Origin of the sequence: Nocardioides cavernae, from assembly GCF_013410035.1 — a bacterium.
In the GTDB taxonomy this organism is placed as follows: Bacteria; Actinomycetota; Actinomycetes; order Propionibacteriales; family Nocardioidaceae; genus Nocardioides; species Nocardioides cavernae_A.
In genome coordinates, this window is the sequence record NZ_JACCBW010000001.1 from 564,844 (window position 1) to 789,727 (window position 224,884).

Sequence of the window (224,884 nt, forward strand, 5' to 3'; positions counted from 1 at the left end):
TCGGTGCGCCGCACGCGCAGGCCGCGGGACTCCAGGAAGTCGGCGTCCCAGCCGGGGCCCGACCCGACCTCCAGCACGGTGGCGCCGGCGTGCAGGTGCGTGACGAGGCGGCCCAGCGCCTCGGCGAGGACGCCGGTCGGCGCGCCGCGGGTGTCCTCGGCGTAGTCGGCGGCGATGTCCTCGTAGGCCGCGACCGTCTCCTCGTTGGGGGTCCGGCCGCGTGGCGGGCTCATCGCACCAGGGCGAGCAGGGGCCGCAGGTCGTCGTGGACCTCGACGGCCCCGGCGTCCTCGAGCTGGTCGACGGCGTGCGTGGTCGCCACGCCCACCACCCGGCGTACGCCCGCGCCCCGCGCGGCACGCACCCCGGCCGGGGAGTCCTCGACGGCCACCGCCGACGCGGGGTCGGCGCCGAGGCGCTCGCACGCCAGGGCGTACCCGGCCGGGTGCGGCTTGCCGTCGACGACGTCGCGCGCCGTGATGACGAGGTCGACGCTGTCGAGCGGCAGGTCGAGGGCCGCGAGGGCGCGCTCGACCCAGCCGGGGCCCGCGGAGGTCACGATCGCCAGGGGCACGCCCGTCGCGCGGGCACCGACGAGCAGGTCCCGCGCCCCGGGCACGGGCGTCGGCGGCTCGTCGGGTACGAAGCCGACCACCTGTCGGGCGAGGTCGTCCGGGTCCTCGCCGGACCAGGGGCCGGGCGTGGTGGCGAAGACGTCCTGCGCGCGCCTGCCGGTGAAGACGGAGAGGTCGGGCAGCTCCCACCCACGGTGCGCGAACCACGCGACGTACGACGCGCGGTGCAGTGGCTCGGAGTCGACGAGGGTGCCGTCGAGGTCGAGCAGCAGGGCGCTGACGTCGCTCATGTGGTGAAGAGCAGGTCGCCGGCTGCGACCGTCGCGCCGAGGGCGTCGCTGGTCACGGAGCCCTTCTCGCCGTCCATGAGCACGACCGGGACGACGGGCGAGACGTCCTGCCCGCCGGCGGACGCGGGCAGGGTGGACGGGTCCCAGGTGATCATCGGGTCGCCGGCGTCGACCTCGCTCCCCTGCTCGGCCAGGACCTCGAAGCCCTCGCCCTCGAGCCGGACGGTGTTGATGCCGAGGTGGACGAGGACGCCGACGCCGTCGCCGAGGACGACGAAGGCGTGCGGCAGCACCTTGAGGACCGTGCCTGCGATCGGGGAGACGACGGTCGTGCGACCCGGGGCGGGCTCGATCGCGACGCCCGGGCCGACCATCTCCTCGGCGAAGACGGCGTCGGGCACGTCGGTCATCGCGACGACGGTGCCCGGGCAGGGCGCGAGGACCTTCACATCAGGTCCTCGATGTCGTCCGCGAGGTTGTCGGCCTCGGGTCCGACGACCACCTGGACGACGGTCCCGCTCGCCATCACCCCGTGGGCGCCCGCGGCCTTGAGGGCGGCCTGGTCGACGAGCGCACCGTCCTTGACCTCGGTCCGGAGGCGGGTGATGCATGCCTCGATCTCGACGACGTTCTCGGCGCCGCCGAGCCCGGCCAGGATCTGCTCTGCCTTGCTGCTCATGGGTGTGTCCTCTCTCAGCTGGTGAACTCGGTCTGGGTGACCTTGTTGAGCCCGCGGGGGTTGTCGGGATCGAGGCCGAGGCGTCGGGCCATCTGCTCGATCATCATCTGCGACGGCACGATGGACGCAAGGGGCTCGACGGTCTCGGGGAGGTCCGGGCCGGCGAGGTGGAGGTCGCAGCGACCGGCGAAGTCGGCGGTGCCGCCGATGCCGAGGACGCGGGCGCCGCGCTCCTGCAGGTCGCGGACCAGGTCGGCCATCGGCTCGGCGAGCGGGCCGCCGGCGGACGCGACCAGGACGGCGAGCAGCCCCTCGCTCACGACCGAGATCGGGCCGTGGCGGAGGTCGGCGTAGGAGTAGCCGCGCACCGGGCGCAGGCAGGTCTCCTCCATCTTGAGCGCGGTCTCGAGCGCCGTGCCGAGGAGCAGCCCCCGACCGGAGACGACCACGCGGTCGGCCGCAGCGAGGGCCTCGGCGGCCGGCGCGACATCCGCCTCCAGGAGCCCGGCGACGGCGTCGGGCACCCGGGCGAGGTCGTCGGCGAGCGACGGGCCGTCGGCCCATGCGTCGGCGAGGACGGCGAGGGCGACGAGCTGGGTGAGGTAGGTCTTCGTGGCAGGCACGGCGACCTCGGGACCGGCCTGCGTCACGAGCGCGACGTCTGCGGCGTCCGCGAGGGGCGAGCCGGCCACGTTGGTCACCGCGACGGTGGTCGCGCCGCAGGACCGGGCCCACTCCTGGGTCTCGACGATCTCGGCGGTCGCGCCGGACTGCGAGACCGACACGACGACCGAGTCGCCGAGATCGAGGGAGGCGCGGTAGTGCGTCGCCACGCTCGGGGCCGCGAGCGCGCCCGGGATGCCGGCGTGCACCTCGAGCAGGTAACGGCCGTAGATCGCGGCGTTGTCGCTCGACCCGCGCGCCACGAGCAGGACGCGACGCCGGCCCTCGGACAGCGCGCGCAGGCGTGGCTGCTCGGCCATGAGGTGCTCGATCGTCCGGCGCGCCGCGTCGGGCTGCTCGGCGATCTCGGCCGCCATCCGGGTGGCCGTCCGGTCGGACGTGGCGGGGGTGGTGCTGCTCATGTCGGTCCCTTGACAACGTCGGGGCGCGGGAGCCATGCTCCCAACTGGTACGTACCAGACCGTACCAATGGTTCGCCCGGACGTCGAGAGGGAGGAGTCCGATGCCCCGCAGGATCGACGACGGCCCGCGGCCGAAGCACGCGCAGCTCAGCGACGTGCTGGCCGCGCTGGCGACCGGCGAGCTCGGGCCCGACACGGCGATCCCCTCCGAACGGGACCTGATGGCGACCTACGACGTCTCCCGGGCCACGGTCCGCAAGGCGATCGACAGCCTCGTCGCCGGCGGCCTGCTCACCAGGATCCAGGGCAAGGGGACCTTCGTGGCCCGCCCGCGGGTGGAGAGCCGGCTGCACCTCGCGTCCTTCTCCGAGGACATGCGGCGCCGCGGCCTGGTGCCGTCGACGCGGCTGATGCTCGTCGACGAGGAGCGGCCCCCTGCGGAGGTCGTACGCACCCTGCGCCTCGGCGCGCGCGGCACCGCGTGGCGCATCGACCGCGTACGCCTCGCGGACGGGCAGCCCATGGCGATCGAGCAGGGGTGGTACCCGCGCTCGCTGCTCCCCGACCTCGACACCGAGGACCTCGCCGGGTCGCTCTACACGCTCTTCGCCGAGCGCTACGGGCTGGTGATCGACGGCGCCGAGCAGACGCTGTGGGGCGAGGCGGCCGAGGGCGCGACCGCCCGCCGCCTCGAGGCCCCGGTCCACACGCCCCTCCTCGTCTTCCGGCGCGTGTCCAGCGCGGCCGGGCGACCGGTCGAGCACGTCGTCTCGCGCTACCGCGGCGACCGCTACCAGGTCCACATGAGCCTCGGCGCCACCCCCGACGCCACAGGGAAGAAGAGCTCCAACAGCACCACCGGAAGGAAACGGTCCCCATGACCACAACGGACGCCGCCTCGGGCGGCACCACGAAGCGCAGGTTCAACCTCGCACCGCTCCAGAAGTTCGGGCGCAGCCTGATGCTCCCGATCGCCGCGCTGCCCGTGGCCGCACTCCTGCTGCGACTCGGCGCGCCGGACCTCACGGGTGCCGACGGGCTGGGCTGGGAGAGCATCGCCGCGGTGATCGGCGCCGCCGGCAACGCCCTGTTCGCCAACCTGCCGATCCTGTTCGCCGTCGGCATCGCGATCGGCATGGCCAAGAAGGCCGACGGCTCGACCGCGCTCGCCGCCGTCGTCGGCTACCTCGTCTTCGCATCGGTCGGGGAGGCGATGTCGCCGTACGTGCTCGACGACGGCGAGCTGGTCAACTACGGCGTGCTGGGCGGCATCGTGATGGGCCTGACCAGCGCCTTCCTCTGGCAGCGCTACCACGGGATCTCGCTGCCGCCCTACCTCGCGTTCTTCGGCGGGCGTCGCTTCGTCCCGATCATCACCGCCTTTGCCGCGATCGTGATCTCGGTGCTGATGAGCTTCGTCTACCCCGCCTTCGACGCCGGGATCACCGCGGTCGGCGAGTCCGTCACCGACAACGCCGTCCTCGGCGGGTTCATCTACGGCACCCTCAACCGGCTCCTGATCCCGCTCGGGCTGCACCACATCCTCAACAACCCGCCGTGGTTCATCTTCGGCGAGTACACCCCGCCCGGTGGCGAGCCGGTGCACGGCGACATCGCCCGGTTCCTGGCGGGTGACCCGACCGCTGGCGCGTTCATGACCGGCTTCTTCCCGATCATGATGTTCGCCCTGCCGGCGGCCGCCCTGGCCATCTGGCACGAGGCCAAGCCGGCCCACCGCAACGCCGTCGGCGGCATCATGCTCTCGGCCGCGCTGACCGCCTTCCTCACCGGTGTGACGGAGCCGCTGGAGTTCGCGTTCATGTTCGTGGCCTGGCCGCTCTTCGTCATCCACGCGCTCCTCACCGGCACCTCGATGGCGCTGGTCAACGCGATCGGCATCAAGGACGGCTTCGGCTTCTCCGCAGGGTTGTTCGACTACGTCCTCAACTTCAACATCGCGACGCAGCCCCTGCTGCTCATCCCGATCGGGCTGGGCTACGCGGCGGTCTACTACTTCCTCTTCCGGTTCGTCATCCGGAAGTGGAACCTCAAGACGCCGGGTCGCGAGGACGAGGGCGAGGAGTCGCTCGCGCAGGCCGACACGAGCGCGTGAGCATGATCCTCACCGCAGCACAGGTGGTCACCCCGGCGCGGATCCTCGCGCCGGGGTGGCTCCACCTCGACGGCGACCGCATCGTCGAGGTGGGCGAGGGCACGCCGCCGCGCGCTCCCGACCTGGACCTCGGCGACATGACCGTCTCCCCCGGCTTCGTCGACCTGCACGTGCACGGCGGCGGCGGCGCGGCGTTCGACACCGGTACGGCCGAGTCCGGCGCGGCCGTCGTCGCCGCGCACCTCTCCCACGGCACCACGTCCATCGCCGCCAGCCTGGTCACCGACACCCCCGAGCGGATGGCCGCCGCCGTCCGCGAGCTCGCCCTCCTCGTCGACGACGGCGTGCTGGCCGGTGTGCACCTCGAGGGGCCGTGGCTCAGCCCACATCGCTCGGGTGCCCACCAGCCCGGCGCGCTGACCGAGCCGGACCCCGGAGCCGTCGAGGCCCTGCTCGGGGCCGGCGACCCGTCGACCGGCTCGGGACGGCGCGGTGCGGTCCGGATGGTCACCCTCGCCCCCGAGCTCCCCGGCGGCACCGACGCCGTCCGCCTGCTCACCGACGTCGGCGTCGTGGCCGCGGTCGGCCACACCGACGCGACGTACGACCAGGCGCGCGTCGCGATCGACGCGGGCGCCCGCGTCGGCACCCACCTCTTCAACGCGATGCGCCCCCTGCACCACCGCGAGCCCGGCGCCGTCGGCGCGCTGCTCGAGTCGCCGGCCCACGTGGAGCTCATCGCCGACGGCGTGCACCTGCACCCCGCCGTCCTCCGCACGGTCTTCGCCGCCAAGCCCGGTCGCTGCATCCTCGTCACCGACGCGATGGCCGCGGCGGGCGCCCCCGACGGCGACTACCTCCTCGGTCCCATGGAGGTGGAGGTCCGCGGCGGGGTCGCCCGGCTCGCCTCCGAGGACGGTGACGGGCCGATCGCCGGCTCGACGCTGACGATGGACGCGGCCGTGCGGTACGCCGTACGCACCGCCGGCCTGCCCCTCGTCGACGTCCTCCACGCCGCCAGCACCGCTCCCGCGGCCGCGTGGGGCCTCGCCGACGTCGGCGCGCTCGCTCCCGGGCGCCGCGCGGACCTCGTCGTCCTCGACGACGGCCTCGAGGTCGTGCGGGTGATGCGCGGCGGCACCTGGGTCGGCCCGTAGGGAAGACTGCGCGCCATGGGCGAGACGTTCACCACGCGGATCCAGGCGCGCTACCGCGACATCAACCTCGCCGGTCACGTCGACAACGTGGAGGCGGTGCGGGTGCTGGACGAGGCGCGCTACGAGTTCCTGCGCTTCGCGCCGTTGCCGGGACTGCCGCCGGGTGAGAGCGGCCTGCTGCACGCCGTCGACGACGGGGTCTCCGAGCTCGTCGCCTCGCAGGCCATCGAGTACCACGCCGAGATGCGGTTCGTGCCCTACCAGCCGTTCCTCGCGACCTTGTGGGTGACGCGCATCGGCAGCACGTCCTTCGACGTGGGCGCGGAGGTCCGCGTCGACCCGGACGGCGCCCCCGCCGTCGCCTGGACCTGCGTCAACGTGCTGTGGGACCACGGCGCGCAGGCGGCCTGGCAGCTCAGCGACGCCGTGCGGTCCGACCTCGAGCGCTACCTCGGCGACCCGGTGGCCTTCCGCCGCTGAACGGCGGTCCTACCCTGAGGCGCATGGACGCACACGCCTGGGACGAGAGGTACGCCGCCAGCGACCTCGTGTGGTCGCGCGAGCCCAACCAGCTGGTCGCCGCGGAGCTCGCCGACCTGGCGCCGGGCACCGCGGTGGACCTGGCGGCCGGCGAGGGCCGCAACGCGATCTGGCTGGCCGGCCTCGGGTGGACGGCGACGGCCGTCGACTTCTCGCAGGTGGCGCTCGACAAGGGCGCCCGGCTCGCGGAGGACGCGGGCCTCGACGTCACCTGGGTGTGCGCCGACGCGACGACGTGGCAGCCACCCGCGCCGGTCGACCTCGTCGTCGTCGCCTACCTCCAGCTCCCGGCCGACGACCGGAGGCGGGCCGTCCGCGGTGCCGTCGGGATGCTGGCGCCGGGCGGGACGATGCTGCTCGTCGCCCACGACTCGACCAACCTCGTCGACGGCACGGGCGGCCCGCAGGACCCGGCGGTGCTGATGACCGCGGCCGACGTCGTCGATGACCTCACCGGCCTCGACGTGACGGTGCTGAGAGCCGAACGCGTCGCCCGAGCGGTGGGCTCGGACGACGCGCACGGCGGTCGGCAGCTGCGTACTGCCTGGGACTGCGTGGTCCGGGTGGTCAGGCGCCAGGGATAGCGCCCGACCACCCGGTGGGGTCAGCGGGTCAGCCGCACTCTCACCCGCTGGGTGCTGCCGTCCTCGAAGCGGACGACGAGCACGGCCTTGACGGTCGCCTTCTTGCCCAGCAGCGCACGAGCGCGCTTGGTGAGCGAGACCTTGACCTTGCCCTTGTCACCGGCGTCGAGGTCGAACGCCGCCGCGCCGAGCTTCTTGCCTCCGCGGGTGCGCAGCACCACCCGGCCCTCGCAGTCGTCGGCGCACGTCAGGGTGACGGTGGCCTTACGACGGTTGGGCGTCGCGTCGACCTTGCCCCCGCCCGTGACCTGGACCGCGGGCGTGTCGGCCGGCGGGTTCGTCGGCGGCGTGGTCGGGGTCGTCGGGGTCGTCGGGGTCGTCGGCGGGTTCGTGGGCGCCGGGGTCACGACCTTCATGCTGGCCCTGCCCTCGCCCGGGTCGTGGGCCACGTCGCCGGCGTACGTCGCCACCAGCTCCACGGTCCGCGCCGCCGGGAACGGCCCGACCTCGACGGTCGCCTTCCCGTCCTCCAGCTCCACCGCCGGCAGGTCGGTCCCATCGACAGACAGCACCACCTCGCCGGTCGGCGTCTCCTGGGCGTCCGACGACACCGCCACCTGGACCTGCGCCTTCTTGCCGGTCTCCACCTCCGCAGGAGCGGTGACGGTCACCTCCGACGGCACGTCCTCCGGGTCGGCGAGCTCCTTGACCTGCACGTCGCGGTAGTAGACGTTCTCGCCACCGCCGTGGTTCTGCAGACCGATGTAGGACGGCCAGTCGAGACGGCCCTCAGCCGTGCTGGTGAAGTCGTTGACCAGGACGTCGTTGAGATAGATCCGGATCCGCTTGCCCTCCACCTTGATCTCGTAGTGGTTCCACTGACCCACGCCCTTGAGGGCGGCGTCGCGGGCTGCGAGGTCGGCCGACTGGAAGTTGTAGATCGCTCCCGTGGTGCTGTCGGGGTCGTCGGTGGCGTCGATCTGGATCTCGTAGCCGTGGTCGACCGCGACCCAGGGGTCGTTGCCCGGGTCGGGGAACCCGACGAACACGCCGCCGTTGTCGTCCTTGACCAGCTTCCAGTCCAGCTGCAGCGAGTAGTCGCCCTCGAGCGGCTCGGAGTGCCAGAGCAGGCCCAGGCCGCCGTTGGTCTTCAGCGTGCAGTCAGCCTCGCGGGTGAACAGGCCGGGGCCGGCCATGTTCCAGTCCGCCATGCTGGCCGTGGTGCCGTCGAACAGCGAGCGGTAGCCGGGGTCGGCCGGGGTGGCCTCACAGGTGTCCGGCTCCACGACGACGTCGTCGCTGACCCGGAACCAGTCGAACGCGCCGACCTGGCTGCCGGTGCCGTTGTAGGCGGCGACACCGATCTGCGGGGCGGTCAGCCCCGTGGCGGGGTAGCCCGCGCCCATCGACTGCCAGGTCGTGCCCTGGTCGACCGACCAGCGACCCTGGACGGCGGTGCCGGTCGAGACCATCTGCAGCTGCAGCTCGTCCGGTGCGGCGCCGTCGGGCAGGTCGGCGTTGGTGTAGACCATGTCGCCGTTGATGCGGCGACCCAGCTCGAGCACCCAGTCGCCGTCGGGCTTCTCCATCGCGACGAGCTTGGCGTAGTTGTCCGCGTTGGTCCACGCGACCAGACCGCCCTGCAGGTAGTCGTCGGTGCCCGTCATCGTGAGCTGCGTGGTGGCTGCCCACGGGCCCTCTGCCGGTGCCGGCTGGAGGACGACGTTCTTGGCGTCGACCGCACCACCCGACAGGTCGCCGGACTGGGCATTGATCTTCAGCTGGCCGCCGGAGACCGCCAGGCCGCCGGGGGTCTGGTTGCGGATCGTGGTCCAGCGGCAGGCGTCGAGCGCGTCGCCGTCGAACTCGTCGTCGGGCGTGACGGTCGCGTCCGGGTCGCACACCGCGCCGGCGAGGCCGACGTCGAGGTAGTCGAGGTTGATCCGACCGTCCGTCGGGCCGCCTGCGGCGGGCACCGTGTAGGACACGGTGTTGCTGCCCTCGGCGAGCTCGATGGTCTCCGTCGAGGTCCCCCAGGTCTTCCAGTCGCCGGTGTTGGCGAACGTGATGGCCTCGGCCGGACCGCCGTTGACCGAGACGTCCATGGTCTTCACGAGGCCGGGCGCCGGGTGCGGACCGTTGGCGTAGCCCATGGTCAGGGCGTGCTCGCCGGCCTCGTCGGCGTCGACCGTGAAGGTCACCTTCGCGCCGGAGTTCTCGAGCCCACCGACGTATCCGGTGCCGCTGTAGCCGGCGTGCTCGGTCTGGACGTTGGCGCCATTTGCTCGGTCCGCCAGCTCGGCCTCGTAGCGCGTGGTCGTCGGCTCGACGACCTGCACGTAGTCGAGGTTGACGTGGCCGTAGTCGGCGGCACGCTTCTCGATCAGCACGCTGCTCGGTCCGGCCGGCAGGTCGACCGACACCGTGTGGGTGCCCCAGGTCTTCCAGCTCCCGGTCGACGGCAGGCCGACCTCGGTGCGCTCACCGTTGATGACCATGCTGAGCGTCTTGGTCACCGGGTTGGGGTCGGGGTTGGGGCCGTTGGCGTAGCCGAACGTCAGGTCGTACGTGCCGGCCTCGTCGACCACGACCTGCACCTCGGTGCCGGCGCCGGTGTCGCCCATGCCGGCCACGAAGCCGTTGCCGCTGTAGCCGGCGTGCTCGGTGTCGATGCGCGCGGAGCCGAAGAGCTCACCGTCCTCGAGCTCGTAGAGCCCGAACGGTGCGGGCTCGGGCTCCGGCTCGACGTAGCCCGGGTAGCTGTTGAGGGTGTACCAGGCCTCGGTGCTCCACAGCGTCTCGCCCGACGCCGACGCGAAGGGGCGCGGCGAGCGGAGGTAGACCACGCGGTCGGGCTTCATCCCGGCGACCTGGATGTTGACCGTCCTGCCGTCGGCGCTCGCGGTGGCGCTGGTGACCTCGAGGGTCTCCTCGTCGAGCTTCGGCCCGCCGTACTGCGCCGTCGGGCGGTAGCGCCACTGCTTCATGGTGTAGGCGTCGGAGAGCCCGGCCAGCGTCTCCGCGGAGAGCGGCTGGGTGTACTCGATCTCGAAGCCGCCCTCGACGACGTCCATCGACAGCATGTCGAACGGGGTGTCGCCGCTGAGGTCGAGCTTCTGCAGGCCGAAGCGCTTCTTGCCGGTCTGGCCCCAGTTGCCGCCGGCACCGAGGCCGCCGATGATGAGCTGGCCGTCGTCGGCCTTGAGCACCCGGCTCACCCCGGCCTCGAGGCCCTGCGTCATCCGGAAGAGCGCGCCCTGGTAGCGGCCGTCGACCTTCTCGAGGTCGGCCCGCTGCAGGCCGCCGTAGGTGACGTCGCCGATGAACATCTGGCCGTCGTAGGGGCCCTCCTCGACCACGACGGGCGTGCTCGGGGAGTTGGCGATCTCGTTCTGCGGCATCCAGAGCACCGGCTTGGTCACCGGCTCCTCGTCGAAGCGGCCCTTGCTGCCGTCGGGCTCGGTGGTGAAGTGGTTGTAGAACTCGCCGGGCCGGATCTCGATGAGCTTGTTGGCCGGGAGCCAGCCGCCCTGGTTGTCGGTCACGAAGATCTCGCCCTCGGGACCCCAGCCCATGCCGTGCGGGGTGCGCAGGCCGCCGGCGACGAAGTCGATCTCGCCGGTCGCCTTGTCGATCGTGATGTGGGTGCCGCGGTCGTAGGAGCCCTGCGGCACCGTCGTGGCGCCACCCCGGTTGATCGAGACCGACAGGTTGACGTGGAACTTGTTCGTCGCCTCGTCGAAGAGCATGCCGAAGCCGAACTCGTGGAAGTTGGTGTCGAAGGGGTACGCGGCGATGGTCTCCTTCGACTGGAAGACGCCCTGTGCGTCCTCGCCGGTCAGGCGGACCAGGCCGGTCTTCTCCGAGACGTAGATGTCGCCGTCGACGACCTTGATGCCCTGCGGCTCCTTGAGCCCGCTGGCGATCAGCGTGCGGGTGACCTCGGCCGGTGACGTGGCGTCCTTGACCCCGCCGAGCCGGTGCAGCTCACCGAGCTCGGTGTCGCCCGCGTCGTTGTTGTTGCCACCCCAGGTGAGGACGAGCAGGTCGTCGCCGTCCCACTCCAAGCCGCTGACCTGCGGCTCGAAGCCACCGGGCCGCAGGTCGGTGAGCTCGTAGGCGGGGTTGACCCCGTCGAGCTGCAGGCCGTCGCCCGCCGAGTCGTTCTGGCCCTCGCAGTACTTGAAGCCGGGGTCGACCACGCGGGTCACGTTGGCCTCCGTGCTCAGTACGGAGGTCGGGACCACGGAGAACGCACTGTCCCCGGACTTGCGCCACGACAGCGTCAGGCGCTCGCCGCCCCCGGCCTCGAAGTAGTTGACCCGCAGCGGGTGGACGCCCGCCGTCAGGGTGATCGACCCGTCCTTGGCGACGTCGCCGTGCAGTCCGTCGTGGTCGATGACCTGCTGGTCGTCGATCAGCAGCTCGGACCCGTCGTCGCTGACGAGGCGGAACTCGTAGGTGCCGGCCGTCTCGATCGACAGGTTGGCGATGGCCTCGACGACGAAGTTGTCCTCGAGCCCGCCGAAGTCGTCAGGGGCGTCCCAGTCGATGACCTGCTTGAGCTGGTCGACATTGGGGGTCTGACCCGACTTGAGCGTGCACAGCTGCTCGATCGGCTGGCCGAGCTGGTAGGCGCGCATGGTGACGCCCGGCTCGTCGCCGGGCGGCACGGCCGACGAGGAGGAGGCGGGCACGACCGCGGCCAGGCTGGCGGCGACGGCGACCACCAGCGGGGCGGCGCCCCACCTGGGGCGCGGACGGGGGCGGACAGAGCGAGACAACGACACCGGGCAAGGCCTCTCGGAGCGGTCCGGTGGTGCGGGCACCGGCGGGGGATGTGATCGGGCTCACCCTAGGTCCAATCCGGCGCGTTGTGAACAACTTTTGCGCGCTCTTCGTCAGAAGGGGTGATGCTGGTTACAGTCACGCTCGTGCTCGACGACCTCGGACGACTGCTCCACCGCGGACGACGCTGGGTGCTCGGCGCGTGGGCCGTGCTCGTCGTGCTGGGCGCCACGCTCGGCGGCTCGGTGTACGACGTCGCCGACGCGCCCGACCCGCTGCGGGCCGACGCGGAGTCCGCCGTGCTGCAGGAGCGGCTCGACGAGGCCGACCCCGAGGGCGAGCTCGTCGTCGCCGTGATGACCGGTGCGGACATCTACAGCACGGCCATGATCGACCAGGCGTCGAAGGTGATGCACGAGGTGCGCGAGCTGCCCGACGTCGTCGAGGTCAGCGACCCGTGGACGACCGGTGCGCAGCAGCTCGTCTCCCCCGACCGGACCGGCACGACTGTCGTCGTCGAGGTGGACCCCACCGTCGACGACGCGCGCGCCAGGAAGGCGGTCGAGCGGGTCGAGGAGGCCCTGCGGAGCGTCGCGATGCCCGAGGTGCTGATCGGCGGTCCGCTGCTGGCCGAGGAGGCCTTCGCCGACCAGGCGATCCTCGACGCCGCCCGCGGCGAGGGCGTGGCGGTCCTGGTGCTCGTGGTGGTCCTCGCGCTCGCCCTCGGCGGGTTCGTGGTCGGTGTCCTCCCCGTGGCCACCGCCCTCGGCTCGGTCTGCGTCGCGCTGCTCGCCCTTGCCGGGATCGCACGGGTGACCTCGGTCAGCGAGTACGCCGTCAACGTCGTGACGCTGCTCGGCCTCGGCCTCGCGGTCGACTACGCCCTGCTCGTCCTGGGCCGGTTCCGCGAGGAGCGCGCGGCCGCGCGCGGGCGTACGGGCACCGCCGACCTGCTCGGCCGCACCCTGGCCACCTCGGGACGCACCGTCCTGGTCTCCGGACTGACCGTCGGGACCGCGCTCGCGGGTCTCCTCGTGCTCGGCGACCCCGTCCTCACGCCGATGGCCGTCGGCGGCCTGGTCGCCGTCCTCGCGGCCACGCTCGCCGGCCTCACCCTGGCCCCGGCGCTGGTCGCGGTCGCCCACGCCCGGATCCCGGAGCCGGCACCGGGGCGTCTCCTCGGTGGCACGCCGAGCGCGCACACCCTGCTCCCCCGCCTCGCCCGGGTCGCCCAGCGGCGGCCGTGGCCGGTGCTGGTGGGCTGCACGGCCCTGCTGCTCCTGCTCGCCGCCCCGCTGCTGTCCCTCGACCTCCGCAACTCCGACGTGCGCACGCTGCCCGGCGACAGCGAGCCCCGGCTCGCCCAGGAGGCCATCGAGCGCGAGTTCCCGGAGCAGGTCGCGACGCAGATCACCGTGCTGGTGCCCGCGGCGTACGACTCGCAGGAGACCGCGGACGCGCTGAGCCTGCTGCCGGGCGTCCCCGGGGTGGCCGACTACATGCTGCTCGACCCCGTGCCGGGCGACCTCAGCCAGATCCTCGTGGAGCCGGAGCCCGACGACGCCGGTGACTACGACGGACCGCAGACCCAGGACCTCGTCCGCCGGCTGCGCGCGGACCTCGGGCCCGACGTCCTCGTCGGCGGGCCCACCGCCGAGCTCGTCGACACCCGCAGCGCGCTCGCCGACCGCACCCTGCCGGCGATCCTCGTCGTGGCGCTGCTCACCACCCTGCTCCTCGGACGCCTGACCCGCTCGGTCGTCGTGCCCCTCAAGGCCGTCGCCATGAACCTGCTCTCCCTCGCCGCCACCCTCGGCGTCGTGGTCGCGGTCTTCCAGTGGGGCTGGGGGTCGTCGGCGCTGCGCTTCGAGCCGTGGGGCGCCCTCGACGTCACGACGCCCCTGCTCCTGTTCATGTTCGCGTTCGGCCTGTCGATGGACTACCACGTCTTCCTGGTCGCGCGGATCCGCGAGGCGTGGGACGACGCGCTCGCCGCCTCGACGCGCTCGCGGCGCAAGCGGGGGCGTACGCCCGACCTGCACGCGCTCAGCGACCAGGCCGTGCTCACCGGCATCACCGCGTCGGGTCCGGTCGTCACGCTCGCCGCCGTGGCGATCGGGATCGTGTTCCTCGGCTTCGCCGCGGGCGAGCTGATCGCGATCAAGGAGATCGGCGTCGGCATGACCGTGGCGGTCCTCCTGGACGTCACGATCGTGCGCGGCCTGCTGCTACCGGCCGCGATGACCCTGCTGGGTCAATGGAACTGGTGGCTGCCCGGCCGCGGGGGTCAGGACCGGGTCTCGGAGCCCGAGTCCTCGTCGGTGCTGACCGGCTCGTCGCCGTAGAGGCCGGCGTCCTTCGCGGCCTGCGCCTTGCGGAGCTGCTTGACCAGGCTGAAGGCGAGCACGACGACGGCCAGGATCATGAAGATCCACAGGGCGAAGCCCAGTGGTCCCGCCTTGACCTCGGTGTCCTGGGGGGTGGGGTCCTCGGCGAGGAGGACGATCAGCAGGTCGAACATGGCTCGATCATCCCACCTCCCGCTCAGGGCGCGGGCGTCGGGATGCCCGCGAAGAGGTCGTCCTCGGGCCGCTCGGACTCCACGGTGGACTCCACGAGCTCGTAGTCCTCGGTGGGCCACGTCCTCTGCTGGATCTCGCGCGGGATCGCGAACCACATGCCGTCGGGGTCGATCTGGGTCGCGTGCGCCAGCAGCGCCTGGTCGCGGACGCCGAAGTAGTCCCCGCACGGGACCCTGGTGGTGATCCGGTCGTCCCAGTCGGGCTCGCGCTCCCACTTCTCGAGGCGCTCGGTGTAGGGCGACTCGAGGCCGTGGGCGAGCATCGCCTCGTGCAGGGCGTTGGTCTTCGCCCAGCTCCAGCCGTGGTGGTAGTAGAGCTTCATCGGCTGCCACGGCTCCCCCGCGTCGGGGTACATCGTCGGGTCGCCGGCAGCGGCGTACGCGGCGACGGTGACCTCGTGGCAGCGGATGTGGTCGGGGTGCGGGTAGCCCCCGCGCTCGTCGTACGTCGTCACGACGTGCGGGCGGAACTCGCGGATCAACCGGACCAGGCGCTCGGCCGACTCCTCGAGCGGCACCAGGGCGAAGCAGCCCTCCGGGAGCGGCGGCTTGGGGTCGCCCTCGGGCCAGCCGGAGTCGACGAAGCCGAGCCAGTCCTGACGGATGCCGAGGATGTCGCGGGCGCGGTGCATCTCCTCACGGCGGATCTCGGTGATGTTCTCCCAGACCTCGGGGCGGTCCATCTTGGGGTTGAGCACCGACCCGCGCTCGCCGCCGGTGCAGGTGACGACGTGGACGTCCACGCCCTCGGCGACGTACTTCGCCGTCGACGCCGCGCCCTTGCTCGACTCGTCGTCGGGGTGGGCGTGGACGTGCATGAGCCGGTAGCCGGCACGGGGCTTGTCTCCGGGCGTGTCCCCGGAGGTCTCTCCGGGCCGGTCGACGGGGGGCTGGGGCATGGTCCGCAGTCTAGGAGCCCCCTCTTAGAGTGCTGTGCGTGACCACCGACCCCTCGTCAGGCTCCGCGCAGAGCCTCGCCGACCGCTACGGCGCGCCCGCCCCCTGGCGGCGGCCGATGACGATCGCCCTGGTCGCCGTCCTCGCCGTGGTCGGGCTCACCTGGCTGGCGTGGACTGCGTGGTTCCACGGCACGCCCGAGGCGCGCTCGGAGGTGGTCTCCTTCGAGGTCACCGGCGACCACGAGGTCACCGCACGGGTCGACGTACGCCTCAGCGACGACGGCGTCGACGCCCGCTGCCGGGTCCGGGCGCTGGCCGAGGACAAGAACACGGTCGGCGAGGTGGTCTTCACCCCCGTCGACGGCGCCAACGACGTCGTCATCCGCACCGAGCGCCGCGCGACGTCCGTCGAGAAGCTGGGCTGCACCGCGCCCGGCCAGCCCCGCCCGCGCTGAGGGCGTACCCACCCCGCGGTGGGTCATCGACCTGCACTTTCCGCACCGGCTTGCTAGCCTGTCGGTCTGCCCGTCCGGCAGCGCTGGCCCACGTCTGCTGCCGCGCTGAGACCGATCGGACGGAAGACAAGCACCACCGACCAGATGCGGTTGCGCTGAGGCACACCCCCAGCACATCGCGCATCCCGCACGTGAAGCAGGAGTAGTGACATGACCGACCAGGGCACCCTCTGGCTGACCCAGGAGGCCTACGACAAACTGCGGGCCGAGCTCGACGACCTCAAGGGCCCCAAGCGCCAGGAGATCATCGAGAAGATCGCGGCCGCGCGCGACGAGGGCGACCTCAAGGAGAACAGCGGCTACCACGCGGCCAAGGACGACCAGGGCAAGCAGGAGGCCCGGATCCGCCAGCTCGAGGACATGCTCCGGCGTGCCGAGGTCGGCGAGACGCCGCCCGACGACGGCGTCGTGGAGCCCGGCATGGTCGTGACCGTCGACTTCGGTGACGGCGACGAGGAGAAGTTCCTCCTCGGTGCCCGCGAGAACCTCAGCGACGGCGACACCCTCGACGTCTACTCCCCGGAGTCCGCGATGGGCGCCGCGATCAACGGCAAGTCCAAGGGCGACACGGTCACCTACACCGCGCCCAACGGCAAGGAGCTGAGCGTCACGGTCGTCGACGCGGAGCCGTATAAGGCCTGAGCGTCCTCACCCGCCGACGGGCGGTGCGTCACCCACGTTCCGAGCACTCGGATCGTGGCTGGGGCACCGCCCGTCGGCGTGTCCGGGCGTGTCGCGGGCTGAGCGGTGCGTGAGCCACGTTCCGAGCAGCCAGAACGTGGCTCACTCACCGCTGCTCGGTCATCGGACGGACCCCGGCCGCAGCCGGAGGCTCAGCCCCGGTCGCTCACCCGGTAGCCGCGCTCGCGCAGGCGCGCCATCAGGTGCTCGGCGTGCGCCTCGCCGCGGGTCTCCAGCTGGATGCGGACCTCGACCTCGTTGAGGGTGAGCGACGGCGAGATCCGCTCGTGCGCGACCTCGAGGACGTTGGCCCCCTCCTCGCCGACCTCGGTGAGGAGGGAGGCGAGCCCGCCCGGGGTGTCGGGGATGTTGACGCGGAGGTAGAGGTAGCGACCGGCGGCGGCCAGGCCGTGGCGGATCACCTTGCTGAGCAGCAGGGGGTCGATGTTGCCGCCGGACAGGACCGCGACGGCCGGCGTGTCGAAGCCGGTCGGGTGGTCGAGCATCGCGGCGACTGCGGCGGCGCCGGCCGGCTCGACGACCTGCTTGGCACGCTCGACGAGCGCCAGCAGCGCGCGAGAGAGCGACTCCTCGGAGACCGTGACGATCTCGTCCACGTGGTCGCGGACGGCGGCGAAGGTGATGTCACCCGGCCGGCCCACCGCGATGCCGTCGGCCATCGTGCTCATCGACTCCAGGGGCACCGGGGCACCGGCGGCGAGCGACCCCGGGTAGGCCGCGGCGCCCTCGGCCTGCACGCCCACGACGCGTACGTCGGGACGCAGCGCCTTGACCGCGATCGCCACCCCGGCCAGCAGTCCCCCGCCGCCCGTCGGCACCAGCACGGTGCGTACGTCCGGGGCCTGCTCGAGGACCTCGAGGCCGAGCGTCCCCTGGCCGGCGACGATGTCGACGTGGTCGAAGGGATGGATCAGCACCGCGCCGGTCCGCTCGGCGAACGCCCGCGCCTCGACGAGGGAGTCCTCGAGGTAGCGACCGTGGAACACCACGTCCGCGCCGTAGCCGCGGGTCGCCTTCTCCTTGGGGATCGGTGCCCCCTCCGGCATGAAGACCGTCGACCTGATGCCGAGGGTCGAGGCGGCCAGCGCGACGCCCTGGGCGTGGTTGCCGGCGGAGGCCGCGACCACACCGTGCGCGCGCTCGTCCTCGGAGAGCCGTGAGATCCGGACGTAGGCGCCGCGGGCCTTGAAGGACCCGGTGCGCTGGAGGTTCTCGCACTTGAGCAGGACCGGCCCGCCCACGAGGGCGGACAGCCAGCGCGACTCCTCCATGGGCGTGGTCACGACCACGTCGCCCAGCGCCTCGCGGGCGGCCACGACGTCGGCCAGCGTCACCGCGTCGCTCACGAGCGCTCCTTCGCCTCGTCGTCGGGCGCGTCCGGCCCGGCGAGCGGGCTGTCGTCCTCGGGGATCTCGTCGGCCTCGTTGGGTGGAGGCGCGATGTCCTCCTCGAGGGCCTCGTCGTGCTCCTCCTCGCCGATCTCGGTGTAGGACGCGAGGTGCTGGGCGACCGCGTTGGCGGCGGCGGCCAGGGGCACCGCCACGAGCGCGCCGGCGACGCCGGCGACGAGCACGCCGCAGCCGATGGCCACGATCACGCCGAGGGGGTGCAGCGAGACGAAGCGCCCCATCAGGAACGGCTGCAGGATGTGGCCCTCGATCTGCTGCACGAGGATCACGCCCGCGAACATCAGCAGCGCGGTCACGGGGCCCTGGTCGACGAGGGCGACGAGGATCGCCACGGAGCCCGCGACGGTGGCGCCGATCATCGGCACGAACGCACCGAGGAAGACAAGCACGCCGATCGCGACGATGAAGGGCACGTCGAGGAACCACGCCACGACCATGATGCCGATGGCGTCGGCCAGCGCGACCAGGACCGTCGCGCGGACGAACTGGGTGAGCGAGCGCCAGGCCACGCGGCCGGAGGCGTCGACGCGCTCACGCGCGGCGCGGGGTGCGATCCGGACCAGCCACGACCAGATCCGCTCGCCGTCGGAGAGGAAGAAGTAGGTCGAGAACAGGACGATGAAGAAGCCCGCGACGACATGGCCGACCGCGGTGCCGACCTCGGTGACCCGGGTGACGACTCCCCCGGTCTGGGTGCTGTCGGTGACGGCACCCTGGATCTCCGTGATGTAGCCGTCGAGCTGCGAGTCGGAGATGTCCAGCGGCCCGGTGCGCACCCACTCCCGGATCTGCTGGAGGCCCTCGACCACGGAGTCCGCGAGATCGCTCGCGCCCTGGGCGACCTGCTGGCCGACGAAGGTGAGCAGCAGGGCGACGGTGCCGATGCCGAGGACCATGACGATGCCCGTCGACGGGCCGCGCGGCAGCCCGGTGCGGCGCAGGGCGTTGACCATCGGGGTGCACAGCGCGGCGATCAGCAGCGCGATGGCGAGCGGGAAGGTGATCACCGAGAAGTAGCCGAGCAGCCACAGGATCCCGTAGCCGGTCACGGCGATCACGATGAGCCGCCACCCCCACGCGGCGGCGAGGTCGAGGCCCCACGGCACCTGGGCCCGGCTGAAGTTGGACGGCCCGGTCGTGAAGGCCGGTTGCTCGGCGCGGCGCTCCGCGCGCAGCTGGGCCCACTGGGCCACGAACCGCTCGGTCAGGCGGTCGTCCTCGCTGCGGGCCAGGGCCTGGAAGAGGCGCCGCCGGCCCGTCTCGTCGTCGGACTCGTCGGGCGGGGTCGCGCGCTGCTCGCTCACGTCGGTCACGCTACTCACCGTCTCCGGTCGGCGAGGTGCCGCACCAGCCGGTGCGCCGTGACGGGGTGCTCCTCGGCCAGCAGGCCCGCCGCCGCCAGGACGTAGTCGCGGTCCACGACCACGGCCGGGTCGCGTGGGAGCTGCCACCCACCCTCGAACGCGTCGCCGGTGGACGGAGCCAGCACCCGGCGTACGGCGTCGGGGCCGTTGTGGCGCAGCACGCCGCCGGACCCGACGAGCAGGTCCACCTCCCGCAGGTCCTTGCCGCTGCGCTCGACGACCCGGCCCTCCGGGCTGACCACGACCTTGCTGCGCCCGGCGTGCCGCTCGAGCGCGATCCGCACCGCCGCGGCCGCGATCTCCAGGTCGGCCTCGCGCTCCGCGGCCGGGTCCGGCGCGTCGTCGGGCAGGAGGTCGGGCCGAGCACGGCGGCGCGCGGCGGCGTCGGCCAGGTCGGCACGACCGGCGGCCTCGACGGTCGAGACCGCCGACCAGCGCATGCCGAGGTCGCCCTCGACGGTCCGGGTGACGGGCGTCGTGGCGACGACCTCGCGGGCCAGGCCGCTGTCCTCGGGATCGAGCTCGACGACGCTGTGCACGTCGGTGGTGGCGCCGCCGACGTCGACGACGACGACGTCGCCCGCGCCCGGGTGCTCGTCGTCCGCCCCGCGGGCCAGCAGCTCGACCCCGGTGAGCACGACGTCGGGCGTGGCCCCCCGCACCATGTCGGTGAAGCTGCGCCCGCGCGAGTCCGTACGGCTGCTGAGGTGCTTGCCGCCGATGACGTGGCTGAGGAAGATCTCGCGGATGGCGCGCCGGGCGCTGTCGGGAGCCAGGACGCCGATGCGCGGCACGACGTTGTCGGCGAGCACGTGCGGGGTACCCGACGCCGCCAGCAACCCGGCGACGACGGGTTGCGACTCGACGTTGCCGGCGACCACGACCGGGCCCGGCCACGGGACCGCGGCGAGGAAGGCCGCGTCCCCCTCGAGCACCTCGGCGTTGCCGCCGTCGGTGCCGCCGACGAGGAGGACCACGTCGGGCTCCGCGGCGCGGAGGGCGGCGAGTCGATCCGCGTCGAGCCCCCCGGACAGCACGAGCACGACCTTGCCCCCGCTGGAGAGCGCGACGCGCCGTCCGGCCTCCGCGGTGACCAGCTCCTCGTTGCCGACGACCGCGATCCGCAGGCCGCCGCCGGCGCTGGAGCAGGCCAGCACGTCGGCATCGCCGGCGCGGGGGTCCTGCTCCACGAGTGCGGCCACGCACGCGTCGTACCCGTCGAGGACGTCGCCATGCCCCGCCGCGTCCGGGAGGGTGGTCGGGTGGCTGGCGGTGGCGAGGAGGTCCCCGGTCGCGAGGTCGACGAGCGCGGCCTTGGTGAACGTCGAGCCGAAGTCGACGCACACCGCCCGCGGGGCGCTCACACCACCACCGAGATGCCGGCCGCGATGATCACGACCAGCACCGCCGCGGCCATCAGGTGCACCGTGGTGCCGGCGGGCAGGTCGCGGCCCTCGCGGATCGCCCGCTCGGCCTGGCGGTAGCGCAGCCATCCCCCGCCCGCCGCGATCAGCGCGGAGGCGACGAGGAGCAGGCCGAGGAGCTTCTGCGGCCAGGACGGCTCGAGCAGGTGGAACACGGCCAGCGCCGCGGCGACCAGGCCGACGGCGGTGCGCTCGTAGGCCAGGAAGGTGCGCTCGTTGGCGAGCGAGAAGCGGATGTCGGTGTGCTGCGGCGCGACCACGGGTCGGAACGCCTCAGCCCAGGGCCCGGTCGAGGTCGGCGACGAGGTCGTCGACGCTCTCGATGCCGACGCTGAGCCGGATCAGATCGGCCGGGACCTCGAGGTCGGTGCCGGCGACGCTGGCGTGCGTCATCCGGCCCGGGTGCTCGATGAGGGACTCGATGCCGCCCAGCGACTCGGCGAGGGTGAAGACCTCCGCGCGGTCGCAGACCTCGAGGGCCTGCTGCTCCCCGCCGGCGACGCGGAAGGAGATCATGCCGCCGAAGCGCTTCATCTGGCGGGCGGCGACCTCGTGCCCGGGGTGCGCGGCGAGACCGGGGTAGATGACCTCGGTGACGCGCGGGTCGCCGTCGAGGAACTCGACCACGCGCTCGGCGTTGTCGCAGTGGCGGTCCATCCGGACGCCGAGCGTCTTGAGGCCGCGGTGGGTGAGGAAGGCGTCGAACGGCCCGGCCACCGCGCCCATGGCGTTCTGGTGGAAGCCGATGCTGTCCGCGAGCCCGAGGTCACGCACCACGACCGCTCCCCCGACGACGTCGCTGTGCCCGCCGACGTACTTCGTCGTCGAGTGCACCACGACGTCCGCACCGAGGGTGAGGGGCTGCTGGAGGTAGGGCGAGGCGAAGGTGTTGTCGACGACGAGCAGCGCGCCGGCGTCGTGCGCGACGGTGGCGAGCGCCTCGATGTCACCGATCGTCAGCATCGGGTTGGTGGGCGTCTCGACCCACACGAGCCTGGTGCGCCCGGGCTGGACGGCTGCGGCGACCGCGTCGACGTCGGCGACCGGCGCCGGGCTGTGGTCGGTGCCCCACACCTTCGCGACCTTGTCGAAGAGGCGGAACGTCCCGCCGTAGGCGTCGTCGGGGATGACGACGTGGTCGCCCGGACGGGTCAGCGCCCGGATGATCGCGTCCTCGGCGGCGAGTCCGGAGGCGAACGCGAAGCCCCGCTCGCCGTCCTCGACCGCGGCCAGCGCGCCCTCCAGGGCCGTACGCGTGGGGTTGCCGGAGCGGCTGTACTCGTAGCCGCCGCGGAGCCCGCCGACACCGTCCTGCTTGTAGGTGCTGCTGGCGTAGATGGGCGGGTTGACCGCCCCCGTCATCGCGTCGGGCTCGTAGCCGGCGTGGATCGCACGCGTCTCGAACCCGGCCTTGTTGGCGCGTTCCTGGGTCACCCCGCGAGCGTAGACCCCGTGCCGCTCGGCCCGGACAGCGGAACGGCCGCCGCGTATGGGGCGCGGCGGCCGTCCGTGGAGGCCGAGCCTGCTCAGCTCGGCGCGAAGATCGCGGTCAGTGCGCTGTCACCGACGGCGACCGTGCCGGCGAACTCGTCGCACACGAGGTTCACGGTGACGAGGTTGCCCTTGGTCGCGGCGAAGGCACGGGTCCCCGAGATGACCTCGCTCTCCGAGGAGGCGGCGTCGGGCATGTTGGAGTACTGCAGGAACGCGAAGTCCAAGGTGGTCCCCGTCGTCAGCGAGCACCGCGCGATCGCAGATCCGGCCGCCTGCGCCTGGATGTAGGCGCTGGACGACACGACGACCGTGCCGTTGGCCGGCGCGACGAGACTCACGGACCGCACCACCGCGGCTGTCTCGAGGGGGAGGTCCTGGTCGCCGCTCGCGAAGGCAGCCACGGAGTTGGCGAACGGCGCGAGCTTCGCGTCGACCTCGGCCTTCGAGTAGGTCTCCGCCTTGGTGTAGGCGGAACCGGCGGTCGCGTACGAGCCCTTCGGCTGGTAGGCCGCGTCGCTCTGTTCCTTGGTGTAGAAGGTCTTGACGGCCAGCGGCTTGAGGCTCTTCTTCCAGACCTTCTTCCAGCGGGTGGCCGCGGCCTGGCTCACCTCGGCACCGGCGGGGGTGACAGCCATCAGGCCGCCCCCCACGAGGACCCCGAGAAGTACGGCCACGACGAGCTTTCGGGCCGATCGACGTGCAGACATGGTGCTCTTCCTTTCCCCTGACGGCCCCGAGGTGGGCTCGCGTGGGTGACCCTGCTACTCCTCGACCACGCGCACATCGGTGGGAGTACGGCGTCTAGACCGCGTAGTCCTACGTAGGCGCCCTTGCGCGGCGCGCGACAATGGAGGCATGTTCGGTTTCGGCAAGCCCTCCACCATCCCCACCCCCGACCAGGCCCTCCCCGGGCGCGACCGCGCGATGTGGAGCCTCGGCGAGCACGTCGTCCTCAAGACCCCCGTCGTCACCGACGAGGTCCCCGCCGGCCACGAGGTCGCGATCCTGGGCCTGGGCTGCTTCTGGGGCGCGGAGGAGATCTACTGGCAGGTCCCCGGCGTGTGGTCGACGTCAGTCGGGTACGCCGGAGGCAGCACGCCGAACCCCACCTACGAGGAGGTCTGCAGCGGGCAGACCGGCCACACCGAGGCCGTGCGCGTGGTCTTCGACCCGTCCGTGGTGTCCTACGCCGACCTGGTCAAGAAGTTCTTCGAGATCCACGACCCGACCCAGGGGATGCGCCAGGGCAACGACGTGGGCACCCAGTACCGCTCCGCGATCTACTGGACCACGCCCGAGCAGGAGCAGACGGCGCGCGAGCTGACCAAGGTCTACGGCGACGAGCTCGCCCGCCGCGGCCTCGGCGAGATCACCACCGAGGTCCGCCCGGCCTCGGAGACGCCGTACTTCTACGCCGAGGACGCGCACCAGCAGTACCTCGCCAAGAACCCGTTCGGCTACAGGTGCCACGCCAACACCGGAGTCGCGTTCCCCGAGAGCTGACCCCGTGCGGGTGACCGGGGTGTCCGTCTACCCCGTCAAGAGCACGGCGGCCCGGCCGGTGGACAGTGCGCGGGTGCTGCTCGGCGGCCTGGAGGGCGACCGCACCTGGATGGTGGTCGACGGCGAGGGCACCATGGTCACCGCGCGCAGGACCCATGCGCTGTTCCGGATCACCGCGGACACGGCCGCCACCGATCCCTCGCTGAAGCGCGGGCTCAGGCTCCGCGCGGCAACGATGCCGGACCTGCTGCTCGACGAGCCGAGCGGCGACCGGGTCGGCACCCGGGTGTTCGGCCAGCTGGTCGACGGCGTCCTCGCCGGCACGGAGGCCGACGCGTGGGTCCGCACGGTGCTGGGTCGCGACGACGTCCGGCTGGTCCGGTGCGAGGAGCCCATGCGGCGTTCTCTGGACCCTGCGTTCTCGGCGCCGGGCGACCACACCGCGTTCGCCGACGGCTACCCGGTCACGATCGCCTCGCTCGCCTCGCTGCGCCGGCTGAACGACTGGATCGCCGAGGGCGCGGCCGAGCGCGGTGAGGACCCGCCGGAGCCCCTCTCGATGGACCGCTTCCGGCCCAACCTCGTCGTGGACGGCGACGAACCCTTCGCCGAGGACGGCTGGAGCACGGTGCTCATCGGTGAGGTCCGGCTCCGCGCTGCGAAGCTGAACGCCAGGTGCGTGATGACGACGCTCGATCCCGGCACGCTCGAGACGGGCAAGGAGCCGCTGCGGACCCTGGCCAGGCACCGGCTGGTCGACCGGAAGGTCCTGTTCGCCGTCAACCTGATCCCGGACACGACCGGTCGAGTCGGCATCGGCGATCTTGTCGAGGTCCGCTGAGCCTGCGCGCGACCCCGGTGGCGCCTGTCGATCCCGGCCCCGCTCGTCCGTCACAGTGGTGACGGGCTGCACCGGGCGGCCCGCAGCGGAGGAGTGACATGACCAGGTACGCCATCTACTTCATGCAGCAGTGGGTCGGGGACCACCCCGAGGAGTGGTACGCCACACGTGTCGAGCCGTCGAGGGCCGTGGTCCGCGAGATGGAGGAGGCGGGCGTGCTGGTCTTCGCCGGCGGCCTCGTCGAGGACATGGCGGAGGCGTTCAGCGCCGACGGCACGAGCGGCGAGATGGTGGTGACCGACGGGCCCTACACCGAGGTGACGGAGTACCTCGGCGGCATCACCATCATCGAGGTCGAGACGATCCAGGAGGCCCGCGAGTGGGCCGCGAAGGTCGCCGAGGGCTGCGGGTGGCCGCAAGAGGTGCGCGTCATCAAGTAGCCCGGGCTCAGGAGGCGGCGACCCAGTCGGTGAAGCTGCGCGGGGCGCCGAGCCAGTCGGCCCTGGTGTCCTTGCCGTTGGGCTTGGTGCCCGCGACGCGCACGGCGACCCGGACCTCGTCCGGGTCGCCGAGGGCCTTGCGGGAGATCCGCATCCGCACCTGCTCGCGGTCGTAGTCGACGGTCATCCGGTAGGACCCCTCGACGGGCTCGCCCACGTCCGAGCGGGCGAAGCCGTCGGTGCTGACCAGGGTGTAGTCGGTCCCGACGAAGAAGCCGCCGAGCAGGACGAACTCGGGTCCGTCGTCGGTCGGGTCGGTGTCGAGGTAGACCGCCCCGGACGAGCCGGAACGGAACGACTCGACCAGGTCGGTGTGCGTGGTGGTCACCACGACGTTGCGGGCCCTGTGCTCGACCTGCACCGACCGCAGGTCCACCCCGTGGCGGAGGTCCTTCGGGTCGGAGACGCCGATGCTGTCGGCGTTCGCGGGCGCGAGCTGGGCCAGGACGAGAGCCGCGATCGACAGGGTCGCGGCGCTCAGGATGGTCGTACGCATGGGTGCAGTCCGTTTCTCGTGGTCGGCCCCGGAAGTGGGGTGCACCAGGGAGACGCGTCCGCGTGGTGGGAGGTTGCATCCGACCCCGGACTGCCTCATCTGACATGATCCGGGCGCCGACTGTTCCGTAGCGATCGAGGGAGTCCCGTGCTCGGACGAGCGCTCCACCCGCCGACCCTGGCGTCCTGGCTCGTGCACGCCTACACGGCGTCCGGGCTGGTCCTGGCCTTCCTCATGGTCGTCGCCGTGATGGAGGGCGACACCGTCCGTGGCCTGTGGCTGTTCCTCCTCGCGATGCTGGTCGACGGGACGGACGGGATGCTCGCGCGCTGGGTCCAGGTCAAGCGGCACGTCCCGTGGTTCGACGGGGCGCTGCTCGACAACATCGTGGACTACATCACCTACGCGTTCCTGCCCATGGTGCTGCTGTGGAGCGCGGGCTACCTCGGCGAGGGCACCTCGGCGACCGTGCTCGCGGTGGTCCCGCTCATCGCCTCGGCCTACCAGTTCTGCCGGGTCGACGCGAAGACCGAGGACCACCTGTTCCTCGGCTTCCCGAGCTACTGGAACATCACGGCCTTCTACGTCGTGGTGCTCGACCTGCAGCCCGTGGCGGTCACCGGCGTGCTCCTGGTGTGCGCCGTGCTGGTCTTCGTCCCGATCGGCTACGTCTACCCCTCGCGCACCACCACGCTCCGGACGACCACGCTCGTCCTGACGTGCCTGTGGCTGCTCAGCTACGCCGTGCTGCTGACGCAGCTTCCCGACCCCGGGACGGTGTGGCTGGTCCTCTCGGTGCTCTACGTCGCCTACTACGTCGTGCTGAGCCTCTACCTCACGGCCCGACGCGCCCGGACCGCCCCCGCCCTCGCCTGACCGCTCAGGCGTCGCGGCCGACGTGGAGGCGTACGTCCACGACGTCACCCACGTCGAGACCCTCCGCGCGGCGTACCGCCACCTTGAGCGGCAGGAACCACGTGTCCTCACGCGGGAACATCGACGTCGTGAACTCGCTGCCCCCGATCCAGGCGCGCACCGGGACGACCCCCCAGTAGACGACGTCGGCCTTCACCTCGTCGACGAGGTCGGCCGCGTCGAGCGGGAGCCGGGCGAAGACGAAGGGCGCAGGACCGCGCCACTCGACCAGCTCGGCGGCGAACTCGATCTCCATGACCCCATGGAACCAGAGACGGGCGGGAGTCCCTGGAACTCCCGCCCGTCGTGCACCACCGCACCCCTGTTGCGCGGTGGCCCTCCCCTGGAGGGTCTGGATCAGCCCTGAGGTGACCGTGAAGAGGTGGAGGTCACCCCAGGGCTGCGACTGCGCCCACCACGTCGACCAGGCCGTGGCCCTTGTCGTACGAGGTGGTCCCGAGCGGACCGGACACGTACGCCGCTCCGTCGGTGAACTTGTGGGCCGAGACCTTCAGCGCCCGCTCGATGTCGGCGGGGGTCGCGGTGGGGTCGGCCTGGAAGAGCTGCGCGACGATGCCCGCGACGTGCGGGGCGGCCATCGACGTGCCGCTGATGGTGTTGAACGTGCCGAGGTCGAGCACCCCGGGTCCGTTGCGGAAGTCGAGCCCGGTGGCGCAGATCGCCAGGTAGAGCCGGCACGACGACGTGATGCTCTCGCCGGGCGCCGAGACGTCGGGCCAGGTCGCGGCGTCGGTGGACAGGCCGCGCGAGCTGAACTCCGAGACCACGCCGTCGCGGGTGCCGGTGTCCTGGTCGTAGTAGGACGCCACCGACACGATGCCGCCGGTCGGGTCCTGGCCGGGCGGGTTCGTCAGGCTGGTGGAGCCGTCGCCACCGTCGTTGCCGGCGGCCCAGACCGTCACGACACCCTCGGCCGCGAGGGCACGCTGCAGCTTCACCGTGGCCGACTCGGGGTCGAGCTCACCGCCGCCCGAGGGGCCGTAGGAGTTGTTGGTGACCTTGATCGGCGGGCAGGTCGAGGCGGGCACACCGGCGCCGCAGGGCGCCTCGTGGTTCTCGAGGACCCAGTTGAGGGCCGAGTCGGCGCCGAGGATCACGAGGGCGGCACCGGTCGAGATCGACACCAGCTTGGCGGCAGGCGCCGCGCCCTGGAGCCGTCCGCCCTCGGTCAGCGTGGTCGGTCGGCCGGCCACGATGCCGCTCACGTGGGTGCCGTGGCCGCCGACGGAGAGCGTGTCGGTGTCCACGACCCGGGGCAGGCGCTGCACCGTGCAGAGCTCGCCGACCGGAGCGCAGACGGCCTTGAGGTTGGCGACCACGGCGCTGGAGCCGTCGGCCTCCCGGAAGTAGGGGTGGGTCGGGTCGACGCCCGAGTCGATGACCGCGACGCTGACGCCCTTGCCGGTCAGCGGCGTGCCGTCGGCGCCGACGAGGTTCGCGGCCGCCTCGGCCCCGCGGGTCGCGGTGTTGGAGGTCTCGGCCAGGTCGTCGGCGAGGAAGTCGATCGGCTGCGCACCGCCCTCGACGTAGGTCACGCCGGGCGCGGAGCGTACGGCCTGGACCTGGCTCCTCGACGCCTGGGCGATCACCACGCCGATGCCCGTGAACTCGCCGGTCTTCCTCATGCCGGTGGCCGCCACCGCCTGGCGGGCCGCGGCGATCGAGGAGCCGTGGACCATCACCGACGTCGTGCCGGTCAGGCTCGCGAGCTGGCCGGCGAGGAAGTCCGACAGGTTGGCCGGCTGTGCCGACGGCTGCGCCGACCCGGCGGAGGCGGGGTCGCCCGCGGCGGCGAACGTGGCCGAGGCAGCGAGGACGCTCGCCGCGCAGGCGAGCAGGGGCTTGAGCTTCACTGGTCCTCCCGAGGGGGTCGGTCGTCGCACCCCTCAACGAACGTCCGGTGCAGAGGTCACGCCCCGGTTGTCACGCCGTGTTCGTAGAGGTGTGGCAACCGGATTGCGTGGGCGGGGACAATGGAGGCATGACCGAGCTCCCGCGCAAGGCTGCTGCGCGCACCGCACGCCTCGCGGCCCTCCCGCTGGGGTACGCCGGACGCCAGGCCCTCGGCCTGGGCAAGCGTCTCGGCGGCAAGCCCGCGGAGGCGGTGCTGACCGATGTCCAGCAGCGCACGGCCGAGCAGCTGTTCCGCACGCTCGGCGAGCTCAAGGGCGGGGCGATGAAGTTCGGGCAGGCGCTCAGCGTGCTCGAGGCGGCGTTGCCCGAGGACGTGGCCGCGCCCTACCGCGAGCACCTCACCGCGCTGCAGGACGCCGCTCCCCCGATGCCGACCTCGACCGTGCGCCAGCAGCTCACCGCCCACCTCGGCCCGGACTGGAAGCAGCGGCTGGTCTGGCTCGACGGCGCCCCCACCGCGGCCGCGTCCATCGGCCAGGTGCACCGCGGGCGCTGGCTAGACGAGGCCACCGGCGAGGAGCGCGAGGTCGCGGTCAAGGTCCAGTACCCCGGTGCCGGCGACGCCCTGCTCGGCGACCTGCGCCAGATCGCGCGGCTCGCGCGCAGCGTGGCGCCCGTCTTCCCCGGCCTCGACATCAAGCCCCTCGTGGCCGAGCTCCAGGCCCGTGCGGCGGACGAGCTCGACTACGCCCTCGAGGCCGAGGCGCAGGCGGCGTACGCCGAGGCGTTCGCCGGCGACCCCGACATCTTCGTGCCCGAGGTCGTCGCCGTCGGCGAGCAGGTCCTCGTGTCCGAGTGGATGGACTCGCCGCACTCGCTCGCCCACCTGATCCGCGAGGGCACCACCGAGGAGCGCGACCACTACGGCGAGCTCTTCGTCCGCTTCCTCTTCGAGGGACCGCGCCGCACCGGGATGCTGCACGCCGACCCGCACCCGGGGAACTTCCGCGTCCTGCCCGCGCCCGACGGCGGGCTCGGCCGGCTCGGCGTGCTCGACTTCGGCGCCGTGGCCCGGCTGGAGGGCGGCACGATGCCGCCCGCGACCGGTCGCCTGATGCGGATCGCGCTCGACAACGACGACGAGTCGCTGGTCGCCGGGCTGCGCGCGGAGGGGTTCATCAAGGAGCGCATCCAGGTCGACCCGCAGCAGGTCATGGACTACCTCGCCCCGTTCGTCGAGCCCGCCGCGCAGGAGCGCTTCACATTCACCCGGGAGTGGATGCGCGAGCAGTTCGAGCGGGTCAACGACCCCCGGTCGGAGGCGTTCACGCTCGCGATGAAGCTCAACCTGCCGACGTCGTACCTGCTCATCCACCGTACCTGGATCGGCGCCATCGGCCTGCTGAGCCAGCTCAACGCGACGGCGCCCTTCCGCGAGATCCTCGAGGAGTCGCTGCCCGGCTTCGCCGAGGCCTGAGCGCAGCCGCCCCCTCCGGGTTCGCGTCCCGCTGTTCCGCGGCCCCGCGGGGGTAGTCCAGTGAGTTCTGGCTGTCCCGTGGCCCGGTCGACAGCCACTTCTCACTGGACTACCCCGGCGGGGGGTGCATGGGTGGACCCTGCCCGGCCCAGGTGCCCGGATGGCACGATGACACCCATGGATGCCGCCGCCGCCCTCGCCCGCTGGCACGCCGTCGTCGAGAGCCGCGACCCCGCCGGGCTGCCCGCGCTCATCGCCGAGGACGCCGTCTTCCGCAGCCCCGCGGTGCACGCCCCGCAGGTGGGCCGCGACACCGTCGTCGGCTACCTGACGGCTGCGTTCACGGTGCTCGGACCGCACCTGACCTACGAGCGGGAGTGGCTCGGGGACGACTCCGCGGTGCTGCAGTTCCGCACCGAGGTCGCCGGCCTCGAGGTCTCGGGCATCGACATGATCACGTGGGACTCAGCCGGGCGGATCCTCGACTTCACCGTGATGGTGCGGCCCAGGAAGGCGCTCGACGCCGTCATCGAGCACATGGGCGCCGAGCTCATGCGGATGTTGGAGGCCGCGGGCGGCCGCTGACGCTCCACCATGGGATGTCGCCCGACCGGCACATCCCCCGGTCAGTTGACGCGGGGAAGTGCGAGCTCGTCGACATCCCATGGTGGAGCAGCAGCCGGGAGACCCCTCACACCCAGAAACCGCGCCCGCCGTACCAGTCCCCGAAGTGCTCCCGGTAGGACGAGGCCGGGCCCCGCGAGCCGAGGTACGACCCGACCACCGCGGCACCGAGGTCGTCGAGCTCCGGGCTGACCATCCGTCCGTCCACCCGGCGCGCCATCGAGTCGATGAAGCGTGCGAGCCCCGGGTCCTCCCCCAGCCGGAAGAAGGTCACCTGCGCGCCGAGCCTCGCCGCCGCGTCGAGCTCGCGCACCGAGTGGGCGATCGTCAGCGGGTGCGGCGGGTAGGAGAACCACACCTCGCCGTCGGCCTCCAGGTGCGAGGTCGGCTCACCGTCGGTGACGACGAGCAGCACCGGCTGGGCGTTGGGGTGCTTGCGGAAGAACCGGTTGGCGAGCAGCAGCCCGTGGTGCAGGTTGGTGCCCTTGTCCCACCGGGCGTCGAGCGCGGTGAGCTCCTCGATCTCCATCACCTGCGCGTGGCGGCCGAACGCGATGAGCTGGAGCGCGTCGCCGCGGAACCGCGAGCGGATGAGCTGGTGCAGCGCCAGGGCGGTGCGCTTCATCGGCACCCAGCGACCGTCCATCGCCATCGAGAACGAGGTGTCGACGAGCAGCGCGACCGCCGCCTGGGTGCGGGCCTCGGTCTCGGTGACCTCGATGTCCTCCATGGTCAGCCGGGCCGGACGACCCGCGTCGCGCAGGACGGCGTTCTGGATCGTGCGGGGCACGTCCCAGGGCTCGGTGTCGCCGAACTCCCAGCGCCGGCTGGAGCCGGTCGCCTCGCCGGCGAGCCCGGTCGTACGCGTCTCGCGGGCGCCGGCGCGACCGCTCATCCGGTTTGCCACATCGCGCAGCAGCGCCTTGCCGAGCTGGCGCATGGCCTTGGGCGAGAGCCGCAGCTCGCCGTCGGACCCGCGCTTGAGGTAGCCGCTGTCGCGCAGCGCCCGCTCGAGCTCCTGGAGGGTCTTGGCCGCCACCGCCGCGTCCGGGCCGAGCTGCTGGGCGAGCGCGTCGAGGTCGACGTCGTCCATCCGGGCGCCGTGGTGGGACTGGGCGAGCTGGTCGGCCAGCGCGTCGAGCTGCGCGAGGTCCTGCAGGGCGCCGGTGCCGTCGCCGAGCCCCATGCCCTGCTCCCCCTCGAAGCCCTCCGAGCCCGACCAGTCCTCGCCGGGTCGCAGCGCCTGGAGGTTGGCGTCCATCCGGGCCAGCTGCTCCATCAGCTGAGGGGAACCGAAGGCCTGCTGCGAGAGCTCCATCAGCTCCTGGCGCTGCTCGGGCGTCATCGAGTTCAGCATCCGCTGCGCGGCCGCGGCCCGCTGGGCGAGCGAGTCGAGCAGCTCGTCCATGTCCTGCGGGGCCCGCCCGTCCTCGTCGGCGAAGTAGTCGCCGTGCTTGTCCATGAAGTCACCGAACTCCTCGTCGGTGACCCCGCCGGCGGCGTGCTTCTCGAGCAGGTCGTTGAGGTCAGACAGCATCTCGGAGACGGCCTGCCGGTCCTCGTCGGTCGCACCCTCGAGCGCCTGCTTCATCCCGGCGAAGCGCTGGTCGAGCAGCTCCCGGCCGAGGAGGTCCTTGATCTGCTCGTACGCCTCGCGACCCTCGCTGGACTGCCAGTCGTAGTCGGAGAGCTCGGAGACCGCCGCCGGGGTGGAGGTCGGCAGGTTGTCGAGCATGAGCTCGCGGAACGCCCGGTCGCCGTCGTCCATCGTGATGTCGCGGGCGAGCTGGCCACGCTCGGCGAGGACGGCCTTGTCGAGCAGCTCGCGGACCTCCTGCATCGTGCCGTCGAGGTTGTTGCGCTGCAGGATCTCCCGCCGCTTCTCCGCGACCCGACGGGCGAGCTCGTCGAGGCCGGCCTGGTCGGTGCCGCCGCGGCGCAGGAACTCCCGCATCGCCCGCTCCGGGGAGTAGCCGGCCATCACGTCCTGGCCGATCGCGTCGAGCGCCTCGGACAGGTCGACCGGCGCGGCGAGCGGGTCACCACCGTCGTACCTGCGGAACCTGCTCATCGCACCCTCCCGAGGCTCTTGCGCAGCCAGACGTCGTCGGGCCACTCGCGGTCGGTGACGCGCTCAACCTCGTCGAAGCCCTTCCCGCGGTAGAAGTCGAAGGCCTGGTCGTTGCCGTCGACGACCTCGAGCCACAGGTGCTCACCCTCGACCATCGACTCGACCTGCGCGAGCAGGCGGCTGCCGATGCCGAGTCCCTGGCTGTCGGGGTGGACGTAGAGCTTCCACATCACCTCGCGGTCCCCCGTCACGTGCGGGAACTCCCGGTGCGAGTCCGACAGGCGCCCGAAGCTCGACATCGCGACGACGTCGCCGTCGACCTCGGCGACGAGGTGGGTGTTGACCGCCAGCGATCGCTCGAAGACCGCCGGCACCCACCACTCGTCGAGCATCCGCTGGGCGTACGCCGCGTCGATCGGGCCGTAGGTCGCCGGTACGACCGCCTCGCCCAGCGCGCGGAAGGCGGGGATGTCCGCCACGGTGGCGCGCCGGAGCGTGATCACCGGGTCAGCCATACACGGTCTCCCCGGCGTCGGTGTCCTTGCCGATCTTGCGAGCGAGGTAGAGGCCCTCGAGGGCGAGCTCGAGGGCGGCGGCGCGCTCGCCGTCGTTGGTGGCGCCGAGTCGGTCGCAGACGGCGTCGTAGAGGTCGGACTCACCGAGCACGGGCAGCCCGGAGAGGAAGTCGCGGGCGCCGACGCGAGCACCGGTGCTCACCATCGCACCCTCCTCGATGGCCTCGACGAGCAGGCGCAGGTCGATGCCGGCCAGGTGGGCGCGCACCGTCTCCGCGATCGCGGTCCGCAGCAGGTGGGTGAGGATCTCGGTCTCGCGGCCCTCCTCCCCGGTCTCGAACTCGATCTTGCCGCCGAGCACGTCGACGGCGGTCTCGAGGTCGACGACACGGGCCACGGCCTCGTCCTCGCCCTGCGTGGTCGCGCGGTGCAGCGCGGCCGCGGCGATGGTCTCGGCGCCTGCGATCGCGAAGCGCGCGCTGACACCCGAGCGCTGGTCGACCGACTGCGACTCGCGCAGGTTGCGGGTGAAGCGGGCGAGGACCTCGAGGAGGTACGCCGGCACCTCGGCGACGAGGTCGGCCTCCTGCTCGATGACGGCGATCTCCTCCTCCACCTCGCGCGGGTAGTGGGTGCGGATCTCGGCGCCGAAGCGGTCCTTGAGCGGGGTGATGATGCGCCCGCGGTTGGTGTAGTCCTCGGGGTTCGCGCTGGCCACCACCAGCACGTCCAGCGGCAGCCGCAGGATGTAGCCGCGGATCTGGATGTCGCGCTCCTCCATCACGTTGAGCATCGCGACCTGGATCCGCTCGGCGAGGTCGGGGAGCTCGTTGATGGCCACGATGCCCCGGTGGCTGCGCGGGATCAGGCCGAAGTGGATGGTCTCGGGGTCGCCGAGGTGCCGGCCCTCGGCCACCTTCATCGGGTCGACGTCGCCGATCAGGTCGGCGACCGACGTGTCCGGGGTCGCCAGCTTCTCGGCGTACCGCTCGTCGCGGTGCTTCCACGAGATGCGCAGGTCGTCGCCATGCTGGGCCGCGGCCTGCTGGGAGGTGACGGTGATCGGCTCGTAGGGGTGCTCGCCGAGCTCGGAGCCGGAGATGACGGGCGTCCACTCGTCGAGGAGGCCGACGAGCGAGCGCAGCAGGCGGGTCTTGCCCTGGCCGCGCTCGCCGAGCAGCACGATGTCGTGGCCCGCGATCAGGGCGCGCTCGACCTGCGGGACGACGGTCTCGGAGAAGCCGTGGAGACCGGGCCACGGGTCCTCGCCGGCCGCCAGCCGGGCGAGGAGGTTGTCACGGAGCTCCTGGCGGAGCGTCTTGAGCTGGTGGCCGCTCTCGCGGAGCTGGCCGAGGGTGCTGGCATCTGGGTGCTGGCTCACGTCTTCCACGCTAGACCCGCCGGTCAACGTGGAGTGCGCTCGAAGGTGTGGGACGACGGCCGGTCCCCCGCCGTTCGGGACCTTCGGCCCTGCCCGACGGCGTCGCGCCGCGGGAGTCTGGGAGCCGGACCGAGGAGGCTCCCGTGCAGCACACCACCCACGACCTGTCCCCCGCCGACTGCGCCCGGCTGCTCACCGCCGGGGTCGCCGGCCGGATCGCGATCGGCACCCCGACCGGCCCGCACATCGTGCCGGTCAACTACGCCGTGCGCACCACACCGGGCCGGGAGTCGGTCCTGGTCCGCACCACGGCGTACAGCCTGCTGGGGACCTACGGCCGCGGCGCGGTGCTGTGCTTCGAGGTGGACCAGCTCGACCACGAGCTCGAGCGCGGCTGGAGCGTGGTGGTGCGCGGACGCGCCGAGCTGGTGGACGACCTCGACGAGCTGGCCGAGATCGCCCGCTCCTGGCAGCCCCGGCCGTGGGCGGCGGGCCAGCGCAACCTCGTGGTGCGCATCCCGTGGACCGAGGTCACGGGTCGCCGGCTCGGCGGCGGGTGGGACCCGTGGGAGCACCTCCCTGCGCGCCGGCCCGCCTGAGGGCAGACTGTCCGCGTGACGCACACGGACGCCGGCCTCGGTGACGGCGCGCGCTCGCTGCTCGAGGCGGTCGCGGCGATCTCGAGCGACCTCGACCTGACGAGCGTGCTGACGCGCATCGTGGAGGCCGCGACCGCGCTCACCGGCGCGAGGTACGGCGCGCTCGGCGTGCTGGGCCAGGACGGGGAGCTGGTCGAGTTCGTCACGACCGGCCTCGACGACCGCACGCGCGCGCTCATCGGCGACCTCCCGCGGGGCCGCGGGATCCTCGGGGTCATCATCGAGGACCCCTCGGGCCTGCGGCTGGCCGACCTGTCGGCCCACCCGTCGTCGGTCGGCTTCCCTCCCCACCACCCGCCGATGACGTCCTTCCTCGGCATGCCGGTGCGCATCCGCGGGACCGTGTTCGGCAACCTCTACCTCACCGAGAAGGCCGGCGGCGGTCCGTTCACGGACGCCGACGAGCATCTCGTGGAGGAGCTCGCCCGCACCGCCGGCTACGTCATCAGCAACGCCCGCTCGTTCGCGCTGAGCGAGCGTCGGCGGCAGTGGCTCGAGGCCTCGGCCGAGCTCGCCGAGCTCCTCCAGCCGCCCGTCGACCTCGACGCCGCGCTCCCCCAGATCGTGACGAGCGCCCGCCAGGTGTCCCGGGCGCGGGCCGTGGCGCTGTGGTCCTCCCTCGGCCCCGAGCACGACACGGTGAGCGTCGCGCCGGACGCCGACGCTGCCGTGGTCGCCGACGCCCTCCGCGCGGTGCGCGGGGAGCCCGTGCCCACGGGGACCGTCGTGACCACCCCGCTCCCGGGCGTACCGGTCGTCGTCGTCCCGCTGCGCTCGCACCTGGCGCCCGTGACCGCGCTCGTGGCCGTCGTGACGCCCGACTCGGGCCTGCTCGACGTGCAGGACCGCGACCTCCTCGCGGGCTTCGCCGACCAGGTGGCCCTGTCGCTCGACCGCACGCAGGCGCTGGCCGACCGGCAGGAGCTCGCGCTCATCTCGGACCGGGAGCGGATCGCGCGCGACCTCCACGACATCGTGATCCAGCGGCTGTTCGCGACCGGCCTCCAGCTCCAGGGCATCGCGTCGATGACGGGCGTCGGTGCCGTCGGCGAGCGGCTCGACCGCGCGGTGGCCGACCTGGACGACACCATCAAGGCCATCCGCGGCACGATCTTCGAGCTCCAGGACCACCGCGAGGACTCGCTGCGCGCGGCGGTGCGCAGCCTCGTCAAGGAGTACGTCCCGGTGCTGGGCTTCACGCCGGCCGTCCGGACGTCCGGGCCGGTGGACACGGCCGTGCCCCCTGCGCTCGGGTCCCAGCTGCTCGCCGTGCTCCGCGAGGCCGTCTCCAACGTGGCACGTCACGCGCTGGCCGACGCTGCCGAGGTCGACGTCGTCGTCACCGCCGACCTGCTGGAGCTGCGGGTCGCCGACGACGGCGTCGGGCTGCCGGACGAGGTCTCCGGGAGCGGGCTGCGCAACGCCCGGCGTCGCGCGGTGGACCTCGGCGGCACCCTCGACGTCGCACCGGTGGGCGAGCGCGGCACGGTCCTGGTGTGGCGCGTGCCCCTGCGCTGACCGTCTCGACCCGGGCGCGCGGGAGGACCCGGCGCCGTGGGGCGGCGCCGGGTCCTTGGGTCCGGGACTGCGTCACCGCAGGACGGGGTGCTCCTGCACCAGCGTCGTGCGGTTCCACCACCGGCCCAGCCCCCAGGTCGTCCCGGCCGCGCCGAGGGCGAGGACGACCATCACGACCACGCCGACGAGGTGGTCGTCGACGACCGGGTTGTTCTCCAGGGGCAGCGAGGCGGCGTACATGAAGGCGTACATGAGGGCACCAGCCGCCGTGCCGATGCGCATCCCGACCCCGACCAGGAGCGTGACGCCGATGCCGAGGAGGCCGGCCATGAACAGCCAGTCGACCCAGGCCTGTCCGGCGAGCGAGGCGAAGAAGCCGTGGAAGGGGTTGTCCGCGGGGACGCCGAAGGTGAGGAACCCCTCGGTCGGGCTGCCGCCGTTGACCCACGCGGCGGGACCGAAGCGGTCGAGCGAGCCGTCCTGGCCGTAGCCGGTGTGGAAGCCCAGCGCGAAGGTCTTGTCCAGGAACGCCCACAGGAAGGTGAGCCCGAAGGCGATCCGCAGGGTGGCGAGGGCGCGGGCGAGGCCGACGTGGCCGACCTCCTCGGTCTCGGAGGTGGTGACGCCCTCGGTGCTGATCTGGTGCTGTCGGTGGATGACGTTCATCGTCATCGCCTCCTCGGTGTGGATGACCGGATCCCTTCCGGTGCCTCCAGCCTGTCGCCGCGCGGCGCGCTCGGTGAGAGGAGGACGTCACCTCCCGCCGGGACCAAGGTCCCGGTCAGCGTTGCGGCCGGCCGCCGAGGAGCTTGGAGGCCAGCACGGCCGCCTGGGTACGCCGCTCGAGGCCGAGCTTGGCGAGGATGGACGAGACGTAGTTCTTCACGGTCTTCTCGGCGAGGAACATCTGCTCGGCGATCTGCCGGTTGGTGAGCCCCTCGGCGATGTGGCCGAGCAGGATGCGCTCCTGGTCGGTCAGCGACGCGAGCTCGTCGGGCGCGGCCGGTCCGTTGCGGATCCGGTCGAGGACGGTGGCCGTCATCGCCGGGTCGATGAGCGACTTGCCGGCCGCGACGTGGCGCACCGCGCTGACCAGGTCGGAGCTGCGGATCTCCTTGAGGACGTAGCCCGAGGCACCGGCCATGATCGCGGCGAACAGCGCTTCGTCGTCGTCGTACGACGTCAGGATCAGGGCGTTGATCGTGGCGTCGACGGCCCGCACCGCGCGGCAGACCTCGATGCCGGAGCCGTCCGGCAGGCGGGCGTCGAGGACAGCGACGTCGGGGCGCAGCGCCGGGATCCGGGCGACGGCCTCCGTCGCCGTCGCGGACTCGCCGACCACCACGATGTCCTCCTGCTGCTCCAGCAGGAACCTCAGTCCCTCACGCACCACGTCGTGGTCGTCGAGGAGGTAGACGCGGATCGGCTCGCCCATGGGCCCATTCCACCACCAGCCCGCCGTCAGGACAGGTCGAGGTGCATCACGTGGAGTCCGACGCGTCCGTGCGTCGCGCTGTCGAAGGCGTGTGGCACGGTGCCGACGATCTCGAAGCCCAGGTCCTGCCACAGGCGGACCGCCGCGGTGTTGGTCTCGACGACGGCGTTGAACTGGATGCCGGCGAAGCCCTGCTCGCGGTGCCAGGCGACCATCTCCTCACCGAGCATCCGGCCGACGCCCCGCCCGCGCGCGGCGGCGTCGACCATGAAGGACGCAGTCCCGACGTGCGACCCGCGGCCGGGACGGTTCGGTCCCATCTTCGCCGACCCGAGCACCCGGCCGTCCCCGTCCACGAGGACCACGACGCGGCTGCCGTCGAACCACAACCCGCGCGCCTCCTCCGAGGTCGCGCCGAGCGGGTAGGCATAGGTCTCCCCGGCCTCCACGATCTCGTGCCAGAACGGCCAGATCGCCGGCCAGTCGTCCTCGGTCGCGAGCCTGACCCTCATCGTCACAGGTCCGTCGCGCCGTCGATCGACTGGCGGATGAGGTCGGCGTGGCCGGCGTGGCGGGCGTACTCCTCGACCATGTGGACCAGCACCCACCGGATGGTCGCGGTCTCGCCCTTCGCGGGATCCCGCTCGCGTGCCACCCGGCGGCCGATGTCGGGGTCCGCTGCGAGGGCAGCGTCGAGGTGGGCCTCGGACCGGGCGATCGCGTCGGCGAGCAGCGCGTCGAGCTCCGCGTGCGAGGCGCCCGCAGCACTGTGCCAGTCCCAGTCGGGGTCGTCGTCCCACGGCGCGGTGTCCCACGGCGGGGCGGGCTCGTTGGCCAGCAGGTTGTAGGAGACCCAGTAGTCCTCGACGAAGGCCAGGTGCTTGAGCATCCCGCCGAGGGTGAGGTCGCTGGGCGCCAGCGCCTGGTCGAGCTGGGGGTCGGTCAGTCCGCTGGCCTGGAGGCGGATCGTGCCGCGGTAGTGGTCGAGGTAGGACCGGAGCATGCCGACCTCGTCGTTGCTGTACGCCGGCTCGGGCCGTTCGATCACCATGGCCGCGAACCTAGTGCGTGGACGCGCGGACATTCATCTGGATATGGCGGGGCCGCCCCGCTCAGCAGAGCGGGACGGTCCGGCCAATGTCCGCGCGTCTCCACGGAGGGGGCTGCGTCAGAGGGCCGGGCCCTCGCCGCGCAGCTTGTCGACCTCGGCCATCGCGTCGCGCAGCTGGCCCAGCCACTCCTCGGCGTGCTCGCCGACGAGCCGGACCGACCACGCCAGCGCGTCGGAGCGTGACCGGGCGACGCCGGGGTCGACGAGGGTGTCGAGCACCTGTCGCTCGGGCTGGCGCAGCCGGGTCATCGGTCTCGATGCGCTCGGCCTTGGTCTCGGCGCGGAAGCGGCCGATCCGGCCCTGGGCGTCGGCGCCGTCGGCGGCCTCGTCGGCGGGCGGGAGGTCGGCGACCTGCCAGCCGCCGCGGCGTGGACCGCGCCCTAGGCTGGCCGCGTGACGAACCCACGCCCGTGCCCCTGCGGCACCGGCTCGGCGTACGCCGCGTGCTGCGGTCCGCTCCTGGCCAACGCCGCGCAGGCCGAGACCCCCGAGCGCCTCATGCGCTCGCGCTACACCGCCTTCGTCACCGGCGACGGCGACCACCTCTTCCGCACCTGGCACCCGCGCACCCGCCCCGACGACGTGCGGCCCGACCCGGCCACCCGCTGGACCGGTCTGGAGGTCCTCGCCGCCGAGGGCGACACCGTGGAGTTCGTCGCCTCATGGGAGGGCGGCCGGATGCACGAGCTCAGCCGCTTCGAGCAGCGCGCCGGCCGGTGGTTCTACGTCGACGGCGACGTCAGGTAGGCGGTCCCCCAGCAGATCACCCGGACCGGTCGACCCACCGCTCCCCCACAGGGACGGGCACGGCGGCACCGGCGGTCGCCGCGGCGACGACCTCGACCAGCCGGTCGACCTCGTCGGGCGACGCGGCCAGCAGCAGCCGGACGCGGGCGTCGTACGCCACGTCGAGCACGACGACCCCGCGTGCGCGCAGCTCCCCCTCGACCCGCCCGGCGTCGGAGTGGTCGAGGTCGAGCGCCAGCTCGGTCAGCAGCGAGCGGCGCAGCGTCCCTGCCCCGGCGAGGGCGGCGCGGACCGCGTCACCGTACGCACGCACCAGCCCGCCCGCGCCCAGGAGGGTCCCGCCGAACCAACGGGTGACCACGGCGGCGACGTCGCTGACCTCCGCGCCCCGCAGGACGTCGAGCATCGGTGCTCCCGCCGTGCCGGCGGGCTCACCGTCGTCGGAGGAGCGCTGGACCGCGCCGGTCGGGCCGAGGACGAAGGCCGAGCAGTGATGGCGCGCGTCCCAGTGCTCACGGCGCAGCGACGTGACGAGCGCCCGCGCCTCGGCCTCGTCGTCGACCCGGCGCAGGGTGCAGAGAAACCGCGAGCCGCGGTCCTCGACCTCACCGGTGGCGTCGCGCGCGAGGGTGAGGTAGCCGGTCACGTCCGTGCCGGGTCGTCCCGGTCGTCCGCCTCGACCGCCTCGACCTGGTCCTGGTCCTGGTCCTGGTCCTCCCGGCGCTCGGCCGGGCTGGGCTCCCAGATGACCCGCACCTTCTCGAAGCCCTTGTGGCGCTGCATGGCGGCGTAGAGCGCGTACGCCCGCCGGTCCGCCTCGGTGAGCTCGACGTTGTCGGTGAAGGGCGTCAGGAGCGCCCGGGGCCACAGGTGACGGGCGGCGACGACGTTGATCTCCATCGCGAGCACGGCCATCACCGCGCCGATCCACAGGAAGCCGATGAGACCGAGGACGAGACCGAACGTCTTGGTCATCGAGCTGGTGTCGACGAGCACGTTGTCGACGTAGGCCGCACCACCGATCTGGAGGACCTGCCACATGATCGCCAGCGCGTAGCCGCCCGGCGCAGCGCGCCAGAACGAGTGCTGGCCGGTCGCGGCGAAGCGGAACAGCAGCGTCAGGAAGGTGCCGACGACGAGGATGGTGAGCAGCGGCAGGAACGTCTTGAGCCCCTCGGCGACGAAGGTGCCGAAGAGGTCCGTCGTGCTGGCGATCGTCGACACCACCGTGACGGCGAGCAGCGAGAAGCCCGCCGTGACGAGGAGGACCAACGTCTTGACCCGGGCGTAGAACGGGTTCGGGCGGCTGTTGCGCGGCACCGACCACGCGACGTGCTGGGTGTTCTGCAGCGCCTGGCCCAGGCCCATCGCGCCGTAGAGCGCGGCGAGCGCACCGAAGACCACACCGGCGACCGATCCCTGCAGTCCCTCGGGTCGGCCGAGCTCGTCGCCGATGATCGGGAACTGCGAGAGGGCGGAGTTGAGGATCGCCTCCTGCCAGCTGGGCTCGCCCCGCAGGACCAGGCCCAGGATCGAGGTGCCGAGCAGCATCAGCGGGAAGATCGCGACGAACGCGTAGTAGGTCAGCGCCGAGGCGAGGTAGGGGCCCTGGTCGTCGAAGTACTTGTAGATGACCGCGAGCGGGAACCCGAGGACGGGGTGGCGGCGCTGGAACGAGTCGACTGCTCCCACGGCTCCCACGCTCGGAGGGTACCGGTCACCACCACCCGAGCAGGCCACCGCCGAGCCGTACGACGAAGCCGGACACCACGACGAGGAAGAACGCACGCACGAACCGGGCTCCCCGCGCCATCGCGAGGCGCGCGCCGAGGTAGCCGCCGGTGACGTTGGCCGCGGCCATCACCAGCGCGAGGTCCCAGATCACCGCGCCCTGGGGGACGAACACCGCGAGAGCGGCCAGGTTGGTCGCCCAGTTGGCGAGCTTGGCCTTGGCCGAGGCCTCGAGGAAGTTGTAGCCGAGTACCCCGACGAGCGCGAAGACGAGGAACGACCCGGTGCCGGGGCCGATCGCCCCGTCGTAGAACCCGATCGTCAGGCCGGTGGTCACGACGGCCGCGAGGTGCTGCCCGCCCTGGAACCGCAGCCGGGTCAGCTCGCCGACGCTGGGCTTGAACCACACGTAGCCGCCGACGAGCACCAGCACGACGAGGATGATCGGGTCGAAGGCGCTGCGTGGCAGCAGGGACGCGACGAGCGCCCCGCCGGCCGAGCCGAGGCCGGCGGCGAGCATCAGCGGCAGGAAGGTGCGAGGGTCGGGGCGGATCCGCCGGACGTACGTCGCGGCACTGATCGAGGTGCCGCAGAAGGACGACAGCTTGTTGGTCGCCGCGATCTGCACGACGGACGCGCCGGGCAGGCCGATGAGCAGCGCGGGCAGCTGGACGAGCCCGCCTCCCCCGACAACGGCGTCGACGAAGCCCGCGACCAGCGCGGCGAGGACCAGGAAGCAGACGACCTCGAGGGACAGGTCACCCATGCGTCAGCCGGAGGTCGTGTCTCGGGTGAACTCCTGCACCACGACGGCGTCGTAGTCCTCGGGCATGGTGGCGCTGAGGCCGGGACAGATGAGCGACTGCGACTGGTCCTGCACCATGGTCGCTGCGGAGCAGTTGAGGCGCGCGACCGGTTCGCCGTCGGCGGAGAAGACCATCTCGAAGATCGCGGCGCGTTCGTCGTCGATCGTGTTGGTGATCGTGCCCTTGACCTCGGGGGTGGTCACCTCGTCGACGCCGGCGGAGCGCTCGACGCCGTTGAGCTCCCAGCCGTCCTCGACGGTGAACCCGTTCCAGGAGAAGGCCTTGCCGACCTCGACCTCGACCGGCTCGGTGCTGGTGGTCACGTCGTCGCCACCGCCGCACGCGGCCAGCGCGCCGAGGCACACGAGCCCCGCGAGGCCGGACGCGAGCCGCTTCCCGAGCCGGTTCACGAGGCGGCCACGAAGGTCAGCAGGTCCTGGCGGGTCAGCACGCCGATCGGCTTGCCGTCCTCGTGGACGAGCACGGCGTCGGCTCCCTCGAGGAGCGACACCGCGTCGGCGGCCGCCTCCGTGGCGCCGATCGTCGGCAGCGCGGCGGACATGTGGTCCTCGACCGGGTCGTTGAGCTTGGCGTGCCCGGCGTAGAGCGCGTCGAGCAGCGTCGACACCGACACCGACCCGGCGACCTCGGCGGCCACGATCGGCGGCTCGGCGCGGACGACCGGCATCTGGCTGACGCCGTACTCCTGGAAGATGTGGACGGCCTCGGCGATGGTCTCGCCCGGGTGGGTGTGCACCAGGTCGGGGAGCTGGCCGGACTTGCCGCGCAGCACCTCGCCGACGGTGCGGGCGTCGGGCTGCGCGCCGGTCGTGAAGCCGTACTGCGCGAGCCACTCGTCGTTGAAGATCTTGGTGAGGTAGCCGCGGCCGGAGTCCGGCAGCAGGACCACCACGACCGCGTCCGTACGCCCCTCGGCGGTCAGCTCCTGCGCGACCTGCCGGGCCGCCCAGGCCGCCATCCCGCAGGAGCCGCCTACGAGCAGCGCCTCCTCGCGGGCGAGCCGGCGGGTGAACGCGAAGGAGTCGGCGTCGGAGACCTCGATGACGCGGTCGGCGACGCCCCGGTCGTAGGTGTCGGGCCAGAAGTCCTCACCGACGCCCTCGACGAGGTAGGGGCGACCGGTGCCGCCGGAGTAGACCGAGCCGGCCGGGTCGGCGCCGATGACCTGGATGTCGGGGTTCTGCTCCTTGAGGTAGCGACCGACACCGCTGATCGTGCCGCCGGTGCCCATGCCGCAGACGAAGTGGGTGATCCTGCCCTCGGTCTGCGCCCAGATCTCCGGGCCGGTGGTCTCGTAGTGCGAGCGCGGGTTGTGCGGGTTGGCGTACTGGTTGGGCTTCCAGGCACCCGGCTGCGAGGCGAGCCGGTCGGAGACGTTGTAGTAGGAGTCGGGGTGCTCGGGGGCGACGGCGGTCGGGCACACCACGACCTCGGCGCCGTAGGCCTTGAGCACGTTGCGCTTGTCCTCGCTGACCTTGTCGGGGCACACGAAGATGCAGCGGTAGCCCTTCTGTTGCGCCACCATCGCCAGGCCGACGCCGGTGTTGCCCGAGGTGGGCTCGACGATCGTGCCGCCGGGCTGGAGCTCGCCGGAGGCCTCGGCCGCCTCGATCATCCGCGTCGCGATGCGGTCCTTCACCGACCCGCCGGGGTTGAGGTACTCGACCTTCGCGAGCACCAGCGGGCCGTCGCCGGCGCCGTCCTGGAGGTCCAGGGTCCGGCCGAGCCGGACGAGCGGGGTGTTGCCGATGAGGTCGAGGACCGAGTTCGCGTACTGCACCCGGCCAATCTACGACCTACCGCTCCGGAGCCCCCAATGGACGACTGAGTACCCTCGGGGCCGTGGGGGCTACTGGGGCAGCACGCAAGCTGGCATCGGCCGCCGCCCTCGGCGGGGGCGGTCTCTCCGTGCTCGGCGCGGGGCTCTACGGCGTGCTCGTCGCCGAGGCCAAGTTCGCCCGCAAGGTGATCGGCAACGCCGATCACACGCCCCCCGACGCGACCGGGTGGTACGGCCGGGGCCGGCCCGCGCCGGCGATCCGGATCGCCCTGCTGGGTGACTCCAGCGCCGCCGGCTACGGCGTCCAGCGCGTCGAGGGCACCACCGGCGCGCATCTGGCGACGGGCGTCGCCGCCCAGGCCGACCGCCGGGTGCACCTGCGCTCCTTCGCCGTCGTCGGCGCCCAGTCGAGCGCGCTCGCCCACCAGGTCGACGCCGCGCTGCCGACCCACCCGGACCTCGCGGTCGTGCTCATCGGCGCCAACGACGTGACGCACAGCGTGCTGCCGTCCGCGTCCGTGAGGCACCTCGCCGAGGGCGTACGCCGCCTGCGCGAGGCGGGCATCGCGGTCGTCGTCGGCACCTGCCCCGACCTCGGCACCATCCGGCCGATCCCGCCGCCGCTCAAGCAGGTCGCGCGCGAGTGGTCGCGCCGGCTCGCCGCCGCCCAGACCATCACCGTCGTCGAGAACGGCGGCCGCTCGGTGTCGCTGGGCGACATCCTCGGCCCGGAGTTCGAGGCCGCGCCGGCCGTGCTGTTCGGTCCGGACCGCTTCCACCCCTCCGCCGACGGCTACAAGCAGCTGGCCTCGGTCCTCGTCCCGTCCTGCCTCGCCGCGCTCGACCTGCTGCCCGCCGACGAGGCGCTGCCCGAGCCCCTGCGCCGCGAGGGCATCCTGCCGGTGGCTGCTGCGGCCGTGCGCGCCGCGCGTACGCCCGGCACCGAGGTCGACGGCACCGAGGTCGGCGGCAACCAGCGCGGCCTCCGCGGCCGCTGGGTCGAGCTCCGCCACCGCCGCCGGCGCCCCTCGACCGAGACCGAGTCGCCGGACGAGCACGAGGACGGCCCTGCGGACGGAGGCCCTGCGGAGGACGGCTCTGCGGAGGACACCGCCCCCGGCGGTGAGTGAGACACGTCCTGCGGCCCGAGAACGTGTCTCACGCACCGCTCGCCCCGACATGACGCCGGCCCGCCCGAGCAGAGCTCGAACGGGCCGGCGGAGTTCGACCGCTGGTGCGTGGGTCAGTCGCCACGCAGGATCGCGAGGATCCGGAGCAGGTTGGTGTAGATCCAGACCAGGCTGACGGTGAGGCCGAACGCGGCGCGCCACGACTCGCGCTCCGGGAGACCGGCGGCGACGCCGTTCTCGACGAAGTCGAAGTCGAGGATCAGCATGAAGACACCAAGGACCAGGCCGGCGAGGGCGAAGACGAAGCCGAGCCCGCCGTTGCCGTAGAGGCCGGTGTTGATGCCGAAGAAGCTCAGCACGAGGGACAGCAGGCCGAGGCCCACCATCGCGAACATGCCGGCCACGACGCCGCGACGGAACTTGTCGCCGACCTTGATCTCGAGGAACTTGTAGGCGGCGAGCGTGCCGATGAAGGCGGCGAAGGTGCCGAGCACGGCCTGGGTCACGACACCCGGGTAGAGGGTGTCGAAGAACTTGCTGACCGCGCCGAGCGCGACGCCCTCGAGGGCGGCGAAGGCCATCACGAGCGCCGGGCTGATCACGCGCTTGAACGAGTTGACCAGCGACAGCAGGAACGCACCGCCGGCGCCGACCACCATGAGCATCTGGGCCCGGCCGAGCGCCTCGTTGTCGATGACGTTGGCGTCGACGACGTCGCCGATCCACCACCAGGTGACGAAGGCGGTCGCGAAGACGAGGGCGATCGAGATGGCGGTCTTCTGGACCACGGAGTCGATCGTCATCCGGCCCTGGTCGACCTGGCCGGGCGTGCCGGTGCCCCAGGTGGACGGGTCGGTCGTGTCGCCGTAGCCCGGGTAGGCCGCGCCGCCACCGGCGTACGTCTGGTTTCCGTAGGCGTTCGACGAGGCGCGGTTGAACTCCTCGGAACGGGCGAAAACGGGGTTGTTGCTTCTCATGGTCTCTCCTTGGAGGCCACCCCCGGAGCTTCCGGGGGGTGCGACGCCGTCGCGGTGACGGCGCCTGTCTCGTCGACCCCACTCTAGCCGGGGCGACACCTGTTCAAACGCGCGCGCGGGGGGCGCTGTTCCCGTCACAGCAACTTCTCAGGATGGGATCGTCCCAAGGACCGCATACCAAAGAACGAGTGGTGCCCCGGCTGGGGTTCGAACCCAGACTGTGCGGTTTTTAAGACCGCTTCCTCTACCGGTTGGGATACCGGGGCGCGGGATTCAGTGTGTCAGCGCGCGCGCCCGCTCGAAGACCGCGTCGGTCATCTCGGCGGTCAGCCGGCGGGTGTAGGTGTTGTGCGGCGAGGGGTGGTAGCAGCCGACCACCGTGACACCGCCCAGGACGAGCTCGACGCCGTGACCGAACTTCGGCTTGCGCGCCGGGGCCGGCGCACCCGCGGCGACGAGCGAGCGGATGGCGCCGTCCCACCCGAACGCGCCGAGCGCCACGATCACCCGCACGGTGGGCAGCAGCACCAGCTCGGCGGCGATCCACGGCGCGCACGCGTCACGCTCCGCGGGGGTGGGCTTGTTCTCCGGGGGCGCGCAGCGCACGGTCGCGACCATCCGGGCGTCGACCAGCCGCTGCCCGTCCCCGGCGTGCTCGCTGGTCGGCTGCGTCGCCCACCCGGTGCGGTGGAGGCTCGCGAAGAGCCAGTCGGCGCTGGGGTCGCCGGTGAAGATGCGTCCGGTCCGGTTGCCGCCGTTGGCGGCCGGCGCCAGCCCGACGACCAGCAGGGACGGCTCGGGGTCGCCCCAGCCGGGGATCGGCCGTCCCCAGTAGGGCTGGTCGGCGAACGACGCGCGCTTCGCGACGGCCACGTCCTCGCGCCACGCCACCAGCCGCGGGCAGGCCGAGCAGACGCTGACCCGCGCCATGAGCTCGTCGAGCGACGCGTCCTGCGCGAGACGGCGTACGTCGTCGGCGCCGCGCGCGACGGGCGTGCCCGCGGCGGCCGGGTCGTCCGGCCAGCCGGTGCCGGGCGCGACCGGGCTCGTGAACGCTCCGCCCACGAGCGGGTGCGGCAGCAGGGTCACCGTGGGCTCGTCGCGGGGTTCACGGGCACCTCATCGTCCGATCGCGGCGGCCATGCCGTGCAGGATGTCCGCCTCGGACACGAGGTGCTCGCTCACGGTCACGCGGGCGAGGATCCGGCTCCAGATCAAGGCGCCGGCGCCGATGACGTCGGCGCGGCCCGGGTGCATGTAGGGCAGCGCGCGACGTTCGGCGACCGTCATCGCGACCAGCCCGTCGACGAACGAGGTGGTCGCGTCGTTGGGCAGGACGGCCCGGTCGAAGGCGTCGCGGTCGTAGGCGCTCAGGGCGAGCACCCCGCAGGCCAGCGTCTTGATCGTGCCGGACGTGCCGATCACGGTGCGGGCGGTGCCGAGCGGGATGCCGCTGTCGTCGAGGTGCCGGTCGATGTCGGCGACGCACGCCGCGACCTCCGCGGAGGTGGGCGGGTCGCTGTGGAGGTGGCGCTCGTGGAGACGGACCGAGCCGATGTCCATCGAGACGCCCTGCCGCTCCCCTGCCTCCCCGAGCACGAGCTCGGTCGAGCCGCCACCGATGTCGACGACCAGCACCGGCTCGGCGGGCGGCGGGTCCTGGGCGGCGATCGCGCCGGCGTACACGAGAGCGGCCTCCTCGTCGCCCGACAGCACCTCGGGCACCACGCCGAGCCGACGGCGTACGCCCTCGGCGAAGCCCGCGGCGTTGCTCGCGTCGCGCGTCGCAGACGTGGCGCAGAAGCGCACCCGCGACGGCGGGACGGCGTGCCGGCGGATCACCTCGGCGAGCTCGTCGACCGCCGCGAACGTACGCTGCAGCGCCTCGTCGGAGAGCACGCCGGAGACGTCGACGCCCTGCCCGAGGCGGACGACGCGCGAGTCGCGCACGACGACCTCGAGCCGCCCGTCGTCTAACGGGCGCCCGACGAGGATCTTGATCGAGTTGGTCCCGCAGTCGATCGCCGCGACCAGCGGGGTCATCCTGCGGGGTCGACCGTCTCGTCGTAGACCGTCTCTTCGTCGACCGTCACGCAGGGGCCGGACTCCCACCACGCACCGAGCCGGTCGAGGACCTCGTCGCCGAGCGGGTTGACCCCGCGGCCCATCGCCAGGGACTGGCCGGCCAGGACGTGCAGGCACTTCACGCGGTCCGGCATCCCACCGGCGGAGATGCCCTCGATCTCGGGCACGTCGAGGCCGGCGCGCTCGCCGATCTCGGCGCGCGCCTCGAGGTAGCGCTCGTGCGCCGCGCGGTAGGCCGCGGCGAGCTCGTCGTCGGTGCCGAGCCGGTCCTGCATCTCCTTCATCACGTGCGTGCCCTCGAGCGTGCCGATGCGCGACGCCGCGCGGGGGCAGGTGAGGTAGAACGTCGTGGGGAAGGGTGTGCCGTTGGGCAGCCGTGGCTCCGTCGTCACCACGTCGGGGTTGCCGCACGGGCACCGGTGGCCGACCGACTCGATGCCGCGCGGCGGACGCTTGAGCTGGGCGTGGATGACGGCCTCGTCGGCCGGGTCGATCTTCTGCTGGTTCACTGCTTCGTTCCGTCGACCAGGTCGACAGGCTCTTCCTCGGGTGGGGGTGGGTTGCCGGCGAGCTCCATCGACTCCCAGGCCGACGTCCACCATGCCGTGGGCACGGTCTTGATCACGTCGTCGGGGTCGTTGAGCTCGGCCTGCGCCTCGAGCGGCTTGCCGTCGACGCCGATCACCTCGAAGCCGGACTCGCCGGGCATCAGGTAGCCGAAGCGGGCGCGCGCCTGCGCCTTGACGTAGGCCGGGTCGTCCCAGCGCTTCTTCTCGCGCTCGAGGTCGTCGATGCTCGCCTCGCGCTCGGCGATCTGCGCCTTGAGGTCGCCGATGTGGGAGCGCTGCTGGAGGTAGGCCCGCAGCGAGGAGGCGTACGACACGGTCAGGACCGCGAGCACCAGGACCAGCACGGCGGCGCGGCCGGTGAAGCGCGGACGGCGTCCGCCGCTCCTCGCCGCGGCGGGCCGGACCGGGGCACCGGGCGCGACGGACGGGCTGGTCTCCGACGGGCGCGAGGACGGCGTACGCGTCCCGGCTGCCCGCGGCCGTGAGCCGCGGGCGCCGGGGTGCGAGCTGGGCTGCCTCGGACCGCGCGATCCACCGGGACCACCCCGGGGAGCTCGGCGCTGAGAAGGCATGCGCCCTAGTGTGCCTGCCTCAGCCGCGGAAACGCGGGAAGGCACCCCGCCCGGCGTAGCGAGCCGCGTCACCCAGCTCGTCCTCGATGCGGAGGAGCTGGTTGTACTTGGCGACGCGGTCGGATCGGGCCGGCGCACCGGTCTTGATCTGGCCGCAGTTGGTGGCGACGGCGAGGTCGGCGATCGTGGTGTCCTCGGTCTCGCCGGAGCGGTGGCTCATCATGTTGCGGAAGCCGCTGCGGTGGGCGAGCTCGACGGCGTCGAGGGTCTCCGAGAGCGAGCCGATCTGGTTGACCTTGACCAGCATCGCGTTGGCCTGGCCACCGTCGATGCCGCGCTGGAGGCGCTCGACGTTGGTGACGAACAGGTCGTCGCCGACGATCTGCGTCTTGTCGCCGAGGGCGTCGGTGATGGCCTTCCAGCCGTCCCAGTCCTCCTCGTCGAGGGGGTCCTCGATGGAGACGATCGGGTAGGACGCGACGAGGTCGGAGTAGTAGGCGACCATGTCGTCGGTCTTCTGCTTCTTGCCCTCGAAGGTGTACTTGCCCTTGTCGTGGAACTCGCTGGCCGCGACGTCCATCGCCAGCGCGATGTCCTTGCCCAGCTTGAACCCGGCCGCCTTGACGGCCTCGGCGATCAGGTCGAGCGCGGCGCGGTTGCTCTCGAGGTCGGGCGCGAAGCCGCCCTCGTCGCCGAGCCCGGTCGACAGGCCGCGCTTCTTCAGCACCGACTTGAGCGCGTGGTAGACCTCGGCGCCCTGCTGGAGCGCCTCGCGGAAGGTCGCGGCGCCGATCGGCGCGATCATGAACTCCTGCACGTCGACGTTGGAGTCGGCGTGGGAGCCACCGTTGAGGATGTTCATCATCGGGACGGGCAGCAGGTGGGCGTTGGGGCCACCGACGTAGCGGAACAGCGGGAGGCCGGACGACTCGGCCGCGGCCTTGGCGGTGGCCAGCGAGACGCCGAGGATCGCGTTGGCACCGAGCTTGGCCTTGTTGGCCGTGCCGTCGAGGTCGAGCATCGCCTGGTCGACGAGGCGCTGGTCGTCGGCGTCCAGGCCGATCACCGCGCCGGAGATGGTGTCGACGACGCCGGCGACGGCCTTCTGCACGCCCTTGCCGACGTAGCGCTTGCCGCCGTCGCGCAGCTCGACGGCCTCGAACGCGCCGGTGGACGCGCCGCTCGGGACCGCCGCGCGACCGAACGCGCCGTCCTCGAGGAGTACCTCCACCTCGACGGTGGGATTGCCGCGCGAATCGAGGATTTCGCGGGCGCCGACTGCAGCGATGATCGACATGACTGGGGCTCCTGGTGAAGTACGTCGTGGGTCGGCAGCCAGCCTAGCCACGTCGCAGCCGGTCGTCGCCGGGTGTCCGCGGGCGTCGCTACCGTCCGGGACGTGCGATCACGCGAACCGGGACCGGCCGACCACCTGCAGGCGTACGTCGAACGCGCACGGGCCGACACCCCCGGGTCCGACCCCGACCCTCAGGTCACGCGCCTGCGGCTCGCGATGGCGGGCGAGTCCCCCGAGCGGTTCCGCGACCGGCTCCTCCTCGAGCGCGCCGCCTGGATGGCGCGCGAGACCGACCTGTCGCTGCGTGACATCGCCGCGGGGTGCGGCTTCCGCGGCTACGACGTCTTCGTCCGCGCCTTCCGCCGCGAGCTCGGCGCCTCGCCCTCGCAGTGGCGTGCCGAGCCCACGGCCTGGGAGATCGACGCCCCCGGCGACGTGCACTTCCACCCGCCCGACGGCATCCGGCTTCCGGCCCGGACCTCCCACGACGAGAGACCGTCGTTCGGTGCTGCGTACGTCGAGGCGTTCGCGCCGGATCCGCGGGTGGTCGCACTGGACGACGGTGGCGTCGGGTAGTCCCGAGTCGATCGCCACGGGGTGCGGCTTCCGCGGCTACGACGTCGTCGTCCGCGCCTTCCGCCGCGAGCTCGGCGCCTCGGCCTCAAAGTGGCGTGCCGAGCCCACGACCTGGGAGATCGACGCCCCCGGCGTCGTGCACGTCCACCCGCCCGACGGCATCCGGCTTCCGGCGCGGACCTCCCACGACGAGAGACCGTCGTTCGGTTCTGCGTATGTCGAGGCGTTCGCGCCGGATCCGCGGGTGGTCGCGCTGGAGGACGGTGGCGTCGGGTAGTCCCGAGTTGATCGCCACGGGACGGCGACACCTGGGCCGGACCGGCGCGGCACGTGCTTGTGGCCCCGCCGGTGTCAGTCTGGCGGGGTGTGGGGCGGGGTCATCGTCGGCGGGGTCGCGGGACGTCGGGAGGTGGTCCGGTGTCGATCGCTCGGGTGCCGGTGCGGTCGCGGCGGAAGCGGTGGCCGTGGGGTGAGGTCCACTCGTACGTGCCGGGTGCGGTGGTCTCGTAGTGCCACGCGGAGTGGGTCTTCAGGCGATGGTGGGTGCGGCACAGGGGCGCGAGGTTCGACGTGGAGGTTGGTCCGCCGGCGTCGTATGGAGTGACGTGGTCGAGGTCGCAGCGGCGAGCGGATCTCGTGCACCACGAGAACACGCAGGTGCGGTCGCGGAGGATGACGGCCTCGCGAATGCGGGTGGTGGGTTGATAGGCCGGGGTGGTGAGCTCGGCGTTCAGGTCGATCACCGGGTGGATGGTGACCTTGGTCCGGGAGTCGGTGCACCAGTCCTCGACGTGGTCGAGCAGGACCAGGCGCTGGCCTTCCTCGAGGCGACCGGTGGCGTCCAGCACGGAGTCGCTCGCGTTGAAGTGGGCGTGGAGGACTACCTCGCGGGCATGCAGGAGGTCGGGTCTCGATACGCCCGCTCGTTCCTCACGGGCTACTCGACCGCCTTCGTGTACCGCCTCGCGGGCTACTCGACCACCTTCATCAGTGGCGCGGGCTGCTCGACCACCTTCAGGGATGGCGAGGTCGAGGGCGGTCTGGGTGCGGGCGAGGTCTCCGAGTGCAGCGGAGCGGCGTGCGTCGAGAGACGCGTCCGACCCGAGGGCCTTCAACGTGGCGGCGCCATGGGACAAGGCGCGGTCGAGGTCGAGGGCGTCTGCGATGTCGAGCTCGGCCTCGAACCGCATGGTGCCGGCGTAGTGCACGTCCTCGCCGTGGAGGGTGGCGTGGCGGGGGTCGACGTGCTGCCACCCGTCCTCCGGGATCGTCGGTCGGGTCGGCGTCGGCGAGGTCGTACCGCTTGATCGCCTCGGCGACGAGCCGGTCCAGCTGTGCCGGCCCGATCCGTCCGGCCACGGCAGCGACCTGGGTGTCGACGAAGGCTGCGGCCTCGACGGTGAGGGCGGGTGAGGAGTGGATGGTGGTCTCGGCGACTGACCGCGCTCGCCACGCCGGCACCGACCCGGACTGGACTCCGGCATGGAGTCGCGGGAGGCGGTGGCGCAGCTCGAGGGCGTGCCCGACGAGACGCTTCGCCGCGGTCGTCGAGATCCCGAGCACCGCACCGAGCTCAGCGATGCAGAACTCGGCCACGAGCGGCGTACCCGGACCGGCGATGGGTTCCTCGTGCTCGCACCCCGGAACGGAGAACGACGCGGCGGAGTGGATCGACTCCGGCGGGTGGAGGTCAGCCCACCGCGCGGCGAGGTCGAGCTGCCGGGCAGCGGCAGCGTTCTCGGTCTCGCGCGCGGTGCGGATCGAGGCGAGCAGGCCGGCAGCGGAGAGGTCGTCGTCGACCTCCGCTGCGTCCCGTTCGAGCGTCTCGATCATGTGTTCGATTATATGCGTACGGTCCGACAGTCGCCCGGGGCTGAGCATCAAGATGATCCGCTGTTTCAACGCGACCGCGGGGCGCCCTGCTCGACCAGCGGCAACCCGCGGCCGACGTCACACCTGCAGACCGGGCTCCCCCGCGGCGTTCTCGGGCCTGTCCGTCTTCTCGGCCGCCTTGGCCGCGTCGTACAGCGCCATGACCTCCTCGACGGTGGTCGCGACGGCGTCGCCGAAGACGTGGGGGTTGCGCCGCTCCATCTTCGCGATCACCCCGCGAGCCACGTCGTCGAGCGTGAACTCCCCCGCCTCCTCCGCGATCACCGCGTGGATCACCACCTGGAGGAGCAGGTCGCCCAGCTCGTCGCAGAGCGCCGCCGAGTCACCCGACTCGATCGCCTCGACGACCTCCTCGGCCTCCTCGCGCACGTAGGGGATCAGCGAGGTGTGCGTCTGCTGGCGCTTCCAGGCGCACTCGCGCTGCAGCACCCGCATCTGGTCGGCGAACGCCTCCAGCGCGGACTCGGTCATGGGGCGCGCCCTCAGCCGCAGCGGTGGTTGACCGGCAGGGTCGCGGCGAACGCCGGGTCGGGCTCGGTCTCGAGGCCGGACCTGGCCGTGTCCCCCACGGCGACGGAGGTGTTGGTGTCGACCGGCGACAGCACGCCGTCCACCGCCTCGAGCCCGTAGCGCGGGTCGATCTCGATGCCGTTGGCGTCGGGCCACTGGTTGAAGACGTCGATGCCGGCCTGGGTGACCTGCTCGGCCGTCGGGTCGGCCACGCCCTGGTCCTCCAGCCTGATCCGGCCGACCTGGTCGAGGATGTCCTGGGCGTACGCGGTGGTGGACGCGAGCTCGACGTAGTCGTCGCGCACCTCCTCCGGCTTGGTGCCGGCGGTGCCCTGGCGCTGCGCGACGTCGTTGTAGTAGGTCGAGCCGGGCTCGACGCCGTACTGGTCGGCGATCTGCGAGGCCTGCGAGCGGAGGGTGAGGAGCTGGACGACGTACTGCCGCACGAAGCCCATCGGCACCTCGGACTCGAGGTCGCCGACGGCGGCGCAGTAGTGCTCGGTGACCGAGTCCACGTGGCGCACGGTGAGCTCCTCGTCGCCGACCTTGACGGCCACGCCGGGTGCGGCGCTCCCGCAGCCGGTCAGCAGCAGTCCTGCGAGGGCCGTCGTGGCGGCCGTCATCAGGCGGGTCTTGCTCACGCTCACTCCTTGGTCGGGTCGGTCGGGCCGGTCGCGGCTGGCGCCGGGGCGGGGACGTCGATGATGTCGTCGATCACACCGCGGGCCCATTCAAGCAGGGCCACGCCCGCCACCGGGCGTACGGGGAACCCCGCGCTCTGCGGCCGCGGGACGAGGATCGTGCTGACCGGCGCCTTGACGATGCTCTTCGGGTGCAGCCGCTGGAGGCGCACCACCCGCGACTCCGGCAGGTCGACCGGCGCGAACCGGACGTACTTGCCGGCGACCGTCACCTCGCCGACACCGACCTGGCGGCAGCGGGCCCGGAAGCGCGCGACGACCAGCAGGGACTCGACGACCTCGGGCGGGTTGCCGTAGCGGTCGAGGAGCTCGGAGCGGACCTCGTCGACGTCGGCGTCGGAACGCACCTCGGCGAGGCGCTTGTAGATCTCGAGGCGCAGCCGCTCGCTCGGGATGTAGTCGTGCGGCAGGTGCGCGTCGACGGGGAGCTCGATCCGGACCTCGGCGAGCTCGTCCTCGGTGTCGCCCTTGAAGTCGGCCACCGCCTCGCCGACGAGGCGGACGTAGAGGTCGAACCCGACGTCCGCGATGTGCCCGGACTGCTCACCACCGAGCAGGTTGCCGGCACCGCGGATCTCGAGGTCCTTCATGGCGATCGCCATGCCGCCACCCAGGTCGGAGTGCTGGGCGAGGGTCGCGAGGCGCTCGTGCGCGGTCTCCGTCAGCGGCTTCTCGGCCGGGTAGAGGAAGTAGGCGTACGCCCGCTCGCGGGACCGTCCGACCCGGCCCCGCAGCTGGTGCAGCTGCGAGAGGCCGAGGGTGTCGGAGCGCTCGATGATCATCGTGTTGGCGTTGGACACGTCGAGGCCCGACTCCACCAGCGTCGTGCAGACCAGGACGTCGAAGCGCTTCTCCCAGAAGTCGAGCATCACCTGCTCGAGCTGGCGCTCGTTCATCTGGCCGTGCGCGGTCGCGACCCTGGCCTCCGGCACGAGCTCCTTGATCCGGGCGGCGGCCTTCTCGATCGACTGCACCCGGTTGTGGATGTAGAACACCTGGCCCTCGCGCAGCAGCTCGCGGCGCACGGCCGCGACGACCTGGCGGTCCTCGTAGGCACCGACGTAGGTGAGGACCGGGTGCCGCTCCTCCGGCGGCGTCGTGATCGTGGACATCTCCCGGATGCCGGTGACCGCCATCTCGAGCGTGCGCGGGATCGGCGTGGCGCTCATCGAGAGCACGTCCACCGAGGTGCGCATCCGCTTCATCTGCTCCTTGTGCTCGACGCCGAAGCGCTGCTCCTCGTCGACGATGATGAGACCGAGGTCCTTCACCTTGATCTCGGGGTTGAGCAGGCGGTGGGTGCCCACCACGATGTCGATCGAGCCGTCGGCGAGCCCGGCGACGACCTCCTTGGCCTCCTTGTCGGTCTGGAAGCGCGAGAGCCCCTTGATCACGACCGGGAAGCCGGTCATGCGCTCGGAGAACGTCGACAGGTGCTGGGTGACGAGGAGGGTCGTCGGCACGAGCACGGCGACCTGCTTGCCGTCCTGCACGGCCTTGAAGGCCGCGCGCACCGCGATCTCGGTCTTGCCGTAGCCGACGTCGCCGCACACGAGCCGGTCCATCGGCACGACGCGACGCATGTCGGCCTTGACCTCGTCGACGGTGGTGAGCTGGTCGATCGTCTCGGTGAACGGGAAGGCGTCCTCGAGCTCGCGCTGCCACGGCGTGTCGGGACCGTAGGCGTAGCCCTGGGTGGCCTGGCGGGCGGCGTAGAGCTTGATGAGCTCGGCCGCGATCTCGCGCACCGCCCGGCGGGCCTTGTTCTTGCGCTTGGTCCAGTCACCGCCGCCGAGCCGGTCGAGGCTGGGGTTCTCCCCGCCGACGTAGCGGGTGACCTGGTCGAGGGTGTCGGCCGGGACGTAGAGCATGTCGTTGGGCCCGCCGCGCTTGCTGGGGCCGTACTCCAGGACGAGGTACTCCCGCACCGCGCCGCCGATCTCGCGCTGCTTCATCTCCACGAAGCGCCCCACGCCGTGCTGCTCGTGCACGACGTAGTCGCCGGCCTTCAGCTCGAGCGGGTCGATCTGCTTCTTGCGGCGCGCAGGCATCTTGCGCATGTCGCGGGTCGAGGCCTTCTGGCCGGAGAGGTCGTCGCCGGTGAGGACCGCGACGCCCGCCTCCTCGTCGACCAGGCCGTGGACGAGGTGGCCGCAGGTCACGGTGACGACGTCGGACCCCGCACCCTCGCCCTCCTCGACGAGTCGGGCGGCGATGTCGTTCTCGCCGAGGAGCTCGACGAACCGCTGGGCCGGGCCGTGGCCCGCGTGGACCACCGCCACGTCGACGCCGTCGGTGACCCACCCGCGGATGTCGTCGACCGCCCGCTGGAGGTCGCCGCGGTAGGCGTCGGCGCCCTGGGTGGGCAGGGTCCGGCTCGGCACGCCCGCCGTCTGCGCCTCGGCCGGCACGTCGGAGGTGTCGATCCCGAAGGGCGACACCGTCCACCAGGCGTGCCCCAGCCCGAGGGCACGGAGCCGGACGTCGGCGATCTCGCGGTAGGACGCGGCACCGAGGTCGATCGGGGCCGTGCCGCCGCCCGCGGCCGCGGCCCACGAGGCGCTGAGGAACTCCTCGCTGGTGGCGACCAGGTCGTGCGCGCGGGTGCGGGCGCGCTCGGGGTCGAGGACCAGCACGGTCGTCTCGGCGGGCATGAGGTCGACGAGGAGCTCCATCGTGTCCACGAGCACCGGGGCGAGGGACTCCATGCCCTCCACGGCGATGCCGGCGGCCATCTTGTCGGTGAGCTCGAGCAGCTGCGGGTGCGCCTGGCCGAGCTCCGCGGCGCGACGGCGTACGTCCTCGGTGAGGAGCAGCTCGCGGCACGGCGGCGCCCAGAGCCGCTGCACCGTCTCGAGCGTGCGCTGGTCGGCGACGGAGAAGGCCCGGATCTCCTCCACGTCGTCGCCCCAGAACTCCACCCGCAACGGGTGCTCCTCGGTCGGCGGGAAGACGTCGACGATGCCGCCGCGCACCGCGAACTCCCCGCGCCGCTCGACCATGTCGACGCGGGTGTACGCCGTGTCCGCCAGGCCGCGGACCACGTCGTCGAGCGGCCTGGAGTCCCCCGGGGCGAGCTCGACCGGCTCGATGTCGGCCAGTCCGGGGACCTGCGGCTGGAGCAGGCTGCGGATGGGGGCCACGACGACCTGGAGGGGGCCGTTGGCGGCGTCGGTGCCGGGGTGGCGCAGCCGGCGGAGCACCGCGAGCCGGCGCCCGACCGTGTCGCTGCGCGGGCTGAGCCGCTCGTGCGGGAGCGTCTCCCAGCTCGGGTAGTAGGCGACCGTGTCGGGGTCGACGAGGTCGGCCAGCTCCTCGACGAGGTCCTCGGCCTCGCGGGACGTCGCGGTGACCGCCAGGACCGTGCGGCCGCGCTCGACGAGACCGTGCACCACGAAGGGACGGACCGCGGCCGGACCGGTCAGGTCGAGCGAGGACTGCACGGCGGCGTCGGCCAGCGCACCACCGAGGGTGGGGGCGGAGACGAGGCGCCGGGCGGTCGCGAGGAGCGGGGTGAGGAGGGGTGTGGAGGACACCGGGATCCCTTCGGGGAGCACGCAGAACGACCCCAAACGCGTGGCGGTTGGGGGGTTTTGAGAGTCTACGGGTGCTGCCCGACAGTGGCGCACGTGGGATTCCGGCGGACCCGCCCCAGCACGACAGGGTTTGCCCGGGCGTCACGCGGGTAGCAGGCACCTCAACGCCCGGCGGACACCTGCCGGTCGACCAGAACTTCTCCTGAGAGGAACACGGGGACATGCGCACCACGCGTCTCATCGCCGGCACCGTCACGGCCGGCCTGCTCGGCCTCACGCCGATCGCCATCGCCGCGCCCAGCCAGGCCGCCGACAACTGGACCACCACCATCGTGGCCACCCCCAGCACCACCGAGCTCGAGTACGGCAGCGACCTGTCGATCTCGGTCGACCTGTCGAGCTCCGACGGCTTCGCGCCGGGCAGCACCGACGGCACCGTGACCCTGTTCGCGCAGGAGGCCGGGAGCAGCGCCTGGGCGCCGGTCGCGACCGCCGAGAACACCTACGCGTCCTTCTACGACGTCAAGCCGCGGATGAACACCGCCTACAAGGTCGTCTACAGCGGCTTCACCGACCCCGACCAGGGCACCTACGGCGACAACTACGCCGCCAGCGAGTCCGCCCCGTTCACCGTCGGCGTCGCCCGCAAGCTCACCGCCCCCAAGAGCGGCTTCGTCATCAAGGGCAAGCTCACGCCCGACGGCGGCAAGAAGAAGATCGTCATCTCGGTCTCGAAGAAGCAGGGCAAGGGCTACAAGAAGTTCAAGACGATCAAGACCAACAAGAAGGGCAAGTACAAGGTCACCCTGCCCAAGCGCAAGGGCACCTGGTACTGGAACTTCGTCGTCAAGGGCGACTCGAAGTACCTCGGCACCGGCTTCGGCTGGCGCACCTGGGTCTCCTGACCCGCTGCACCACCCGCACCACTGATCCACCCGCGACCTCAGGTCGCGCAGCGCACCCGGCCCGGCACGGACACCTCCGTGCCGGGCCGGTGTCGTCCCGGCCGCGTGATCGTCCGAAGGACGGATGCCGGACGGCCCCGTCCGACATAGGTTCGCGTGGCATGAACCACTTCTCGGGAACAGACCAGTCCACCCTGCCCACCCTCGACCGTCGCCGCCTCCTCGCCGGCGCCGCCGGAGCAGCCGGGGGCGTCGCCCTCGTCGCGGCCGGCCAGCCCGCCTGGGCCGCCGACACCACCCGCCCGGGGGCCGTGCGCCCGCCGGTCCTGCGCCAGCGCGACACCCAGGTCGTCCGCAAGATCCGGCCCGCGCGTGCGCTGCGCGACCTCCGCGTGCTGTCCGAGCAGATCGGCCCCCGCATCGGCGGCACGGCCTCGGAGAAGGCCGCCGCGGAGTTCGCGCTGACCTCGTTCCGCAGCGCGGGCTGCACGGACGTACGCCTCGAGCCGTTCGCCGTGGCCGACAAGTTCCTCGCCGACATCGGCGACCCGGACGGCCAGCTGCCCGACGACATCTGCTGGCAGGCGGGCGCCTCGCCGGACGCCGGGCTCGACGGCGCGCCGGTGACCGGTCGCGTCGTCGACGTCCGGGCCGCGACCGCGCCGGCGTGGCCCGCCGACCCGGCCGCGATCACCGGCGCGGTGGTGCTGGCCGACGACGCGCAGGACGCCGTCCCCGCCACCCGGGTGAGCCTGCGTGCGGCGTTCGTGCTGGAGGCCCAGCGACGCGGTGCGGCGGCGGTCGTGCTGCTGCCCGCCGACCTCGAGTACCCCCGCCGCGCGTCGGCGGCCTCGCTCCGACTGGTGCCGACGACCGGCACCACTCCCCCGCCGTGGACGCCCGTCGCGACGATCCCGGTGCTCGGCGTCGCCCAGGTCCAGAAGCGGCTGCTCCGCGAGGACGTCGCGGTCCGCGCGCTCCGCCTCACCATCGGCACGACCTCGCACCGCAACCTCACGAGCAACAACGTCCTCGCGGACATCCCGGGCCGTCAGGGGCCGGGCGGCTCGGTCGTCTACATCTCCGGTCACTACGACTCCGTCATCGGTGCACCGGGCGCCAACGACGACGGGTCGGGCACCGTGCTCACGCTCGAGCTCGCGCGCGTGCTGCGCACCATGCCGCGTCCCGACGCCACCATCCGGCTGGCGCTGTGGGGCTCGGAGGAGCAGGGGCTGATCGGCTCGCGCCACCACGTCGCCCAGCTGCCCCAGGCCCAGCGCGACCGGATCCGCGGCGTCTTCCAGAACGACATGGTCGGCACGAGCTGGAGCCCCGCCACCCGCTACTGGCTGCTGTCCTTCTCGGGCACCGGCAACGCGACCACCGACCGCATCCAGGCGGCAGCCTCACGCCTCGGCTACGCCCCGCAGATCTCCCCGGTGACCGAGCGTGGCGCCAGCGACCACCAGTCCTTCCAGGAGGTCGGCATCGCGTCGGCCAACTTCTCCTGGCGCGGCGAGGCGACCCCGGCGCTGCTCGAGCCGCCCTACCACTCCCCCGAGGACACCATCGCCCGCAACATCAGCATGGACCGCCTCACCGTGAGCATGGAGATGATCGGCTGCGCGGCCTACGACCTCGCGAGCTGAAGCCCCTCAGTCGCCCGCGGGCGGGGGCGGACCGGCGTCCACCTCCGCCTGCGAGCGCAGGATGCAGAACTGGTTGCCCTCGGGGTCGGCGAACACCACCCAGCCGGTGCCGGGGCCGTACGTCCCCCGCTGGTCGTCGACCTCGGTGGCGCCCAGGCCGCGGACCCGCTCGACCTCGTCGTCCCGGCTGCCCTCGCGCGGGCGCAGGTCGAAGTGGATGCGTTTGGCGGGCAGGTCGGCGTCGGGCACCTCGAGGAACAGGATCGTGTGCCCGGTCGCGGGGTCGTGGATCTCGCACTCCTCGTGACCGGGCTCGTTGGGGTCGCCGTCCCGGTCGACGTAGCCGAGCAGCGCCTTCCACCACTCGGAGAGCGCGTAGGCGTCGTGGCAGTCCACGGTCGTGTGCGAGACGAAGGAGGTCATGGGACCCACGCTGGCAAGGCGCGCGCCCGTCCGCAAGCGATTAGGGTGGGGCCACCCCACGAGGGGTGACCCGACGAGGGAGCCGTACCGGGAGCGCGACAAGACGGCCATCGAGGAGATGGCCATGGCCTGGTTCGTGCTCGTCCTGTCCGGAGTCCTGGAGGCGGTGTGGGCGACCGCCCTCGGCCGCTCGGAGGGACTCACCCGCCCGGTGCCGACCGCGACCTTCGCGGTCGCGCTGCTGATGAGCATGGCCGGTCTCGGCTACGCGATGCGCACCCTGCCGGTCGGGACGTCGTACGCCGTCTGGGTCGGCATCGGTGCGGTGCTCACGATCGTCGTCGCGGTCGTCACCGGCGACGAGCCGTTCTCCCTCGTCAAGGGACTGCTGCTCGCCGGGCTCGTCGGCTGCATCGTGGGCCTCAAGCTGGTCCACTGACCAGACCGACGAGACCCGACGAGGGCGCGCTCAGGCGGTGCCGTGGCGCCGGACGAAGTCGATGATCTCGTCGGCGAGCTCGGGACGGCACACGATGAGGTCGGGCAGCGAGGTGTCCTCCTCGTTGTAGACCAGCGGCGACCCGTCGACCCGGCTGCAGTGGAGGCCGGCGGCGCGGGCGACGGCGACCGGGGCGGCGTTGTCCCACTGGTACTGGCCGCCGGCGTGGACGTAGGCGTCGGCGAGGTCGCGGACCACGCTCATCACCTTCACGCCCGCGCTGCCCATCGGCACGAGCTCGGCGTCGAGCTCGGCCGCGAGGGCCTCGACGAAGGCCGGCGGGCGGCTGCGCGACACCGCGATCCGCGGGCGTTCGGAGGTGCGCGGGGGCACGACGCTGGGACGGCCGGTGCTGAAGGTCTCCCCCAGCGCGGGCTGCGCGACCGCACCGGCGACGAGGTCACCGTCCTCCCACAGCGCGACGTGCACGGCCCAGTCGTCGCGGGGCGGCTCGGAGAACTCCCGGGTCCCGTCGAGGGGGTCGATGATCCACACCCGGCGCGCGGTGACGCGGGACGTGTCGTCGGTCGCCTCCTCGGACAGGACGGCGTCGTCGGGCCGGTGCGCGGTGAGCACCCGGTCGAGCTCGGCCTGCGCGGCAGCGTCACCCGCGTCCTTGAGGGCCTTGCCCTCGAGGCCGTCGGCCGCGGCGCCCGCACGGACGTCGAGCAGCACGGAGCCCGCTCGTTCGGCCGCCCAGACGGCGAAGGCGTGGTCGTCGAGCGTGGTGGGATCGATCATGACGCCAGCCTATCGACGGGCGACGGCCACCGATCCCTCGCTCTCCCGCCGCGGGCTGGGGACGAGGTCGGCGCCGTCCGCCACGTCGTACGCCTGGTGGAACATCGCGACCGCCTTGAGCTGCGTCGAGGCGCCGAGCTTCGCGCGCAGGGCCTTCACGTGGCTGCGGACCGTGCCGTGCGCGACGCCCATCTCCTTGCCGACCTCGGCCACGCGGTGGCCGGAGGCGAGCAGCTCCAGGACGCGACGCTGCTGCGGCGAGAGGCTCTCGAGCTGCGCGCGCAGCTGACGGCGCCGGTCGAGGTCGAGCGCCCACGACGTCTGGAGGGCGGCCCTGCGCTCGGGGTCCATGGAGGTACCGCCGGCCGCGAGCCGGCGCACGACGGCGGCCAGCTCGGCGACGGAGGTCGTGACGGTGACGAGGTCGACGGCCTCGTTGGCGAGCAGTCCGCCCCAGCGGACGGCCGACTCGGCGGAGGTCACCACGACCACCCGTACGCCGCCGCGCTGGACCAGCCGATCCACCTGGAGCACGAGCGACGGGTTGTCAAGGCCGTCAACGATGACCACCAGGATCTCCGGTCTTTCTTCCCCGGCGACTGTCAAGCGACCACGGGCGACCGCGGACTCCCAGGTCCGGGTCTCCGCCGCCATCCCGGCAGAGCGCAGCGCCGCCGCCACCGCCTGGGCGACCAGGAGGTGCGGGGACAGCACGCACACAGGACCCGCCACGCTGATCAGTCCTCCCTCCACAGCCGGTCCGGGCCAGCCTCTCGCCCAGCCCCACGCGGGATGTCGACCGTTTGGCCAACGTGCACCACATTGGGGAGGCCGTACGCGGGAAGCGGGCCCCGCGAGGGCCGTACGTCCGTCCCGCCCGGTTCTCCCGGCGCGCCACCGCGGCAGGGGCGCCCGGGCTCCCACCGGACGCCCGGGCCACGCGTCACGACCGGCGCCGACCTACCCCCTTGAGGTGAAATTGGGGCTCACTCGGGACGGGCTCGGAAGTCGCTGAAGAGGACCTTGACGAAGCCTTGGGCAGTCCTCCCAAGTCCGGACCAGACCGCCTTTGCCCCAGATGCGGTACGGCCCACAGACTCACCTCACTCCCCGAGCAGTGGGTCTGCTCAGGGGAACGCATCACATGGGGAAGCACCAAGGGGGAAGGGAATCATGCTCGCGCTTTGCAGTGGGGAACTGCGCAGCCGGGCGGGGACAGGGATCATGGCGCTCGCGTCGTTCCTGGCCCTGGTCTGGATCGGCGCAGGAAGTAGTCAGGGCTGGTGGACACCACCGGCCGCATCGGCGGTGCCGTCTCTGGGGGACGGGCTCGTCAGTGGGATCTTCGTCGCCGGCGCCGGGTGCGCCGCGATGGTCGGCTGGCGCAGGCACGCCCGCTCGGCAGCCGGCTGGGTCGTCGCGACGGGGGTGCTCGTCGCCGGGCAGTCGCTCCTCGTGACGCTCATCGCGCTGCAGAGCACGCCGCCGCGCAGCTCCGCCGTGCAGTGGCTGGTGCTCGCGGTCGTGGCGGCGGGGGCCGCCGCGGTCGTCGGGCCGCTCGCCACGACCCGCCGCGCCGGCAGCGTCGTCGACGACACGCTGGTCATCGGGGTCGGGATGGGCCTGGTGGCCGCCGGCCACCTGCTCCTGCAGTTCCCGCGCACGCAGCCGCCGACGCCGCTCATCACCGTGGTGTGCGGCGCGCTCGTCGCCACCCACGCCGTGGTCACGGTCCTCGTGCTCCGGCAGCGCTCGGTCGACCGGCGGCTGGCCGTGCTGCTCGCCGCGACGACCGTCGTGGTCGGGCTCGGCCAGCTCGTCCCGCCGCTGGGACTGTCCGGCACCGCCGCCGACAGCCTGCTCTGGCTGGCGCGCACCGGTCTCGGTGCCGCATGGCTCGCGGCCGGCTGGTGCGTCCTGCGCCGGGCGATGGAGGACGAGCGCCGTCGGATCGACTCCGTCGAGCGGGTGCTGGTCGACGCGACCCGCGACCAGCGCGAGCGGCTCCACGAGCTGCGCAGCGCGGTCGCCGGCCTGGTCAGCGGATCCCAGCTGCTCGACCGCGAGGACCTGTCCGCCGAGATGCGCATCCGGCTCTGGACGTCGCTGCGCCGTGAGCTCGACCGCATGGAGCGGATGCTCTCCGGCGAGGTGGCCGCCGCCACCGACCTGCGGCTCGACGAGGCGCTCGAGGTCATCCTCGACGTCCAACGGCTCAAGGGCCGCCAGGTCGAGCTCCGCAGCAGCGGTGACGTCGTCCGGGCCCGCTTCGACGCGCTGGCCGAGGTCGTCAACGTCCTGATGGACAACGCCGTCAAGCACGGCGGCACGGACAGCAGCGTGGTCGAGGTCGTGCGCCGCGACGAGGAGACGGTCGACATCACGATCACCGACTTCGGACGCGGCATCCCGAAGGAGAAGCGCGCGCAGATCTTCGAGTGGGGCGGCCGCGCCAGCGCGGCTCCCGGCGAGGGGATCGGCCTCCACGTGGCCAAGCGCCTCATGACCGAGGACGGCGGCTCGCTGGCCCTGGCCGAGCGGGAGGGCACCGGCTCGTCGTTCGTCATCTCGCTGCCCGCCGCCCGCCGTTCGCCGGAGAACGACCTGACGATGGAGGGCAGTCATGGCTGGCGCCGCTCGGGCTGACCACCGGGTCCTCATCATCGACGACCACGTCCTGTTCGCGGAGTCCATGGAGCTCGCGCTGTCGCTCGAGGGCTACGACGTCCGGCGGCTGGAGCCGCCGGAGGAGGGCGGGTCGATGGCGACGCTGCGGTCGCTGGCCCTGCGCGCCAACCCGCGCACCGTCCTGCTCGACCTGGACCTGGGTCGCTTCGGCGACGGGGTCAACCTCATCGCCCCGCTCGCCCGGGCCAACGCCAACGTGGTCGTCCTGACCGGCTCCGAGGACGTGGGCCGCTGGGGCGCCTGCATGCGGCTCGGCGCCCGCAAGGTGCTGCCCAAGACGGGCGCGCTGCAGCAGGCGCTGGCCACCGTGCGACGACTCCACCAGGGTCTCCCGGTCGTCACCCGCGAGGAGCTCGAGACGCTCCTCGAGGCGTGGGCGCGCGACCGCCAGGCCAACGACGACGTACGCCGCCGGCTCGACCTGCTGACCCCGCGGGAGCGGCAGGTCCTGGGCGCCCTCATCGAGGGCCGCACGGTGCGGGCGATCGCCACGGACAGCGTGGTCTCCGAGGCCACGGTGCGCACGCAGGTGAAGTCCATCCTCGGCAAGCTGGAGGTCTCCTCCCAGCTCGCGGCCGTGGGGATGGCCAACCAGGTCGGCTGGAAGCAGGGGGCGTGATGGGTGGCATCGCAGGCGTACGCGTGTTCTCGGGTGACGGCGTCGCGGAGGCCACGCTCGTCGAGATGGCCGAACGCCTGCGCCACCGCGGCCCCGACGCGTCGGGCACCTGGGTCGGGCCCGACGTCGGCCTGGCCCACGCCCGGCTCGCGATCATCGACGACGAGCACGCGCGCCAGCCGATGCTCTCCGCCGACGGCCGCTGGGCGCTCGTGCTCGACGGCGAGATCCTCAACCACGAGAGCCTGCGCACCCACCTCGACCACCCGTTCCGCACCCGCGGCGACGCCGAGGTCGTGCTCGCCGGGCTCGCGCTCGAGGGCATCAGCTTCGTCGAGCGGCTGCGCGGGCAGTTCGCGTTCGTCGCGCACGACCTGCGCACGGGCGCCACGCACCTCGTCCGGGACCGGCTCGGCATCCTGCCGCTGCACTACCGCCACGTCCCGGGAGGGCTGGCGTTCGCCTCCGAGGTCAAGGCGCTGCTCGTCGTCGGGCCGGCTGCGGCGCTCGACCACCGCAGCCTCGACGCGTTCCTCGCCACCCGCACCGTCCCGGCCCCCGACACGCTCTTCGAGGGCGTCAAGAAGGTACGCCCCGCGCACCGCGTCGCCATCAGCGCGGGCGGGCACGTCGAGGAGGTGCCCTACTGGGTGCCGCCCGAGTGCGACCCCGACGGCACCTGGAGCGCCGGCGACGCCGTCGAGGCGGTCGGCGACGGCGTGCGCGAGGCCGTACGCACCGCGCTCGCTGCCGACGTGCCGCTCGGCGTGCACCTGTCCGGCGGACTCGACAGCAGCCTGGTCGCCGCCCAGGCCCAGCAGCTGCGCGGGGACGACCACCTGCACTCCTTCGCGGTCGCCTCGGACGGCGAGACCGACCCGGCCCGCCGGGTGGCCGACCTCCTCGGCACCCGCCACCACGAGGTGGCGGTCCGGGCCGACGAGCTCGACGCGCTCTGGACCCGACTGACCTGGCACCGCGACGCACCCATCGCCGAGACCGAGGACGTCGAGGCGTTCGCGCTCGCCCGGGCGGCGCGCGAGCACGTCGGCGTGGTGCTGTCGGGCGACGGCGGAGACGAGCTGTTCGGCGGCCACGGCCGCTACCGCTACGCCCGGCTCGCCGAGCGCGCCCACGTCCTGCCGGCCCTCGTCCGCACCGGGCTCGCCGGACCGGTCGAGCGGCGCTTGGGCGCCACGTTCACCTCGGCCGAGCGGCAGCGCCTGCTCGGCGTCGCGCCGCCGCCGGACCGGCGTACGTCCGCGGCGTCGGGCGCCGACGCGGTCGACCGCATGCTGCGCCACGACCTGCGCCACGACCTGCCCGACCACCTACTCGAGCGCGCCGACCGGATGTCGAAGGCGGCCTCGCTCGAGGTGCGCCCGGCGCTGCTGGACCACCGCCTCGTCGAGCTGGCGTTCCGGCTGCCGACGTCGCTGAAGGTGCGCGCCGGGTCGACGCAGTGGGTGCTGCGCGAGGCTGCGCGACCGCTGCTGCCCGACGAGGTGATCGACGCCCGCCCGACCCGCCGCCACCACGCGTTGCTGGACGCGGGCGTGCGCGACCTGCTCCACGACCGCCTGACCGGCACCGGCTCGTGGGTGGCGACGACGCTGGACCCCGACGTCGTGAGCGGACTGCTCCTGCACTCAGGCGGCTCCGGGGAGGTCGACGCCCGGCTCTGGACGCTGCTCGGCCTCGAGGTCTGGCACGACTGCTTCCTCGGCACCGCACCGGCCCTGCCCCGGCCGCGGCAGTCGGCGCCGTCGTACGTCCACGGCTCCTGAGGTTCGCCCGCCCCGGCGGCGGGTGACGCACGTCGGCGTACGCCCGTGTCCGGGCGCGCGGCTGCGGCGGCCGAGGAGGGGGGCCTCGACCGCCGCCACTGGTTCGCGTCGGTAATCCGGATGACGAGGCGTGGGGTTTCTCGTCACGCCAGCGGCCACCAGGGGCGGCCAGTGCGGGGCTGGCCCTAGAGGGCGAACCAGTGTTGTGGGTGCACCTCTTCGAGATTAGGTCCAGCCCCGACCGCTGCCCATCCCTCTGACTGGGTATCTCCCGGACGTGCACGCCTATCGCTCATTTGCGGCATGCCGTGCCGGCCCCGCGTTCCTAGGCTCGCACCAAGGGTCAGCAGCGGACCGCCTTGGGCGGTGGTCCGGAGGGGGTTGATGGGGATGACGCAGGTCGTAGCCGACGTGATGACGCCGGAGGTGTCGACGCTGGGGAGGACGACGATCCCCCGGCCCCGAGCAGCCGCCCCGAGCGCCTTCGTGGCTCCTCCACTCGCCCCGAGCTCCGTCACCGTCCCGCCGGCGGTCGTGCCGCCGGTGGCCGACTCCCGGCCGACCGGCTCGCGCCGCGGTCCCGTGTGGCCCGCCGTCCTCCTCGACCTCGGTCTCGCGCTCGCCGTCGGCGCCACCGCCTGGGCCACCGGCCAGCTGCCCGCCGTCGCCGCGCTCGCGCTGGCCGTCGGGTGGCCGCTGATGCTCGCCGGGGCCGGCCGCTACCGCCACCAGGCGCTGGGCCAGGCGCGCTCGGCTCGCGTCAGCGTCCTCGCCTGGTCAGGCATCCGCGCCGCCGTCCTCGCGCTCGCCCTCGCCCCGTGGCTCGGGCACGCCGACGTGACCGGCCTGGTCGCCGGCGTCGCCGCACTCACCGTCGCGAGCGGCGTCCCGTTCCTGGCCGGCCGCCGGCCGCGCCGCCCGCGCGTCGTGCTCGCCGGCCGCTCCCGCGACGTGCGCGACCTGGTCGCCGCGCTGGAGGCCTCCGGCACCCACGAGGTCGTCGCCGCCTGCCTGACGCGCACCGCCAAGGAGCCCCTCGGTGGGCTGCCGACCTACGTCGGCTTCGCCTCCGCGTCCGAGATCGCCCACCGGCACGGTGCCGACGCCGTGGTCGTGCTCCCCGGCGCGCGGCTCAGCCCGCCGGAGGTGCGTCGCCTGCACTGGTCGCTGGCCGGCGTGGGTGCCGAGCTCTACCTCGGCACCGGTCTCCTCGACGTGGAGCCCACGCGCACCCGGGTGCTGTCCGACTCCGGGCTCGACGTGATGCACGTGCGCCAACCGGTCCTCCACGGACCACGTCGTGTGGTCAAGGACGTCGTCGAGCGGGCGTTCGCGCTGGTCGCGCTCGTCCTCGCCCTGCCGCTGCTGGCGGTGCTGGCGGTGGCGATCCGCCGCGAGACCCCCGGCCCGGCGCTCTTCCGCCAGGAGCGGATCGGCCGCGACGGGGTGCCGTTCACGATGCTCAAGCTGCGTTCGATGGGGATCGACGCAGAGGCCGTGCGGGACGGCCTGGCGGCGGAGAACGAGAAGGACGAGGTGCTCTTCAAGATCGCCCAGGACCCGCGGATCACGCCGCTCGGTCGTCGGCTGCGCAAGTTCTCGCTCGACGAGCTGCCGCAGCTGTGGAACGTCGTGCGCGGCGACATGTCGCTCGTCGGCCCGCGCCCGGCGCTGCCGAGCGAGGTCGCCCGCTACGACATCGACCCGCAGCGGCGGCTCGTCGTCAAGCCGGGTGTCACCGGTCTCTGGCAGGTGTCCGGCCGCTCGGACCTGTCGTGGGCGGAGTCGGTCCGCCTCGACATCAAGTACGTCGACAACTGGTCGCTCCGGCTCGACCTGTCGATCCTGGTGCGCACCGTACGGGCCGTCCTCGGCCACCACGGGGCGTACTGACAGACGCCGGGAACACAGCAGGACCGCACTCAGGTGCGGTACGGCCGCAGGGGGCGGCCACACAGATGAAGACAACCAACCGAAGGAACAGGGCCGCGCACGTCATGACGTGCGCGGTTGCGGGCGTGGTGCTGGCCGCTTGCGGCGGGCAGGCCCCGCCGGCGGCGGACCCGACGCACGGGCAGCCCTCGGCCGCCGGCTCCGCTGACGTGGGCGCCACGAGTTCGGCCGAGCGCGACGGCACGTCGTCGATCGCCCCCGAGCCCGCGTCCGGCGCCGACGCGTCGTCCAACTCGTCGGCCACCCCGTCAGGGGACGAGCAGGGCGAAGGGTCCACCGGCGAGGAGGTCGACAACGGCAGCGAGCCGGGCCTCGAGATGCCGGAGGCCCCTGAGGAGGAGGTCGAGAGCCTGACGGAGCTCCTCACCCCCGTGCGCAGCGGACCACTCGTCTCCACGCCGCTCCCAGCTGCGGCGTCCGCTCGTGGACGGGTGGTGGCCGGCTACCCCGCCTTCCTCCGCCCCGTGCGCTCCAGCCAGGTCGAGACCACCAGCGTCTCACCCTCTGCCGGACGCCTGCAGGTCGCGCTGGCGGGCACGAGCGCCCTCGCGCCGGAACAGGTGCTCGTCGCCTTCCGCACGCGGTTGTCGGGTCGCGGCCTGCAGGAGCAGGATGCTCCGGTCACCGTGGCCGGCGCCCGCGCAGCCGCGTTCCGACGCGGGGACAGCACCGTCACGATCACCGTCCAGGCCCGGTCGGGACGGACGAGCTATTCCGTCCACGCGACGCTGCGTGCCGGGAGAGACTGAGCCATGTACATCAGCGTCCGGGACAGGCCCGGTGCCGACGAACGCGCCGCCGACGGCACGCGAGCCGCCCGTCCCCCGGTGGGCCGCGCGGTCGTCCTCCTCGGCATCGTGTCGCTCCTGACCGACGTCTCTTCGGAGTCCGTCTCTGCGATCCTGCCGCTCTACCTCACGATGGTCGTCGGGCTGTCGCCCGTCGCGTACGGCCTCATCGACGGCCTCTACCAAGGCGTCAGCGCGCTGGTGCGCCTCGGTGGCGGCTGGGTCTCCGACGCCACGGACCGGCCCAAGTGGGTCGCCTTCCTCGGCTACGGCCTGTCCGCCGTCGCACGCGTCTTCCTCCTCTTCGCCTCCGGCGCCGCAGGCATCGCAGCCGTGGTCACCGCGGACCGCATCGGCAAGGGCATCCGCACTGCGCCACGGGACGCGATGATCAGCACCGCGACACCCACCGAGCACCTCGGTCGCGCGTTCGGCGTCCACCGGATGCTCGACACCATCGGCGCAGCACTCGGCCCGTTGATCGCCTTCGGCCTGCTGTGGGCGATCCCCGACGGCTACTCGGTCGTCCTCGTCGTGTCCCTCGCGTTCGCCCTCGCCGGCGTCGCGCTGCTGGGGCTGCTCGGCCCGGACGTACGACCCCGGAGGGACCGCGGCGCCCGCGCTGCTGGACAGACAGGACCCACGCCTCCGCCGTTCCGTTGGCGCGACCTCGGCGACCGCCGCCTGCGTCCGCTCCTGGTGGTGGCGGGCGTGCTCGGCCTGCTGACCGTGGGTGACGGTTTCATCTACCTCGCGCTGCTGGACCATGGCGGCGTCAACGTGACGTGGTTCCCGCTGTTCTACGTCGGCACCAACGTCGCCTACCTGTTCCTGGCCGTCCCGATCGGACGACTCGCCGACCGGGTGGGACGGTCCCGCACCCTGGTCCTGGGGCACCTCGCGCTCGTCGGCGCCTACCTGTGCTCGGTCCTGCCCACGTCCACTGCGGCCGCCACCGTCGGGACGCTCGCGCTGCTCGGCGTCTTCTACGCGGCCACCGACGGCGTGATCGCGGCCATCGCCGGCCGTCTCGTGCCCGTCCAGGCCCGCACGAGTGGCATCGCAGCGGCCCAGACGGTGGTGGCGGTGGCCCGGATGCTCGCCTCGGCCGGCTTCGGACTGCTCTGGTTCCTCCTCGGTCCCGCCGCCGCGATGGCGACCGTCGCCACGCTCCTCACCGTCGCGATCGCCGGCGCCGCGACCCGGATCGGCCGTCTCGACCGGTCCGAGGTCACAGCGTGACCGGGCGCGCCCGGGTCGTGGCCTTCGTCGCCGTCGTCGTCGTGCTGGTGGCCGCCGCCGGGTTCTACGTCCTGCGCGAGGGTCGCGAGGTACGCGCTCAGCGTGCCGCCGAGCCCGACACCGCGCAGGCACCGGTCGACGCGGTCGCCGACGGTCCACGCATCGTCTTCCGCCACACCGGGATCGACGCAGAGTACGGGCACGTCGCGATGGTCGGTCTCGATGATCCGTCCGGACCGCGCGCCTTCACGGACGTCGTCTGCGACCGGGTCGCCGCCCGTGCCTCGGGTGCCTCGTGCTTGGCGACCGAGCGCGGGGTTGCCACGGCCTACACCTCCCAGCAGCTGGACGCCGACTGGCAGGTGGTGGACGACACTGACCTGCCCGGCATCCCGAGTCGCACCCGCCTCTCCCCGGACGGTTCGCTCGTGGCGACCACGGTGTTCGTGACCGGGCACTCCTACATGTCGACCGGCTTCTCCACCGCCACCGAGGTGCACGCTTTCGACGGTGGCGAGCGTTGGGGCAACCTGGAGGAGTTCCAGCTCGTCGTCGCCGGGGAGGAAGTGGATCCTGTGGACCGCAACGTCTGGGGGGTGACCTTCGCCGACGACGACCGGACGTTCTACGCGACGGTCGCCACCGGCGGCCGTACACATCTCGTGGAGGGCGACCTCCAGGCGCGCACGCTCACTGCGGTCGCCGAGGACGCGGAGTGCCCGGCACTCTCACCCGACGGTTCGCGCGTCGCCTTCAAGGTCGACGTCGACCCGGGCCGCAAGGTGGTGTGGCAGATCGCCGTCCTCGACCTCGCCACCGGCGATCGCGCGGTGCTCGAGGACGGTCCGCGCGGGCTCGACGACCAGGTCGAGTGGCTCGACGACGACACCCTGCTCTACGGCATGCCGCGTCGCGACGAGCCCGGAGTGACCGACGTGTGGTCGGTCGACGCGGCAGCCGACGCCACGCCGGAGCTGCTCATCGAGCAGGCGTGGTCGCCGACGGTCGTCCCGTGAGTGCTACTCCGTGGGCCGCGAGATCGGCGCGCCGTCGACGAAGCGGTTCCTGTCCCAGACATTGTCGTTGACTGCCCCACGGCCGTGGAGGCTGTTGCTCGGTCCGTAGACGCCGCACTTGCGCGTGCTCCCGCGCGCGAACACGTTGTCGGTGACGACGATGCGGGCCGTGTCCGGGTAGGGCTTGCCTGGGTAGTAGCCCGGGTTGAGGCAGTACGCCGCCTGCCGGTGGATCGACTGTCCTGAGTCAGCGAATGCCGAAGCGAGGAAGTTGCGCGTGATCGTGATGTCCTGGACCGGCGCGTAGTCGCCGTAGAAGCCGATGACCGCCGAGCAGCCCGCGTCGTCGACCGGGTCGGAGACCGCCGCCCAGTCGCCACAGCTGCCGTAGTTGTGGTCGATCGTGAAGTGGTCGGTGCCGTTCCCGCCGAAGGCGTTGTAGTGGTAAGCGCCTCCGAGCTCCATGCCGTGCACCCAGCTGTCGCGGGCGACGCAGTTGGACTCGCACTTGATCACGCCCTGCCCACCGTGGGAGTTCACGCGGGTGGCGTAGAAGTTCGAGCGGCCGATGTTCTCCCAGAAGGGCAGGTCCGTCGGCGCCACCTCCGTGTCCTCGATGACTGTGGGGCCATAGCTCGACTTCTCGGCGAAGATGACACCCCTGACCAAGGAGTTGCGGATCGTCACGCACGGGGTCGAGGGCGAGGTCGTGCCGTTGCCGGCCTCGATGAGCAGCGTGCCGTTGACCTGCTTGGAATCGATGACGACACCACACGTTCGGATCGTCATCGGGCCGTTGTACGGCGTGAGGGTGACGGGGGTGCGGGAGTCACCGGGCAACCCGTGTGGGTAGCCCGTGTTGTGCGGGCCCGGCCAGCAGCCGCCCCACGGGTCGGCACCGCCGGGTGTGTTGGCCTCACCGACGCACGGTCCGGCCTGCGTCGTGGGGGGCGTCGTGGTCGTCGTCCGCGCCGGGACGAAGCGGACGTCCACCCAGTAGTTGTCCTTCGTGCCGGACGCGCGGTTGGGGAAGCCGGCGCCGCGCTTGGACCGATAGACACCGTTCTTGCCCGCCGAGGCCGTGAGCGCGTCGGTCGCACGGGTCTTCGAGAGGCCACTACGTGTGACGGCATGAGTGCCCGAGGCGGCGAATGCGGACACGACGTAGGTCTTGCCGGGGCGGACGGTCACCGGCTCGGCGAACCGGACCGACACCCAGCCCTTGCGGCTGGACCGGGAGAACGTCGCGGTGCGGAGCTGGCGACCTCGAGCCGTCCACAGCGACCCGGTCCGCGGCGTCGTCGACCGAGCTGCGCGGGGCTTCCACACCCGCATGCCCGTGACCGTGCCACGGACCTTCGGGCTGAAGCGCATGCCCACCTCGCGCGACCCACCCGTGCGGACTCGGACCTTGCCGGACGGCGCACCGTTGGCGAAGAGCCCCGAGCCGGCCGCGGCGCGAGGCGCTGGGTCTGCGATGCGCTCGGGACCCGCCTGCGAGGGAGCCACGACGCCGGCGATGGCAGCGCTTGCAGCAAGCAGGCCGACGCCCGCGAGGGACAGGCGACCGCGCCACGTGTGTGTCGCGGCGGCGCGGTCGAGCGAAGCGGCGGGTGGGGAGGTACGCAGGAACTGGGGCACGGGGGGATCACCTCGGGAGGGCTGGAGACCAGGGCTGCGGGCCGGGGGCGTTCGACAGCGATGGCGCGCAGTGCTCCCGGCATCGTGCGCCCGCGCCTCGACGAGGGCCAACTCCGCCATCCTCGCCACGCGTGATGGCCTCGGAATTTACCCAAACAGGGAGAGTCGGGTGCTGAGCGTCGCCACTCAGGCGACGCGCGTCGCGGCCGCCAGCCACTCCGGTCCACGCTCGGCGCGCATGAGCCGCGGCGAGACCAGCGCCCGGAGGGCGACCGTCGTCCCGGCCCGGCCCAGGGCGACGCGGCTGCCCTCGCGCGCCACGGTGAGCGCCCAGTAGGCCGCGGCGGCCGGGCGGCCCCGGTGGCGGGCGACCAGTCGCACGCGGTTGCACAGCAACAGGGCGCGCAGCCCGGGTGCAGTCCCTGACGGACCTTCGAGGTGGACAGCGCACGCCTCCGGGACGTAGCGCGTGCGCCACCCGACGTCGCGCACGCGCAGACCGTAGTCGGTCTCCTCGGAGTAGAGGAACCACGAGTCGTCCCACTCCCCCACGTCGGCCCAGCAGGCGGCGTCGATGAGCTGGGTCGACCCTTCGGCCCAGTCGGTGTCCGTCGGCGTGTCGTAGAAGCCGGGATCGGTGACGACTTCGCCGAGGTGCGCCCGGCGGCCGGCCCGGGTCGCCCCCAGGACCGCCTCGCCGAGAGCGCGCAGCAGGGTGGGCTCACGGCGCAGCGACCAGATCGGCTGTCCCTCCGCGTCAAGGAGCCTGGGCACCGCAACCCCCACCCGGGGGTCGTCGAGCGCTGCGGCCAGCGTCGCGACACACCCTTGTTGCAGACGTACGTCCGGATTGAGGACCAGCACGGCGTCGTGGGGGGCGGCGACCCGCACGCCGGCGTTGATACCGGCGGAGTAGCCGCGGTTGGCGCCGATCTCGACGATCGTCGCGCCCGGGACCAACGCGCGGACGCGCTCGACGGTCCCGTCGGTGGAGGCGTTGTCGGCGACGACGAGCTCCCACTGGAGGCCCGACATGCCGGCGTCCAACGAGGCGACCAGGTCGTCGACGAGGGTCTCGCTGTTGTAGGTCACCACGACCACGGCGACGCGTCGCATCCCTTCCCGCTCCTCCACACCGGCAGGCTCTCACCGGCCGCCGCGCCCGCTTGCGGCGGAGCCCGTACATCCCCCGGATTGGGTGCGCGCGTGCAGGCGACGGGCTGCGATGCTCGGGGGGTGTCCGGCATCGACCACGTCCTCCTGACGCGCTTCAACCTGCCCACGGGAGGGCTCGAGGGGCTCGTCCGAGCTCGCGAGGGCTGGTTGCGCGAGCGCATCGACCTCTTCGAACGCTACTGCGCCCCGTCCGTGGCTGGCCAGCAGGACGCAGACGTCACGTGGATCGTCTACCTCGACCCCGCGAGCCCCCAGTGGCTGCTGGACCGCATCGCGCCGTACGCCGAGCAAGGGCTGCTGCACCCGGTGCTCCGCGAGGTCGTGGGCGTCCCCGAGCTGCGCGAGGACATCGCTGCGCTCGTGCCGCGCAGCAGCGACATCCTGCTGACCACCAACCTCGACAACGACGACGGCCTCGCCGTCGACTTCTGCGCCCGGATCGCAGCCGCGGCGAAGGGCGCCGCGCCGGGGCGGGCGGCCCTCTATGCCACCCGCGGACTCGTGCTGGCGGACGACGGCCTGTTCGTCCTGCGCGACCGCCACAACGCGTTCTGCTCCGTGCGGGAGTCGTGGCACGACCCTGTGACGAGCTGGTCGGAGTACCACAACGAGCTGCCGCGCGTGATGCCGACGATCGAGCTCGACGGCCCACCCTCCTGGCTCCAGGTGGTGCACACGGGCAACGTCAGCAACCGCGTGCGGGGTCGGCTCGTTGCTCCCAGCGCTCACCGCTCGAGGTTCGCCGTGCCGCTCGAGGCGCGCGAGCCGACGGCGCGCGAGCTCCTGGTCGACCGCACGGTGACGTCGTCCGCACGACGGCTGCGCGACGGCGGGCGGGCAACTGCTCGACGCGCCGGGCTCCGTCTTCTCGGAAAGGACGGGTACGCAGCCGCCAAGGCGGGCCTGCGTGAGGCACGCAGCACCCTGCACGACGGCCCGACCTCACTGGTCAACCTCTGCTTCCACGGCATCGGAGAACCCGGTCGCGAGCTCGAGCCCGGAGAGGAGACCTACTGGATCGACCGGACGACGTTCGCCGAGATCCTCGACCTCGTGCGCGACCGGCCCGACGTGCGGCTGAGCTTCGACGACGCCAACGCGTCCGACGCGACCATCGCGCTCCCCGAGCTCCTCGCTCGTGGCCTGACGGCATCGTTCTTCGTCGTCGCCGGGCGCCTCGACCAGCCGGGCAGCCTGACGAGCGACCAGGTGCGACAGCTCCACGCAGCCGGCATGACAATCGGCAACCATGGCATGACCCACTGCCCGTGGCGCGGACTCGGCCGACTCGACCAGGATCGCGAGTACGTCGCGGCACGCGAGGCGATCGCCGCCGTGATCGGAGCCCCTGTGCACGACGCCGCACTGCCGCTCGGACGCTACGACCGCCGCGTCGTGGATCGCCTGCGCACCCTCGACTACCGATCCGTGCACACCAGCGACCGGCGCCGCGCCCGAGAGGGCCGGTGGCTCCAGCCGCGCTACAGCATCCACAGCGGGGACACAGCCGCGTGGGTGGAGCAGGAGCTGCTGCGTCCGCCGTCGGTCGCCGCCCACGCCCGCGGCGCCCTCGTCGGGACCGCGAAGCGCTGGCGCTGACGAGCCATTCCCACATTTGGGGGATCTCAGGGACGGGTGGGCACCGAGCTCGCGCCCGGCTGGTGGACTGGGACGGCCCGGTCGAGGGGACCTGGCCTGGGGTGACTGAGGGGAACAGCGTGGGTCTCACGATCGCGTGCGTCTACAACGACGTCGAGGTGCGCCGGCACTGCCTCGACCGCTCGATCGTTGCGGCGGCCGCTGGGGTGGATGTGCAGTACATCCCCGTCGACAACACCACGGGCCAGTTCGCCTCCGCGGGCGCCGCCCTCAACCACGCCGCCCAGCAGGCCGAGCACGACGTGGTGGTCTTCGCCCACCAGGACGTCTACCTCCACGACCTGACCCGGCTGGAGGCAGCCGCATCCGCGCTCGACGACCCGTCGTGGGGCGTGCTCGGCTCCTGCGGCATGACGGAGTCGGGGGCTCTCGTCGGACGTCTGCGCGACCGGGTGATCCTCATCGGCTCACCTGCTCCCGACCCGGTCGAGGTCCAGACGCTCGACGAGGTCCTGTTCATGGCGCGTCGCGAGACACTGCTCGCCCACCCGCTCAGCGAGGACCCGCTCCTCGCCTGGCACGCGTACGCCGTCGAGTACGCACTGCGCATGCGCGCCGCAGGCATGCGCGCCGGTGCGGTGGACACCGCGATCACCCACAACAGCCTGACGGTCAACCTGGCGCGCCTCGACGACGCCCACCATCACGTGGGAGACCTCTTTCCCGCCGAGCTGCCTGTCCGCACCACGTGTGGCACGGTGACCGGACGACGGGACTGGCGCGATCTCCCCGTGATTCGCTCGCAGCGCTGGCGCCGCACGTGGCTCAAGCAGTCCGCGGCGGCCGCGCGCGTCCACCGGGCGGTGGACCTGCGGGTGGTCATCGCCGACATCGCCCACGAGGTCGACGTCGTCGGCTACTCCGAGGCCGATCCGCTCCATCTCGTCAACGTCGACCGGGCAGGCTCTTTCGCACGGGCCGTCCTTGGCACGACCGTGCTGGAGCGCCGTGGCCGGCCCGTCGTCATGACGGCGACGGACGTCGCGGGACTCGCGCCCACGATCGCGCCGCTGGGCCCCCGCGACCACGTGCTGGTCACCGGCCTCACCCTGGACGACCTGGTCTCCGCATGGCCGCTCCTCGACGACGGCCGGCCGTGGCTTGCCGGTGTGCAGTGGGACGAGGTCTGGCTGCTGGCCGGGCCGTCGGCGGAGGAGCTCCCCCGCGAGTGGGGTCGCCCCCAGGCGATGCCGCTGCGTGTCGGGTCAGGCGTGCGCTGAGGCGCGACGCGCCCGACGGCGGTCCAACCAGGCCACCAGGATGAACGTGAGGGCGGCACCGCTCATGCCGGACGCGCCCGCGGCGCGCATCCGGCTTCCCCCCACCTGATAGATGGTGGGGTCCTTGGTCGCGGGGATCGAGGTCACCCGCATGCCGGGCACGATCCTGAGCTCGTCCTGCCGCTCCTCGAGTGACGCGGCGATGGCGTCGACGGTTGCGTCAGCACGCCGCTCGACCTCGTCCGGGTCGGCGGCAGCCACCTGCACGTCGAGGTGGCTCGACGACAGGTCGCGGCGCCACTGGGTGCCCAGGTTGGGCACCCGCACCTGGACGCCGTCATCGATGCCCTGACCGACCATGTTGGTGTCGGTCGACGCCGTGTCCATGCCCGGCTTGCCGCCGTTGAGGTCGCTGACCACCACACCGACGACGGGGTAGAGAGTGAAGCGAGGATCCTCGAGGTAGTTGGGGAACTCGGGATCCTTCGGTCCGATGAGGAGGACGTTGAACTGCGTCCAGTACACGGTCGGCTGGTGCGTCGCGACGTAGACGCCGCCGAGACTCAGGACGGCACCGACAAGGACGACGTACCACCAGCGCAGCGACGCGCCGATGAGGTCCCCCGACGTCATGGTGGTGCCTCAGGCCGTCTTGGAGGCCACGAAGTCCGCGAGACTCCCGACGGTCTCGAAGACCTCTCCGGTGAAGTCCTCGTCGTCGATCTCGATGTCGAACTGGTCCTCGAGAGCGGCCGCGAGCTCGACGACGCCCAGCGAGTCGAGCTCGGGGAGCTCCCCGAAGAGGCCGGTGTCGCGCGTCATCCCGCCCGCACGGTCCTCGATGCCGAGAGCTCGGGTGAGCACCTCGACGACACCGGCGAGGGTCGTGTCGGTGGAGTCGGCGGTCACGGTCATGGCGGGTCCCCTTGGATCGGATGGCTGGGTCGAGCGGGTTGGGTCGGTCGTCTCGGCGCTCACAGAAGCACCTCGGCGGGTGCGTCGTGGCCGAGGAAGGCAGTGGGGCTGGCGGTGAGGCCGTAGGCGCCCGCCTGGAACAGGACGACGAGGTCGCCCACGTCGGGGCGGGGCAGCTCGACGTCGTCGCCGAGGAGATCGAGCGGGGTGCAGAGGCATCCGACCACCGTCACCGGGGCCGTACCTGTGTCGCCGAGGCGGTTGCCCAGTGCCATCGGGTAGTTGCGACGGATGACCTGGCCGAAGTTCCCCGACGCGGCCAGCTGGTGGTGCATCCCGCCGTCCACGACGGCGTACGCCTGGCCGCGGGACTCCTTGACGTCGACCACCCTGGTCACGTAGACCCCGGCCTCGCCGACCAAGTAGCGGCCCAGCTCCAACGACACGGTGGCGTCGGGCAGCGCGGGTGTGAGCCGCTCGTCGAGGAGATCGGCCAGCCGCTCGCCGACGTGGGTCAGGTCCAGCCGCTCGTCCTTCTCGAAGTAGGGGATGCCGAAGCCGCCCCCGAGGTTGACGTAGCGGGCCTCCTGCGGGAGGTGCGTGGCCAGGTCGAGCACGAGGTCGACGGTGCGCGCCTGGGCCTCGACGAGGATGTCGGCACGGAGGTTCTGCGAGCCGGCGAAGACGTGGAAGCCAAGGACGTCGACATCCGAGGAGGAGACCTCACCGAGGAGGGACGGCACCAGCTCAGCATCCACACCGAACTGCTGAGGTCCGCCGCCCATGCGCATGCCCGAGCCCTTCACCGCGAAGGGTGGGTTCACCCGCACGGCGGCACGCGGCAGGAGCGCCAGCTCCTTGCCCGTGCGCACCAGCCGCTGGAGCTCGGTGCGTGACTCGACCTCGACGATCACGCCCGCGGCGACGGCCCGACGCAGCTCCTCGTCGGTCTTGCCGGGGCCGGCGAAGCTGACGTGCGCCGGGTCGTGACCGGTGTCGAGCGCCACCGCCAGCTCTCCGGACGAGGCGACGTCGAGGGTGTCGACCAGACCCGAGAGGTGCTGCGCCACGGCAGGCATCGGGTTGGCCTTCACGGCGTAGCCGAGCGCCACACCGTCGGGCAGGGCCGCGCGAACCTCGTCGACACGTGCGGTGATCGCCGCGCGGTCGTAGGCGAAGAAGGGTGTCGAGCCGACGCGTGCAGCCAACCGGCCGAGCGGGATGCCGGCGACGACCAGCTCGCTCCCCTCGCGCCCGAACATCCCCAGGTGGTCCTCGGTCCTCATGCCTGCTCCCCTGCTCCTGCTGTCAGCTGCTCACGCAGCAGCACCCGGTCGAACTTCCCGTTGGGCCCGCGCGGCAGCTCTGTGCGCACCACCACCTCGGCGGGCACGAGGTAGAGCGGCAACGTGCGTCGCAGGATCGCCAGCAGCTCGTCGACGTCCACGTCGTCGCCATAGGGGCTGACGACGAGCACGACCCGGTGCCCCAGGGCCGGGTCCGGCAGGCCGAGCGCGACCGCGTCGGTGACCAGGCCGGTGTCGTAGACGACCTCCTCGATCTCCGTCGGGCTCGCCCGGTAGCCGCTGGTCTTGATCATGTCGTCCGTGCGACCGACGAAATAGAGGAAGCCCTCATCGTCGGCGACCACCCGGTCACCCGACCAGACAGCCAGCTCGGGGGCGCGCCACTCCGACGACGGCCCCGGCACCGGCTTGAAGCGCTCGGCGGTCTTCTCCGCGTTGCCCCAGTAGCCCAGCGCGACGAGCGGACCACGGTGCACCAGCTCGCCCTCCTCACCCGGGTCGCAGGGTGTGCCGTCCGGGCGCACCACCAGGATCTCCGCGTTGGGGATGGCCTTGCCGATGGAGTCCGGACGGGCATCCACCTGCGCGGGCTCGAGATAGGTGGAGCGGAACGCCTCCGTGAGGCCGTACATGAGGTAGGGCTCGGCGTCGGGGAAGATCTCCCGGAGCCGATCGAGGGTCGCACGCGGCATCCGCCCTCCGGTGTTGGCGAGATATCGCATCGAAGCGGTCGCCTCCGGCGGCCACTCCACCGCGGCGATCTGCAGCCACAGTGGCGGGACGCACGTCAGCCCGGTGACGCCGTGCTTGGCGCACAGCCTGGGCACGTCGCGCGGCAGCAGGTAGTTGAGCAGCACGACGTGGGCGCCCACGGCGAACGCGGTCGTGAGCTGACTCAGGCCGGCGTCGAAGCTCAGCGGCAGCGCGGAGAGGATCACGTCGTCCTCGGTGTTGGCGAGGTAGGTGCTGACGCTCTCGGCGCCGACGACCATGTTGCGGTGGCTGAGCACGACGCCCTTCGGTCGCCCGGTGCTCCCCGAGGTGTAGAGGATCGCTGCCACGTCGAGGTCGACCGTCGAGCCCCGCGGTGGGAGGGGCTCGACGGAGGTCAGGAGCGACGAGAGGGGGTGCACCGACGGTTGGTCGGCGGCCCCCGCTGCGTCGGGGACGCCGTCGACCAGTACGACATGGGCGAGCGACGCGCACGCCTTGGCGTCCTCACGCACGGCCTCCCAGCGCTGTCGGCTGGTGACCAGCACCCGCACCTGGCAGTCGCTCAGGATGTAGGACACCTGAGGGCCCTTGAGGACCGGGTTCACCGGGACGAAGACACCGTCGGCGACCGAGGTTCCGAAGACCGCCGCGACCGTCTCGGGACGCTTGTCGAGGAACACCGCGACCCGCTCGCCGCGCTCCAGTCCGAGACCGGCCAGCACCGCACCGAAGGCGGCGACCCGCTCCCAGAGCTCGTGGTAGGTCAGCGAGGTGCTGCCGTGCGTGAGCGCCATACGGCCGCCGCGCGCGACCGCCTGCTGCTCGACCAGGTGGTGCAGCCGGGTCCGGGTGCCGGTCCCCACGGGCGTCGTCACCACGGGACGCACGTCAGCTCGCTGTAGAGGTAGTCGATGTCCGTCGCCGGCGTGTGCAGGCTGCGGAACATGCGGCGCCGCGGAGCGCGCTGCGGGCGCGAGATCCTGGGCGGTCGACCCGCGACACGATGCTCGGCGAGCGTCACCAGCGTGCGGTGCCGGACGAGGAGGTGACGGTAGGGCGCGTGGCCCGCGCGGGCGAGGACGGCCGGGTCCGACACGTGGAGCAGGGTCGCGAAGACGGGCATCCGCTTGCGCCGGTCCCGCCGTGCGACGACGTAGCACGACTCGTCGCCGACCTGGACCACGAAGTGCCAGGCGGCGCGGGCGCGGCGGTGGTCGCGGTAGATGGCGAGCTCGTCGGCGGACAACGCCCCTTCGATGTCCGTCGGGTGTGTCAGGACCCGTACGCCGCGGCGCGACGGCAGAGGGACGTTGGGCACCAGGGCTGTGCTGGTGTCGAGGAACTCGAAGCCGAGGCGGCTGTTGAGCTCGACCACGTTGCCGCTCGGCGAGAGGTCGACGAAGTCGTAGCCCTTCTGGCGCAGCATCGCCCGCGCCAGGCGTACGCCGTGGGCGCGGTGCTCCTCCAGCACGCACCACGCGGCGAGGTTGCACACCTTGCGCGCCACGCCATCGACCACCCGCTCGGAGTAGAAGGCGAGGTACACGCCCACCACGTCCTCGCCGTGCCGCAGCAGGAAGCCGTGATTGGGCGCGTCGGTGCGCCACGTCGGCATCGCCGAACGCGCCCACTGCTCGCCGCTGAGGCGGCTGTTGAGGTGGCGGTGCAAGAAGTCACCGACGATCTGGACGTCCTCGTCCCTGATCGGGGCGACGTCCACCCCCCTGGGTCCGTCAACCATGGCTCCACAGTAGGAAGCGATGCCGGCCCCGCGGGGGGCCTGCGGACCACATACCCCAATTGTGGGAAGGGGTGTCGAGGCCGGGCTCGCGAGCCGGCTCGCGTGCAACGATCCGATCAGCTGAACGCGCGAGTGCAAGGGGGCAGCGTGGAGCTGAAGGTCTTCTGGCGCACGTTGCGCCGACGCTGGTACCTCACGATGGTGGTGCTGGCCCTGACGGTCGGAGCGACCGCGTACGTCGTGCGCGACGTGGGCCCGACCTACGAGGCGGAGGGCTCCGCCCTCGTCTTCCCGCCCGCGAGCTCGATCAAGGTCGAGGGGAAGGCCGCCACCGCGGGCAACCCCTACCTCGAGCTCGCCGGCGTCAACCAGGCGCGTGACGTCGTGATCCGCACGCTCAAGTCACGCACCGTTCAGGAGGAGTGGGGCGAGGACTTCCCGGGCATGGAGTACGAGGCGACGCCCGACTTCACCAACAGCGCGCCGATCATCCTCTTCACCGTCGAGGGCGGTTCGTCCGCGATGACCGCGGCGGGGCTCGACGATCTCATGTCGCGCGTGCCTGCGATCCTGCTCGATTTGCAGGACGGGCTCGGGCTGGCGAGTGAGGGCATGGTCACCGCGCGCAAGCTGACCCAGGACGCGCAGCCGGCGATCGTGCGCAAGGGGCAGATCCGCGCGGGCATGCTCGCTCTGGCTGCGACGGCTGGACTGGGTCTCCTTCTCCTCGCGCTGATCGACTCCCTGCTCGTCTCGCGGGCGCGCAGCCGCGCCGAGAACGCGGCGCGTCGCGAGGCCGAGGCGGCCGCCCGCGCGCTGGAGGGGCCGGAGCCAGAACCCGATCTCGAGCCGGAGGACCAGCCGGAGGACCAGCCGGAGGACCAGCCGGAGGACCAGCCGGTGTACGCGTACCGGATCCCGGTCGACTCCGACATGGCGGTCAGCCCGGCGCGTTCCAAGTGGCTTCGCCAGGTCGGCCCCGACCCGTTCCGCAACGGTCACCGCTTCCGTACCGCCCCCTCGGGCAAGCCGAGGTCGAGGACTGCCGGCAGGAACCGATGACGGTCATGGACGGCTCCCCCGCTCGGGGGGCCGACGCCACGACCCTGCTGACGCTCTACGTGGTGCTCCTGTGGGGGATCCCGTCCTCGATGGTCGTTCCCGCGCTGGGCAGCGCCGGCAGCCCGTCGAACCTCCTGGGGGTGGCGGCGTTCTTCTGGTGGGTGTGGTTCCACGTGCGCCGCACCGAGCCGCTGGGCGCGGGCGTGCAGCCAGTGCGCGCCGCGATGCTCGGGTGGCTGCTCGTGATGCTGGTGGTCTATGCCCACGCGATGGCCGGCCCCATCCCGGGCGATGAGATCAGCGTCGCCGACAACGGCGTCCTCCGGCTGCTGGGGATGGCAGGGATCCTGCTCGTGGCCAACGACGGGATCACCTCGTGGGACCGGTTGCACACGTTGCTGCGACGGCTGGCGCTCGCCGCCGGGGCGGTCGCCGTGCTCGGCTTCGTGCAGTACGTCACGAAGGACATCTGGATCGACCGGCTGTCGATCCCGGGGCTCTCCCCCGGGGTGGTGACCGAGCTGGGCGCCCGGTCCGGCTTCGTCCGCCCGAGCGGCACGTCGGCCAGCGCGATCGAGTACGGCGTGGTGCTGTCCATGGCCTTGCCGCTCGTGATCGCCCTCGCCGGGAGCGGCACCCACCGCCGGTGGGTCTACCGCCTGCTGCTCGTGCCGATGATCCTGTCGATCTACCTCTCGGTCTCGCGCTCGGCCTACCTCTGCGCCGCTGTGGCGCTGGTCGTCCTGGCGATCAGCTGGACCAACCGGCAACGGCTACAGGCGCTGGGTTTCGCGGCCATGGTGTCCGCGGTGCTCTACGTCACCGTGCCCGGCCTCCTCGGTGCGATCCTCGGCCTGTTCTCCAACGCGGACGAGGACCCCAGCGTCGCCTCCCGCACAGGCAGCTACGACATCGCCGGCGCGTTCATCGCCGACAGCCCGTGGGTCGGTCGCGGCTTCGGCACGTTCCTGCCGCGCTACTGGATCCTGGACAACGGATACCTCGGCCTGCTCATCGAGGGCGGGATCCTGGGACTGGTCGGCCTCCTCCTCGTCCTCGGGTCCGGGCTCGTGGCCGCCCATCGCGCTGGCCGCGACGTGCCCGAGGAGGACCACGAGCTTTCGCGCGCCCTCATGGCCTCGATCCTCGCCGGGGCCACGTGCCTGGCCTTCTTCGACACGTTCGCCTTCCCGCAGAGCTCCGGATGCGTCTTCCTGGTGCTCGGCGCGGCCGGCGCGATGCGCCGACTGGCCGTGCGACGCAGCGAGGACGTTGCGGCCGAGCGGTTGTTGCCAGAGTCCGGCGACCGAGTCGCGTCCCCGCCCCCGGCCGATCAGTCGGGCGATCCGGCTCCGGACGGCTCGCCTACCGACACGAGGGTCACGACCGACATCGCCGGGAGCTGAGGGCTCCCGCGCCGCTGCGGTCAGACCCGCGCGATGACCTCGGCGAGGTCGGCCTCGAACTGCTCGACCGAGAACTGGGCGCGCGCGCGTTCCGCGGCGAGGCCGCCGAGGCGCGCGCGCCTGTCCGGGTCGCCTGCGAGTGCGTCGATCTCACGGGCGAAGGCGTCGATGTCCCCCGCGGGCACCAGGACGCCGGTGTCGCCGAGCTGGCGCCGGACGCCGCCCACGTCGAAGGCGACGACGGGCTTCCCCAAGAGCATCGCTTCCATCACGACGAGCGGGAACGGGTCATCGCGCGAGGGCAGCGTCATGATGTCGAACCCGGCCATCGCCGTCGACGGATTCGCACTGTGCCCGGCGAACTCGACGCCCTCCGGCAACCCGTCCGGAGGCACACCACCACCGACCCAGACGAATCGCAGCTCCTCGGTGTCATGCTCCGCGAGCAGCCGCCGGGCCGCGCCCACCCAGAGATCGACGCCCTTGCGGTACTCGACCGCCCCGACGCACCCGACGACCACGGGACGCGGCATGTCGGACGGTGTGGAACGAGTGGCAGCCGCCAGTACGCGCCGGGCGTCCGGGATCGACAAGAGGAGCTCGATGTCGCCGCGGGGCGCACCGAGTGCGACCAGGGCGTCGACGACACTGGGTGAGCAGGCGACGAGACGGACGCGTCCGCGCGGCAGACCGTGGAACCCGACCCTGTCGAGGAAGCCCCGGAGGACCCGCCCAGACTCGTGCACGTGCAGGACCGCCGGGCGACGCAGGGCCGCGGCTGCGCGGACGTACGCGGCGGACGAGGTCGAGTTGACGTAGACGATGTCGGGGCGGTGGACGGCGACGACCGCGAGCGCGGTCGCCAGCTCCACCAGCTTTGCGAGGGAAGATCGCACCGGCCCCGGCTCGGACCACAGTCGCCGCAGCACACGCCACATCGGCGGCACGCGCGTCGGCGCGACGGCCGCGAAGTCCTCCACCAGCGGTCCCGGACGCTGCGAGACGATGCGGACGTCGTGGCCCTGCTCGACCAGCGCGTGTCCCACCATCACGGCGATCCGGGGTGCTCCGGTGCGGGACGCCTCGTGGCTGACCAGCAGCACGCGGCTCACCCGCCCACCCCCGCAACCGGGCGTACGGCGGTCAACCGGCGGGCGAGCCGACCCGCGATGTCCCGACCGGCGACGTAACCGACGTCGACGAGGTGCTCCCACCACGCGTCACCCTGGTCGAGCGTCTCGGCATAGATCTGCTCGAGGCGGTCGGCAGTGGCGTCGAGGCCGTAGCGGGCCACCACGACGTCGCGACCCGATCGGCCCCGCTCGTCGCGAGTCGTCGGATCCAGCAGTGGACGCAGCTGGGCCCACAGGTGCTCGACCGGGTCTGCCGGCGCCACGGTGCCGTAGTAGCCACCGTCGAGGAACCGGTCCACCGTCGACGGCTCGAACGCCAGGCTGAAGCCGTTGTCTCCCAGCACGACGAGCGGCCGCCCGTGGGCCAGGACGCGCAGCGCGGAACCACCCATCGCAAGAGCGACATCTGCGGCGGCGTACGCCGGCCTCGGGTCGGCGAGCGCTCCGGTGAGCACCACGGCTTCACGACCCAGCCTGCGATTGACCTCGTCGGCGCGCGCTCGCACTCGCGGCATCCCGCTGCCGTCGCCGACCAGCACGAGTCGCGCCCGGGGCGCCGCGCCGGCCAGGAGGGCGTCCATCGCCAGCATGACACCGGGCATCTTGGCCACGCCGTGGTTGCGCAGCTGCTCGGGCGTCAGCTCGTCCAGCCGACCCACCACCACGAGCAGCAGCTCGTCCTCTGCGATGTGGTGCTCGGCGCGGAACGCAGCTGCAGCGTCCGGGTCGGGGCGGTCGTGCAGGACGTCGACGGGCGGCTCCAGGAGGTACGAGCGGGGGCCGTGCACCGCGGCCGCCTCGCGCTGGAGGTCTCCGGTCCCGACGACGAGCGGCGTGCGACCGGTGGTGGTGAACTCGTTGTCCATCAGCCAGTTCAGCACCACCGGCCTGGTCGGACCGAGCCCGCAGGCGAGCACGGCGCTTCGTCCCAGCCACGCGGCGAAGACGTGAAGCACGTCGAGCCGGTGCTCCCGTGCCAGGCGCCGGAGGTGCCAGGCACGTCTGGACAGCCCCGCCCCGGCGGGGATGCGTACGACCTCGAAGCCCGCTGCGACGGCGCGCGGCTCGACCGAGACCAGCGGCTGCTCGTCCACCGCGGCCAGCACCACGTGGTGCCCACGGCCGCGCAGAGTCCGGGCGAGGTCGATGGCGTTGAGCGGGCACCCGCCGAGGGCCAGGCCCTCGAGCACGATCCCGACCCGCAGCGGTCGACCGGCGCTCACCGGAGGACCCCCTGGCGCACACGCCGACCGGGCAGGCGGCGCAGCAGGGCGGCGGCCTCGGGCAGGTCCTGCTCGATCATCGATCGGGCCAGGACGAGGTAGACGACAACGGCGGAGGCGCCGCCGGTGAGCAACCCGAGACGCGGGTCGTCGATCCAGCGGTCTCCGATCCAGGCGGCCGCGCCCGCGGCCAGCGCGGCCAGGGCCGGGCGCGCCAGCACCCGTGCCATCGCGGAGGGGAGCGGCCCGAGCCGGGAGCGCATCGCCCAGTAGTAGCCCGGCACGGACACGAGCAGCACCACCACGACGTGCGCCCACGCGGCACCGACGAGGCCCCCCACCTCGACGCCCCAGACCATCGCGGGGACGAGCGCCGCGATCCAAGCGACCTGCACGACCAGCAGCGGTCCGGTCGCGCCGATCGCGACGAGCACGTTGACGTGGAGGAGGGTGAAAGCGAAGCACGCTCCGTACACCGCCAGCACCGTGAGGACCGGCGCCGCGCCGGACCACGTGTCGCCGAAGAGGGTGCGGACCAGGCTCGGCGCGAGGACGGCCGTGCAGCAGGCGACGGGGAAGGATACGAGCGCCACCAGGCGGGTGGCGGAGACGAGGGATTCGACCATCTTGGCCGTGTCGTCGGCGACCCGTCCGAAAGCGGGCAGCACGACACCGTTGAGGACCGACCCGAGAACAGCGGTCGTCCAGTTGGCCACGTTGAAGGCGATCATGTAGACGCCGACCTGCTCCGCGGTGAGGAGCCGCCCGATCACCAGGTAGTCGGCATTGAGCAGTGTCCAGTTGATGAGGTTGGCCAGCGCCAGCGGCAGCCCGAAGCGGAGCAGCGGCCCGACGAGCTCGCGACGCCACTCGGGCCGGTAGCGGCGCTCGACGAAGTAGACGAACGCGAGGCCGGTGACGATCTGACCGACCACGCGGGACCAGGCGAAGGCCGTCGCGCCCTGGCCGGCGAGAGCAAGAGCGACGAGCACCGCGTTGGCCGGCACGAATCCCGCGATCGTGCCGACGAGGATGCGGTCCTGCCGGAAGTCGCGCACCAGTTGGGCGCCGGGCACGGCGAAGGCTCCGGTGAGGGCCAGGCACAGCGACATCACCCGGATCGGGTCCTCTGCGGCCGGCATTCCGAGCGCCACAGCCAGCGGTCCTGCGAACAGGGCCATGGCGGCGGCGAGGCCCAAGCTGACGAGGATCGAGATCGACGTCACGGTGCCGGCGATCTCCTCCGGTTCCATGGCCGAGCGCGCGACTGCGGACGCCATGCCGAGCTCGGCCAGGCTGGTGACCACGACGAAGACCGCGAGCGCCACCGCGAAGACGCCGAACTCCTCAGGCGAGAGGATCCGGGCAACCACCGCGGTCACCAGGATGCCGCCGACGCGCATGACGATGTTGCTGGCCGCGGCCCACATCACGCCGCGTCCGATGTCACGGCGCAGGTCTTCCTGGCCGGCGGCCGGCACGTCGGTGCCGGCTGCGGCTGTCTCTCCCACTGTCACGCCTACCCCCTGGTCAGGCCGGTTCCGGTCGCTCCGGACGTCACTGGGACGCCCGGAACACCACGTCCACGAAGTAGTTGGTCGCGTTCCACGACTCGTTCGGGAAGCCGCCCGACGCCCCGTAGCGGAAGCGGCCGTTGGTGTTCGCAGGTGCGGTCAGCGGTCCGACGGTGCGTGGTGCCGCGAAGTACTGCGGCGTCGCGGAATAGCGACCGTTGGGCGCGAGGTACGACACGACGTACGTCTGGCCTGCGGTCACCGTCACTGGCGTGGTGAACGACGCCGACTGCCAGCCGGTGGCTGTCTCGTTGGCGAAGGTCAGCTGGCCGAGCCGATTGCCTGAGGCGTCCCACACGGAGCCGGTGTGCGTGCCGGTGTTGCCGGTGCCCTTGTAGAAGCGGATCCCCGTCACCGTACCGTCCTGGGACGGTACGAACGCCATGCCGAGCTCGACCGCATCAGGGTCGTTGATCGACGCCGACGCCGGCACCTCCCCCTCGAGCAGCGACGCCGTGTTGGGCGCCGCGGTGCGGAAGGTCCACGTCTGCGTCGGGAGGGGCGCTCCTTCGGTGGAGGTGGCCCCCGAGAGGGTGGCGGTGTAGACGGTGTCCGTCGCCAACGCCGCGGCCGGCGTGAAGGTCACCGTCGAGCCACCCCCCGAGAGGGCCGCCTGGCCGGAGACCGCGTCACCGCCCCTGGAGAGGGTCATGGTCCACCCGGTGGCCAGCGGCGCCGTGAGGGTGATCGACGGCTTCACCGCCACCGGGACATCCGTCGCCCCGTCGACAGGAGTGCGGGAGTCGACCGCGATGCTCGCCGCCTCCCGCTCGAAGACCACGTCCACGAAGTAGTTGGCCGCGCCCCACGAGAACGACGGGAACCCGCCGCCTGCGGCGTAGAGATAGCGCCCGTTGTTGGCCGCCGGCGCGGTCAAGTCGCCCGCGGTCCACGGTCCGTTGAAGAAGTCCTGCGTGTAGGCGTAGTGGCCGGCAGGGGCGAAGTAGGACACGACGTAGGACGTGCCCGCCTGCACCTCGATCGGCGTCGACAGCTGGGCCGTCTGCCAACCTGTCGCCGTCTCGGCGACGAACGTGGCTTGCGCCAACCGCGTGCCGTCGGCCGACCAGAGCGACCCCGTGTGGGTGCCGGTGTTGCCGGTGCCCTTGTAGAAGCGGATCGCAGTGACCGTCCCGTTGCGGCTCGGGGTCCAGGCCACCCCGAGCTCGACCGGCGCTCCGTCGGACGCGGCCTCGACGGCCGGCACCTCGTCACCGAACAGGCTCTGCTGGGTCAGCGAGTCCGCGCTGCGGGTGTGGAACGTCCAGGTCTGCGGCGCCAGGGCGGCACCATCGGTGGACACGACGCCGGTGAGCGACACGTCCACGGCGGCGTCCGCCGGTAGCTGACTGGCCGGGGTCCAGAGGAGCTGGGTCCCGGTCGCGTCGAGCGCCGCCGAGCCGGGCAGCGTGCTGCCGTTGCTCGTGACCGTCATGGTCCACCCAGACGGCGCGATCCCGGCGGTGAAGCCCACCTTGACCTTGGTGCCCCGCGCCACCTGCACCGCGCCCGGCGCCGGGTCCTGGCCGGTGACCGCGATGGCCGGCGCCACCTTCTCGAACACCACGTCGACGAGGTAGCTGGTCGACGAGGAGGCCGAAGGGAAGCCCGTGCCGTAGGTGTAGGCCCCCGCCGCGGACGTCACCAACAGTGGCGAACGCGACAGGTTGGCGGCCGCGAAGGCGTTGGGCGTTGCGGAGTACCGCCCGACGGTGGTGCGGTAGGACGCGGTGTAGGTCGTGCCCTTGCGCACCTGGACGGGTGTCGCGAAGGTCAGGGTCTGCCAGCCGGAGGTCGACTCGTCGCTGAACGTGCCGGTCGCGAGCACAGTCCCATCGGCCGCCCACAGGGTGCCGGTGTGCGAGCCGGTGTTGTTGGCGCCCTTGTAGAACCGAACGCCGGTGACCTGACCGTTGACGTCTGGCGTGAAGCGGACGCCGAGGGTCACCGGGTCGCGGTCGCTGTCCTCGAGCAGGGTCGGGGTCAGCGAGTCGTCGAACAGCGTGCACGGGCAGACCCCCGGCGGGTTGGGAGGCTTGACCGTCGTGAACGACCAGGTGTCGCCCGTCGTCACGGGATTTCCGGACGTGTCGGTGCCGGTGGCCTTGGCGGTGAACTTCACGAAGCCGGCCAAGGGCGCATCTGGCGTGAACGTGACCGTCCGGGTCGCCGCGTCGTACGCCGTCGTACCGGCGACCGTGGCGCCGTTGGCGTCCTTCAGCGTCAGTCCCGCCGTACCCGCGGCGAGCGGCTTGGAGAACTTCGCGCTGATCTTGGTGGAGGACGGCACGCTCGACGAGCCCGGCACAGGCGACTGGTTGAGCGCGATGAGCGCTGAGCTGTCGGTCGTCGTGAAGGTGACGTCGACGTAGTAGTTGGCGTTCTGGTGGCTCTGGTCGGGGAACTGGCCAGGGTTGGCGAAGACGCCGCCGGCGGGGGCGCCGTAACCGCCGTCGACCATCAGTGCTGCGGTCTCACGGGGTCGCGCGGCGAAGCCCCAGCTCTCGAGAGCGTAGTTCCCGTTGGGCGCGGTGTACGAGGCGACGTAGGACTTTCCGGCCGCGACCGCCACGGGGGTCTGGAACGTCACGGTCTGCCATCCGGTCGCGGACTCGGTGCCGAACGTCGCCTGTGCGAGGCGCTCACCCGAGCTCGACCACAGCGACCCGACGTGCGTCCCGGTGTTGCCGGTGCCCTTGAAGAAGCGCACGCCGGTCACGAAGCCGTCCGTCAACGGCACGAACCGCACGCCGAGCTCGACGGCGTGGGGGTCGTTCGCCGCGGCGATCTTCGGGGTCTCGCCCCCGAAGATGCTGCACGGGCACTGGGCGTCGAACGCGCGCGTCGCCGCCGTGCCGATGTTGGCTGAGTCGTCCATCGCCCGGACCCGGACCTGCGAGCTGCCGAGGCCCTTCTGCCGGAAGGTGTAGGTCCACGACGTCGTACCGGTCGCGGCGCTCCAGGAGTTCCCACCGTCGGTCGAGACCTCGACGCCGGCGACGCGACCGCCGACGTCCGAGGCCGTGCCGGTGATCGTGACGTTCTGGCCGTTGGGCGTGGTGGCGCCCGCAGCCGGGGTGCTGATGCTCACGGTCGGCGCCGTGACGTCGGTCGACTTGCTGGCCGACGCGAGCCCGGACATCAGTGTGGTGGGCTGTGCGCCCATGTCGGCGAAGAGGTTGACCTGGGCCTGTTGCATCCGTACGTCAGCAGGCTCCTGGGCGTACGCCGAGTCGTGCACGGCATCGAGGCCCCAGGACCACTGCACGGTCCCGGCGCTGAAGACGAGCGCGCCGCTGGGCGCCTTGTACATCGTCATGTTGTGGCGCGTCGTCCCCGGCACGACGGTGTTGCCGAAGTCGGTCAGGTACTCCGGGACGGAGCCAGTGGTGGTCGACAGCCGCACGAGGCCGGCCGGCCGGAACCCGTTGTCGACGTCCTCGTTCGACTCGTAGCCGACGGTGTGGGGCGCAAGGGTGGCCATGCCACTGGAGAGGTTGGCGATCGACGTGTTGCGCCAGAGGCGGTACTTGCCCTCCGCCGCGCTGACCGTCATCGCCAGGTCGCTGAAGTTCACCTGGTACTGAGTGCCGATGAGGGCGTTCTCCGGCACGCCGGCGCCCCGGCTCTGTGGAGCGAAGCGAGGGTCGCGCCAGGTGCCCGTCCACTCTGGGTCGGGATCGACCTTGTCGTTGCTCCACGTCTCCTTATAGGACGTGAGCGTGCGGTAGGACGTGCTGGACCCGTCGATCGAGGGTTGGTAGCGGGTCTTCCAGTAGCCGTCGTTGCCCGACAGGAACTGGAGGTTGACCCCGGCGTCCCGGGCGGCCTCGATGTTGGCGCGCTGGGCCTTGCTCCAGTACTCGTCGTGGCCGACGGAGAGGAACACCTTGTGGTTCTTGAGCAGCGCTCCGCGGCGATCCGTGTCCACCCCGGAGAAGTACGACACGTCGTAGCCGTTGCGCTCCATGAAGCGGACCATGGCGTACTCGGCGGACATGAAGAAGTCGCGTCCGTGCTCGCGCCCACGGGTGAGAACCGGTCGGTTGTAGCTCACCTTGTAGGCGCGCCCGTGCGAGCCACCGCCGTAGAAGTAGGCGCCGCCGTAGGTGTTGTAGGCCTGCCACGTCGGGTCGGCGGTCTGGAAGAGGATCGCTGACGTGCTCGAGTCGTCACGCACGATGAACGTGATGTGGCTGCCGTCGCCCGTGGAACGCTTGATGTGGGCGATGTAGACGCCCGACACCGCGGTCGACGGCACGTTCCAGGACGCCGAGACGCCCCAGTTCCCGCAGTCGTAGAGGTCCGTCTGCACGTCGGTGATACAGGCCGGCTGGCGCTGTGGCAACCGGGCGCTGGGGGTGACCGAGGTGATCTTGCGGGCACCGAGGCCGCGGTAGTAGCCCATCCGGTAGATGTCGATCGTGTAGGAGGACGCCTCGGTGTCGATCTTGAAGTCGATGCGCTGGCCGACGTTCACCGAGATGTCGGTGGCGAAGCCCTGGATCTCGGGGTCGCCGGCGCCATCGATCTCCCAGATGTCGGGATCGGTTCCGAGCTTGTCGTTCTCGCACGCGATCTTGTTGCCACCGGCCCCGCAGGGGTCGGCGGCGTTGGCCGGGCTCGGACCGCCGAGCAGCGTCGGACCGACCATCGCGTTCAGTGCGGCGAGGAGCAACAGGGCCGCGCCCCGCACGCCCCAGCTGCGCGTCGTCCCCAACATCGACCTGCCCATGTGATCACACACCTCTCCCGGACGGCATGCGCCGCCGACACGATCCTCGGCCCGCCCGGTCGGATTGCTGCACGACGGCGGCCGATATCCCCACATTTCGGTGGCTCAGACACCCGCCGGCTGCGCAGCGCGCTGGCGCGGGATCCGCACCACCCCGCTGATGTGCAGGGGCGGCGGGTCGGTCACCTTGGTCACGACCCGGCTCGCGGCGGCCTCCAGGTCGCGGGCCTTGAGGCTGTCGGCGTCGCGCGAGATGCACAGGTCGCGCAGCGACAGCTCGAGGGCGATCGTCAGCTGGTGGTCGTCCACGTGCTCCCCGTGCATCGCCCGGCGCGGGACGAGGACCGGCAGCTTGCCGTTCTCGAGCGCCATGAGGGCGATGCCGGTGCCGGCGTGGGCGACGACGACGTCCGCTGCGCGTATCGCCGCGGCCATCTCCTCGGCCGGCACCCGCTCGCGAGCGTCGATCCCGAGCCCGGTCGTGTCGGTGCCGCCGGTCTGCCACAGCACCTCGGTGCCCTCCGGCACCAGGGGCACCAGCCGCTCGAGCAGCCGGCGGAAGCCGTAGCCCTCCTGGGTGCCGAGGCTCACCACCATCCGCCGGATCGGCTGCTGCCGGACGGGTGCGGTGTCGTACAGCTCCCACGGGGAGGCGAGGTACTGCCAGTGCCCCTTGGTGAGCGCGCTGGACTGGCTGAACGTCGTGATGCCGGGCACCATCGCCAGCGCGCGGCCCGACAGCGACGGCGCGTCGTAGCGGGTCGCGCTCTCGATGTAGACGGTCTCGATGCCACGCAGGCGGGCCTGCGGGAGCACGGCGAGCGCCAGCGCGGCGCCGGTGCTCACCGCGAGCGTGATGTCGTGCTCACGGAAGATCCGGCGCGCGGCGACGGCGTTGCGCGCGACCGCGCCCATGTCGCGTGGCGGGCACGGCGCCATCCAGTGGACCCGCTCCCCCGCGAGCATCGACTCCGACTGGGGCGTGCGCACGGTCGCCCACACCACGTCCTCGACGCCGAGGCGGGGGCGCAGGGTGTGCAGCTGCATGAGGTGGCCGCCGTCGTTGGCGACGAGGAGCGCGGTCATCGCGCGCCGCCCGTGACGGCGCCGGCCAGGACCTCGACGACGCGGTCCTGCATCGCCTCGGTCAGGTGCGGGTGCATCGGGAGGGACAGGATCTCGCCCGCCGCCGCCTCCGCCACCGGCGCGGTGCCCGGTCCGAGGCCGAGTCCGGCGTACGCCCCGGTGAGGTGCACCGGGTAGGGGTAGTGGATCCCGGCGCCGACGCCGGCGGCGTTGAGCTCGGCGAGCACGCGGTCGCGCTCGGCCACCCGGACGACGTAGAGGTGCCAGACGTGCTCCCCCTCCGCGCCGAGCAGCGGCCTGCGCACGCCGGGCACGTCGGCCAGCAGGCTGTCGTAGCGGGCGGCGGCCCGCACCCGCAGCTCGTTCCACTTCTCGAGCCGGTCGAGCTTGGCGCGAAGGTAGACCGCCTGGATGGTGTCGAGGCGGGAGTTCATCCCGATGACGTCGTGGACGTAGCGCACCGAGGAGCCGTGGGCGCGCAGCTTGCGGACCTCGGCGGCGAGGTCGGCGTCGTCGGTGGTGACGGCGCCCGCGTCGCCTGCCGCGCCCAGGTTCTTGCCGGGGTAGAAGCTCGTCGCGCCGATCGTGGCGAGCGAGCCCGAGCCGCGGCCGCCGGTCCGTGCGCCCTGCGACTGGGCGGCGTCCTCGACGAGCGCGACGCCGGCGGAGTCGCAGACCTCGGCGAGCCGCGCCATGGGGGCGAGCTGGCCGAACAGGTGGACGGCGGCGACGGCCTGGGTCCGCTCGGTCAGCGCGGCCTCGACGAGGTCGGGCCGGATGAGCAGGCGGTCGTCGTCGACGTCGACCGGGACGGGCACCGCGCCGATGCGCGAGGCCGCCTCCGCGGTGGCGATGAACGTGTTGGCCGGCACGATGACCTCGCCGCCCGCGCGCACGCCGGCGGCGCGGAGCGCGAGCTCGAGGGCGTCGGTGCCGTTGCCGACGCCGACGCAGTGCTCGACCCCGACGAACTCGGCGTACGCCCGCTCGAAGTCGGCGACCGCGGGGCCGTCGACGAAGGCGGTGGCGGAGAAGACGGACGCGAGGCCGTCCTGGACCTCCGCGGCGATCTCGGCGTGCTGCGAGGCGAGGTCGACGAACGGGACGGGTGCTGCGGCGGTCATGTGTGGACTCCGATCCTGATGGGTCGAGCAGGAACGCCCACCCAGGTCTCCCCGGGGGGCAGGTCTTCGAGGAGCACGGAGCCCATCCCGAGGGTGGCTCCGGCGCCGATGCGTACGCCTTCGCGCACGGAGGCGTTCATGCCGATGTAGGCCGCCTCGCCGACCTCGACGTCGCCGCCGAGGGTGACCCCGGCGCACAGGGTCGCGAAGTCGTGGACGGTGCAGCCGTGGGTGAGCGTGACCTGCGGCATCAGCACCACGTGGCGCCCGACCTCGACGTCGGCGGTGAGGACCACGCCGTCGAGGACGATCGCGCCCGCGTCGACGTGGCAGCTGCCGGGCAGCACCACGCGCGGGTGGACGATCGAGGTGTAGCGGTCGGGGTCGAAGCCGACGAGCTCGAGCCTGGTCGCGACCCGTCGGCGGTGGCGCCCCTTGCCGAGCGCGAGCACGACGTCGTGGTCGACGGACTCGGTGAGCAGGTCGACCGCGCCCAGCACCGGGGTGAGGCCGTGGAGCGTCCCCCACCGGGCGGGGTCGTCGTCGACGATCGACAGCGGACCCTCGTGCCGGAGGAGCACCGCGACGGCGGACGCCTCGCGGGCGAGCCCGCTCGCGCCGACGAGCACGAGCCCCGTCATGCCCGCGCCCTCACGGTCGCCACGCCGACTCGAGCGCGTCGACGACGCGCTCGTGCTCGGCACCGGTCATCTGGTGGAAGAGGGGCAGGATCAGCGTCTGGTCGTTGAGCCGCTCGGTGACCGGGAGGGCGACGTGGTCGCGGTGCGAGTGCGCCGGCTGGCGGTGCGACGCCATGATCCCGCGGCGAGCCGAGATGCCCGCACCGGCGAGGTGCATCATCATCTCCTCGCGGTCGAGCGGGTGCTCGGGCAGGACCTCGACCCAGCAGGACTGGAAGTTGGTGGTGCCCCACGCGGGATCGGCGACCATCCGCAGCCCGGACAGCTGCGCGATGGCGAAGGCGTACGCCGTGGCGAGCTCGCGGCGGCGGGCGACCATCTCGGGCAGCCGCCCGAGCTGGACGATCCCGACGGCGGCCTGCAGGTCGGTCATCCGGAAGTTGAAGCCGACCTCGTCGAACGTCTCGGGGCTGGCCAGGACGCTCGCGTGGCGGTCGGCGGCCGACACGCTCATGGAGTGCTCGCGCAGGCGCCGGGCACGCGCTGCCCAGTCGGCCCGCGACGTGGTGACCATGCCGCCCTCACCGGTGGTGAGGAGCTTGCGCGGGTGGAACGACCAGGCAGCGATCTCCGCCCCCGCGCCGACGGGGCGGCCGTGGGCGGTGGAGCCGGCCGCGCAGGCGGCGTCCTCGATCACGGTGATCCCGAGCGGGTCGCAGAAGGCCCGGATGGCCTGCATGTCCAGCGGCACCCCGCCCTGGTCCACGGCGATCACCGCGCGCGTCCGCGGGGTGACCACCGTGGCGATCGTGGCGGGGGTCAGGTTGCCCGTGGCCTCGTCGACGTCGGCGAAGACGGGCGTGGCACCGACGTAGGTCGGCGCGTTGGCGGTGGCGATGAAGGAGAGCGACGGCACGACGACCTCGTCGCCGGCACCCACGCCGGCGACCACGAGGGCGAGGTGGAGGGCGGTGGTGCAGTTGCTGACGGCGATCGCGTGCTCGGCCTGCTGGGCCTGCGCGAACGCCGCCTCGAAGGCGGCGACGCGCGGGCCCTGGGCGACCCAGCCGGAGCGCAGCACCTCGGAGACGGCCGCGACCTCCTCCTCGCCCAGCCACGGCTGCATCACGTTGATGCGGGTGAGCTCCTGCTCGAGGCTCATCGTCCCGCTCCCGCGAGCGTGCGGCCGGCGGCGATCTCGTCGCGCTGCGGACGCCACCACTCGACGAGCTGGCGCAGGCCCTCCTCGATCCCCGTGCGGGCGACGAAGCCGAGGTCACGCTCCGCGGCGCTGGTGTCGGCCAGCCGCCGGACCACGCCGTTGACGCCGCGCTCGGGACCGTGCTCGACCGAGAGGTCCGAGCCCATCACCCGCAGCAGCGCCTCGGCGAGCTCGAGCAGGCTGGTCTCCTCGCCGCGGGCCACGTTGTAGACGCCCTGGACGACACCGGATTGGGCCGCCAGCACGTTGGCGCGGGCGATGTCGGTGGTGAAGACGAAGTCCATGGTCTGGCGGCCGTCACCGAAGATCAGTGGCGGCAGGCCGTCCTCGATGCGCTCCATCCAGCGCACCAGCACCTCGGTGTAGAGGCCGTGCACGTCCATGCGCGGGCCGTAGACGTTGAAGTAGCGCAGCGCGACGTAGTCGAGCCCGTTCATCGCGCGGAAGCTCGCGAGCATCCCCTCGTTGAAGGTCTTGGCCGCACCGTAGAACGTGTCGTTGGCATAGGGGTGCTGCGACTCGGGTGTCGGGAACTGCTCGGCGAGCCCGTAGACCGACGCCGACGAGGCGGCGACGACCTTGTCGACCTTGGCCTGGGTGGCGGCCTCGATGACGTTGAAGCTGCCGTCGACGAGGACCTCCAGGGCGAGCCGGGGCTCCTCCGCGCACTGGGTGATGCGGATCGCGGCCTGGTGGAAGACGACATCGCAGCCGCGGGTCAGGTCGTGCACGAGGTCGCGGTCGCGGATGTCGCCGCGCACCAGGTGGAGGTCGGCGTCGTGGCGCGCGAGCGCGGACTCCAGGTTGGCCTCGCGACCCCGCACGAGGTTGTCGAGGACGCGGACCTCGGAGACGCCGGCGTCGAAGAGCTGGTCGACCAGGGTCGAGCCGATGGTGCCGGCGCCGCCGGTCACGAGGGCGGTGGCTCCCTGCAGCGTGGTCATCGGACCCCCTCCAGGACCGTCGGGGCAGCGGCCTGTCGCGGCAGCGGCGGTGGTCCCGCCGAGACCGTGGTGCCGGCGGCGTCGTACGCCGTCCCGGCCTGGGCCGCGAGGCGGTGCGAGGCCTGCTCGAGCACCTCGAGCACCCGCAGGCCGGCGCGGCCGTCGGTGAGCGCCGGCCGTCCCTCGCGGATCGCGGCGGCGAACTCGGTCACCATCGCGCCGAGGGCCTCGCGCTCGGGCAGGGCCGGCGACCAGGTGTCGCCGAGCCGGTAGGACACCCGCGACGACGTCGAGTCGTCCGCACCCACCGACGTGCGGGCCAGGTCGACGCCGCGGTCGTAGACGCTGAGCCGCTGCTGCGGGTTGAGGTCGTCCCAGACCAGCGTGCGGCGCGAGCCGCCGATGACCATCTGACGGATCTTGGTGGGGCTGAGCCAGTTGACGTGCACGTGCGCGAGGCCGTCGTCGGGCAGCGGCAGGGTCAGGTGACCGACACAGGCGCGGCCGGCGCCGATGGGGTCGGCGCCGGTCGCGCCGATGCCGGTCGTGGGAAGTCCCCCCGGGAGGATGTGGTCGAGGATCGCGAGGTCGTGGGGCGCGAGGTCCCACAGGACGTCGATGTCGGGCTGCACCAGACCGAGGTTGATCCGCACGGAGTCGATGAAGTGCACCTGCCCGAGCTCACCGCTGAGGACGAGCTCGCGCATCTTCTGCACGACCGGCGTGTAGCAGAACGTGTGGTCGGTCATCAGGGTCAGGCCCTGGGCGTCGGCGAGGTCCACCATGGTGCGCCCGCGCGAGACGCTGTCGGCCAGCGGCTTCTCCACGAGCACGTGCTTGCCGGCGCTGAGGGCCTGCAGGGCCAGGCCGTGGTGCGTACGCGCCGGGGTGGCGATCGCGACCGCGTCGATGCTCGGGTCGTCGAGCACGCGCTCGAGGTCGTCGGTGACCTCGACGTGGGGGCCGGCGACGCGGCGGGCCTTCTCGAGGTCCAGGTCGCAGACCACGCGCAGGTCCCAGTCGGGGGACCCTCCGAAGTTGCGGACCAGGTTGGGGCCCCAGTAGCCGGCGCCGATCACCGCGATGCCCAGCGGTCGGGTGCTGCTCGTGCTCATCGTGCTTCCTCCAGTCGTCCGTCGATCTCGACGTAGATCTCTCCCGAGACCGGGCAGATCCACCGGTCGCGGTTGTCCGATACGAGCGGCACGCCGCTCCTGCCGACCCAGCCGATCCGGCGGGCGGGCGACCCGACCACCAGCGCGTGGTCGGGCACGTCGCGCGTCACCACCGAACCGGCGCCGACGCTGGCCCAGCGGCCGACGCGGACCGGGGCGACGCACACGGCGCGGGCCCCGATCGCCGCGCCCTCCTCGACCGTGACGCCGACGGCCTCCCAGTCCTCGGCGCCCTTGCGGCGACCGTCCGGGGTCACGGCCCGCGGGTAGGTGTCGTTGGTGAGCACCACCGCCGGACCGATGAAGACGCCGTCGCCGAGCACGGCCGGCTCGTAGACGAGCGCCTGGTTCTGGACCTTGCAGCGCTCACCCAGGCGGGCGCCGGGGCCGACGTAGACGCCGCGGCCGAGGATCGTCTCGGCACCGACCTGGGCTCCGGCGCGGACCACCGTCTGGTCCCACACCTGGGCCCCGGGACCGACCCGGGCGCCGTCCTCGACGGTCGCGCTCGGCGCGACGAGGACCTGCTCGCGCGCCGGGGGGCGCGCGCTGGACACAGCTGTCATGAGCGGGAGCTTTCGTCTCGTTGCCACGTGGTGAAGTCCCCGGACCTCAGCGCCCGCCGGGCACCGAGCCGGGCGGCGACGTGGACGGCCACGAACACCGGGAGGCGGAGGGCGAGGCCGGGCCGGGAGACGGCCAGGCCCAGCAGGGTGCGCACGCTGGTGCGCGAGGACTCGCGGCGTACGCCGAGCTGGCCGGCCTGCGCGTTGCCGGTCGCGATCCGGACCCGGCGGCGGACGAGGTCGCGCACGGTGCGCGGCGGGTGCACGACAGCGACGGCACCGGGGACGACGCGGCGCTCCTCGCCGGAGAACGAGTCGGACATGCCGAGGTCGTCGCTCATCATCCGCGGCAGCGCGGTGACCCGCGACTGGGCCTCCTCGGACAGGACGACGACGCCGCGACCGAAGAGACCGGCCTCGACCTGCGGGAGCGACTCCCACACGTCGTAGTACCAGCGGACCCAGCGCGAGCAGCCCGTGCGGGGGACGTCACGACGGGGCGCGGTGGCGAGCACCCGCTCGCGGGTGATCGGCTCGAGGAGCTCGAGCGCGTGGGCTCCGGAGAGCTCGATGTCGGCGTCGAGGTGGATGCGCGGGAAGACGTCGGTCGCCGCGTTGCCGACGCGGACGGCCTCGACCTTCGACGGCTGCTCGATCTCGATGACGCGGGCGAGCGGGTCGGCCTGGCGGGCGACCTCCGCGGTGCGGTCGGTGCAGCCGTTGCAGACGACGACCACGTCCAGGTCGTCGCTGCGCGTGCCCTCCCGCAGCGCCCTGAGGTTGCGGCCGATCGTCGCTGCCTCGTTGTGCGCCGGGATGATGACGCTGGCAACAGCCATCTCGATCTCCCCCGTGTCGCTCGCGCCGGGCCCCACGCCCGGCACGCTCCGATCTTGGTGACCGGAGGGCCGCCGGCGGGCGGTGCACGGGTGCTTTGACCCATATTGGTGAGCGGCGCGCGGGCAGCAGGCGGGCGACGGCCCGACCCGGGCCGTCAGGCGGGTTGCGCGACGCCGTAGGTGATGGCGTACGAGCGCAGGTTGCGCAGCGACAGGACCAGCAGGTCCATCTCCACGACGGACCACCCGTCGTCCACGGCGGTGCCGTCGATCGTGGTGCTCAGCACCCGGTAGAGGTCCCACGGGCGCTTGCGCAGCTCCTGGTGGAGGGCGCCCTCCAGGACCCGCCCCAGGAAGGCGTGCTGGGCGGCCGGGCCGGACCCGTAGTCGTACGCCGCGTCGACGCCGTCGTGCTCGGCGAGGCGGGAGAAGGTCGTCCAGTCGATCGCGACCAGGTGGTCGACGCGCCTGCCCGTCCACGACTCGACGGCGGCGACGGTGTCGCTCGGCCGGCCCGACGTGGCCCGGGCATCCACGCCGCTGCGTGCGGGCAGGGTGTCCACGCGGGCCGACAACCCGTCGGCCGCGACCTCGACGAGCATGACCGACTCGACGGACTGCTCACCCTCGAGCCAGGGGACGTCGGGGCCCGCGACGCCCGGCCGCGTGCCGACCATGAGGAACGTACGCCCGGGAGAGCCCGCTGGGCGCTCGGAGAGCCCGGCGAAGGCACCGTCGATGCGCTCGAGCCGGCCGACCATGACGACGTTGACCAGCGCTCCGACGAGCGCCAGCACGACGCCCACGAGGAGCACGAGGACGAGCGCGCGACGGCCCCGTCCCGCCGGGCGCGGTGGCATCCCCGTCGCCGACGTGTCGGGAACAGGGTGGACGTACATCTCCAACGCCATGGTCACTCCCCCAGAGCTCCCCTCGACCGTAGGTCGGCCGGCGGGGGCGCTCATGCCCGATACGGGGGAGGATCGCGCTCAGGAGTTGAAGCGCTGCTGGGTCTTCTCGAGGCCGTCGGTGATCAGGGACTCGACGGCGTCGGCGGCGTCGGAGACCTGGAACGGCAGCTCCTTGCGCTCGACGGTCGAGTAGTTCGACAGCACGAAGTCGGCCACGTCCTGGCGCCCGGGCGGACGGCCGATGCCGGCGCGCACGCGGTAGAAGTCGCCGGTGCCCAGCGAGGAGCGCATCGACTTGAGGCCGTTGTGCCCGTTGTCGCCGCCGCCGAGCTTGATCCGCAGGGTGCCGAACGCGATGTCGAGCTCGTCGTGGATCGCGATGACGTGGTCGGGGGTGACCTTGTAGAAGGTCGCGAGCGCCTTGACCGGGCCGCCGGACTCGTTCATGTAGCCGCGGCCGCGGGCCAGCACGACGCGGGGGCCGCCGATCGACAGCCGGCCCTCGACGACGTCGGCGCGAGCGGACTTGTGGCTGCGGAACGGCGAGCCCATCCGCGAGGCGAGCTCGTCGGTGACCATGTAGCCGATGTTGTGGCGGTGCCCGGCGTAGGAGGGTCCGGGGTTGCCGAGCCCGACGACCAGCCAGACGTCACCGCTCATGTCGTCATCCTTCCATCCGCCTCGTCGGCGCCACGGCCACATGTCCTCGGGTCCCTCCGCCGTTCCTGCTGCTTCACCATGGTGCGCAGACGAATGGGCACTTCCCTCGGTCAACTGACCGCGGGAAGTGCCCATTCGGCGACATCCCATGGTGGAGCACCACCACGGGACGCCGGTGGATCACTCGGAGTCGGTGCTCTCCGCGGCGTCCTCGGCGATGGCCTCGGTCTGCGCCTCGGCGATCTCCTCGTCGGACGGGTCGTGCTCGATGCCGGCCTCGGCCTCGGCCTCCTCCAGCTCGGCCTCGAGGGCCTCGGCGGAGATCTGCTCGGTCACGTTGACGATGAGCAGCTCCTCGTCGGCGAGGAGGGTGACGCCGGAGGGCAGGTCGAGGTCCTTGGCGAGGACCTGGGTGCCGGCGGCGGCGCCCTCGACGGAGACCTCGAAGGACTCGGGGATGTGGGTGGCCTCGGCCTCGACGGACACGACGGCGTTCTCGGTGACGACCAGCGTCTCCGGCGCGGCGTCGCCGACGACCTGGATCGGGACGTCGACGGTGACCTTCTCGCCGCGCTTGACGGCGACGAAGTCGAGGTGCTCGATGAGGCGGCGGATCGGGTCGACCTGGATGTCCTTGGTCAGCGCGAGCTGCTCGGAGCCGTCGACGTCGAGCGCGAGGAGCGCGTTGGCGCCACCGTGCTTGAGGGCCATCATCGTCTGGTGGCCCGGCAGGATCACGTGGACCGGCTCGTTGCCGTGGCCGTAGATGACGGCGGGGATCTTGTTCTCGCGGCGGATGCGGCGGGCAGCACCCTTGCCGAACTCGGTGCGCGCCTCGGCGACGATCTTCTCGGGAGCAGACATGGTGTTCTCCATACTTCGGGGGCTGGCTGTGGAGCCTGGACTGGTCGGCGGCCCCGTCGGTGCTGGGGCCTGGCTGGCGGTTGCCCGGCCCGGGGACGACGAACGCCGCGCTCCGGATCGTGAGCGCGGCGCAGCGGACTGACCGGCCCAGTCGATCACGGAGACCCGCAGGTGCTCCCTCGCCGAGGCAACCCGAGAACTCTAGACCCGCGCGTCGCGCCGGGTCGAATCCCCGGTGCTCCGCCGGGTCCGGCCCCCTAGGGTGGCCCGGTGCCCCTGATGCTGCCCGAGGCGCGTGAGCGCGCCGCCCTGCTGACCGACGTCCACACCGAGGTCCACCTCGACCTCACCTCCCCCGAGGACTTCGGTGTCGAGGCGACGATCTCGTTCGCGTGCACCCAGCCGGGGGCCTCGTCGTTCCTCGAGCTCAACGGCGGGACCGACGTCACCCTCGACGGGCAGCCGGCGCCGTACGCCGACGGGCGCATCGCGCTGACCGACCTCGGCGCGACCAACACCGTCCGCGTGACGGCCCGGATGCCGTACGTCCACGACGGCGACGGCATGACCGAGGTGGTCGACCCCGCCGACGGCGAGCGCTACGTCTGCGCGCACACCTCGATGGACATCACCCAGAAGGTCATCCCCTGCTTCGACCAGCCCGACATCAAGTCGACGTTCACGGTTTCGGTGACCGCACCGTCGCACTGGACGGTCATCGCCAACGGCCGCCTCGCCTCGCGCGAGGGCGACACCTGGTCGTTCGAGCGGACGCCACCCTTCTCGTCGTACCTCTTCACCCTGGTCGGGGGCCCCTGGGTGTCGGTGACGTGGGACGAGCGCTACGCCCCCGCTCCCGGCGGGACGCTGCCGTTCGGCTGGCACGCGCGGGCCTCGCAGGAGCCCGAGCTGCGCCGCGACGCCGACGAGCTCAGGCGCATCACGAGCGCGTGCTTCCAGCACTACACGACGGTCTTCGAGCCGGAGTACCCCTACGCCGACTTCCAGCAGGTCTTCGCACCCGGCCTCAACTGGGGCGCGATGGAGTTCCCCGGCTGCGTGGTCTACCGCGACGAGGCGCTCAAGAAGGGCACCCCGACCGAGCTCGAGCGCGAGTGGGTCGCCTCGACGATCGCCCACGAGATGGCGCACATGTGGTTCGGAGACCTGGTGACCATGACGTGGTGGGAGGACTCGTGGCTCAACGAGTCGTTCGCCGACTTCATGGGCTACGACGTCGCCGGCACCGCCGCCGGGTACACCGACGCGTGGACGTCGGCGGCGATCACCCGCAAGCCCGCCGGCTACCGCGCCGACCGCCGGCGCTCGACGCACCCCATCGCGGAGGACACCGAGAAGATCGTCGACGTGGACACCGCGTTCGCGAACTTCGACATGATCACCTACGCCAAGGGCAACGCCTCGCTGGCCCAGCTCGGCCACTGGCTGGGCGAGGAGGACTTCCTCGCCGGGGTCAACACGCACCTCACCGCGCACGCCTTCGGCAACGCCGACCTCGCCGCCTTCCTCGACTCGCTCGACGCCGCCACGGACAAGGACGTACGCGGGTGGGCGCAGGCGTGGCTCCGCTCGACCGGCTTCGACACGCTGCGCGTCACCCGCGACACCTCGGTCGACGGGCCCGGTGTCCCGGTCCTGACGCGCGAGGGCTCGCGGCCGCACCGCCTGACCGTGTCGGCGTACGACTCCTCGATGCGGCTGGTCGACTCCCGCGACGTGCACCTCGGCGACGAGCCGGTCCGGCTCGAGGAGTTCGCGGGCCGGGTCGTGGTGCCCAACTCCGGCGACGAGACCTTCGCCGTGATCCGTCCCGACGACGAGTCCTGGGCCGCGATCACCGCCGGCCTGTCCGCGGTCGAGTCACAGCTGACCCGGGCGATGCTGTGGTGGACCGCCGTCGACCTCACCGAGTCGCAGGTCATCGCGGTGGCCGACCTCGTCGCCCTCGCCGACCAGCACCTGCGTCCCGAGACGCACCCCGTCGTCTTCGAGGGCGTGATGCGCGCGCTCCAGCTGGTGACGCGTCGCTACGCGGCCCCCGACGAGGTCGCCGGCCACCTCGCCGTGATCGCCGACATCGCCCGCGGCGCGGTGGAGGGCGGGGACCCGCTCCTCGCGCCGGGTGCCTCGCGCGTGCTGGCCCGCCTGAGCGCCGACGCCGACTTCCTCGTCGACTGGCTGGCCCAGGACGACGTCGACCAGTCGGTGCGGTGGGCCGCGGTGCACCGCCTCGCCGAGCTCGGGGACAGCGCCCACATCGACGTCGAGGCCGCGCGCGACCAGTCCGTCTCGGGTCACCACGCGGCCCTGAGGGCGCGGGCGGCCGTGCCCACCGCGGAGGCGAAGGCCGAGACGTGGGCGAGGCTGATGGGCGGCGAGCTCGGCAACCACGAGTTCGACGCGGTCGGCGAGGGCTTCTGGGGCTGGGAGCAGGCCGACCTGCTCCGGCCGTACCTCTCCCGCTACGTCATCGACGGCCTGGCGCTCGCGCGCCGCTCCGGCCAGGGCATGGGCGACGTCATCGGCGACGCGTTCCCGCAGCTGCCGCTGACCGCGGAGGCGCGCCTCGAGCTGCGCACCGCGGTCGCCGCCGCCCTCGAGGGGGACGTGCCGACGGTCCTCGCGCGCTCGTGGAACGACTCGCTCGACGACCTCGACCGGACGCTGTAGCCGCTGGTGCGGCGGATCGTGCTGGGCGCACACCCCGTCACCGCTTCGCAGGCTCAGCGGTGGGGCCAGTCGAGCTCCCTGCCTAGGCGTGACCGTCGAACATGGAGGTGACCGAGCCGTCCTCGAACACCTCGCGGATCGCCCGCGCGATGAGCGGCGCGATCGAGAGCGTGGTCAGCTTGTCGAACTGCTTGTCCGCGGGCACCGGGAGGGTGTTGGTGACCACGACCTCCATCGCGGAGGAGTTCTTCAGCCGGTCGACCGCGGGGTCGGACAGGATCGGGTGGGTCGCGGCGATGATCACGCCGGCGGCACCGTCGGCCATGCACGCCTCGGCGGCCTTCACGATCGTGCCGCCGGTGTCGATCATGTCGTCGGTCAGGATGCAGATCTTGCCCGCGACCTCACCGACGACGCGGTTGGCGACGACCTCGTTGGCCACGTCGATGCGCCGGGTCTTGTGGATGAACGCCAGAGGAGCGCCGCCGAGTCGGGCCGACCAGCGCTCGGCCACCTTGATCCGGCCCGCGTCCGGGGAGACGACCGCGAGCTCCTGGTCGCCGTACTTCTGCTTGACGTAGTCGGTGAGGATCGGCAGCGCCATCAGGTGGTCGACGGGGCCGTCGAAGAAGCCCTGGATCTGGTCGGCGTGCAGGTCGACGGTGATCAGGCGGTCGGCGCCGGCGGTCTTGAACAGGTCGGCGACCAGGCGCGCGGAGATGGGCTCGCGGCCGCGGTGCTTCTTGTCCTGGCGCGCATAGCCGTAGAACGGCATGACCACGGTGATCCGCTTGGCCGAGGCCCGCTTGAGGGCGTCGACCATGATCAGGTGCTCCATGATCCACTCGTTGATCGGAGCGGTGTGGCTCTGGAGCACGAAGGCGTCGCACCCGCGCACCGACTCCTCGTAGCGGACGTAGAGCTCGCCGTTGGCGAAGGCCCGCGCGTCCTGCGGGACCAGCCCGCACTCGAGGAGGTCCGCGACCTCGCCCGCCAGCTCGGGGAACGCCCGGCCGCTGAAGACCATCAAGTTCTTCTCGGTGGTGCGCTTCATTCCGGTCACGCCACGCGACTCCTCGCTCGGGGGGCAGTTCAGGAGCTGTACGACCTGATTCTGGCCCACGTCCGGGCCGTTCCCAAGACCGGGGTCACGACTCGGTCTTCTCCTGCTGTTCACGCGCCGTTCGGGCCGCCTCGGCCTGCGCCGTGCCCGCCCGCCTCGACTCCGCCCAGCCCTCGAGGTTGCGCTGCGGGGCGCTGCTGACGGCGAGCGCACCGGCGGGGACGTTGCGGCGTACGGTCGTCCCGCCCGCCGTGCCGGCGCCGTCGCCGACCTCCACCGGGGCGACGAACGTGTTGTTGGAACCGGTCTTCGCGTGCCGCCCGATCACGGTGCGGTGCTTCGCGACGCCGTCGTAGTTCGCGAAGATCGTGCCCGCCCCGATGTTGGTGCCCTCCCCGATCTCGGCGTCGCCGACGTAGGACAGGTGCGGCACCTTGGCGCCGTCGCCGATCGTGGAGTTCTTGGTCTCGACGAAGGTGCCGATCTTGCCGCCGGTCCCGAGCTGGGTGCCCGGCCGGAGGTAGGCGAACGGCCCCACCGTCGCCCCCTCGCCGATCACCGCGAGCTCCCCGTGCGTGCGTACGACCCGCGCACCGGCGCCGACCTCGCAGTCCTTCAGGGTCGTGTCGGGCCCGACCACTGCGTCCTCGTGGACGACGGTCGCGCCGAGCAGCTGGGTGCCCGGGAGGATCGTGGCGTCCGGCTCGAGGACCACGTCGGCCTCGATCCAGGTCGTCGCGGGGTCCATGACCGTGACGCCGTCCTTCATCCAGCGGGTCACGATGCGACGGTTCAGCTCCTTGCCGAGCTCGGCGAGCTGGGCGCGGTCGTTGGCCCCCTCGGTCTGGGCGACGTCCTCGATGAGGTGCGCGCCGACCGTCAGACCGTCCTCGCGGGCCAGGCCGACCGCGTCGGTGAGGTAGTACTCCCCCTTGGCGTTGTCGTTGCCGATCCGCGACAGCGCCGAGACCAGGAACTCCGCGTCGAAGGCGAGGATCCCCGAGTTGATCTCGTCGATCTCGCGCTGCTCGGGGGTCGCGTCCTTCTCCTCCACGATCGCCTCGACGTCGCCCTCGTGGTTGCGCACGATGCGGCCGTAGCCGAACGGGTTGGGCACGCGGCCGCTCAGGATGCTCACCGCCCGCTGCGCCGCTTCGTGCTCCTCGGCGAACGCCCGCAGCGACTCGCCCTCGAGCAGCGGGGTGTCACCGGCGGCGACGATCACGGTGCCGGCGGTCGTCCCGGAGGCCTCCATCGCGATGCGTACGGCGTGCCCGGTGCCCTCCTGCGTCTCCTGGACGGCCAGCACCGCGTCCGGCACCAGGTCGGTGATGTGCGGACCCACCTGCTCGCGCTGGTGTCCCACGACGGCGACCACGCTGGTCGGCTCGACGGCCTGCACGGCGCGGAGCACGTGACCGATCATGGAACGCCCGGCGACGGGGTGCAGCACCTTCATGGTCTTCGACTTCATGCGGGTGCCGCCGCCGGCGGCGAGGACGATGACGGTGAGGTTGTCCATGGCCGCAGTCTGTCACCGCGCCCGGGTGGGGCGAACTCGCTGCGTGGCTCCTGACGGATTTCCACGCGTACGAGTGGAAATCCATCGCGCCGCCACGGCCGGAGCGGGAACGATGGCGGGATGGACGACGAGGAGTACGCCCGGGAGCTGTTCCGGATCCTCACCCGGCCGCCCGAGCCCGACCTCGAACCGGGACGGCTGGGTGACGACTGGATCGACCGGAGCGACGGCTTCAGAACCGACGTCCAGGTGGTATCGCTCGAGGTGGTCCCTGGCCCGTACGGCGCTCAGGTCGACGTGCGCTTCGAGCTCGACGTCCCGGCGGGGTACGACGTACCTGCTCAGGGTCATGTGCTGATGCCGCTCGACGAGGAGTGGCGCGCCGCGAGCGGATTCGTCGAGCCCGAAGACTATGCGCCGCGCATTGCCGGACGGGTCTCCCGGGCCGCGCGCGAGCACGTGGTCGCGCACACGGGACCCCCTCGCCGAGGGTTCGACGTGCCCGACCGCGAGGAGCAGCACGCCCTCCTGCTGCGCGTCCTCGGTCGCCATGGGGAGGTCGAGCACGTCGCGTCCGACTGCTACGTCGTCCGGACCGACGGGGACGACGACATGGTCGTGCTCCTGACACCGGAGCAGTAGGAGCAGGTCCTCCGTCGCAACGGAACACCTCACGACGCAGTCGACCACTACGAGGAGCTCTTCGCCTCGAATCCGGCCGGCCAGCGGTTCTGGATGTTCTGGGAGGGCGACCTCACCTCCTCGACGCGCGAGCAGCTGCCACCGGTTGCCACACCTCGGCCGTCGTTGCGTGAGATGAGGCGGAGCCTCGACGAGGCCAGGGCGAGCGGGCGCGACTTCGGCTGGTTCGCGTACGAGCCCACGCGGGACGAGGAGCTCCCCGGGTAGGAGTCGAACCTACGTCGCTAGTCCTGATTCAAAGTCAGGCGGGCCCTACCGGCAGACCAACCGGGGAATGTGGGAGCAAGCCTAGGGCCCGCCTCGGGACGTCATGAGAAATGGTGGTCAGAACCGCCGGTTCCCATGACGTCCCGCCCCAGGTTCGGCGCCCCGGGCGACCTTCACCACACCTCCACACGGATCCGGGCGATCCCTGATGCCGGCCGGCCGGCCGGGCCGCTAGCGTGGCGGGCGTGACGGGGGAACTCATCGGGGGCCCGGCGGTCATCTCGACCGCGGGACTCACCAAGCACTACGGCAACGTGCACGCGCTGACCGACCTCACGGTCGACGTCGGCGCGGGCGTGACGGGGCTGGTCGGCGCCAACGGCGCGGGCAAGTCGACGCTCATCAAGATCCTGCTCGGGCTGCTCGAGCCGACGGGCGGGCACGCCCACGTGCTCGGCCACGACATCGAGCAGCAGAGCCAGGAGATCCGGCGGCTGGTGGGCTACATGCCCGAGCACGACTGCCTGCCGCCCGACGTGAGTGCCAGCGACTTCGTCGTGCACATGGCGCGGATGTCGGGCCTGGGTGCGTCGGCGGCGCGCGAGCGGGCGGCGGACGTGCTGCGGCACGTCGGCCTCGACGAGGAGCGCTACCGGCCGATGGGGGGCTACTCCACCGGCATGAAGCAGCGGGCCAAGCTCGCCCAGGCGCTCGCCCACGACCCGCGCCTGGTCTTCCTCGACGAGCCGACCAACGGCCTCGACCCGGCGGCGCGCACCGACATGCTGCGCCTCGTCCAGCGCATCGGCAGCGACTTCGGCATCGCCGTCCTGGTCACCTCCCACCTGCTCGGCGAGCTGGAGCAGGTGAGCGACCACGTCATCGTCCTCGACGGCGGCCACCTCCTGCGCAGCAGCTCGACCGGCGAGTTCACCGAACGCACCGGCAGCCTGCTGGTCGAGGTCGTCGGCACCGAGACCGAGCGCGACCGCCTCGGCGAGGCACTCGCCCAGCGCGGCCTCACCTGCCGTCCCCGCGGCGCGATGGTCGCGATCGACCCGCCCCCGCCGGAGCTCGCCGAGGGCGGCGCCGCGCAGGACCTCATCCGCGACGTGGCCGCCGAGCTGGGGCTGGGCCTGATGCGCCTCCAGCCCGACCGGCGCCACCTCGAGGACGTCTTCCTCGAAGGAGGCACCCGTGTCTGAGCTCTCCGGCACCCCCCGCTCCGGGGTCATCCACGACCTCGGCTACCGCCACTTCGACGGCGTGCGCGAGGGCACGCCCGCGATCGCGCGGACCTTGTTCGTCACCGGCGTGCGCCACGCGTACGGCCTGGGCCGCTCCGGCAAGTCGAAGGTCATGCCGTTCCTGCTGCTCGCGATGTCGCTGCTGCCCGCGGCGATCGTGGTCGGCGTGGTGGTCCTGACCGGTCTCGACTCGCTGCCGGTGTCATACGCCGACTACACCAACCAGACGCAGCTGCTGGTCAGCCTCTTCGCCGCCGCCCAGGCGCCGGTGCTGTTCTCCCGCGACCTGCGCCACCGCTCGATCGTGCTCTACCTCGCGCGACCGCTGTCGGCGCCCGTCTTCGCGCTGATGCGGTGGCTGTCCCTCGCGGTGTCGATGCTGGTCTTCACCCTGGTGCCCACCCTCCTGCTCTTCGCCGGCGCACTCCTGGCCGGGCTGGACAAGAGCGACCAGCTCACCAGCGTGGGCAAGGCGATCGCGCTGCAGGTCCTGCTCGCGGCGATGGTCGCCGGGATCGCCGGCCTCATCTCGTCGGTCTCGTTGCGCCGCGGGTTCGCCGTCGTCGGGTCCGTGATGGCGTTGATCGTGCTCACCGGGGTCGTCACCGTCGTGCAGAACATCGCCTACTACGAGGGCGACAGCGAGTCGGGCTCGGTGGCCACGGGCCTCGCGTCACCGTGGTCGCTCCACAACGGCCTCGCCAACGCGTGGGACGCCGGGGTCGACACCCCCGCCGCCGTGGGAGCCGCGTGGGTCCCGGCGTACGTCATCGTGGCGCTGCTGCTCGTCGCCGGCTGCCTGCTCGGGCTGGTCGCCCGCTTCCGGAAGGTGGGGTCGCGATGAGCACCCTCGTCCTCGACTCGGCCTCGCGCTGGTTCGGCAACGTCGTCGCGGTCAACGACGTCTCCCTGTCCATCGGCCCCGGGGTCACCGGGCTGCTCGGCCCCAACGGCGCCGGCAAGACGACGCTGATGGCGATGATGTCGGGCTTCCTCGCGCCCTCGTCCGGGCACGTGACGCTCGACGGCGAGCCGGTGTGGCGCAACACCGAGACCTACCGCCAGGTCGGGCTGGTCCCTGAGCGAGAGCTCAGCTTCGGCTACCTCACCGGTCGCCAGTTCGTCCGGGCCAACGCCGACCTCCACCGCCTCCCGGACGCGGCCGCCGCGACCGAGCGGATCCTCGAGGTCGCCGACATGGTCGAGCCGGCCAGCCGCCGCCTCGACACCTACTCCAAGGGCATGCGGCAGCGCGTCAAGATCGCCGCCGCCCTGGTCCACGACCCCTCGGTGCTGCTCCTCGACGAGCCGTTCAACGGGGTCGACCCGCGCCAGCGGATGCACCTGATGGACCTGCTCCGGCGCCTCGGCGACGAGGGCCGCACGGTCCTGTTCAGCTCGCACATCCTCGAGGAGGTCGAGCGCCTCGCGCGCCACATCGAGGTCGTGGTCTCCGGGCGGCACGCCGCCTCCGGCGACTTCGGTGCGATCCGCCGGCTGATGACCGACCGGCCGGTGCAGTACGCCATCCAGTCCAGCGACGACCGCGCCCTCGCGGCGGCGCTGATGGCGGAGGAGTCGGTCCGCGCGGTGAGCCTGCGCGCCGACGGCCTCGACGTCCAGGTGGGGGACCTCGGCAGCTTCGCCGTGAGCCTGCCCGGACTCGCCCGGCAGCACGACGTGACCCTGTTCGAGCTCTCCCCCAGCGACGAGTCGCTGGAGAGCGTCTTCGCCTACCTGGTGGCCCGATGATGAACGCGACGATCGCCAAGCTGGCGCTGCAGGCCCTCCTGGGCCGGCGCCGCTTCTACGTCCTGCTCGCCTTTCCCGTCCTGCTGATCGGCCTCGTCGCGCTCGTCACGGCGCTCACCGACGGCGACGCGGCGTACGGCGTCCTGCCCAACCTCGGCTACCCGCTCGTGCTGCCGCTCGTCGCCATCCTCGCGGCGTCGTCGGTGCTCGGCCCGGAGGTCGACGACGGCTCGATCGTCTACCTGCTCTCCAAGCCGGTGAACCGCTACGGCGTGGCGGCCAGCAAGTGGGTCGTGGCCCTCGGCGCGACGCTGGTGGCCGGCGCGCTGCCGATCCTCGTCGCCGCGCTGATCACCGGGGACAGCACGCGGGCACTGGCGCTCTTCGTCGCGTCGACCGTGGCCGGGACGGCGTACGCCGCGCTGTTCCTCGCCATCTCCGCGGTGACCCGCCACGCCGTGATCGCGTCGCTGATGTTCGTGCTGATCTGGGAGAGCCTGCTCGGCAACCTCTTCAGCGGGATCGCCTGGCTGAGCATCGGCCAGTGGGGGCTGCGGGTCGGGCACGCGATCTCCGCGGAGCTCCCCGACCCCGCGAACCTGCCGTACGCCGTCATCGCCAGCCTCGTCGTGACCGTGGTCGGCGTGTGGTTCGCCGGCGACCGGCTCCGGTCGTTCTCGCTGCGCGGCGAGGACTGACGCCGGCTCACCCGCCGAACCCGACCCGCGGGTCGATCCCGGTGCGCAGCCGCCACGCGAGGAGGCCCAGGCGCAGCCCCAGCTGCTGGTCGGCGTCGTCGAGCTCGACCCCGAGCAGGCGCTCGATCCGCTCCAGCCTGTCGTAGAGCGACTGCCGGCGGATGCCGAGGGCCGACGCGGCCGCGGCCTTGGACGTGCCCAGGGCCAGGTAGGTGTCGAGTGTCCGCAACAGCTCGCTGCGGTGCCGGCTGTCGTGCTCGATGAGCGGTCCGACCTGCTCCTCGGCCACGCCCGCCCATGCCGCCGGTCCGAGCGTGGACAGCAGGTGGGGCGCCGCGAGGTCGCGCGCCAGCAGCACGCCGTCGCGACGACCCGTGCGCCGGGCGAGCTCCAGCAGCTCGCGCGTGGCGCCCAGCGCCGACCCCAGCTCCGAGGCGTCGAGGACGAGCGGACCGGCGACGACCAGGGCTGGTGCCGCGCCGTCACCGGTGCCCGCCGCGGCGAGGGCGCGCCCCAGGTCGAGGTGGGCGCCCTCGAGCGCCGAGCGCGCCAGTCCCGGCCGCGGCCACCCGCGCACGACCGCGACCCCGCGGCTCCCGGAGAAGCCGGCCAGCACAGGCGTCGTGACACCTCGGAGCGCGTCCTCGAGTGCAGGCACCACGTCGGTGAGCGCCGTACGCGGTTCGACGGCGACGGCGAGGGGCTGCCAGCCGCGGCCGTCCGACGGCGGCCAGCCGAGATCGGTCAGGCGGTCGGTCACCTGGGTGCCGGGCGGCGGCGTCGCCGCGCAGAGGTCGGAGACCAGCGACTGGCTCGGGCTGGGGCGCTGTCCGAGCGAGCCGGCGCGGCCCAGCTCGAGCGCCACCGCCACCGCCGCCTGCCGCGCCACGCGTCCGCGCTGGCGGGTCGGGCCACCGAGGAGGTGCAGCGTGCCGACGACGCCGGCCGGCCCGCGTACGGGCTCGGTGACCCGGGCGTCCTCAGCGACCGACGCAATCGTGCTGCGCTCCACCACCTGGTCGTCCCGGTCGCGCAGCTCCACCTCGCAACCGGCCGCCCGGGAGACCTCGTCCAGGAGCGCGCGCAGCCCACGGCCGTCGATGACGACCTGGGCGAGGTCGCCCCACGCCGCCCCGCCGCCGGCGTGCGCGCGACGCCGCACGACGAGCTCGTGGAAGTCCTCCACCATCCGCTCGAACGGCACCACCTGGGTCAGGCCGAGCACCACGAGACCCCGCCTGCGCGCGGCGTCGAGGATGGCTGTCGGGACCTCGAAGAACGTGCGCCCCAGCTCGAGGGCCAGCGCTGCGAGGCCCGCGTCGGCGAGCTGCTCGACGTAGGCCGCTAGGTGGTCCGACGTGCGACCGTGCAGGCCCAGGCCGGTGGTCAGCAGCACCTCACCACCGGCGAGCAGGGCACCCATCTCGAAGACCTCCGAGGAGTGCACCCACCGCACCGTCACCCCGTCGGGGTCGCCGGTGAGCACCCGGACACCGGCCGCCCGGAAGGACGGCAGGGCCAGCACGTCGGGGAGCGGGATCAGCACCTGGACCTCCAACACACACTGACGTTGTGTCCGGAGACTAGACCCTCTGACCGGGCGAGATGTCCGTTGTCCCGGGCCCGCTCCCTCTGGTGGTGTGAGCGGGCACACATCCCGCGTCGGACGCGGCACCACCGGACGAAGGACCCCCACCATGATCGACGCAGCGGAGCAGACATTCCTCGACCTCGCGATCGAGCAGGCACGGACCGGGTGGCAGGAGGGCGGCATCCCGATCGGTGCCGCACTCGTGCACGACGGCGAGGTGCTCGCCGTCGGCCGCAACCGCCGCGTGCAGATGGGGTCGGCGATCCGGCACGGCGAGACCGACTGCATCGAGAACGCCGGTCGCCTCCCGGCACGGATCTATCGGGGCAGCACGCTCTACACGACGCTGTCCCCGTGCTTCATGTGTGCGGGCACGGCCGTGCTCTACGACATCCCCCGCATCGTCATCGGCGAGAACCGGACCTTCGAGGCCTCCGAGTCGTGGCTCGCCTCCCGCGGGGTCGAGCTCGTCGTGGCCGACGACGCCACGTGCAGGTCGCTGATGGACACGATGATCGCCGAGAAGCCGGAGCTCTGGGCCGAGGACATCGGGGAGGAGGCGTGAACACCCCCGGCACGAGCGTCCCGGCGGGCACGACCACCAGCGGAGCGACGGAGGTCGTCGACCCCGACTACCCCGTCACCCCGGTCCCGCTCCACGCCCGCAAGTCGTTCCTGTCCCTCGCGGTGGTGCTGCTCGGCTTCACCGTCTTCACCCCGACCATGCTCGCCGGCGCCCAGCTCGGCGCGGCCTTCTCGCTCTCCCAGCTGGTGCAGGTCATCCTCCTGGGCTCGCTCGTCCTCGGCGTGTACGTCGCGGTGCTCGGGTGGATCGGTGCTCGCACGGGGCTCACGACCGTCGTCATGTCGCGCTACGTCCTCGGCCAGCGCGGCGCCAAGCTCGCGTCGGTGCTGCTCGGCGGCACTCAGATCGGCTGGTACGGCGTGGTCATCGGCACCATCGGGGACCTGACCGCCCAGGCGCTCGAGTGGGAGTCCTACCCCTCGCGCGCCGCGGTGATGATCGCGGCCAGCGTCCTGATGTGCCTGACGGCCTGCTACGGCTACCGCGGCATGTTCTGGGTCTCGGCGGTCTCCACCCCGCTGATCCTCGTGCTGGCGTTCTGGGTGCTGCTGCGCTCGCTCGAGGAGGTGGGCGGCTGGTCCGGCCTCGCGGAGGTCGACCCCAGCACCTCGATGACGTGGTCGGTGGCGATCACCACCGTCGTGGGCACGTTCGTGTCCGCCGGCACGCAGGCGCCGAACTGGACGCGTTTCGCCCGCACGGGGAGCCACGCCGTCCTGGCGTGCGCGATCGGCTTCCTGGTGGGCAACGGCCTGATGATCTTCTTCGGCGCCACCGGTGCGATGACGTTCGGCGAGGGCGACTTCGTCCTGGTGCTCTACAACCTCGGCCTCGTCGGGTGGGGCCTGTTCCTGCTCTTCGGCAACCTGTGGAAGTCCAACGCCGACACTGCGTACGCCTTCGGCGTGGCCGGCGCCGAGCTCTTCGAGAAGCCGTCCAAGCTGCCCTTCGTCGTCGGCGGCTCGGTCATCGGCACCGGCCTCGCCCTCGTCGGGGTGCAGAACCACCTCGTCGACTACCTCGTGCTGCTCGGGGTGTTCATCCCGCCCCTCGGCGGCGTCATCATCGGCGACTACCTGGCCCGCTGGCGCGCCGGGATGCCCGAAGGGCTCGCGATCGCGCCGTTCCACTGGGTCAACCTCGGCATCTACGCCGTCGCGAGCGCCCTGGCGTGGACGGCCAACGAGACCGGCTTCTTCGTGCCGCCGGTGATCGGCGTGCTCGTCGCGCTGGTGCTCGCCCTGCTCGCGGGACGGCAGCAGGCGCAGCGCGCCGGCTGACGCCGGGGGCGAGGACGCGCGGCCTAGGGTGGTCCCGTGGACCTCCCCGTGATGCCGCCGGTGCTGCCGATGCTCGCCAAGAGCGTGAGCGGCGTGCCCGACCCGGCGAAGCACGGGGGCCTGAGCTTCGAGCCCAAGTGGGACGGCTTCCGCTGCCTGGTCTTCAAGGACGGCGACGAGGTCGAGCTGGCGAGCCGCAACACCAAGCCGCTCACCCGCTACTTCCCCGAGGTCGTGGAGGCCGTGCGCCGCCAGCTGCCCGACCGGGTCGTGCTCGACGGCGAGCTCTTCGTCGGGCTGCAGGGACCGGACGGCTGGCGCCTGGAGTTCGAGACGCTGCAGGAGCGCATCCACCCGGCCGCCAGCCGCGTGGAGAAGCTCTCCGTCGAGACGCCCGCGGGCTTCGTCGCGTTCGACCTGCTCGCGCTCGGCGACGAGTCCTACCTCGACCGCCCGCTGTCCGAGCGCCGCGCCGCGCTGGTCGCGGCGCTCGCCGACCTCGACGGCGCGGGACCGTGCTTCCTCACCCGCACGACCGAGGACCCGGCCGAGGCCGAGCGCTGGTTCGAGGAGTTCGAGGGCGCCGGGCTCGACGGCGTCGTCGCCAAGCCGCTCGGTGCGGCGTACGAGCCCAACAAGCGCACCATGCTCAAGATCAAGCACGAGCGCACCGCCGACGTCGTGCTCGCCGGCTACCGCGAGCACAAGACGTCCACCCCCGAGGAGCCGCTGATCGGGTCGCTGCTGCTCGGGCTGTACGACGACGCGGGCGAGCTGCAGCACATCGGCGTCTCCGCCAGCTTCACCGCGAAGAAGCGCGCCGAGCTCTGGCACGAGCTGCAGCCCCTGGTCTGCGACATCGCCGACCACCCGTGGGGACGGTGGAACGAGTTCCTCACCGCCAACCCCGACCGCGTCCCCGGCACCCAGAGCCGGTGGAGCGCGGGCAAGGACCTCGGCTTCACGGCCCTGCGTCCCGAGCGCGTGCTGGAGGTGAAGTACGACCACATGGAGGGTCGTCGCTTCCGGCACACCGCCCACTTCAAGAGGTGGCGCACCGACCGCGACCCGGAGACCTGCGGCTATGCCCAGCTCGACGAGCCGGCCGGCTACGACCTCACTAGGATCCTCAGCACCGACACCGGAGGCGAGTCATGACCGAGAGCAGCGACACCAGCACCACCGACTCCATCCACGACGGGAAGGGCACCTACGACGTGGTGCTCCTCGTCGAGCAGGCCCTCACGCCCGTGGACGCCCAGCAGGTGCGTTCGCTCCACGCCGAGATCGAGGACGAGGTCGTCTACCACGTGCTCCTGCCGCTCGAGGACGCCGCGGCGCGGGTCGAGGCCTCCGTCGGCACCCTGGGCGCGGGTGACCTGATGGCCGCCCCGGCGCTCGCGATGAACGACGTCGACATCGAGGCGCTGCGCCGCGAGTGCGAGGAGAGCTCCTCCGCCGACCTGCAGCAGACGCTGAAGGTGCTCGCCGCCGCGGGCGGCACCGCCCACGGCAAGGTCACGTCCGAGCCGCCGGTCGACGCGCTGGCGGCGATGGTCACGTCGGTGGACGCCCGCGAGGCGATCATCCTGACCCGCCCCCACGTCGTCGCCGAGTTCTTCCACGTCGACTGGACCTCGCGGGCCCGCCGCAAGCTGGGCGTACCCGTCCTCCACCTCATCGAGCACGAGAACTTCGACGAGCAGGCCTCCGGCCAGGGCGAGGGCGTCAGCGGCCTCTGATGGCGGTCCCCGAGCCGGGGTTGTCAGGCTCTCGCTGACGTTGTCAGGCGTTGCACAGGCCGACAACGTCAGTGATCCCCGGTCAGCCGGGGATCACTGATCTGACACCCTGACGCGGACGCTCAGCCCCGGCGCGTCACCCGACGCACGACGGCACGGCGCAGGATCGACGCGGCCTCGCGCCCGCCGACGGGCGGCACCTTCGACGCCCGGGCCTGGGTGAGGTCGCGGCGCAGCTGCTGCACGGTGACGCGCTGGGCCTCGCGTGCGTCGCGACCGGCGAGCGTCGCCTCGGCCTTGGTGTGGTCGAAGGTCAGGGCGACCGCGTCGGCGTAGCGCGCGTTGTAGTCCTCGTGGATCCGGTCCAGCGCCGCGAGGGTGTCGGCGTCGGTCGGCGAGGTGGTCAGCACGCCGAGGAGCCGCCAGACCTCCTCGGCCATGTCGCGCAGCCAGTCGGGCGTACGCACGTCGTCCCAGGTGAGCTGCGACTTGCGCATCGACGGCTCGATGAAGTCGTCGACGGCGTGGTGCCCACGACTGCCGGGCGCCGCCGAGAGGTCGGTGTCGAAGGACAGGTCGAGCTGCTCCTGGACCGGCGCCAGCGCCGCGCGCCAGTCGGCGAGCAGGTCCACGTACCTCACGAACGCACGCCTGTAGCCGCGCCCGGCCTTCTCGGTGAGCAGCGCCGCGTGCACCCAGCCGGCGACGTTGGACGTCTCCTTGGTGAGGCGGAGCTCCTCGGACTGGCTGGAGAGGTAGGCGATGTCGCGCGACCCGACGACCTCGGCCGGGTGCCGCAGCGCGGTGAGCCAGCGCAGGTCGATGTCGAGGTCGTGGCTGGCGATCCCCCACGCGGAGGCGAACCAGAAGGCGTGCGGGTCCTTGACGACGATCTGGGCATCGCCGCGCTCGGGCGCCTCGAGCTGGCCGGCCAGCCAGTCGCGCAGCTCCTCGGTCGGCTCGCCGGACGCGAGGTAGTCGGCCACCAGGCCGACCGCCGCCGGACGGCTGTCGATGTTGAACAGCGCGAGCTCGCGCAGGTGCCGCTTGTGGAAGTCGATGACCCACTGCGGCTCGTAGAACCCGCGCGGGTTGGTCTCCGACGCCTCCACCTCGGGCTGCGGCACGTGCAGGCCGAGCCGCTTGAGGGTGCCGGCGAGCGAGCTGGTGCCACTGCGGCCGGAGCCGGAGACCAGGACCAGCGGGGTGGGGGACGTCGGCATGGCCGTCACCCTATCGGCCGCGAGCACTCCCCCTAGGATCGTGTCGACCGCTCGCGGAGAGGACTGAGGACCACGTGGCACTGACCGACAAGCTCGGTGGCAAGGTGCGCTCGGCCGTACGCCGCGCTCGCCGCGACGGCCCGCTCGACGTCGTCTACGTCCTCTTCAACGCCGACGGGATGGGCGGCACCGCCCGCTCCGGGATCGAGCAGGCCAACGCGTTGCTGGGCCTCGGCGAGGGCCACCGGGTCCGCATCCTCAGCGTCACCCGGAGCGGCACCTCGACCCACTACGACCTGGCCGACGGGCTCGAGGTCACCTACCTCGTCGACGTACGCGGTGGGCGGGCCGCCGACGTGCGCGGCCACCACTCCGCGGAGGTCGCCCACGAGCTCGCCCGGCGCGAGTCGGTGATCGTGCCGCGCAGCTGGGACGCGCTCTACAACGGGCTCACCGACGCCACCATGCGCGAGGCGCTCGCCCGCATCGACGCCGACGTGCTGGTCACGACGACCCCCGAGCTGCTCGCCGCCGTCGCCCAGCTCGCCCCGGCGGACGTGGCGCTGGTCCACCAGGAGCACCGCGCGTCCTCGAGCCGGGTCAACGACCTCGGCGCACTGCTGCAGTTCGCGCCGCGTGCGGACGTCGTCGTCTCGCTGACCGAGTCGATGTCGCGCTGGCTGGCCGGTCGCCTCGGCGGGGCGGCGCCGGAGCTCCAGGTCATCCCCAACCCGCTCCCCGCCCACGCCCAGGCACGCTCCGCGCTGGACCAGAAGACCTTCGTCACCGCCGGGCGGCTCGCGCCGGAGAAGCAGTTCGAGCACGTCGTCGACGCCTTCGCCCGCGTCCACGAGCAGCTGCCCGGCTGGACCCTGACGATCTGGGGCGACGGCCCCCGCGCCGACAACCTCGCCGCCCAGGTCCGCAAGCTCGGCCTCGAGGACCACGTCCGCCTCCCCGGCTCCACCCAGGACCTCGCCGCCGAGTGGGCGCGCACCAGCGTCGCCGTCCTGGCCTCACGCGGCGAGGGCTACCCGCTCGTGCTGCAGGAGGCGATGTCCGCCGGCGTGCCGCCGGTGTCGTACGACTGCCCGTCCGGCCCGCGCGAGATCATCACGCACGACGTCGACGGGCTGCTCGTGCCGCCCGCCTCCAAGGCCGCGCTGGCCGCGGCGATGCTGCGCGTCGCGACCGACGACGACCTGCGCACCCGCCTCGGCGCCGCGGCGCTCGCGCGGTCGGCGCGCTGGGACGGTGCGGTCCTCGCCCGCCAGTGGGTCGAGACGTTCCGCACGGCCGTCGCGCGCCGCGCCGACCCGCTCGCCCCGCGCCGCGTCCTGCACGGCCTGCGCCCCGGACCCCTGGGCGACCTGCCCGAGACCGACGGGGCGGCGGGCGTGACCCCCGCCGAAGCGCGTACGGCCTCGCTCACCGCCCTCACCACCGCGGCGGCCGCCACGGGCGACGGCTGGTTCGTGGTGCCGGCGCGCGGCCTCGACCCGCACCCGGTGGTGGTCGTCCCGTCGTCGCGACGCACCGACTTCCTGGCCGCCCTCGCCAGCGCGCCCGTGCCCGACTGGCTGTCCGTGCGCGACCCGGCCGAACGCGGTTGGCACGAGCGCCGCGGCACCGTCGCCGCGATGACCGACGACCTCGCCCGCACGCGTACGTCCTCCCTCGTCCTCGAGCCGTGGCCGGTGCGCGGCGGCCACGGCGGCCTCCTCGGCGAGGGCGCCGAGGTCGGCGCGCAGTTCTGGGAGGAGACCCCCGAGGGCGACCTCCTCGCCCCGGGCCTCAACAGGTACGGCGACCGTGTCCCCGCCGGCACCCCGCGCACGACCACCACGGTCGAGGGCGTCGAGGTGCCCACGCTGGAGGTGATGGCGCTCCCGACGGTCGACGACTGCCGCTTCGACGTCGACGTCGTCTACACGTGGGTCGACGGCGACGACGAGGAGTGGCTGGCCGCCCGCGACGCCCGGGTGACGGGGCTCGGCGGTACGCCCAGCGCGCGTGCCGGCGGCGCCTCGCGCTACCGCAGCCGCGACGAGCTGCGCTACTCGATGCGCAGCATCCACCTCTTCGCGCCGTGGGTCCGCCGCATCCACCTCGTCACCGCGGGTCAGGTCCCGCCGTGGCTGGACACCTCGCACCCGACGGTCCGGGTCGTCGACCACCGCGACATCCTCCCCGCGTCGGCGCTGCCGACCTTCAGCTCGCACGCGATCGAGACCCGGCTGCACGCCGTGCCCGACCTCGCCGACCACTTCGTCTACGTCAACGACGACGTCTTCCTGGGCAGGCCGCGTCGGCCCGAGCACTTCTTCACGCCCGGTGGGCAGTACGCCGCATTCGTCGCCGACCACCGCGCGGTCGGGCTGCCCGGCACCGACGACCGGCCCTACCTGTCGGCCGCGCAGAACAACCGTCGCGTGCTCACCGAGGCCTTCGGGGTCGCGCTGACCCACACGATGATGCACAGCCCGCACCCGCAGCGGCGGACGACGCTGGAGGAGATCGCCGCGCGCTTCCCCGCAGAGGTGGACGCGACGACCCACGCGCCCTTCCGGTCGGAGACCGACCTCTCGCTGCTGTCGTCCTTCGCGCAGAGCTACGGGCTGATCACCGGGCAGGCGTTCCGGGCGACCGCGCACCACGGCTACGTCGACCTCGGCCACCAGCAGCTGCCGGTGCAGCTCAAGCAGATGGCGAAGCGCGACCGCGACTTCTTCTGCATCGCGGACAACCTCGTCGCCGCGTTCGACGAGGACCGCGCCGACGGGCTGCTGCGGGAGTTCCTCGAGGACTACTTCCCGATCGCGGCGCCGTGGGAGAGGGCCTGACTGCTCTGCCGTTTCACCAGGGGATGTCGGCGGACCTGCACTTCCCTCGGTGAACGAACCCGAGCATGTGCTGCTCCACCGACATCCCATGGTGGAGCAGCGGCGGCCGCGCGACGGGGTCCGCTCAGTCGGCGACCCGGTTGCCGTCCTCGTCCCAGTGCGACTCGACCTTCTTCGACGGCTGCACCCGCGGCGGCTCGCCGGGCATCTTCGGGTGGTCGGGCGGGAAGTTGAGCTCGACGGGGTGCTCCTCCCAGAGGTCGAGGAGCGGCTGAAGCGAGTGGTGGACGTCGTCGATCGCGGCCCACGGGTCGCCGTCGGAGGCGAGCCGCTCGGGCACCGTGAACAGGTTGTACGCCGCGGGTGAGGTGAGCGTCGCGAGCTCGTCCCACGTGACGGGGGTGGACACCGGGGCACCGGCGAGCGGGCGCAGCGAGTAGGCCGAGGCGATCGTCCGGTCGCGGGTGTTCTGGTTGAAGTCCACGAAGATCCGCTCCCCGCGCTCCTCCTTCCACCACGCGGTGGTCACGCCGTCGTCGCGCTTCTCCAGCTCGCGGCCGAACGCGATCGCCGCGTGGCGGACCGCCGCGAAGTCCCACTCGGGCGAGATCCGGACGTAGACGTGGATGCCGCGGTTGCCCGAGGTCTTCGCGAAGCCGGTCATGCCGAGGTCGTCGAGCAGCTCGCGGGCCACCCCGGCGACGCGCACGGCGTCGGCGAACGACGTACCGGGCTGCGGGTCGAGGTCGATCCGCAGCTCGTCGGGGTGGTCCACGTCCGTACGACGGACGGGCCAGGGGTGGAAGGTCAGCGTGCCCATGTGCGCGCACCACACCGGCACCGCGATCTCGGTGGGGCAGATCTCGTCGGCGGTGCGGCCGGACGGGAAGGTGATGGTCGCGGTCTCGAGGTAGTCGGGAGCCCCCTTGGGCACCCGCTTCTGGTAGAACGCGTCGGCGTTGCGGTCCTGCGGGCCGGTCGCCAGCCGCATCCCGGGGCGTACGCCCGAGGTCCACCGCTCGAGCGCCGTCGGGCGGTCGCGCAGGGCGCGCATCAGGCCGTCCTCGACGCTCGCGAAGTACTCCGCGACCATGAGCTTGGTGACCTCGCCGGTCGTCTCCGTGGCCTCGTAGATCACGCGATCGGGCGAGGAGACGCGCACCTCCCGGTCACCGGCCTGCACCATCACCGGCTTCGCAGCTGCCATGCCACGACCCTAGCCGGGGCCGACGGAGCCGGACACGGCGTGGGACGGAAGGGGCGTACGCCACGGTGCGGGCACCCGGAGGACGAGGAGCGCCGCCACCGCGCTCGCAGCGACCGCGGCCCCCATCGCCACGGCACCGGACCGGGCGTCGTGGGTGGCGAGCGCCATCAGGGACGCGACCGCGCCGCTCACGGCGTACTGCAGCACGCCCTGCAGCGACGCCGCGGTGCCCGCAGCGCCGGGGTGCGGCGAGAGGGCGAGCGAGGTCGCGTTGGCCAGCACCGGCCCCAGCACCGAGACGAGGACGAAGAGGCACGCGAGCAGCGCCCCCAACGGCGCCTCCAGCACGATGGCGGCCAGCACGCCGAGGCCGGCCGCCGCGCCGACCGCGAGGGAGGCGCCGAGGAGGGTGCGCTCGTCCGCCAGCCGCCCGACCAGCACCGCGTTGACCTGGCCGAGCAGCACGATGCCGAGGCAGTTGGTCGCGAAGACGGCACCGTACTGCTGGGGCGAGAGGCCGTAGGTGTCCTGCAGGACGAAGGACGAGCCCGTGATGTAGGCGAACATCGCGGAGAACATCAGGGCCGCGGCCAGGGTGTGCCGGAGGTAGTCGCGGTCGCGCAGGAGCACCCCGAACGCCTCCGCCGTGGCACGCAGGTCGGCCGGGCGGCGCCGGGAGACGGGCAGCGACTCCGGGAGGGAGCGCCGGACCTCCCCGAGCAGCACCGCGCCGACGACCACCAGCAGCAGGAAGACGGCGCGCCACGGCGCGACCGACAGCAGCTGGGCGCCGACGACGGGACCGAGCACCGTCGCCACCCCGTTGACCAGCATGAGCGTCGAGACGAACCGGGTCAGCTCCCTGCCCTCGAAGTGGTCGCGGGCCACCACGCGGGCGAGCACGGTGGCCGCGGCCGCGCCCAGCGCCTGGACGACCCGCGCCGCGATCAGCAGTCCCGCGGTCGGGGCGAGCAGGCACGCCAGCGACCCCGCGACGTACGCCGCGAGTCCCAGAAGCAGGAGGGGCCGCCGGCCGTGGGCGTCGGAGAGCGGGCCGATGACGGCCTGGCCGAGCGCGAGCCCGACCACGAAGACGGTGACGCTGAGCTGCACCATCCCTGCGTCGGCGTGCAGGTCCCGCGCCATGGCCGGCATGCCGGGCAGGTAGAGGTCGATGGTGAACGCCGGGAACGCGCTGAGCGCGCCGAGCACCAGCGCGAGCCGGCGCCGCAATCCACTCTGAGTTATGTCCACATCATGATGTAAACATAACTCACTAGGCTGTGTCCATGCCTTCCCAGCCCGCGGACCACGACGCGTTTGCCGAGCTCGCGGACCTGCTGCTCAACGTCGGTCGCCTGGTCCGCGCGCGGACCCCGTCCGACGCCGCCGGGGTGCCGCTGAGCGAGACCGAGCGGACGGTGATGCGCCTGGTCGACCTCTTCCCGGGGTCCTCCCCCAGCGACATCGCCGAGCGCGGCCGGCTCCAGCGCAGCAACGTCAGCGCGGCGCTGCGCACCCTCGAGGACAAGGGCATGGTCGAGCGCACCTCGACGTCAGGTCGCGGAGTGGCCGTGCACGCCACCGACCTGGCCGACCGCAACCTCGCCGCACTGCGGGCCGCGTGGGGACGCGAGCTCGCCCTGCCGCTCGCCGACGACGTCGACGCCGTACGCCGGTGCGTGGCCCTCCTCACCCGCCTGGAAGGGCGCCTGATCGACGCCGACCCGCAGGGCTGAGCGGACCCGTCGTACGCCCGACCCGGGGCCTGCCGGGGCTGGGGTGCGACCGTAGACTCGAGGCATGGCCTACGACGTGGAGAAGACCGACGAGCAGTGGCGTGAGCAGCTCACCGCCGAGGAGTACGTCGTGCTCCGCCAGGCCGGCACGGAGCGCGCCTTCACCGGCGAGTACACCGACACCGAGACCGAGGGCACCTACTCCTGCAAGGCGTGCGGCTCGGAGCTGTTCACCAGCGACACGAAGTTCCACTCCGGCTGCGGCTGGCCGAGCTTCTACCAGCCGATGACCGACACCGTGGAGTACATCGAGGACACCTCGCACGGCATGAAGCGCGTCGAGGTCCGCTGCGCGACCTGCGGCTCCCACCTCGGCCACGTCTTCCCCGACGGCTTCGGCACGCCGACCGGCGACCGCTACTGCATCAACTCGATCAGCATCACGCTCAACGAGAAGAAGTAGCCCGACAGGCGGACCCGGCCGCCGGCCCCTCGGGATATCTAGGGACGATCTGGTCGCCCCTGGTCCTCCCGGACGTCCATTTCGTCCCTAGATGCCCCCGCGCACCCGAGGACGCGAGCTCAGGCGGCCGGCTCGAGGGCCGAGGTGACGACCACCAGGCCGTCTCCCCACGTCGCGTCGGCCCACTCCTGGATCGAGCCGTCGTCGAAGACGACCTGGGCGTCGAGACTGTCGGGCCGGGTCGACCCGCTGGTCAGCAGCTGGTCGCCGAGCGCGGCCTGGAGCTCCTGGTTGACCGTGTTGAGGTCGGCGTCGGTCTTCTCGACGGTGGTGACGCACAGCAGGCCGCCCCAGGTCCTGCGGAGCTCGGCCTCGGCGCCCTCCGGGTCCTCGGTGACGGCGACGCTGATGGTGCCCTTGCTCAGCCAGGCGGTGGCATATCCCGGCAAGGCGGAGGCGGCCGCGAGGGTGGCGTCCATGTCCTCGGGCGTCGCGTTCTGCGGGTCGGTCGTCTCGGCGTCGTCGCAGGCCGGCTCGAGACCGCCCGCCGCCGGCTCCTGCATGGTGTCGTAGAGCGCGGCCGGGATGGCGTCGGTGACGGTGAACGCCTCGCCGTCGAACGTGCCGGTGAGGGCGTACTGCCCCCACGTCGTCCCGCCGGACTCCTCCGCCCCGACGTCGCCGAAGTCGAAGTCGACGAGCTCGGGACCGCCGCACTGGGGCGGGTACGACTCCGCGACCGCCCCGAGACACATCTGCGGGCCGCTGCCGTTGTCGAGCACGGTCACGAGCCCGGCGGTGCGCACCTCCCCGTCCGGGACGGGACGCGGCGCCTCGCCCGAGGCGTCGGGGGTCGCGTCACCGGCGGCGCTGTCGTCGACGGCGCGCATCCCCTCCTCGGTCGAGCAGGCGGCGAGCGCGCCCAGGAGGGACAGTGCGGCAGCTGCGGCGAAGATCCTCATGATCCTCCGACGCTACTGCCCCCGGAGGCGTTCCCTCACTCAGCCCGCCGCGCGGCACGCCACGGGCAGCCGCGCGTGGCGCCAGGCCGCGAACCCGCCGACCACGTCGGTCGCGTCGAGGCCCAGGCTGCGCAACGAGTCGGCGGCGAGGGTGGAGGTGTAGCCCTCCTGGCACAGCACGAGGATGCGGGCGTCCTGCGCCGCCTGCGGCAGCCGGGCGTCCGAGCGCGGGTCGAGGCGCCACTCGAGCACGTTGCGCTCGATGACGAGCACGCCGACGGCCGGGTGCACCTCACCCTCGGCGGCGCGCTGGGCCGCCGGACGGATGTCGACGAGCAGCGCACCGTCGAGCGCCTCGCGGTAGGCGGCGTCGACGTCGACGCGCTCGAGCCGGGAGCGGGCGTCGGCGAGCATGGCGTCGATGCCGTCGTGCCGCACGACCGTCGCGCCGCTCACCACGCCACGTCCCGCTGCTCGACGCTCGTGACCTGGAGCCGGCCGCGGACGAGCTCGTAGCGGGTCATCGCGGCGAGCGTGGGGGCGTACGCGTGGAGCGAGACCGCGGTCGCCGTGCCGTGGTTGACCACGTCGTGGATGTGGCTGCCGTCGAACTCGCGGACCGACCGCTCCGCGAGCGTGCTCGCCCGGGCGACGCCGGTCCAGACGTACTCGGTGAGCGACCCGGTCAGGACCGTGAAGGCGCCGCTCGCCGAGCCGTGGTCGTGCCAGCCCGTGCTCGATCCGGCCGGCCAGGTGATCAGCCATATGTCGGCGCCGGCGCCGGTGCCGACCCGCGACCAGGTGCGCTCCGGGACGTCGAGGTCGGCGGACGCGAGCGGGTCGTGGTCGCGGAGGTACTGCGCGAGGGCGGCGCGTGCGGTCTGCCGACGACCCCCGGCGCGGTCGGCCGGCGTGTGCGGGGCGGGGAAGGTGGTGGTCATGTGGTCCTCCTGGGTAACAATGTTAAGTAACTTACTCTACATTGCGACGAGACGGATGTCCGACACGTCCACCGACGTGTCGGACGGCCCGGGTCAGGGCAGGCGGGCGAGGAGGTCCGCGGGCGTGACGCGGGCGCCGGTGTAGAACGGCACCTCCTCGCGCACGTGGCGGCGGGCGTCGGAGGCGCGCAGGTCGCGCATCAGGTCGACGATGCGGTGCAGGTCGTCGGCCTCGAAGGCGAGCATCCACTCGTAGTCGCCCAGGGCGAAGGACGCGACCGTGTTGGCGCGCACGTCGGCGTACCCCCGCGCCTGCTGGCCGTGCTGGGCGAGCATCCGGCGCCGCTCGCCGTCGTCGAGGAGGTACCACTCGTAGGAGCGGACGAACGGGTAGACGCACACGTGCGCCCGCGGCTCCTCGTCGGCGAGGAAGGCCGGGATGTGCGACTTGTTGAACTCCGCCGGGCGGTGCAGGGCCATCTGCGACCACACGGGCTCGAGCCGGGCACCGAAGGCGGTCCGGCGCAGCGCGTTGTAGGCAGCCTGCAGCTGCTGGGAGTCGGCCGCGTGCCACCAGACCATGAGGTCGGCGTCGGCGCGCAGGCCGCTGACGTCGTAGAGGCCTCGGACCTTCACGTCGTCGGCGGCCAGGGAGGCGAGGAGCTCCTCGACCTCGGCCGCCTCGGCCGCACGGTCGGCGTCGCCGAGGACGTCGCGGAGCCGGAAGACCGACCACATCGTGTAGCGGATGGTGTCGTTGAGCTCGCGGGTGCGGGCGGCGTTGGTCTGCTCGGCGGCCTTGTCGGTCATGGTCTCATTCTGCCTGCGTGAGCGAGGCCACAGCGCGGCGGGCCGAGCCGATGACGGCCGGGATGCCGACCCCGTCGTACGCGGCGCCGCACACCGCGAGCCCCGGCACGCCGGCGACGGCGGAGCGGATCCGGGCGACGCGGTCGACGTGCCCGACGGCGTACTGCGGCAGTGCGCCGCCCCATCGCTGGACGTGGGTGTCGAGCGGCGCCGCGGTGATCCCGGCCATCGCGGCGAGGTCCGCGAGGGACACCCGGACCAGCCCGTCGTCGGACGCCTGCAGGGTCGTCTCCTCGCCGTGGCGGCCGAGGGAGGTGCGGAGCACGACCACGTCGGGATCGAGGTCACGGACCCAGCCCCACTTCGCGAAGGAGAAGGTCGACGCCTTGATGGTGCGCTGCTCGACCGGAGGCACCAGGAAGCCCGAGCGCTCGAAGCTCGCGTCCGGGACGTCGGCGGCCCGGAAGGCCAGCGTCACGACGGCGACGCTCGCCGCCTCGATGCCGCCCAGCTCGGCCGCTGCGTCGGGCATCTCGTCGGCGAGCAGCCGGGCAGCGGCCGACGCCGGGGTCGCGAGCACGACCGCGTCGGCCTCGATCGTCTCCGCGTGCGTCGTCGGCCCGACCGTGAGCGACCACCCCGAGGCGGTACGCCGCAGCGCGCGCACCGTGGCCGACGTCCGCGCCTCGAACCCCCCGCCGTCGGCGACGAGGATGGGCAGGCGTCCCATGCCCCCGGGCAGGGACGCGAAGACCGGGCCTGTCGAGAGCGGCACGGCGGCCGCCTGCTCGAGGAGGCCGCCGCGGCGCGCCATCGCGAGCAGCTGGGGCACCGCGGCTGCGGCCGAGAGGGTACGGGCGTGGCCGGCGTACACGCCGCCGAGGAGCGGCTCGACGAGCCGGTCGACGATCTCGTCGCCGAGGCGCGCGGCCACGAGGTCGCCCACGGACACGTCGTCGTCGACGTCCGACACGGTCTCGACGCTGGCCCGGGCCACCCCCTCGGCGCTGAGCACGCCACTGGCCGCGAGCTGGTCGAGGTCGAACGGGACGCCCATCAGCGAGCGGGGCATGGCCCGCAGCGCGCCCCGGGACCAGATGGCCGACGCCGCGGCGGTCGGGTGCACGACCTCGGCGCCGAGCTGCTCGGCGAGGGCGACGCCCTCGGGGCGGCGGGCCAGCATCGCCTCGGCGCCGACGTCGACGGTCAGGCCGGCGACCTCGGCACTGCGGAGCTTGCCGCCGACCTGCGGGGAGCCCTCGAGGAGCAGCACGTCGCGGCCGGCGTCCGCGAGGCCGCGGGCCGCGACCAGCCCGGCGATCCCGCCACCGACGACCACCGCGTCGCGCCTGTCCCGACCCACGCCCCCAGCCTAGGCTGCGGCACATGCAGACCAACGGGGAGACCAACGGGGGCGCCGACCGCATCGCGGTGATGATCGACGCCGACAACACCCGGCCGTCGTACGCCGACGAGGTGCTGAGCGAGGTGGCCAAGCACGGCAACCCGACGATCAGGCGCGTCTACGGCGACTTCACCAATTCGCACCTCAACCAGTGGGCGCGCAAGCTCAACCGCCTCGGGTTGCGCGCGATGCACCAGAACGCCTGGACCACCGGCAAGAACTCGACCGACCTCGCGCTCGTCATCGACGCGATGGACCTGCTCTACGACGGCAACGTGGAGGCGTTCGCCCTGGTCACCAGCGACAGCGACTTCACCAGCCTCGCCCACCGGCTCCGCGAGTCGGGCAAGAAGGTCTACGTGCTGGGCGAGGGCAAGGCGCCGGAGTCGTTGCGCAACGCCTGCGACCAGTTCATCGACCTGACCGTCGTGGCCGAGGCGCGCGACGAGGACGAGGAGGCGGAGCCGACCGGCGAGTCGTCGATCAACCTGCAGAGCGCGCTGACGCGCGCCCTCAATGCCGTCTCCGACGACGAGGGCTGGGCCAGCCTCGGCGCGCTCGGCAACCAGCTGACCCGGACCTACCCGTCGTTCGACGCGCGCGCGTTCGGCAACAGCGGCACGCGGCTGAGCACCTTGGTGGCGGACCAGCCCTACCTGGAGACGACGGGCTCGGGCAACGCGATGCGCGTACGACGCAAGGGGGTCGCGCCGGCGCGGGAGAAGGCGAGGGCGGCGGACAAGACGGCGGACAAGATTCCCGACAAGAAGTCCGACAAGGCGCCGGACAAGGCGCCGGACAAGGCGCCGGACAAGACGCCGCAGAAGGCGCCGGTGAAGTCGCGCACCAGGAACCCGGTGCGGAAGGTCGAGGCATCGACCGCGGAGCCGGCCGCCGAGACGCAGGCTCCGAGGAGGAGGTCGACGCCGGCCAAGAAGGCAGCCGCTGCGAAGAAGCCGGCGGAGAAGCCGGCCGAGAAGCCGGTCGTGCGGCAGACCCGGCGGGACTGACGGTCACGGTTGCGTCACGGGTCGGTCACGACCCCGTCGGGGCGGGAACCGACGTCGCGGCGGCCGGCGTCGGACGGCCATGACCACTCGCACCCGTGCCGCTGGGCTCCTCACCGCGATCACCATGACGGCCGTGCTGGCCGCCTGCTCCTCCACGTCCGACGACAGCGGCGGGGGCAGTGACGCCACCTCCGAGGTGTCGGACGCCGGCGCCAGCGCGGCCACCCCCTCACCCTCGCGCCGCCAGGGGGACGCCGGCGGATCCGCGTCCGACGACGGCGGCACGGGGTCCGACGGTCCGGCGACGCCGGAGATGGAGCGCTCGGTCATCTCCAGCGGCACCGTCTCGCTGGTCAGCGCGGACGTCGCCTCCACGCGCCAGGAGGTGCAGCGGGTGGTCGACGCGCAGGGCGGCGAGATCACCGAGGAGACCACCGACACCGACGCGGACGGCGACGCGTCGTACAGCCGGCTGGTCGTGCGGGTGCCGAGCGCGAAGTTCGGCGCTGCGATGACGGCCCTGGAGGACGCCGGCACGCTGCGCTCGTCGAACCGCGGCTCCGACGACGTGACGACCGAGGTGATCGACACCGGCGTCCGCGTCCGCGCCCAGGAGGCCAGCCTCAAGCGCGTCGAGCTGCTGCTGGCGGACGCGGAGGACCTCAAGGACATCATCTGGATCGAGTCTCAGCTCACCGACCGGCAGGCCGAGCTCGACTCCCTGAAGTCGCAGAGCTCGTGGCTGCAGGACCAGACCTCCCTCTCGACGATCACCGTCGACATCGCGCAGGAGCAGGTCGTCGAGGACGAGCCCGAGGACCAGGACGAGCCGGCCGGCTTCCTCACCGGCCTGCGGGGCGGCACCGACGCCCTGATGTCCGTCCTGGCCGCCGTCACCACGATCGTCGGGGCGCTGCTGCCGTTCGCGGTGGTCGGCCTCCTGGTCGGGCTGCCGGTGTGGCTCGTGGTCCGCCGCCGCCGGCGGTCCGCAGCGCCCGCTGCGTAGACGCGCGGGCAGGACCGACGTGGGCCCGGCTCACCCCGCGGGAGCCGGGCCGACGCACGGGCGTCGCGTCCGCGCGCCTACGAGGCCGCGCCGGCCCGTGCCGGCTCGAGGGGCGGCTCGAGGGTCTCGTCGACACGGTCGAGGTCGGTGCCCCGGGTCTCGGGCAGGAAGCGGGCGCAGAACAGCGAGATCGCGGCCACCGCCACGTTGTAGCCGGCGACCCACCAGAGCGTGCCGTCGCCGCGGGTGACCAGCCAGGCCGCGATCAGCGGGGTGAGGCCGGAGGCGAGGATCCCGGAGACCTGGTAGAGCGTGCTGAGCGCCGTGTAGCGGTAGCGGGTGTCGAACAGCTCGGACCAGAAGGCGGCCAGCGGGCCGTAGACCGTGCCGTAGACGACGCCGAGGCCGACGACGAAGACGAGCGAGATCGCCCAGCGGTTCTCGGTCTGGACGAGGTAGGCCGCGGGGAAGGCGAACAGCAGGCCGATCCAGGCGCCGACCCGGTAGACCGGCTTGCGACCGACCCGGTCCGACAGGGCTCCGGCGACCGGCACGAGCACGACGCCCAGCGCCGCCCCGACCAGGATCGCGTCGAGGGCCCACGCGCGGGGCAGCTCGAGGTTCGTCGCGACGTAGGCCAGCAGGTAGACCGAGAACAGGTTGAACGTGAACCCCTCGATGAACCGCGTGCCCATGCCCAGCAGCAGCGGCCGCGGCTGCTCGACGAGCAGGTCCTTGAGCGGGATCCGCGAGATCTCCTTGCGCTGCTGCACCTTGGCGAACTCCGGGGTCTCCATGACGGAGAGCCGGATGTAGGCGCCGATGCCGAGGAGCACGATGCTGACGAGGAAGCACGCACGCCAGCCCCACGCCAGGAACGCGTCCTCGGGCAGCATGCCGGCGACGGAGAACGCCCCCGCCGCGAGCACGAGGCCGCCGGGTACGCCGATGTGCGCGAAGCTGCCGAAGAAGCCGCGACGCCCGGCGGGGGCGTACTCGACCGCGAGCAGCACGGCGCCGCCGTACTCGCCGCCGACACCGATGCCCTGGAGCACCCGGAGCACGACGAGGGCGATGGGCGCCCAGACGCCGATCTGGTCGTAGGTCGGCAGCAGGCCGATGAGGGCGGTGCCGACGCCCATGATGACGAGCGTCAGCAGCAGCATCTGCTTGCGGCCGATCCGGTCGCCGAAGTGGCCGAAGACCAGGCCGCCGATCGGGCGGGCGAAGAAGCCGACGGCGAAGGTCGCGAAGGCCGCGAACTGGGCAGCGGGGCCGTCGAGGCCGTTGAAGTAGAGCTTGTCGAAGACAACGGCGGCGGCGGTGCCGTAGAGGAAGAAGTCGTACCACTCGATCGTCGCGCCGACCGCCGAGGCGAGGGCGACCCGCTGCGGGGAGGGCGCGGCCTGCACGGTGCTCATGCGGCGTCCTCGGCGTCAGGGCGGGCGTCGGCGGTGGCGTCGTCGCCGCGGTCCACCTCGGCGCCGTTGATCCGGCCGTCGAGGCGGGAGGGGTCGAGGTCGTCGCGGTGCAGCTTGGCGAACGCCGAGCGGTGGAAGACGAGCGGGTGCTCGCCGCCGCCCGCGCCGACCCCGTGCACCTCGAGCAGCACGATGACGTGGTCGCCGGCGACGACCTCGTCGTGGATCGAGCAGTCGTAGGTCGCGACCGCCTCGTCGAGCAGGACCGCACCGTTCTCGGTGACCCGGAACGGCAGGCCGCCGAAGCGCTCCTCACGCGGTCCGGCGAGCTGGCGGCACACCGCGTCGTGGTGGTCGGCGAGCACGCTGATGCCGAGGCGGTCGGCCTCGCGCAGCAGCGGCCAGGTCGAGCTGGTCGTGGAGATCGAGAACGACACGAGCGCCGGCTCGATGCTCACCGAGGTGAACGACGACGCGGCGATGCCGGTCAGCTGGCCCTTGACGGACGCGGCGACCGCGACGACGCCGGACGGGAAGGCGCCGAAGGCGTCGCGGAGCGTGCGCTGGTCGATCGTCTGGACGGGCTGGGCGTGGGTGTGGCTCATGCGGACGTCACCTCGCGGACGGGGGCGGACAGGGTCGGGAGGAGCTGCTCGGCCGTGGCGAACCAGGCGTCGTACGGCTCGGGCTGGTCGTGCTGGGAGTCGAGGACGTAGAGCCCCCGGGTCGGGACGGTCGCGCCGAGCTCGACGAGCAGCGGTCGCAGGCCGTGCTCGGTGGCGAGGGAGTGGGCCGGCGAGCCGCCGAGCATCAGCGGGATCGCGGTGACGCCGCCGAGGCCCTGGTGGGGGAAGCGGTCGAGGAACGCCTTGAGCAGGCCCGTGTAGGTCGCCTTGTAGGTCGGGCTCGCGACGATGACGACGAGGCTGCCGGCGACGTGCTCGACGAGGTCGCCGACGGCCTGCGAGCTCCAGTCGAACAGCTCGGAGGCCTGGTCGGCGAGGTCGACGACGAGGTCCGCGCCGCCCAGCCGGTCGGCGAGGGTGAGGGCGGAGTCGTACGTGCGCGAGCGCGGCTTGGGGTTGCCGACCACGACGGCGACCGTGGCGCCCGCGTGGGTGCTCACGACGCGGCCCGCTGCCCGCCGAAGGGGACGGACGCCTGCGCGGCGACGGGCGCCGGGTGGGTCCAGAGGCCGCGCTTCTCCAGGATCGGCAGGACGCCCTCGCCGAACTGGTAGGCGCCCTCGAGGTGCGGGTAGGCCGAGAGCACGAGCTCGGAGATGCCGACCGAGCGGTACTCCTCGATGAGGTCCGCGACCTCCTCGTGGCTGCCGACCAGCGCGGTGCCGGCGCCGCCGCGGACCAGGCCGACGCCCGCCCAGAGGTGGGGGTGGATCTCGAGGCCGTCGCGGCTGCCGTTGTTGAGCGCGAGCATGTTCTTCTGGCCGACCGACTCCGAGCGCTTGAGACCCTCCTGCACCCGGCGGATGTCCTCGTCGGAGATGCCCTCGAGCAGGCGGTCGGCCTCGGCCCACGCCTCCTCCGAGGTGTCGCGGGAGATGGTGTGGACGCGGAGCCCGTAGGACAGCTCGCGGCCCTGCTGCTCGGCGAGCTCGCGGATCCACTGCACCTTCTTGGCGACCGCGGCCGGCGGCTCGCCCCACGTCAGGTAGACGTCGGCGTGCTCGGCCGCGACCTGGCCGGCCGCCGGCGACGAGCCGCCGAAGTAGATCTCCGGGACGGGGTCGGGCAGGTGCTGCAGCCTGGCCTGGTCGACGCGGAGGTGACGGCCGGCGTACGTGACCTCCTCCCCCGCCCACAGCCGGCGGACGATCGCGAGGAACTCGCCGCAGCGCTCGTAGCGGGCGTCCTTGTCGAGGAAGTCGCCGTAGGCACGCTGCTCGTGGGACTCGCCGCCGGTGACGACGTTGAGCAGGAGGCGGCCGCCGGAGAGGTTCTGGAAGGTCGCAGCCATCTGGGCTGCGAGGGTGGGCGAGGTGAGGCCCGGACGGAACGCGACGAGGAACTTCAGCCGCTCCGAGAGCGGGGCCAGCATGGCGGTGGTCAGCCACGCGTCCTCGCACCAGGCGCCGGTGGGGGTGAGCGCGGCCTCGAAGCCGAGCTGCTCGGCGCTGCGGGCGATCTGGCCGAGGTAGGGCACGCTCGCCGGGCGCCCGGCCGCGCCGTGCTCGACGCCGTGGCCGCCGCTGACGACGTGGCGGCCGTCGCCGCCGTTGGTGGGCAGGAACCAGTGGAACTTCAAGGTCGGACCTTTCTCGGGTGTCAGAGCTGACCGTGGTTGGGGGGCGGGGTGCCGTCGACGACGTGGCGACCGAGGTGCTGGACCTTCCACGCGGCGGGGTCGTGCAGGGTGTGGGTGCGCGCATTGCGCCAGTGGCGGTGCAGGTTGAGCGAGTCGAGCGCCGAGCGCGTCCCGGCGACCTCGAAGAGACGGCTCGACACCTCGACCGCGACGCGCGCCGAGAGGGCGCGGATCGCGGCGACTGCGAGGCTGGCCTCGGCCGCGGACTCGGCGGTGAGGCGGGCGTTCGCCCCGTCCACGGCCCGCCCGGCCTCGCGCAAAAGGGCCTCCGCGGCGCGTACGTCCACCTCCATCTGGCCGAGGGCCTGCACGACGAGGGGGTCGTCGGCCGCGCGCTCGACGGCGGCGTCCGGGTAGGGCCGCGACGTCGTACGCACGAAGTCGGCCGCCTCGAGCAAGGCGGCGCGGGCGATGCCGACGTCGAGCCCGGCGTGCAGGACCTGCGCGAACGCGCCGTAGGTCTGTGGCCCCTCGAAGGTGAGGTGGTAGGGCGTGATGCGGTCCTCGCGGACGTCGACGTCGACGAGGTGGACGGTGCCGCTGGCCGTGGTGCGCTGGCCCATCCCGTTCCAGTCGTCGGTCACCGTCACGCCGGGTGCGTGGCGCTCCACCCACGCGACGTGGAGGGGGCCGGCGCCCGGTGCGGCGAGGGTGTCCTTGTGCGCGAGGACCGGGATCCAGTCGGCGAAGAGGGCACCGGTGCTGTAGCCCTTGGTGCCGGTCAGGGCCCAGCGGCCCTGCCCGACCGGCGTGAGGGTGGTCCGGATGTCGCGGACGTGCCGCGTGCCGGTCTCCGACTGGGCGTTGCCGAACCGCTTGCCGGCCAGCACCTCGCCGAAGAAGAACGCCTGCTGCTCCGGCGTGCCCTGGTGGCGCATCGCGTTGACGTAGACGAAGTGGCTGTGCGGCACCTGCGCGACGCTGGGGTCGCCGGTGGCGAGGATGCGGAAGATCTCGACGAGGGTCTCGACGGGAAGGTCCGCCCCGCCGTGCTCGGCAGGCACGGTGACAGCGAGCAGGCCGGAGGCCGAGAGCCCCTCGACCTCGCGGGCCGGCAGGACGCGGTCGCGGTCGCGCTCGGCCGACGTGGCGGCGAGGTCGGTGGCGATCCGCGTCGCGACCTCGAGCGCGTCGTCGGCGGAGAGGATCGGGACGGTGGTCGTACGGGCGGGGGCGAGCGTCATGCGACGCGCTCCTGCTCGGCGGCCTCGAGCTCGCGCACGATCGGCAGCACCTCGCGACCGAAGTGCTCGACCTCCTCCTGGAAGTGCAGGAAGCCGAGAAGGAACAGGTCGACGCCGCGACGCTTGAACTCGATCATCCGCTGCGCGACCTGCTCGGGGGTGCCGACCAGGCCGGTGCGGAAGCCGTCGTTGTACTGCACGAGGTCGCGGAAATCGGAGTCCTGCCACATCCCCTTGCGGTCACCGGTGGACTGGCCGGCCTGCTTGACCGCGTCGCCGAAGCCCTTGACCGCCTCGGGGTTCGCCTTCGCGATGATCTCCTCGAGGGTGTCGTGCGCCTCGGCCTCGGTGTCGCGGGCGACCATGAAGCCGTTGACCCCCACCTTGACCGTGCGACCGGCCGCGGCGGCGGAGGCGGCCACGCCCTCGATCTGCTCGCTGATGCCGTCGGGGGTGTTGCCGTTGGCGAAGTACCAGTCGGCCTGGCGTCCCGCGACCCCCTGCGCCGCGGTGGAGTTGCCGCCCATGAAGATCTCCGGCGTGGGACGGCCCGGGAGGTCGAGCGGCTTGGGCTTGAGGTCGAAGTCGGTGAGCTGGAAGAAGTCGCCGCGGAGGGTGGCGTGGTCGTCGGTCCACATCGCGCGCAGGTAGGCGATGAACTCCTCGGCCATCCGGTAGCGCTCGCCGTGCTCGAGCCAGCGCACGCCCATGCTGGTCGCCTCGTCCTTGAACCAGCCGGACACCACGTTGATCGCGGCGCGACCGTTGCTGAGGTGGTCGGCGGTGGCGATGAACTTGGCGAGCACGCCCGGGTGCCACATGTAGGGGTGCACGGCCGACATCACCGTGAGCCGTTCGGTGGCGAGCAGCAGGGCGAGGCTGAGCGACGTGGCCTCGTGCTGGTACGCCGCGCCGTAGGACGCGGTGTAGCGCACCTGGGTGAGGGCGTAGTCGAACCCGTTCTGCTCAGCCGTCTGCGCCAGTCGCTTGTTGTAGTCGTAGTCCCAGCTGGTGCGCTGCTCGATGTCGGAGATCACCAGGCCGCCCGAGACGTTGGGCACCCAGTAGGCGAACTGGAGGGGCTGCGTGGCGGGGCTCTGCGTCGTCATCGGGGTCCTCGGGCTTTCATGTCAATCTGTATTGATCTTGTAGACAAAAGTAGCAGTCCAGGCCGGCGGTCCGGGCCGACGACGCGGCTCGAGATGTCGAGGGGGTGGGAGGCGGTGCCTTGCAGGTGCCCCCTCCCACCCCCTCGCGGAGCCGGTGCGTGACCGGTCAGCTGGTGGGGGCGGGCCGCGACCCGACCCAGTCCTGGCGCCGGCGCGTCCCGCCGATGGACCAGGCGTACGGCGGGGGCGTGCCGTTGACGGCGTGCGCGCCGACGACGCGGGCCTTGAGGATCCGCGGGTTGTGCGAGGCCACTGTGCGCGCGTTGCGCCAGTGGCGGTCGAGGGCCTGCGGCCGCGCGGTGGCGGACGCGCCGAGCACGTCGAAGATGTCCGAGGTCGCGCGCAGCACGAGCTCGGAGACGACCACCTGGGCGGTGGACGACTCGATCTCGCTGGACTCCACGAGGGCGGCGACCTCCTCGGGCCCCGCGAGCACGGCGTCGGCCACGGCCTGGACCGACTCGGCCACCCGCAGCGTGGCGGCCTCGGCGGCGTACACCGCGGCGGCGACCTCGCCGACGCGCGCGAGGACCTGGGCGTCGTCGCGGACGCGGGGCGCGTTGGCGTGGGAGAAGTTGCGCGTGCGCTTCTGCACGGCCTCGACGACGTCGGTGAGCGCCGCCTTCGCGATGCCGGTGAGCGTCGCGAGCAGGTTCAGCTGGTAGAACGCCGTCTGGTAGGGGAAGCGCTCCTCGAAGGGCAGGACGTGCTCGGCCGGGACCGACACGTTGTCGAAGGTCGTCGTGCCGCTGCCGGTGCCCTTCTGGCCGAAGCCGTTCCAGTCGTCGGTCGTCACGACACCCGCGTCGCGGGTGTCGACGAGGGCGATCGCGGTGGGGTCCTCCACCTCGTCGGGGTGGCCGGGCAGCGCGAGGCGGGCGTGGACGTCGGTCCACTCGGCGAAGATCGTGCCGGTCGTGTAGTACTTCGTGCCGTCGAGGCGGTAGGACCCGTCGGCGCGCGGGCGCAGCACCGTGCGCGGCAGGTCGATGTCCGAGCCCACCTCCGACCAGGCGTTGCCCGCGATCTCCCCGGCGACGAACCGGTCGAACCACACGCGCTGCTCGCTCCCCCGCGCGTGGTGCCACAGGCGGTCCTCGACGAGGGCGAAGTGGCCGCGGAAGGCCTGCGGCAGGTTGGCGTCTACGGCGGCCAGGTCGATCCAGAGCCGCGCGAGGTCGGCGAGCCCGACCCCGGCGCCGCCGTACGCCCGGGGGACGCGCAGCGCGCCGAACCCCTCGGACTTCAGCAGGCGGACGGCCTCGACGGGCAGCTCGCCGTCGACCTCTCGCTGGAGGGCGCCCTCGGCGATGGACGCGAGCACGTCCGCCCAGTCGGTGCGGGGGTGGTCGGTCGCGGAGTCGTTCCGGCTGCGGGTGGGCCGGACACGCAGGGTGGTCATGGGTGGGTTCCTCCCGTTTTGTATAGTTACTTAGTAGACTTTAGGGAACCGGGGCCACGAACCACGACAACCCGGCGGCAGGTTTTCCCGACCACGTCGCCGGCCGGAGCCGCCGGCACACCACAGAGAGCAGGAGCCACAGGTGCGGATCGAACAACTGGAGTACCTCGCGGCGGTGACCGAGCACGGGTCGCTGCGCCGGGCGAGCGAGGCCATGCACATCTCCCAGCCCGCGCTGAGCGAGGCCGTGACCAAGCTCGAGAAGGAGCTCGGCACGACCCTCCTGGACCGCCGCCGGACCGGCTCGCGGATCAGCCGTCAGGGCCTGGACCTCCTGCAGAGCATGACCGAGGTGCTCGAGGCCGTGGACCGGTTGCGCCAGGCCGCCGGTCAGCAGTCCGCGCGCCGGCGCGACCTGCGCATCGGCACGGTCAACACCGCGTCGACGAGCCTCCTCGCTCCCGCGCTGCGCGACCTCCACGCCCGGCACGGGTCGGGCGGGGTCGAGGTCGTCAACGCCCGGCAGGCCGACATCCAGCAGGGCCTCGTGGAGGGCTCGCTGGACCTCGGCCTGGTCAACGTCCTGCCCGGCGACGAGGTGTCACCGAGCCTGGTCGCCGACAGGCTCATCGAGGGCACCCCCGTCGCGTGCCTGCGGGCCGATCACCCGCTCGCGGCCCAGGAGCGGCTCAGCGTCGACGACCTGCGCTCCGAGCCGCACGTGCTCATGCGGCCGGGCTACGTGATGCACCGCTATGCCCACAAGCTGTTCGGCGGCACGATGCCGGGGACGACCTACGCCAACGACGGCGCCGAGATGGGCAAGGCGATGGTGGCGGCCGGGCTCGGGATCTCGATCCTGCCGGACTTCTCGATCGCCGCGGACCCGCTGGTGCGGGCCGGCGTCCTCACGACGCGACCCATCGCGACGGACCAGACCACGGTGACGCTGCTGATGCTGCGCCGCCGGGCCGACCGCGTGCCCGAGCCGGTGCGCGACCTGCAGACGGCACTCGTACGCCAGGCGCGGGCGTACGTCGCCGCCGCCGAGCCGGAGACCGCGACGCCGGACCTGGCGCTCGCGTCGACGGTGACGCCGATCAGCAGCGCCCGCGCCCGCTCGGCGCAGTAGCCCGACAGCGGTCCGCCGGCCGTCAGTACGCCTGGACGAACTCCGTCAGCGCCTTCAGCTGACCCGGGTCGGTCGACGGGATGACGCCGTGGCCGAGGTTGAAGATGTGACCCCTGGCCGCGCGGCCCGCCTCGATCACCTCGGCGGCACGCTGCGTCATGACGTCGGTGGGCGCGAAGACGAGGGTCGGGTCGAGGTTGCCCTGCACCGCGCGGTCGCCGACGAGCGGGATCGCCCGGTCGAGCGGCGTGCGCCAGTCGACGCCGACGACGTCCGCCCCGGCCTCCCCCATCAGCCCGAGGAGGTTGGTGGTGCCGACACCGAAGTGGATCCGCGGCACGCCGAGCTCGCCCGCCGAGGCCAGCACCCGCTGGGAGTGCGGCATCACCGAGGCGCGGTAGTCGGCCGGGGTCAGCGCGCCGGCCCACGAGTCGAAGAGCTGCACCGCCGAGGCGCCGGCCTCCACCTGGATCCGGAGGTAGGTCGCGGCGATGCCGGCGATCTTCGCCATCAGCGCCTCCCACACGTCGGGCGCCCCGAACATCATCGCCTTGGTCCGGGCGTGCTCCTTGGACGGCCCGCCCTCGACGAGGTAGGACGCGACCGTGAACGGCGCGCCGGCGAAGCCGATCAGCGGCGTCGCGCCGAGCTCGGCGACGAGCTGGCGGACGGCCTGGGAGATGAAGGGCACGTGCTCGGGCGTCAGGTCGGGGATCGCCGCGACGTCGGCGAGCGTGCGCACGGGCGAGGCGACGACCGGGCCCACCCCGGGCTTGATGTCGAGGTCGACGCCGACGGCCTTGAGCGGCAGCACGATGTCGGAGAAGAAGATCGCCGCGTCGACGCCGTAGCGGCGGACCGGCTGGAGGGTGATCTCGGTGACGAGGTCGGCGTCCATGCAGGACTCGAGCATGCCGATGCCCTCGCGGACCCTGAGGTACTCCGGGAGCGAGCGGCCCGCCTGCCGCATGAACCAGACCGGGGTGTGGGACGGCACCTCGCCGCGGGCGGCGCGGAGGAAGGGACTGTCCGACAGGTCCGGGTGCGGGGTGCTCACGCCTGAATCTTCGCAGCTCAGGCGGCGTGGCGGCACATCGGGACGGGCGAGGGCTGGCCTACTCTGACCACATGGTGGCCCGTCACGAGACCCACCCGGGCAGCGCTGCCGCGGCTGGGCCCGCGGAGTTCCGCGCGGCTGTGGAGACGATGCGTCGAGCCTCGCTGCGCCCGGAGGTCCTCTGCGAGGAGATGCCCGCTCCGCAGCGGATCGCGCCCTGGTCGTCCGCGCTCAGCGGGGACGTCACCGTCGACGACGAGGACCTCGGCACCGGACGGCTGATCCTGCTGCACGACCCGTCCGGCAACGACGCGTGGGACGGCACCTTCCGCTGCGTGGCCTACGCCCGCGCCGACATCGACCCCGAGCTCGGCGCGGACCCGATGCTCGCCGCGGTCGGCTGGTCCTGGCTGACCGAGGCGCTGGACGCCCACGGTGCCGGCTACCACGCGGCGTCGGGCACGGTGACGTGCGTGAGCACCGAGAGCTTCGGCGGGATGGCCGACGAGGACGGCACCGCCCAGGTCGAGATCCGGGCGTCGTGGACCCCGGCCGTCGACGAGGACGGCGGCCTCGACATGACCCCGCACGTCGAGGCGTGGGGCGAGCTCATGTGCACCGCCGTGGGGCTGCCGCCGGTGCCCGAGGGCGTGACCGCGATCCCGAGCCGACGCGGGCAGCGCGGCACCTGATGCCCGACGCCCAGGACACCCGGCCGGAGGACGGGCAGCCGGAGGACGCGCAGCAGCCGGAGGACACCGCGACCGAGGCCCCGCCCCCGGCCCCGCTGCTCGAGCTCCGCGACGGCCTGCCCGGCGTCGTCGAGACCGACGAGGGCCTCGCCGAGGCCTGCGCCGCGCTCGCCGGCGCCACCGGGCCGGTGGCGATCGACGCCGAGCGCGCGTCGGGCTACCGCTACTCGAACCGTGCCTACCTGATCCAGCTGCGCCGCGAGGGCGCCGGCACGTGGCTGGTCGACCCCATCGGGCTGACCACGCTCGCCCCGCTCCAGGAGGCGCTCGAGGGCACCGAGTGGATCCTCCACGCGGCGACGCAGGACCTGCCGTGCCTGCGCGAGGTCGGGCTGACCCCGACCAGCCTCTTCGACACCGAGCTCGCCGGCCGCCTGCTCGGCTACCCGCGCGTGGGCCTGGCGACGCTCGTCGAGACGATCCTGGGCCAGCGGATGCGCAAGGAGCACTCGGCCGCCGACTGGTCGACCCGACCGCTGCCGACGCCGTGGCTCGAGTACGCCGCGCTCGACGTCGAGGTTCTCGTCGAGCTGCGCGACCACATGGCGACCGAGCTCGAGGCCGCCGGCAAGGCGGAGTGGGCGCGGCAGGAGTTCGAGCACCTCCTCGACTTCCAGCCCGCCGTCCGCGTGGACGCCTGGCGACGGACCTCCGGCGTGCACCGCCTGCGCGGGCGCCGCTCGCTCGGTGCGGCGCGCGCCCTGTGGGAGGCCCGCGACGCCATCGCCGCCGAGCGAGACGTGACCCCGGGCCGCATCCTCCCCGACTCCGCGATCGTCGCGGCCGCCACCGCGATGCCGACCGACCGTCGCGCGCTGCTCTCGACGCAGGGCTTCCACGGCCGTGGCGCCAGCCGCTACTCCTCGGCGTGGGTCGACGCGCTGCAGCGGGTGCGCGACATGTCCGAGGAGGAGCTGCCGAGCCGGGCGCCGCGGGGCGACGGTCCGCCGCACCCCCGCACCTGGGCCGAGCGCGAGCCGGTCGCCGACCGTCGCTTCAAGGCCGCCCGCGAGGCGATGCTCAACCTCGCCGAGGTGCACCACCTGCCGGTCGAGAACCTGCTGACCCCCGACTACCTCCGGCGCCTGATGTGGGCGCCACCGTCCACGCGCGAGCCCGCCGAGCTGGCCGAGGCCGTACGCACCCAGCTGACGGCGTACGGCGCGCGGCCGTGGCAGGCCGGGCTGGTCACCGGGGCGCTGGTCGGGGCGATCCTCGGGGCCGAGCAGTAGCCGCTCGCCGGACTACTCGCTGGGCGACTCGCTCGGCTCGGGCGACTCGGTGTCGGTCTCGTCCTCCTCGGGGGACAGGACCGTCTGCGACGCCTCGTCGATCTGCTCGGTCGTCAGATCCAGGTCGAGGGTGCCGGGCGCGGTGACCAGGCGCTCGAGCAGCGGCGTGACGGCCTCGACCAGCTCGAGCCGCTGGTCGATGAACGGCGGCACCACCATGTAGCGGATGCTCGCGTTGAAGACCTCGGAGTTGGCGGGCTCGAGGTCGGGGGCGAGGAACTCGTCCGACGCGGCGACCTGGGTGTTGGCCGGGACGATGTAGCCGGTCGCGGCGACCGTCGAGATCGCGGCGTCGGAGACGGCGTAGGCGATGAAGTCGGCGGCGTCGCCGGTGACCTCGGAGTCGGCGGAGATGCACAGGCCGCTGATGTCGCCCACCGTCGCGCGGGTGTCGATCGTCGGCATGGGGAGGACGTCGAAGTCGAGGTCCTCCGCGTCGCGCAGCTGCGGCACGAGGTTGCGGAAGCCGGCGATCATCGCGAGCTCGCCGCGCTTGAAGAGCTGGACCGGGGTGGCCCGGGCGAGCTGGGCGTTGGTCGGCGTCAGCGTCGAGTTCCGCAGGACCTGCAGGGTCTGCTCGAGCGCCTCGCGGGTGCTGTCGTCGGAGAACGCCAGCGACGTCGGCTCGCGGTCGTGGTTGAAGACCTGCCCGTCGCCGGAGTAGATGAAGGGGGCGAGGCCCTGGAGGGTCGGGTCGATCCACACGCCGCGCTTGTCGCCGCGACGCGACGCGAACTCGGCGGCGGCACCGAACTCGGCGAGCGTCCAGCGGTCGCGTACGCCCTCGTCGTCGGCCGAGGGCACGTCGAGCTCGCGGCGCTCCATCTTGTCGAAGTCGACGAGCCGGGTGTTGTAGTAGATGACCATCGGCGAGACGGAGTAGGCCATGCACTGGAGCTCGTCGTCCATCGCGAAGGCGTCGACGGCGTCACGGGAGAAGCGGTCACCGAAGTCGACCCCGCGCTCGTCGAGCAGCAGGCTGACCGGCTGCAGCGCCTCGCCGTCGACGAGCTGGCCGAGGTCGATGCGCGAGGTGAGGAAGACGTCGGGGGCGTTGCCGGCGAGGACGTCCTCGAGGGCCGACTCGTGGTCCGGCCACGACTTCAGGCTGACCTGACGGGTGGTGGAGCTCGCGTTGAAGGAGTCGACGACGCTCTGGAAGGCGGCCACCTCCTCGTCGGTGCCGTAGGCGCCGAAGGTGAGCTGCCGCGGCTTGGCGGTCGGCTTGCCGGACTGGCCGGACGACTTCGTCGGCTGCGGCTCGGGCTCGGCGTCACCGGTGCACGCGGCGGTCACGGCCGTCAGCAGGAGGGCGCAGCCGGCGAGCGCGCCGCGGCGCAGGGCGAGACGGGGTGAGGATGCACGAACCACGGCGTGACCCTATCCGTGCAGCCCACGCCAGGCACTGACGACGGACGTGAAGATGGTCTCGTCCAGGGCCGCCCCCTCGCGGCGGATCTCGTCGCGCCGGAGGTGGAGCACGCGGTCGAGCCGGACCTCGCTCGGCCGGCCCTGGCCGTCCCAGGCGCCGGTGCCGACGTCCATCCAGTACCGGCCGTGCCGTGCCTCGTCCTCGGCGTCGCGGTCGTGGTCCTGGCTGCTGAGCATCAGCCCGATCCAGCCGTCGGCCTCGGCACCGTGCCCACCGGACGTGCCGAGCAGGAGGACGGGGCGGTCCTTGCCCCGGCTGGGGTCGTCCTCGTAGGGGACCCAGGCCCACACGACCTCGCCCGGGTCGGGCTCGCCGTCGATCTCCGGCGCGTAGCGCGCGACGTCGTCACTCACGTCTGGAGCCTAGGCGAGCGACGGAGGAGCTCGCCGTGGCGGAAGAGGTCGAGTGGCCCCGCGGCCGAGGAACGAGGCCGCGACGGGCCGTATCGAGACCCGGAAAGCGGGGCGACGGAGGAGCTCGCCGTGGCGGAAGAGGTCGAGTGGCCCCGCGGCCGAGGAACGAGGCCGGGATGAGCGAGTGCGCCGGACCGGGAGCGCCTCACGGCGCGTGGCCGCTCGTAGCGGCTTATTTCGGGACCCGGGGCTGCCACAGCCCGACGCACTCACGGACCATTTTAGTCGGTCAGGCCAGCGTGTCGGTGATTTCCCCATGTCCGGCCGACTCGAGCTGCTCCGACAGGGCGAGCATGCGGGAGATCTCCTCGTGGGACGCGACGCCCAGCGTCGCGCGCCCGGCGGCGACGATCCGCGCGAAGGCGGCAGCCCGGAACAGCGTGACCGCGAAGTCCCCGCGCGCGATGCCCCGCAGCACGTCGTCGACCATCCGGCGCAGCTCGTCGGGGCCGGGCGGGTCGGCGACACCCGCGACCACGCGGGCCACGTCGGCGCGACGCTGGCCCGCGTCGTACTCGGCCGCGACGCGGTCGGGGTCGGCATGGACCCACGAGCGCAGGAGGAAGAGCCGCCACAGGCTGCCGGCCAGCGTGTCCGCCGGGGCGCCGGACCACACCTCGGCCAGCGTCTCGAGGCCCTCGTTCTCGGCGAGGTGGACGATCCGCTCGGCGACGGCGGGGTCGTCGGAGTCACGGGCGCCCCGGACGAGGACGGTGGCGGCGAGGTCGCCGGCCTCCCGCACCCTGGCCGGGTCGGCACCGCCCACGATGTCGGCGAAGAAGCCGTCGCCGGGCGTCATCGGGCGGTGGTGGGGGCGACCGGTCATGCAGCCAGCCTAGGGACCCGCGCTAACCGCGGGCCATGACCTTGCGGATCCGCTGGTCGCTGACCTTCTCGCGCGTGCCGAGCTGCTGGGCGAACAGCGACACGCGGTACTCCTCCAGCAGCCAGCGGGCCTCCCGCAGGTGCTGCGGCGCCGGCTGACCGTCGGGCAGCGCGGCGACCGCGTGCAGCCACGCCTCCTGCAGGCCGGAGAGCTGGTCCATCAGCTGGCGGTCGCGCGCGACCTGCTGGTCGAGCCGCTCGCGTCGGAGGGTGACGGCCGCGAGGTAGCGGCTGAGGTCCCGCAGCCGCGCGGGACCGGCCTCGGCCACGAAGCCGACCGTCATCAGGCGACCCACCTGGGCCCGCATGTCGGTGAGCGCGGGGAGGGTCATCAGGTCGGCCCGGCCGGAGATGGCCTTGTCGGTGGTGCGCCACGCCTCCAGGACCCGCATCACGTCGTGCACGGCCGCGCTGGTGCCGACGGCCACCGCCTCACGCGCTGCGTCGACCAGCCGGGCGTACGACGCCTCGTCCCGCACCGCCGGGTGCGCGTCGACGACCTCCCCGACGATGCCGGCGCGGACGTCGTCGAGCAGGTCGGCGACGGACGGGTAGGGCGAGCCGACCAGGGCGAGCTTGGCCCGCTGGTCGAGGCCCGCGTCGGCCAGCACGTCGTCCACGGGCCGCGCGGGGCCGAGGGCGAGCAGCACCAGCCGGCGTACGCCCAGACGGTGGTGGGCAGCCGCCTCCTCGGCGGTCGCGAGGACCTGCAGCCCGACGGAGGCGCCCTCGTCGACGAGCGCGGGGAAGCCCCGCACCTCGTGGCCGGCGCGGCGCTGGACGAACGACTCCTCGACCGTGCCGAAGGTCCACGACGTCTGACCGGTGGCCGTGACGCCGGAGTCCGCGGCGACGTCGGCCATCGCCTGCTCGAAGGTGGGCCGCAGGGGCTCCTTGAGGGCGTCGAGGTCCTTGCCGCGACCCGCCTCGGCGCCGTCCTCGGTCATCACGCGGTAGGTCGGCCGGAGGTGGGCCGGCACCTTCGCCCAGTCCCACGCGTCCCGGTCGATGACGAGGCTGCGGGTGCTGCGGGCGAACCGCTCGAGGGCGTCGAGCAGCGGCTCGGCACCGGGCGGCGTCGCGGCGAGGAACTCCCGCGCGGTGTTGGGCGCGGGCACCATCGAGACGCGGAGGTTCTTGGGCAGCGAGCGGATCAGCTCGGTCACCAGCTCCTCGCGCAGGCCGGGCACCAGCCAGGAGAAGTCGTCGGCCTCGATCCGGTTGAGCGTCGCGACGGGGACGTCGATGGTCAGGCCGTCGTCGACCGCACCGGGCTCGAAGTGGTAGCTGATCGGGAAGGTCAGCCCCGCCTCGTCGCTGTCGTGCCACTGCGTCGGGAAGTCGTTGGCCCGCACCTCGTCGGCCGTGTCGTGCGTCAGCATCGCGGGGTCGAAGGTGAGCAGGTCGGGACGCTTCTGGCGGGCCCGCTTCCACCACTGGTCGAAGTGCGGACCGCTGACGACGTCCTCGCCGACCCGCGTGTCGTAGAAGTCGAAGAGCGTCTCCTCGTCGACGACGATGTCGCGGCGTCGGGCGCGGTGCTCGAGCTCCTCGGCCTCCTCGAGCAGTCGGGCGTTCTCGGCGAGGAACCTGTGGCGGGAGTCCCACTCCCGCTGCACGAGTGCGTGCCGGATGAAGAGCTCACGGGCGAGCGGCGCGTCGATGCGGCCGTACTGCACGAGGCGGTCGGCGACCAGCGGGACGCCGTAGAGCGTGACCCGCTCGCGCGCCATGACGGCGGCGCGCTTGCGCGACCAGTGCGGCTCGGAGTACGTCCGCTTGACCAGGTGGGCGCCGAGGCGCTCGGCCCACTCCGGGTCGATCGCGGCGTTCTGCCGGGCCCACAGCCGCGAGGTCTCGACCAGCTCGGCACTCATCAGGAAGCCGGGGTTGCGCCCCTTGAGGACGCTGCCGGGGAAGATCGCGAAGCGGGCGTTGCGGGCGCCGAGGTACTCCCGCATCGGCCTGCGCTCCCGCTTGCCACCGGCCTGCCCGGGCGAGGTCTTCTCGCGCTCCTCGAGCGCGCCGACGTGGCTCAGCAGGCCGGACAGCAGCGCCTGGTGGATGCCGTCCTCGTCGTACGCCGCCCCGCCCTCGGTCGCGCCCGCCTTGCCGAGGTCCATCTTGAGCTCGCGGGTCACGGTGCGCAGCTGGGACTCGTAGTCCTGCCACTCGCGGATCCTCATGTAGTTGAGGTGCTCGCGCTTGCACATGCGCCGGAAGGCGCTCGACGAGAGCTCCTTCTGCTGCTGCTTGACGTGACGCCACAGGTTGAGCCAGGTGAGGAAGTCGCTCGACTCGTGGGTGAAGCGCGCGTGCTGCTGGTCGGCCTGGGCGCGCTGCTCCTCCGGCCGCTCGCGCGGGTCCTGGATGGACAGCGCGGCGGCGATGACGAGGACGTCACGCAGGCAGCCGAGGCGCTCGGCCTCGAGGATCATCCGGCCCAGGCGCGGGTCGATCGGCAGGCGGGCCAGGCGGCGCCCGACCTGGGTCAGGCGCGGCCCGGGTCGCTGGTCGGGCTGCGTCGACACGGCGCCGAGCTCCTCGAGCAGGTCGGTGCCGGCCTTGACGTTGCGGCGGTCGGGCGGCTCGACGAACGGGAAGCGCGCGATGTCGCCGAGTCGGAGCGAGGCCATCTGCAGGATGACGCTGGCGAGGTTCGTCCGCAGGATCTCGGGGTCGGTGAACTCGGGGCGGGCCTCGAAGTCCTCCTCGGAGTAGAGCCGGATCGCGATGCCCTCGGACACACGACCGCAGCGACCCGAGCGCTGGTTGGCGGAGGCCTGGCTGATCGGCTCGATGGGCAGCCGCTGCACCTTCGTCCGTACGGAGTAGCGGCTGATCCGTGCCACGCCGGTGTCGACGACGTAGCGGATGCCCGGCACCGTGAGCGACGTCTCGGCCACGTTGGTCGCGAGCACGACCCGGCGCACGAGCGAGGAGTGGCTGGAGAACACCTTGTGCTGGTCGGCCGCGCTCAGGCGGGAGTAGAGCGGGACGATCTCGAGGCGGTCACTGCCCAGCGCGGCGAAGGCGTCGGCCGTGTCCCGGATCTCGCGCTCGCCCGGCAGGAACACCAGCACGTCGCCCGGTCCCTCGCCCGACAGCTCGCGGACCGCCTCGACGATGGCCTCCGTCTGGTCGCGCTGGACCGGCTCGCCGTCTTCGTCGTCCTCGGGCAGCTCGAGCAGCGGGCGGTAGCGGATCTCCACGGGGTAGGTACGCCCGGACACCTCGACGACCGGGGCGTCGAAGTGGGCGGCGAAGCGGTCGACGTCGATCGTCGCGCTGGTGATGATGACCTTGAGGTCGCGCCGGCGCGGGAGCAACCGCTTGAGGTAGCCGAGCAGGAAGTCGATGTTGAGGCTGCGCTCGTGGGCCTCGTCGATGATGATCGTGTCGTACTTCTTCAGGTCGCGGTCGCGCTGCAGCTCGGCGAGCAGGATGCCGTCGGTCATCAGCTTGACCCGGCTGGCGCGGCTCGTGCGGTCGGTGAAGCGGACCTGGTAGCCCACGACGTCGCCGAGATCGGTGCCGAGCTCCTCGGCGATCCGCTCGGCCACCGAGCGGGCGGCGATCCGGCGGGGCTGGGTGTGGCCGATCAGCGTGCCGCTGTCGGCCGCCCCCCGGCCCAGCTCCAGGCAGATCTTCGGCAGCTGGGTGGTCTTCCCGGAGCCGGTCTCGCCGGCGACGATCACGACCTGGTGGTCGCGGATGGCCGCGGCGATGTCGTCGCGGCGGGCGGAGACCGGGAGCTCGGCCGGATAGATGATCTTCACAACGGGCGTCATTCTCGCCCACCGCGGCAACCCGTTTGCCCCCGCGCCCCCCTCCCGATGGACGTCCACCCGTGCGTGTGGACGTCCAGCCAGGGGCCGTCAGGAGGCGGAGCCCTCGTCCTCGGGCGGGGTGGTGGGCGTCTGGCCCGGCGGGCCGGGCTGGCCGCCGCGCATCCCGTCGCGACCGGGGCCGGGGCCGTCGCCGTCGCCGCGGTCCTCGCGGTGCTGCGTCCACCGGCCGCGGTCCCCCGGTCCGCCGCCCGGCCCGTCGTCGGTGACCGCGTGGAGGGTCGCCATGCCCATCCCGCCGACGATGATGCCCGCCAACGCGGAGGCGACGAGGGCACCGAGGCTGTAGGCGCGGTCGCCGTCGGAGCGGCGTACGGACCGCAGCCGCTCGCGGAAGCCACGGCGCTCGACCGGCCCTGTCGGCACGGCCGCGTCGGGCGTCGGGTCCGGCGCCTGCGGGCGTACGGGTTGGGTCTGGTCGTCGTCGCTCATGGAGCGAGCGTGGCCTCCCCGGCTGTGCGCCACCTGTGGCTGCGCCGTGAGGACGGCACGACGGCGCTGCCCGGACAGGGGACGCACAGCAGACGCACAGCAAGGGTCGGCAGGATGACGTCCATGCAGCAGCTCACCCGCCCCGACGGCTCCCCCGTGCGCGTCCTCGTCGTCGACGACGAGATCAACATCGCCGAGCTCCTCGCGATGGCGCTGCGCTACGAGGGCTGGGAGCTCCGGATGGCGCACAGCGGCACGGACGCCGTCGCGGCGGCGCGCGACTTCCGGCCCGACGCCGTGGTCCTCGACATCATGCTGCCGGACCTCGACGGCCTCGAGGTGCTGCGCCGCATGCGCGCCGACGGCAGCGACGTCCCGGTCCTCTTCCTCACCGCCAAGGACGCCGTCGAGGACCGCGTCGCCGGCCTGACCGCCGGTGGTGACGACTACGTGACCAAGCCCTTCTCGCTGGAGGAGGTCGTCGCGAGGCTGCGCGGCCTGATTCGTCGCGGCGGCACCGCGGCGCTGGCGGACGCCGGCAACGTCCTCGTCGTCGGCGACCTGACCCTCGACGAGGACAGCCACGAGGTGCGCCGCGGTGGCGACGAGATCGCCCTCACGGCCACCGAGTTCGAGCTGCTCCGCTTCCTCATGCGCAACCCGCGACGGGTGCTCAGCAAGGCCCAGATCCTCGACCGCGTCTGGCAGTACGACTTCGGCGGGCAGGCCAACGTGGTGGAGCTCTACATCAGCTACCTCCGCAAGAAGGTGGACGTCGGCCGCGAGCCGATGATCCACACCATGCGGGGCGCGGGCTACGTCCTCAAGCCGGCACCATGACGCTCCGCCGGCGCCGCCCGCTCACCCTCACCGCCCGGTTGGTCGCCGTGGCGGTGCTGCTGGTCGCACTGACCGCGGTGGTGATCGGCACCGCGACCACGCTGGCGATGCGCGAGAGCCTCGAGGGCCGGCTGGACGCCGACGTGCGCGACGCGATGCGCTTCCTCACCGGGCCGGGCCCGGGCGGTGACCGCAGGGACTTCGGCCCCGGCCAGCAGTTCGGGACGCTGCGGGCGGCGTTGCCGGACTCGGGCGACGGGCAGGGGCAGGTGCTGTCCGAGCAGGAGGGCGAGGGCTGGTCGGCGACCACCGCCCTCACCGCGACGCAGCTCGACGCGCTCGCGGCGCTCGGCGACTCGTCCGCGCCGCAGTCCGTCGACCTGCCGGACCTCGGTTCCTACCGGGTGCTCGTCACGGACGTGCAGGGCGGCACCGTCGTCGCCGGGCTGCCCCGTTCGGAGGTGGACCGGACGATCGAGGACCTGGTGCGCCTCGAGCTCCTCGCCACGCTCGTGGGGGTGCTCGCCGCGGCCGGCGCCGGCACGTGGGTCGTACGCCGCCAGCTGGCGCCGCTGCGCGAGGTCGCCGCGACCGCGCACCGCGTCGCCGAGCTGCCCCTCGCGTCCGGCGACATCGACCTCTCCGAGCGGGTCCCGGCCCGGCTCACCGACGAGCGCACGGAGGTCGGCCAGGTCGGGTCGGCGCTCAACACCATGCTCGACCACGTCGAGGACTCCCTGGGCCGACGGCACCGCAGCGAGCAGCAGGTGCGGCAGTTCGTCGCCGACGCCTCGCACGAGCTCCGGACGCCGCTGGCGACGATCGCGGGCTACACCGAGCTCGCCCGGACCCGACCCGAGACCAGCGGCACCGCGCTCGACAAGGTCGAGACCGAGTCGGCCCGGATGACCGCGCTGGTCGAGGACCTCCTCCTGCTCGCCCGCCTCGACTCCGGCCGGCCGCTGGAACGGCGGCCGGTGGACCTGTCCCGGCTGCTGCTCGAGGCCGTGGACGACGTCCGCGTCGTCGACGCGCAGCACTCGTGGCGGCTCTCGCTGCCGGACGAGCCGATCACCGTGACCGGCGACGAGGCCCGGTTGCACCAGGTGGTCAGCAACCTGCTCACCAACGCCCGCACGCACACCCCGGCCGGGAGCACCGTCACCGTGTCGGGCAGCGGGGACGGCTTCACCGTGCACGACGACGGGCCCGGCTTCCCTCCCGACCTCGCCCCCCACGCCTTCGAGCGGTTCACCCGCGGCGACGCGGCCCGCACCCGCGGCGGCGCCGGGCTCGGGCTCTCGCTCGTGGAGGCGATCGTGGCCGCGCACGGCGGCACGGTCGCCCTCGCGAGCACCCCGGGTGACACCACGATCACCGTCACGCTGCCCCCGGCGACACCCTCCCCCGGGGCGTAAACGCGAGTTACAGTTGTCGGCATGAGCCTGCAGACCCTCGCCGACAAGGTCGTCGTGATCACCGGGGCCGGATCCGGGATCGGCCGCGCCCTCGCCCTGCGCGCCGCACGGGGCGGGGCGCTGCTCGCGCTGTCCGACTGGAACGCCGAGTCCCTCGCCGAGACCGTACGGCTCGCGGAGCAGGCGGGTGCCCCCAAGGTGCGCCACGACGTGGTCGACGTGTCCGACCGAGAGGCGGTGCGGGCGTGGGCCGAGGGCGTCGTCGAGGAGTACGGCCGGGTCGAGCTCGTCGTCAACAACGCGGGCGTGACCGCCACGGGCGACTTCACCGACCTCGACTACGACGACCTCGACTGGATCGTCGGCGTCAACTTCTACGGCGTGGTCCACGGCTCCAAGGAGTTCCTGCCCCACCTCGTCGCGTCCGGCAACGGCGCGCTGGTCAACGTTTCGTCCCTCTTCGGGCTGGTGTCCGCGCCCGGCCAGTCGGCCTACAACGCGACCAAGTACGCCGTGCGCGGGCTCACCGAGGCGATCCGCGAGGAGATGCTGGTGGCCGGCCACCCCGTCACCGTCACCTGCGTGCACCCGGGCGGCATCCGCACCGGCATCAGCCGCAACGGACGCAAGGCGGCCGGTCTCGACGCTGCCCGCATCGACGCCCTCTTCGAGAAGAATCTGGCCAGGACGTCGCCCGACCGCGCGGCGCAGATCATCCTCGACGGTGCGCTGGCCGGGAAGCCGCGCGTCCTCGTCGGCCTCGACGCCCACGTCATCCACCACCTCGCCAAGCTCGCCGGCGCCCGCTACCAGGACGTCGTGGCGCGGATGACGTCGAGGATGCCGCTACGCTGACCCCGTCCGGGCAGGGCCTAGGGTCGCGAGCATGAGCACGCACGTCCCGGGAACGCCTGTCCGCTGCGAGATGACCAAGTGGGGCGACCGCCCCCACTGGCAGTTCGAGGGGATCTACCTCGGCAGCGACTCGCACGGCGAGTGGCTGGGGTTCCCCGCCGGGACGCACAACCACCGGCCCGGCCACGAGTTCCACTCCCGGGTCGCGTGCGTGACGCTGGTGCCCGCCGGCGGGTGGTACGCCGCGACCTTCCAGGCGCCGGGGATCTGGTGCGACATCTACATCGACATCACCACGCCCCCGGCCTGGGACGGCGACGTGCTGCGCGCGGTCGATCTCGACCTCGACGTCATCAAGATGTCGCCGGACCGGCTGTCCGACCCGGCGGAGTGGATGGCCGGCCCCGGCGAGACCTTCGTCGACGACGAGGACGAGTTCGCCGAGCACCAGGTGACGCTCGGCTATCCCGCCGACGTCGTCGCCGCCGCGCGGGCGAGCTGCGACGCGCTCGAGTCTGCGGTCCGCGCCGGCGCCGCGCCGTACGACGGCTCCCACCAGCGCTGGCTCGACGAGCTCAGTCGTTTGACAGCCTCTTGAGCGCGCGCCGCTCGGCACGCGTCATCGCCCGGAACGGGCCGACCAGCCGCGGTCCCGCGAGCCGGCTCTCCAGCCGGCGCGCCTCGCGCTTGAGCGGCTGCGCGACGTACTCCCCCAGGATCACGCCCGACGCCAGGGCGATCGCGACCGAGATCGCGGTCATCAGCGCGAGGATGCCCTGCGAGACGAAGAACCCGCCGTCGGCGAGGAACGTCAGGCCGCGGTAGATCGACAGTCCGGGGAGGAACGGCACGATGGCCGGCACCGCGACGACCAGCGGCGGCACGCGCACGCGTCCCGCGACGGCGTACGCCACCAGCCCGATGAAGAAGGCGGCCGCTCCCGCCGAGGCCGGGCGGCCGAACCCGGCCACCGCGACGGCCTGCGAGATGCCGGCCGCGACCGCGGTGATCGCCGCGATGGGCAGCACCGCGCGGCGAGGGGCGTACGACGCGACGCTGAACGCGGCGGCCGAGACGGCCGCCCCCAGCAGCACCGCGGGCAGGTCGGAGACGCCGAGCTTGCCCGGCACCAGCTGGCCGAGCTCGAAGCCGATCGCGTCGACGACCGAGATGCCGAGGGCGACCCCGGCGATGATCCCGGCGGTCGCCATCATCACCTCGATCAGGCGGGCGCTCGAGGTGAGGTAGAACCCGGTGAGCGCGTCCTGCACGGCTCCCATCAGCCCGATGCCGGCGAGCAGCATGATGATGTTGGCGGTCACGACGAGCGACGGGTCGACGTCGATCGGCGTGGCGGCGACGCCGGCGGCGAGCAGGGTCGCGATCGCCCCGCCTGCCACCTGGAGGTAGAAGAACGGGAACCGTCGGCGGGCCAGCGCGAGCTGCACCCGGTCGATCAGGACGGCCGCGACCGCAGCCACGGCCGAGACCACCGGGCCGCCGCCGAGGAACACGCCGACCGCGGCCGCCATCACGGCCGACGCGACCGTGACGGCCCACCGCGGCAGCGCGTGGCCCATCGAGACGATCGTGGCCATCCGCGAGCGCGCGAGGTAGAGGTCGGCCTGGTCGGTGAGGACGTCGCGCACGAGGTGGTCGACGGCGGTGAGGTCCTCGTAGTCGATGTCGCGCTGCTGCACGTGACGGACCATCAGGGTCGGCACGTCCTCGGTCGAGCGCTGGTGGCTCATCGAGAGCGCGGTGAAGGTCACGTCGATCTCCGCGGAGCGCAGGCCGAGGTGGTCCGCGACCGACCGCATCGTCGCCGTGACGTCGGCGGCCCCGGCGCCCGAGGAGAGCAGCATCTCGCCGATCCGGAGGCAGAGGTCCATGGTGAGGGCGATCTCGCGGGCCCGCTCCGCCTGCTCCTCGGCGGCCGCCTGGTCGGTCGGGTCGTGCTCGTCCACGGCGCCATGGTGGCACCCGCGGCGAGGTCGCCGTCACAGGGGTGATCCCGCCGGACGCGGCGCTCCCTAGACTTCTCGCATGCGCATCGACTTCCACGCGTCGGAGCGGCCCACGCTCGGGGTGGAGTGGGAGTTCGCACTCGTCGATCGGGCGAGCCGCGACCTCGTGAGCGTGGCCTCCGAGGTCCACGAGCTGGCCGGCGGCCGGCTCGACGACCCCGCCCGCCTGCACAAGGAGCTGCTGCGCAACACCGTCGAGGTCGTCACTGGCATCTGCGACACCGTCGGCGAGGCCGCGCAGGACCTCCGCGAGACGCTCGCCGTCGTCGTGCCGGCTGCCGCCGAGCACGGGGTCGACCTGCTCGGCGCGGGGTCGCACCCGTTCGCCGACTGGTCGCACCAGCAGCTCAGCGAGGGCCACCGCTACGAGGAGCTCATCAGCCGCACGCAGTGGTGGGGTCGCCAGATGCTGATCTGGGGCGTCCACGTCCACGTCGGGATGCCCGAGCGCGACCGGGTGATGCCGGTCCTGGCGTCGATGCTGACGACGTACCCCCACCTGCTCGCGCTGTCGGCCAGCTCGCCGATCTGGGCGGGCCAGGACACGGGGTACGCCTCCAACCGGGCGCTGATGTTCCAGCAGCTGCCGACCGCCGGTCTCCCCTTCGCCTTCGACACGTGGTCGGAGTTCGAGAAGTGCATCGGCGACCAGACGACCACCGGGATCATCGACTCGATGTCCGACGTCCGGTGGGACCTGCGACCCGCACCGCACCTCGGCACGCTCGAGCACCGCGTGTGCGACGGGATGTCCGACCTGCGCGAGGTGTCCGCGCTGACCGCCCTGGTCCACTGCCTCGTCGTCGACCTCGACACCCGCCTGGCCGAGGGCGAGGTGCTGCCGACGATGCCGCCGTGGCAGGTCCAGGAGAACAAGTGGCGCGCCGCGCGCTACGGCCTCGACGCGATCGTGATCCTCGACGACCGCAACCGCGAGCGGCTCGTCACCGAGGACCTCGCCGACCTGCTGGAGCGCCTGACGCCCGTCGCGAGACGCCTGGGCTGCGAGGAGGAGCTGCGCACCGTTGCCGACATCCCGACCCGCGGCGCGTCCTACCAGCGACAGCGCGCGGTGGCGCGGGAGTCCGGCGGCGACCTCGTCGCCGTCGTCGACGCGCTCGTGGCCGAGCTCGGCTACTCGCTGGAGGCCTGACGGACGTCCCCCACGAGATCGTCCTTGTGGCGGTCGTCGCGGGACGAGAGGATGCCCGGACTGCCCTGAGCGGGCACCCGAGGAGGACTTCGTGGTCAACCCGATCGACCCGACCGCCACCGGCTTCCTGCTGGCGGAGAACCGCAACATGCCGATGCACGTCGGCGGGCTGCAGCTCTTCGAGAAGCCGCAGGGTGCCGGCCGCGGCTACGTCCGCGAGATGTACGAGCAGATGCGCGACGTCGAGCAGATCGCCCCCCTCTTCCTCAAGCACCCGCACCGCTCCGCCAAGACGGCCGGCCAGCTCGTCTGGCAGCCCGACGAGCAGTTCGACATCGAGCACCATGTCCGTCACAGCGCGTTGCCCAAGCCGGGTCGCATCCGCGAGCTCCTCGAGCTGTGCTCGCGGCTGCACAGCACCCGCCTCGCCTGGGAGCGGCCGCTGTGGGAGGCCACCGTGATCGAGGGCCTGCGCGACGGCCGGGTCGCGATGTACACCAAGACCCACCACGCCCTCGTCGACGGCGTCTCGGCGATGCGACTGCTGGCCAGCGTCCTGTCGACCGACCCCGACGAGCGCAACATGCCCGCCCCGTGGGCGATGCGGGCGCGGGCACCCCGCGAGGAGACGCCGACCGACGGCGGTGCCTCGCTGTCGGACGTCTCGGCCGCCACCGTGCGTACGGCCCTCGCGATCGCGTCCGAGGCCGCGGGCATGCCCGGCGCGCTGATCCGCACCCTCAACAGGTCCGTGCGCAACGAGACCTCCGCGCTCTCGCTGTACGCCCCCCGCACGATGCTCAACCAGAACATCACCGGCTCGCGACGCTTCGCCGCCCAGGACTGGCCGGTCGAGCGGCTGCGCGCCGTCGGCAGGGCCACCGGCACCACCATCAACGACGTCGTGCTCGCGATGGTGAGCGGCGCGATGCGCACCTACCTCGCCGACCTCGACGCGCTCCCCGACACCACGCTGATCTCGATGGTGCCGGTCGGGCTCAACGCCAAGCAGTCGCACCTCGCGTCGGGCGACGGCGGCAACGCCGTCGGGTCGGTGATGGTGCAGCTCGGCACGCACCTGCCTGACCCGGCCGACCGGCTCGCCGCGATCCACCGGTCGATGAAGGACGGCAAGGAGAGCCTGTCGGCGATGACGCCCGCGCAGATCCTGGCGATGAGCGCGCTGGGCCAGGCCCCGGCGATCCTCGGTCCGGCGCTGCGGATGTCGGGTGTCGTGCGCCCGCCGTACAACCTCATCGTCAGCAACGTGCCCGGCCCGCGGACCACGCACTACTGGAACGGCGCCCGGCTCACCGGCACCTATCCCCTGTCGATCCCGATCAACGGCATGGCGCTCAACATCACCTGCACGTCCTACGACGGGAAGATGTGCTTCGGCCTCACCGGCTGCCGTCGCACGGTCCCCCACCTGCAGGTGCTCCTGCAGTACCTCGACGAGGAGCTGGTGGCGCTCGAGCAGGCCGCGGGCGTCTAGGTCCTCTGGACCACCTGGAGCCCCCCACCGAGCTGCTCCGCGACGGCGGCGAGGCGGGCGCGGGTGATGTCGGCGACGGTCGCCAGCCCGGCGAGCTGCGCGTTGGAGCCCTCCCGGGTCGGCTCGGCGGAGTTGATGCTGATGCAGCGGCGGCTGCCGCCGTCGGCCGCGTTGGCGAGGGCGACGGCGTGGCCGGTGGTGCCGCTGCCGGCGAAGGGGTCGAGGACCACGACGTCGTCGGGCAACGTCGCGAGGATCCGGCGTACGAGCCCGGTCGGCTTGGGCGACTCGAAGACGTGGCCGACGAGTGCCTTGAGCTCGGCCACCGCGGTGTCGGTCGACCCGATCTCCTCGGAGAGCCAGATGGTGCGCAGCTTCTTGCGGCGCCCACCCTCACGCACCAGCCAGTCGCGCTGGAAGATGTCGGCGCGCTCCCCGTGGCGCCCCCGGATCACCCGGCAGGCGAGGTCGTCGGGCCGCTCGTCGACCCGCGGCCGCGACCAGCGCCAGACCGCCGGCCGCCCGTCGCCGAAGACCGGCGTGAGCTCGACGCTCCCCTCGAACGCGGTCGTCGCCACCCGCCCGCTGACCGGGTCCCCGTGCAGCGGGTAGTGCAGCGTCGGGGCGGTGAGCGGGTTGAACTTCTTGTTGGTGTTGCGCAGCGGGAGGTAGCGGAACCGGCGCCCGTCCGGCGCGGTCTGCGGGAAGTCCGCCTCGTCGACGGACTCGGTCGTGCTCGCGTCGACCGCGCACGCGGGCAGGTGACGGGCGTACGCCAGGACGTACTCGTGGCTGGTCGCGAAGCCGCGGCCGAGCTGGCGACCCTTCGGGTTGAGGTTGACGACCACCTGGGCGAGGAAGTTCGCCTCCCCGAAGACCTCGTCCATCAGCAGCCGGAGGTGCGCGACCTCGTTGTCGTCGATGCTGACGAACACCGCACCGTGGGCCGCCAGCGCCTCGCGCACCGCCTCCAGCCGCGGTCGCATCATCGCGGTCCACGCGGCGTGCCGGCGGGCGTACGGGTCGGCCTGCGAGCCGTCGCGGAAGCGGTCGACGTAGGCGAACTCGTTGCCCGTGTTGTAGGGCGGATCGGTGTAGACCACGTCGACGGAGCCCGGCGCGAGACGCGGCAGCACGTCGAGGTTGTCGCCGACGTGGAGCGTGTTCCACACCGCTGCCGGCGTGGCGTCGTACGTCGACTCGTCGGCCACGTCGGCCACCCTAGGGCGTGGCTGCCCCGGATCAGCGGCGATCGTGGAGGGTCACGTGGTAGCCGTCGAGGTCGGCGAAGGTGAAGGTCCGGCCGAACGGCCCGTCGACGGGGTCGGCCACGATCCGGTGTCCGTCCGCCGCGAGGGCGTCGTGGATCTGCTGGACCTCGGTGGCGTGGAGCCAGACCGCCGCACCCACGCCGGGCTGGGAGACACCGTCGAGGTCGGTGCCCGGCGCCAGGTCGCGCACCGCGAAGGCGATCGGCGAGGTGTCGAAGACGACGGCGTGGGGAGGGCCGGACTCGGACCTGACCAGGCCGAGGTAGTGCTCGTAGAAGCGCTGTGAGGCGGCGAGGTCGCGCACCTGCAGGGAGATGAAGTCGGGGCCGGTGACGGGCATGGTGGGTCCTCTCGAGGTGGTGTCAGTTTTCTGACACTTCCAGTGTGTCAGAATCCTGACATGAGTCAAGACGGGATCGACCTCGAGACCTCCGTGGGCTACCTGCTCAAGGAAGCGTCGGCAGCACTGAGGGCGGCCATGGAGGACGTCCTGCGGCCCCTGGGGATGACGGTGACCCACTACTCGTGCCTCGAGCTCCTGGCCCAGCGCCCCGGGCTGTCCGGCGCCGAGCTCGCCCGGGGCGCGTTCGTCACGCGGCAGTCGATGCACGTGCTGCTGCAGGCGCTCGAGCGCGACGGGTTCGTCACCCGCCCTGCGGAACCGGCTGTCGGCAAGGCCCTCCCCGCCCGGCTGACCGCCGAGGGCCGCCGGCGCCTCGACGCTGCGTCGGCCGCGGTCCGCGGCGTCGAGGTGCGGATGCTGGCCGGCATGGACGCCGCCGACCAGGAGCACGCGCTGCGGTGCCTGCGCAGCATGGTCGGCTCGCTGCGCGACCAGCGCGCCAGCGAGGACCGTTGATCCCAACATTCCCACCAGTCCCACGTCGTCCTTTACTCTGGAGCGCGTGCCTTCCTCCACGCGCCGCCCCGCCCTGTCCCGCACGACCCGCCGACCGTCCCGTCAGCGGGCCCTGACGATCGCCACCTCGGGCGTCCTGGTCGCCGGTCTCGCGCTCAACGTGGGCATCGGTCCGTCGGTCGCCGACGACGGCGACGGCGTCGGTCACCGTGGCCTGGCCCAGGGGTCGCAGAGCGGCTACCGCGGGCGCAACCAGACCTCCGACGGCAAGCCCGGCATCGTGGTGGGCCCGCCGGTCAGCGCTCGGGGTCGCGTCGTGCAGACCCTCAACGACGTGAGCTACGAGATCGCGCCGGGGGTCGTGCTCCGCGAGTGGGACCAGGTCGACGGACGGCAGCCGGTCGGGCAGGTGCGGATGAACCTCGTCTCGGTCAGCCTCGACGCCGCGAACATCTCCTTCGAGGAGCTCTCGCCCACCTACGTCACGAGCCGCAAGACGGTCAGCCAGCTCGGCGGCTGGAACGCCGCCCTCGCCGCCGTGAACGGGGACTTCTTCGACATCGGCCGGACCAACGCCCCGCTCGGCGTCACGGTCAACCGCGACAAGGGCGTCCTCGGCGGCTCCCGCGAGGGCTGGATCCCGGGCGTCAACTCCACCCTGTGGTTCGACGACGCCGGCCCGCACGTCAGCCCGCTGAGCGTGCAGTACACCATCCGCCAGCGCCGGGCCTGGACGGTCAGCGGCATCAACCACCCGCGCATCCCCGCCGGCCAGATCGGTGTCTTCACCTCCGACTGGCACCGCACCTCGGGCTACGAGGTCACGATGGGCAAGAAGCGTGCCCGCGAGGTGGTCCTGCGCAAGAACCGGGTCGTCTCCAACAGGCCGAAGCTCTCCAGCGGCAAGAAGATCGGGAAGAAGGACCGCGTGCTCATCGGCACCGGCAGCGCCGCCGGGAAGCTCGCGACCCTCAAGAAGGGCAAGAAGATCACGCTGTCACAGCGCATCGAGGGCGGCAAGCCGACCGTCGCCATCAGCGGCGACCGCCCCCTGCTGGTCAACGGCGTGCGCACCGTCATCAACAACAGCATCGCCCACCCGCGTACGGCGGTGGGTATCGACGCCGACGGCCGCAGGCTGCTCATCCTCGTGGTCGACGGCCGCTCCGCGGTCAGCCGCGGCTACACGATGGTCGAGCTCGCCGACATGATGACCGCGCTCGGCGCCGAGAACGCCATCAACCTCGACGGCGGCGGCTCCTCGACGATGTACGCCCGCAACGGCACCGGGGCGATGGGCCTGGTCAACGAGCCGTCGGACGGCACCGAGCGCCTGGTGCCCAACGCGTTCGGCGTGGTCTACCACGCCGAGCTGCCGCCCGTGCTCCCGATCGTCCCGACGCCGGCGCCCACCACGCCTCCGACGGTCCCGCCCACGCCCTGACCGGCCGGGGCGCCCCGTCCGGGCGTCCGAGCCGTTCCCGGCGGCTCAGGCGTCGGGGGCGGCGAACACCACGACGAAGGTGACCGGCGCGAGGCACTGCACGCCGGTCTTGGGTAGCTTCGGCGCCACGGTGAACCCGGCCTCGCCCGCGTCGATCGCGACGTCGGTCGGAGCGTCGCAGCCGAGCGCGACGACCGCTCCGTAGGGGGTCGCGTCGGGGTTGTCCGCGCGCACCCGGGCCACGGCGTCCTCGACCACCGTGCCGAACCCGTTGCGGAGCTCGACGACGAAGTCCGAGACCGCCTGGTCCGTGTCGAGCGCGAACGCCATCTCGGACACGCTGCCGCCGCCCTCGGTCCGGCTCACCAGCTGCGCCTCGGTCACGCCGGCGGACCCCGTGGCCCCGATCGGACCGTTGCCCGCGCTGCCCGCGTCGCTGTCGGGCGTCTCGGTCGGGGTCTCGGTGGGGGTCTGGCTCGTCGTCTCGGACGGGCTCGGCGTGCTGCTCGATGCCGCCGGGTCGCTGGCCGTCTCGTCCGCGGGGTCGTCGCCGCAGGACGAGAGGGACGCGGCGAGCGCCAGCACCACGAAGGGGCCCGCGAGACGGGCCGACCGGGTGCGGGCGCCCGAGCGGCGCAGCGGGGTGTTCGACGAGGTACGGGGCGAGGTGTCCATGGTGGTCCGACGATAACCAGCGCATGTCGGCTCCCTCGCGAGGCGCGTCGACGGCGCGCGGTGCGCACTGGCAGGCTGTGCGACGTGAGCGAGGCGAACGACCAGGGGCCGGACCGGGCAGCCGACCGCGGCGAGCCGGTCCGCGAGGCCGTACGTGCCTACGCCGCGCGCCAGCCGCGCCTCACCGCCGCGACGGCCGCGTGGGTCACGCTCGTGCGCACGCTGCTCGACGACGCCGGCATCGACTACCTGAGCGTCACCGGACGCACCAAGAGCGTCGCGTCGTTCTCGGCGAAGGCGAGCCGCTCCGACGGCGACGGGCTGCTCTACCCCGACCCGCTCGAGCAGATCACCGACCAGATCGGCGTGCGCGTGATCACCTACGTCCACAGCGACGTCGCCGCCGTGGCCGAGCTGCTCGACGACGAGCTGACGATCCTCGACGACCGCGACCTCGGCGAGGAGACCGCGCGCTCGGGTCGCTTCGGCTACGCCAGCCGCCACCTCCTCGTGCGTGCCGACGAGGGCGACGAGCACGCGGGCCTCGCCGGCGAGCGGGCCAGCATCCAGGTCCGCACGGTGCTCCAGCACGCGTGGGCCGAGTTCGAGCACGACATCCGCTACAAGGGCAACGTCCCCGAGGACGCCGCGGCCGACCTCGACCGGCGCTTCACCCTCGCCGCCGGGCTCATAGAGCTCGCGGACCGGGAGTTCGCCACGATCCGCGAGCGCATCCAGGCCGCGGCCCCCGGCAGCACGGCCGAGCCCGAGGCCGACCACATCGTCGGCCAGGACCTCGCGACCTTCCTCGCCGGGCACTACAGCGACGCCGGGTGGTCGCACACCGACCACTACGACTGGATCGCGGACCTGCTCGCCCAGCTCGGCATCGACACGGTCGACGACCTCGCCGACCTGCTGACGTCGGTCGACGCCGACGCCGTCATCCGCCGCATGGGCTACCGCTACCCGGCCGGTGCCGTGCGCCGCCTCGACGACGCGCTGCTCGCGATCTTCGGCGAGCAGTACGTCACCCTCGAGGGCAACAGCCATCGCGTGCCGCTGCTCCGGGCGAGGCTGGAGAAGCTCACCACCCCCGAGGCCTGAGGACGCGCTCGGGCCCGGCCCCTAGGGTTGGCCCGTGAACCGGCCAGCATGGACGACCGTTGCTCCCCTCCTGGCCATCGCGGCCCTGGTGCCGGCGTGGTTCGCCCACCCCGAGAGCGCCGCGGTGCTGGGGCTCCTCGCGCTGCTGCTGGTCGGCGCCGTGCTCGCCGCGGTCCACCACGCCGAGGTCGTCGCGCACCGCGTCGGGGAGCCGTACGGCTCGCTGGTCCTCGCGGTGGCGGTCACGATCATCGAGGTCGGCCTGATCGTCACCCTCATGGTGACCTCCGACAAGGACGCCTCCGGCCTCGCCCGCGACACCGTCTTCGCGGCCGTGATGATCACCGTCAACGGCATCGTCGGCATCTCGCTCCTGGTGGGCGCGCTCAAGCACCACCTGGCCGTCTTCAACCCCGAGGGCACCGGGGCCGCGCTGGCCACCGTCATCTCGCTCGCCGTGCTGTGCCTGGTGATCCCGTCGGTGACCACCTCCCAGCCCGGGCCGGAGTTCACCGGGGCGCAGCTGGCGTTCGCGGCGATCGCCTCGCTGGTGCTCTACGGCATGTTCGTCTTCACCCAGACGATCCGGCACCGCGACTTCTTCCTGCCGGTCGAGCCGGCCCGCTACGCCCCGCTCGTGACGTCGCCGACCGAGTCCTTCGAGCACGAGCCCGTCGACCTCGACCAGGACGGCCACGCCGACCCGCCGACCGACCGCGCGGCCCTGGCCAGCCTGCTCCTGCTCGTCGTGTCGCTCGTCGCCGTCGTGGGCCTGGCCAAGATCGAGTCCCCCGCGATCGAGTCCGGCGTCGCCGCCCTCGGCTTCCCGCAGGCCGTCGTCGGCGTGGTGATCGCCCTGCTCGTGCTCGCACCCGAGACCATCGCCGCTGTCCGGGCGGCGGCACGCAACCGGGTCCAGGTCAGCCTCAACCTCGCCCTCGGCTCCGCGATGGCATCGATCGGCCTCACCATCCCGGCCATCGCCGTGGCGAGCATCTGGCTCGAGGGCCCGCTGGAGCTCGGCCTCAACCAGCTGCAGACGGTGCTGCTGCTCCTGACCGCCGCGGTCGCGATCCTCACCGTCGTGCCCGGGCGCGCGAAGCCGCTCCAGGGCGGGGTCCACCTCGTCCTGCTCGCGGCGTTCCTGTTCCTGACGATCGCGCCATAGGTCGGTCCCCGAGCGGGCGCCAGGACGCAGCACGGCCCGGCAGGGAGCCTGCCGGGCCGTACGTGCGAGCGGGACTGCCGAGGTGGGTCAGCCGAAGTACGTCGAGTAGATCTCGTCGTAGCGGCCGCTCTCGCGGAGCTCGGCGAGCGTGCTGTTGATGGTGCGCAGGAGCGGGATGTTGCCGTCCTTGCGCACCGCCATGCCGTACTGCTCACCGGTGTCGAACTCGCGCGACAGCTTGAGCTTGGGGTTGTCGGCGACGAACTGGCCCGACACGGTGTTGTCGAGCATCGCGGCGTCGAGCTCCCCGGAGTTCAGCGCCTGCTGCAGGCCGGCGGCGTCGTCGTACGCGACCACCTCGGTGCTCTCCGGCGCGTAGTCGCTGAGGTAGGTCTCGCCGGTGGTGTCCTTCTGGACCCCGACCCGCTGGCCGGCGAGCTCGGCGATCTGGTCGAGACCCGAGCCGCGCGGCGTGATGAGCGCCTGCTTGGCGTCGAAGTACGGGCTGGAGAAGTCGAGCACGCGGGCGCGCTCGCCGGTGATCGTCATCGCCGAGATCGCCACGTCGCACTCGTCGGTGTTGAGCGACGTGCCCGACGTGATGTCGTCGAACGCGACGTCGATGACGTCGAGGTCCACACCGAGCTCGTCGGCGACGGCCTGGCCGAGGTCGACGTCGAAGCCGACGAGCTTGCCCTTCTGCTCGTAGACGAAGGGCGGGTACGGGGCGTCGGTGCAGACCGTGAGCGCCCCGCCGAAGACCAGCGAGGTCTCGGACAGGGCGTCGGCCTCCTGGCCGGCCGCCTCGCCGCCGCAGGCGCTCAGCGACGCCAGCAGGGCGACGGAGGACAGGGCGGCTGCCGCGATCCGGGCAGGCATCGAACGACTGGTCGTGCGGTTCATGGCGTCAGTTCGCATTCACGGTGAGCGACTCGCGCAGTCGCATGAGGGCGTATTCGGTGATCTTCACGAGCGCACCCTTGGCCTGCTCGCGGTCGCGAGCGTCGAGGCTGATGATCGGGATGTCGGCGGGCAGGGCCAGCGCGGCAGCGATCTCCTCGGCGGGGTAGCGCGGCACGCCGTCGAACTCGTTGACGGCGACGATGAAGGGGATGCCCTTGGACTCGAAGTAGTCCAACGGCGAGAACGACTCGTCGAGACGGGCCACGTCGACCAGCACGATGGCGCCGATGGCGCCCCGGCAGAGGTCGTCCCACATGAACCAGAAGCGGCGCTGGCCGGGCGTGCCGAAGAGGTAGAGGACCAGGTCCTCCGCCAGCGTCAGTCGACCGAAGTCCATCGCGACCGTGGTGGTGGCCTTGGTCGGCACGGCAGCCAGGTCGTCGACGCCCTCGGACTCGTTGGTCACGAGCGCCTCGGTGCGCAGCGGGTCGATCTCCGAGACGGCGCCGACCAACGTCGACTTGCCGACACCGAAGCCGCCTGCGATGACGATCTTCGTCGACGCAGCCGCGCGCTGTGCCTTAGTAGTTTCGAAGTCCACGGAGGGTCCTTTCGATGAGCTCGAGGCGCTCATCTGTCGACGTCTTGTCGGTGATGGTGGCCTGGATGCGGACCAGGCCCTGCTCGATCAGGTCACCCAGCAGCACCCGGGTGACGCCGATCGGCATCTTGGTGAGGGCCGACACCTCGGCCACGGAACGCCGGTCGCAGACCTCGAGAACCTGCGCGGCTGACGGCGACAGGGCCGGCGCCTCCGCACCTGCCTGCAGACGGAGCGTGGCCTCCATGGCCAGCTCGACCTTGGCGGCCGTCCGTCCGGCGGTGAGGGTGTAGGAGCGGACGAGGCGGGGGCGGTAGCCCTCGTCCTCGGGCTCGACAGGCGGCGTCATGTCGCTGGGCCGGTCAGCCGCCCGTACCGACGCGGGCCTGGGCCTCGACGGTACGTCCGACGCGGTCCACCAGCAGGGCCATCTCGTAGCCCACCTGGCCGATGTCGGCCTCCTCGGTGGTGAGGACGGTGAGGTTCGACCCGTCACCGACGCTCATCAGCATGAGGAAGCCCATCTCCATCTCGACGATGGTCTGCATCACCGAACCGCCCTCGAACAGGCGGGCGGCGCCCACCGCGAGGCTGGCGAGTCCGGAGGACACGGCGGCGACCTGCTCGGCACGCTCGCCCGGGATGCTCGTGCTCGAGGCCATGAGGAGGCCGTCGGCGGACACGAGGATCGCGTGCGCGGCGTCGGGGACGTCGTCGACGAAGCGCGACATCACCCAGTCGAGGTCTCGGTCGTCACCAGCCGTGCCGGTGGCGGCGGGGGCGGCGAAGGAATCGTGCGTCATGCGGGGCCTGCTTCCGTGTGCTGGGTGGAACTCTGGGCGGCTGCTCGACCGCGGCTGACCCCGGCCTTGTGGGCCTGGAGCCGGCGGCGGATCGCTTCGGGGTCACGTGTCTTGGTGGTCGTGGGCGGGGTCACGCTACCGGGGACGAGGCGCTCCCCGGGGGCACGTCGCGGGAGTCCCACGGCGGTCGGGTCGGCGGCGGGCGCCTCCTCGGCCACGTGCTCGGCGATCTCCCACCCGCGGTCGACCTCGGTCTCGTGGATCTGGCTCGCGTCACCGGTCAGCCAGCCCGAACGCATGGACTTGAAGATCGGCGACTCGCCACCGGCCCGTGCGGGCTCGGCGTTGCTCAGACCGTTGGAGTGACCGTTGGAGTGACCGTTGCTGTGCCCGTTGGCGTGCCCGTTGCTGTGCTCGAGGGGAGCCTCGGGCTGGTACGGCGTGGTGGGCGGCTCGTACGCCTGGACCGGGTCGGCCAGCGGCTCGGGCTCGACGACGGGCTCCTCGGCGACCGGCTCGGCGACCGGCTCGGCGACCGGCTCGGCGACGGGCTCCGGGTCGACCACCGGCTCGGAGGACGCCGGCTGCGGCGAGCTGGCCGGGGTCCCCAGTCCGAGCGGGTCGTTGCGGTCGAACTCGACCTCGTCCTCGTCGGCCTGGGCGACCGGCTCGGGCTCGACGACGGGCTCCGGCTCGGGCTCCGGGTCGGCCAGGGTCGGCAGCGGGTCGGACAGCGGGTCGAAGGCCCGGGTGGACTCCTCGACGCTCTCCGCCGGCGCCTCGGCGACGGGCTCGGTGACGGACTCGGTGACGGACTCGGTGACGGGCTCGGTGACGGGCTCGGTGACCTCGGGCTGGACCTCGGGGGCCTGCTCCTCGGCGACGGGCGGCTCGACGACGGGCTGCTCTGCGACCGGCTCCTGGACCTCCGGCTGCACCGGCGTCTGGACCTCGGGCGTGGTCTCGGCGCTGCGCGCCTCCTGCTCGGCCTGCGCACGCTGGCGGGCGGCCAGCGCCGTGATCGGCACGACGCGGGCGACCTTCTCCGCACGGCTCTCCGCCGACTCCGACGCCGTGGAGGCGGCCTCGCTGGTCTCGGCGGCAGGCGTGCCCCGCTTGCCGAACAGCGGCCCGGTCGCGCCGGAGGTCTCCGGCGGGAGGAACGCGTCGGCACCGGTGCGCGGCATGTTGGCGCCGGGGTCGCGACGCGGCAGCAGGCTGCCGAGCGGCGGACGGTCCGGCGTGGGCTCCGACATGCCGGCGGAGGCGACGGGGGCCTCCTCGGCACGCGCCGCAGGGGCCGGCGTCGTCGCGGCGGCAGGCGCCGGGGTGGGCTCGGCGGTCCTCGCGACGGGGGCGGCCGGCTCGAGGTCGGACTCCTCCTTCGCGTCCTTGCGCGCGGCCTTCGCCTCGGCGGCGGCGGCGCGCTCGGCGGCCTTGGCCTCTGCCTTCTGCTGGCGGGCCAGGTTGCGGGACTCACGCTTGGACAGGACCGGCGAGGTGACGGCACCGCTGTCGAGCACCTCGGCGACACCGGCCGGCGCGGCGACGGACTCGGCGGCCGGGGCCTGAGCCGGGGCCTGCGGCAGGTCGGGAAGGACCGAGGCGGGCAGGAGGACCATGGCGGTCATGCCGCCGCCGGGGTTGCGCGACAGGCTGGCGTCGATGCCGTGGCGCTCGGCGAGGCGCGAGACCACGAACAGGCCCATGCGGCGGGCGGTGTCGGGCGTGGCCTCGGCACCGTGCTGGAGGTCGTTGTTGAGCTGCTCGAGCTCGGCCGGCGGGACGCCGAGGCCGGAGTCGGTGATGGTGACGGTGACGCCGTCGGCACCGAGCTTGGCGGCCAGCCGCACGGGCTCGGCGGGCGGCGAGTAGGTCAGCGCGTTGTCGACCAGCTCGGTGAGCAGGTGGACCACGTCCGCCGCGGCCTCGTCGCCCACGCGGGTGTTGAGGTGCGACAGGATCTGCACCCGCTGGTAGTCCTGCACACCGGACGTCGCGGCCTGGAGGGCCTCGCCGACGGTGAGGCTGAACTGACCGGCGGCGCGGTTCGGCGCGTCGGCGAGGATCAGCAGCGAGTCGGCCGTACGGCGCATGCGCGAGGCGAGGTGGTCGAGGCGGAACAGCGACTCGAGGCGCTTGGGGTCCTCCTCGTCGTGCTCGAGGCGCTCGATCTGCGCGAGCTGCTGGTTGACCAGGGAGGTCGAGCGGCGCGAGAGCGTCACGAACATCGCGTTGACGGTCTGGCGGAGCTGGGCCTCGCCGGAGGCCAGGTGGATGGCCTGGCGGTGGAGGTCGTCGACCGCTCGCGCGACCTGGCCGATCTCCTCGTTGGTGTGGACGTCGATCGTCTGGATCGGCTCCGGCTCCTTGCCGGCCCGGATCCGGGCGACGGCGTCGGGCAGGCGGTGACGGGCGACGGCGAGGGCGCCCTCGCGGACCTTGCCGATCGGGCCGAGGAGGCTGCGGGCGATGAAGAAGGCCAGGGCGATCGCGGCGGCCAGGGCCAGCAGCGTCAGCACGGCGCCCACGAGGGCGTTGCGCTGGGCGTCGGAGGCGGCCTCGTCGAGGGAGTCGGTGACGCCGCTGACGAGCGTGGTCGTGAGCTGGTCGTAGGGGGCGTAGGCGTCACGGCCGTCGAGGTCCGTCGCGGCGTCGTCGCGGATCTGGCCGGCGTGCGCGGTGTTCTGCGTACGCAGCAGGGACGTCTGGTCCTCGGCGCCCTCGACGGACCCGGCGAGACGGTCGATGGCCGCCGCCTCCACGCCGATCTCCGAGAAGAGCTCCTGCGAGCTGGACTGGGACAGCGTCGTGGCGAGCAGGCCCTGCTGCAGGGCGAGGGACAGGCGGCCGCTCATGACCTGGGAGAGCTGCTCGAGGCGGGGCTCGGGCGTCTCCTGGGCGGCGTTCACGCTGGTGATGAGCTGCGAGACGCTGGACTCGAGCTGCCGGACGAGGGCGATCCAGGTGGCGGGGCCGAGGTTCTCGGCACCGTCGCCGCGCATGGCCTGGCTGAGGTCGAGCAGCGCGTTGACGTGCGCGGTCTGGAGCTCGTCGAGGTCGGCGGTGTCGCGTGCGGCGACCAGGGTCTCGGCTCCGGACACGATGTCGTCGATCGAGTCGATCAGGTCGCCCTGGCTGGCGGCGCTGTCCGACTGCGCGGCGACCATGGCGGCCTCGGAGGCGGTGAGGTAGCCGATCGCGGGCTCGATGATGGTGACCTGCTGCGCGCTGCGCGACGCCTGGCGGGAGTCGCCGTAGTCGCCGGACACGCGCAGGGCGCCGAGCACGGCGGCCAGCAGCAGCGGGATCGCCAGCGCCAGGGCCATCTTCCGGCCCAGCGGCCAGCCGGCGACCGAGAGACCCGCGCCCTTTCGGGGCTGGGCTGCATCCTGAGTCATGTGTGCCTCGCGTTTGGGGGTGGGCTGCTACGACGAACGCACCGGCTGGACCGGAGCAGACTCAACTTAAGGAGTCCCGCGACATTCCGTGGCGTTTTCGCAGAACTGTTGAGCAAGGGTGTATGGGGAACAGGGACCGACGCGCAGGGACGTCGCCTGCCGTTCACTCCTCGCCCTTCCGCAGGGCCCCGAGTTGGGGCAGGCTGCAGCGCCATGACCCTTCATCTCGGGAAGGGCCGGTCGCTCGCGGCCGCCCTCGCATCCTCCGTCGCCCTCGTCCTGTCGCTGGTGGTGCTGCCGGCGGCGGTGCCGGCAGCGGCCGCCGCTCCCCTCACCGTCGGTCAGGCGATCGGCCAGCAGACCGGGGCCACGCAGACCGTGCGCGGCTACGTGGTCGGGCAGCCGACCGCCACCAGCACGGTCGTACGCTCCGGCTTCCCCAGCGACTACGCGCTGGCCATCGCCGACTCGCCGTCGCAGACCAGCACGTCGTCCATGCTGTACGTCCAGGTCCCCGCGGCGTTCCGCACCCAGTGGGGGCTGAGGTCCAACCCGTCGCTCCTGGGCACGCAGGTCGACGTCACGGGCGCGCTCGCGGCGTACTTCTCCCACCCCGGCATGACCGGCACGACGGCGTTCGCCGCTGCCGGGGCCGGCAGCCCGACGGACCCGCCCCCGGCCGGCGGCATCAGCCCGTGGGACTCCACCTACTACGCGCCCGCGATCGGCAGGACGGGCGCGGCGCTGCGCACGTCGCTGCACGACATCATCGACGGGAACACGAAGCTGTCCTACGACGCGGTCTGGACCGCGCTCAAGGACACCGACCAGGACCCGGGCAACTCCGCCAACGTCATCGAGCTCTACACCGGCCGCTCGATCCCGAAGAGCAGCAACGGCGGGAGCACCGGCAACTGGAACCGTGAGCACGTGTGGGCGCAGTCGCGCGGGGGCTTCACCACCAGCGCCGGCCCCGGCACCGACCTCCACCACATCCGGCCCGAGGACGTCGCGGTCAACTCCACCCGCGGCAACAAGGACTTCGACGACGGCGGCTCGGCCGTGTCCGGCTGCTCGGACTGCTGGACCGACGCCGACTCCTTCGAGCCGCGTGACGCGGTCAAGGGCGACGTCGCGCGGATGCTGTTCTACATGGCGATCCGCTACGAGGGCGGCGACGGCTTCACCGACCTGGAGATGAGCTCGACCGTCGGCTCGTCCCCCTCGCGGATCGGCGACCTCGAGACGCTCATGGCGTGGAGCGCCGCCGACCCGGTGGACGCCTTCGAGATGCGGCGCAACGACCGCATCCACGCCCAGTGGCAGGGCAACCGCAACCCGTTCATCGACCACCCGGAGTGGGCGGCCGCGATCTGGGGCTGACGGGCCTCGCCATCCCCGGAGTCACCGGATATCCGGTGACCGCCCTGCCTACAGGTGCAGATCTCTACCTGTGGGCAGGGATCCCGGGTGCGAAGCATCCCGCCGCGCGAGCAGGGCTCAGGCCCGCTCGACCTCGCTCTGCAGCTTGAGCACGGTGGTGCCGTCCTCCTGCTCGATGACGTACGCCGGGTCGTCGTCGCTGCCGTGGCGGGTGATCTTCTCACCCTTCGTGGTGCGCGAGACGTCGTCGTGGTGGACCTCCTTCACGGTGCCCTCGGCCCACGACGAGCCCCACTTCCACTTCACGGTCGTGCCTGTGCGGATCGCCATGCATCCACCGTGGCAGGGCGACGCACGGGTGTCCTCACCCCTGCGTACGCCCTGCGTACGCCCTGCGTACGCCCGGGCGCGGCTCAGCCGCCCGAGCCGTGGCTGTGCGGCGGGACGACCGGACCCTCGGACGGCTGGACGACCACGAAGCCCGGGCCGTGGAAGGCGTACTGGAACGCCTCCCCCGTGCCGCCGCGCAGCATCGAGCGCATGTTCATCGAGCTGACGACCTGCGGCTGGAGGTTGGCCGACCAGCAGACGGCGGCGTTCATGTCGACGTAGGTCGGCACCTGCGAGCAGTCGAGGATCAGCGGCTGCCCGTCGCTCGTGAGCGCGACGGTGCCCTGGCCCTGGATCAGGGTGTTGAACATGCCGCCGCTCATCATCCCGGCGCCCTTGACGCGGTGGACGTCGTACTCGAGGTTCGCGTCCATCGCGAGCAGCGAGGTGCCGTTGACCGACAGCCCGTCGCCCTCGAGCTCGACGAGGAAGATGTCCTTGGCGGTGTCGGCGAAGAAGACCTCGCCCTGGCCCGCCACCGTCATCAGCGGCGTGTCCTCGGAGGTGACGAGGCGGCGCATCATCTTGCCGATCGAGCCCGCCGACTTGTGCTCGAAGCTCACCTGCCCCTGGAAGGCGACCATCGACCCCTTGGCCGCCAGCACCGGCTCGCCGAGCACCGCCCGCAGGGTCTTGCGGTGGTGCAGGCTGAACCGCGCGGTGGTCGGGTTCTCCTGGTTGGCCTGGTCGAACAGCTCGCTGCGCATGGTCCCCCCGTGGGTCGAGGCGGGCCGGGCGGCCCGCCGTGCGCGGTGGAGCCTGTCCAGATCGGGACGACCGCAAACCCCGCGGCGGCCTCAGGAGCGGACGTGCATCCGCTCGCCCTGCGGCCCGAAGATCGCCAGCACCTCAGCCGGCGCCGGCCCGGGGTTGCCGACCCAGTGGGGCGTACGCGTGTCGAACTCGACGACCTCGCCCGGCTCCAGCAGGAGGTCCTTGGTGCCGAGGATGAGGCGCACCCGGCCGCTGAGGACGTAGAGCCACTCGTAGCCCTCGTGGGTCTTGAGGCCCGGGCCGGGATCGTCGTCCACCGGCAGGACCATCTTGAACGACTGGAGGCCGCCGGGGCGGCGGGTGAGGGAGATGAACGTACGACCGTGCCGCACGACCGGCTTGGACCGCACCCGCGGGTCGCCCGTCTCCGGGGCGTCGACGAGCTCGTCGAGCGCGACCCGGTGCGCCCGCGCCAGGGGCAGCAGCAGCTCGAGGGTGGGCTTGCGCTGGCCGGACTCCAGCCGCGACAGCGTGCTCACCGAGATACCGGTCTCCTCGGCGAGGTCGGTGAGGGTGGCCTCGCGCTCGAGCCGGAGCTGGCGGAGGCGGGGGCCGACCCCGCGGAGCACTCCTGCGTCGTCCATGACGCCAGTTTGCCATTACAGCAAGAATGTTTGTCAATATCGCGAGGCGGCGCCCATCATCGTCACCATGAGCGAGAAGTCCCTTCCTGAGTCCTACGACGTCGTCGTCGTCGGTGGCGGCGCCGCCGGCCTGAGCGGTGCGATGGCCCTCGGCCGGTCGAAGCGGTCGGTGCTGGTGATCGACGCCGGCGAGCCCCGCAACGCACCCGCCGACCACGCCCACAACTACCTCGGCCGCGAGGGCGTACCGCCCCTCGAGCTGCTGGAGACCGGGCGGGCGGAGGTCGCGCAGTACGGCGTCGAGGTCGTGCCCGACCGCGTGGTCGGCCTGTCCGGCGAGGTCGACGACTTCCTCGTCACCACGCAGGGCGGCCGCCGCTTCCGGGCGCGCCGGGTGCTGGTCACGGGCGGCGTCGTCGACGAGCTGCCGGAGGTCCCGGGGCTGGCCGCGCGGTGGGGCGAGGACGTGCTGCACTGCCCCTACTGCCACGGGTGGGAGGTCCGGGACCGGCCGGTCGCCGTGCTGGCGACCACCCCGATGGCGGGACATCAGGCCCTGCTGTTCCGCCAGCTGACCGACGACGTCGTGGTCGTCGTGCACGACGGCGTCGAGCTCCCCGACGAGGAGGTGGAGAGGCTCGGGGCCATCGGCGTGCGCTTCGCCCACGGCACCCCGCAGGAGGTCGTGACCGAGGGCGACCGGCTCGTCGGCCTGCGCCTGGCCGACGGCTCGGTGCTCGAGCGCGACGCGATCGTCGTGGCGTCCCAGCCGCACGTCCGCGCCGACTTCCTGGCGCCGATGGGCATCGAGCCGAAACCGTTCGAGATGAACGGCATCGCCTTCGGCTCGGTGATCGAGGTCGAGCCGGGCACCGGCGCCACGTCCGTGCCGGGCGTCTTCGCCGCCGGCAACGCGACCGACATCGCGATGATCCTGGTCGCCTCGGCCGCCCACGGCACCCGCGTCGGCGCGTGGATCAACGCCGAGCTCGCGGGCGCCGACGCAGCGAAGGCCGTGCGCGCCTACCGCGACGGCTTCTTCGAGCAGCCGGCCTGGGAGGAGCGCTACTCCGGCGACAAGGTCTGGAGCGGCAAGGTCAACCCCCAGCTCGAGGCCGAGGCGGCCGACCTCGCCCCCGGCCGCGCCCTCGACGTCGGGTGCGGCGAGGGCGGCGACGCGCTGTGGCTGGCCGCGCGCGGCTGGCAGGTCACGGCGTCGGACTTCGCGGAGGCCGCGCTGGCGCGGGTCGCCGAGCACGCCGCCGAGGCAGGCCTCGCCGACCGCGTCGAGACCCGACGCCTCGACGTGAGGGCCTTCGAGGCGGACGGCGAGCAGTGGGACCTGGTCACCTCGCACTTCGTGCACCTGCCGGACGGCGGGATGGTGGACGTCGTACGCCGCCTGGCCGCCGCCGTCGCCCCGGGCGGGACGCTGCTCGTGGTCGGCCACGCTCCGAGCGACGTCCACACCGGCCTGCGCCACGGCCACCACTCCTTCATGCACACCGCCGACCAGCTGCTCCCGGCGCTGGACGACGGCTGGGAGGTGGAGGTGTGCGAGTCGCGGCCACGCACCCAGGCGCACCCCGAGACCGGCGAGCCGATCGACATCGCCGACGCCGTCCTCCGCGCACGCCGGAGGCGCTGAGGGCCGGGCGGCATGATGGAGGACATGACCTCCCGGGACGTCCCCCTCGTGCCGCCCGCCCGTCGCTGGTGGACGCTGATCCCCTTCATCGCCGCGGTGACCGTCGTGGCGGGGGCCGGCGGGCTCGCGGCGTCGTCGGCGCGGTCGACCTACGCCGCCCTCGACCTGCCTCCGTTCGCGCCGCCGGCGTGGCTGTTCGGCCCGGTGTGGTCGGTGCTCTACCTCTTCATCGGTGTCGCCGGCTGGCTGCTGTGGCGCGCCGGCGGCTGGGACCGGGTGATGTGGCTGTGGGCGGCGCAGCTCGTGCTCAACCTCGCGTGGACACCACTGTTCTTCTCAGCCGACCAGTACGTCCTCGCGCTGGTCGACATCATCCTGCTCGACGTCGCGGTGGCTGCGCTGGTCGTGCTGGCCTGGTCCCGCGTCCGCGCGGCCGCGTGGCTGCTCGTGCCGTACCTCGCGTGGACCTGCTTCGCGACGGCCCTCACCGCCGGGATCGTCGTCCTGAACTGACCCCTCCGCGATGACCTCAGCCGTCCAGCCCGAGCCGGGCGAGCACCAGCGCAGCGATCCGGTCGACGGGGAGTGCGGGATCGACGTCCATCCCCTCCTCGCCCGGCTGCAGCGGCTCGAGGGTGTCGAGCTGCGACTCGAGCAGGCTCGGCGGCATGAAGTGCTCGCGCGCGTTCATCCGGTCGAGGATGAGGTGCTTGTCGCCCGTGCAGTGCACGAAGAACGTGCCCTCACCACCGCGTCGGAGCACGTCGCGGTAGGCCGTGCGCAGCGCGCTGCACGTGATGATCGTCGACTCCCCGCGGGCGTCGCGTTCGGCGGTCCAGTCGGCCAGGGAGCCGAGCCAGCCCCACCGGTCGGCGTCGGTGAGCGGGATGCCCTCGCGCATCTTGGCGACGTTCTCCGGAGGGTGGAAGTCGTCCCCCTCGGCCATCTCCCACCCGAGCCGCTCCTGGACGGCGAGGGCGATGGTGGACTTCCCGGACCCCGAGACGCCCATGAACACGAGGTGGAGCGGGGGCTGCGTCATCCGATCGCCCAGATGCCGAGCGCCAGCACGAAGATCGAGACGCCGAGCGTGGTCTCCATGACGGTCCAGGTCCGCAGCGTGGTCTTCACGTCCATCCCGAAGAAGCGGCTCACGAGCCAGAAGCCCGAGTCGTTGACGTGCGACAGGACGGTCGCGCCCGCGGCGATCGCGAGCACCAGCGCGACGAGCTGGAGGCCGGACGGGTCGGCCGCGGCGACACCGGCCGACAGCAGGCCGGCCGTCGTCGTCAGGGCGACGGTGGCGGAGCCCTGCGCGACCCGCAGGATGGTGGCGATGACGAAGGCGCTCACGATGAGCGGCAGGCCGAGGTCGGCGAGCGAGTCGGACAGCGCGTCGCCGATGCCGCTGTAGCGGAGCACGCCGCCGAACATGCCGCCCGCGCCGGTGATGAGGATGATCGCGCAGATCGGGCCGAGCGCGTCGTTGAGCAGCGTCTCGACCTCCTCGCGCGAGTAGCGCTTGACCGCCAGCGTGTAGGTCGCGACCAGCAGGGCGATGAGCAGCGCCACGGGCGTCTGACCGACGAAGACGATCACGTCCACGAAGGTCCCCTCCTCGGCGATCGAGCCGTTGGTGCGCAGCGTGGTGAGCACCGTGTTGAGACCGATGAGCACCAGGGGCAGCAGGAGGATCGCGAGCACGTGGCCGAAGCTGGGCGGGTCGTCGTGGTCGGCCTCGCGGCCCCCGGTGAGGACCGAGTCGTCGATCGGGACGTGGATCTTCCCGAGCCAGGACGTCGTCACGACGTAGACGCCGACGAACCACGCGACCACGGCGATCACTACACCCACGAGCAGCGTCAGGCCGATGCTGGCGCCGAGCTCCGTCGCTGCGGTGACCGGACCGGGGTGCGGCGGGACGATGGCGTGCATCGCGGCGAACGCGCCCGCGGACGGCAGGGCGTACATCAGCACCGACCCGCCGAACCGCTTGGCGACCGAGAAGATGATCGGCAGGAACACCACCAGGCCGGCGTCGAAGAAGATCGGCAGGCCGAACAGCAGCGACGCGATGCCGAGCGCCATCGGGGCGCGCTTCTCGCCGAAGCGGCTGACGAGGGTGTCGGCGAGCACCTGCGCGCCGCCGGTGACCTCGAGCAGCCGGCCGATCATGACGCCGAGCCCGACGAGCAGCGCCACCGTTCCGAGGGTGCTGCCGAACGCGGCGATGGAGATCGTCGGCACGTCCGCGACGGGTACGCCCGCAGCGACCGCGGTGCCGAGACTGACGAGCACGAGCGCGACGAACGCGTGCATGCGCAGCGCGATGATGAGGACGAGCAGCACGGCGACGGCGACCGCCGCGATGAGCAGCAGCGTCCCCGAGCCGTACGCGGGGGTCATGGTGTCCACGAGGAGTGCCTCCGAGTCTGGGGGTTCACCCCACCTTAGGGTGCTCCACCGGCAAGACGCCGTCATGGTTCCGTCCAGCAACTCTCAAGCGACGTGTCACGGGTGCGGGCTCGGGGAAGAGGTCCCTCATGATCCTCTCCGGCTACCTCACCGCCGACAGCGTCGATCGAGCGAGCGCCTCGGGCCGTCTCTCGGCCCGCCTGGCCGAGATCGAGGCCCGGCGAAGGTCCGCACAGGACGCGGTCGACGCACTGGTCGAGGCATGGCGGGAGAACCCGGTCGTGCAGCACCAGCACCGGTGGCGCGAGGTGGACGACGCCGCGCACGACGTGGTGGACGCGCTGTCCTCGCTGCTCGGTGCGATCGACCTCGCCCGCGAGGAGGTCGCGGTCAGCCCGCCGGCGCCCCGATCTGCCCCTTGATCTCGGTCTTGAGGACCTTCCCGACCTTGGACCGGGGCAGGTCCGGCCAGACGTGCACCTCCTTCGGCGCCTTGACCGACCCGATCCGCGCCTTCACGAAGGCCGTCAGCTCGACGGGGTCGACGGTCGCGCCCGCGTGCGGTTGCACCACGGCCACGACCCGCTCGCCCCACTTCTCGTCGGGCAGCCCGACGACGGCGCAGTCCTGCACCGCCCCGTGCGCCAGGACGGCCTGCTCGACCTCGGTCGAGTAGACGTTGAAGCCACCGGTGATGATCATGTCCTTGGCCCGGTCGACGATGTGGAGGAAGCCCTCCTCGTCGAGGAAGCCGATGTCGCCGGTGTGCAGCCAGCCGTTGCGCAGCGTCCGCGCGGTCTCGTCGGGGTCCTGCCAGTAGCCGGCCATCACCAGCGACGAGCGGGCGCAGATCTCGCCGCGCTGCCCCACCGGCACGGGCCTGTCGTCCTCGTCGAGGATCGTGACGGTGACCAGCGGTGCCGGCCGGCCCGCGCTGGTGAGTCGCTCGGTGGCCACCGAGCCGTCCGGTCGGAGGTGGTCGCGCGGCGGCATCATCGAGATCATCATGGGCGCCTCGGTCTGCCCGAAGAGCTGTGCCATGACGGGACCGATGCGACGCAGCGCCTCCTCGAGGCGGGACGCCGACATCGGCGCCGCGCCGTACCAGAAGCACTGCAGGCTGCTCGTGTCCGTGGAGTCGAGGTCGGGACTGCCGAGCACCATGTAGATCAGCGTCGGCGGCAGGAACGTGTGCGTCACCCGGTGCTCCTGCAGCAGCCGCAGGAACCCGCCGACGTCGGGCGTACGCATGATGACGACCTCGCCGCCCAGCGAGAGCACGGGGAAGCAGAGCACCCCGGCGGCGTGGGTGAGCGGGGCGAGGGCGAGGTAGACCGGCGGGCCGTCGAACGGGTACCCCATCAGGGTCAGCGCGGTCATCGTCTCGAGGTTGGTCGGCGTGAGCATCACGCCCTTGGGCCGACCCGTGGTGCCGCCGGTGCCGACCAGCATCGCGAGCTCGTCGGCACCGGGGCGTCCGGGGCGCTCGGGAACCTGTGCGGTGCCCGAGGAGAGGAAGTCGGCGAGGGTCAGCGACCCCGCGTCGTCCCCGTCGAGGCAGACCCACGTGTGGACCTGCGGCAGGTGGTCGCGGATCGCGGCGACGAGCGGCGAGAACGCCGCCTGGTGGAGCACGACCTCGGCGCCGAAGAGCTCGAGGAGCTCCTGGTTCTCGGCGGCCTCGTTGCGCGGGTTGACCGGGCACCACACCCCGCCGGCCCGGCTGATCCCGAAGACGCAGGTGAACGCCACGGGGTCGTTGGCCGACAGGATCGCGACGCGCGACCCCGCGCGGAGGCCGCGCCCGAGCAGGGCGGCCCCGACCCGGTGCGACAGCGCCACCACGTCGGCGTACGACATCGAGGTGCCGTCCGTGGTCAGGCAGGGTCGCTCCGGGCCGAGGCTCGCGCCCTTGTCGAGGTAGTCGTGGAGCCGCATGCCGGTCCGGCTCAGTCCTGGGTGGTGAGCACCGGCGGCGAGACCAGGCCGAACGTGCGCAGGACGCCGAGCAGCTCGTGGTGGCCGAACGCCTGACAGCCCGACGCGAAGCCGACGCGCCGCGGCGGCTGCTGGAGCAGGGAGTAGGCGGCGTACGCCTGCATCAGGCCGGTCTGCTTGTAGTTGGAGTTGCCGTGGATGACGCAGTGCGCGCGGCCCAGCGGCCCGGACGCGTGCACCGAGTCGAGCGACTTGTTGACCCGCGGGTTCTCGCGCGGCGGCATCTGGTCCATCACCTGGCGGGCCGTCGCGGTGAGGGCGGCGGCCCGGTCGTCGGCGCTCATGTCCTTGGTCGCCTCGAGCGCGCCCGCGACGATCTGCGGCACCCCGTTCATCAGGGCTGCGTTGAAGACCCCGCCCTGGGCCTTGCAGTTGGCCACGCGCGGGTCGCGCTTGAACCACACCGGGTGCGACGTGCCGCCCCACGGCAGCGACTGGGCGAGCTCGTGCTGGCCGGGGACCACGAGCGGGACGAGTCCCTGGCCGGGGTCGAAGGGGACGTAGGCGTTCTGCTCGAGGAAGTGCGCCGCGGACGACGCCGCGTTGACCAGGATCGTCTCGGTCGACGCGATGGTCGGCGAGCCTCCCCAGAAGACCGCGATGTCGAGGGTGTCGAGGCCGGGCTTCTCCAGGCACAGCTGCGCGGCGATCTCGCCGGTGGTGTACATCTGCGCGATGCCGGGCGAGAGCAGCAGGCCCGCCTCGGCGTACTGCTCCCCCCACTGCTCGTCGCACGCCATCAGCCAGTCCTGCTCACCGGTGGTGTCGGTGTAGTGGACGCCCGCCCTGAGCGCGGCCTCGACGACCGTCGGCCCGAGGGTGCTGAACGGGCCGACGGTGTTGAGCACGACCGCGGCACCGTCGAGGAGCTCGGCGATGCTCTCCACGTCGTGGTCGACCGTGCGGATCTCGTAGTCGGCGGTCTCGATGCCGGCGACGTTCGTCGCCAGGGACGACTCGAGCTTCTCCTGGCTGCGGCCCGCCGCGACGAACGGGACGTGGTACTCGCGGAGGTACTCGCAGATCAGGCGGCCGGTGTAGCCGGACGCTCCGTAGACGACGACCTTCTTCTCACCCATGGCTGTCTCCTCGTGGCTTCCGGTTCACATGCCCATGCCGCCATCGACCGGGAGGCCGATGCCGTTGACGAAGCGGGACTGGTCGGAGGCGAGGAAGACCACGGCGTCGGCCATGTCCTCGACCTCGCCGAGACGGCCCGACGGGGTCAGCTCGACGACGGCCCCGATGGCGGCCTCGACGCTGGGGTAGAGCCCGAGCTCGGCCATGTCGTTGGCCAGGCCGGCGCCCATCGCGGTCGGCACGAGGCCGGGGTAGACGCAGTTGACGCGTACGCCGTAGCCGAGCTTGCCCGACTCCATCGCGGCGACCTTCGTCATCCGGTCCACCGCGGACTTGGTGCCGGAGTAGATCGAGATCGCCGGGAAGGCGATCGTCGCCGCGACCGACGCGATGTTGACGATCGACCCGCCCTTGCCGGCGGCGCCGCCGGGACGCATAGTGCGCAGGCCGTGCTTGAGCCCGAGCGCGGTGCCGAGGACGTTGACGTCGAGCATCTTGCGGATGTCGTCGGTCTGCACCTCGGTCATGAGGCTGCTGATCTCGATCCCGGCGTTGTTGACGAGGACGTCGAGGCCGCCGAGCCGCTCGACGGTGGCCACGGTCGCGGACTCCCAGCCGGCGTCGTCGGTCACGTCGAGGCGTACGAACCCGTGGCCATCACCGAGGGAGGCCGCGGTGTCGGCTCCCGCCTCGTCGATGTCGGCGATCATCACCTTCGCCCCGGCCGCAGCGAGCGCACGGGCCATCCCCTCCCCCAGGCCCTGGGCACCTCCCGTCACGAGTGCGACGCGTCCGGTCAGGTCGGTTGCGGTCATCGAGGTCTCCTTCGTGCGGTTGTCAGCGTCCGTCGAGTGATGGACCTCACACTGACCCGACATCTTGACGACTGTCAAGACAAACTTCGGTCACGTGTCAAGACAACGCGGATGATGCCCGCCCGACCGCCGCCCGGCGCGTACGCTGTGGTGGTGCCCGCCCCTCGCTCCGCCTCCGTCGCCGACCCGGTCGCGTCGGCGGCCGCGCGCGCGAGCAAGCACGAGGACCGGCGCGACCAGCTCGCCGAGTCGGCCCTGGTCACGCTCGGGAAGCTGGGCTACGCCAAGACCTCGCTGCGCGAGATCGCCCAGCACTCGCCGTTCTCGCACGGCGTCGTGCACTACTACTTCTCCAGCAAGGAGGAGCTGATCACCTACTGCGTGCGCTACTACAAGCGCACGTGCGTGACGCGCTACGACGCGATCGTGGCGTCCTCGACCTCCGACGACGAGCTGCGTACGCGCTTCGCCGCCAAGCTGGCCGAGACCATCCGCGAGGAGGGTCCGATGCACCAGCTCTGGTACGACCTGCGCAACCAGTCGATGTTCGAGCCGGCGCTGCGCGAGGTGGTGCTCGACATCGACGGCCAGCTGGAGGAGATGATCTGGCGGGTCGTCACGCGCTACGCCGAGCTCGCGGGCCGACCGCCCGCGCTCGACCCGGCCACGACCTACGGGATGCTCGACGGACTGTTCGCCCAGACGTTGCTGCTGTGGGCCACCGGCCCGGCCGGGAGGCGCGAGGACGCACTGTCGGTCCTCACCGGCCGCGTCGACTCGCTGCTGCCGTCGCTCCTCGCCTGACCCCCGACCCCGCCCGACCTCGCTGCCTCGAGCACGGCGAAGGGGCCGGCCCGTCGGGCCGGCCCCTTCGTCGAGATCGTCGGTGCTGCGTGAGGCTGTGAGGCGCCGTCACTCGCTCCAGGAGCGCGGGCGGGCGCTGTTGGCGACGCGGTTCTCCGAGTCGATCATCCACGCGAGCTGCTCGAGGCGCTCCAGGACGGTGTGGATGAGGTCCGCGGTGGTCGGGTCCTCCTCGTCGACCTCGTCGTGGATCCGGCGGCCGGTGCCGGCCACGGCGTAGATCGCGGCGACGATGAGGTCCACGCAGTCACCGGTGTTGACCTCCCCGGCGGGGAACTCGGGCAGCGAGGTCTGCGCGGCGATCGTCGCGGACCGGGCGTCCGGGGTGGCGTAGACCGCGCGCATGCGCTCGGCGATGTCGTCGGAGAAGCCGCGGGCCGCCTCGACGACCTCGTCGAGGACGAGGTGCATGTCGCGGAAGTTCTTGCCGACGACGTTCCAGTGGGCCTGCTTGCCCTGCAGGTGCAGGTCGGTGAGGTCGACCAGCAGCTGCTGCAGGTGCCCGGCGAGCCGGTCGGAGGCCTGGAAGGCGGCGTGGGAGGTGCGGGGGGCGCGGGTCGTGGTGGCCGTCTGGGTCATGGCGCTTCCTCTCGAGTGGGTCCGTGATGTCGTGATGACCTCACTCAACCGCCTTTTCTTGACCCGTTCAAGTAAGGCGAGGCTGGCCTCGGACACGGTCCGGTCGCCGCTGTGGACCAGCGACTCCTGGCCTCGGACGTCGTCGAACCAGCGTCGAGCGGTGCAGCGCGGGGTCGCGGGTCCTCTGGAGTCACCGGATGTCCGGTGACCACCCTGCTCACAGGTCCAGGTCCCGGGTGCAAAGCAGGGATCTCGGGTGCAGAGGTCGGCGGGCGCCGGGGTTCTCCACAGATCGCCCGCGCGGGGTGGCGGCCCGGGCACGCCGGTCGACAGGATCGGCGCATGATCGTCTCGGGAACACTGCACATCGACCCCGCCGAGCACGCGGCCGCGACCGCCTCGCTGGCCGCACGCCTCGACGACCTGGCCGCACGCCGCCGCGCTGCGGAGGCCACCGTCGAAGGACTCCTCCGCACGTGGCACGGCGAGGCCGCCGCCGCCTTCCGCGACGAGTGGGAGGTGTGGAGCGCGGCCGCCGCCTCGGTCGTGTCTGACCTCGACGCGGCCGTCTCGGCGCTGCCCGGTGCGCGGGCCGACGTCGTCCGTGCCGACGGCGCTGCCGGGACGACCACCGCCGACCTGGCCGGGCGGCTCGGGTGACGGCGTTCGACGTCGACCTCGCCGAGCTGCGCGCGGCGGTCGCCGACCTCGCCGGGTGCCAGCGCGACCTCCTCGCCCTCGCTGGTGACATCGACCAGGCGCAGACGCGGCTCGCGGGCGGCTGGTCCGGGCTGGCGCGCGACGCCCAGGCGACGGCGTACGCCTCGTGGCGCGACGACTGCGCCGCGATGGTGACGGCGCTGGCCGGTCTGCGCGGGATCGCCGCCGCGGCCGACGGGCACTACACGACGGCGGCCGCGGCCAACGTCGACCTCTGGTCACGCGTCACGGCGTGACGTCGACGCGGCCGGGCTCGACGACGGTCGCGTAGACGCCGAACATCGGCTCGCCGGCCCGGTTGGTCGGCCGTTCCCGGACCAGACGCTTCAGGAGGCGTACGTCCTTCACGCCGGTCACGGGGTGGTGGTCGACCACCGCGCATCGCGGGACGGGACCACCGACCCGCAGGGTCGCGCCGCCGACGGTGATGAGCCGACCGGCCCAGTCGTCCTCGACCCACGGCTCATCGGTCTCCACGACCAGCGTCGCGCGGAAGCGGGCGGACTCCGCCCGCATCCCCACCGCCTCGAGCGACGCCGTGGTGAGCACGGTGACGGGGTCGGCGAACACGACCCCTCCACGCGGCGCCCGCGCCAGGCGTACCTCCGTGCCGAGGAAGTCCGACGCGAGCTGGGCGTGCGGCCCCTCGGTGAGGAGGAGGCCGACCTGACGCCCCCAGTAGTCGCACCTGAGCGTCTCTCCAGCGGGAGCTGCCGGGGCGTACGCCGTCTCCCCCGTCGGCAGCGTCAGCGCGAGGCCGTCATCGAGCTCGCGCGCCGTGATGGCGATGAGCGACGGGTGCTGGACGGTCCTGAGCACGCGCGCCCGTGCGACGTCGACGAGGCAGTAGGCGCGGTTGCCGACGGCTCCCCGCACATCGAGGTCGACCGCCCGGAGCGCGAGGTGCCGCATGCCCTTCACCGGGGCGAACCCGGCCTCGCGCACGACGAGAACCCCGGACATGGCGGCATCGTCGCACGCGGGTCACGCGCCGCGCGGACGGAAGACGAGCACGTTGGGCGGGCGCGGGCCGGGGTCCGGGGGCGAGAGCGGCCCGCGCGGCGCCGCGGCGCACGGAGCGGCGAACGACCTCTCGGTCACGAGGTTGTCCTGCGCCTGGACGAGGACCACGGTGCCCGTCGTGTCGGGTCGTGCCATGGCCGCGCCGCTGACGACGTGGTCGAAGGTGAAGCCGGTGAAGCGCCCGCGCCCCTCCCCCTTGGCTCCCGGTCTGAGGAGGTGGTCGACGACGAAGCGCAGCGTGACCGCCATGAACCTCGCCCCCGAGCGCCGGCTCCCACTCGAGGCAGCAGCCGTCCGGGCAGACCACCCACGCGAGACGGGCGAACGGGACGTCATGGTCGCCGCGTCCGGTCGGGGTGCCGCGCAGCGTGCCGCCCGAGTCGAGCAGGTCGAGGAGGTGGTCGCGCTCGTCCTCGTTGAGGGGCGGCTCGACGCGGATGCATCCGGTGGCGTGGGAGTCGGAGGACATGGCTCCACGGTGCCCGCAGCCGTCGGGAGCGGAAACGCCTCGTCGCGGATCTGTGGACAGCGCCGCGTTCTCCACAGATCACGTCCTGCCACTGGTGGGCCCGGGACGGCGGCGTCGAGGCTGGACGGGTGCGGATCACAGTGGAGTGCGGCGGGTTCACCCGGGCGGCGGACGCCTGCCTGACGGCGAACCAGACCAGCGCCGTCCTGGCCGGGTCCCTCGGCGCGAGGCTCTCCGGTTGCGCCGGGATGGCCGGTGACGACGCCACCAGCAGCGACTTCGCGCGGGCGTACGATCCCGCCGCCGGCGAGGCGCTCGCGGCGCTGGCCGACCTCACGCACGCCTTCATCGGTGCCGGGCGGCTCCTGGACCGCACCGGGGAGAACCACGCCCGAGCGGAGTCCGCGGCCGCCGGGCACCCGGTGCTCGGCTACGGCGGCGGCGCGCTGCACGAGGGGGCGTACGTCCGGGTGCGTCCGACCGTGCCACCCTCGAGCCTCGGCGCACAGGAGCCCTCGCTGGGCGCCGTCGACCGGTGGATCCTCGACCAGGTCGAGGGCTTCGTGTGGCCGTCCGCCGACATCGGCCTGCTCCACGCCGCCGCCTCGGCCTGGCGCCGCGCCGCCGCGTCGACCACCGGGCTGACCGACCACCTCGACGCAGCCGTGAGCCTGCTCGAGCACCAACGCTCGCCCGAGGTCCCGCTCGCGGTCGACGCGCTCACCGACCTCGGCACGATCGTCGGCGACACCGCCTGGCAGCTCGGCGACCTCGCCGCCGCCTGCGAGGACTACGCCGACGCGGGCGCCGCGGCCCGCGATCGCACCCGCGCCCTGCTCGCCGAGGTCGCGCAGATGACGGTCGAGGGCGTGGCGTTCTCGGCACTCGTCACCGGCCTGACCGGCGGTCTCGGCGGGGGTGCGGCCACGGCCGCCGCCCTCGCGCGGATCCGCACCGTGGCACCGCGCTTCGTCGCGATCCTCGCCGCGGTGCGTACGGCCGCCGCGGCCGCCGTGGTCCGGATCGAGCGGGCGGTCGAGGCGCTGGCGGACCTGCGGGCGCGGGTGGAGAGGTTCCTCCGGATCCCGGTGCGCGACGAGGCGGGGAGCATCGGGAAGTCGCTGCCGGGTGCGCGGCTGCCGGGGCGCCCGAAACCCGACGTGGACGACCCGAAGCTGAGCAACTACGTGGACCAGCTGTTCAAGGGCGTGTCCCAGCCGAACCGGACCGGCGACGGGACCACGATGGACGCGATCCGCCACGAGATCGCCAGCGGCGACCTCGTGCACGGCAAGGACCACGTGCGCAAGGGCCGCGACATCCTGAGAGGCTTGGAGCGGTGGCTCCGCACGAGGGACGACGCGAGCCAGACCGATCGGGAAACGGCCCGTGCGCTGGCCGACGAGCTGAGGAGCCTCCTCCATGACGGCTGAGTCCGACTTCACCGAACGACTCGTCTCGGCGGTGCCTGAACTGACGTCAATTCACCGGGAGCACCTCGAGGACCAAGAGGGCGAGCTGCTCGCCTACGTGCTGATGGCAGACGTGGCGAGGTGGCTCGATGGCATGAGCCGTTCCGAGCCCCGTCGCGCGCAACAGGTGATCGACTGGCTGGAGCAGGAGTTCACCCAGGGCGACTTCGACGTCCGCAACCTGATCGACGTCGGCATCGTCGAGATGCTTCCATCGATGCCGGAGGGAGCCGCCGTCCTGAGCAGGCTCGGGCCGGAGCTCCGGGGGCGCGCCGAGGTCGCCGGCCTGTTCGGATGACCAGCGACACTCGGGTCGCCAAGCATCTGACCGACGAGACCGACAGGCACTAGGACCGGGTCGACGAGCACCGCGGCCTCGACACGCCGGGCTCCAGCGCTGAGACCCTCCGCCCCGCCCGACCAACGGACCGAACGCCACCCGGTGCCAGCCCGCCACGCGTAGCCGGCGGCGGAGCACGCCGTTCGGTCCGTTCGTCGGCGCCTGCACACGCACCGCGCCCTCCGAACCCCTGACGGACCCCCACCCACCCGCCACACTGTCCGGGTGCCCCGCACCCCCGCCATCGCCGCCGCGCTGGTCACCGCAGCCCTGGTGACGGCGGCCGTGGCCTGGCACCCCGCAGACCAGTTCGCGACCGTGCGCCGCGCGATCGGGCTCGGCCCCGACCGGCCGCTGCCGGCACCGACCGTCGTGCGGGCGGGTGGGACGTACACGTGGGCGATGACGCAGCCCGGCTCGACCGATCCGGTCGGGTGGGACCCGTGCGAGGAGATCCGGTTCCGGGTCAACCCCGCGGGCGCGCCACCCGGCGGTCGGAGGCTGGTCGACGAGGCGCTGCGCCGGGTGAGCGCGGCGACCGGGCTGGCGTTCCAGGACGAGGGCGAGACCGAGGACCGGCCGTTCGCGGACGGGGTGAGGCTGTTCGGCCGGCCCGACCCGGTCGTCTTCGGGTGGGGCGACGCGGACGAGTACCCGGAGCTCGGCGGCACGGTCGCCGGCGTCGGCGGAGGTGTCGCCGAGCGGAGCCCGGGCGGTCGGGTGAGGTACGTCAGCGGGAGCGTGGTGCTCGACGTGGAGGCGTTCACCGCTGCCAACGTCGCGCAGCAGCCGCGCGTGATGGAGGCGATCGTGCTGCACGAGGTCGCCCACGTCGTCGGGCTCGGGCACGTCAGCGAGCCGATGGAGCTGATGTACTCCGACAACACCGGTCAGGTCGAGCTCGGCCCCGGCGACCGCGAGGGACTGGCGCGGCTCGGCTCGCTCCCCTGCCGCTAGGGCGCCCGGTTGCCCCGACGGTCCTCCTGCTCGACCAGCTCGGCGAGGTCCTTCAACCGGTCGAGCCCCCGCACCGCCCGCGACATCCGGTGGTTGGCCTCGAAGGTCTCGCGGTGCCGGTCGAGGAACCACCAGTAGCCCGCGCTGAACGGGCACGCGTTCTCCCCCACCCGCACCTTCGGGTCGAAGCGGCACGACCCGCAGTGGTCGCTCATCGTGTTGATGTACGCCCCACCGGAGGTGTACGGCTTGGTCATCATCCGGCCGCCGTCCGCGTGCTGCGACATCCCGACGATGTTGGGCACCATCACCCAGTCGTAGCCGTCGACGAACGCCCGGTGGAACCAGTCGGTGACCTGCGTCGGCGCCCACCCGCGCTGGAGGGCGTACGACCCCAGCAGCATGAGCCGCGGGATGTGGTGCACCCAGCCGTACGTCGCCACCTGGTCGAGGGTGTGCGAGAGACAGCGGGCGTCGGTCGCGTCGCCGTCGAGCTCGGCGAACCACTGCGGGATCCGCCCGGTCGCGCGCAGCCCGTTCTCGCGGCGGTAGCCGTCGCCCATGTGCCAGTAGACGTGCCAGACGTAGTCGCGCCACCCGATCACCTGGCGCACGAAGCCCTCGACGCTGGCGATCGGTGCGGCACCGCTGCGGTACGCCTCCTCCGCCCGCTCGGCGACCTCGAGCGGGTCGAGGAGCCCGAGGTTCATCGGGGCGCTGATGAGGCTGTGCGCCATCCACGGGTCGCCCTCGAGGATCGCGTCCTCGTGGGCGCCGAACTCCGGCAGCCGGTGCTCCACGAAGTGGTCCAGCGCCGCCAGTGCCTCGCGCCGGGTGGCGGGGAAGCGCCGGTCGCCGTCCCGGCCGATGAACTGCACGTCGCCGTCGCGCTCCCAGCGGTCGAGGTCCTCGCGCACCTCGGCGTCGATGTCGTCCTCCGTCGGCCACCACGGGTCGCTCACGCCGAGCGTGGTCGCGCCCTTCGGCGGTGGCTCTCGGTTGTCGTGGTCGAAGTTCCACTGGCCGCCGGCCGGGTCGCCACCGTCGACCAGGACCCCGTGGGCGAGGCGTGCCCGGCGGTAGAAGTCCTCCATCAACAGCTTGCCCCGCCGCCCGTCGGCCCAGCGCTCGAAGTCCTCGCGCGGCGTCGCGAAGCCCCGCGGCGGGAGGACGCGGCAGCCGAGCCGCTCGACCAGCCCCAGCGCGGCGTACGACGTGGGGTGCACGACCTCCACGTCGCCGTCGAGGTCACGCACCGCCTCGCCGTAGGTGTCGGCCTTCACGTACGCCAGCCGGTCGCCGAGCTGGGCCGCGCGGTGGCGCATCGCGCTGAGCACGAGGTGCGCCTTGGCCCGGTGGAAGCGTCGCCGCCGGAAGACCGACCTCGCCTCGACCATCAGCAGCGGACCGCGGTGGTCGTCGACGAAGTGCGGGCCGAGCTGGTCACCGAACAGCCAGCGGGTGGTCATGTCGCCACCCTAGGCATGCAGGCGAAGGTCAGTCGCCCTGCTCGGTGCGCAGCACGTCGCCGCTCTCGGCGTCGATCTCGACGGTCACCTCGTCCGGGGTGTCCTCGTCGAGCTGGACCTCCCAGACGGCGGTGCCGCCGTCCTCGGAGAGCTCGACACCCGTGACGGTGCCGTCGACCTCGCCGAGCGCTGCCTCCATGGCCGCGGCGTAGTCGACCGCGACGCCGAGCAGGCGCTCGATCTCCGCGGTGTCGTCGGCGTCCTCGTTGGTGTCCGCGTCCGGGCCGCGGGTGACGCTGGCGGCGTCGGGAGCGAGCTCGAGGTCGTTCTCGACACCGTCTGACGTCACGATCGTGACGTCCCAGCCCTGCGGGTCGCCGTCGACGGAGAAGACGGTGCCGTCGACCTCGGCGAGCGCGGTCTGGGCGGCGGTCTCGACGTCACCCTCGAGGGTCGCCGTGGTCCCGCCTTCCGTGGACGAGCTCGACGAGCTCGTGGTGGTCGTGTCGTCGCTGTCGTCGTCGCCGCAGGCCACCAGGCCGAAGGCGAGGGGCGCGAGCACGGCGGCGGTCGCGAGACGGGTGCGGCGGCTGGTGCGGGTCATCGTGGTGCTCCTCAGGTCCGAGTTCTCAAACGCCACCGACTCTCGCCGAACGCCCGCTAACGCCGCCGCCGGGCAACCTCAACGGCTCGCTAAGTCTTCAGCAGACCCTTCACGTAAGCCGCCTGTCCGAGGTGCTGGAGGCAGTCGCCGATGATGCTGACGAGCCGGACTCCCGCGGTGACCGGCGGGTCCCAGCGCTGGTCGACCTCCCGCTCGAGCTCGCGCTCGTCGACGGTCTGGAGGTAGCGGGCCGTCGCCAGCGTGACCTCGTGGTGGTAGCCGAGCAGGGCCTCGAGGTCGGTGATCCGGATCGCGTCGACCTGCTCGGTGGTGTGGCCGAAGCCGATGTCGTCGGTCCCGTTGGGCAGGCCGACCCTGGCCTGCCACTCCTCCCACACCTGCGGCTGCTGCGCGAGGTCGGCGACGTGGTCGTCCTGCACCCTCGCGAGGTGCCAGAGCAACCAGCCGATCGAGTTGCCGGTGCCGTCAGGCCGGTGCGCGAGCGTCTCCTCGTCGAGGCCGTCGGCGACGCCGTCGTAGAGCTCGGTGGTGCGGCCGAACGCCTCGGTCAGCACGCCGCGTACGTCCATCGGCTCAGCCCACCGGCGACGCGGAGCGCACCTGCGGCGCGGACGACTGCTCGTCCTTCATCTGGTCGATCTCGGCCAGGATGCGGGCCTTCTCGTCGTCGCTGATCGTCACCTGCGCCTTGGCGAGACCCTCGTCGAGCTGCTGCGCGATGGTGCTGTCCTCGGCGCTGTACTGCCAGGAGCTCACCTCGTCCACGACCCGCTGCGCTGCCTCGATCGCTGCCTGCTTCACCTCGTCGGTCATGCGCCCACGCTAGCCAGCCGCTCCGACAGGACAAGGCCCATCGGGGTGTGGTCATGTCGTCGACAGCGTCCAGAACGCCTTGAGCAGGTCCTCGATCCCCGGTGCCCCCAGCACGACCTGCGTCAGCAGCACGGCGACGGTGCCCGTGGCGGGGTGGACGTACGCCGAGGTACCGGTGCCGCCGACCCAGCCGTAGCGGCCGATCTCGTTCCACGGTTCGATCAGCGCGGTGTCGACGCCGCCGCCGTAGCCCCACCCCTGGCCGTCGAGGAACCACCCACCCAGCTCGCGCTGCGCCTCGGTGATGTGGTCGGTCGTCATCTGCCGCACCGACTCCGGGCTGAGCACGTTGCCGCCGCCGGCGAGGAGCATGCGACCGAAGGCGAGCCAGTCGTCGACGGTGGTGACGAGCCCGCCCGATCCGGACGCGAACGCCGGCGTACGGACGTAGTAGCCGTTGGGCTCGTCGCTCACCCGCAGCCCGCCGTCGCCGGCCTGGTAGAGGGTGGTGAACCGGTCGACGCGGTCGGCCGGGACGTGGAACCCCGTGTCGTCCATCCCGAGCGGCCGGAGGACCCGGTCGGCCACGACGTCGGCGTACGGCCGGCCGGCCGCTCGTGAGGCAAGGACGCCGAGCGCGTCGTACGCGGCGTTGTAGGTCCACCCCTCCCCCGGCTGGTGCATCAGCGGGATCTCGCCGAGCCGGCGCATCCACTCGTCGGGCTCCGGGACCGCCTGCACGTCCTCGTCGGCCTGGCCGAGGCGCTCCGTCAGCAGCGCGGGGACCGGCGAGTCCCAGGTGCAGAAGCCGTGCCCGGCCGTGCCCGAGAGGAGGTGTCGGGCCGTGACCGGTCGTTCGCACGCGACGGTGTCGTCGAGCTGGCTCTCCCGCGTCCGCAGCACCCGCGGCTCGGCGAGCTCGGGCAGCAGGTCGCCGACGGGGGCGTCGAGGTCGACCAGCCGGTCCTCGACCAGCGACATGACGACCGCGGCGGTGACCGGCTTGGTGATCGAGGCCGCGCGGAAGATCGAGTCCCGCGCCATCGGCCTGCCGCTGGAGTCCTGGGTGCCCAGCGCCACGACCTCGACGTCGTCACCGCGCGCCACGAGCGCGACGAGCCCGGGGACCTGCCCGGTGTCGACGAACGGTCGCAGCCCCGCCTCGAGACCAGTCATGGACCGACGGTACGCCTCGGTGCCGCAGACCTACAGGTGGTGCAGCTTGGCGTAGGGGCTCGTGATCCGGAGCGTGCGCTCGCCGAAGTCCACGCTGACCGCATGCGCCTCGACGTTGACCACCCGGCCGAGGCCGTAGAGGTCGTGGGTGACGCGGTCCTCCTTCGCGAAGGTCTCGATGACCGGCTCAGCGGCGGCCTTGAACGGGCTGCTGCTCTGTCGCTTGCGGTTGTTCTCGGAGGTGTTCATATGGACCCATCATCCGCCGTGGGTGGTCAGGTCGCCCAGTCTTCAGTGACATCTCCCTACGATCGTGGGGTGAGCACCCCCCACATCGTCGTCGTCGCCCGGTAGTGCAGGAATCGCTGGTCGACCGCGCATCGGCCCTCCTCGAGCGTCCCGGGCGCGCGGTCCTGGGCATCACCGGCGCGCCCGGCGCCGGGAAGTCGACCCTCGCTGCTGCGCTCCTCGCGGCGCTCGGACCCGACGTGGGGCACCTGCCGATGGACGGCTTCCACCTCGCTGACGTCCAGCTCGACCGGCTCGGGCTGCGGGACCGCAAGGGTGCGCCGGAGACGTTCGATGTCGACGGCTACGTCGCGGCGCTGGCCCGCCTGCAGTCCGCACCGGACCGGGTCCTCTACGTCCCCGGCTTTGAGCGCGACCTCGAGCAGCCGATCGCGGCCGCGCTCGCGATCCCGCCGTCGGCGCGGCTGGTGCTCACCGAGGGCAACTACCTCTTGCTCCCCACCGACGGGTGGGAGCGCGTACGCCCGCTGCTGGCGGAGGTGTGGTTCGTCGAGGTCGACGACGACGTCCGTCGCGAGCGGCTGGTCCGCCGGCACGAGCAGTTCGGGAAGTCGCCCGAGGCCGCCCGCGAGTGGGTCGAGCGGAGCGACGAGGCCAACGCCGCGCTCGTCGCAGCGACCCGGGACCGTGCCGACCTCGTCATCGGGACGGAGGCCGCGGCATGAGCGAGCGCAACGTCCTCGGCGGCGAGCTGGAGGCCTGCGGCACCGACCCGATGACGGGCTTCCACCGCGACGGAACCTGCACGGTCGGCCCGCACGACGTCGGCCTGCACGCGGTCTGCGCGGTGATGACCGAGGAGTTCCTCGCCCACCAGCGCGCGGTCGGCAACGACCTGTCCACCCCGCGCCCGGAGTGGCACTTCCCCGGCCTCGTCCCGGGTGACCGCTGGTGCGTCGTCGCGGCGCGGTGGCTGCAGGCGTACGCCGCGGGCGTCGCGGCGCCGGTCGTGCTGGCCGCGACCTCGGAGCGGGCGCTCGAGGTGGTCCCGCTGGAGGTGCTCGAGGCGCACTCGGTGGACGTACCCCCTGACCTCAGCGGCCTGGACTGACGACCTAGCGGTGGGCGCCCTGGTGGCGGGGGTCCACGTCGCGCCTGATCCTGACGGGCTTCATGTCCCGGTCGTCCTTGTCGGTGACCGAGACGTAGCCCTGCGTCACCCAGTCGGCCGTGTCCTGCACGCTCCCGCTCAGCACGAGGAGTGCACCCAGGACGAGCTCGAGCAGGGCGACCGTGAAGAGCACCGGACGGGCCTGCTTCCGTCGTTCGGGCTGCCGCTTCGTGCGCGCCCGCATGCTCGTGACGCTGAGGTGACGGTGGCGGGACTGGGCCTCGATCGCCGCCACGCAGCGTCGCACGTCGTCATCGCTGAGGCGGTGCGGGAGTGAGCGCAGCTTGAGCAGCACGGTCGACGACGAGCAGACCAGCACGTCGCGCGCCCACGCGGACAGCGGGGCTCCGTCGAAGCAGACGACCGGGAAGCAGCGACCCGGCACCACGCCTTGGACGGCGATCGCAGCGCGTGCGGCGAGGTCGACGGCCTGCTCCCGGCTCTGGCCGTCCTGCGTCAGCACGCCGTCGCGGACCTCGATGGTGCCGTCCCAGCTCTCGGCCTCGATGACGAACACGCCGGCCGGACCGACGACGACGTGGTCGATCGTGACCCCCGGGCGGCCGCGCCACGGGACGTCGTGGAAGACGAACCAGCCCTCCGGGAGTCGCCTCAGGGCACGCGCGACCTCCGCCTCGCTCCCGGCGCCGCGCTGGTGCGTCGCGATCCCTGCCCCCACCCGAGCAGGCTAGGCAGGATTCCGGATTCCCGTGGGCGAATGGCCCGATGTGCCCAGGTGAGGTCTCGACCCCGCCGGGGCGAGACGCACGCCGGGACCAGCGACCCGTCCGGGAGGATGCCCCAGTGCGCATCGGGACCTGGAACCTTGCCGGCCGATGGACCGACGGCCACCGCTCGCTCCTGCTCGATGCCGACTGCGACGTGTGGCTCCTCACCGAGGTCCACACGGGGACGAGCCTCCCCGGGTACGCCCTGCACCGCACTCAGGCCTGGTGTGCGCCCGGGCACCACTGGGCCGCGATAGCGTCACGACTGCCGATGGCGTCGATCCCCGACCCGCACCCAGCGAGCGCGGCAGCGCAGATCGGCGCGACGACGTACGTCAGCTCGGTCCTGCCGTGGCGGGCGGCTCGGACCGGGCCCGTGTGGGCGGGCGACGGGCACGCCAACAAGACGCGGCAGGCGGTGGACGCCCTGGTGCTGCGCCTCCGTCCCGCAGCGCGCCTCGTCTGGGGCGGCGACTGGAACCACGCGCTCTCCGGTCGAGAGGTCGCCGGGTCGAAGGCCGGCCGCGCGTCCCTGCTCGAGGCCATCCCGACGTTGGGGCTCGACGTGCCGACTGCCGACCTGCCCCACGCCGCGGACGGGTTGCTGAGCATCGACCACGTCGCCGTGCCCGCCGGTCGTGGTTCGGACGCGCATCGGGTCGCTGCCGAGGCGGACGGCAAGCGCCTGTCCGACCACGACGCGTACGTCGTCGAGACCGGTCAGGTGTAGCGCGACCTCAGGTCACGCCTTCTCGCAGGCGATGCCGTCCTTGTCGCGGTCCAGGCCGCCGTTGGCGCGGACGGCGGTGTTGTAGAGCGCGGTGTCGCGACGGAAGTTCGTGACCGGCGTGCCGGACGTCTTGTCACGGGCATTCGCCCGGCCGACGCCGTGCGGCAGGCGCTTGTTGACCGTCGTGCAGTTCTGCCACTGGGCGGGGACAGCCGCCTGGGCCGGAGCGATGACGACCAGGGCCGGTGCCGTGATGGTGATGCAGGCGATGGCGCCCACGAGTGACCTACGCAAGTTTCCTCCTAGGTTGGCGGCAGACAGCATGGGTCGCGGTTGGCGCGGCTGTCCGCCGAACGCGCGAATTGGACGGCGCGAGCCGCTCCGAGGGGTGAGTTCGCATGTCGTCCGGCGCCTCGGGTACGGGATGCCTTCGACGATCCCGATCCCGAAGGCGGAACACGACCGATGAAGGCAGTCACCTGGCAGGGCGTCCACGACATGCAGGTCACGGAGGTCCCGGACCCGCGCCTCGAGGAGCCGATGGACGCGATCATCCGCATCACCTCGACCGGCCTCTGCGGCTCGGACCTCCACCTCTACGAGACCCTCGCGCCGTTCATGGAGGCCGGCGACATCGTCGGCCACGAGCCGATGGGCATCGTCGAGGAGGTCGGCACCGGTGTCACGAAGCTCAAGGTCGGCGACCGCGTCGTCGTGCCGTTCAACGTGTGCTGCGGGTCGTGCTGGATGTGCGAGCAGGGCCTCTACAGCCAGTGCGAGACCACGCAGAACCACGAGCACGGCACCGGCGCGAGCTTCTTCGGCTACAGCAAGCTCTATGGTCAGGTCCCCGGCGGGCAGGCGGAGTACCTCCGCGTCCCCTTTGCCGACTTCCTCCCCGTCAAGGTGCCCCACGAGCATGCCGACGACCGCTTCCTCTTCCTCTCCGACGTCCTGCCGACGGCGTGGCAGGCGCTGCAGTACGCCGACGTGCCCGACGGCGGCACGCTGCTCGTCCTGGGCGCCGGCCCGATCGGCGACATGGCCGCGCGCATGGGCGTACGCGCCGGGCACCGCGTGTTCTCCGTCGACCGCATCCCCGAGCGCCTCGCCCGCGTCGAGGCCTTCGGCGCCGAGCCACTGAACTTCGACGACGCCAACGACGTCGGCTCCGTGGGCGACGTCATCCGCGAGGCCACCGGCGGCCGCGGGCCCGACGCCGTGATCGACGCCGTCGGCATGGAGGCGCACGGCTCCGGGGGCGCCCAGGTGGTGCAGAAGATGACCGGCCTGCTCCCCGACGCCATCGCCGAGCCCATGATGAAGAAGGCCGGACTCGACCGCCTCGCCGCGCTGCACACCGCCATCGACGCCGTACGCCGTGGTGGCACCATCTCGATCTCAGGCGTGTACGGCGGCATGGCCGACCCGATGCCGATGATGCAGCTCTTCGACAAGCAGGTGCAGATCCGGATGGGTCAGGCGAACGTACGCCGCTGGACCGACGAGCTGCTCGCGATGCTCGTCGAGGACGACCCGTTCGGCGTGGACGCCTTCGCCACCCACCACCTCCCGCTCTCCGAGGCGCCCAGCGCGTACGAGCACTTCCAGAAGAAGGAGGAGGGCATGGTCAAGGTGGTCTTCCAGCCGTAGGCCGTCAGTCGTCCCGCTCCTTCGGCGGCCGTCCCCGCCGCGGCACGGGTCCTGCGTCGCGAGGCGCGCGGCCCGCGTCGCGGAGGGCGTCGCGCAACAGCAGCTCGATCTGAGCGTTGACGCTGCGCAGCTCGTCGGCCGCCCAGCGCTGGAGCGCCGAGTGGACGGCAGGGTCGAGGCGCAGGAGCACAGACTTGCGCTCCGCGCCCCGCTTGGGGGCCGAGTCCCCCGCCTGCTCGTCCACGATCAGGTGTAGAGCGAGCCGGTGTTGACCACGGGCGTCGTGCCGCGTTCGGAGCAGAGCACGGTGAGCAGGTTGGAGACCATCGCGGCCTTGCGCTCGGAGTCGAGCTCGACGATGTCCTTCTGCTCCAGCTGGGCCAGCGCGCTCTCAACCATGCCGACGGCTCCGTCGACGATCGTCTCGCGGGCTGCGACGACGGCCGAGGCCTGCTGGCGCTGCAGCATCGCCTGCGCGATCTCGGGGGCGTACGCCAGTGCCGAGATCCGCACCTCGATGATCTCCAGGCCGGCGAGTGCGATCCGCTCCGCGACCTCCGCGGCGAGCTCGGCGGAGATGACCTCGGTGTCGCCACGCAGGGTGACCTCGGTGGCGGCGTTGTCGTAGGGGTGGCTCATCGCCACGTGGCGCAGGGCCGACTCGGCCTGCACCGCGACGAAGTCCTCGTAGTCCTCGACCGCAAACTTCGCACGCGCCGTGTCGGCGACCTGCCACACGACGATCGCCGCGATGTTGACCGGGTTGCCGTCCGCGTCGTTGACCTTGAGCTCGTGAGTCTCGAAGTTGTGCACCCGGACCGAGACGTTGCGTCGGGTGGTCAGCGGCACGACCATCCGCAGGCCGGGCTTGCGGACGGTGCCGACGTACTTGCCGAAGAACTGCACGACGCGCGTCTGCCCGGGTGCCACCACTGCCAGCGACGCCGACAGCAGCAGGGCGATGGTGCCGATCGCCAGCCCGCCGACGATGCGTCCGACGCCCCCTTCGCCCGCGTCTGCCTCGATGATGCCGAGGACCGTCAGCCATCCGCCGAGACCGAGCAGCACCAGCGACACCGCGAGCCCGGCGAACCCGTCGACCGACCACGCCGGCCGCTCGGTGACGTCCACCCGCGTGCCCTCGTGGCCCACCGGGTGGCCCGCTGGCGCGCCACCCTCCGACTCGCCGACCTCGGCGTGGTCCGTGTGCTCCATGTCGCGCTCCCCGTTCATGTGTCCAGCCCCTCGTCAGATTGTGATGGCAAATAGATATCACATTTTCGCCGATCGCTATGGACCGAACCTGTGGAGAGTCGCTCGCGCGGTGCCGCTGTCTGGGGCACGGTCGGTGCATGGCCAACGAACCCGTCCCACCCGTGATCAGGACACAGCCCGACCTCGAAGGAGCATGGCGGCGGCTGGTGGACCCCGAGCCCGACGGGCCCTGATGGCCGACTTCGCGACGATGCTCCGGACGCTCACCGAGGACTCGGCGGACGACGAGCGCTTCGCGTTCCTGTTCTCCCGGCCGGATCGGGCTTGCTGACTTCCGTGGGCCGTCGCTGGGCGACAGCGCTCTACGCTGCCGGCTCGCGGGCGGGAGTGCGGTGCGAGGTCGTCCATCTCGCCACCTGCGCCTCCGTCCGTCCGATCCCGCCGGACGAGCTGGAGCCGCTGGCGACGAGCGCGTGACGGGCGATCAGATCCCGAGTCGTCGCGCCACGACGTCGCCCGCCACCCGCCGTACGGTCTCGGGGTCCCCCACGACGACCAGCTCGTCGGTCGCACGCGACATCCCGACGTAGAGCCGCTCCCGCGCCCGGTCGCGCGAGCCGTCCTCGTTGAGGCACAGCACCACCGCGCGGCGCTCCAGCCCCTTGCAGCCGAGGACGTGGCCGTAGAAGACGTCGTCGTCCCAGTAGGTGCGCCAGTAGCCGTCCTGGTCATGGAAGTCGGTGCGCTCCACCTGGATCGGGTGCCGGTGACCGGTCGTCAGCAGCGCAACGTGCCGAGGGTCCCACCCGGCGTCGAGCAACCGGTCGACCTCGTCGTCGGCCACGTCGATCGGGTCGTCCTCGCCGACGTCGACGAAGCGGACGGTGGGCCCGTCGCCGCCGCGGGAGTACATCCGACTCGGCGCCAGCGGACCGAACGACTCGTGGATCTGCTTGGTGTTGCGCAGGTAGTCGTGTATCCGTACAAACAGGGACTGGCCCCGGAAGATCGCTCTCGCGGGGCCAGCCGACTGCCTTGGCTAGGTGGAGTGCCTCATCTAAATCCCACCTGTTGCTCTTTGCCGCACGTTGCGCCAATCTCGCTCTGGTGACACAACCGGTGACACAACCGGTGACAAGCGAGAGAGATTCGACATCAGCTGTCAGATGTCATCCGAATGTCATTCCGAATGTCGCCTTGGAGCCTTCACGAGTCCCGACCCGGGGCTGTGACCGCAGGAGCCTACCTCAGGGCCCTCGCACGAAAGCGCTCGCAGAGATGCGGTGAACGGGCCGGTTCCTCGTTTGTGCGACAGATGCAGCGGATGGAAGCGAGCGTCAACGGGGGCACGGCCCGGCTTGTCGGCCCCGACTAGGGACGGTGACCTGATGACCCGACCGGGTGACCCGTCTTGATGACCCGCGACCCCGGGCAACGCCGTCGATGTCGACCGCGATGATGTGACACTGCACCAGTGACCGATGGCATCCACGACTCACTTGATGAGCGACCCCTGGACACGAAGTTCGACGCATGGTTCGTGCACCCGAAACTCGCCTTAGCGTTGCTGGACCCGCAGGTTGCTGACGACCTCATGGCGCGACTGCCCGGCGCCACGTCCCCCATGGCTCGCTCTTACCAGACGCTCGCCTTCGAGCGTGCGCTGAACGACGTTCTCAAGACCCTGGACGTGGCAGCACTGGCCGTGGCCGACACGGAAGGCACCCTCGCGTCAGGGATGCTCGTCTGGGTTGACCAGCGCGTCTACTACTCAGGAACACGCAAGGCAATGCGTGAAGCCGAGGCTGGACACCACGGTCGGGGCACTTTCCATGCTCCACTGGCCACCAACGCCAGTGTGACGATCCGCGGGTCCTTCAACGCCGAGCATCTCACCAGCGGATCCTCCGCCGAGCAGATGTCGGGCGCGCGACGGCACTTCATCCTGGGCTACATCGAGTCACTAAGTGCTGCGGAGGTGCACCTGCGGCCAGTTCTCATTGCCAAGCGGTGGGGGCCGGGACGTGTGCAGAAGGGGCGCGGGTTTGTTGAGTCCAACCCGCATCACGTCTTCGTGCAACAGATTGACCAGTTCGCCGAAGTCGACTTCTCAACACGGCTCGATAGGTCCGAACTGAGAGCGTTGCGCGAGGTCTCGGAGCAGCAGACCAAGGAGTGGTTCGTCGACATCATCGGCGAGCCCGAAATCCCCAAGGACTGGGGCGGCGAGGAGTACGACCTCTGGACGACTCGCATGAGCATTGCAGGCGCCCCGTTACGCGCAGCCATAGCGTTCAAAGGGCCAGCCAAGTTCCACCCGATGACGATCGCCGACCTGGGAAAGAACGGCGACCAGATCACCCGTCTGGCAAAGACGACTGCGGATCTGCTCGTCGTCCAGCACTGCCACGCCATCACTTCACAGGTTGACCACATGCTCAACGCGTACGCCATGGACCCGCACAACCCGCGGCGATACGCGATGATCGACGGGTACGCGACACTCCGCATCCTGCGTCACTTCGGCCATCTCTCCTGAAACCTGACGGCCCGCGGCAGGCGACCAGGCCCCCGCAGCAGCCCTGAGGCTGCAGGAGTTGATTGGTCGTTCCGGGTGCTCGGTCAGCCCCGGCGCTGGTAGCGAGCGAGTACTTCGCGATGCGCTGCAAGGTGGCCTTCAAGGTCTTCGGGTTGCTCGACGAGGTAGTCCCACCAGGTGGGGTCGCGTTCGATGGCGCGGAGGAACTCGGTTTCGGCGTGAGGGATGCCTTCGCGGGTCCAGCCGCGTTCTCCGACGAACTCGCCTGCTTGTGCTGGTAGCGAGTATCCGTCGGGGTGCTGCAGGTGTTGCTGGATGAGTCCGATTCGGTATTCGTAGCCGTGGAAAGCCTGTGTGTAGGTGGCTTCGTTGGGGATGGACTCGTCGAAGAACCTTCGGAGGTCGTTCTTGAGGAGGTGGCTAGCCGGGTAGTTCCAGGGTGTGCCGTGCCAGCGCGGCATGTTGAGGACCCAGTTGGATTCGAGGATGCGATGCGGGTGAAGCAGGTGAGCGGCTGGCTCCTGTTTTCCGGTCCCCATCTGACCCCGCCCTTGGACGTTTTCGGCGAGTCCTATGAGTGTTCGGTCGTGGCGACGGTGGGTAGCCGTTACTCCGGCCGCCGTGAATGCGATGAGTGCTGGCCAGAGCCTGGCGTTGTCGAAGCCGGTGATGGCTGAGTTGATGGGTGCAGTCCCTGCGTCGACCAGTCGTTGGAGGGTGTCAATCCAAAGGCCGGTGTGTTCGCCATCGCTGTCGTGCCAGATCCCAGTGACAAGAAGTTGCGTAAGTGGCGCGACGGCTTCCAGGTGGGTGTTCCAGAGGGATTCGATCGTCTCCCCGTCGATGCGTGGTGGGTTGAGCGGTTGTTCGGCAATTGCCTGTGCGACGTGCTCGGCGGTGCCGAGCAAGAGGTCGTGGAGGTCGATGCGATGCACCGGGTTGGGCAGGTAGCGCTTGAGTCGGGCTGTGGCCATGGCTGTGGTGAGCGGTGGCTGTGCAAGGCGTTCGAGCGCGTCGACGTTGTCGGACAGTTCGGAGAACAGTTGGTCGGCGCCGCCAGGGGCGGGGATGACGTGTCCGTGCCGGTGGGCTAGGAGGCGCTTCGCTGTGTCGCCCCTACTACTTCGACTGTCCCAGTAGAGCGGGTAGCGCCGACTTGGGCTTTCCTCGATGGTGCTGACCAGTGCGGTGTCCCATTGCGCTGACCAGCCAGATATCACGAGCCCGTACTCGTCGAGCACCTGGTGGAGGAGTTGGGTCCACGGCTGCGGGTAGGTGGCCAGTTCGTCGGCGGTGTTGAGGCTGTCGAGGTCCTTGTAGTCGCCGTGGAGTTTGATGACGGTGGCTGGGGCGTGTGCGAGGGGCGCCATGCCTTGCACCGCTTGGGGACGACTGATGACTTGCGGCGAGATTCCCGCGGCTTCGAGTGCCTGTTCCATGAGTCGGTCGAAGTTGGTGGTGAGGATGACTCGGATGAAGCCTCTACGGACCAGGTCGGCGACGGCGTGGTGAGCCGCACTGGGGGTCTTGATGCCCTCGGCGCGTTCCTCGTCGGTTGGTTCGAAGAACTTCGCCAGTCTCCCTTGCCGGACGGCGGGCGTGGGCGCGAGTTCTTCGAGGAGCGTCGAGTAGCCAAGTTCGGTGCCGTAGCGGTCGGACCACCACTGTTCGGGATCGGCGGTTGCCTTCTCGACTTCTGTGCGGCCGTCTCCAGTCGCCGCATTGTCCTTGTCAGTCTCAAGGTCGACGAGTGCGGCGACCTCCCGCACGAGAGTGGTCACGACGCCCCACCCCGTCGCGATTCCAGCGCCGCTGGACACCCCGGACCCTAGGAGGAGGGCGTAGACGCCTGGCTGGGCGTGCATCGAGGTGGCCAGCATGATCGACGGCGAGAGGGGTGTGGCTGTCACAAGAGATGGCCTTTCAGGGGCTGGTTTGCGGGTCAGAGAGGATCTGATGACGCCGTGGCGGCGCGAGCGCCCGTTGGGAAGGGTGTTGTGTGGCGTCGAGCGCGTCGAGGCGCCAGTTTGTCCCGTCGAAGTGCAGCGACGTGATGGATTCGGCTGTCTGTGCCAGTCGTGTGCTGAGGTTGGCGGGGTCCAGCGTGACTACGTGGACGGTGCCGAGCGTGGAAAGGCACGAGAAGAAGCGGTCGTTGCTGACCACGGTGAAGTGGTGGCAGCCGTTGCGGCTGAGGACGCGTCCGATGTCGCACAGTCGCCGGTCGGCACCTGACGTGCTTTGTCCGCCTGACACGACCTCGAACCCGAGTGGCTCCAACCTCGACTTGGTTCGTTTCCACGTCGGTCGGCGAGCGGCGGCGTAACGGTAAGCGTCATCAGGGACGACCAGGCTTAGGAATCGTGCGAGGCCGAGCAACTGCCCACGTTTGCCGGGCATGTTGTCCATGTCCCACAGCAGCGCGGCGGGTGACCTTGCCTGCTCGTCGAGAACCCCGCCTCCCATGTCGGTGAGCGTGCCAGAGACCACCGACACCACCGACAACTATGGACGATCACGAGGCGCCGCGCGTTGCGACGCTGTCCCGGTGACTCGTGGACCATGACCGCCAGTGGGTACACGCTGGGGTGGTCGGCGGCAGCGTGTCGCAACGACGCGACTCCTCAGGACACGAAGTTGCCCCTGCCCGTTCGTTCGGCGGGTTCATAGATCAGGTCGAGGTCGATGCCGTCGCGGCGCGGGACGTACCACCAGCCCTCGCTCGTGTCAGAGTCGTAATGGACCACGGCCCCGTCTCGCTCCAACCCCGAGAGCCAAGCGTTCAGCATCTCGGCCATCGCGGGAGTCAAGGCCTTCCCTGCCCGGCGACGGGCCTCCGTGCGCAACATAGACACCGCGTGCGCATGTCTGTGCTCTGCATTCACAGCCCAAGGAATGAGGACATCATCTCGCACGATGCGCGTCTTGATTCCATGCCGTCGACGCAGGGCGGCCCACATGCTGATGCTCGTGGCGACGTTGTACTTGCGGTGGTACTCGTCCACGATCCATTGGTAGGTTCTTCCCTCCTCTAGCCAGCGCATCGCCTCTTGCAGGTCTTGCACCTTTGAGCGCGCAGGCACCCCAGAACCTTCTTTCGCATGGTCAAACTCGCCGTCGAATCAGCGGAAGGTTATCTGCGATGGACTACCTTCCGTGCAGCGGGAGATGCCCCCTCCATGGGCTGCGTTGCCCGCGCGATCACGAGCGAGAGAGACGCAGGTAAGTTGGCACGAGAAATCCGAACGATCTACATCGACGACATCGACGGAACGGAAGCCGTCGAAACAGTCACGTTCGCGCTGGACGGTGGCCAGTACGAGATCGACCTCAATGCGTCACATGCCTTCGCGCTTCGCGAGGCGCTTGCCCGCTACGTCGAGCACGGTCGCGTCGTGAACAGGCGTGACGGACGCAGGACTGGAACTCGCGCTGCCACGTCGACTAGAACGGCCAAAGCCAACAATCGCGGTGGCGTCTCCAGGCGCAACGCCACGATCGAGGAGATTGAAGCCATCAAGGCGAGTCGCCGCGCTCACTGACCTCCTCAGGTAGTCCCGACCCCGGGGTGGGCGGCTCGCCATCACCCGAGAAGTGGCCGCGGACAAACCTCAGCGCCGTAGGTCAGCGGCGTTTGCCAAGGCTGGGCGCCCCGCCCGAGACCACCCGGCGCACCAGAGTCTTTGCTTGTGGCGACTCTTTGCGCTTGAGAGCGCTGTCCCCGTGTTCGGCGACGTAGTCCGAGGCGGGCATCCGGTCTGGCGCCGAGCGGATATACGTCCAGTGACGCTCGTTGTCTGCAGGATGGCGTGCGAGTAACCGCCTTGCCGTAGCGACTCCGATAGCGGTGTGTGGCCGGTCGAGGCCTCCGTCGGCAAGCCAGAGGTCGTCGGCGCGCTCGATTGAGTTTCGCGCCTTCGCGCGCCGCGCCTGGTCCCTCTGCGCCTTGCTCGGGAATCGCTTCTTCCTGGTCATCGAACGTCCTAGATCTGCACGCGAGCCTTGTAGGTAAGCGATGCGCCGTGGACGTAGACGGCACGCCAGCCGGTGACCTGCACGCGGACTTGGTAGGTGGTCTTGCCCGTGCGGTTGCCGTTCGTGGTGATGGAGCCTCGGTTCTTGTCGAGGCCGGTGTAGGACGTGCGTGCACGCCACCGAATGTTCGTCGCGTCGGCGGGGATCTTGAAAGTGAAGACGGAGCGGGCGTAGGCGCCTCCCCAGCAGTCGAGCAATGTGCCTTCGTCTTCGTATTCCACGCGGCAGTTGCCACCGGTGGTCTCCCGTCCGCCCAGTTCATCCTTGCGGATCGTCTGTCGGCGGATGACGTTCTTGGTGGCCACCTGCACACGGACACTCTGCGAGAGAGTGGCTCCGTCCGCCATAGCGGTGATGGTGGCGCGGTATCTGCCCGGCTTGATGGGCTTCCCTGAGGTGGTCTGGCCCTTCCATGCGATCCGGTATTCCCCGGCCCGGTCGGCCCAGATGGACTTGGTGTAGTAGGTCTTCCCTTCAGGGTCGGTGACGGTCAGTGTCGCGTCGGCTTTGCGGTTGACGGAGAACTTGAACTCGGTCTCGTCGAGGTAGTTGTCGCGCACGAGGGGGTAGATCTTGTCTTTCGTGGCGGTAACGGGACTGAGAGCCAACGTTGGGGGGATGACCGTGAACGTCGAGGTGGTCTTGTAGGGGCTCTCGGATCCGTAGATGTCGGTCTGGCACGTGGCGCCACCCAGGTCCTCTCCGCTGATTCCCTCCAACGGGTCGATCGGAATGGTCTGTCGCCCCGCGGGGTAGGGCACGCGGCCACCGTTGGACCAGATGTACGTGCTGCCGCACTGGACGAAGATGGAGTACGAGCCGGGAGTTGGGAAGTCGAGCACAAGCGGTCCGCTCGACCCGCCGACCAGACTGGCGCCCGGAGCAGGAGTGACCAGCACCGGAAAGGCTGCAGACGCTGGCGGGGCCACGCTGAGCGCGAGAACGGCGCCCAGGATTGCAGTGATGGTCGTTCCAACCATGGCGCGCAGTCGCGTCACGCGAATCCCCCCGACTCGGTTTGCTCCGTCATCGAGCAGCGCAGAGCGCCGCTCGCTAATACGCGCTGATCATGCCTCACCGGCTCGGGTGACGTGACCCGTTCGCACAAGGAACGAGGCACACGGTCGACGACTGCTAACGCTCACTCGACGGGCGACAGCATCCCCTGCTCGACCCACATCTCGACGATGGCCCACCCGTCCGCTTCAGGCGCCGCGACAGCGATGCGACCGCGGAAGTACCCATCGAACCCGCGCCACTCCAGCAGAAGGGCTGCTTGACGCCCGTGCGGGCCGTCGTACCAGCAGTGCTTGATCGCGGGCGCTGCTGGCGCGGCGTCCGCGAGTCGCGGCTCGGCCCTGAGGACATCGGCCCAGTCCGCTGGCCGTTTGCCGTGAAAGCCGTGCGTGCCGTGTTGCCGCTCAGCGTCACGGGCACGAGTGGCGGCTAGGCGCTCAGCGAGCGTCTCCCGACCTCCTGGGGTCATGCCGCCAGCCATGTGCTCAGGCTACGTCCGATGGACGACACCGGCTGCGCCCATGACTTCGGCGGCCTCGTCGGCGAGGAGCCAGTCGTGTTCACGGTCCGGCGGTTCCGGGGACACGGGTTGTCGTGGGGGGAGGTCCCGAGTGTCCGCCAGGACTTGCTGGGCTGCCAGCCGGGCGTCGCGGTAGGCCACGACGTCAGCACGGCGAAGAATGGGTCGCCGGTCGCGCTTGAAGAGGTCGCCGCGGCGGATCATCTTGGGGATCGCGGAGAGGTGGACGCCGAGGACTTGGGCTGCCTCGCGCGCGGTGATCCACTCCTCCGACATGGAGGGCACGGTAGTGACGCTTGCTGGAGTGCGCATCCGCTCATCCACAAGCGGTCGAGCGCCACGGATGGCGATGGCAGGGCGCTAGTCGATGCCGTAGAGCCGTTTGATCCGCTCCGTTCGCTCGGCCTGCGGCTCGGCGCCACGCTGCTTGCGACGCTCGGTGGCGCGTTCGATGCGTTCAGCAAAGGTGGGCTTCTGGGGCCGGGCAGCGGCGCGGGCCGCCAGTTGGCTGCGGCGGTCGTTCTTCGCGCGTTGTATGGCTTCGTCGCGGGTGGCTTGCTCGGCCAGTCGCGCCACGTACTCGACTTCGGCCTGCTGCAGCGTGTAGCCGGTAGGTTCGAACACCTCGGGTGAGCCGTCGGGTCGCCGGATGATGGCGAGCATGTGCGCGCGTTGGAGGCGCTCCATGAAGGTCATGACGAGGTTGAACGACTTGCGGGGGTCGCGCTCGTGAAGCCGAATGTGGTGTGCGGCGAGGGCAGCGCGGATGTCGCGGATGTCGAACCTTCCGCTTGGACGGGGCGGCAGGAGCGCACCTGAATTCATCGCGTCGTCGAAGCAGGGTTCACGGCCAAGGGCGAATGGGTGAATGAGTTCCTCATAGAGGACGGCACGCCAGTGGGTGGGGTTGGCCCAGACGCCGCTCTGGTCGAGGTCGTCCGACGGGAGCACGCCAAGGAGGTTGGGAAGGCTGGGCCAGCGCTGCTGCAGGACGGTATGCAGGGCGCTCGACTCCCAGACGTTGAGTTGCTGCTGGCGCAGGTCTTCGTAGTACTGCCGCTTGTGGGCGGCGGCCTCTCGTCGCTTTCGGTCTGCCTCCTGCCGCTTGTGTTCGGCCTCGGCTTCTCGGCGACGCAGTTCTTCGCGACGTTCCTCGGCGGCGTCCACCAGTCGCATGGTGGGCGTGACGATGCCCCGGACGGGATCGAGGTCGCAGGCGTCCAACGGGTCGACGTGCAGCCGCCCGAGGGTGTCCGTCGGACGGGGGTATCCGGGGTGGCCGTCTCTCGAAAACTCGGCTAGGAGTGTGCCGACCTCGCGGGTGACCGGGTTGACGGCCAGCACAGGCCTTCCAGCAGCCAGCCATCGCTGGCCCAGGAGCGGCAGCCGCACGTTGCGAGGGTCGGCGTCGAAGTCGTAGGAGCCTGCGCGGGGTCGTTTGATTTTCGTGTGGCCGAACACCCACACGCACGGGACAGGCGCTGGGTCGTGACCGTCGTAGTTCGCCTGCTTGGCCGCCCAGTGCTCGGGCGCGTAGTTCTTGTACTCCACCTCGAAGGCCGTGAGTTGCCCGTCTGGCCATGTCACCATGACATCGGCGATCCGCTGCTGCCGAGTTTCGGGGTGCTTGACCGAGTGCTCCTCGCGCACATCAGCGCCATCGGGGACACGCCCCCGGGCCCACTCGGCGATCATCGCTTTCGCGCCCAGGTGGAACTCACTCTCCCCGTCCGACGCGTGGGGTGCGGGCTCGTTGTGGCGGAAGTGGTGGCGCCGGGATGAGCCCCCGACGGTGGTTATCTGCACCCCGCAGTCCGGAACTGGGCAGCGCCATTCCGCCTTGGCGACCGGACGTAGCGCGACGGCCTCGCCATCCGGCAGGAAGCGCGGCTCATCGGTAGCCCGGTCGACCGCCCAGACCTGCCGGAAGTCGGCATCAAGGAACGCCTCAATGGCGCTGCGCTCGTGCCGGTTCCGGGTCATGGCTGGAGTATCGGGGGTGGCACCGACACTTTGAGGTGTAGTCGTCTACTCCGTCCCGCTCGGAGAACTCTTGGTGTCGGCGAAGCGGGCTCGAAGAGTGGCCAGCGAGGTCCTACCGGAGCCGTCTTCGACGGCCCAGAAGTCCCAGCCGTTGGCGGCGCCGCCCTTGACCGCTCCGGCAGCGGCCGAAGGGGTGGGGTGCGGCGTCCCGTTGACCGTCAGGGTCCCGTCGCCGTTGACAATGCCGTCGGCAGGCCACACGGAATTGGTGGACACGACTCGTGCCCCGGCTGTCAGGTAACCGGCGTCGACGACGTTCTTGAGCGTGATGCCGTAGAAGCGGCTGGTGCGCGACGACTTCGTGGTGGTGCTGACCGTGCCGCTGTCGTCCGCTGTGGCCGGGTCGTAGCCGATGAGCCGCAGGATGCGGGAGATGGGGACGACGGCGTTCTCCAGCGAGGCCCGCTCGAAGGGAGGGAGGGTCTCGTCCGACGGTCGGTTGCCGTTGTGTGGGCGGGCGTCCTCCGCCGCGTCGAGGAGGTCGTAGAGCCGTCCCTCAAGCCATGCAACCTGGGCGGAGTTGAACCCGAAGGTGGTGTCGCGCTGAATCAGGACCGCGCGGCGCCAATGGTCCTTGTTGCGCAGGTGGTCCCGCAAGCGGGTGCGGATGCCCGCCGGTGCCTTTCCGACGTAGCAGCCCCACGAACCGTCCACACTGGGTGGATCGAGCAGGATGTAGACACCTGGGCGGTCCCACTCCTCAGCGTTGATCCGCAACGTGTGGTCGCGCTCCACGATGGCGAAACGGAGAGCGGCGTGCTGGTCGTACAGCACCACGGGTTCTGCAGCCGACTCCGGCAGAAGCGTCGTGATGGGCAACGCCAGGTCCTGGCTCATGGAATAGCCGCCGCTTCAGTCGGGGACGTGGTACGAGCAGAGCGGCGAGGAAGGCGGGAGTTCACCCGGTTGGCTCCTGTCCGTACAACTCAGGGAGGTCCTCAGCATCGACGGTGGTGTTGAACAGTCCGATCTTGTGGCCGGACTCGTCTGGGAGGGCTTCGTCGGCATAGTGGAGGCTTGCCGCCTCGAAGGCACGGAACTGGTAGATGGCGGCGTTCATGTGCTGCGGGTTGAACACGCCAATTTTGTTCAAGAGTTTGAAGTCGTCAACGGTAAGGCCGGTCACGCGGGTGAAGAGGTCGGAGTCGAGAGATTCGATTACGTCCTTCAGTGCTTCCTCGCGGAAGTCTGTGACGTACATGAAGACAGGAATCTTGGCTAGGAACTTCTGCAACTTCTCGCGGATCTGCTTCTTGACGCTGTTGGACTCCTTCTTCTCCTTCTTCTCGTCCTCGTTGAGGTTGGCCCTGCCTTTCTCGCGCTCGACTTTCTTCAACTTCTTCGTTGAGGTGACGACTTGCTCGGCCATGTTCGCCAAGTTGCGGAAGTCCTCGATCTGTCTAAGTGCTTCGAGCAGGTCCGTCTGCTGCAACAACGCTGTGAGGGTGTGCTCGTTGACCTCCACCAAGACCGGTGAGTTCCACCTTGCCGCCAGGGCGGACGCCCCGACGCCTGTCGTTGCGATGTTCAAGACGTCCGCTGCGTCGAGTTGTCGCATCTGACCGCCCGAGAACTGGAAGATCGGCAGGTAATTCATCAGTTCGCCGATTGCCTGTTGGGGCGTGACGTCGTCTCCGACCGTGGCCAACTTCATGCCATATTCGGCGACGAGTCCAAGCGCTCGGTTGGGGTCGAACTCGAAGACGTAGACGGTTTCCTTCTGGACATCGACGCTGCCGTCAGCCTGGCGGTAGGACCACGGTGACTGCACTCGGAACGCGGATTGGAAGTACGACTCGGGGGACTTCAGCGACCTCAGCATGAAGATGGCACCCCATTCGCGGATGGTGATGCCGGTCATCAACTTCCCGCACGACAGTGTGATGGACCCGGATCGGCTGTCGTCGCGTGCCTCCTTGATGGCGGCTTCCACGGGAGGCTTCGCGGCGGCGCCTAGTCCGGCCTTGGTGCCCGCCGCGACGTGGATGACGAAGTCCTTGAAGTAGGGGTGGGCGTCAAGCATGTCGCGCATGGCATAGCAGGAGGCCACGTCGGCCATGTACCAGACGGAGTGCGTGACGGCGTCGGTGAAGTCGGGCGATTCGTAGGGGAATGGGGCCTTCTTGCCACCGCTGATGAGTTGTACCTTCATCTGCTCGGTCAACTTGCCGCGCAGCATCTCTAGGAACTCACTTACGCGCGTGTCGTCGGTGAATACGAAGGTGCCTCGCTCGATCTTGGTCGACTTAGACTCAGGATCGGCTTTCTGTGCTCGGAAGTACTCCGACAGGTTGAATCCGTTGAACTCGCCGTCGTCAGCCCACTCTGTCGCTCCGGCGCCCATCTCGTAGGCGTACATCTCCATGCGCGGCAGGTCGATGTAGGGGTTGTGGCCGTTCTCGGGCTTCCAGTGCTCCTTGGCGGCCTGCTCGTCGACGTACGTCCAGTTGAAGATGGCGTCCTCGGTGAACTCGCCGTTCGTGATCGCTCGGAAGGGCGTACCGGAGAGGTAGAGGTAGTGCCGTGAGGTCAGACCGAGGTCTTCTTCAGTGACCCACTCGTCGGGCTCCTCGACCTCGGCGAGGTCCTTCTCGGTGGGGTCGTAGAGGTCGCGGGCACCGTCGCGCCAGGCCCCGAAGTGGTACTCGTCAAGGACGATGCAATCCCAATCTGTGAGGTGGACCGCCTCGTTGTGGGCCTTGACGTTGCCGTCAGCGTCTTTGCCGGTGATGTCCTGGAAGGAGGCAAACCACACCACGGGTGCGTCTCCATCAAGGAGGTCGTCTGCTTCCTTGATTGGAGTGTTGCGGTCGACAAAGTGCCAGCCTTCGAAGTCCACGTGGGAGAGCAGGTCGTCGCGCCACGCCGACTGCACGGCAGGTTTGTAGGTCAGGACGAGGATTCGGGTGAAGCCCATCTCGCGGGCCAATTGGTAGGTGGTGAAGGTTTTTCCGAACCGCATCTTCGCGTTCCACAGGACCTTCGGCGCCCGCGAATCTGCGGCGTGGGCGAGGAAGTAGCCCGCCGTCTGTGCGACTGCGTCCTCCTGCTCCGGCCGCATCGGGAAGTCCAGTGTCCGCTGCGAGTCATAAGGCGTACCGTTTCGCACCGCAACGAGCGCAGCCTTGACTTCATGGAGGGTGCACTCGAACCACTCTTGGTCCTTTGCGGCCCCCATCGCGACCAATTCCCGATGCACGTCGCGATCACCGAACCACGTTCCGTCGGGTCGCTTGGCCTCCTCTTCGAGGAGGATGTCCACGCCCTTCAGCCCGGGGTAGGCGGTGTTGAGTTGCTGCTTGATGCGCTCAAACGCGGTGGGCTTGGTCGTCTCGCCCACTTTGATCAGGCCGGTGCCGGTGACGTGAGTCGCACCGGTCCTTTCCCAGTGCTCGTCCTTCCTGCCCGGGACCGTGTAGGCATAGATCAGGCGCCGAGTTGCTGGAGCCTCCGCGGTCTCGTCGATGCCGTCTTCGACAAACACGTCGTCTGCCGCGGTGGTCATGCGATGGCCTTGGGCCGGTACTTGGAGCCGCCGGGCATGTGGCTAGCGGGGATGGGCGAGTCGAGCGACAGGTTGACCGACCTGGGCTTGATGGTCTGCTCGATGTACGCGCGCTCTTCCGCGGTGAGCGAGAAGTGGTTGTAGAGGTCTTCGTCGGTCCAGCGGCGCGTCATGTCCATCATGGGCACGAACCGGAAGCGTTCGTCGAAGACATGTTGTGATGATTTCCGCGGCAGGACGAGGAACCGAACGAACTTGGTCGCGAGGTAGTGGGCGTAGTTCTCCGTCTCTTCGCGACTGTTGAAGAGCCCGGCGACGATGTAGGTCTGGGTGCACGCGGAGCCGGGGGCCAGTGCGATGGGTTCGCCGAGCACGACATCTACGATGTTTCCCTCGGCGTCGAGGGGCGTGTCGCCGCTTGAAGCCATGGGGATCAGGACCTTCCACTGGTCTACCCAGTCGTGGTTCTTGTCGATGACATCCGGCGAGATGTATCCACCGCGGGAACCAAGCACGAGTGCGACGTCGCCTGGTCGCTTTTTGGCGTGGTCGCCTGCGAAGTTGGTCCGCATGTGTCCGAAGGCCATCTGTGGGCCGCAGACCTCTTCAACCCACTTGCCCTTGTGCGCGGCCTTAACCTTGTGAACGACTGTTGCAGCCCTGTTGTCGCGCATGAGGACGCCGTCGCCTTCACGGAGGTCGCGCGTGACAGTCGACTTGATGTCACCGTTGACTCGCGTGGAGAACTCGCAGTCTCCGTCGTGGTCGCGACTCCAGAGAAAGTACGACACTCCCCCACGGATCTTCACACCTGGGAAGCAGTCGTAGATCTTTGGGTTGTCGACGATGACCTTTAGGTGGCGGTCGGCGAGCATGCGGGTGCGGTACTCGTTCAGGCCCCAGCCTCCGGTGAACCATCTGGACGGCGTGATCATGAGTACGTGGCGGGGGTTGAGGTCGATAGCGGCCTCGACGAAGCGCTGGTAGACGGGGGCCGCCCTGTCGTCTTCGTTCTTCTTGTCGCCGACCTGGTATGGCGGATTGCCGACGATGACGTCGAACTTCATGTTCTGCATCTCCCTGGTCGGGTATGCCCCGTGGATGAATGAGTAGGCGTAGTTCTCTCGGTCCTCGCCTCGCTCAAGAGACAGAGGAGCGCTGCATTTCGTGCATGCGCCAGTTACGGTTCCGTCCTTCTTCTTCGGGAAGGTGTGTTCCGCTCGAACGAAGGGGAGGTTTCCGGACTCGTCGTCGAAGTCGATGACCGATTCAGGACCGGAGGCGTCTCGGCTGTAGTACAACGACCGCCTGGAGATGATGCCGGTCATCTCCGTAATGGAGGTGCCCCACAGCATGTCGCGGTAGATGTGCGAGCGACGCTCTTCAAAGTTCGGGATCTGTTCGGAGAGCCCGTCCAGTAGCCGCGACGCCACTTCGCGCAGGAAGACCCCCGACTTGCAGAATGGGTCGAGCCAGACGTAGTCGACCTTTCCCCACACCTCGTCGGGGAGGACGTCGAGCATGGCGCGGGCCAACTTCGGCGGCGTTGGCACTTCGTCATTCGACAACTGCGCGAGGCAGTCGAGGATGTCGGGGATGTGTTGTCCGGTCCGAATTCGCCTTGCCACCTCATGCTTGCTGGCCCGTACCTGTGTCACGTCTCGTCCCCGTTTTCTTCTTCGCTGTCACCGGCTCGGGATTCGACGCGAGCAGGCTGTAGTGAATGGCTACCTCATCCTTCATCGGTTGCGCAGCCGGTTCGGCAAAGAGGTCCAGTTGTTCGACGGTCGGCGGCGCTTCGAGCGGGGACCAGGTGCGCGTGAAGGTTCCTGACCGCCCGGGCTTGTAGTCGATGAAGTGAATGCTCTGAGCCTGCGTGAGGGTGTCGCCTTGGACGACGTTGGTGACCAGGATTGCGTTCACGGCGCTGGCGAAGCCGTCGCTCACCGCCCAGGTCGTCAGGTCGTTGTCCACGTGAGTAGCGATGACCCACTTGAGCCGCTCACGCGATTCGACGACGTTCTCCTTGTCGATGTCCACGGCGTAGATGGAAGCGAGGCAGCGGAGCACTCGGTGCTCATACCGTTCGCTGTGGCCATAGCGACGGACACTGACCGTGGAGAGTTTCCGGCGAAGGATCTCTTCGAGGAAGTTCCCTGACCCGCAGGCGGGTTCAAGGAACTTCCGGTCATGATTGCCGGGGTTCTCCTGGGTGGGGAACATGTCGCCGACGAGGTCGAGCATCGCGTTGACTTCGCGCTCGTGCGTGTAGACCTCGGCCAGATCCCTCACTCGGTCGCGAGTCTTGATCTGCGTGCGCAGTAGGGCCGTGATGCCGTCGTGACGGTGTGACAGGGCAGCGCTGGGTCGACTGGGGTTGCCCACCGGTGCCCTCCTCGAATCAGGTCTGTCGTGTTCTCCTATCGGCGTCCCAGCCCGCCGGTCGAACTGCGTGGCAGCGACCGGCGGCGACTGACGCGCCGCAGCACGCTCACGATAGGCGGCACTGAGGACAGGTGCTTGGACGTGTGAGGGCAACGTGTCCCGAGGTGTCCCATCTGGGACACCTGATCCTGGGCAACACCTCTCGCGAACACGACCGTCCGAGTCACGCCTCGCTTGTGAGCGGGGCGTACGCGGCGGCGGTCCGGCGCTGGGCTAGGGCCACGTAGTCAGCCTCGATGTCTGCGCCGATGACGCGCCTTCCGGGAAGGGACAGGGCTGCAATTGCGACGGTTCCGGAGCCGACAAAGGGGTCGACGATGAGGTCGCCTGGCGTGGTCAGTCGTTGAATGAACGTGGCAGCCTCTTGTGTCCCTTGCTGCCAGGGGTGGGCGCTGTCCTTCTCCTTGCCGTCGCCTGCGACGGGGTCGGACGTGTAGCGCGGCACACTGGGGCCTGCTGCTTTGCGGTAGGCGAGCACGGGGCGCCATGAGGGTGTGATGGCGCGCGACCAGACCTGGGTGCCGGAGTTGGCGTTGGGGAAGGTGACGGCGTAGGTCCACCAGTATCCGAGGCCATCGGCTTCGAAGGGCGCGAGCCGGTTGATGGCTCGGGCGAGGTGGATGTGTGCGCAGTAGGCGAGGAGGAGGCCGCCTGGTTTGAGCCACGTGGCGGCGCGGCTACCGAGGAGGTCCCATGGTCCGCCGGTGGCGAAGTCCGATTGCAGGTATGGGGGGTCGGTGAGGATGAGGTCCACGCTGCCCGCAGGGATGTCGAGGTCCGCGATGTCGGAGTGGCGGATGTCCACCCGTCCGGGGAGGTCCGCGGTGCCGGGGCGGTCGTGGAGCGCCTTGCGTGAGTCCTCAGCCGCCTTGGCGCGGCGGAGTCGCTCCAGCCCGCGGAGGTCCAGCGTTCGAGCGGGGACCTCCGGGCCGAGGTGTTCGAGTGCTGTCTGTGCGGTTCGGTGTTGGTGGTCTGAGTGCACGTAGACGGTTGCTGGCCTCTTGGGCTTGCGAGCCTTGTAGGTGCGGCCGTCGTCACCGACGACGGCGTCCGGCCCTCGCTCGGGTGAGCCCTGCACGTCGCGCGCCACAGTGCTCTTTGGAATGCCGGTTGCCGATGCAATGCGCCGCACGCTCCACCCGGCCTCCCGCAACCTCATGATCGCCTCAGAGCGTTGCGTCGGCGTCAGGTGGCGGCGGTGGACGTTGAGAGCCAGTGCGTGTGCGACCTTCTCGCTGCGGCTGCCGAGTCCGGCTCGGATGACTCTGGGATGACTGGTCACGCCGAGTTCGCGAAGAGCGCGAAGGCGATGGTGACCGTCCAGGACGTTTCCGTCTTCGTCGTACTCGATGGCTACGAGGCAACCGTGTTCGCGCAGGCTGGCTTTGAGCGCATCGAACTCCTCGCCGGAGAGCGCTGGCATGACTTGGTAGGGCTGGTCCGTGTGGTCGGTGTCAGCCGCGTCCGCGCCAGGGCGCGCGACTCCCTCGGCGTGCGTCACGGGATTGCTGGGGCTCACTCGTCTCTCTTCTTGGCGTTGATGAATGTCCACCCGCGGCTTCACGGCGATTCGGTCTCGCGGTTCGTGTTTGCGACATGAGCCATGCAGTCGGGGCGGGTACCGCTGCTTCCGTCCCGCCTGCCGCGAGGTGGTTGTGAGCGGCGGCAGCAGCCTGACCGGGACGGGACTGGCGTTGCTTGTGTCGCCCTAACCCGCGAGGCACCACAAGGCCCCCGTGTAGGCGCCGAGCGCATGCCAACACGGGCCGAAGGCGCGAGATGGCTGGCGTTGCAAGTCCACGTGGGTGCCGAGTGGCACACGAGGCGGTCAGCGAGTTCCGTCGCGCAACTGGGTCCGGATCGGTTCCGCAGCAACAATGACAGTCTTACAAGCACCGAACATGTCCTCGATCTGATGTTGTGCAAGCGGCCCTCGAAGGCGCTGGTACGCGGAGGCGAGGGCAACGATGCGGCTCATCTCATCTACGGCGTCGATCAGAAAGTTGAGGTCGTAGTCGGTGGCCTGCGGCGTCGTGTCGGGCTGACGGCCTCGATCGGGGTGCGAGTCGTTGAAGTCTGCGCGCGCCCGCTTGCATGGCATGCAGGCCTGAATGCGCGGGGGTAGCAGCGTCTGGCAAAAGGGGCACCACCGGTCATTGCGCACGGACCGGCGCTTGAGGCCCTGACCAGGCGCGGGCGCGGGGTGGTTGATGCGGAACGGTTCTAGTGGCCGCGGTTGACGGTCGGCGGGCAGCGCACCGACCTGCTCGTCAGTAAGTTCCACGCCTGCTTGGAGCGTCACGCTGTTTCGCCAATCTGTTTGTCGTGGGTCGCCGTAGGTTTCCGTAGTTCCGGCAGTTTCCCGTTGTTCGCGTTAGTTCGACCGGCCCGGACGGCGCCTGGACGCCCAGCATGAATCGGGCTGTGACCTGCGCGGATGTCAGCCGAAGCATCGTTATATCAACGATTCGCCGTGGAACCTGGCAGTTCGTCTTAGGTCGCCGAGGTTGGTCGGCAAGTAGGTGTTCGGCGGACGGTTCTCCCCGTCCAGCCCGCCCTGCACAGGAGAACGAATGTCTCGCCACGCCGCTCGCAACCTCTCGTCCACAACTTCGAGTGCCAAGGCTCTTGCGACGTCAGTCGAAGCCGTCTACGGTGAGGTACTCGAACACCTGTTCGACACAGTGCACGATGGAGCGACTCATGGCGATACGGCAGCGAGGGGTCAGAACACTCCCCTCCCGCTGAGGCTCGCCGCGGTGGGAGGGGACCCCCTCCACACCGAATCGGGTGCCACCATGCTCCTTCACGACCTCAAGGGCGAATACGGCGACATCATCGTCGCCGACACGTCGCTCACCGGCGACTCCGACGCGGTGTCCGTGGCCGCTCTTGTCTGCGCACGGCACGCCGCAGCGAACCTCAATCACGAACTGGCGAGGATGCCCTCGCCCGAGCGCAGCGACTTCGTGTGGCAGTTCGTGCCCGGCCCCGACGAGGACAGCGCCCACCGCGCGTTCTGGGACCTACTGGCGACGAAGTTGTACGCCTACGTCACCCGCTTCTTCCCCGCCTCATGGCAGTCCCTTGCCGGACTGACGGATGCGCCTGATTGGTCGATGCCGGTATGGCGGACCCCCGTTGGGGTCGTGTGCGACCTGTTCGTCTACCTCACTCCATGGGACGACGACCTCGACATCGCCGCCGTGGCCCAGCGTGCACTCGACCTCGCGGGCGTGTCGTTCGGCCCGGAGGTCGTCGGCGTGCGCGTGCTCCCGCTGTTCGCGCCCTACCTGGCGCGTTGGCACTTTCCCGACGGCACATGGACGCCCCTGGGCGACCGAACCGACTTGCCGGATGCGCTCACCGCTTCCACCTCGCAGCCGCCGGTTGGCGGTCCCGGTAGGGGCTTCGGTAGGGCCTTCGAGGTGGCACGGTGACCGGGGCAGCGGAGCGCCGAGAGGCGTTCGCGGCTGCTGGGCTGCCCGTCCCGGTCTACCCGAGCAAGCCAGTCCAGCGGCACGACAGCAACGCCTGGGATGTCCGCATCGGGATTCTCACCCACCGCGTCATTGGCATAGTCGCGCCGCAGGCGCAGCACCTGCCCTCGGCTGAGCATCCGGCGCTGATCCGCGCAACCGTGGGGTCGATAGTCAGTGATCGCTCGCTCGGGCGACTGGACCGTGCCCGCACTCGCATCACGGGCCTCACCACGCAATATCTACGCGAGTTCCTTCCGCCACCCTCGGTCGAATTTCTGGGCACCGAACTGATGGCCGGACGCGGACGCGTCGACCTCGCATGGCGCCACCCCACGCTCGGTGTCTGGTTCGACGAGTTGAAGACCTGGCGACACTCCCAAGCCGGACTCGACGACCCAACCTGGCGCCAAATCACCCGCTACCTCGACGCAGGCACCACGACGTACGCCGACCAGTTCGCAGGCGTGCGCCTGCTGACCCTAGGCAACCTCCGCGCCTGCGTCGCCATCAGCCGTCAAGGCCTCATCGAAGACCTCGCCCACTCACCCCTCGCCCCATCTCTTCTCACCGTTGGAGGTGCCGCATGACCGGCTCCCGAAGCCTCGACCACGCCGCATCAAGCGACGGTCCGCAGCGACTGTCGCACTCGGACAAGCACGCCCTCGTGCGCCGCCTGCGCCGTCTTGGCGGAGGCGGGAAGCCGCTCGGACCACACGTGCGCCTGGCGGCGGAGCAGCACGGAGTGTCGGTCAAGACGGTCTACAAGTGGCTCCGGGACCCGTCCCTCGCCGGAGACGAGCCAAAGCCGAAGCAGCGCACTCGGTTCGAGGTCACCATCGAGCACCTCACCGTCGTGGCCAACGAGCAGAACCTGTACACCGCTTGGGAGAAGATGCAGGCGGCGGACCTCATTGACTGCTCCTACCGGACCTTCGCCCGGGCCATCGCTGAGCGCACCGACCCCACGCTCGTCGAAGCCGCCTTGAAGGGCTACAAGGGCCTCGTCAACGCTCGGCTCTACCTCAAGTGGACCCCGCCGCACCGATGCCACACCTACCACGTCGACCACACCAAGTTGGACCTGTGGGTGTGGCCCTCGCACAAGCACCGCTCCCCCGTCCGTCCGCACGTGACCGTGATCGTCGACGGCGCGACCGGGCTGCTCCACGCGGTGGCTTGGGTGGCCGACATCAACGGCGACATGATCGCTGCAGCCTTGGCCGACTGCGCCGTCGAACGCAAGTATCACGGCGTACTGGTGGGTGGCCAGCCTGAGCAGGTCATCCTCGACAACGCTGCCGCGCATTTCGGCCCCGCGATGCGAGCCGGGGTTGAACGCCTTGGCTGGATCATCGCCCCCACGGCTGCCTACTCCTCGTGGCAGAACGGCAAGGCCGAACGGGCCATCGGCATGCTGAACAAGCGGCTGTCCAACCGTGCTCCCGGCGCCACGAACTCCGGCACAACACGTACTGGCGCTCCCCGCAACGTCGCTCGACTGCCCGCCGACATCAACCCGGCCGACGTGTGGGGTTGGAAGGCATTCCAGATGGCGCTGCAAGCCGAGGTCGATGACATCAACACCACGATCAAGATGAAGCGGCTGGGCGGTCTCACCCGGCTGGAGGCCTGGGCCGCTGACCCGACTGAACGGCGTCCCATCGAGGCAGCCGAGTCGCGGCTCGCCATGCTCACCTCTGGCAACAAGACGTACACCGCGACCAAGAACGGCATCAACTTCCAGGGTGTCGACTACGTCGACGCGTGCCTGGTCTACGGGCGCAAGTACCTCATCCGCTACCTGCCCACCCAGCGTGAGTTCATCGAAGTGTTCGACTTGAACAACGAGCACGTCGGGACCGCGTACGACCCGGACACGATCCCGAAGAACCGCCGTGACGCGTTCATGGCCGAACGCGCCCGGCAGGAACGGGACGCGCAGGCGATCGAGTACGGCGTGCGCGCTCACCGTCGCCATCTGGCAGCGGTCGACAACGCCAACGCCGGGTACGGCGATGACAACCCGACCGACGATGACGAGGACGTCCAGTCTCACGCCGGTGTGACGGACATGGGAGCGACCTCGCGTCTAGATCGCGCACACGGAAGCAATGCTGCTGAGCGCCCAGAGCCGAAGCGCCGCGCTAAGCAGCCCCGGGTCCCCGTCGAGGCCACCGCGCAGGAGACGCCTGCTTCTCCAACTGCCCTCTCGCGGCTCGCCGCAGTACACGGCGAACCCGTCATCCCCGTGCGCCGCCCCCCGGCTGGCACCCACACCGAGATGCCCGACAACCCACGACCCGATACGTCCAGCACCTCCAGCCCGGACCATCCACAGAACTGAGGAACCGACATGACCAGCAACCGCACCGCGAACACCGACCCGGACAACGACCCGCAGCCCCTCAACCTCGGCCTCGAAACTGACCTCGCCGACACCCCCTACTTCCGAGAAGGCGTGCTCAAGGCACGAGGGGTCATGTCCACCAACGGCATCCTCGCCGTCGACGGGGTCCCGGGCACCGGCAAGACCACCTGCGCCCGATACGTCGCACAGACGAGCAGCCGCCCCGCCGCACTCGTCCGGATGAGCAGCGACCCGAAGCCGCTCGAACTGCTCCGCCGCACCCACCTGGCGATCACGGGCATCCATGCAGGGAAGCGGGACACCCGCTTCGACCTCCAGCAGGACCTTCTTCCCGTGCTCGACCAATGGAACGGCGTCCTCATCGTCGATGAGATGCAAAACAGCAAGGTCAACGCCATGCAGGAACTCACCTGGCTTTACGAGGAGTCCGACCACAGTTTCGGGCTCGTCGTGGTCGGTACCGGCGTCCTCGACGCTGTCATGCAGTACCCGCAACTGGAGACCCGCATCATGGGCGAGCACACCTTCCAACCGCTACGGGGGACCGACCTCATCACCGCCGTGCGTGGGCTCGACCTCCGTTTCGCCGACGCTCCCACCACCGTGTTGGCCGAGCACAACGAAGCCAAGTGCGCAGGCCTACTGCGCAGGTGGGTACAAACCGTGCGCTGGCTAAACACCTTCGAGATCACCGAGACCGTCACCGAGGACGTGCTGGCCGACGTGCGCGCAATGCTCCCCACGGCCCGCACTCCCAAGAACAAGCGCAACGAAGCCTCGGAGGCGGCGGCATGACCATCTCCCTCACCCCACTGCCCAGTCGCGTGTCGGCGAAATCAGTGCTACCCAATACCGACCCCGCCACCGGCATCATCACCACCACCGGACGTCCCACCCGCCACGATTGGGCCGTCGGGCAGACCATCCTCGCGGACATGGGGGTACGACTCGACATCGCCGGGGCCGGACGCAACCACGGCGAAGACCTCGAACTCCTCGCCGCGTGGCTTACCGCCCACCACGCGACCATGCTAGTGGTGCGGCACGCCACCAACCTGCACAGCCACGAACTCCTCGACAACCTCGCGCTCCTGTGTGAAGGGGTTGGAGTCCACCTCGCCCTCACCTGTGACGACACCGTCGGCCATACCCTCGTCGACTGGGTCGGCGAACGATCCGGCGTCATCGACACCAACATCGGCGCCCTCCTACAACGCATGAACGAGGCTGCCCGCCCTCAGCCGAGCATCACTGACGACGACGAACCGCACTTCCCCGACTTTCTGCCGCGGGTCGACTTCTACCTGTTCCGTTCACGTTGTCGCGACCTGCTCACCCCGTCCGACTTCGCTGTCGTAGACGACTTGTACTGCAACGTGTTCCGTCAGGTCCGGGCCCACCCATACATCAGCAGCGAAAACGCCTCCGAGCGCCTCAGCGACGGTCTACGCGACACGAACAGCCCGGGTCGAGCGCTCACCCACGTCCGCGCCGCCCAAGCCGCCATGTTCACCCACGGCCTCCTGCTCAAGGTGAACCTCGACTTCTTCCTCAACGGTGTCGCCGACGGCGAACACCGTCGCCTCACGCCCGGCCAGATCCGCTCCCTGCGTGCCTACCGGCAGCCATGGCGATCCTGCGCCGTCGTGCTGCGCGACGCCGACCTGACCAACGAGCAGATCCGCACCCTGCGCATGGACCAGGTCACCGACGACGGCGACCTCACGGCGGACCTCAACCATCTGCCGCTCACCAGCGACGCCCGTCTCTTCCTGCGCTGTCAGCGCATCCTGCGCACCATCCACGGCGCAACCGACAGCGACCCACTACTGGACACCGCTGCGTCCCGCATTCAGGCGGCCCAACGCCGCTCCTCCACGGACCTGAACCTCCCCCGCGTCCCCACCCGTGAACCGAACACGACCAGCCGCAAGCACCGCTGGAACTACGACCTCGGAACGTCACTCCTTCCGCTGACCACCCAGCACCTCCCCTCCCCTGAAAGCATCCGAAACGGAGCCCACGCATGAGCCGCACACAGCGAGTCGTCTACGCCAACGGCAGCAAGGTCCGCGATCGCATCCTCGAAGCAGGCATCAGCGAACGTGAACTCGCCCGACGCACCAGCATCGGCGACGCCACCGTCCGGGCCATCCTCCACCGCAACGAACTGAACACCAGCGCGCAGGTCGCGGACATCTACCGACTCATCAACGACCTAGGACTCAACCCCGGCCAACTGCTCGACCCACCACCGCCAGTCGAACCCGACGACACGCCAGACGACGACATCACAGTCCTAGCCCAACTACTCCAGATCGTGAAAACCATGCAGTCGCCGGAGCGACTCGCGATCGCCCTCGAATGGGACCTCAAACGGCTCCACACCACACTTCACGCCCTCGACGCTCGCCTACGCCCCCTCGGGCTTCGTATCCATCGCAACACCATGGGCGTCACCATGCGACCCCTCGACGACCGCGCCGACCGAGCACACGCTCGCCTCGCTGAACTCCGCGACGATCAGGAAGGTCTCAAACAGAGCGCGGCACGGGTCCTCTACGCCGTCTTCACCAGCAACATCTCCACCCGCGAAACGCGCAACGACCACCAGGTTCAACTCGGCGCGCTCAAGAACCGCGGGGCGGTCGCGTTCGGAACGGGCAACGGCAACCGGTTTACCGTGACGGAGGATGTCGCGTACGCATTCGACGTCAAATAGACGCTGCCTGCGGAGACGCGGACGCGATTCGTACCCGCCTGGTGCGCCAGCACGGCGGCATCACGCCAGACTGGACGACGCTGCGATCAGGGCATCGGCGTAGCGGTCTGCGCTTCGACGAACGAAGTTGGGCGTCACTACTACGAGCCACCCCAGCAGCCATACTCCGCTCGCGGTTGCGCCTGCGGTCATCAGCGGGATGTTGGCGTCCACGGCGCCGTGTGCACTGTATACGGCAATGGCGACCTCTACGAGCCCGCAGATGGCCGCAACGGCCACGCCGAATGGGCGACAGCCGTAGAGGTTGCGACGGAAGCCGTAGTGCGTGACCTCCGCTTTCACCAACGGGTGCTCGTCCGCGCTGCGGGTCGCGTCCCGGAGTAGCGATGCGGCTGCTTCGTAAGTCTGGTCCGCGGCAGCCGGGTCGGCTGATTCTTCCTGTGCGTTCGGCAGCGCGATACCAGTGGCGGCGGCTACGTCGTCGTGGCGACGCTGGTGCAGCACGGGGTTCACTGCCGAGGCCCACCTGAGACGGACTGTGGTGGGCGTGCCGCCCCACATCTTCCAAAGGTGAGGCTGCCGCTTGGTCCCGAGGTCGCGCACGATCTGGACGACGATCAGGTGCAGGCCCCCGGTCACAGCGAACGCGATGAGTCCGCTCCACCACTTCGGTAGCGAAAAAAGCATGAGTGCCAGAAGCGTGGCTGGTGCAGCGACGGCTGCTGCCGGATAGAGCCGCGCCTGGCGGTCGTATGCGTCCATCGGATCGGAGTCCTGTCTAGAGAGAGGGCAGTTCGGCGATCCGTTCGCCCTTGTGGTTGTAGATCCACACCTCGCCGTCGTGCCACATCGTTACGCTGATGGTGCCGTGAAACCTGGTCGAGAGGACCTTGGCTCCGTGTCTCGCGTAGTCGGCCGACGCGTCGGTTGAAGGCTTCTTCCCGACCGAGCACACGACGATTTCCGGCGCCATCTCCGAAACGGCCGCGTGGTGATATCCGCTCTTGCGTCCGTGATGGGCAGCCTTGAGGATGTCGCAGTCGATCTCACCAGGACCGTAATGGTCGACAATGGAGTCCCACGCCAGTTTCTCGGCATCGCCGGGCAGGATGACCGACCGCCCGCCGTAAGAGATTCGCAGGACGTAGGAGAGATTGTTCGATTCGCCTCTGTCGTTACTCGTATCAACGAGAGCGGGGGTGGGCGACAGGATCTCGATGCGGTCAGGAGCCCAATAATCGCCCGAGTCGCCTCGATACTTCTTGAGTGCCTTAACGTCGGCGTTGTCGGGCCCTCCACCGTTTCGCAAGACGGTGTAGACGAGCCAGTTGGCGTAGTCGAACGGCGAGTTGTCGAAGTCTTCCTCGACGAAGGTCTTCGTGTGGTCGGTGTCCCAGAAGTTGATGACGGGAACTTTCTCCTGCCAGAAGAACCGATACAGGCCGGACATGTGGTCGAGGTCAGGGTGAGTCTGCACGTAGCGGAAAATGTTCTGTCCGTCGAAGTGGTCT

Annotated in this window: 220 protein-coding genes, 2 tRNA genes and 1 riboswitch (2 of these 223 running past the window's edge); of the genes, 84 read left to right on the forward strand and 138 right to left on the reverse strand. The window is 71.6% G+C overall.

The window, feature by feature from the left end; all coding sequences use genetic code 11:
- The 5 genes in view from F4692_RS02760 to F4692_RS02780 are tightly spaced (at most 14 nt apart) and all read right to left on the reverse strand, a layout consistent with a single transcriptional unit that may run on beyond the window.
- Positions 1-233 carry the beginning of a class I SAM-dependent methyltransferase gene (locus F4692_RS02760; RefSeq protein ID WP_179618095.1) on the reverse strand. Its footprint begins 397 nt before the window's first position, so only the first 233 of its 630 coding nucleotides appear in the window; it begins with the start codon at positions 231-233; its stop codon lies beyond the left edge, outside the window.
- Positions 230-865 (reverse strand): HAD family hydrolase, encoded by a 636-nt coding sequence (locus tag F4692_RS02765; RefSeq protein ID WP_179618096.1) that lies wholly within the window; start codon positions 863-865, stop codon positions 230-232. The genes F4692_RS02760 and F4692_RS02765 overlap by 4 nt, the downstream gene beginning before the upstream one ends.
- The gene (locus F4692_RS02770) at positions 862-1,314 is read right to left on the reverse strand and encodes a PTS sugar transporter subunit IIA (RefSeq protein ID WP_308645132.1); all 453 of its coding nucleotides are present in this window, start codon (positions 1,312-1,314) and stop codon (positions 862-864) included. Before F4692_RS02770 ends, F4692_RS02765 begins: the two co-directional genes overlap by 4 nt.
- The gene (locus tag F4692_RS02775; protein ID WP_179618098.1) at positions 1,311-1,544 is read right to left on the reverse strand and encodes a PTS sugar transporter subunit IIB; all 234 of its coding nucleotides are present in this window, start codon (positions 1,542-1,544) and stop codon (positions 1,311-1,313) included. Before F4692_RS02775 ends, F4692_RS02770 begins: the two co-directional genes overlap by 4 nt.
- 14 nt (positions 1,545-1,558) lie before the next feature.
- Positions 1,559-2,629 (reverse strand): SIS domain-containing protein, encoded by a 1,071-nt coding sequence (locus F4692_RS02780; protein WP_257029459.1) that lies wholly within the window; start codon positions 2,627-2,629, stop codon positions 1,559-1,561.
- 101 nt (positions 2,630-2,730) lie between these two features.
- Here F4692_RS02780 and F4692_RS02785 point away from each other — a divergent pair, with 101 nt between their 5' ends.
- The 5 genes from F4692_RS02785 to F4692_RS02805 are packed head-to-tail and all read left to right on the forward strand — an operon-like array spanning position 2,731 to position 7,023.
- Entirely contained in the window at positions 2,731-3,510 is a 780-nt protein-coding gene (locus tag F4692_RS02785; protein ID WP_179618099.1) for a GntR family transcriptional regulator, read from the forward strand.
- Entirely contained in the window at positions 3,507-4,742 is a 1,236-nt protein-coding gene (locus F4692_RS02790; RefSeq protein ID WP_179618100.1) for a PTS transporter subunit EIIC, read from the forward strand. The genes F4692_RS02785 and F4692_RS02790 overlap by 4 nt, the downstream gene beginning before the upstream one ends.
- Positions 4,743-4,744: 2 nt before the next feature.
- Complete coding sequence (nagA, locus tag F4692_RS02795; RefSeq protein WP_179618996.1) at positions 4,745-5,899, forward strand: N-acetylglucosamine-6-phosphate deacetylase; 1,155 nt, start codon at positions 4,745-4,747, stop codon at positions 5,897-5,899.
- Positions 5,900-5,914: 15 nt separating this feature from the next.
- A complete protein-coding gene (locus F4692_RS02800; protein ID WP_179618101.1) occupies positions 5,915-6,379 on the forward strand; it encodes an acyl-CoA thioesterase in 465 nt (154 codons plus the stop codon).
- A 23-nt stretch (positions 6,380-6,402) separates the two neighbouring features.
- Positions 6,403-7,023, forward strand: a complete 621-nt coding sequence (locus F4692_RS02805) for a class I SAM-dependent methyltransferase (RefSeq protein WP_179618102.1) — start codon at positions 6,403-6,405, stop codon at positions 7,021-7,023.
- A gap of 20 nt (positions 7,024-7,043) precedes the next feature.
- Here F4692_RS02805 and F4692_RS02810 read toward each other — a convergent pair whose 3' ends face one another.
- Complete coding sequence (locus F4692_RS02810) at positions 7,044-11,753, reverse strand: 3-keto-alpha-glucoside-1,2-lyase-like domain-containing protein (protein WP_179618103.1); 4,710 nt, start codon at positions 11,751-11,753, stop codon at positions 7,044-7,046.
- Between the two features lie 183 nt (positions 11,754-11,936).
- Here F4692_RS02810 and F4692_RS02815 point away from each other — a divergent pair, with 183 nt between their 5' ends.
- Entirely contained in the window at positions 11,937-14,156 is a 2,220-nt protein-coding gene (locus F4692_RS02815) for an MMPL family transporter (RefSeq protein WP_179618104.1), read from the forward strand.
- On the opposite strand, the gene F4692_RS02820 is transcribed toward F4692_RS02815, so the two are convergent.
- Positions 14,099-14,332, reverse strand: coding sequence for a hypothetical protein (locus F4692_RS02820; protein ID WP_179618105.1), 234 nt, complete (start codon positions 14,330-14,332; stop codon positions 14,099-14,101). The genes F4692_RS02815 and F4692_RS02820 overlap by 58 nt on opposite strands.
- A gap of 23 nt (positions 14,333-14,355) precedes the next feature.
- Positions 14,356-15,210, reverse strand: a complete 855-nt coding sequence (mca, locus tag F4692_RS02825) for a mycothiol conjugate amidase Mca (RefSeq protein WP_257029606.1) — start codon at positions 15,208-15,210, stop codon at positions 14,356-14,358.
- A gap of 119 nt (positions 15,211-15,329) precedes the next feature.
- On the opposite strand from mca, the gene F4692_RS02830 reads away from it, so the two are divergent.
- Together F4692_RS02830 and greA are read left to right on the forward strand one after the other, a co-directional pair.
- Entirely contained in the window at positions 15,330-15,746 is a 417-nt protein-coding gene (locus F4692_RS02830) for a DUF4307 domain-containing protein (protein ID WP_179618107.1), read from the forward strand.
- Between the two features lie 210 nt (positions 15,747-15,956).
- The gene (gene greA, locus F4692_RS02835) at positions 15,957-16,448 is read left to right on the forward strand and encodes a transcription elongation factor GreA (protein WP_179618108.1); all 492 of its coding nucleotides are present in this window, start codon (positions 15,957-15,959) and stop codon (positions 16,446-16,448) included.
- A gap of 191 nt (positions 16,449-16,639) precedes the next feature.
- Here greA and ilvA read toward each other — a convergent pair whose 3' ends face one another.
- The 6 genes from ilvA to F4692_RS02860 all read right to left on the reverse strand — a co-directional run bounded on the left by ilvA (position 16,640) and on the right by F4692_RS02860 (position 22,834).
- Entirely contained in the window at positions 16,640-17,854 is a 1,215-nt protein-coding gene (gene ilvA / locus F4692_RS02840) for a threonine ammonia-lyase (protein ID WP_179618109.1), read from the reverse strand.
- Positions 17,851-19,221 carry an AI-2E family transporter gene (locus F4692_RS02845; RefSeq protein WP_308645133.1) on the reverse strand — a complete coding sequence of 457 codons (1,371 nt, stop codon included), beginning with the start codon at positions 19,219-19,221 and terminating at the stop codon, positions 17,851-17,853. The genes ilvA and F4692_RS02845 overlap by 4 nt, the downstream gene beginning before the upstream one ends.
- Positions 19,222-19,235: 14 nt before the next feature.
- A complete protein-coding gene (locus tag F4692_RS02850) occupies positions 19,236-20,645 on the reverse strand; it encodes a glutamate mutase L (protein WP_218858356.1) in 1,410 nt (469 codons plus the stop codon).
- Positions 20,642-20,965 carry a YidH family protein gene (locus F4692_RS21705; RefSeq protein WP_308645134.1) on the reverse strand — a complete coding sequence of 108 codons (324 nt, stop codon included), beginning with the start codon at positions 20,963-20,965 and terminating at the stop codon, positions 20,642-20,644. The genes F4692_RS02850 and F4692_RS21705 overlap by 4 nt, the downstream gene beginning before the upstream one ends.
- 13 nt (positions 20,966-20,978) lie before the next feature.
- Positions 20,979-22,139 carry a cystathionine gamma-synthase gene (locus F4692_RS02855; RefSeq protein ID WP_179618112.1) on the reverse strand — a complete coding sequence of 387 codons (1,161 nt, stop codon included), beginning with the start codon at positions 22,137-22,139 and terminating at the stop codon, positions 20,979-20,981.
- Between the two features lie 92 nt (positions 22,140-22,231).
- Complete coding sequence (locus tag F4692_RS02860; protein ID WP_179618113.1) at positions 22,232-22,834, reverse strand: hypothetical protein; 603 nt, start codon at positions 22,832-22,834, stop codon at positions 22,232-22,234.
- Positions 22,835-23,054: 220 nt separating this feature from the next.
- On the opposite strand from F4692_RS02860, the gene msrA reads away from it, so the two are divergent.
- From msrA to F4692_RS02875, 3 genes are all read left to right on the forward strand, one after another.
- Entirely contained in the window at positions 23,055-23,702 is a 648-nt protein-coding gene (msrA, locus tag F4692_RS02865) for a peptide-methionine (S)-S-oxide reductase MsrA (protein ID WP_179618114.1), read from the forward strand.
- Between the two features lie 19 nt (positions 23,703-23,721).
- Entirely contained in the window at positions 23,722-24,543 is an 822-nt protein-coding gene (locus tag F4692_RS21710) for an MOSC domain-containing protein (protein WP_179618115.1), read from the forward strand.
- Between the two features lie 98 nt (positions 24,544-24,641).
- Entirely contained in the window at positions 24,642-24,983 is a 342-nt protein-coding gene (locus F4692_RS02875) for a YciI family protein (protein WP_179618116.1), read from the forward strand.
- Between the two features lie 7 nt (positions 24,984-24,990).
- Here the strand turns inward: F4692_RS02875 and F4692_RS02880 are convergent, their stop codons facing one another.
- On the reverse strand, positions 24,991-25,539 hold the full coding sequence (locus F4692_RS02880) for a hypothetical protein (protein ID WP_179618117.1): 549 nt from the start codon (positions 25,537-25,539) through the stop codon (positions 24,991-24,993).
- A 147-nt stretch (positions 25,540-25,686) separates the two neighbouring features.
- Here F4692_RS02880 and F4692_RS02885 point away from each other — a divergent pair, with 147 nt between their 5' ends.
- The gene (locus F4692_RS02885) at positions 25,687-26,415 is read left to right on the forward strand and encodes a CDP-alcohol phosphatidyltransferase family protein (protein ID WP_308645135.1); all 729 of its coding nucleotides are present in this window, start codon (positions 25,687-25,689) and stop codon (positions 26,413-26,415) included.
- 4 nt (positions 26,416-26,419) lie between these two features.
- Here F4692_RS02885 and F4692_RS02890 read toward each other — a convergent pair whose 3' ends face one another.
- A complete protein-coding gene (locus F4692_RS02890) occupies positions 26,420-26,710 on the reverse strand; it encodes a DUF1905 domain-containing protein (RefSeq protein WP_179618118.1) in 291 nt (96 codons plus the stop codon).
- A gap of 133 nt (positions 26,711-26,843) precedes the next feature.
- On the reverse strand, positions 26,844-28,328 hold the full coding sequence (locus tag F4692_RS02895; protein WP_308645136.1) for a S8 family serine peptidase: 1,485 nt from the start codon (positions 28,326-28,328) through the stop codon (positions 26,844-26,846).
- Positions 28,329-28,456: 128 nt separating this feature from the next.
- Between F4692_RS02895 and F4692_RS02900 the strand changes: the two genes are divergently transcribed.
- Positions 28,457-29,806, forward strand: a complete 1,350-nt coding sequence (locus tag F4692_RS02900; protein ID WP_179618119.1) for an ABC1 kinase family protein — start codon at positions 28,457-28,459, stop codon at positions 29,804-29,806.
- 177 nt (positions 29,807-29,983) lie between these two features.
- Positions 29,984-30,391: a nuclear transport factor 2 family protein gene (locus F4692_RS02905; protein ID WP_179618120.1), complete on the forward strand. Its 408-nt coding sequence runs from the start codon at positions 29,984-29,986 to the stop codon at positions 30,389-30,391.
- Positions 30,392-30,497: 106 nt separating this feature from the next.
- Here F4692_RS02905 and F4692_RS02910 read toward each other — a convergent pair whose 3' ends face one another.
- Genes F4692_RS02910 through F4692_RS02920 form a run of 3 tightly spaced genes read right to left on the reverse strand, consistent with a single transcriptional unit; the run spans position 30,498 to position 34,397 of the window.
- The gene (locus F4692_RS02910) at positions 30,498-32,501 is read right to left on the reverse strand and encodes a VWA domain-containing protein (protein ID WP_179618121.1); all 2,004 of its coding nucleotides are present in this window, start codon (positions 32,499-32,501) and stop codon (positions 30,498-30,500) included.
- Positions 32,498-33,016 (reverse strand): GNAT family N-acetyltransferase, encoded by a 519-nt coding sequence (locus F4692_RS02915; protein ID WP_179618122.1) that lies wholly within the window; start codon positions 33,014-33,016, stop codon positions 32,498-32,500. The genes F4692_RS02910 and F4692_RS02915 overlap by 4 nt, the downstream gene beginning before the upstream one ends.
- Positions 33,009-34,397: a P-loop NTPase family protein gene (locus F4692_RS02920; protein ID WP_179618123.1), complete on the reverse strand. Its 1,389-nt coding sequence runs from the start codon at positions 34,395-34,397 to the stop codon at positions 33,009-33,011. Before F4692_RS02920 ends, F4692_RS02915 begins: the two co-directional genes overlap by 8 nt.
- A gap of 143 nt (positions 34,398-34,540) precedes the next feature.
- On the opposite strand from F4692_RS02920, the gene F4692_RS02925 reads away from it, so the two are divergent.
- The gene (locus F4692_RS02925; RefSeq protein WP_179618124.1) at positions 34,541-34,996 is read left to right on the forward strand and encodes a pyridoxamine 5'-phosphate oxidase family protein; all 456 of its coding nucleotides are present in this window, start codon (positions 34,541-34,543) and stop codon (positions 34,994-34,996) included.
- A 15-nt stretch (positions 34,997-35,011) separates the two neighbouring features.
- Complete coding sequence (locus F4692_RS02930; protein WP_179618125.1) at positions 35,012-36,574, forward strand: GAF domain-containing sensor histidine kinase; 1,563 nt, start codon at positions 35,012-35,014, stop codon at positions 36,572-36,574.
- Between the two features lie 72 nt (positions 36,575-36,646).
- On the opposite strand, the gene F4692_RS02935 is transcribed toward F4692_RS02930, so the two are convergent.
- The 5 genes from F4692_RS02935 to F4692_RS02955 all read right to left on the reverse strand — a co-directional run bounded on the left by F4692_RS02935 (position 36,647) and on the right by F4692_RS02955 (position 39,369).
- On the reverse strand, positions 36,647-37,240 hold the full coding sequence (locus tag F4692_RS02935; RefSeq protein ID WP_179618126.1) for a hypothetical protein: 594 nt from the start codon (positions 37,238-37,240) through the stop codon (positions 36,647-36,649).
- A 115-nt stretch (positions 37,241-37,355) separates the two neighbouring features.
- Positions 37,356-38,009, reverse strand: a complete 654-nt coding sequence (locus F4692_RS02940; RefSeq protein ID WP_179618127.1) for a response regulator — start codon at positions 38,007-38,009, stop codon at positions 37,356-37,358.
- Positions 38,010-38,035: 26 nt separating this feature from the next.
- Positions 38,036-38,521: a GNAT family N-acetyltransferase gene (locus F4692_RS02945; protein WP_179618128.1), complete on the reverse strand. Its 486-nt coding sequence runs from the start codon at positions 38,519-38,521 to the stop codon at positions 38,036-38,038.
- Positions 38,522-38,523: 2 nt separating this feature from the next.
- Positions 38,524-39,060, reverse strand: a complete 537-nt coding sequence (locus tag F4692_RS02950; RefSeq protein WP_179618129.1) for a mycothiol transferase — start codon at positions 39,058-39,060, stop codon at positions 38,524-38,526.
- A 117-nt stretch (positions 39,061-39,177) separates the two neighbouring features.
- Positions 39,178-39,369 (reverse strand): hypothetical protein, encoded by a 192-nt coding sequence (locus tag F4692_RS02955; RefSeq protein ID WP_306457330.1) that lies wholly within the window; start codon positions 39,367-39,369, stop codon positions 39,178-39,180.
- A 145-nt stretch (positions 39,370-39,514) separates the two neighbouring features.
- Between F4692_RS02955 and F4692_RS02960 the strand changes: the two genes are divergently transcribed.
- Complete coding sequence (locus F4692_RS02960; RefSeq protein ID WP_179618130.1) at positions 39,515-39,868, forward strand: YchJ family protein; 354 nt, start codon at positions 39,515-39,517, stop codon at positions 39,866-39,868.
- 16 nt (positions 39,869-39,884) lie between these two features.
- On the opposite strand, the gene F4692_RS02965 is transcribed toward F4692_RS02960, so the two are convergent.
- Genes F4692_RS02965 through F4692_RS02985 form a run of 5 tightly spaced genes read right to left on the reverse strand, consistent with a single transcriptional unit; the run spans position 39,885 to position 44,206 of the window.
- On the reverse strand, positions 39,885-40,514 hold the full coding sequence (locus tag F4692_RS02965; protein ID WP_179618131.1) for a YigZ family protein: 630 nt from the start codon (positions 40,512-40,514) through the stop codon (positions 39,885-39,887).
- Positions 40,511-41,560, reverse strand: coding sequence for a YihY/virulence factor BrkB family protein (locus tag F4692_RS02970; protein WP_179618132.1), 1,050 nt, complete (start codon positions 41,558-41,560; stop codon positions 40,511-40,513). Before F4692_RS02970 ends, F4692_RS02965 begins: the two co-directional genes overlap by 4 nt.
- A gap of 25 nt (positions 41,561-41,585) precedes the next feature.
- Positions 41,586-42,365 (reverse strand): TSUP family transporter, encoded by a 780-nt coding sequence (locus F4692_RS02975; protein ID WP_179618133.1) that lies wholly within the window; start codon positions 42,363-42,365, stop codon positions 41,586-41,588.
- Positions 42,366-42,368: 3 nt separating this feature from the next.
- Positions 42,369-42,815 (reverse strand): hypothetical protein, encoded by a 447-nt coding sequence (locus F4692_RS02980; RefSeq protein ID WP_179618134.1) that lies wholly within the window; start codon positions 42,813-42,815, stop codon positions 42,369-42,371.
- Complete coding sequence (locus F4692_RS02985; RefSeq protein ID WP_179618135.1) at positions 42,812-44,206, reverse strand: cystathionine beta-synthase; 1,395 nt, start codon at positions 44,204-44,206, stop codon at positions 42,812-42,814. Before F4692_RS02985 ends, F4692_RS02980 begins: the two co-directional genes overlap by 4 nt.
- 62 nt (positions 44,207-44,268) lie before the next feature.
- On the opposite strand from F4692_RS02985, the gene F4692_RS02990 reads away from it, so the two are divergent.
- On the forward strand, positions 44,269-45,336 hold the full coding sequence (locus F4692_RS02990) for an SGNH/GDSL hydrolase family protein (protein WP_179618136.1): 1,068 nt from the start codon (positions 44,269-44,271) through the stop codon (positions 45,334-45,336).
- A 113-nt stretch (positions 45,337-45,449) separates the two neighbouring features.
- On the opposite strand, the gene F4692_RS02995 is transcribed toward F4692_RS02990, so the two are convergent.
- From F4692_RS02995 to eno, 7 genes are all read right to left on the reverse strand, one after another.
- Positions 45,450-46,313, reverse strand: a complete 864-nt coding sequence (locus F4692_RS02995) for a Bax inhibitor-1/YccA family protein (RefSeq protein ID WP_179618137.1) — start codon at positions 46,311-46,313, stop codon at positions 45,450-45,452.
- A gap of 189 nt (positions 46,314-46,502) precedes the next feature.
- Positions 46,503-46,579 (reverse strand) — tRNA-Leu (locus tag F4692_RS03000).
- Between the two features lie 7 nt (positions 46,580-46,586).
- Positions 46,587-47,402, reverse strand: coding sequence for a uracil-DNA glycosylase (locus F4692_RS03005; RefSeq protein ID WP_308645137.1), 816 nt, complete (start codon positions 47,400-47,402; stop codon positions 46,587-46,589).
- 30 nt (positions 47,403-47,432) lie between these two features.
- On the reverse strand, positions 47,433-48,356 hold the full coding sequence (locus tag F4692_RS03010) for a Ppx/GppA phosphatase family protein (RefSeq protein WP_179618138.1): 924 nt from the start codon (positions 48,354-48,356) through the stop codon (positions 47,433-47,435).
- Positions 48,353-48,907 (reverse strand): DUF501 domain-containing protein, encoded by a 555-nt coding sequence (locus F4692_RS03015; protein WP_308645138.1) that lies wholly within the window; start codon positions 48,905-48,907, stop codon positions 48,353-48,355. Before F4692_RS03015 ends, F4692_RS03010 begins: the two co-directional genes overlap by 4 nt.
- Positions 48,904-49,539 carry an FtsB family cell division protein gene (locus F4692_RS20650; protein ID WP_218858134.1) on the reverse strand — a complete coding sequence of 212 codons (636 nt, stop codon included), beginning with the start codon at positions 49,537-49,539 and terminating at the stop codon, positions 48,904-48,906. Before F4692_RS20650 ends, F4692_RS03015 begins: the two co-directional genes overlap by 4 nt.
- 19 nt (positions 49,540-49,558) lie before the next feature.
- A complete protein-coding gene (gene eno / locus F4692_RS03025; RefSeq protein ID WP_179618140.1) occupies positions 49,559-50,836 on the reverse strand; it encodes a phosphopyruvate hydratase in 1,278 nt (425 codons plus the stop codon).
- A 102-nt stretch (positions 50,837-50,938) separates the two neighbouring features.
- Here eno and F4692_RS03030 point away from each other — a divergent pair, with 102 nt between their 5' ends.
- A complete protein-coding gene (locus tag F4692_RS03030; RefSeq protein ID WP_179618141.1) occupies positions 50,939-51,412 on the forward strand; it encodes a helix-turn-helix domain-containing protein in 474 nt (157 codons plus the stop codon).
- Complete coding sequence (locus F4692_RS03035; RefSeq protein WP_179618142.1) at positions 51,399-51,689, forward strand: hypothetical protein; 291 nt, start codon at positions 51,399-51,401, stop codon at positions 51,687-51,689. Before F4692_RS03030 ends, F4692_RS03035 begins: the two co-directional genes overlap by 14 nt.
- 100 nt (positions 51,690-51,789) lie before the next feature.
- On the opposite strand, the gene F4692_RS03040 is transcribed toward F4692_RS03035, so the two are convergent.
- The 4 genes from F4692_RS03040 to mfd form a co-directional block, all read right to left on the reverse strand.
- Complete coding sequence (locus tag F4692_RS03040; protein ID WP_179618143.1) at positions 51,790-52,602, reverse strand: HNH endonuclease signature motif containing protein; 813 nt, start codon at positions 52,600-52,602, stop codon at positions 51,790-51,792.
- Between the two features lie 760 nt (positions 52,603-53,362).
- Positions 53,363-53,776 carry a MazG nucleotide pyrophosphohydrolase domain-containing protein gene (locus tag F4692_RS03045; RefSeq protein ID WP_179618144.1) on the reverse strand — a complete coding sequence of 138 codons (414 nt, stop codon included), beginning with the start codon at positions 53,774-53,776 and terminating at the stop codon, positions 53,363-53,365.
- Positions 53,777-53,787: 11 nt separating this feature from the next.
- Complete coding sequence (locus F4692_RS03050; RefSeq protein WP_179618145.1) at positions 53,788-54,456, reverse strand: hypothetical protein; 669 nt, start codon at positions 54,454-54,456, stop codon at positions 53,788-53,790.
- 2 nt (positions 54,457-54,458) lie between these two features.
- Entirely contained in the window at positions 54,459-58,058 is a 3,600-nt protein-coding gene (gene mfd, locus F4692_RS03055) for a transcription-repair coupling factor (RefSeq protein ID WP_374757293.1), read from the reverse strand.
- Between the two features lie 215 nt (positions 58,059-58,273).
- Between mfd and F4692_RS03060 the strand changes: the two genes are divergently transcribed.
- Positions 58,274-58,957, forward strand: coding sequence for a hypothetical protein (locus F4692_RS03060; RefSeq protein ID WP_179618146.1), 684 nt, complete (start codon positions 58,274-58,276; stop codon positions 58,955-58,957).
- Positions 58,958-59,118: 161 nt separating this feature from the next.
- Positions 59,119-60,609, forward strand: a complete 1,491-nt coding sequence (locus F4692_RS03065; RefSeq protein WP_179618147.1) for a M20/M25/M40 family metallo-hydrolase — start codon at positions 59,119-59,121, stop codon at positions 60,607-60,609.
- 6 nt (positions 60,610-60,615) lie between these two features.
- Here F4692_RS03065 and F4692_RS03070 read toward each other — a convergent pair whose 3' ends face one another.
- The gene (locus tag F4692_RS03070; protein WP_179618148.1) at positions 60,616-61,032 is read right to left on the reverse strand and encodes a VOC family protein; all 417 of its coding nucleotides are present in this window, start codon (positions 61,030-61,032) and stop codon (positions 60,616-60,618) included.
- 48 nt (positions 61,033-61,080) lie between these two features.
- Positions 61,081-61,144: riboswitch (guanidine-III (ykkC-III) riboswitch) on the forward strand.
- A 12-nt stretch (positions 61,145-61,156) separates the two neighbouring features.
- Here F4692_RS03070 and F4692_RS03075 point away from each other — a divergent pair.
- Positions 61,157-61,471, forward strand: a complete 315-nt coding sequence (locus F4692_RS03075) for a DMT family transporter (RefSeq protein WP_179618149.1) — start codon at positions 61,157-61,159, stop codon at positions 61,469-61,471.
- Between the two features lie 30 nt (positions 61,472-61,501).
- On the opposite strand, the gene F4692_RS03080 is transcribed toward F4692_RS03075, so the two are convergent.
- On the reverse strand, positions 61,502-62,272 hold the full coding sequence (locus F4692_RS03080) for a 3'(2'),5'-bisphosphate nucleotidase CysQ (RefSeq protein ID WP_179618150.1): 771 nt from the start codon (positions 62,270-62,272) through the stop codon (positions 61,502-61,504).
- Between the two features lie 9 nt (positions 62,273-62,281).
- Positions 62,282-63,004, reverse strand: coding sequence for a helix-turn-helix transcriptional regulator (locus F4692_RS21515; protein ID WP_179618151.1), 723 nt, complete (start codon positions 63,002-63,004; stop codon positions 62,282-62,284).
- A 492-nt stretch (positions 63,005-63,496) separates the two neighbouring features.
- On the opposite strand from F4692_RS21515, the gene F4692_RS03090 reads away from it, so the two are divergent.
- The 7 genes from F4692_RS03090 to F4692_RS03120 all read left to right on the forward strand — a co-directional run bounded on the left by F4692_RS03090 (position 63,497) and on the right by F4692_RS03120 (position 72,365).
- Positions 63,497-64,918, forward strand: coding sequence for a sensor histidine kinase (locus F4692_RS03090; RefSeq protein ID WP_179618152.1), 1,422 nt, complete (start codon positions 63,497-63,499; stop codon positions 64,916-64,918).
- Entirely contained in the window at positions 64,896-65,579 is a 684-nt protein-coding gene (locus F4692_RS03095) for a LuxR C-terminal-related transcriptional regulator (protein WP_179618153.1), read from the forward strand. Before F4692_RS03090 ends, F4692_RS03095 begins: the two co-directional genes overlap by 23 nt.
- Positions 65,579-67,366 (forward strand): asparagine synthase (glutamine-hydrolyzing), encoded by a 1,788-nt coding sequence (gene asnB, locus F4692_RS03100; RefSeq protein ID WP_179618154.1) that lies wholly within the window; start codon positions 65,579-65,581, stop codon positions 67,364-67,366. The genes F4692_RS03095 and asnB overlap by 1 nt, the downstream gene beginning before the upstream one ends.
- A gap of 390 nt (positions 67,367-67,756) precedes the next feature.
- A complete protein-coding gene (locus F4692_RS03105) occupies positions 67,757-69,259 on the forward strand; it encodes an exopolysaccharide biosynthesis polyprenyl glycosylphosphotransferase (RefSeq protein WP_179618155.1) in 1,503 nt (500 codons plus the stop codon).
- A gap of 209 nt (positions 69,260-69,468) precedes the next feature.
- Positions 69,469-70,068, forward strand: a complete 600-nt coding sequence (locus F4692_RS03110; protein ID WP_179618156.1) for a hypothetical protein — start codon at positions 69,469-69,471, stop codon at positions 70,066-70,068.
- 3 nt (positions 70,069-70,071) lie between these two features.
- The gene (locus tag F4692_RS03115) at positions 70,072-71,349 is read left to right on the forward strand and encodes an MFS transporter (RefSeq protein WP_179618157.1); all 1,278 of its coding nucleotides are present in this window, start codon (positions 70,072-70,074) and stop codon (positions 71,347-71,349) included.
- Positions 71,346-72,365 carry a TolB family protein gene (locus F4692_RS03120; protein WP_179618158.1) on the forward strand — a complete coding sequence of 340 codons (1,020 nt, stop codon included), beginning with the start codon at positions 71,346-71,348 and terminating at the stop codon, positions 72,363-72,365. The genes F4692_RS03115 and F4692_RS03120 overlap by 4 nt, the downstream gene beginning before the upstream one ends.
- Positions 72,366-72,368: 3 nt before the next feature.
- On the opposite strand, the gene F4692_RS03125 is transcribed toward F4692_RS03120, so the two are convergent.
- Positions 72,369-74,006: a DUF4082 domain-containing protein gene (locus F4692_RS03125; protein WP_179618159.1), complete on the reverse strand. Its 1,638-nt coding sequence runs from the start codon at positions 74,004-74,006 to the stop codon at positions 72,369-72,371.
- A gap of 186 nt (positions 74,007-74,192) precedes the next feature.
- A complete protein-coding gene (locus F4692_RS03130) occupies positions 74,193-75,140 on the reverse strand; it encodes a glycosyltransferase family 2 protein (protein ID WP_308645139.1) in 948 nt (315 codons plus the stop codon).
- A gap of 102 nt (positions 75,141-75,242) precedes the next feature.
- On the opposite strand from F4692_RS03130, the gene F4692_RS03135 reads away from it, so the two are divergent.
- Together F4692_RS03135 and F4692_RS03140 are read left to right on the forward strand one after the other, a co-directional pair.
- Positions 75,243-76,781 (forward strand): glycosyltransferase, encoded by a 1,539-nt coding sequence (locus F4692_RS03135; protein WP_179618160.1) that lies wholly within the window; start codon positions 75,243-75,245, stop codon positions 76,779-76,781.
- 119 nt (positions 76,782-76,900) lie between these two features.
- A complete protein-coding gene (locus F4692_RS03140; RefSeq protein WP_179618161.1) occupies positions 76,901-78,061 on the forward strand; it encodes a glycosyltransferase in 1,161 nt (386 codons plus the stop codon).
- On the opposite strand, the gene F4692_RS03145 is transcribed toward F4692_RS03140, so the two are convergent.
- From F4692_RS03145 to F4692_RS03165, 5 genes are read right to left on the reverse strand one after another with little or no spacing between them, the layout of a single operon-like run.
- The gene (locus F4692_RS03145; RefSeq protein WP_179618162.1) at positions 78,047-78,694 is read right to left on the reverse strand and encodes a hypothetical protein; all 648 of its coding nucleotides are present in this window, start codon (positions 78,692-78,694) and stop codon (positions 78,047-78,049) included. The genes F4692_RS03140 and F4692_RS03145 overlap by 15 nt on opposite strands.
- A 9-nt stretch (positions 78,695-78,703) precedes the next feature.
- A complete protein-coding gene (locus F4692_RS03150; RefSeq protein ID WP_179618163.1) occupies positions 78,704-78,976 on the reverse strand; it encodes an acyl carrier protein in 273 nt (90 codons plus the stop codon).
- 59 nt (positions 78,977-79,035) lie between these two features.
- The gene (locus F4692_RS03155; RefSeq protein ID WP_179618164.1) at positions 79,036-80,262 is read right to left on the reverse strand and encodes a pyridoxal-dependent decarboxylase, exosortase A system-associated; all 1,227 of its coding nucleotides are present in this window, start codon (positions 80,260-80,262) and stop codon (positions 79,036-79,038) included.
- Complete coding sequence (locus F4692_RS03160; RefSeq protein WP_218858135.1) at positions 80,259-81,875, reverse strand: acyl-CoA ligase (AMP-forming), exosortase A system-associated; 1,617 nt, start codon at positions 81,873-81,875, stop codon at positions 80,259-80,261. The genes F4692_RS03155 and F4692_RS03160 overlap by 4 nt, the downstream gene beginning before the upstream one ends.
- Positions 81,869-82,738 (reverse strand): hypothetical protein, encoded by an 870-nt coding sequence (locus F4692_RS03165; RefSeq protein WP_218858136.1) that lies wholly within the window; start codon positions 82,736-82,738, stop codon positions 81,869-81,871. Before F4692_RS03165 ends, F4692_RS03160 begins: the two co-directional genes overlap by 7 nt.
- 147 nt (positions 82,739-82,885) lie before the next feature.
- Here F4692_RS03165 and F4692_RS03170 point away from each other — a divergent pair, with 147 nt between their 5' ends.
- Both F4692_RS03170 and F4692_RS03175 read left to right on the forward strand, forming a co-directional pair.
- Positions 82,886-83,800 (forward strand): hypothetical protein, encoded by a 915-nt coding sequence (locus F4692_RS03170; RefSeq protein ID WP_179618165.1) that lies wholly within the window; start codon positions 82,886-82,888, stop codon positions 83,798-83,800.
- Complete coding sequence (locus F4692_RS03175) at positions 83,797-85,206, forward strand: O-antigen ligase family protein (protein WP_179618166.1); 1,410 nt, start codon at positions 83,797-83,799, stop codon at positions 85,204-85,206. Before F4692_RS03170 ends, F4692_RS03175 begins: the two co-directional genes overlap by 4 nt.
- A 20-nt stretch (positions 85,207-85,226) precedes the next feature.
- Here the strand turns inward: F4692_RS03175 and F4692_RS03180 are convergent, their stop codons facing one another.
- The 15 genes from F4692_RS03180 to F4692_RS03250 form a co-directional block, all read right to left on the reverse strand.
- Positions 85,227-86,318, reverse strand: a complete 1,092-nt coding sequence (locus tag F4692_RS03180; RefSeq protein ID WP_179618167.1) for a glycosyltransferase — start codon at positions 86,316-86,318, stop codon at positions 85,227-85,229.
- Entirely contained in the window at positions 86,315-87,562 is a 1,248-nt protein-coding gene (locus F4692_RS03185) for a glycosyltransferase (protein WP_179618168.1), read from the reverse strand. Before F4692_RS03185 ends, F4692_RS03180 begins: the two co-directional genes overlap by 4 nt.
- Positions 87,559-89,073, reverse strand: coding sequence for a lipopolysaccharide biosynthesis protein (locus F4692_RS03190; protein WP_179618169.1), 1,515 nt, complete (start codon positions 89,071-89,073; stop codon positions 87,559-87,561). The genes F4692_RS03185 and F4692_RS03190 overlap by 4 nt, the downstream gene beginning before the upstream one ends.
- Before the next feature lie 46 nt (positions 89,074-89,119).
- A complete protein-coding gene (locus F4692_RS03195; protein WP_257029468.1) occupies positions 89,120-93,859 on the reverse strand; it encodes a DUF4082 domain-containing protein in 4,740 nt (1,579 codons plus the stop codon).
- Positions 93,860-93,976: 117 nt separating this feature from the next.
- Positions 93,977-94,957, reverse strand: coding sequence for a glycosyltransferase (locus tag F4692_RS03200; protein ID WP_179618170.1), 981 nt, complete (start codon positions 94,955-94,957; stop codon positions 93,977-93,979).
- Positions 94,954-96,081: a DegT/DnrJ/EryC1/StrS family aminotransferase gene (locus F4692_RS03205; protein ID WP_179618171.1), complete on the reverse strand. Its 1,128-nt coding sequence runs from the start codon at positions 96,079-96,081 to the stop codon at positions 94,954-94,956. Before F4692_RS03205 ends, F4692_RS03200 begins: the two co-directional genes overlap by 4 nt.
- Positions 96,078-96,722, reverse strand: coding sequence for a NeuD/PglB/VioB family sugar acetyltransferase (locus F4692_RS03210; RefSeq protein ID WP_179618172.1), 645 nt, complete (start codon positions 96,720-96,722; stop codon positions 96,078-96,080). The genes F4692_RS03205 and F4692_RS03210 overlap by 4 nt, the downstream gene beginning before the upstream one ends.
- Positions 96,723-96,732: 10 nt before the next feature.
- On the reverse strand, positions 96,733-97,884 hold the full coding sequence (locus F4692_RS03215) for a DegT/DnrJ/EryC1/StrS family aminotransferase (RefSeq protein ID WP_179618173.1): 1,152 nt from the start codon (positions 97,882-97,884) through the stop codon (positions 96,733-96,735).
- On the reverse strand, positions 97,881-98,888 hold the full coding sequence (locus F4692_RS03220; protein WP_179618174.1) for an NAD-dependent epimerase/dehydratase family protein: 1,008 nt from the start codon (positions 98,886-98,888) through the stop codon (positions 97,881-97,883). Before F4692_RS03220 ends, F4692_RS03215 begins: the two co-directional genes overlap by 4 nt.
- Positions 98,885-100,003, reverse strand: coding sequence for a Gfo/Idh/MocA family protein (locus F4692_RS03225; RefSeq protein WP_179618175.1), 1,119 nt, complete (start codon positions 100,001-100,003; stop codon positions 98,885-98,887). Before F4692_RS03225 ends, F4692_RS03220 begins: the two co-directional genes overlap by 4 nt.
- Complete coding sequence (locus F4692_RS03230) at positions 100,000-100,629, reverse strand: acyltransferase (RefSeq protein WP_179618176.1); 630 nt, start codon at positions 100,627-100,629, stop codon at positions 100,000-100,002. Before F4692_RS03230 ends, F4692_RS03225 begins: the two co-directional genes overlap by 4 nt.
- Positions 100,626-101,468: a glycosyltransferase family 2 protein gene (locus tag F4692_RS03235; RefSeq protein WP_179618177.1), complete on the reverse strand. Its 843-nt coding sequence runs from the start codon at positions 101,466-101,468 to the stop codon at positions 100,626-100,628. The genes F4692_RS03230 and F4692_RS03235 overlap by 4 nt, the downstream gene beginning before the upstream one ends.
- 155 nt (positions 101,469-101,623) lie before the next feature.
- On the reverse strand, positions 101,624-102,379 hold the full coding sequence (locus F4692_RS03240) for a hypothetical protein (RefSeq protein WP_179618178.1): 756 nt from the start codon (positions 102,377-102,379) through the stop codon (positions 101,624-101,626).
- A gap of 78 nt (positions 102,380-102,457) precedes the next feature.
- Positions 102,458-103,039, reverse strand: coding sequence for an aminoacyl-tRNA hydrolase (gene pth / locus F4692_RS03245; RefSeq protein ID WP_179618179.1), 582 nt, complete (start codon positions 103,037-103,039; stop codon positions 102,458-102,460).
- Between the two features lie 180 nt (positions 103,040-103,219).
- Positions 103,220-103,903 (reverse strand): 50S ribosomal protein L25/general stress protein Ctc, encoded by a 684-nt coding sequence (locus F4692_RS03250; protein WP_179618180.1) that lies wholly within the window; start codon positions 103,901-103,903, stop codon positions 103,220-103,222.
- Positions 103,904-104,182: 279 nt separating this feature from the next.
- On the opposite strand from F4692_RS03250, the gene pepN reads away from it, so the two are divergent.
- Positions 104,183-106,594, forward strand: a complete 2,412-nt coding sequence (pepN, locus tag F4692_RS03255; RefSeq protein WP_257029622.1) for an aminopeptidase N — start codon at positions 104,183-104,185, stop codon at positions 106,592-106,594.
- Between the two features lie 82 nt (positions 106,595-106,676).
- On the opposite strand, the gene F4692_RS03260 is transcribed toward pepN, so the two are convergent.
- Both F4692_RS03260 and glmU read right to left on the reverse strand, forming a co-directional pair.
- Positions 106,677-107,648 (reverse strand): ribose-phosphate diphosphokinase, encoded by a 972-nt coding sequence (locus F4692_RS03260; protein ID WP_179618182.1) that lies wholly within the window; start codon positions 107,646-107,648, stop codon positions 106,677-106,679.
- A 94-nt stretch (positions 107,649-107,742) separates the two neighbouring features.
- The gene (glmU, locus tag F4692_RS03265; RefSeq protein ID WP_179618183.1) at positions 107,743-109,179 is read right to left on the reverse strand and encodes a bifunctional UDP-N-acetylglucosamine diphosphorylase/glucosamine-1-phosphate N-acetyltransferase GlmU; all 1,437 of its coding nucleotides are present in this window, start codon (positions 109,177-109,179) and stop codon (positions 107,743-107,745) included.
- A gap of 120 nt (positions 109,180-109,299) precedes the next feature.
- On the opposite strand from glmU, the gene F4692_RS03270 reads away from it, so the two are divergent.
- On the forward strand, positions 109,300-109,821 hold the full coding sequence (locus F4692_RS03270; RefSeq protein ID WP_179618184.1) for a hypothetical protein: 522 nt from the start codon (positions 109,300-109,302) through the stop codon (positions 109,819-109,821).
- A gap of 255 nt (positions 109,822-110,076) precedes the next feature.
- Here the strand turns inward: F4692_RS03270 and F4692_RS03275 are convergent.
- A tRNA-Gln gene (locus F4692_RS03275) sits at positions 110,077-110,155 on the reverse strand.
- Positions 110,156-110,333: 178 nt separating this feature from the next.
- On the opposite strand from F4692_RS03275, the gene F4692_RS03280 reads away from it, so the two are divergent.
- From F4692_RS03280 to F4692_RS03295, 4 genes are read left to right on the forward strand one after another with little or no spacing between them, the layout of a single operon-like run.
- Positions 110,334-111,293: an ABC transporter ATP-binding protein gene (locus F4692_RS03280; RefSeq protein WP_308645140.1), complete on the forward strand. Its 960-nt coding sequence runs from the start codon at positions 110,334-110,336 to the stop codon at positions 111,291-111,293.
- Entirely contained in the window at positions 111,286-112,179 is an 894-nt protein-coding gene (locus F4692_RS03285) for an ABC transporter permease (RefSeq protein WP_179618185.1), read from the forward strand. The genes F4692_RS03280 and F4692_RS03285 overlap by 8 nt, the downstream gene beginning before the upstream one ends.
- Positions 112,176-113,087: an ABC transporter ATP-binding protein gene (locus tag F4692_RS03290; protein WP_179618186.1), complete on the forward strand. Its 912-nt coding sequence runs from the start codon at positions 112,176-112,178 to the stop codon at positions 113,085-113,087. Before F4692_RS03285 ends, F4692_RS03290 begins: the two co-directional genes overlap by 4 nt.
- Positions 113,084-113,785: an ABC transporter permease gene (locus F4692_RS03295; protein WP_179618187.1), complete on the forward strand. Its 702-nt coding sequence runs from the start codon at positions 113,084-113,086 to the stop codon at positions 113,783-113,785. The genes F4692_RS03290 and F4692_RS03295 overlap by 4 nt, the downstream gene beginning before the upstream one ends.
- 7 nt (positions 113,786-113,792) lie before the next feature.
- Here the strand turns inward: F4692_RS03295 and F4692_RS03300 are convergent, their stop codons facing one another.
- Positions 113,793-115,346, reverse strand: a complete 1,554-nt coding sequence (locus F4692_RS03300) for a PucR family transcriptional regulator (RefSeq protein ID WP_179618188.1) — start codon at positions 115,344-115,346, stop codon at positions 113,793-113,795.
- Between the two features lie 136 nt (positions 115,347-115,482).
- Here F4692_RS03300 and F4692_RS03305 point away from each other — a divergent pair, with 136 nt between their 5' ends.
- The 4 genes from F4692_RS03305 to F4692_RS03320 are packed head-to-tail and all read left to right on the forward strand — an operon-like array spanning position 115,483 to position 118,984.
- Positions 115,483-115,941 (forward strand): nucleoside deaminase, encoded by a 459-nt coding sequence (locus F4692_RS03305; RefSeq protein ID WP_179618189.1) that lies wholly within the window; start codon positions 115,483-115,485, stop codon positions 115,939-115,941.
- Positions 115,938-117,242: a cytosine permease gene (gene codB, locus F4692_RS03310; protein ID WP_179618190.1), complete on the forward strand. Its 1,305-nt coding sequence runs from the start codon at positions 115,938-115,940 to the stop codon at positions 117,240-117,242. Before F4692_RS03305 ends, codB begins: the two co-directional genes overlap by 4 nt.
- Positions 117,243-117,278: 36 nt before the next feature.
- Positions 117,279-118,400 (forward strand): ATP-dependent DNA ligase, encoded by a 1,122-nt coding sequence (locus F4692_RS03315; RefSeq protein ID WP_179618191.1) that lies wholly within the window; start codon positions 117,279-117,281, stop codon positions 118,398-118,400.
- On the forward strand, positions 118,397-118,984 hold the full coding sequence (locus F4692_RS03320) for a hypothetical protein (protein ID WP_179618192.1): 588 nt from the start codon (positions 118,397-118,399) through the stop codon (positions 118,982-118,984). The genes F4692_RS03315 and F4692_RS03320 overlap by 4 nt, the downstream gene beginning before the upstream one ends.
- Before the next feature lie 122 nt (positions 118,985-119,106).
- Here F4692_RS03320 and F4692_RS03325 read toward each other — a convergent pair whose 3' ends face one another.
- On the reverse strand, positions 119,107-120,207 hold the full coding sequence (locus tag F4692_RS03325) for a hypothetical protein (protein WP_179618193.1): 1,101 nt from the start codon (positions 120,205-120,207) through the stop codon (positions 119,107-119,109).
- 74 nt (positions 120,208-120,281) lie between these two features.
- Here F4692_RS03325 and F4692_RS03330 point away from each other — a divergent pair, with 74 nt between their 5' ends.
- On the forward strand, positions 120,282-123,050 hold the full coding sequence (locus F4692_RS03330) for a stealth conserved region 3 domain-containing protein (RefSeq protein ID WP_179618194.1): 2,769 nt from the start codon (positions 120,282-120,284) through the stop codon (positions 123,048-123,050).
- A gap of 124 nt (positions 123,051-123,174) precedes the next feature.
- On the opposite strand, the gene F4692_RS03335 is transcribed toward F4692_RS03330, so the two are convergent.
- Together F4692_RS03335 and F4692_RS03340 are read right to left on the reverse strand one after the other, a co-directional pair.
- On the reverse strand, positions 123,175-124,257 hold the full coding sequence (locus F4692_RS03335) for a DNA polymerase domain-containing protein (RefSeq protein ID WP_179618195.1): 1,083 nt from the start codon (positions 124,255-124,257) through the stop codon (positions 123,175-123,177).
- A 9-nt stretch (positions 124,258-124,266) separates the two neighbouring features.
- Entirely contained in the window at positions 124,267-125,490 is a 1,224-nt protein-coding gene (locus tag F4692_RS03340) for a multidrug effflux MFS transporter (RefSeq protein WP_218858137.1), read from the reverse strand.
- Positions 125,491-125,546: 56 nt separating this feature from the next.
- On the opposite strand from F4692_RS03340, the gene F4692_RS03345 reads away from it, so the two are divergent.
- Both F4692_RS03345 and msrB read left to right on the forward strand, forming a co-directional pair.
- Positions 125,547-125,996: a MarR family winged helix-turn-helix transcriptional regulator gene (locus tag F4692_RS03345; protein WP_179618197.1), complete on the forward strand. Its 450-nt coding sequence runs from the start codon at positions 125,547-125,549 to the stop codon at positions 125,994-125,996.
- A 64-nt stretch (positions 125,997-126,060) separates the two neighbouring features.
- Entirely contained in the window at positions 126,061-126,459 is a 399-nt protein-coding gene (gene msrB, locus F4692_RS03350; protein ID WP_179618198.1) for a peptide-methionine (R)-S-oxide reductase MsrB, read from the forward strand.
- A gap of 119 nt (positions 126,460-126,578) precedes the next feature.
- Here the strand turns inward: msrB and F4692_RS03355 are convergent, their stop codons facing one another.
- The 5 genes from F4692_RS03355 to hemG all read right to left on the reverse strand — a co-directional run bounded on the left by F4692_RS03355 (position 126,579) and on the right by hemG (position 130,535).
- A complete protein-coding gene (locus tag F4692_RS03355) occupies positions 126,579-127,421 on the reverse strand; it encodes a hypothetical protein (protein ID WP_179618199.1) in 843 nt (280 codons plus the stop codon).
- A gap of 39 nt (positions 127,422-127,460) precedes the next feature.
- Positions 127,461-127,877 (reverse strand): rhodanese-like domain-containing protein, encoded by a 417-nt coding sequence (locus F4692_RS03360; RefSeq protein ID WP_308645141.1) that lies wholly within the window; start codon positions 127,875-127,877, stop codon positions 127,461-127,463.
- On the reverse strand, positions 127,874-128,362 hold the full coding sequence (locus tag F4692_RS03365; protein ID WP_179618200.1) for a cysteine dioxygenase: 489 nt from the start codon (positions 128,360-128,362) through the stop codon (positions 127,874-127,876). The genes F4692_RS03360 and F4692_RS03365 overlap by 4 nt, the downstream gene beginning before the upstream one ends.
- Before the next feature lie 93 nt (positions 128,363-128,455).
- A complete protein-coding gene (gene hemQ, locus F4692_RS03370; RefSeq protein WP_179618201.1) occupies positions 128,456-129,172 on the reverse strand; it encodes a hydrogen peroxide-dependent heme synthase in 717 nt (238 codons plus the stop codon).
- 4 nt (positions 129,173-129,176) lie between these two features.
- Positions 129,177-130,535, reverse strand: a complete 1,359-nt coding sequence (gene hemG / locus F4692_RS03375) for a protoporphyrinogen oxidase (RefSeq protein WP_179618202.1) — start codon at positions 130,533-130,535, stop codon at positions 129,177-129,179.
- 23 nt (positions 130,536-130,558) lie between these two features.
- On the opposite strand from hemG, the gene F4692_RS03380 reads away from it, so the two are divergent.
- Positions 130,559-131,587: an NYN domain-containing protein gene (locus F4692_RS03380; RefSeq protein ID WP_218858138.1), complete on the forward strand. Its 1,029-nt coding sequence runs from the start codon at positions 130,559-130,561 to the stop codon at positions 131,585-131,587.
- Between the two features lie 79 nt (positions 131,588-131,666).
- Positions 131,667-132,593 carry a DUF4349 domain-containing protein gene (locus tag F4692_RS03385; protein WP_179618203.1) on the forward strand — a complete coding sequence of 309 codons (927 nt, stop codon included), beginning with the start codon at positions 131,667-131,669 and terminating at the stop codon, positions 132,591-132,593.
- A 77-nt stretch (positions 132,594-132,670) separates the two neighbouring features.
- Here F4692_RS03385 and F4692_RS03390 read toward each other — a convergent pair whose 3' ends face one another.
- The 7 genes from F4692_RS03390 to F4692_RS03420 all read right to left on the reverse strand — a co-directional run bounded on the left by F4692_RS03390 (position 132,671) and on the right by F4692_RS03420 (position 140,094).
- On the reverse strand, positions 132,671-134,014 hold the full coding sequence (locus tag F4692_RS03390; protein ID WP_179618204.1) for an MFS transporter: 1,344 nt from the start codon (positions 134,012-134,014) through the stop codon (positions 132,671-132,673).
- Positions 134,011-134,619, reverse strand: coding sequence for a flavin reductase family protein (locus tag F4692_RS03395; RefSeq protein ID WP_179618205.1), 609 nt, complete (start codon positions 134,617-134,619; stop codon positions 134,011-134,013). The genes F4692_RS03390 and F4692_RS03395 overlap by 4 nt, the downstream gene beginning before the upstream one ends.
- On the reverse strand, positions 134,616-135,140 hold the full coding sequence (locus F4692_RS03400) for an NADPH-dependent FMN reductase (RefSeq protein WP_179618206.1): 525 nt from the start codon (positions 135,138-135,140) through the stop codon (positions 134,616-134,618). The genes F4692_RS03395 and F4692_RS03400 overlap by 4 nt, the downstream gene beginning before the upstream one ends.
- Positions 135,137-136,279: an LLM class flavin-dependent oxidoreductase gene (locus F4692_RS03405; RefSeq protein ID WP_179618207.1), complete on the reverse strand. Its 1,143-nt coding sequence runs from the start codon at positions 136,277-136,279 to the stop codon at positions 135,137-135,139. Before F4692_RS03405 ends, F4692_RS03400 begins: the two co-directional genes overlap by 4 nt.
- A 20-nt stretch (positions 136,280-136,299) precedes the next feature.
- A complete protein-coding gene (locus tag F4692_RS03410; protein ID WP_179618208.1) occupies positions 136,300-137,523 on the reverse strand; it encodes an SfnB family sulfur acquisition oxidoreductase in 1,224 nt (407 codons plus the stop codon).
- On the reverse strand, positions 137,520-138,632 hold the full coding sequence (gene sfnG, locus F4692_RS03415; RefSeq protein WP_179618209.1) for a dimethylsulfone monooxygenase SfnG: 1,113 nt from the start codon (positions 138,630-138,632) through the stop codon (positions 137,520-137,522). Before sfnG ends, F4692_RS03410 begins: the two co-directional genes overlap by 4 nt.
- A gap of 166 nt (positions 138,633-138,798) precedes the next feature.
- On the reverse strand, positions 138,799-140,094 hold the full coding sequence (locus tag F4692_RS03420) for an acyl-CoA dehydrogenase family protein (protein WP_179618210.1): 1,296 nt from the start codon (positions 140,092-140,094) through the stop codon (positions 138,799-138,801).
- A 142-nt stretch (positions 140,095-140,236) separates the two neighbouring features.
- On the opposite strand from F4692_RS03420, the gene F4692_RS03425 reads away from it, so the two are divergent.
- On the forward strand, positions 140,237-141,226 hold the full coding sequence (locus F4692_RS03425; RefSeq protein WP_179618211.1) for a LysR family transcriptional regulator: 990 nt from the start codon (positions 140,237-140,239) through the stop codon (positions 141,224-141,226).
- Positions 141,227-141,248: 22 nt separating this feature from the next.
- On the opposite strand, the gene hemE is transcribed toward F4692_RS03425, so the two are convergent.
- Positions 141,249-142,283: a uroporphyrinogen decarboxylase gene (gene hemE / locus F4692_RS03430; RefSeq protein ID WP_308645142.1), complete on the reverse strand. Its 1,035-nt coding sequence runs from the start codon at positions 142,281-142,283 to the stop codon at positions 141,249-141,251.
- Between the two features lie 71 nt (positions 142,284-142,354).
- Here hemE and F4692_RS03435 point away from each other — a divergent pair, with 71 nt between their 5' ends.
- Positions 142,355-142,975 (forward strand): DUF3000 domain-containing protein, encoded by a 621-nt coding sequence (locus F4692_RS03435; protein WP_179618212.1) that lies wholly within the window; start codon positions 142,355-142,357, stop codon positions 142,973-142,975.
- Complete coding sequence (locus tag F4692_RS03440) at positions 142,975-144,267, forward strand: HRDC domain-containing protein (RefSeq protein ID WP_179618213.1); 1,293 nt, start codon at positions 142,975-142,977, stop codon at positions 144,265-144,267. The genes F4692_RS03435 and F4692_RS03440 overlap by 1 nt, the downstream gene beginning before the upstream one ends.
- Before the next feature lie 12 nt (positions 144,268-144,279).
- Here F4692_RS03440 and F4692_RS03445 read toward each other — a convergent pair whose 3' ends face one another.
- From F4692_RS03445 to F4692_RS03465, 5 genes are all read right to left on the reverse strand, one after another.
- Positions 144,280-145,698, reverse strand: a complete 1,419-nt coding sequence (locus tag F4692_RS03445) for an extracellular solute-binding protein (protein ID WP_179618214.1) — start codon at positions 145,696-145,698, stop codon at positions 144,280-144,282.
- Positions 145,699-145,707: 9 nt separating this feature from the next.
- Positions 145,708-146,112, reverse strand: a complete 405-nt coding sequence (locus F4692_RS03450) for a type II toxin-antitoxin system PemK/MazF family toxin (protein ID WP_179618215.1) — start codon at positions 146,110-146,112, stop codon at positions 145,708-145,710.
- Positions 146,113-146,401: 289 nt separating this feature from the next.
- Positions 146,402-146,998 (reverse strand): hypothetical protein, encoded by a 597-nt coding sequence (locus F4692_RS03455; RefSeq protein ID WP_257029473.1) that lies wholly within the window; start codon positions 146,996-146,998, stop codon positions 146,402-146,404.
- Between the two features lie 22 nt (positions 146,999-147,020).
- Positions 147,021-150,848 (reverse strand): ATP-dependent RNA helicase HrpA, encoded by a 3,828-nt coding sequence (gene hrpA / locus F4692_RS03460; protein ID WP_179618216.1) that lies wholly within the window; start codon positions 150,846-150,848, stop codon positions 147,021-147,023.
- Positions 150,849-150,935: 87 nt separating this feature from the next.
- Positions 150,936-151,337 carry a hypothetical protein gene (locus F4692_RS03465; protein WP_179618217.1) on the reverse strand — a complete coding sequence of 134 codons (402 nt, stop codon included), beginning with the start codon at positions 151,335-151,337 and terminating at the stop codon, positions 150,936-150,938.
- Between the two features lie 123 nt (positions 151,338-151,460).
- Here F4692_RS03465 and F4692_RS03470 point away from each other — a divergent pair, with 123 nt between their 5' ends.
- Genes F4692_RS03470 through F4692_RS03485 form a run of 4 tightly spaced genes read left to right on the forward strand, consistent with a single transcriptional unit; the run spans position 151,461 to position 155,048 of the window.
- Complete coding sequence (locus F4692_RS03470; protein ID WP_374757289.1) at positions 151,461-152,177, forward strand: response regulator transcription factor; 717 nt, start codon at positions 151,461-151,463, stop codon at positions 152,175-152,177.
- Positions 152,174-153,595 (forward strand): sensor histidine kinase, encoded by a 1,422-nt coding sequence (locus F4692_RS03475; protein ID WP_179618219.1) that lies wholly within the window; start codon positions 152,174-152,176, stop codon positions 153,593-153,595. The genes F4692_RS03470 and F4692_RS03475 overlap by 4 nt, the downstream gene beginning before the upstream one ends.
- A gap of 21 nt (positions 153,596-153,616) precedes the next feature.
- Entirely contained in the window at positions 153,617-154,450 is an 834-nt protein-coding gene (locus tag F4692_RS03480) for an SDR family NAD(P)-dependent oxidoreductase (RefSeq protein ID WP_257029474.1), read from the forward strand.
- Between the two features lie 31 nt (positions 154,451-154,481).
- On the forward strand, positions 154,482-155,048 hold the full coding sequence (locus F4692_RS03485) for a ribonuclease FAU-1 family protein (protein WP_179618220.1): 567 nt from the start codon (positions 154,482-154,484) through the stop codon (positions 155,046-155,048).
- Here the strand turns inward: F4692_RS03485 and F4692_RS03490 are convergent.
- On the reverse strand, positions 155,026-156,417 hold the full coding sequence (locus F4692_RS03490; RefSeq protein WP_308645143.1) for a threonine/serine exporter family protein: 1,392 nt from the start codon (positions 156,415-156,417) through the stop codon (positions 155,026-155,028). The genes F4692_RS03485 and F4692_RS03490 overlap by 23 nt on opposite strands.
- Before the next feature lie 79 nt (positions 156,418-156,496).
- Between F4692_RS03490 and F4692_RS03495 the strand changes: the two genes are divergently transcribed.
- Positions 156,497-157,630 carry a glutamate--cysteine ligase gene (locus F4692_RS03495; protein ID WP_179618221.1) on the forward strand — a complete coding sequence of 378 codons (1,134 nt, stop codon included), beginning with the start codon at positions 156,497-156,499 and terminating at the stop codon, positions 157,628-157,630.
- Between the two features lie 91 nt (positions 157,631-157,721).
- Positions 157,722-159,125, forward strand: a complete 1,404-nt coding sequence (locus F4692_RS03500; RefSeq protein ID WP_179618222.1) for a WS/DGAT/MGAT family O-acyltransferase — start codon at positions 157,722-157,724, stop codon at positions 159,123-159,125.
- Here the strand turns inward: F4692_RS03500 and F4692_RS03505 are convergent.
- Positions 159,122-160,336, reverse strand: a complete 1,215-nt coding sequence (locus F4692_RS03505; protein WP_308645144.1) for a site-specific DNA-methyltransferase — start codon at positions 160,334-160,336, stop codon at positions 159,122-159,124. The two genes, F4692_RS03500 and F4692_RS03505, sit on opposite strands and share 4 nt — an antisense overlap.
- Before the next feature lie 31 nt (positions 160,337-160,367).
- On the reverse strand, positions 160,368-160,736 hold the full coding sequence (locus tag F4692_RS03510; protein ID WP_179618223.1) for a VOC family protein: 369 nt from the start codon (positions 160,734-160,736) through the stop codon (positions 160,368-160,370).
- Between the two features lie 60 nt (positions 160,737-160,796).
- On the opposite strand from F4692_RS03510, the gene F4692_RS03515 reads away from it, so the two are divergent.
- Positions 160,797-161,255, forward strand: a complete 459-nt coding sequence (locus F4692_RS03515; protein WP_179618224.1) for a MarR family winged helix-turn-helix transcriptional regulator — start codon at positions 160,797-160,799, stop codon at positions 161,253-161,255.
- Between the two features lie 46 nt (positions 161,256-161,301).
- Entirely contained in the window at positions 161,302-162,699 is a 1,398-nt protein-coding gene (locus F4692_RS21715) for a phosphodiester glycosidase family protein (RefSeq protein WP_179618225.1), read from the forward strand.
- A gap of 45 nt (positions 162,700-162,744) precedes the next feature.
- On the opposite strand, the gene F4692_RS20900 is transcribed toward F4692_RS21715, so the two are convergent.
- Positions 162,745-163,374, reverse strand: a complete 630-nt coding sequence (locus F4692_RS20900) for a hypothetical protein (protein WP_257029475.1) — start codon at positions 163,372-163,374, stop codon at positions 162,745-162,747.
- Positions 163,375-163,458: 84 nt separating this feature from the next.
- Between F4692_RS20900 and F4692_RS20905 the strand changes: the two genes are divergently transcribed.
- Together F4692_RS20905 and F4692_RS03530 are read left to right on the forward strand one after the other, a co-directional pair.
- Positions 163,459-164,481, forward strand: a complete 1,023-nt coding sequence (locus tag F4692_RS20905) for a GTP pyrophosphokinase (protein ID WP_308645145.1) — start codon at positions 163,459-163,461, stop codon at positions 164,479-164,481.
- A gap of 34 nt (positions 164,482-164,515) precedes the next feature.
- The gene (locus F4692_RS03530) at positions 164,516-165,649 is read left to right on the forward strand and encodes a calcium:cation antiporter (RefSeq protein WP_179618226.1); all 1,134 of its coding nucleotides are present in this window, start codon (positions 164,516-164,518) and stop codon (positions 165,647-165,649) included.
- A gap of 87 nt (positions 165,650-165,736) precedes the next feature.
- On the opposite strand, the gene F4692_RS03535 is transcribed toward F4692_RS03530, so the two are convergent.
- The 5 genes from F4692_RS03535 to F4692_RS03555 are packed head-to-tail and all read right to left on the reverse strand — an operon-like array spanning position 165,737 to position 171,357.
- Positions 165,737-166,528: an ABC transporter substrate-binding protein gene (locus tag F4692_RS03535; protein WP_179618227.1), complete on the reverse strand. Its 792-nt coding sequence runs from the start codon at positions 166,526-166,528 to the stop codon at positions 165,737-165,739.
- 28 nt (positions 166,529-166,556) lie between these two features.
- The gene (locus F4692_RS03540; protein WP_308645146.1) at positions 166,557-167,153 is read right to left on the reverse strand and encodes a GTP-binding protein; all 597 of its coding nucleotides are present in this window, start codon (positions 167,151-167,153) and stop codon (positions 166,557-166,559) included.
- Positions 167,134-167,502, reverse strand: a complete 369-nt coding sequence (locus F4692_RS03545) for a DUF742 domain-containing protein (protein ID WP_179618229.1) — start codon at positions 167,500-167,502, stop codon at positions 167,134-167,136. The genes F4692_RS03540 and F4692_RS03545 overlap by 20 nt, the downstream gene beginning before the upstream one ends.
- Positions 167,503-167,515: 13 nt before the next feature.
- On the reverse strand, positions 167,516-167,956 hold the full coding sequence (locus F4692_RS03550; protein WP_179618230.1) for a roadblock/LC7 domain-containing protein: 441 nt from the start codon (positions 167,954-167,956) through the stop codon (positions 167,516-167,518).
- The gene (locus F4692_RS03555; RefSeq protein ID WP_179618231.1) at positions 167,953-171,357 is read right to left on the reverse strand and encodes a sensor histidine kinase; all 3,405 of its coding nucleotides are present in this window, start codon (positions 171,355-171,357) and stop codon (positions 167,953-167,955) included. Before F4692_RS03555 ends, F4692_RS03550 begins: the two co-directional genes overlap by 4 nt.
- A 213-nt stretch (positions 171,358-171,570) precedes the next feature.
- Here F4692_RS03555 and F4692_RS03560 point away from each other — a divergent pair, with 213 nt between their 5' ends.
- The gene (locus F4692_RS03560) at positions 171,571-172,740 is read left to right on the forward strand and encodes an endonuclease (RefSeq protein ID WP_179618232.1); all 1,170 of its coding nucleotides are present in this window, start codon (positions 171,571-171,573) and stop codon (positions 172,738-172,740) included.
- Between the two features lie 117 nt (positions 172,741-172,857).
- On the opposite strand, the gene F4692_RS03565 is transcribed toward F4692_RS03560, so the two are convergent.
- The 3 genes from F4692_RS03565 to F4692_RS03575 all read right to left on the reverse strand — a co-directional run bounded on the left by F4692_RS03565 (position 172,858) and on the right by F4692_RS03575 (position 174,488).
- On the reverse strand, positions 172,858-173,070 hold the full coding sequence (locus F4692_RS03565; RefSeq protein ID WP_179618233.1) for a hypervirulence associated TUDOR domain-containing protein: 213 nt from the start codon (positions 173,068-173,070) through the stop codon (positions 172,858-172,860).
- An 83-nt stretch (positions 173,071-173,153) separates the two neighbouring features.
- Positions 173,154-173,837, reverse strand: a complete 684-nt coding sequence (locus F4692_RS03570) for an AIM24 family protein (protein ID WP_179618234.1) — start codon at positions 173,835-173,837, stop codon at positions 173,154-173,156.
- Positions 173,838-173,927: 90 nt separating this feature from the next.
- Positions 173,928-174,488: a helix-turn-helix domain-containing protein gene (locus F4692_RS03575; RefSeq protein WP_179618235.1), complete on the reverse strand. Its 561-nt coding sequence runs from the start codon at positions 174,486-174,488 to the stop codon at positions 173,928-173,930.
- Positions 174,489-174,555: 67 nt separating this feature from the next.
- On the opposite strand from F4692_RS03575, the gene F4692_RS20910 reads away from it, so the two are divergent.
- Together F4692_RS20910 and F4692_RS03585 are read left to right on the forward strand one after the other, a co-directional pair.
- Positions 174,556-176,136, forward strand: a complete 1,581-nt coding sequence (locus F4692_RS20910) for a bifunctional NAD(P)/FAD-dependent oxidoreductase/class I SAM-dependent methyltransferase (RefSeq protein ID WP_179618236.1) — start codon at positions 174,556-174,558, stop codon at positions 176,134-176,136.
- A gap of 24 nt (positions 176,137-176,160) precedes the next feature.
- The gene (locus F4692_RS03585; RefSeq protein WP_218858139.1) at positions 176,161-176,649 is read left to right on the forward strand and encodes a TspO/MBR family protein; all 489 of its coding nucleotides are present in this window, start codon (positions 176,161-176,163) and stop codon (positions 176,647-176,649) included.
- Between the two features lie 16 nt (positions 176,650-176,665).
- On the opposite strand, the gene F4692_RS03590 is transcribed toward F4692_RS03585, so the two are convergent.
- Together F4692_RS03590 and F4692_RS03595 are read right to left on the reverse strand one after the other, a co-directional pair.
- Positions 176,666-177,178 (reverse strand): gluconokinase, encoded by a 513-nt coding sequence (locus F4692_RS03590; protein WP_179618237.1) that lies wholly within the window; start codon positions 177,176-177,178, stop codon positions 176,666-176,668.
- Positions 177,175-178,542: a GntP family permease gene (locus F4692_RS03595; protein ID WP_257029630.1), complete on the reverse strand. Its 1,368-nt coding sequence runs from the start codon at positions 178,540-178,542 to the stop codon at positions 177,175-177,177. The genes F4692_RS03590 and F4692_RS03595 overlap by 4 nt, the downstream gene beginning before the upstream one ends.
- A gap of 137 nt (positions 178,543-178,679) precedes the next feature.
- Here F4692_RS03595 and F4692_RS03600 point away from each other — a divergent pair, with 137 nt between their 5' ends.
- Positions 178,680-178,973, forward strand: a complete 294-nt coding sequence (locus tag F4692_RS03600) for a hypothetical protein (protein WP_179618239.1) — start codon at positions 178,680-178,682, stop codon at positions 178,971-178,973.
- On the opposite strand, the gene F4692_RS03605 is transcribed toward F4692_RS03600, so the two are convergent.
- Genes F4692_RS03605 through F4692_RS03615 form a run of 3 tightly spaced genes read right to left on the reverse strand, consistent with a single transcriptional unit; the run spans position 178,942 to position 182,444 of the window.
- Entirely contained in the window at positions 178,942-180,489 is a 1,548-nt protein-coding gene (locus tag F4692_RS03605) for an acyl-CoA synthetase (protein WP_179618240.1), read from the reverse strand. The genes F4692_RS03600 and F4692_RS03605 overlap by 32 nt on opposite strands.
- An 11-nt stretch (positions 180,490-180,500) precedes the next feature.
- Positions 180,501-181,628 carry a DUF5938 domain-containing protein gene (locus tag F4692_RS03610; RefSeq protein ID WP_179618241.1) on the reverse strand — a complete coding sequence of 376 codons (1,128 nt, stop codon included), beginning with the start codon at positions 181,626-181,628 and terminating at the stop codon, positions 180,501-180,503.
- 24 nt (positions 181,629-181,652) lie between these two features.
- Positions 181,653-182,444: an SDR family NAD(P)-dependent oxidoreductase gene (locus tag F4692_RS03615; protein ID WP_179618242.1), complete on the reverse strand. Its 792-nt coding sequence runs from the start codon at positions 182,442-182,444 to the stop codon at positions 181,653-181,655.
- Between the two features lie 153 nt (positions 182,445-182,597).
- Between F4692_RS03615 and F4692_RS03620 the strand changes: the two genes are divergently transcribed.
- Positions 182,598-183,248 (forward strand): TetR/AcrR family transcriptional regulator, encoded by a 651-nt coding sequence (locus F4692_RS03620; RefSeq protein ID WP_308645147.1) that lies wholly within the window; start codon positions 182,598-182,600, stop codon positions 183,246-183,248.
- A 108-nt stretch (positions 183,249-183,356) separates the two neighbouring features.
- Here the strand turns inward: F4692_RS03620 and F4692_RS03625 are convergent, their stop codons facing one another.
- Positions 183,357-183,887, reverse strand: a complete 531-nt coding sequence (locus F4692_RS03625) for a Dps family protein (RefSeq protein ID WP_179618244.1) — start codon at positions 183,885-183,887, stop codon at positions 183,357-183,359.
- A 342-nt stretch (positions 183,888-184,229) separates the two neighbouring features.
- Between F4692_RS03625 and F4692_RS03630 the strand changes: the two genes are divergently transcribed.
- Entirely contained in the window at positions 184,230-184,547 is a 318-nt protein-coding gene (locus F4692_RS03630) for a WXG100 family type VII secretion target (RefSeq protein ID WP_179618245.1), read from the forward strand.
- Positions 184,544-184,843: a WXG100 family type VII secretion target gene (locus tag F4692_RS03635; RefSeq protein ID WP_179618246.1), complete on the forward strand. Its 300-nt coding sequence runs from the start codon at positions 184,544-184,546 to the stop codon at positions 184,841-184,843. The genes F4692_RS03630 and F4692_RS03635 overlap by 4 nt, the downstream gene beginning before the upstream one ends.
- On the opposite strand, the gene F4692_RS03640 is transcribed toward F4692_RS03635, so the two are convergent.
- Together F4692_RS03640 and F4692_RS03645 are read right to left on the reverse strand one after the other, a co-directional pair.
- On the reverse strand, positions 184,833-185,570 hold the full coding sequence (locus F4692_RS03640; RefSeq protein ID WP_179618247.1) for an MOSC domain-containing protein: 738 nt from the start codon (positions 185,568-185,570) through the stop codon (positions 184,833-184,835). The genes F4692_RS03635 and F4692_RS03640 overlap by 11 nt on opposite strands.
- A gap of 21 nt (positions 185,571-185,591) precedes the next feature.
- Complete coding sequence (locus F4692_RS03645; protein WP_179618248.1) at positions 185,592-185,879, reverse strand: hypothetical protein; 288 nt, start codon at positions 185,877-185,879, stop codon at positions 185,592-185,594.
- Positions 185,880-186,227: 348 nt separating this feature from the next.
- Between F4692_RS03645 and F4692_RS03650 the strand changes: the two genes are divergently transcribed.
- The 3 genes from F4692_RS03650 to F4692_RS03660 all read left to right on the forward strand — a co-directional run bounded on the left by F4692_RS03650 (position 186,228) and on the right by F4692_RS03660 (position 188,868).
- Positions 186,228-187,532, forward strand: a complete 1,305-nt coding sequence (locus F4692_RS03650) for a hypothetical protein (protein WP_179618249.1) — start codon at positions 186,228-186,230, stop codon at positions 187,530-187,532.
- On the forward strand, positions 187,522-187,869 hold the full coding sequence (locus F4692_RS03655; protein ID WP_179618250.1) for a DUF7674 family protein: 348 nt from the start codon (positions 187,522-187,524) through the stop codon (positions 187,867-187,869). The genes F4692_RS03650 and F4692_RS03655 overlap by 11 nt, the downstream gene beginning before the upstream one ends.
- Positions 187,870-188,136: 267 nt before the next feature.
- Entirely contained in the window at positions 188,137-188,868 is a 732-nt protein-coding gene (locus F4692_RS03660; RefSeq protein WP_179618251.1) for a matrixin family metalloprotease, read from the forward strand.
- Here F4692_RS03660 and F4692_RS03665 read toward each other — a convergent pair.
- The 6 genes from F4692_RS03665 to F4692_RS03690 all read right to left on the reverse strand — a co-directional run bounded on the left by F4692_RS03665 (position 188,865) and on the right by F4692_RS03690 (position 193,200).
- Positions 188,865-190,337 (reverse strand): cryptochrome/photolyase family protein, encoded by a 1,473-nt coding sequence (locus F4692_RS03665; RefSeq protein ID WP_179618252.1) that lies wholly within the window; start codon positions 190,335-190,337, stop codon positions 188,865-188,867. The genes F4692_RS03660 and F4692_RS03665 overlap by 4 nt on opposite strands.
- A 28-nt stretch (positions 190,338-190,365) precedes the next feature.
- Positions 190,366-190,941, reverse strand: coding sequence for a PepSY domain-containing protein (locus tag F4692_RS03670; RefSeq protein WP_179618253.1), 576 nt, complete (start codon positions 190,939-190,941; stop codon positions 190,366-190,368).
- An 89-nt stretch (positions 190,942-191,030) separates the two neighbouring features.
- Positions 191,031-191,531 (reverse strand): mycothiol transferase, encoded by a 501-nt coding sequence (locus F4692_RS03675; protein WP_179618254.1) that lies wholly within the window; start codon positions 191,529-191,531, stop codon positions 191,031-191,033.
- Between the two features lie 4 nt (positions 191,532-191,535).
- On the reverse strand, positions 191,536-191,775 hold the full coding sequence (locus tag F4692_RS03680; protein ID WP_179618255.1) for a hypothetical protein: 240 nt from the start codon (positions 191,773-191,775) through the stop codon (positions 191,536-191,538).
- Between the two features lie 51 nt (positions 191,776-191,826).
- The gene (locus F4692_RS03685; protein ID WP_179618256.1) at positions 191,827-192,951 is read right to left on the reverse strand and encodes a serine hydrolase domain-containing protein; all 1,125 of its coding nucleotides are present in this window, start codon (positions 192,949-192,951) and stop codon (positions 191,827-191,829) included.
- Positions 192,952-192,981: 30 nt separating this feature from the next.
- Entirely contained in the window at positions 192,982-193,200 is a 219-nt protein-coding gene (locus F4692_RS03690) for a hypothetical protein (protein ID WP_179618257.1), read from the reverse strand.
- Positions 193,201-193,304: 104 nt separating this feature from the next.
- Between F4692_RS03690 and F4692_RS03695 the strand changes: the two genes are divergently transcribed.
- A complete protein-coding gene (locus F4692_RS03695) occupies positions 193,305-193,925 on the forward strand; it encodes a nucleoside/nucleotide kinase family protein (protein ID WP_179618258.1) in 621 nt (206 codons plus the stop codon).
- On the forward strand, positions 193,922-194,311 hold the full coding sequence (locus tag F4692_RS03700; RefSeq protein WP_179618259.1) for a DUF2237 family protein: 390 nt from the start codon (positions 193,922-193,924) through the stop codon (positions 194,309-194,311). Before F4692_RS03695 ends, F4692_RS03700 begins: the two co-directional genes overlap by 4 nt.
- A gap of 4 nt (positions 194,312-194,315) precedes the next feature.
- Here F4692_RS03700 and F4692_RS03705 read toward each other — a convergent pair whose 3' ends face one another.
- Positions 194,316-195,050 carry a nuclease-related domain-containing protein gene (locus F4692_RS03705; protein ID WP_179618260.1) on the reverse strand — a complete coding sequence of 245 codons (735 nt, stop codon included), beginning with the start codon at positions 195,048-195,050 and terminating at the stop codon, positions 194,316-194,318.
- A 125-nt stretch (positions 195,051-195,175) separates the two neighbouring features.
- On the opposite strand from F4692_RS03705, the gene F4692_RS03710 reads away from it, so the two are divergent.
- Positions 195,176-195,829, forward strand: coding sequence for an endonuclease/exonuclease/phosphatase family protein (locus tag F4692_RS03710; RefSeq protein WP_179618261.1), 654 nt, complete (start codon positions 195,176-195,178; stop codon positions 195,827-195,829).
- A gap of 12 nt (positions 195,830-195,841) precedes the next feature.
- Here F4692_RS03710 and F4692_RS03715 read toward each other — a convergent pair whose 3' ends face one another.
- Positions 195,842-196,123, reverse strand: coding sequence for an excalibur calcium-binding domain-containing protein (locus tag F4692_RS03715; RefSeq protein ID WP_218858140.1), 282 nt, complete (start codon positions 196,121-196,123; stop codon positions 195,842-195,844).
- A 171-nt stretch (positions 196,124-196,294) separates the two neighbouring features.
- On the opposite strand from F4692_RS03715, the gene F4692_RS03720 reads away from it, so the two are divergent.
- On the forward strand, positions 196,295-197,482 hold the full coding sequence (locus tag F4692_RS03720) for a zinc-dependent alcohol dehydrogenase (protein ID WP_179618263.1): 1,188 nt from the start codon (positions 196,295-196,297) through the stop codon (positions 197,480-197,482).
- A 4-nt stretch (positions 197,483-197,486) separates the two neighbouring features.
- On the opposite strand, the gene F4692_RS03725 is transcribed toward F4692_RS03720, so the two are convergent.
- From F4692_RS03725 to F4692_RS03735, 3 genes are all read right to left on the reverse strand, one after another.
- On the reverse strand, positions 197,487-197,726 hold the full coding sequence (locus F4692_RS03725; RefSeq protein ID WP_179618264.1) for a type II toxin-antitoxin system antitoxin: 240 nt from the start codon (positions 197,724-197,726) through the stop codon (positions 197,487-197,489).
- Positions 197,727-197,728: 2 nt separating this feature from the next.
- Entirely contained in the window at positions 197,729-198,697 is a 969-nt protein-coding gene (locus F4692_RS03730; protein WP_179618265.1) for an SPFH domain-containing protein, read from the reverse strand.
- 484 nt (positions 198,698-199,181) lie between these two features.
- Positions 199,182-199,610 carry an ATP-binding domain-containing protein gene (locus F4692_RS03735; RefSeq protein WP_179618266.1) on the reverse strand — a complete coding sequence of 143 codons (429 nt, stop codon included), beginning with the start codon at positions 199,608-199,610 and terminating at the stop codon, positions 199,182-199,184.
- Between the two features lie 561 nt (positions 199,611-200,171).
- Between F4692_RS03735 and F4692_RS03740 the strand changes: the two genes are divergently transcribed.
- Positions 200,172-201,236: a hypothetical protein gene (locus tag F4692_RS03740; protein WP_179618267.1), complete on the forward strand. Its 1,065-nt coding sequence runs from the start codon at positions 200,172-200,174 to the stop codon at positions 201,234-201,236.
- A gap of 83 nt (positions 201,237-201,319) precedes the next feature.
- Here the strand turns inward: F4692_RS03740 and F4692_RS03745 are convergent, their stop codons facing one another.
- From F4692_RS03745 to F4692_RS03755, 3 genes are all read right to left on the reverse strand, one after another.
- A complete protein-coding gene (locus F4692_RS03745; RefSeq protein WP_179618268.1) occupies positions 201,320-203,146 on the reverse strand; it encodes an SIR2 family protein in 1,827 nt (608 codons plus the stop codon).
- A gap of 13 nt (positions 203,147-203,159) precedes the next feature.
- Positions 203,160-203,732 carry a PIN domain-containing protein gene (locus F4692_RS03750; protein ID WP_179618269.1) on the reverse strand — a complete coding sequence of 191 codons (573 nt, stop codon included), beginning with the start codon at positions 203,730-203,732 and terminating at the stop codon, positions 203,160-203,162.
- A gap of 128 nt (positions 203,733-203,860) precedes the next feature.
- On the reverse strand, positions 203,861-204,241 hold the full coding sequence (locus tag F4692_RS03755; RefSeq protein ID WP_218858141.1) for a hypothetical protein: 381 nt from the start codon (positions 204,239-204,241) through the stop codon (positions 203,861-203,863).
- Positions 204,242-204,337: 96 nt separating this feature from the next.
- On the opposite strand from F4692_RS03755, the gene F4692_RS03760 reads away from it, so the two are divergent.
- Entirely contained in the window at positions 204,338-204,778 is a 441-nt protein-coding gene (locus tag F4692_RS03760) for an Lsr2 dimerization domain-containing protein (protein ID WP_257029483.1), read from the forward strand.
- An 82-nt stretch (positions 204,779-204,860) separates the two neighbouring features.
- Here the strand turns inward: F4692_RS03760 and F4692_RS03765 are convergent, their stop codons facing one another.
- From F4692_RS03765 to F4692_RS03815, 11 genes are all read right to left on the reverse strand, one after another.
- Positions 204,861-205,211, reverse strand: a complete 351-nt coding sequence (locus F4692_RS03765; RefSeq protein WP_179618270.1) for a hypothetical protein — start codon at positions 205,209-205,211, stop codon at positions 204,861-204,863.
- A gap of 8 nt (positions 205,212-205,219) precedes the next feature.
- Entirely contained in the window at positions 205,220-206,269 is a 1,050-nt protein-coding gene (locus F4692_RS03770; RefSeq protein ID WP_179618271.1) for a FlgD immunoglobulin-like domain containing protein, read from the reverse strand.
- A gap of 143 nt (positions 206,270-206,412) precedes the next feature.
- Positions 206,413-206,769, reverse strand: coding sequence for a hypothetical protein (locus F4692_RS03775; protein WP_179618272.1), 357 nt, complete (start codon positions 206,767-206,769; stop codon positions 206,413-206,415).
- Positions 206,770-206,778: 9 nt separating this feature from the next.
- Positions 206,779-207,084: a helix-turn-helix domain-containing protein gene (locus tag F4692_RS03780; protein ID WP_179618273.1), complete on the reverse strand. Its 306-nt coding sequence runs from the start codon at positions 207,082-207,084 to the stop codon at positions 206,779-206,781.
- A gap of 84 nt (positions 207,085-207,168) precedes the next feature.
- The gene (locus F4692_RS03785; protein WP_179618274.1) at positions 207,169-208,791 is read right to left on the reverse strand and encodes a competence protein CoiA family protein; all 1,623 of its coding nucleotides are present in this window, start codon (positions 208,789-208,791) and stop codon (positions 207,169-207,171) included.
- Between the two features lie 45 nt (positions 208,792-208,836).
- Positions 208,837-209,688, reverse strand: a complete 852-nt coding sequence (locus F4692_RS03790) for a restriction system modified-DNA reader domain-containing protein (protein ID WP_179618275.1) — start codon at positions 209,686-209,688, stop codon at positions 208,837-208,839.
- Positions 209,689-209,749: 61 nt separating this feature from the next.
- Complete coding sequence (locus tag F4692_RS03795) at positions 209,750-212,356, reverse strand: GIY-YIG nuclease family protein (protein ID WP_179618276.1); 2,607 nt, start codon at positions 212,354-212,356, stop codon at positions 209,750-209,752.
- Positions 212,353-213,879 carry an Eco57I restriction-modification methylase domain-containing protein gene (locus tag F4692_RS03800; RefSeq protein ID WP_179618277.1) on the reverse strand — a complete coding sequence of 509 codons (1,527 nt, stop codon included), beginning with the start codon at positions 213,877-213,879 and terminating at the stop codon, positions 212,353-212,355. The genes F4692_RS03795 and F4692_RS03800 overlap by 4 nt, the downstream gene beginning before the upstream one ends.
- Before the next feature lie 106 nt (positions 213,880-213,985).
- Entirely contained in the window at positions 213,986-214,741 is a 756-nt protein-coding gene (locus tag F4692_RS03805; RefSeq protein ID WP_218858142.1) for a hypothetical protein, read from the reverse strand.
- A gap of 223 nt (positions 214,742-214,964) precedes the next feature.
- A complete protein-coding gene (locus F4692_RS03810; RefSeq protein ID WP_179618278.1) occupies positions 214,965-216,302 on the reverse strand; it encodes a DNA methyltransferase in 1,338 nt (445 codons plus the stop codon).
- A gap of 327 nt (positions 216,303-216,629) precedes the next feature.
- Positions 216,630-217,103, reverse strand: a complete 474-nt coding sequence (locus F4692_RS03815) for a hypothetical protein (protein WP_179618279.1) — start codon at positions 217,101-217,103, stop codon at positions 216,630-216,632.
- Positions 217,104-217,599: 496 nt separating this feature from the next.
- On the opposite strand from F4692_RS03815, the gene F4692_RS03820 reads away from it, so the two are divergent.
- The 6 genes from F4692_RS03820 to F4692_RS03845 are packed head-to-tail and all read left to right on the forward strand — an operon-like array spanning position 217,600 to position 223,373.
- Entirely contained in the window at positions 217,600-218,241 is a 642-nt protein-coding gene (locus F4692_RS03820; protein WP_179618280.1) for a hypothetical protein, read from the forward strand.
- On the forward strand, positions 218,238-218,870 hold the full coding sequence (locus F4692_RS03825) for a hypothetical protein (RefSeq protein ID WP_179618281.1): 633 nt from the start codon (positions 218,238-218,240) through the stop codon (positions 218,868-218,870). The genes F4692_RS03820 and F4692_RS03825 overlap by 4 nt, the downstream gene beginning before the upstream one ends.
- Positions 218,867-220,627 (forward strand): DDE-type integrase/transposase/recombinase, encoded by a 1,761-nt coding sequence (locus tag F4692_RS03830; RefSeq protein WP_179618282.1) that lies wholly within the window; start codon positions 218,867-218,869, stop codon positions 220,625-220,627. Before F4692_RS03825 ends, F4692_RS03830 begins: the two co-directional genes overlap by 4 nt.
- Before the next feature lie 9 nt (positions 220,628-220,636).
- Positions 220,637-221,446, forward strand: coding sequence for an AAA family ATPase (locus F4692_RS03835; protein ID WP_179618283.1), 810 nt, complete (start codon positions 220,637-220,639; stop codon positions 221,444-221,446).
- On the forward strand, positions 221,443-222,681 hold the full coding sequence (locus F4692_RS03840) for a hypothetical protein (RefSeq protein WP_179618284.1): 1,239 nt from the start codon (positions 221,443-221,445) through the stop codon (positions 222,679-222,681). Before F4692_RS03835 ends, F4692_RS03840 begins: the two co-directional genes overlap by 4 nt.
- The gene (locus F4692_RS03845; protein ID WP_179618285.1) at positions 222,678-223,373 is read left to right on the forward strand and encodes a hypothetical protein; all 696 of its coding nucleotides are present in this window, start codon (positions 222,678-222,680) and stop codon (positions 223,371-223,373) included. The genes F4692_RS03840 and F4692_RS03845 overlap by 4 nt, the downstream gene beginning before the upstream one ends.
- Before the next feature lie 60 nt (positions 223,374-223,433).
- Here F4692_RS03845 and F4692_RS03850 read toward each other — a convergent pair whose 3' ends face one another.
- A complete protein-coding gene (locus F4692_RS03850; protein ID WP_179618286.1) occupies positions 223,434-224,135 on the reverse strand; it encodes a hypothetical protein in 702 nt (233 codons plus the stop codon).
- Positions 224,136-224,151: 16 nt separating this feature from the next.
- Positions 224,152-224,884: the 3' portion of a ComEC/Rec2 family competence protein gene (locus F4692_RS03855; protein ID WP_179618287.1), read on the reverse strand. 266 nt of this gene lie beyond the right edge of the window; the window shows 733 of its 999 coding nt (coding positions 267-999); the start codon falls outside the window, past its right edge — the gene reads right to left on this strand; the stop codon is at positions 224,152-224,154.

Excerpts from the sequence above, each read along its gene's own strand:
- F4692_RS03535 (WP_179618227.1), bottom strand. The coding sequence starts at position 166,528 with ATGCCTGCCCGGATCGCGGCAGCCGCCCTGTCCTCCGTCGCCCTGCTG.
- F4692_RS03565 (WP_179618233.1), bottom strand. The coding sequence starts at position 173,070 with ATGGCGATCCGCACAGGCACGACCGTGAAGTGGAAGTGGGGCTCGTCG.
- greA (WP_179618108.1), top strand. The coding sequence starts at position 15,957 with ATGACCGACCAGGGCACCCTCTGGCTGACCCAGGAGGCCTACGACAAA.
- F4692_RS03845 (WP_179618285.1), top strand. The coding sequence starts at position 222,678 with ATGAGCCGCACACAGCGAGTCGTCTACGCCAACGGCAGCAAGGTCCGC.
- F4692_RS03195 (WP_257029468.1), bottom strand. The coding sequence starts at position 93,859 with ATGTTGGGGACGACGCGCAGCTGGGGCGTGCGGGGCGCGGCCCTGTTG.
- F4692_RS03165 (WP_218858136.1), bottom strand. The coding sequence starts at position 82,738 with ATGGTTGACGGACCCAGGGGGGTGGACGTCGCCCCGATCAGGGACGAG.
- F4692_RS03470 (WP_374757289.1), top strand. The coding sequence starts at position 151,461 with ATGCAGCAGCTCACCCGCCCCGACGGCTCCCCCGTGCGCGTCCTCGTC.
- F4692_RS03645 (WP_179618248.1), bottom strand. The coding sequence starts at position 185,879 with ATGGCGGTCACGCTGCGCTTCGTCGTCGACCACCTCCTCAGACCGGGA.
- F4692_RS03070 (WP_179618148.1), bottom strand. The coding sequence starts at position 61,032 with ATGACCTCCTTCGTCTCGCACACGACCGTGGACTGCCACGACGCCTAC.
- F4692_RS03475 (WP_179618219.1), top strand. The coding sequence starts at position 152,174 with ATGACGCTCCGCCGGCGCCGCCCGCTCACCCTCACCGCCCGGTTGGTC.
- F4692_RS02800 (WP_179618101.1), top strand. The coding sequence starts at position 5,915 with ATGGGCGAGACGTTCACCACGCGGATCCAGGCGCGCTACCGCGACATC.
- pepN (WP_257029622.1), top strand. The coding sequence starts at position 104,183 with ATGCTGCCCGAGGCGCGTGAGCGCGCCGCCCTGCTGACCGACGTCCAC.
- F4692_RS03720 (WP_179618263.1), top strand. The coding sequence starts at position 196,295 with ATGAAGGCAGTCACCTGGCAGGGCGTCCACGACATGCAGGTCACGGAG.
- F4692_RS03215 (WP_179618173.1), bottom strand. The coding sequence starts at position 97,884 with ATGAGCCTCGAGCAGGAGCTCACCCGCATCAACGTGATGCAGCCGTGG.
- F4692_RS02955 (WP_306457330.1), bottom strand. The coding sequence starts at position 39,369 with ATGACCCGGCTGCGCCAGCCCGAGCGACAGGTGCTCGACACCCTCGTC.
- F4692_RS02775 (WP_179618098.1), bottom strand. The coding sequence starts at position 1,544 with ATGAGCAGCAAGGCAGAGCAGATCCTGGCCGGGCTCGGCGGCGCCGAG.
- F4692_RS02995 (WP_179618137.1), bottom strand. The coding sequence starts at position 46,313 with ATGAGAAGCAACAACCCCGTTTTCGCCCGTTCCGAGGAGTTCAACCGC.
- F4692_RS03850 (WP_179618286.1), bottom strand. The coding sequence starts at position 224,135 with ATGGACGCATACGACCGCCAGGCGCGGCTCTATCCGGCAGCAGCCGTC.
- F4692_RS03485 (WP_179618220.1), top strand. The coding sequence starts at position 154,482 with ATGAGCACGCACGTCCCGGGAACGCCTGTCCGCTGCGAGATGACCAAG.
- F4692_RS03155 (WP_179618164.1), bottom strand. The coding sequence starts at position 80,262 with ATGAGGACCGAGGACCACCTGGGGATGTTCGGGCGCGAGGGGAGCGAG.
- F4692_RS03510 (WP_179618223.1), bottom strand. The coding sequence starts at position 160,736 with ATGCCCGTCACCGGCCCCGACTTCATCTCCCTGCAGGTGCGCGACCTC.
- F4692_RS03515 (WP_179618224.1), top strand. The coding sequence starts at position 160,797 with ATGAGTCAAGACGGGATCGACCTCGAGACCTCCGTGGGCTACCTGCTC.
- F4692_RS03795 (WP_179618276.1), bottom strand. The coding sequence starts at position 212,356 with ATGACCACCGCGGCAGACGACGTGTTTGTCGAAGACGGCATCGACGAG.
- F4692_RS02880 (WP_179618117.1), bottom strand. The coding sequence starts at position 25,539 with ATGCGTACGACCATCCTGAGCGCCGCGACCCTGTCGATCGCGGCTCTC.
- F4692_RS02940 (WP_179618127.1), bottom strand. The coding sequence starts at position 38,009 with ATGGGCGAGCCGATCCGCGTCTACCTCCTCGACGACCACGACGTGGTG.
- F4692_RS03435 (WP_179618212.1), top strand. The coding sequence starts at position 142,355 with ATGGTGGCCCGTCACGAGACCCACCCGGGCAGCGCTGCCGCGGCTGGG.
- F4692_RS03225 (WP_179618175.1), bottom strand. The coding sequence starts at position 100,003 with ATGAGCACGAGCAGCACCCGACCGCTGGGCATCGCGGTGATCGGCGCC.
- F4692_RS03260 (WP_179618182.1), bottom strand. The coding sequence starts at position 107,648 with ATGAAGCGCACCACCGAGAAGAACTTGATGGTCTTCAGCGGCCGGGCG.
- F4692_RS03495 (WP_179618221.1), top strand. The coding sequence starts at position 156,497 with ATGCGCATCGACTTCCACGCGTCGGAGCGGCCCACGCTCGGGGTGGAG.
- F4692_RS02945 (WP_179618128.1), bottom strand. The coding sequence starts at position 38,521 with ATGAGGGTCAGGCTCGCGACCGAGGACGACTGGCCGGCGATCTGGCCG.
- F4692_RS03390 (WP_179618204.1), bottom strand. The coding sequence starts at position 134,014 with ATGAGCACCGTGCAGGCCGCGCCCTCCCCGCAGCGGGTCGCCCTCGCC.
- F4692_RS03585 (WP_218858139.1), top strand. The coding sequence starts at position 176,161 with ATGACCTCCCGGGACGTCCCCCTCGTGCCGCCCGCCCGTCGCTGGTGG.
- F4692_RS03305 (WP_179618189.1), top strand. The coding sequence starts at position 115,483 with ATGATCGACGCAGCGGAGCAGACATTCCTCGACCTCGCGATCGAGCAG.
- F4692_RS03105 (WP_179618155.1), top strand. The coding sequence starts at position 67,757 with ATGACGCAGGTCGTAGCCGACGTGATGACGCCGGAGGTGTCGACGCTG.
- F4692_RS03730 (WP_179618265.1), bottom strand. The coding sequence starts at position 198,697 with ATGGAGCACACGGACCACGCCGAGGTCGGCGAGTCGGAGGGTGGCGCG.
- F4692_RS03685 (WP_179618256.1), bottom strand. The coding sequence starts at position 192,951 with ATGACTGGTCTCGAGGCGGGGCTGCGACCGTTCGTCGACACCGGGCAG.
- F4692_RS03690 (WP_179618257.1), bottom strand. The coding sequence starts at position 193,200 with ATGAACACCTCCGAGAACAACCGCAAGCGACAGAGCAGCAGCCCGTTC.
- F4692_RS03205 (WP_179618171.1), bottom strand. The coding sequence starts at position 96,081 with ATGACCGCCGCAGCACCCGTCCCGTTCGTCGACCTCGCCTCGCAGCAC.
- F4692_RS02820 (WP_179618105.1), bottom strand. The coding sequence starts at position 14,332 with ATGTTCGACCTGCTGATCGTCCTCCTCGCCGAGGACCCCACCCCCCAG.
- F4692_RS03780 (WP_179618273.1), bottom strand. The coding sequence starts at position 207,084 with ATGTCGGAGGAGTGGATCACCGCGCGCGAGGCAGCCCAAGTCCTCGGC.
- F4692_RS03675 (WP_179618254.1), bottom strand. The coding sequence starts at position 191,531 with ATGGACGTACGCGGCGTGCTGACCGAGGCGTTCGGCCGCACCACCGAG.
- F4692_RS20650 (WP_218858134.1), bottom strand. The coding sequence starts at position 49,539 with ATGCCTTCTCAGCGCCGAGCTCCCCGGGGTGGTCCCGGTGGATCGCGC.
- eno (WP_179618140.1), bottom strand. The coding sequence starts at position 50,836 with ATGTCGATCATCGCTGCAGTCGGCGCCCGCGAAATCCTCGATTCGCGC.
- nagA (WP_179618996.1), top strand. The coding sequence starts at position 4,745 with ATGATCCTCACCGCAGCACAGGTGGTCACCCCGGCGCGGATCCTCGCG.
- F4692_RS02875 (WP_179618116.1), top strand. The coding sequence starts at position 24,642 with ATGACCAGGTACGCCATCTACTTCATGCAGCAGTGGGTCGGGGACCAC.
- F4692_RS03090 (WP_179618152.1), top strand. The coding sequence starts at position 63,497 with ATGGCGCTCGCGTCGTTCCTGGCCCTGGTCTGGATCGGCGCAGGAAGT.
- F4692_RS03175 (WP_179618166.1), top strand. The coding sequence starts at position 83,797 with ATGACGGTCATGGACGGCTCCCCCGCTCGGGGGGCCGACGCCACGACC.
- F4692_RS03145 (WP_179618162.1), bottom strand. The coding sequence starts at position 78,694 with ATGACGTCGGGGGACCTCATCGGCGCGTCGCTGCGCTGGTGGTACGTC.
- F4692_RS02805 (WP_179618102.1), top strand. The coding sequence starts at position 6,403 with ATGGACGCACACGCCTGGGACGAGAGGTACGCCGCCAGCGACCTCGTG.
- mca (WP_257029606.1), bottom strand. The coding sequence starts at position 15,210 with ATGCACGTCCACGCCCACCCCGACGACGAGTCGAGCAAGGGCGCGGCG.
- F4692_RS03440 (WP_179618213.1), top strand. The coding sequence starts at position 142,975 with ATGCCCGACGCCCAGGACACCCGGCCGGAGGACGGGCAGCCGGAGGAC.
- F4692_RS03095 (WP_179618153.1), top strand. The coding sequence starts at position 64,896 with ATGGCTGGCGCCGCTCGGGCTGACCACCGGGTCCTCATCATCGACGAC.
- F4692_RS03625 (WP_179618244.1), bottom strand. The coding sequence starts at position 183,887 with ATGACCCAGACGGCCACCACGACCCGCGCCCCCCGCACCTCCCACGCC.
- F4692_RS03240 (WP_179618178.1), bottom strand. The coding sequence starts at position 102,379 with ATGGCGTTGGAGATGTACGTCCACCCTGTTCCCGACACGTCGGCGACG.
- F4692_RS03480 (WP_257029474.1), top strand. The coding sequence starts at position 153,617 with ATGAGCCTGCAGACCCTCGCCGACAAGGTCGTCGTGATCACCGGGGCC.
- F4692_RS02890 (WP_179618118.1), bottom strand. The coding sequence starts at position 26,710 with ATGGAGATCGAGTTCGCCGCCGAGCTGGTCGAGTGGCGCGGTCCTGCG.
- hrpA (WP_179618216.1), bottom strand. The coding sequence starts at position 150,848 with ATGACGCCCGTTGTGAAGATCATCTATCCGGCCGAGCTCCCGGTCTCC.
- F4692_RS03835 (WP_179618283.1), top strand. The coding sequence starts at position 220,637 with ATGACCAGCAACCGCACCGCGAACACCGACCCGGACAACGACCCGCAG.
- F4692_RS03545 (WP_179618229.1), bottom strand. The coding sequence starts at position 167,502 with ATGACGCCGCCTGTCGAGCCCGAGGACGAGGGCTACCGCCCCCGCCTC.
- F4692_RS03365 (WP_179618200.1), bottom strand. The coding sequence starts at position 128,362 with ATGACCACCACCTTCCCCGCCCCGCACACGCCGGCCGACCGCGCCGGG.
- F4692_RS02900 (WP_179618119.1), top strand. The coding sequence starts at position 28,457 with ATGACCGAGCTCCCGCGCAAGGCTGCTGCGCGCACCGCACGCCTCGCG.
- asnB (WP_179618154.1), top strand. The coding sequence starts at position 65,579 with ATGGGTGGCATCGCAGGCGTACGCGTGTTCTCGGGTGACGGCGTCGCG.
- F4692_RS20910 (WP_179618236.1), top strand. The coding sequence starts at position 174,556 with ATGAGCGAGAAGTCCCTTCCTGAGTCCTACGACGTCGTCGTCGTCGGT.
- F4692_RS03385 (WP_179618203.1), top strand. The coding sequence starts at position 131,667 with ATGACCACTCGCACCCGTGCCGCTGGGCTCCTCACCGCGATCACCATG.
- F4692_RS03060 (WP_179618146.1), top strand. The coding sequence starts at position 58,274 with ATGCGCACCACGCGTCTCATCGCCGGCACCGTCACGGCCGGCCTGCTC.
- F4692_RS03605 (WP_179618240.1), bottom strand. The coding sequence starts at position 180,489 with ATGCGGCTCCACGACTACCTCGACAAGGGCGCGAGCCTCGGCCCGGAG.
- F4692_RS03200 (WP_179618170.1), bottom strand. The coding sequence starts at position 94,957 with ATGACCGCGCTCCTCGTCGCCAACGACGGCGGCCACCTCATGCAGCTG.
- F4692_RS02815 (WP_179618104.1), top strand. The coding sequence starts at position 11,937 with ATGCTGGTTACAGTCACGCTCGTGCTCGACGACCTCGGACGACTGCTC.
- F4692_RS03550 (WP_179618230.1), bottom strand. The coding sequence starts at position 167,956 with ATGACGCACGATTCCTTCGCCGCCCCCGCCGCCACCGGCACGGCTGGT.
- F4692_RS02765 (WP_179618096.1), bottom strand. The coding sequence starts at position 865 with ATGAGCGACGTCAGCGCCCTGCTGCTCGACCTCGACGGCACCCTCGTC.
- F4692_RS03295 (WP_179618187.1), top strand. The coding sequence starts at position 113,084 with ATGATGAACGCGACGATCGCCAAGCTGGCGCTGCAGGCCCTCCTGGGC.
- F4692_RS20900 (WP_257029475.1), bottom strand. The coding sequence starts at position 163,374 with ATGGACACCTCGCCCCGTACCTCGTCGAACACCCCGCTGCGCCGCTCG.
- F4692_RS03045 (WP_179618144.1), bottom strand. The coding sequence starts at position 53,776 with ATGACCGAGTCCGCGCTGGAGGCGTTCGCCGACCAGATGCGGGTGCTG.
- F4692_RS03670 (WP_179618253.1), bottom strand. The coding sequence starts at position 190,941 with ATGACCCGCACCAGCCGCCGCACCCGTCTCGCGACCGCCGCCGTGCTC.
- F4692_RS03790 (WP_179618275.1), bottom strand. The coding sequence starts at position 209,688 with ATGAGCCAGGACCTGGCGTTGCCCATCACGACGCTTCTGCCGGAGTCG.
- F4692_RS03235 (WP_179618177.1), bottom strand. The coding sequence starts at position 101,468 with ATGGCTGTTGCCAGCGTCATCATCCCGGCGCACAACGAGGCAGCGACG.
- F4692_RS02780 (WP_257029459.1), bottom strand. The coding sequence starts at position 2,629 with ATGAGCAGCACCACCCCCGCCACGTCCGACCGGACGGCCACCCGGATG.
- sfnG (WP_179618209.1), bottom strand. The coding sequence starts at position 138,632 with ATGACGACGCAGAGCCCCGCCACGCAGCCCCTCCAGTTCGCCTACTGG.
- F4692_RS03220 (WP_179618174.1), bottom strand. The coding sequence starts at position 98,888 with ATGACCACGCTGCAGGGAGCCACCGCCCTCGTGACCGGCGGCGCCGGC.
- F4692_RS03765 (WP_179618270.1), bottom strand. The coding sequence starts at position 205,211 with ATGACCAGGAAGAAGCGATTCCCGAGCAAGGCGCAGAGGGACCAGGCG.
- F4692_RS03065 (WP_179618147.1), top strand. The coding sequence starts at position 59,119 with ATGAACCACTTCTCGGGAACAGACCAGTCCACCCTGCCCACCCTCGAC.
- F4692_RS03290 (WP_179618186.1), top strand. The coding sequence starts at position 112,176 with ATGAGCACCCTCGTCCTCGACTCGGCCTCGCGCTGGTTCGGCAACGTC.
- F4692_RS03640 (WP_179618247.1), bottom strand. The coding sequence starts at position 185,570 with ATGTCCGGGGTTCTCGTCGTGCGCGAGGCCGGGTTCGCCCCGGTGAAG.
- F4692_RS03615 (WP_179618242.1), bottom strand. The coding sequence starts at position 182,444 with ATGACCGCAACCGACCTGACCGGACGCGTCGCACTCGTGACGGGAGGT.
- F4692_RS02915 (WP_179618122.1), bottom strand. The coding sequence starts at position 33,016 with ATGGCTGACCCGGTGATCACGCTCCGGCGCGCCACCGTGGCGGACATC.
- F4692_RS03395 (WP_179618205.1), bottom strand. The coding sequence starts at position 134,619 with ATGAGCCACACCCACGCCCAGCCCGTCCAGACGATCGACCAGCGCACG.
- F4692_RS02950 (WP_179618129.1), bottom strand. The coding sequence starts at position 39,060 with ATGGTGATCGAACGGCCCGAGCCGGCGTACAGCAACGACGAGGTCGGC.
- F4692_RS03600 (WP_179618239.1), top strand. The coding sequence starts at position 178,680 with ATGATCCTCTCCGGCTACCTCACCGCCGACAGCGTCGATCGAGCGAGC.
- F4692_RS03830 (WP_179618282.1), top strand. The coding sequence starts at position 218,867 with ATGACCGGCTCCCGAAGCCTCGACCACGCCGCATCAAGCGACGGTCCG.
- F4692_RS03380 (WP_218858138.1), top strand. The coding sequence starts at position 130,559 with ATGCAGACCAACGGGGAGACCAACGGGGGCGCCGACCGCATCGCGGTG.
- F4692_RS03800 (WP_179618277.1), bottom strand. The coding sequence starts at position 213,879 with ATGCTCGACGTCCTCCCCGACGAGGTGTGGGGAAAGGTCGACTACGTC.
- glmU (WP_179618183.1), bottom strand. The coding sequence starts at position 109,179 with ATGGACAACCTCACCGTCATCGTCCTCGCCGCCGGCGGCGGCACCCGC.
- F4692_RS03610 (WP_179618241.1), bottom strand. The coding sequence starts at position 181,628 with ATGGGTGAGAAGAAGGTCGTCGTCTACGGAGCGTCCGGCTACACCGGC.
- F4692_RS02975 (WP_179618133.1), bottom strand. The coding sequence starts at position 42,365 with ATGGGTGACCTGTCCCTCGAGGTCGTCTGCTTCCTGGTCCTCGCCGCG.
- F4692_RS03115 (WP_179618157.1), top strand. The coding sequence starts at position 70,072 with ATGTACATCAGCGTCCGGGACAGGCCCGGTGCCGACGAACGCGCCGCC.
- F4692_RS03590 (WP_179618237.1), bottom strand. The coding sequence starts at position 177,178 with ATGACGCAGCCCCCGCTCCACCTCGTGTTCATGGGCGTCTCGGGGTCC.
- F4692_RS03320 (WP_179618192.1), top strand. The coding sequence starts at position 118,397 with ATGACCGAGAGCAGCGACACCAGCACCACCGACTCCATCCACGACGGG.
- F4692_RS03820 (WP_179618280.1), top strand. The coding sequence starts at position 217,600 with ATGCTCCTTCACGACCTCAAGGGCGAATACGGCGACATCATCGTCGCC.
- F4692_RS03210 (WP_179618172.1), bottom strand. The coding sequence starts at position 96,722 with ATGACGGGGCTCGTGCTCGTCGGCGCGAGCGGGCTCGCCCGCGAGGCG.
- F4692_RS03335 (WP_179618195.1), bottom strand. The coding sequence starts at position 124,257 with ATGGCAGCTGCGAAGCCGGTGATGGTGCAGGCCGGTGACCGGGAGGTG.
- F4692_RS03270 (WP_179618184.1), top strand. The coding sequence starts at position 109,300 with ATGGACGACGAGGAGTACGCCCGGGAGCTGTTCCGGATCCTCACCCGG.
- F4692_RS03250 (WP_179618180.1), bottom strand. The coding sequence starts at position 103,903 with ATGTCTGCTCCCGAGAAGATCGTCGCCGAGGCGCGCACCGAGTTCGGC.
- F4692_RS02790 (WP_179618100.1), top strand. The coding sequence starts at position 3,507 with ATGACCACAACGGACGCCGCCTCGGGCGGCACCACGAAGCGCAGGTTC.
- F4692_RS03665 (WP_179618252.1), bottom strand. The coding sequence starts at position 190,337 with ATGACCACCCGCTGGCTGTTCGGTGACCAGCTCGGCCCGCACTTCGTC.
- F4692_RS03595 (WP_257029630.1), bottom strand. The coding sequence starts at position 178,542 with ATGACCCCCGCGTACGGCTCGGGGACGCTGCTGCTCATCGCGGCGGTC.
- pth (WP_179618179.1), bottom strand. The coding sequence starts at position 103,039 with ATGAGCGGTGACGTCTGGCTGGTCGTCGGGCTCGGCAACCCCGGACCC.
- F4692_RS03630 (WP_179618245.1), top strand. The coding sequence starts at position 184,230 with ATGATCGTCTCGGGAACACTGCACATCGACCCCGCCGAGCACGCGGCC.
- F4692_RS02785 (WP_179618099.1), top strand. The coding sequence starts at position 2,731 with ATGCCCCGCAGGATCGACGACGGCCCGCGGCCGAAGCACGCGCAGCTC.
- F4692_RS03410 (WP_179618208.1), bottom strand. The coding sequence starts at position 137,523 with ATGACGCTCGCCCCCGCCCGTACGACCACCGTCCCGATCCTCTCCGCC.
- F4692_RS03700 (WP_179618259.1), top strand. The coding sequence starts at position 193,922 with ATGAGCGAGCGCAACGTCCTCGGCGGCGAGCTGGAGGCCTGCGGCACC.
- F4692_RS03775 (WP_179618272.1), bottom strand. The coding sequence starts at position 206,769 with ATGGCTGGCGGCATGACCCCAGGAGGTCGGGAGACGCTCGCTGAGCGC.
- F4692_RS02910 (WP_179618121.1), bottom strand. The coding sequence starts at position 32,501 with ATGAGCAGGTTCCGCAGGTACGACGGTGGTGACCCGCTCGCCGCGCCG.
- F4692_RS03075 (WP_179618149.1), top strand. The coding sequence starts at position 61,157 with ATGGCCTGGTTCGTGCTCGTCCTGTCCGGAGTCCTGGAGGCGGTGTGG.
- F4692_RS03150 (WP_179618163.1), bottom strand. The coding sequence starts at position 78,976 with ATGACCGTGACCGCCGACTCCACCGACACGACCCTCGCCGGTGTCGTC.
- F4692_RS03465 (WP_179618217.1), bottom strand. The coding sequence starts at position 151,337 with ATGAGCGACGACGACCAGACCCAACCCGTACGCCCGCAGGCGCCGGAC.
- F4692_RS03455 (WP_257029473.1), bottom strand. The coding sequence starts at position 146,998 with ATGACCGGTCGCCCCCACCACCGCCCGATGACGCCCGGCGACGGCTTC.
- F4692_RS03760 (WP_257029483.1), top strand. The coding sequence starts at position 204,338 with ATGGTCAAACTCGCCGTCGAATCAGCGGAAGGTTATCTGCGATGGACT.
- F4692_RS03655 (WP_179618250.1), top strand. The coding sequence starts at position 187,522 with ATGACGGCTGAGTCCGACTTCACCGAACGACTCGTCTCGGCGGTGCCT.
- F4692_RS03785 (WP_179618274.1), bottom strand. The coding sequence starts at position 208,791 with ATGACCCGGAACCGGCACGAGCGCAGCGCCATTGAGGCGTTCCTTGAT.
- msrA (WP_179618114.1), top strand. The coding sequence starts at position 23,055 with ATGTTCGGTTTCGGCAAGCCCTCCACCATCCCCACCCCCGACCAGGCC.
- F4692_RS03575 (WP_179618235.1), bottom strand. The coding sequence starts at position 174,488 with ATGGACGACGCAGGAGTGCTCCGCGGGGTCGGCCCCCGCCTCCGCCAG.
- F4692_RS03840 (WP_179618284.1), top strand. The coding sequence starts at position 221,443 with ATGACCATCTCCCTCACCCCACTGCCCAGTCGCGTGTCGGCGAAATCA.
- F4692_RS03555 (WP_179618231.1), bottom strand. The coding sequence starts at position 171,357 with ATGACTCAGGATGCAGCCCAGCCCCGAAAGGGCGCGGGTCTCTCGGTC.
- msrB (WP_179618198.1), top strand. The coding sequence starts at position 126,061 with ATGGCCTACGACGTGGAGAAGACCGACGAGCAGTGGCGTGAGCAGCTC.
- F4692_RS03560 (WP_179618232.1), top strand. The coding sequence starts at position 171,571 with ATGACCCTTCATCTCGGGAAGGGCCGGTCGCTCGCGGCCGCCCTCGCA.
- F4692_RS03570 (WP_179618234.1), bottom strand. The coding sequence starts at position 173,837 with ATGCGCAGCGAGCTGTTCGACCAGGCCAACCAGGAGAACCCGACCACC.
- F4692_RS03040 (WP_179618143.1), bottom strand. The coding sequence starts at position 52,602 with ATGCGGTTCGAGGCCGAGCTCGACATCGCAGACGCCCTCGACCTCGAC.
- F4692_RS03680 (WP_179618255.1), bottom strand. The coding sequence starts at position 191,775 with ATGACCGACGAGGTGAAGCAGGCAGCGATCGAGGCAGCGCAGCGGGTC.
- F4692_RS03010 (WP_179618138.1), bottom strand. The coding sequence starts at position 48,356 with ATGACCCCGCTGGTCGCGGCGATCGACTGCGGGACCAACTCGATCAAG.
- F4692_RS03735 (WP_179618266.1), bottom strand. The coding sequence starts at position 199,610 with ATGTACTCCCGCGGCGGCGACGGGCCCACCGTCCGCTTCGTCGACGTC.
- F4692_RS02905 (WP_179618120.1), top strand. The coding sequence starts at position 29,984 with ATGGATGCCGCCGCCGCCCTCGCCCGCTGGCACGCCGTCGTCGAGAGC.
- F4692_RS03080 (WP_179618150.1), bottom strand. The coding sequence starts at position 62,272 with ATGATCGATCCCACCACGCTCGACGACCACGCCTTCGCCGTCTGGGCG.
- F4692_RS02860 (WP_179618113.1), bottom strand. The coding sequence starts at position 22,834 with ATGGCTGTCACCCCCGCCGGTGCCGAGGTGAGCCAGGCCGCGGCCACC.
- F4692_RS03355 (WP_179618199.1), bottom strand. The coding sequence starts at position 127,421 with ATGAGGATCTTCGCCGCAGCTGCCGCACTGTCCCTCCTGGGCGCGCTC.
- F4692_RS03230 (WP_179618176.1), bottom strand. The coding sequence starts at position 100,629 with ATGACAGCTGTGTCCAGCGCGCGCCCCCCGGCGCGCGAGCAGGTCCTC.
- F4692_RS03325 (WP_179618193.1), bottom strand. The coding sequence starts at position 120,207 with ATGCCGACGTCCCCCACCCCGCTGGTCCTGGTCTCCGGCTCCGGCCGC.
- F4692_RS03420 (WP_179618210.1), bottom strand. The coding sequence starts at position 140,094 with ATGACCACCCTGCGTGTCCGGCCCACCCGCAGCCGGAACGACTCCGCG.
- F4692_RS03345 (WP_179618197.1), top strand. The coding sequence starts at position 125,547 with ATGCCTTCCCAGCCCGCGGACCACGACGCGTTTGCCGAGCTCGCGGAC.
- F4692_RS02935 (WP_179618126.1), bottom strand. The coding sequence starts at position 37,240 with ATGAACGTCATCCACCGACAGCACCAGATCAGCACCGAGGGCGTCACC.
- hemQ (WP_179618201.1), bottom strand. The coding sequence starts at position 129,172 with ATGACCGACAAGGCCGCCGAGCAGACCAACGCCGCCCGCACCCGCGAG.